Here is a 226,792-nt window from a genome sequence, read left to right on the forward strand (position 1 = left end):
GGTTTGGGGTAAGAGCTTCGTTGGCGCATGGAAATCCTAGCGATAAGGGTGATCGCGTCCGCTTAAATAGGCGGACACCATTGCCCTTAATTCTGGATTTTTGAAGGTGTGTTTGCTGGCCGCTTACGCATTACCTACAGTAAGACCTTCTGAAGCAGGCTGTGAGGAGCGTGAAGCCCCGTGTTTCACCCGAGTTGTAGGGCGCTAGGTAGAGCTTCAATTCTCGCCTTTGCTGAGCGGCCAGGATCTACTCTTTGCCTACTTTCACCACCAGCACTGGGCCATCGGGGCCTTCAACGATCCATAGGCCACGGGCTAGTACGGCGATTAGCTGAATCACTTGTGGCTTCATGATCGTGAGGTACACGACAACTCCTTGGCGGTCACTTGGATGCGTCCTGCATAAACTGAAGCGTACGCAGGGTATCGTGCGAGTGGTGGCGGCTCATTGGCATATAAAAATCGAAGAAGGGCACAGGTAAAAGGTTCTGGCTGACCCCGGCTGAGAAATCCAAGCACCAGTCCTGCCGCCCCAATCCACACAACCTGTCATTTGATGGCAAAATGAGCTCGCCATACAGCAGGTCGTGCCTGCCTTCGACATGGCCATGACCCAGCCCATCAGCAGGATGTATTGATGAACGCGCCTACTCAGGGAGAGGCTAAGGCCAAGCTCCATACCCGATTTGCCCTATGGCTCAAGACGGGCTATCAGTCGGTAATCAGTTTCCGTATCGAACGCCGAAAGCCGAAGCTTGCCCCAATACCAGGGTACTCAATCCTTGATCAGGTACCAGACAAGCCTGTTCGTAAGAAGAGTCTTTTTGCAGGGGCGGTGGGTGCCACTCTCGTCGCATTTATCGGCGTCTTCGCTGCGTCCTGTGTCTCCATCTACAGCGGAGCAATCGTCTTGCAAGGCGGTAAAGTGATCACCGCCGTCTTCGGAGAGTTTCCCCTGCCCGAGTACTGGCAGCTGGCGCTTACCGTTGTGCTGCTGTTGCTGGCCATTGCCGTGGTCTTTCTGAGGGAGAAGGCGCTTGGGGATGCGGTAGCCATTCAAGCCCAGGATCTAAAGGACGAGCTTTCGACGCTTCCGCCCCAGAGCTTCCTCGACGAGTACGGGACAGCGATCAAACGCGTGGGTGAAGTGCGACGCCATACCAAAATTCGCTTTCGCAACGGCGAGCTGACGCAGGCCGAGTTGGCAAAGTCTATTCGATCGGTTCTCAAAGGCGTCTTGGGGTTAGCCAAACTCTGGGACGGTGAGGCGCCTGGCAACGAAAGCATGGTTTACCGCGCGAACATCATGGTCGTCATCCACCCAGATGCCATGGAGAGCCTAAAAGATCCAGATGGCCCTTTTGCTACCCTGATCATGGACAGCCCGTTTTTCCTCTACCGGGATAACCTAGCGTCGCGCATTGACTACGCGACCGGGTTGCTGCTGATTGATAATTCGGATTTCACGGCAAGCTCTAACGCGGATGAAAGTGAGCCCGATGATCGGGTTAGACCGTTGTGCCTGCCATTCTCGACCAAGGCAGCGGATTGCCAGCCTAACCTTTTCGGAGCCCCCGAGGGACTGGTTAACAAGTCGGCAGCCTATGTCGGCAACACCACTAAAGAAATGAAAAAGTGGCTGGAGGGGCGTTCTTCCGCTGACCCTCGCTTTCACGAGGAATACGCAAGAGGGATTCGCAGTTATTATGAAAGTCGCCGTGAAGCACAATCTATACTCTCGATGCCAATTGAGCTTGAAGACGACATCATTGCTATGTTGAACATCTATCGAAATAAAGATGATATATTCAAAAGCAAGGAGCGTGCTCGACAGTTCGTATCTCTCATGCGCCCAATTTGCTATCAACTCTCCAAAATGCTAGTATTGGCAGCAGAATTGGAATAAACCCTCCTGCCTGGAGAAGCGACATGAACGCACTGAAGCTTGCTAAAGCTCACCTCCGTCAGCTCGAAGCGCACCGTAAATCAGGTGCTGTGGTCGAGGCGGAGATGGTTAAACGTGCGGATGCGATCCTGAAGGGTAAAGCGATTGATTTCCCTTCCGTTCGTATGGTCGTGCGCTCTGAGGCCGTCAGCGCCTGATTTTCGTTCTGCTTGGTGCGCATAGCCGTTCACGCGCACCAAGCCCAAGCCCAAGCCCAAGCCCAAGCCTGGCGCTGGGTAGTGTCTAGCGCGTGCGGCCCGGACTCATCTGTTTTTATTGCTATCCTGCTATAATCAGTTTTTTCGAAGTGCACTCTATTGAAGTTGTGTTGCTAGAGTTGTTTTGCAATATGTGAATAGCGAAATAAGCGCGCTCTAGTTTTCAACTTTCACTCATAAGAAAGATGCCGTCTTGCAAGGGTTTGGTTTCTTGATTAATCAGATGGTAATAAATTATTCCTGAGGTGTGGTATGAGTAGCTATCTGACAGAAGAGCAGATGCGCGCTGCGCTATTCGGTACGCCAGTCTCCAAACCAGCCGTACCGGAATTATCGGAAACTTCTGTCGCTCCAGTCCATTTCGAACCACCTGCAAGCCCATCACGATCTAAAGCAAAAGCCCCGGCAGTTCCGTCTAAGCGCGGATCCCTATACCCCAAGATTCGAGTCACGCGTCACGTCACAAAAATTTATGAGGGTGATGTGGATGTGTTCATCCATGACTCGGGCAATCTCAGCACACTGGTCGCCCAGCAGGAAGCCAAGGCAGCGGCTCAGAAAAAGGGTTACAAGTATATCGAGATTCATTCGGTGGAGCAGGTTTGACGCCTGAGACCCTGTCTGCGTTGCAAGGTTAGAAGCGTCGAGCGAATACACCTTGCTCCCTCCCGCAAATGGTCAGTTACGTACTGGGGAGGCCTCTAGCACGAGGCGTTGCTTGAAATTATTGCTGACCAATAATTTCAACTAATTCTGCGCCCGGCCTGTGGCTACCGTTCGCATTAGGCACGCGAGCGCATGGGCAGGCCATCTTGTCCAAGTCAGCCAGTAACCCGTTGATGCGCCGACAGTTTTCGATTTCACTGGCCCCCTATCTTGGTAGCCCAGTCGGTACAGCCCTGGAGCTCGTGTGCGGATCACGCGCATGTACTGGGTCAGGCTCATGATCCCCGCAGCTAAATTTCGTCTCCAAAAAGCCTAGATACCGCATTATCCAGGGCGGCTAGCATGCGACCTTCTTACCACCCAACAGGAAGCAGTCATGGCCAAACCAAGCAGTCCCAACAGCCCGCAGCGTCAGCAGCAGAACGACAGGTCAAATGCGTTGAACAATAATCGTGGCACGTCAGGTACCAACCAGACGAATGCTCACGTTCATGGCAATCGCGGCAAGCAGCTCAACCCCAACCAACGCTAGGAATGCGCACCCCGGTCATCATTGGCCGGGGTATCAAGGATTTCAGATGAATCGAGATACTTGCTTCGCCACCCAAGGCGAGTTGGTGAAGCTGGCCTACGATGCCTTTGGCGTCCTGCCGCGTAAGGAAGCCAGCCGTGATGATATTGACGAGACACAGAAGAAGGCTATCCAAAAGCAGCTGGGACGGCTAGCCAAAGAGGAGGGTGGGCTGCTCTCAAACCTGGGCCAAGTGATTCAGGGCCTCAGCAACATCCTGGCAGCGTACATACCCAGCATCCAGATCATGAGCGCGATAGGCGATCCACTCAGCGATCTGCTGGACGCATACAATGGGTTGGTCAGCGAGGAAGGCACCTACCTGAGCAAAGCGCAAACAGTTCAGTACTTTATTTCGACAACGGCAATACCTGTGCTAGTCGTATCGCTGAATCGAAGTCTTCTCTGGCACAGGCTCGCAGACCTGAACCTTGAAACGCCAGATGACACATTCTGGTATCTGCCGACAGTGGCTGCAGATGCCAGTCAGATACTGCCTGTGGAAAAGGTCATGCGCTGGGCCTACGCGCGCTGTGGTCTCTCACAGACGCAGTTCCACTACCCAGGCAAGAATGCCCAAAGCGACAGCAACACGCTTCAACAGAACCTCGACAATGCGATCAAGTGGACGCGAGGTGTACGGCTCCCGGCGCTTCCAGCACTGTTCAGAAATTTTGAAGAGTCATTCACCGCCTTGGCTCAAACCGGGCGAGAGGTATCCAAAGAGCTTCAGGTCAGCATCTTCGTCGCCCTGTTGATTGCCAGGGTATCGAGCTACCTCGCTCGGGAAATCACGAAGGCCTACGACCCCCAATACCTCGCCGACGCGTGCCAGCAATTTCGCGAATACTCCGTCTGGATTGCCGATGACGTCGACGAGTTCAAAGCTGAGCTTGCACCCGTAATGGAGCTGCAGAAGTCCCCGGAGTCGGCCACATTGGTATGGCTCACTGCCTGTAGAGATTACTGGGCCTTCTTTAACAGCAAGTTGACCGCTGTCGCCGACAAGGTGTGGCAGCTCAAAAGTGCTCGTGGGGGAGGGCCGATACGCGATGATGTGCTCGATGCACTCAAAGCAGGTATGGGCTTTTCGCAGTCTGCACCCACCTGGATCTGGTTCAGCGGCAATCAGTTTTTCTCCCGCCAGAGGGGTTTGCAGAGCTTCTGAACAAAGGCTTTGAGCTCAAGAGCAGTGCGGCCACCCAGCTGGAGCAGATCGACGATTATGCTGCCCAGGTAGCGGCGTACGGCCTAGATGAGCAATTGTGCTGGATGGTGCCTTGGTTACGCGGGGTCTACCACTACCGTAAAGACCAGTTCGAGGCGGCGATGCCTCATTTCCAGGAAGCATTTGAAAATGCCAAATATCGGGCAGGCAAGAACCAATACAAACTCGTAAATCAATACGTCGAGCTCGCGGCAGAAAATGATGACCGGCGCAGCCTCAAGAAGGGTATCGAATGGGCGCAGTACCTGGGCATCAAGATACGCTGGCTGCGGGATGATGAGCCGACCGAAGAGAAGCTGGACTTCGTCTGCTCCATGCTGAAGATGGCCCGGTATGATCATCAAATGTAGCGAGGGCCGCTGCGCTGATGATCCGTTTTGTCCGATCTTGGTATGCATGATGCTGATGAGCTGTGACCCCACCTTGCGACCGGATCACACGCTCGCCAACCCGGTCACGTAGGCATCGGAGGGTAGCGCCATGTTTCGGGCGACACGAGCGCCGGATATCGTTTCGCCAAGATCTAGGCGTAGGATGGACTTCTCAGATTCATCCTAGGCAGGGTAACGGAGTTGACAGTGAACAAGCAGATCGCACCGCCAACCATCATGGAAAAAATTTGTAGCGTTTACGAAAACAACGTCCTGTTCCCATTCGTCGTGGTTGCGATGAATGCCGCAGGGCTGGGCAGCATAGACAGAATGCTGTCCAAAAGAGCCAATGATCACGCTCTTAAGCAGATTTATACCTTGCTCAATAATCTCAGTCGTCGGGTTGATCAGCAGCGCTCTGAGCCTGTGTCCGACGCGTTCCTCCCAGGGATGAATATGGCAATGCGCTCGATCCTGGAGTCGGACAGTATCGACAAGGCGAAGCGATTCTCGGCCATCCTCGCCCCAACCTGGAATAACGAGGCAAGGTGGGACGAGGTTGCGCAGACATTGAAAATCACGGCGGCGTTGGATGATTGCCATGTTCATATTCTCAAAGCGGCCAAAGCATGGGGGCAGGGTGGGCCTGACAAAGACTTCACCTTCACTGTGGAGCAGGCCGCCTACAAAAACTGTTTGGCACTGACCTCCTCAATTCCAAATGTCGATCCGATGCTACTCAAGGCCTGCGTAGCTGATTTGAAGTCACTGGGTTTGGCCGAAGACAGTGTGGGTGTAGATCCCGTCGAGGCATACGAAAACGCTAAATCTGACAATCCACAGGCCATGCCCGAGCACCTACCTCCCGCCTATAGCGTGACTGATCTCGGGTGGTGGGTTTTGAAACGTTTTGAAGAGCTGTAATGCGTTCGATCTGCTCTGCCTCGTGTCGGGTGTTGGGGCTTAGTGGTTGCGTGGTCATCGCCTAACGTTGTTTGCGGTTATTCTAGGGACGTTGCGATAAACGTCTGCAGGTCAGAAACCAATCTGCCGGAGCCGCCTTGATGACACTGCCGCGAGACCGAAAAGGCCAGAGGCCTCGTGCTTCCCAGGTAATCCCCACGTTGGATGCTGAGAGGCTACTCCATAATGCTGTGACCTCCATTCGTTTGGGGCTTGAAGACTTTCAGCGATGCCAGCAGTTGGTCGACAGCGGGGGCGATCCCGCCCGAGCCCTGTCGGCTGTCCGCAATCTTGTCGCAGGCGTGCTGCTCCTGTTCAAGTACAGGCTTGCCAGTTGCGTCAAAGAGCCTACCGACGCTGCCAAGCTATTATTCCTCCCCGATGAGGTGCTGCCTCACAGTGACGGACAGGGCGGTGTCGTGTGGTTGCCGATAGGGAAATTCAAACGCAACACGATCGACGTTGCGTTGATCCGAAAGCGATTCGACGCATTCGGCATCACCTTGGACTGGGAACAGTTCGACAAACTCAAGGTTTGCCGGAATGATCTTGAGCATCTGCACCCAACTAACACACTTGGGGAAGTGGCGGAGCTCGTTGCTGGGCTGTTTCCGGTGCTAAGAGATTTCATCAACGCGAACATGTCGGAGTCACCGGTCGAGCTGTTGGGGGAAGCCTGGCAGATCATGCTTGCTCACCACGACTTCGTTAAGGGTATCAAGGTCGAGTGCACCGCAGCCTGGCAGGGTATGGGTGTACCGGAAGGCATGGTGATCTGGCTCAATGATTGCCGGTGTGAGGAATGTGGATCGACCCTCCTCGCCCCGGCCACGGAGTCCGTGTCGACTCACTTGAAGGTCGACCGGGATGAGGAACAGTTCGAGTACGTTTGTCACGCTTGTAACGACCGTGGCCTGATTGCCCCGCTGCTCATCGAGACGCTGAACGATGCCCACTTCGGGGATTACTCCAGCGGTGAGGAGCCAGAGGTGGAAAGCTGCGACCAGTGTGATCATTCAACGTTTGTGGTTAGTGAGCAGGCTTGCTTGTGGTGCGGATCGAGCCTCGCCCACACCGCTTGTTTCATCTGCAACGAGGGCCTAGGGCAGGAGGATGTGGGGAACGGCGGGCTTTGTTCCTACCATGCTCATCATGTGGCTAAGGTCATGAGGGAGTAGTGGGATAGGGCTGAAGGGCGATGGCAGCCCGCTACCCATCGGGGGGCACGCTTCCCAATGCCTGTATGGCCAGTGTTGATAGCGCGTGCTGGTGAAGACTCAAGACTTGGAAATCAATGAATAACGCTCGAAAAGCGCCCGGTAGAAACTGACGAGCACGGCCTCTGCATTGTCCTGAAGCAACTCATGGGCACCGAAGCGATAAACTTCATAGCCGACCAACCTGAGTGAGCGGTCGGCGGTCATCATTTCGGCGTAGCGTTGTGGACTGGGATTGCTGTCACTGTCGGAGTAGTGATGTTTGCCGTCGATCTCAATGACGATGCGCACCCCGCCAGGTAAGAGCATCAGAAAGTCCATTCGAGATCTAAGCAAGGCATCCTTCCCGCGCGCGGCGACGGTCTGAGGATCCCAGTGAAACCATACTTCGGGAATCAGTGCGGGAAGGTCAGGCACCGCCGTGTTGAACGCCTTATAAAAACTCGCAAACGCCAGTTGCTGAGGCGGTGATGAGGCCGGCAGGCAATCCTTCAAACGCTGATATAGCCTCTTTTTAGCCTGCTCCATCGGAATGGCATGGGTCTGCGCGAACCAATCCTGCAAATCTCTCCAGAGCAGCCCGGAGGGCGCAATCGGACGGTCGTAGATCAGGACGTCATCAGCGCCCGTCACCACTTCGATATCGTTATCCAGAGCGTTGCCCAGGCGCAGGTCGGGTTTCGTCTTCGAGGCGAAAATCAGGTTTTTCGGTGATGACTGCTTACCTGAGCCGATGTAGGCCAGTGATGCGGTGAGGTAGGCATCTTCCCCGAGTCCAGGCACCAAGTGGATACCGGACTTAGTAAGGGCTGAGTTCACGGTGTCTATGAACAGCCGCTGAGCTGGCTCATTTGGACGAACCCGCGAGGAGGCCAGCGCCTCAATAAATCGACCGAATCGTGCTGGCGAGCATCGGAACGGGCCCAGCTTGTCGAAGACCGTTACCACATCCCAGTCGTTGTTGTTGATGTACTGGCGACAGATTTCATCCCAGAGGGTTGGTGATATCAATCCCTCAGAGATCGATACCGTGTCCACCCACCAGAACTCGTGAAGCACTCCTTCAAAGCCGGAGAAGTCCAAAAACAAGTCGACAGGGGCGAGCTTCTCAGCCAGCTCTCTGCGAAAGCGCCCTGGCACATTGGGGGTGGAGCCGTCGTCCCAAACTAATTCCTGAAGCTGGTCTCGCTCGTACAGTGGCAGCTTCAGGATTTGAAGGGCGCGACCTGCTGCGACAAGCCTATTGGCGTCTGAGGCCGCTTCTACCGCTTTTCTGAGGTGCTCGCGCTTGCTGCTGTACTCGGTGCAATCGTCCAGCCCTAGATCGTTTAGCAGCTCCGGTATACGAGCATCAGTGACGTTGTCCTTCTGGTTTCCCAGGATCTTGCCGAGCGCGTCTCGAAGGCTGTCGAGGTTCTGTTGGGTGCGGGGCATATGTCGTCGTTCAGCGCGAGTTGCGTTGCCAGGATGTTATCACCACGACGATCAATAAGCCTGTCACCGTCTGCGTGGGGGCGCATCCGAAACTGCCGGAATCTGAGTGACCCGCCCGACATCTAGATTCCACGGAGTGATAAAAATGCCGGAACTCCTCTGACCATGGCCTAGTTACTGCGGTACAGGCCGGACTCGAATACCCTTTATTTTCGGGCGTAGGCATGTTGGCGTCTGATTTGACCTGTACACGACTTTTTCCATGACCGGCATGATTCGACCCATAGCTGCCCTTGTTGAAGGGCAGCATAAGGTGAGTTGCTGCTGTACTACATTTAACAGTAAGTCAGGATTAAGCTTCTGGATGCGACTATAAGCCCCAAAGCTAGACGCGAGAAACCACGTACCTGATTCCTGCTCCGTTAGTGCAATAAAAATCTATCCTTCGCTGTGCGGTGCAATATCGACGGTGCAAAGGGCCTCATATTTTTCACCGTCTAGCTTTCTGTAAGTTACCTTACCACCTGCTAGGTAAATTCTGCACAAAATGTAGTCCCATTCTGATCCTCCGGTTTGAATTAGAGCCTGTAGCTCTGGGGAATGAATTAAAGTCGTAGGCGGTATCTCGAATCCGGTCTTAAGATTTGGCTGAATGCTAGGAAAAGTCTCGAATTCTTTAGTGCTCGAAATGTCAGTTGAGTCTATCTCAAATTTTATCATGCCGCCTTTTGTCTTGAAATTTTCCCATTCTTGTTTCTTTTCTGCAGAGTAGGTTATTCCCATGATTTCCTCAAAGTATATTTTATTGCGGGTAGGGTAGATGAGGTTGTTGTATTTATTTCTTGATTTTTCGGCTGGTCAAGTCTTGGATTTGGTTTTAAACTGCTTTTCGTAATTATTTTAGATCAAATTCCAGCATCTGACTTCTGCTGAAAGTTTGAGTTTGGTAGAAAATTTTACGTCTCAAATGACTTGGCCTCCGGTGTCTGACAAACTCGTCAATTATTGGAAGGCCTGAATCTCGATAAGCCTCCCAGCATCGTTATCCCCCGTCCACGTCCACCATCACATCTCAGCGACCGCCCATTGCATCACATCTTTTTCAAAGCTAGTGAGCTGGAGGCGCTCCACCCGAGGGGCAAGCAACCGCAGCTTTGCCAGCAAATCGTTCAGGCGATCTGATGGCAAGATCAGGTGCTTGATCTTGGTCGAGATCTGGGTAGGAATTCCGTATTCGTCCAATGCGGTGAGCAGGGGGTCAAGGAACATGTTTTCCAGCTGCTCAGCGAAGAAGCTGAAGTCTCCAGGCTCGTACCCCTCTCGCTCCAGCACGTCGACCTGGATCTTGTGGATGGCCATGATGTCCCGAGGCAACCTGAAGCACACCATGTTCCTGACGAACTTCAGGCGCAGATTAATCGCTTCGCTCGCTGAGACATTCTCCCACCGATTTTCTACCGCTTCGCTCAGGTAGGCCGGCAGGTTTTTCTGATTTCGGAGCTCGTTGATGTGCCAGGCCAACTGGGAGCTGGACGCGATGTGATACTCCATCAGGTTCTCACCTTCCAGGCTGTAGACGAGGTCACAGAGGTAGTTCAGTTGGTCAGGCTCAGGCATACCTTTCCAGCTCAACAATTCGTGGTCGTCTGGAAGGTCACCAATGATCGTTTTCGCGACCTTGACCTGCCGCTCGATAGGAATGTGGCGGTTTTCGATCAAGGTGGCGGGTGACAGCACCTCGTTGGCATACGCTTCCTGGAGCCGGCTTCGCGAGATGTCCGTGAGGTATTCGTTTTCAAGTTGCATCAACAGGCCGATAGGTGAGGTCTCATCCTGATGGCCGATGGGGTACTGGACGGTCAATCCCTGCTCAGCGGGCGGGGCTTCGAGCATGAACACCTTGCCGATGAAGTATTTGTTCATGCGGCCAGCACGCCCGGAGATGTTCTTGTAGGTGAAGTAGTCAAACGTCGACGTTTTGAGGCGGCGGTCATAAATAATGACGTTCTCAGCCGACGTATTGACGCCCTCGATCATCGTGGATGTGCAGATGATTCGCTTGATAATGCCCTCGTTGAACAGCTTGACGATGTACTGCTGCAGCGCACGAGGCACTCCGCCATGGTGTATCCCGATGCCCAGGGCGATCGCCCTGGCAACGTTCCATTCTGGGTGGTAATGCTTCGAGATCCACGCAGCGATTTCCTGGGTTTCCGGTACCGGGCTCAACCCGGCATCCTGGATCAGGTATTCAGCAACCCTGTTTGCGCTTGCCGGCGCCTGACAGTAGATCAGGGTAGGGGACTCCAGCGTCCTGACTAGCTCCAGGAGCTTTTGTGTGCGCTGCTCTGAGCGCATGCCCAGATTGAAACTCTGGATATCGACCGCGACGGTGCTGTAGTCGGACGGGATGAAATGGTACTCGTAGCCGTCCAACCCAGAGATTTTCTGGATGTGTGGCCCGAGCATGTAGAACTGTGCTCCGGTCTTTGCGAGCTTGTGGAACGCCAAGCTCAGATCGACGGCGCGTGTGCTCCCATCCTTATCACTCGCCAAATCGATCTTGTAAAATTCGTCCAGGATGAAGAACCCCACATCATCCAGGTCTGGGCGCTGGATGACCCGCTCCTGAGTCAGCAGGTAGACGTTGGTGGCGTCGGGCACAGCTTCCTGGCTGGGATGCGTGATCAGGTTGAAGTCCCAGAAGCGCTTGACCAAGCGGCGTCGGGTTTCGTCGATCAACGCAATGGTGGGAACGATCACCACCACCTTGGTGAACCGGCGCTGGGCAAGTACCGCGTCGATGACCAGGCTCTTGCCGACGCTGGTGGAGGCGCTTAGAACGACGTTTTGGCCCTGCATGATCAAGCTGAAAACGTGGGCCTGAAGGTGATGAAACACCATGCCAGGCTCTACACCTTCAACCCTGTGAGCCTCGTAAGCCAAGCGATCAGAAAGGGCCATGCTGCTTAGGTGTGGCGTGATGTAAGGAAAGAGCCCAACAGCTCGCACCATGTTGAGCAGGAGCGATTGCTCGACTGCGTCGAAGAGTGCGAATTTGTCGAGCGCCCGGATCACCAGGTCGCGTCCTTCCCAATCGGAGTTACTTCGGTTGACGATGGCGTTGATGGCGAGCAGCACATCGACTGTTGAAGCGCCCTCATCACTGAGGTTGGCCAGGCTGTTCTTGATCGTTTCGTAGTTCATTACCGCATCGTTCCTTGAGATCGCCGAAGCCGGCTTGGCCAGCTCGGAATACCTTCACCCTGTAGTGTTTTCAGCTGAGCAAATCGAAGACACACCCGAGGTCATACCTGCAAGTCTTCCAGTGTTTTGCAGCGAGCATTGAAGGCATTGGTCAGCTTCTCGATGCTTTCCATGGGCACGAGGAAAACCATGACCTTCACTTGCTTGATGTTCTCTGGCAACTGGGTGGTGAAGGTGCTGAAGTGTGCCTCGATCTCTTTCCTGAGGTGGTTCACGTAGTCAGCGAGCCAGCCTGACGAGAGTGCGTGACTGTCGTAGGTCAACAGGATCGGGAAGCAGAGGACGTTCAGCATGTCATCGACTGGCGAGTTTCGGTGCAGTGCCTGGTTGAAGGCGTCAGCTTTCGGTTGATGGTGAAGGGGCTCGCGCAAGTTGATGATGATTTCGCGCTCCGATGACAGCACCGTCTCCGAGATGGTGGCGTCCAGTACGCCGCAGATCTGGGCCAACGTCGCATCCATGTTGCCTGCTTCGATCAGGCGCGCGAGCCCTAGCCATAGCTGATCGTCCTGGCCAGGTATCTGGACGATGTGGGCATTGCCAAATTCGGAGAGCTTGCCACCTGACTTGTAGAAGACCTTGCACGCCACGGGCTCGCTGTTTTGGCGGCTGCGCAGGATGGCGTGGAGGATCAGCTCGGCGATCAGCCTGTCGCGGGGCAGCTCGCTGTCGCTGAAGGCATTGATGGAACGAGCGAGCATGGCTTCGGCATTGTGCGCGAGAACGTTCACGATCTCGCTCGCCTTGAGTGAGAATTCTGGGAGCCATTCGACCAGGTGTTTAGCGAAACCATCGTGCCGCCACGCCTTCAGCGCGTAGCGCACGTCGAAACCGGAAAATGAGTGCATCAGGCCCTCATCGGTGCTCGCGTGAAACTCGACCAGGAAGGGATCTGGCCGCTTTTTGTAGGGTTTGGCTGTAGCCGTTGACTGGTCATCAGCGGCCTCTAGCAGTTGCTTCAGGTGGGCCAGGGCCGGGGCCCGCAGAATGATCTTCGTCGATGCTGCCGTCTTCACGTTGGCCGTGGCAGCCTTGTCAGCCATCTCCAAGAATTCATCGTAAATGGCCTGCATCTGGGTATTGTTGGGACGATTCCCGAAATCCTCAGCAAGCTTGGAGAGGGCCTTGATGTTGACCGCTTCCAGTGCCTCCACATCCCCGTAGACCTGCCAGACGCAGTTCTCTGCCCAGTAGACAAAATTCCGATTTTGTGGGGAACTGAACGTCTTGAACTTCTTGAGCAGGGCCTTGCCTCGGGCCGTGGTGGTGTCAGGCAGATTCCGCTTATCCAGCTCCGTTTTGAAGCCGTCGAGAATCTTCGCGACGTCGCGCTGGGTCACAATTCGGAAGCGGGCAGGGCCAGGGCGAACATCGCAATTCAGCGATTTATGGAGCAAGGACGAGTCGGCTTTGGTGCCGTCCAGCTTGGTCACCTCATCCATATTCCATTTGTGGTCACCCTCAGTCGTCTTGACCTGAATGTACTCGTTGACGAGCTCCCCAGCACACTGAAATACGGCCACGATATCGTCGGTGGTCTCACATTCCACCTGGGTGTAGCTGCTGTCGCGCAGCATCTTGAAAATGAAGCTGACGGCTACATGGTCTTGATATTTGAAGCCCTGTCTTGCAGCAGGCCCACCTTTGTTGGATGGGCTAGTAATACGCACCATGACGTCCCTGTACCACGAGAAAATTTCTAAGAATGGGCATCCGGTTGGCCAACCACGGTACCAGCTGCGGAGCCTGCTAATAACGCAACGCTACCACTAATGGCAATTGGCCGACTATCAGCAATATTGATCAAACTGTCGAATTTCCCTTCGACTCGGTTGATCCCCCTTACCACCGTGAAGGTTTGCCAGGATAGGCCAGGGCGGAGCGGCAGGGCAGGTGAGTACTGGTGGGGTGCGGCTGGACGCAAAGGCCCTACTTTGCTTGTTCATCCTGACCAACCCCTGCATCATCGGGGGCTTGGATCAAGGAGTTCATCAGATGGAAATGACCTCGCTGAGGCTGCTTCACCGCAGCATGCTTTCGATCGGCAGTGACATGCAGCAATTTCTGGTCAGGTCGGGAGCGGCCAGTTTTGATTGTTTGTTTTCGACACGGGATACCCCGTTCGTACTGACGCTCACCGCCCGAGGAAAAACGCGGGGTTTCTTCCGATTCGATGTGCTTTCGGGCTACCGGATTCGGGATTACTTTGGGGAGATGTACGGTGATCTAGTGGAGGTTCTTAAAGAGGACGGTACCAGTGGGAAGAGAACCCTTACTCCACTGGAATTACTTAGTTTTGTGTAGGTGTGTAAGGCTAGAAATCATTTTAATTTCAAAAAAAACATCAAGTTAAATAAGTTTGCTGTCTTTTGCTGGTTTCATTTGAATGCGAACCGAGGTACAGCTTAGCAGCTCGTTTTCATCGTTGAGCCAGGATTAGAGGATCAAGGCAGCGTGGGGCTGCCTTGGCTCGGCCCTCAAAAAATTGAGCTGGTGTCGGGTGTGAGGCCCGCTGCTTTCATTTCCTTCACCAATTTGATTTGCCATGCCTCATGGGTATCCATTTCGGTATAAAGCACACCGAAGAGATCTGAAGGGATCTCTGGATTACCTTTCTTCAGGAGCATGACTTTGCCTCGACCCAGCTTGCCAGTGAAGTATCCCAGCTCAAAAATCACGTTTTGCCGAGCTCTAGCGTTCGTGGCCGTGGTGCTTTCAGCTTTTCCTCCGACGTCATCAGGTGTGAGTAGCACCACTGCAAATGCAACGTCAGATTCATTTTCGAATTTTTCGATAATAGTCTGGCCTTGATCAGGCATCTCCCGCAGCACCATAGGCTTTAGGTGTAGCCGCTCGATGAATCTCGCCAACCCCTGTAGTGCAGCTTCGTCGTGCCCATGGACAATGAATACTTTGTTTGAGGGAGCAGAGCTTTGTACAGGGCGTAGACTCTTCGATTGAGCTTGGACGTACAATTTATAGTCTCGGGCGAACGGTGCTAGCACCTGCCCCGTGAAACCATGGACTCCTGCAATGATCTTGTTGCTACCATTGCTGAAGTGCGCATGCCCGAAATTCAAAGCGAAGTTCGGATCATCTCCCATCCGTTGAGCGAGCAAGATAACTAGCCCCAACCTTTGTTCATCATCCAAAGGCCATTGCGGCGCTTGACCACGGCGTGCCTCTCCGCTGGCTGCAATGAGCTCGTCCAAGTCAACTTCGGCGGTTAGTCGGCTATTGATAAGGGCCAAGGACGGATCACTCAATGCTCGTGCGAGTGTCCTGAGGGGTAGCTCGTAGGTCTGATGCTGGGAATTTTGAAGGTCTAGGATGGCGTTGTTGATCCTCTCAAATACGTCGGCGCTGGTCATTCATCACCCCCACCAAGGCGCTTCTCCACCGCTTTATCGATGATACGTTGCCGCACTGTTTCCTTGAATTGGTCGACTATTGGCGGACGATGGGATTCGACGCATAGGAGCCCACGCTGGCATCGATTTCTTGATGCATTTTCGTGATGGCTTGCTCGATGCTCAGTGGATCATGAGCGTCGTATGCAACAGACCCGAGCGTGCCGTTCAGTTCATTTAGCGCCTTTTCAGCTTCTTTTAGATCTCGCTGAAGCTTGTCCAACCCTTTAATCATTTTACCCATTCCTTGAGAGCCTTACCGGATGGTTATCGTGGCACACTCATAGTAGCGCAGAGAATGGGTAGCATCGAAACCGGCTCCAATTCATTGCCAACCTCTCTCCAAGCTCCCGCTGATTTGAAGCAGCATTCATACAAGGCCACGGTGGAGCTCAGCTTTGTCGTTCGTTTTCAAAACCTACAAGGCCTTCGCCCTCCTATCCATGCGGGGATAGGTGTTCAGACTTATCGGTATGTGCTGCCGGGGCCACCAGCAATATTGATGATCGGTGACTCACCCCGCTGCAACAGGGATGGCCCGCGCGCACTTGGAATTTCGGGACATCTTTTGACAAGGGGGTGGGGCGGGATAGAGAACCTCGTTCAGTTTGCCGAAATAGTTTTGCAGTCCACAGCGCAGTAAGCGACCTAAGCTAGCGTCCTTCCGCTGCAATATTTTAAAACGACACAGAAGAGCCCCAGCACCTAGGATGACCAATATGCACTGGGGGTTGTGCTGTTGGCACCTCAGAATGAAAAGTCCGGCTTCTTCTGTACAGAAAACTGCTCGGGCGCTTTTCCGCGTTCGAAGGCGATCAGGTAGGTAATCTGAGCGATATGGCAAGGTCTGTTGTCGGCAAGCTGTCGTCGAGAAAAATCAACGAAATGATGGCTCAGGCCAGCGAGAAGTACAACGTTGAGCATGGCGTCAGGATCTTCAAGGATGACTAGTAAGTACAAACAGATGCATGAAAAGCTGATGAAAAACGAAAAAGATTTTGTTGGGATGATTGCCTACTCGATCTACAAGTCGGAGAAGCGCCAGGCGATCAAAGCTGGCCGCAGCATGACCGAGTTCACGCAGCTTAAGATCCAGGCAAACGAGATCAAGAAATACAAGGCTGAAGCGGAAAGCTTGGCCAACATTTTTTTATAAGCTGCGGCCGACGACAAGCTCAAAAATGTTCAAGGGCGTCTCGCTGACCAAATCAGCAAAATCACGCTGAATGAACTCCCCAGCGAGCACTAGAGCAAGGGTGTCTGGCGCTGGCACACTTCTGGGGTCGCTGGCGTCGTGGGAAACTTCTGGACGGCAGTGATCGTTGCTATTTTCGTTTGGGCGTTCGCCGACCAAGCCTCTTGGGACAGGGCGAAAAACAACGCGATCGACAGTGCGAGTGCAGTGCTCAGCAAAGTCCACACAGCTCCCAAAGCAGCCTTGGCTACAGAGCAGTAGGTGCAAGAGGACAATGCTCAAACGTCTACCACGTAGAGCGCCTCATTTTCGATCCTATCGACATACCCATCTTGTCTGCCCGGTCTCCGGCGTGAGTGCACGCTGACCTCTGACTGATTGGGCTACCGCCCGAATACGCCTCCACCTACCTCGACAAACATCGCTGACCATCATCATCGAGGCCTCCAGGATGTCTTTGCGGGGGAGTGGAGGGCTGCCGGGGCTGACCAGACGCAGCACCGGGGCCGATCGTTTCACGCCAAGGGGTTATAAGTGACTTCATTCAAGACAGACATGAAGTCCCCCATCAGCTGATTAGCCAAACGGCAACTGTATGGCTTGAGTAACTGCGGAAGCTCAGCCAACAGAGCCGTGCGACTAATTTTGACGTTGAGCTGGCTTGCTAGGTATTCCATCCTGAGGTGGCGACTTTGGCCATCATCACCCATGGATGCGACCGAAAATAGCGAGGTGAGGTATGTCAGCACTTTGGTGTCCATGGTCTCCAACACAGAGGCCAGCTTCTGATTGTTGGCATCCAGGCTGTCTTTTACGTCTACCTCGCAAGCTGCAAGCGCTGACACAAACGCTTTATGCACCGAGACCTTTGAGTGCGTCTCGCCCGGAAGGGTAAGCGTCAGCTGGCGAGAAGCGCGTTGCATGCTAAACAGCAGGGCTGCGGCCATCGCCGTTTGATGCGCCACGTGTAGGCCTGCGGAATATGTCTGTCTACCTGGGCTTGCCATGTAGGTATCAGGGCAGTGCTTGAGCCCGTAGATTCGGACAAGGCATTGCGCCTGGCCAAGAAGATCTACGGGTAGGTCGCATACCTCTACGTTGAATGCCTGGGCTACATTAGCCAGGATTTCACTGGTTGGTGCGTATAGGTCTAACCGGCAGATTTCAATTGGTAAATCTACAAGAAGGCACTTGTTGAGCTCGCACGCTTCTCGCCAGTGGGAGGTTTCGGCATCCAGAAAGTAGTCCTTGAGCAAGCGGACTCGTGCCATATCCTTGGACGCTTCGGGCGGGACAGCGTCAAGCATGCCGACGAAACCTTTCTTTGAGACTTCTACTGCTTCAGTCGCGCCAAAGTCAGGTAGGACATGCGCGGGCCAAAACGCGAATCCCTTCACGGGATCTCTCCAACCGTGTTTCCGGTTGTTCTCCACCAAGAGTTCGCGCTGACGGCCGGCCAGGAAATCTGCGACGGCCTTCGTCATCAGTATCGAGCGTTGCTCAAAGCGCCCGCCCGGTAATTGGCAGTTGAGGGACTCATCAAGCAAAGGCTTGGCCGAATCCAACGCTGAGCATGGAATTCCTGCCTTAAGCTCATCAAGGTAATACTGCACCATCCCGTCCCGATTTTTTTTATGAAGCTTGCTGCTGGGGGCTTTGGAGCCAAGGACGGTGCTCATTGATGGTGTTGAAAACGTCACATAGGAAAGCCATTTTTTGCTTTGTTTTGACATTCGCCTCGCGAGAACAGTGAGCTTGGCCTGTTCAAACTGCAAAAGCTCTTCGCGCGGGGGGAGTCCAGGCTCTTCCGGGCACTCAGATCCCAAAATGCCCTGAGCATCTATGTCATACGCCTTCAGCCATTGCTTTAAAGGCTGGTAAGCCTTTTCAGTCACATTGAATTCGGCGGTGAGGTGCTTGTAGAACTCGTCACCGCCGAAACGGGCTTCTGCGTCCAAGGCACTGATGGGCATACCCGGCTCAAAGCGGGTGTCAGTGCCCGTCTGCTTTTCTGGGCTATTCATATCACTGCTCCGCAGAATCGATTTTTTTTGAGGACTCGATAGTCAGGACGACACTCTTGTCCGCCATGCGTCCGAGCCCTTTTGCCGTGCGTATGTCAGAGAAGACAGGTTCACCATTCTGTATCTGCCCCAGAATCTCAAACTGATCTGCTGCGGCCCGTACGGCCATGGGAGCCGAGAGGTGCGCTGTGTTCATCAGCCTCTCGGCCATCAAGCCGATCAAACCTAGATCACCAACCTCCTCGCGCAGTTGAGCGAAGTGGTACATCTGGCGGCCAGGTGTTAGCACTACATTCTGACTCATGAGAAAAACTCCGATTGATTTTGTCGTGAGGAGAACAGTACCGGCAACAACATCAAGGACACAGGATCTAACCTTACGAGGTCGTGAGGTTGCGAAAAAGACGGGGCAAAATGGCCCGAGGTGTTCACGGCGGCCGCCTTGGGGATGGGCCTTCCAAGCGCAGGGATGAAGCGTTATTAGCACTGACGCACCGATGCGCTCCTCAGTCGTTGAAGAGCGCATCGGATGATTAATGCGTTTTTCGGTGCTTAAGTCTGGCGCTACGGGCTTTGATGACAATGGAGGTGTAGGCAATGGACAGCGAAATTGCATTGGGCTGTTCAGCCAAAAACAACAAATGACGTCCAATGGTCTCTGGGTCAAAGCCTTTGATGGCCTCGTTGGTCAACGCGTCCAGATCTATGGTTGAGACTATCGGCTCCTCCATAGGAATCGATTCGGATAGTGAATCAGGGTGTTGTTCAGCAGGCTCTGACATTTCTGAATATTGGGTACTCGCAACACTTGGCTCTCGGTCGTGAGAACGAAGGTTTATCTCATCGAGCTTGGCTGGGTTCGCTTGGGCCGACAAATCCTTTCGAGCTGATGAGGCCGCACTGATCGGCGTCTGTTGAAACATGTCCGGGGTATCCATTCTCACGGGTGCGACAGGCCCCGGTTCGTCAGTGCCCAAAGCGGCAGCGGCGCGATACCGGACAAGGACTGACTGTCCAAAGCTGAGCCTAAACCAGCGCCATGCTGTATTTTTCTGCATTCCAGAATAAGGCTCACCGGTAGCAACCGCGTTGCCCAGTCCTTCAATGAAGGTTTGATTGCCTTCGCAGGACAACATATCGATGACCGCACGGGGTGCTTGCCAATAAAGCGTGTCAGGGTAGTTGAAGGTTGCGGCCGATCCTCTCTGGCTCACCTCGTACATCCGACTGGCTTCTTCGGTAATGTAGTCACTGTCCTGGATCGGCCCGATGAATCGAGCTTCCGGATTCGCAGCACCAATCAATGCTCCAGCCATCGTTGCGATCGTGTCGGTATCGCTGTCGAGTAGGTTAGCGACTGTTTCGATAGTCTCCTGAGACCCATATCGTTTAGCAATGAAAGCCGCCACGTTGGCAAACAAAGCGCATTTGAGGCCTGAGCCGCGCTCCTCCTTGCTCAGCCCATTCTCCAAGGCAATCAGTTGGGCGTAAACGATGGCTCCGTCCGCGTGATAGCTCTTCTCGATCAATTCACGCGCATTGCGCACGGACTGTTGCCATTCGTTCGCAGTGTCCTCAAGCGACGCACTCAGGCTGCGACCAGACTTCTCTTCCCAGGTGGGCTGCCAGAATGTAGAGAGCTCGTTATCGTTCGCAACGATCGTCGCGATGTTCCTGATATCAGTTGCATAGTCGAGCCATTCCTCAGGCCCTGGAGTCTTTCCAGTGTCGAGTGTGTGGGCAAGGCTCAAAGCATGAACGATTGCTCCAGCCACACCTCGCATGTGCCCATGGGTGCACAAGGCGTTTCGAGCGACATCAGGAAGGAACGAATCTTTATTCTTCAGATTCGCCGCAGCCCAAACGTGGGGCTGCACGCGCATGGCTGCGCCATTGCCTCCTCCGTTTTCATACCCTACAAAGAAGTTACTAAACCAGCTGTGGCTTCGGTTACACAGCGCGCTCGCAGCGGACTTGCTGCCTCGGCCCGCTCCAAGGGCATAGGATTGCCAGACCGGGAGCTCTATCTTTGCGAATGCTTCAACGTCGAAATAGCCTTGTCCGGTGATAGCTCGACAGGTGGAGAGGCGCAACTGGGTATCGTCAGAGTAAGCACCAGCAGGAAGCTGAACCTTCGCCCCGAAGCGCCCGCCGACGAGACGTTTCCAACTCTCGGTGCGGCTGACCCTGGAGTGACCTAATCGCTGTTGCACAGTCCTGTCTGAGGCAAGCTCTGTGGGGAAGCCCAGCGCATCGCCATAGGCCGACCAGAGAGCAGATGAGATCGTGCGTTTGAGTCGATTTTCTGACATTGAATGGCTCACTTAATCTCATCAAACAGGTCGGGATTCACGATCACGGGCACCACTCGATGATTCACTGCGTACATTTGTGCGACGATCTCATTGCTGTCCGAATCACAGCGCGCGTAGACCCGCTGCAGGTGATCAGTCGAGACCTCGCCTGGGTACAGAATCTCTGCTTGAGGACAAGTGGGAAGGTACAACGGGTGATCAGCGGGGCGAGCGATTACGTTATTTGACCATAGCGTGGTGCGTTCATTGAACGCGGCTTCCAACCCAGCAATACCCTGGGCCCGGCGTACCCCGGAGTAGATGTTGTTGGTCGTCGTAAACCAGACACCGTCGTGCTGCATTATCTCAGGTGAGAAATCAAAAATGCACCAGAAAAAATCCTTCTCGCGGTGCCAGTTACCTGAAAAATGAAAGAAGCTGGTGTTGATACGGCTGATCGAGAGATTAGCGTAGTCCAGCCAGGCTGCATCCTTGTTCCTGCTCTGTGCATTAGGTTGAAAAATGTGCTTGAGCTGCTCGTCAGCATCGAGGCGCTGGCGAGATTTAAGTCCGTTGGATGCAAATATCCCTAGCGCACCACGATTGGTCGTGAAGTGAACAATGGATTCGATACGCCGTTCCTTGGAAAACTCGTCGATGGTCATACCTTCACTTCCGTGTACAGGTCACTGTCGATGAGCCGCATGATATCGGGAGTGTCCGAGGTTTTGAAGCCGACCACGACGCTCTCTCTCGCTCGACCTACACCCATGGCTATTAATCTGCGTAGCCGTGTGGACAGTTCATATTCATCGTTGCCTTGTTCGTCATCTGCGTCGTCTTTGGGGGCCGGGATATCGAGAATGCTTCCGTCCAAGCCGATCATGATCACGTGATCGAATTCCAGGCCTTTGCTGGAGTGGACACTGCACAATGCGATGTTTTCTGTGCCTTGAGGCCAATTAGGCTCTCCCGTCAGCTCGACGTAGCCCAGCTTCAATGATCTAAGCATTGGCTTGAGATCCCGGAACCAAATCCTTGGGTGGAGAAAGGCAACTGATTCCTTCTCCAGATCTATTCCTTTGAGATAGTTGACAGCCCATTTCAGCTGATCTGGGTACTCGCCCGTCACCACCATGGGCTTGACGCCGTTAGATCTCGCGTTGTCGAAATTGGGCATGGTGCCATTGTCATCCAGCGTCAAGCCGGTCAGCAGCGCGCTCGCAAACTGTGCAATTTCCCGAGTGTTTCGGTAGTTGGTTTGAAGTCGGCTGCTCTTCTCGGGCCTCAACGTTACGCCGACTTCGCTCCAGGTAAAGTTACGGCTATAGATGCGCTGAGCGCTGTCCAGGACGAACGTGACAGTCGCATCCTCAGATCTCTGATTGAGAACGGCACGAATCTCATTGGCCGAGAAATCTTGAGTCTCGTCCACAACGATCACGTCGTATCGGCGCAGCGTCTGATCCGAAAGCGTCGCTGCCAGATCATTCCAATCCCGCAGGTTTTTTGCCTTCTTCATTTCGTTGTAGGGGCGGATAACTTCGTCCAGCAGTCGCTGCCGAGCCGGGCGCTCCATACGAGGGGTAATCCCACGACCATCCCGGCGAGCCGTCAGGTAGTCGTCAAGATTTTCTGGTGCGAATCGTCCAAGAACGTAGCCGGCCTCATCGACCACGAAATCGACGTCCATTTTCATGCGGCCTGCCAAACTTTTCAGGTGGCCGGCCGTCTCGGCAATGTCGATGATGGTTTGGGCGCCAGTCAGGTGCTTGGCCCATTTATTGAAGGTGTAGAAATCAAGATTCACCAAAGGCTCATTCACGAATTGTCGTTCAGTGAGCTCTGCGATGTACCCCCTCAATGTTCGGTTGAACGTCAGCACCAGGATATTTACTAACCCCGGTGTCTTGCGCTTTTTCTCGCGGTTCAGATAAAAACCAGCCGCTGAACGAAGCTTAAGCAACGCAGTGGTGGTTTTGCCGCTGCCTGCAGCTCCACGAATCACTTCAACCCCAGCGCTGCTTCGGGAAAAAAGTGCCAGTTGTTCTGGGCTTGGCTTGACGTTAATCAATGCCTTCACAATGCAGTCCTTGGCAATAGAATGCTAATGCTATCACTGCTACGCGAGCACTTGTGCACGTGCAGCAGCGATCAAGACCAAAGTCTATAGGAGCATTCTCAAATGGGATGTTGTGCTAATGTTCAGATTGCCCACCTGTACATGCCGACGAACGATGGGGCGGCCCTCTCGTTCACGTTGTCCCTAGACTCAGGTCAGCATGCCTCGAGCCTGATCAAAAAGGTGGGTCGCGAGCGCTAACGCCCGCGCGGTTTCGTCGGGGTCAAGGAGCGTAGGTGAGCTCAGCACCCCATGCATCTTTGTCTTGGGCATGCAAAGACCAAAATGCATCCGCTACACCATGGGCCTCAATGGAGCCGGGCTTTACGAATGCGCAAACCGTGACTGTTGCGACGTGTACGCCCTGATCCTTTGCGGACTCGAAAAGTCCCAAAGCGAGAGCCCGAATGCCGGCTTTACCCAAACTAAGCGAAAGGTAATCAGGATTGGGAGTGACGCCGAAACCTCCCCCGGTGAGAAGGATGGATCCGCTTCCATGTGCGGCCATGCCTGGCATTACTGATTGGGCCGTGACCATCGCACCTGCGATGTTGACAGCGAGGTCGCTGGCGAACGTGTCGGTCGGCTGGTCAGCCAGTGCTGCTTGTCGCAGGTTCGCGGCGTTGTAGTGAACGACATCAATCGCACCGTATTTGGCGTTAACGCTATTGATCAACTGGTTGATGCTGCCTGCGTCGCTCGCATCTACCTGGTAGGTGGCGACTGTGAATCCCTGTTTTCCGAGGCCTTGGGCAAGCTCAAAGGTCTTGTTCAAATCGCGTGAACTCAAGATGACCCTGAATCCTTCCCGGGCGAACCGTTCTGCGGTTGCCAGGCCGATGCCAGGGCCAGTGCCGATGCTAAGAAACGTCTTCATGTACTGCTCCTTTATCCGTAAGGGGATTTCGGAAAAAGGCTAACAGATGCAAAATCGATGATAATCGGGATAAAAAGAATTTCTATTATGCAAAAAATGCAGGAATTGCTGGGTAGGGTCAGTCTGGATGAGTTGTCGGCCTTCGTCGCGATCGTTGAGTCGACAAGTTTTGTAGAAGCCGCCAAGGTTGTCGGAAAAGATCCCACTATCGTTTCCCGTCGACTTGCTCAACTTGAAGCGCGACTGGGTGTGTAGCTACTCCCGCGGACAACTCGGCGTGTGCATTTGACAGGTAGGGCACATCCACTATCAAAGGATTCGCACACTCCTCGATGAGCTCGATAGCGCAGGTCAGGAGGCGAGTAATTTCGCGTCGACCCCCCAAGGATTGTTGAGAGTTTCCTTGCCGGTAGCTTTTGGGCGTCGGTGGGTTGCACCGTTGCTGCCTGGCTTCATCGAAAAATATCCGAACATTCGATTAGACGTACGATTTGCCGATCGATATGTGGACGTGGTTGCGGAAGGCTTCGACGTTGCCGTGCGGGTGAGGGGCTTAGAGACAGTTCGATGGTTGCCCGCCAGATTGCGGCTTTCTCGGGCCTGCTCTATGCCGCGCCTTCTTATTTAGAAAAGCGTGGGGTGCCACAGGCCCCAGCCGACCTAAGCCATCACTCATGCTTGGGTTTCAGCAGCCATGCCAGTTGGCCCGACTGGATTTCAAAGCAAGGCCAGTTGCGCAAGACAGTCCGTCCACTGGGGCCTATTGTGAGTGATAATTCGGAGGCTTTACTGCAAGCGGCCATCGAAGGCACGGGGATAATCCTGACGGCCGATTGGCTCGCCGGCGCGGCTGCCCGGAGCGGTCTGCTTGTCCCGGTATTGCCTGGTTGGCGAGGCTCAGAGGAAGGAGCTGTTCATGCTGTGATACCCCCCGGGCGACTCATTCAGACGAAAACGAGGGTCTTTGTTGACGAGATTACACATGCCATCCAGGCAGGATGGGATCAATGAGGATTACGCCCCCATAGAGTCCGGTCTCTGATAGCGTCGATCAATACAAACTGCCTCTAGCGCTGCGCCAGGAGGTTAGTAAAGCCCACGATGCTTTACACCAACAGACCTGTTTGCCATAGGAAGCCATCTCCGACTAGCTGCGGGTGGTAAGACACGTCTTCACCCATGCTATCGGAATGACCAAGACAAGCCATGCCCATATAGTCCGGCCGCTGGTGACGCACGCCAACAGAGATGAAAAATGTAAGATCGATAATCTCATGGCTCGGAAGCTTCAACCAGGCATGAATGTTGACAGCCTGCAGCGCTAAATTTTGCTTCAGCATCTGCTTGAGTTTTCCTTCGGGCGTATGGAAAACGGCCTCATTTCCGAATCTTACGTAGCCGAGCGTGATAGCCACCGGCACATCGAAAATTCCCTCTAAGGGCTCACGCAGTGCGAGCGCGACGTCGAGGCATTTGCCTGCAAGGACTTCGGGCAGATGCCCTCCATAGAGGCCTTTCATGCACCTCCGGATGTCGCGAGTCGTATCGTCGTTGACGAAGCGTCTGGGTGTTGAGGTGAATTCGGGTGGGTTGAGTTGCCACTTACGGGTTCTCTTCAGCGCGTCGTCGAACTCTTTCTCATAGCTTGTCGGTCTGACTCTGTTGAACAGCGTTCCAAAGAAAGACATCTGGCCTCTATCGCCGCGCACGGAGGCGGCTCTCACCTGATGGTGGCCATCATATCGAGCTCATGGGCGGTGACCTAATGGGCACTGCCCGGCCGGTAAGTAGGCGTTGGCGCTGCCGATCGCTGCCATGCTGGCAGTGCTGAAACGGCCAAACAAGCTGTCTCCGGCACCTCAATCTATTCCCATATGGATGGCTCGATCTGTAACCAGCGCCAGTGAGCTGTGTACACGGCAATCGATCACTACGTCGACTGCACTGAAATGACTTCAACGTATCGCTACTTCTTCTTGGCCAGTTTAACTGCCTCCTGCTCAGCCAGCAGCGTACTCAAGGTATCGGTGTCGTGGATCAGCTCGATGTTTTGCCTTCGAACTCGTTACCCACTTGCAAGGTTACTCGCAGGCGCGGGGTGAACGCCTTATCGGTCTTCTTTATGGGCAGCAGCTTCGCCAACTGTCCGGGGCCGATTTGTGGTGTCAGCTTAGGTGCTAAGGGTGCGGTCACTTGAGGTGCAGGCGCGAGGCCGCCGAAGAGCGCTCGGCGCATCTCTTCTTCAGTCAAATCTGTGTTCATGTCGTTTCTCGCGGGGATGTTGCTGGCATAAGCCTACCATTTCGTAATGCGGTCGTGAGGGCGCCGGGAGCACGATGCGTGACGCCGTTGCCTCTTCGGATACATGGAACATACAGTTGCGACATGTAACTCAAGGACAGAATAATTTTATGGGTAAATTTGATCACATTGCTCGGCAAGATCGCGCCATCGAGCACCCGGATGCTGACGCCCTGGAACGTGGCCCATTCATCTCCAGCTTGGTGAGAACGCTGGTACACACTGAGTTAAATCCAGAGGGCGGAGTCGTTTCGCGTAGGGCAACTGGGTTTGTGGTTGGCCTCACGGGGGAATGGGGGCTAGGTAAATCCAGCGTGTTGAATTTGCTTGGCTCGCAGCTGAAGCAGATGGATCAGGTGGTAGTGACGACTTTGAATCCTTGGCTATTCAAGGGAAGAGATGAGCTCGTGCGAGCCTACTTCGACAGCTTGCGGGAAGCACTCGGTAAAAGTCCGAATGAAAAAGTAAGAGCCGTGCAGACTTACCTTGAACGCTATAAGGCTTCGATAGAGTTCGTGGGAACGACCACTGCTGGAATCATCGACGCTTTGATGGGGGGCGGAGCTGCCTCGGTCTTCTGGAAGAAGTGGTTGATCAAGCTCGTTCGAACGGTGCTCAAGCCAAAGGATCTAACACCAATCCACGAGCGAAAATTTCTGGAAGCCAAGCTCGCTGACGCCAAGGTTGCGGTGGTCGTCCTCATCGATGAACTAGACCGAGTAGAAGATGAGGAGGTGCGTGCCGTCGCGCAACTCGTCAAGGCTGTAGGCGATATAAAAGGCATTTCATATCTGGTTGCTTACGATTCTGACCGAGTCACTCAAGCGTTGGGCAGAGGCAGCACCCCCGAGGAGCGGCGCGCGACAGGGGAGAGCTACCTAGAGAAAATCGTCCAGTTTCCGATTCCTTTGAGGCCGCTGTTTGAGGATGACGCGAAAGCGCTTCTCGCCAACGCAATGCAGCACAATGGGATCGAGCTTCCGTCTCCGCCGCTCCCTTACCAACTCGAAGTCTATGAGGAACTGATTCGTGTAGTCAGGACACCGCGAGAAATCAAGCGGATGGTCGGGGCATATTCAGTGCTCGAAAAGATCGTTCGTGGGGAAATCTGCTCCTACGATCTGCTCGCCTATAGCTGGCTGGTCACCAAGGCACCTAGCCTCCGACAGCGCATTGCGGACAGACTTCAAAAGCTCGTAGACGACCCTGGCACGCCCGAGATGGTTCGCCGAGCTGAGTGCCGAAGAGACCGTGGTGAGATTTCAGAATCACTCAGTGAGTTACTTGGCGCAACCGACGAAAATCAGGAGACCCTTTTGAAGCTGTTGTTCCCTCGGTTCGGCGGTGAGCAGAATTTGTCTGCAGCTGCTGATCGGGGCAATAGGGTTGCGAAGCGCCGAAATTTAATCAGGTTGCTTTATTTGGGTAATCCCCCAGGGATGATGTCGAAGGCCGACGTTGAAAAAATCTGGGCATGTGAAGAGGTCGATGAGTCATTTGCCCTTTTGGAATTACTCCGGGCTGACAGTAAACTCGACCAACTTTTTGATCGCATCGGCGATGCCTTATCTCTGCTGCCAAGCTCGGGAGACTCGGTTTTTTGGGTCGCACTTTCTAAAACGCTAGTTCGCCAGTACGACTGGATCCTAAGTCAGGAAGAAACGGCAGGTCTGGTTGACGATGCTTGCGCAATACTGTGGAGGTTCGCGCAGACTTCGACCGGTACCACGGCAAGGTTTCGGAGCATCGTGCAATCTCTTATAGCCAGTTCCGACTTGCTCCTAGTGCCTTGGATTCTCAGGAAACATCTTTTCGCCCATGGCCTGACTCACTACCCAAAACAGTCACACAGCCAGATAATCTTTGATTTTAATGAAACGATAGATTTGCGGGATCGTGAGCTCAAGCGTTACGCAAAAGCTGTAAGCAGTGGCATGGTTTTACGCAGGTTGCCAGACAACGAGGCAATTTTCTGCCTGCTGAACTCAGATCAATGGGACACTCGCCTCAGAGCTAGCCTCACGGCCCAACTGACGGATATGAACTCTGTGGGGACGCTGGCTGCGCTGCTGAACCCACCGAACGTCATTATCGACTTGAAGACGCTCGACCGTTTGGTAGACGCAAATCAGGTGGTTGAGGTCATCGAGCGGTTGGTGAGGGCTGAGGGGCTTCCGGAAAATCCCTGGCTGGCTTCATCCCTCATCCGTTTTCGTGATTCTCTGCTGGGGAGAGATCCTCACTTCAGTCACCATGAAGATGGTTTACGTGAACTGAAGGATATGGTGCCAAGCACAGGATCTCCGTCCTGAGCACTCCTAGGCATTCAGGCACACATCGGGTTGGGGTTTGGCGCAAATCATGTGCACCGGGTGACCGCTCTCTGGGTTTCAACTACATTAAAGAAACAAGCGTCACTAATGGGATCAATGGAGTTTTAAATTTCTCGTCTCGCAGAATTCCGCAAACTCGAACAACAGCTAGCAGCCCAGCTCGCAGAGCTGGAAACGCTGAAAAACGACACAGGCCTGAAGAAAGAAATTGAGTTTGAAACCAAACTGCGTGACCTTTTGGGTGAGTACAGTTTTAGCCTGCGAGACGTAGTCAATATTCTGGATCCGCAGGCTGCAAAAAGCCGGAAGGGCGCTCAGGTTGTGTCTGAAAAGGGCACTCGTAAGGCGCGGTCGGTGAAGGTTTACAAGAACCCACACAACGGTGAAATCGTTGAGACCAAAGGTGGCAACCACAAAACGCTGAAGGCTTGGAAAGCTGAACACGGGTCAGATGAGGTTGAATCCTGGCTGGCTCAGTGATCCAGACCTCTTCAAAAAGCCGCCCCTAGGGGCGGTTTTTTTATACACTGACTTTTTTCACCTTCCAGAGGCAGGGCCTATATGGCAAAGGTGTTTTTTTCGTATAGCCACGACGATGAAGCTCATCGTGATCAATTGGAGAAGCACCTCGCTGCTCTGAAGCACGAGGGGATGATCGAGTCTTGGCATGATCGACGGATCCTTGCGGGCAGCGAAATCGACTCCACTATCGATCAACAAATTGACCAGGTAGACGTAATTTTGCTCTTGGTTAGCTCAAGTTTCATCAGCTCGCACTATTGCTACTCCGTTGAAATGCAAAGGGCACTGCAACGGCATGCTGGTGGCGAGTGCCGAGTTATCCCGGTAATCGTGCGCCCATGCGATTGGTCGTCTACTCCCATTGGGAAATTGCTGGCGGCACCTCGCGACGGAAAAGCCGTTACAACTTGGCCAAATTACGATGAAGCCTATGCTGATATCGCCAAGCAGATTAGAGCCGTTGTAAAAGACGTTGATTCGAGAAAGCAAAAGCAGACCACTGCCAACTCCCACACCTCAACCTTCAGCTCAAACATGGTAGGTGCGGCTTTGGTAGAACCGCGCTCTAGTAACCTGCGCTTACGCAAGACGTTCACTGATCTGGAGAAGGATCAATTTGCTCACGAAACCTTCGATTTCGTAGCTCGTTTTTTTGATGCGACCCTTAGGGAGCTGCAGGAGCGAAATCCCGGCATTCAAGGTGTGTTTCGACTAGTGACTGCAAATCGATTCACCGCTGCGGTGTATAACCAAGGCTCCATCGTGAGCGAGTGTGCTATCGCCCTTGGCAACGGCTTCGGCAGAGGGGCAATTACCTATTCCTCCCAGGCTTCAAGCACTAATAGCTACAATGAAATGCTCAATATCGAATGCGATGACCAATCGATGTATTTCAAGTCCTTGATGGGAATGCATCAGCGGGGTGTTGGAAAGCTCAGTCAGGAGGGCGTGGCTGAGCTTTTGTGGGCCAAACTGATCGAGCGCTTGCAACATTAGTCCCATCACTCAAGGATGTGCGGAGCGCGTAGGCCTGAAGGCTGAAAGGGGATGCAGCCGCGCGCTCCTGGCTGAAAGGCCTTTAAGTCAGCTCACTCCGTTGTCTGCACTACAGCGCATCTGGGGCGGACACTGGCGCGCCAGGTTTCGGCTGTGCACGATTTCGCCTGTCTTGGACACGTTGCCGAGAGGCTTGGCGCTTAGCATGCAATGCCTGTGAGGCAGTCACGATGCCAACGGGCTGACCGTCCAGATCAAACCGTGGCGCATTTTCTACCATGCTTTTCCAGTATCGGGATCCTTGGCACCAAGTTGAGATACCCAGCTTGAGCTGTTCGCTGGTCAACCCGAGCAGCTCCAAGTGCTGCTCAGCGTCCTTCAGGATGCCTTCTTTGAGCGGAACCTTCGGAGCCGGATTGACGGGAAACGCCAGTGGAAAATGCTTCTGCAATGGCCAGATTGCTTCTACGGCTGGATCTTGATTGCGACGCTTCGCCTGTGGGGGAGACTTACGCTTGGGGTGTTTCGCGCGTTCGGCCTTTTGGGGTTCTTTTTCAGCCCGCAGGCGGTCACGTAGCTCAGCTAGTTGTTCAAAACCCATCGTTCTATTCACTGCTTCTAGGTTGATTGCGTGGTGCAAGGATATTGCATGCAGGCCAAGGTCGCAGCAGAAACAGGACGCACTGCTAATTTCTCGGGGTTCCAAGTGATTGCACAGCACCAGGCATGACGGGAGGGATGGGGTATGCATCTGACGAGCTCCATCTCGCCCAGACGTCTGAGCCCATGAAGCTGAATTGCTGGAAACGACTCGCGCCGGAGATGGCCAAATCAGTAAGCCCCCAAGATCAAGTGTCGATGACTAGGAACGAATGTTGGGTTTACAGACGGAGAGCATGGGCATTCGCGGTGGGTCTTTGGGTGGTAGGCGCAGTGCTGATTGGCTATGTCCACATGGGCATTCTAAGTCGCGGGTGGGGAGTCTGGATGAGCTATCTGATGTACTTCCTGGAATTCTGGTACCTGCTCGGCCTAGGCGAAATGCACCGTTGGTTTTATAGCTGGTTTACTCGAGATGCCGAGTAGGACAGATCAAGCAGCCTCCCGGCGCAATGCCAAGCTTTTAACTGCTCCAACACCTAGGTGAATGCCATAGAGCTTGTGCGGCTTCGATTCAGAGATCAAGGGAAGGGTGTGCGGCGTATTTAAAAACGCATCAGCTTTGGCGAGCACCGTCGAGGCTGGCCAGCTTCATACCAGGTATCTTCGAGGCGAAGACGAGTCGTTTGAGGAAGTTTTTTTCACCTAGGGAAGGGCCAGTTCCATTCACTGCTCAGACCAACGACACAGCTAGTCCTGACTCCAAAAGTCGGCAACAGTCGATTTCGGCACCCCGAGCTCCTCGGCAGTCTGCCGTTGAGTGAGCCCGCGTGCTTTGCACGCCTGTATAGCCTCAGCTCTCTGCTGTCGAATTTGAGCCTTGGCAGCCACTGCTCCTTCATTGAACTGCTGAGCCAGCAACTCCAGACCACCGGAAGCGCTGAATGCCTCAAGTTCATCCGTGACCCTGGACAGCACGCTATCAAGAGGCTGGTCGCCTGACGCGACCGTCGCGAGCACCAGTAGCGTTATGGTGTCGATGCCGGCAACTGCCGAGATCTCGTCGAGCTTAGCGAGGGAGATGTTGGATTTCGATTGCTCGATATTGTGGATGTATCGCCGAGCAGCAGCTGAGGCCAAGTCTATTTGTACCAGGCCTTTAAGCGAGCGAACGGCTCTGAGTGCTGCAGCAAGACCTTGGCGACGCGACATGGGTGTCCTCAGAAATACGAGGATAAAGCCAGTTTGCCTTGCCCGTTACGACGCTATATAGTTCCCATACCGGGCATGGCGTGGCTGTTTCTCGTGCTCAGATTCCGAGCCGCGACCTCAGACCGAGGACATCCTTGGCGCGGATCCAACCGGCGCCTGCACATGCAGACGCTCAATATATTGATAAATCGAGATGGGTAGATTGTGAAGCTGTATGTGGTCTCCGACCTGCACAACGAATTCTCGCTATTCGAGGTGCCTTCAGCCGTCAACGACCTTGCCGACCTCACCGTTTTGGCGGGGGACATCGACAAGAAGTCGAGAGGCGTGTCTTGGGCAAATGGCGTCTTCCAAAAGCCGGTTGTGTATGTCGGCGGAAATCACGAGTACTACCAAGGTCACATCGACCGCACGCTAATCAAAATGCGGGAGGCGGCGGCTCAGCACGTGCATGTGCTGGAAAATCAAGCCCTGGTGATTGGTGATGTGCGCGTGGTTGGAGCGACCGCGTGGACTGATTTCTCACTGACCCACGACACCTCAGCCGCAAGCAAGGTCGCTCGGGAGGAAATGAACGACTACCGGGTGATTCGTGCCGGCAGCAACTTCCGGCGCCTCCGGCCTGATGATGTGGCGACTCGTAATCGAGAGTCGAAGGATTGGCTTGCCCGCGAGCTTGAAAAGCCCTTCGCCGGAAAGACGATCGTCGTGACTCACCATTGTCCCCTTGCTCTTGCCATGGGCCAAGGTCATCAAGGACACCTTAGCGCTGCATACAGCAATGACTGGCCCGACCTCGTCGCGCTGGCTCATCTCTGGATTTTTGGCCATACGCACCAGTCGGTCGATATGACTTACATGGGATGCAGGTTGTTTTCAAACCCTCGTGGATACCCGTCGGAAGTCACGGGTTTCGATCCACATTGCGTGATTGAGATTTAATGGATGCTTTGGAATTGAGTTTATCTACCCTCGGGCAACGCGAGGCCGGCCTTACGAGGAACCTTCCTCAGGCCGTGCTTGACGCCCAGGCATTGGACTGGGGCGTCCTGGTCGACGCGTTTTTGGTCAACGCTGCACGAGTTGGCGAGGTATACGCTGCCAGCGCGTTTTGCGACCGTTCGCGCACCATTCAAGATGGATCCACAGTCGTGACGCCTCCTGTTCGCATTTTGGCGGTTCGGGAGCCGTACCAGCTTCTTCAGACGCTCGATGCCGGTGATCACTATGTTGTCGCCTCACATTTTTCCGGTGAGGAGCCCACCCATGGCTGAGGCGCTGCAGTGGCCGGGTGAGGTGATCAGTGCTGCTTCCGAACAGTTCACTCGGCCCGTGACCGGCTACCTGTGGATGCCGTTGCCCGAGGGCACTGCTTTGGTCGGTCAGGTCTACATGGATGCACAAGGTAGGTTCGCCGATGGCAGGCTCATCAGGACATCAGCGATCATGTCCTTGCGTCAGGAACTGGGCTACCTGGTCGCGGATACGTTCTCGGGAAGCTGCTACGTGTTGGTGCCCCCAGCGCCCGCCTTATAAAGTGCGTCGGCGAGCACTCAGGGAAGCGACAACGTATCTCAGAAAAAGCAGCCCGAGGAAGGTCGGGCAGGGCCCATGGCTAGGGCTTGCCAGTATCCTGAGCGGTCTTCCAACGTCTGAACCCCGCCAGTAAATCACGCCAAGTCACGGGGCTCGGTACCTGGTCAGTCAATGACATCGCCACCTTCCTCAAATCGGGGGCCAACTAGCACAGTGCCGCTGGAGGTTCAATGGCGGAGGTCGTTACGCACAGCACGCAGTATCTCTCCGACCAGGATCTGAACGCGATCGCGGTATACCTCAAGTCACTGGCGCCTGCTAACAGCGCTCCAGCGCTGCGAGCAAACGATGCGACCGCTAAAGCCCTGTTCAATGGGGATGTCAGCAAGCCTGGCGCGCAGGTGTACGTCGATACCCGACCAATGATGTGAGGTTGCTGACCAAGGCAGCCAGCGAAGCCGTGAACCGTCTTTATCGATCAGGGTTCAAATACAGCAAGGCTGAGGTATTGCTCCTGGATCTGAGGCAGCCGGGTGAATTAACTGATGATCTCTTCTCCCAATCCCAACCTGTCGAGGCAAACAAGGTCATGGGGGTACTGGACGAGATCAATGGGCGGTGGGGGCGGGGTATGCTTCGTCTGGCCAGCGTCCCGGCTGACCCGAGCTGGGCGATGAGGCGAGACCTCATGAGCCAAAGCTTTACCACTCGCCTAGACCAACTATGGACGGTGAAAGCGAATTAAGATGCAAGATTGAAAGCCCGTCAGCTGAGCCCATTGAGAGCTGGCGTGCGTTAAACTACTCATCAACTTATTAGTAATCGGGACTGGTAATCACGGTAGGGTTCGTCTCATACCGAAAAAATGTACGAGCTAAATTTGGAATGTTTGGCCGTGCTCGATCAATGTGGTAGAGATCTTGGGTTACGCCCGAGAGGCCGTTGACCCGGCTGCGCTCGACGCAAGTTTTTTGGTTGCAAATCAACTCGAGTGACTGTCGAGCAAAGACGCTTTTGATGAGCTGACCAAGTCAAAACGAGCTAACAGGGAGGGGTAATTGGTCAGCATTTCTCCCCCCGCACCTTGAGGTGACGCCGAGGTGCCAATGGAGCTTGCCTGTGCGCCAATTGGTCGTCTTGCATAGTCACGGTTGGCATCTAAATATTGACTGAGATGTGACGACCACTGCTTGTTTTTTAATTTATGGTTTCGAATTTGGTTGTCTCAGTTTTCATATGAGATCTTGTTTATATACCAAGTAGCTTCGCCGTCCGGGATCTTTACAGTGCACTCATCTCCCTCTTCTTTTTTTAGGAGTGCACGTGCCATTGGGGAGTCTATGGAGATATAGTCGTTGCGCTCATAAATCTCATCATAGCCGACGATTCGAAATTTTTTCTGCTCACCATCATCGTTCTCAATCTCCACCCATGCGCCGAAGAAAACTCTTCCTTCCTGTTCGGGGGAGTAATCTACAACCTTGACGTCTTCAAGGCGCTTACGAACATATCGGATTCTGCGGTCAATTTCCCTCAGTAATTTTTTATTATATTGATAGTCTGCGTTCTCGCTCCTATCACCTAAGGATGCAGCCCAAGCTACCTTCTGAGTGATCTCAGGCCGGTAGACACGCCAGAGATGATCCAGCTCAGACTTTAACTTTTCATGGCCGGCTCGTGTGATAATATTAGTTGCCAATGGATAACTCCTGTAACTTCAAAAAACTGGCCTTTGAGTCTTGTTGATTAGTTGTGATCGAGCCGCATCATAAGTGGTTGGTGACCAAGTCGTCTGTAGAGGCCGAGCGGATCCCTCGACCCGATAAGCCCTGAGTGTCCTGTTATTGGCCTTCAGGATCAAGGCTTTTGTCTTGGTAGTAAGGTAGATCGCGGGCAGCAGCGCTATTAGGGGGGATCGGGCGATGGTATTCAGGGGGAGGCACGGCAGCACCTGTGTGCTGCGGCCTTCCGGTGCAAAATAAATAGTCGGGAGTAATGGCGCCTACAAGCGATCTAAAGCCTTCTGAAGGGCTGAGAGTGTTCCAGGCTTAAAGAGCTGCTCTCCATTCGCGCCTAACATGTCACTGCGTGGGCCGAGTGTCAGCTTATGCTCGCTCATGAAAGATTTCGACAGCAAATACTCCAATGCGCGTCTTTCTACGTCATTGAGCTTATGTAGGTGATGTGGCGTATTTCGTAGATCAACTTGGAATATTGTGTCAGAGGGTAGCGCCTCTTTAATAAGGTTATTGGCTTCCTTGAGCTGTCCCAACATCCGTTTGACAAGGAAGCGATGCTCTGGTCGCAATTCTTCGATCCACGCGTAAGCCCCCTTGACCCGTGGCGTTTTTTCAGGAGCGTTAGAGGCAAAAACGTTTATCAAGGCACGATATTTATCACCACCTGGAGTGTTTCGGATGCTCTGGGCAGAGGGCGCTCCGTAGATTTTCCCCAAGCGGGCAATTCTCGCATAGGAGAAGTCGGAATTTTCACGCTTTTTCTCTTCCATGCAGGTAACGAATATGGCATCAAGCGTTGCGCATGTCTTGGGTGAAGATTCGGCTTTGAGTTCACTGAGCAATTCTTCAGGAGACATGATCATGCATCCTCATATTCTATCAGCGCAACTCGCCTTTCCGTTCGCCGCTTAGGCGTTTTTGCAGTCTCTGGGTTCTCAGCAGAAATGGTAGTGATGACCTCCTCCGCTTTTTTACCTTTAAGCAGCACTTTGATTGCGTCGGAAGTCAGGCGCTCACTTACTGGAAGGTCTTGCATCAGGAGGTCGCCGTCGATGAGCTTGTTGAGTTTGCTCCAGGACTGGGTTCTTGTAAGCATCAATTTTACGAGCTGATTTCCTAGGGATAGTTGCTGTTTATTGGATAGTTCAAACATAAGCGGTTTCAACTTGTTTCTATGCAGCATTCTGTCCAGGAGCTGGCTTCTGGGCGTGATGGCCAGGTCAGCATTGGCGGAAACGTAAATTTCTGCGTTTTCGCACACTTCACTGTATTGTTGGAACAGTGACACCTCGTCGAATGAAACGACGGTCTCGTGTTCCGCTTGAAACACCAGCTGCAAGGGTTGGTGCTCCGCGTTGAGCGAGCCTTGACCCAGCACCGATATACATTTCACGATAAGGCGGTTGATGGCGTTCATGTCGCTAAGGTAGATGTCGGCTTTTCGAGATGAGGCCTCGGAAAGGCCTTCTACTCTGATTGACTCGACCTCCAAATGATTCCTAGTTGCTGGGTCAAAGGTCAGGCCGGCTGAAAGTTGGTCGAATTGCAGGTCGTCCTGCTCCCTGATCTTTTCTTTGAGATCTTTTAGTGTGTCTCCAATTTCGCTCAACTGCTCAAACGCTTTAGTGGCGGCCAACGATATTTCATTGGCAAGCGAAAGAAGTCCCCCAAGAAAGACGGGGCCAGAGACTAGGTGGCGACAACGCACGCAGTTTTCTGAGCCTAGATACCCTGCTGGAACACGTTCATAATTTCCATTCTCCCCATACCCGTCAGAGCAGCGGTTTGATGCGAATGGGCATATGCCAAAATCTCGGAATAATGCGCTACCAGGAGCTATTTTTCCCATGAAGCGAGTGATGGCTTCTTCGTTATTTATAACAAAGTCACTTTGGATGTTGTTCAGTCGCTCCTGTTCAAGCATGTGGAACGTCGCAGTTGCCTGTTCCGCGAGGGCGCGCTTCTCGCCTTCACTAAACTTGGCCCTGAGCAGTTCCCCGTTCACTTTGACATAGTACAGCGACATGATCAGTGAGCTGTGGCCGGCCATTTTCATAATTGCTGAAATAGGCATCCTGAACTCCATCACGTACGCCGTAATGAGGCTGACTCTCATCGTGTGAGGCGTGTATATGGTGTAATAGGATGAGATTTTATCGACATCCCCCACAAGTGTGGCGAGAGAAATATTACTGGGTTGGCTGTTATATAAGGCGATCGAAATCCGTTGCCCTAGCTTGTGTGAAAAGCTTCCAGGGCACTCTTCACTCCCAAAGTCCCTGAAAAGAAAGCAATTGCTCCCTTTCTTAACTAAATCACTGTTGGCCAGCTTTGTGAAGTGAGTCTCAGTCCATGGCATGGGGCGTTCGATAGGGTTGTACTTCGTCTGCCACTCTCTGAGACGGATTACCCATAGCGCGAGCTTTTCAGGCATCCAGGGCACTGAGTAGCTGGCGCGTTTGATCGACGTTTTGTTAGACGTGATGTGCATGCCGATTTCATTGTTTGGATACTTCTTCAAGAAACCTTGCTTGTCAGTTTTTCCTGCAAGATTTGATTGATTAGGCACCCACACAATGACGCCGTTTTCAATTACAGGAATTTCAAGGTCGCCTTCGCCGGAGTCATTATATGCTATCTGTCTTCCCCGCAAAGGCACTGATGCCAAGGCATAAGAGTGGAGCCAATTGGCTGGGTACCAAATTTGGTATTTACCATCTTTTACACGGAATACACAGTTTTTATCGTCCGGGTCTAGAATAGACTCGGCGCAGTCATACCAGTCTGAGCCAAACCTTTGCAAGTGTGCCAACTCAGAAAATGACTCCGAGTTTTCCGGAATGATCCAATCGCGCAAACGGCAAATGTGAGAGTAGGACAGGGCAGGTTTGTCAGTTTCTGAGTTGCTAGCGACTTGTGCAAGCTTTTTGCTGAAACCTCGGAATGGATTTTTTGCAACAGGCGCGATTTCTTCTGTGCCCGTCTCTTCGCAGACTATGCTAAAGTACTTTGAAAGAAAGAAGGTGCTAAATTCTTGTGCGCAGTTGTAAACCTTTCTCTGAAGGGTGTCTCGCAGAGATTCTATGTAAATTTCAAAATCGGAAATGTGAAATTTGTCAAGGGTGTAGAAGATTTTAGGATCATTACTCAGACCCATCGGAATGACGAAATCTCTCAGGATCCTGACTAAGAAGTTTTCTTTGACTGAGGCGCCGCGTTTTTCTCTCAAAAAATCAGCAAATTCAGGGCGCCATGCTTCATGGGAGGACGGAATGGTTGAGAGAGTGTACCTCTCCGCTTTTCCTAAGAAATTTGGCCAGTTTACCCATTCCTCATTGTACACTTTGTCCGGTGTTAGCGGTAACCTTGGGTCATTGTACTTTTTGACAAAGTCCTTATATTCTTTCATGCCTGCCAGTTTGGCAGATTGAGCTATTTTTTTAGCTGTTTCATAGTCGTGAGGCTTAAGGATATCGCAAAAGTCATACCAGTCCGTCCATTCGTCAGGAAAGCTTCTGTAAGGAGCTGACGGCAAGCAGGAGTGTTCTGAGCATGCCACCCGGTATTCAACACTGTTTTTGATTCCCAAAACTTTTACCACTAGTTTCAGCTCTTTCAAGGTACTGCATTTTTTAGGGATGATAAAATCCTTGAAAGTGCTGCATTCGGGATATGCCTTAAACAAGTTTGGCGGAAGCCTAAGGTCGGAGCTTTTTTGTTCGTAGTATTCTTTTAGGCTGGATATGCCAAGGTCTCGAGCGGCTTGGGAAGCTACTTCCCTATTGCCATAGTATGATATTTTGAGAAAGTCAGCCCATCCTCCGGCAGGCCATTTTTTTTTGTATTCAATCTCTGGCCTCCTTGGAAGAGAGTCGTCCTCTAGGAACCGTTGCAGGTATTCCGCTTTGGTCTTTATACCCAGTCGTTGTGTGGCCTCATGAGCCTCTCGAAATGTGATGTATCGTTTTTTCTTGGGTAGGAAGTGATTCCAGCTTTTCCACTCTCTAGTATAGTATAGGGCAGGGTTGAACGGTAAGGAGGGGTCTTGCTTGTGAAATTTAAAAAATTCGTCTCGGCTTCGGATATCCAAAATTCGTACAGCATCGACAGCCTCTTGGTAAGAATAAATCTTAGTGGGGGGGTGGAATAGTGATTTAATTCCAGTATATTGTCCTTTGTATTTTTTCTTCAGGGAAGAGTACACTGGTACTCTAATGTCGTTTTTATACAGTTCATTATATTTTTCTACGGTATCGGCATTGTTTTCTACTACAACTTTACAAAGTTCTTCATAGACATATTTTGTTTGCTTTGGGACTTTTCCTAGGTAGTGATCCCAGCTGATCCATTCTTCGTAGAGGTTGTATGGACTAACTGAAAGTAGGGTGTCTTTTTTCTTGCAGTTCTCCATGTAATCTTTCTTGTTTTTGAAATTGTGTTTCAATGTCGCGGTATGTGCTTCTTTGAAGGTTTTATAGTGTTTTTGGATTCCCATGTATGAGTCGTACCCACTCCATTCAGCGTAGTGGTGTGCGGGGGAACAAGGAAGCCTAGGATTTTCCTTATACCGACTTGCATACTCTTTGGTGCTTTTGATTCCCAATTTCTTGATTGCGATCTTGGCTTCTTCATATGTATAGAAGTTTTTCTTTTTACGGCTGAGGAGATCGTACCAGCTTTTCCATTCGCCTTCGTATTGGCGCGGCAGGGATGATGGAAGTCGGGGGTCTTCTTTATATCGTAGAAGATACTCTGCAACGGTAGTGATCCCTAATGCTCGCACTGCGGCTCTGGCTTCTGAGAGCGAGTAGAACTTGTTTTCTTTAACTACCATGCTGTTTAATATTTCCTGTCTGATGCCTTTTATGTTAATTTGCAAGCGCTTTTAGGGATGTTTTCATACCAAATGGCTAACGCTTTTGGCGATTTGAGTCATATTTAAAGCTCGTCATAGAGGTCGTCTTCAACATACCGCGTAGGAATTTTTTTCATTTTTGCTCTGAGGTCTCCGTCCCTGTACTGAATATAAACAAGACATGAGTCAGGGTGACGGTGATGAAGAGCGAACTGAAGTTCTTTCTGCGTGAAATCTCCTTCCTCTGCGCATCGAAAGGCGTATGCGTGGCGATGCCCATGTTCAGTAGTTCCCCTGTCTTTCCGATATATCAACCCGATCCGCTCTACTGCTGCCCTTTGAAGGCGTGAGAAATTCTGAATAGTTTCCGGTGCGCCGGTTGAATTGGTAAACGCGAAAGGGTGGTGGGCAGAGTTTTTCCTTTGGTAAAGGAGATAGCTCTGATACGCGAGGGAGAACTCTATAGCTTTCGACTCTGGGTAAAACTGAACTTCTAAAAACTTTCCCTTTTTGTTAATGGCAGGATTCTTCCAGCCAGCGTACAGAGCCTGATTCGAAAGATAGTTGGTTCTAGGCTGAAGCCTATATTTCCTTCGCAGGTAATCTTCGCGATTTGTATAACCATGCTCTGGGGCTTTCCCTTGTGATGGATGGAAAACTCTGACAATCGACCTCATGGTCACAGTGTCATACTTAATATCATCCAGGTAAATATGAAAAAGTTCGGACTCCCGAAGGCCTCCACCATCCATCAACAGTGTCATGCATTGAGCTTTGTAATCAGTTGTTTCGCGTGGGTCTTCAGACCTGACGGTGGCGCGGATGAAGCCGCTTGTCATCAGCTCATTAAAGCGATCTTTTGGAAACCTGACAACATCACTATCGATGAAGGAGATTGTCGGATTCCTGACCTCTCGGGAGAATTTGATCTTCTGTGTTTCCCCAGGCCGTTCGAGGTGGTTTAAGAGTCGTTTATTCTGGCGATGGTGATACGCGCACCAATGAATGCGTTGCTCGGCTGTGGTCGCCTCTCTAATTGGGTTTAGAACGACTGCGCTATGTGCGTCCTGCAAAGCGAGCCAGTCTGAATATCTTGTCAGATTCCTCAGCACGATACTGATCACCTCGTAAGAGCGTGGCGGCCAGTAGAGTCCAGTCGGATCATCCATGTTCTCATCGATCGTTCCATGATCCAGCGCTTGTTTAAACGCGCGTAGTAACTCCACGGGACGGTAGTAGGCTATCGGTGAATGTTCCATGAAGGTGAGGAGTAGCTTTACAGCTGAATTTAATTTCTTTTGCGCAGATCGGCTGTAGTTAAACTCGACTTGGAATTCGAGAAGAGAAGTCAGGATACCGTGACGTGTTAGTAATCCGATCAGGCGCGTGGGCTGCGGAGAGGATGTGCTTCTGAAGTCGACCTTCACGTACCGGACGCTCATGGGCGCACCGTCCTGGTCACGGCGGGGGTGAGGTGCTCGGTGATATTCAGGCTAGGGGTTGCCCACAGGCCTGCCGGCACAGGGTCAAGGTAGGTTGAGCGCTGAAAAGCAGTTGACACGATAGTAAACTCAGTATATTATTAATCGTATAAGGGAAATCATACATGTAATATTTTTGTAGCGGCAGTGGTTGTCCATACAGCCCTGCGTCCCTGCGTCCCTGCGTCCCTGCGTCCCTGCGTCCCTGCGTCCCTGCGTCCCTGCGTCCCTGCGTCCCTGCGTCCCTGCGTCCCTGCGTCCCTGCGTCCCTGCGTCCCTGCGTCCCTGCGTCTCTGCGTCCCTGCGTCCCTGCGTCTAGCTACCTTCCTCGCTATTAACCGTCGCCCTTGTACCTGCTCACTTCTAGCCTACGAAACCGCAGATCGAGGCCATCTGTCGTTGAGCGAGATTTCGCGTGCCTTCCTTATAGGGGTTAGGGCTTGCGGGAGCGGTGGCTTATGTCTGGGGGAGGGCGTTCTCTGAAGGTGCGTCGTTTAGCCCATGGTGGTGTAGCAGTGTCTTTATGGATGGCGGCTAGAGGCTCTACCGTTGAGAGGGCAGCGTCTGGGACATTTCGCACGCCCCCCTGGGAGGTGGGGGACTTCCCGTGGGAGAGAGGGGGCAAGCTATGCGGGAGGTAAAATAGTATGCCTAGAGCTATATGGATAACTGGTAATCCGCATTCTCGCTGCGGTCGCCCAACGAGGCCGCCCATTGCACTTTCTGGGTCACCTCCGGGCGGGTCACCCGCCACAGTTCGTCCAGCTCGGCCTTCAGTGCGTCGAACCCCTTGCGGGTAATAATATTGGTACTCACGCCCACATCCCTCTCTATCCTTCACGCAGCACTTGCAACGGGCTGGCCGTCAGTGCTCGCCGGGTACCGAATACCCCGGCCACACCCACCACTAGCGCGCCCAGCAATGGCAACAGCAGCAACCAGGCATGGGGGTGCCACGGCAGGTTCAGGGCAAAACGGTACAGTGCCCAACTGGCCGCTTCGGCAGCGATGGCCGCCAGCACGCCGCTGGTGATGCCCAGTACGCAGAATTCGATGCGCCGGGCCCTTACCAGCAGCTGACGGCTGGCACCCAACGCGCGAAGCAGGGCGCCTTGGTGAATGCGCTCATCCAGCGTGGCTTGCAAACCCGAGAACAGCACAGCCAGCCCAGCCGCCAGTACGAATACCAGCACGTATTCCACCGCCAGGGTGACCTGCGCCAGAATGCTGCGCAATTGTTCCAGCAACGCCTGCACCTGTAGCAGGGTCATGGCTGGGAACGCACGGGCGAGGGCGACCACTTGCGCATCGTGCCCTGGGGGCAGGTAGAAGCTGGTGAGGTAGGTGACCGGAAAGTCTTCCAGCGTGCCAGGCTCGAAGATCATGAAGAAATTGGGCTGGAAGTTGTCCCAGCTCACGGTGCGGATACTGGCTATGCGGGTATCCCTTACGGTACCGCCCACACTGAACGTGAGGGTGTCCCCTACGTTCACGCCAAGGCTTTCAGCCAGCTTCTGTTCTATGGAAACGCCTGGCAACGGACCAGGCGAAGCGCTCCACCACTGGCCCGCGAGCAGGCGATTGCCCGCAGGAAGGTCGGTGGCCCAGGTGAGGTTCAGGTCCCGCTGGGTTGCCCGTTGCCCCTGGCTGTCTTCGGTCACCACTTCGTCTACAGGCTTGCCGTTGATGGCGGTCAACCGGCCTGCCACGATTGGGTACAGCGGTGCGCCGGTGGCTCCATTGGCCTTGAGCTGTGCCGCAAAGGCCTCGCGCTCGGCGGGCAGAATGTTCAAGGCAAAGAAATTGGGTGCATCGGCGGGCAACTGGTGCTGCCAGGTGTCTAGCAGCTCTCCCCTCAACAGCGCCACCAGCGCCATGGCAAACAATATCAAGCCGAACGCCAGGGCTTGCCCTGCAGCCGCGAAGGGGTGCCGCAACAGTTGCCCTACGCCCAGGCGCCAAGGCAATGTGGCACGGGCCAACGCGTGGCGCAGGCGCTGAAGGCCCAGCACCAGTATGCCACCGAGTATCAAGGCGGCCAGCGCACCAGCGCCCAGCAAGGCCACGGTGAGCAAAGGGTCCAGGCTTAGGCGCCACATGATCAGGCCCAAGGCGGCCAGGGCGCTGCCATAGACGAGCCAGGTGCTTGCGGGCAGGGGCTGCAGGTCCCCTCGCAATACCCGCAGGGGCGGTACACGGCCCAAGGCGGCCAGGGGCGGCAAGGCAAAACCGGCCAGGGCCACCATGCCGGTGCCGATGCCGGCCAGCGCGGGCAACAGCCCGCCATCCGGGACCACGTTAGGCAGCAGGCCGTGCAGCAATGCAAAAATACCGAACTGCGCCAGCCAGCCGATCGCTGCACCGGCCACTGCGGCAACCAGGCCCAGCATGGCCAGTTGCAGGGAGAATACCCACATCACATCGCGCCGGGACAAGCCCAGGCAGCGTAGCAGCGCGCTGGCATCGTAGCGTCGGGTAGCGAACCGTGCGGCGGACAGCGCCACGGCCACACCGGCCAGCAGCACCGCGACCAGGCTGGCCATGTTCAAATAACGTTCGGCCTTGCTCAAGGCACCGCCCACCTGGCGGTTGCTGTCTCGGGCGTCGCGCAGCACCTGGTTGGCATTGAGGCCAACCGTGACCAGTTCCCGGTATTGCTTTAGGTTCTGAGGCGCGCCCCGCCAAAGATCACGGAACGTCACGCGGCTACCTGGCTGTACCACGCCAGTGGCGTCCAGGTCCTCCAGGTTGATCATCACCCGAGGCGTTAGGCTATAGAAGTTGCCGGCCCGGTCGGGCTCGTACGTCAGAACCCGTGCCAGGCGCAGGTGCGTGTTGCCAATGCTCACCGTGTCGCCAATGTTCAGGTTCAAAGCGCTCAACAAGCGGGGTTCTACCCAGGCTTCGCCTCGCCCCGGCGCACCGCCCTCCACCTCATCTGCGTAGGGCTGGGCTGCACTGCGCAACTGCCCACGCAAGGGGTAGGCGCTGTCTACAGCCTTGACGCTCGCCAGTTCGATGCCTTGGTCAGTGGCGACCACGCTGCTGAATTCCACCACACGGGCGTGATCCAGGCTCAGCTCCAGGCCGGTGCGTATCTGCTCGGAGCGGGCAGGCGTACTGCCTTGAAGTACCAGGTCCGCCGCCAGAAATTCCGTGGCACGGAGTTGCATGGCACCGTTGAGGCGCGCGCCGAAGTAGCCGATAGCGGTGCTGGCCACCACGGCGACTAATAGCGAAAAGAACAGCACACGCAATTCACCTGCACGGGCTTCCCGTACCAGCTGGCGCCCAGCCAGTCGCAGCAGGCGCCCCAGGCCTTGACTGCCTGCAGCCATCAGTTGGCCCCGGTGGCAATCAGTTGCCCCGCCTCCAGCCGGATCCAGCGGCGGCAACGCTGCGCTAGCCGCTCATCGTGGGTCACCAGCACCAGCGTAGTGCCGCGCTCGCGGTTCAGGGTGAACAGCAGGTCGGTAATGGTCTGACCGGTGTGCGTGTCCAAGTTGCCCGTGGGCTCGTCGGCGAACAGCACGGCCGGTTCAGCCGCAAAGGCACGGGCAAGGGCAACCCGTTGCTGCTCCCCGCCCGACAGCTGACGAGGCCAGTGCCCCAACCGTTCACCCAGCCCTACGCGCTGCAATAGCTGCGTGGCCTGGGTGCGTGCATCGGCCCTGCCATGAAGCTCCAGGGGCAGCATCACATTCTCCAGGGCGGTAAGGGTTTCCAGCAGCTGGAACGACTGGAAAACGAAACCGACGTTTTCAGCCCTTACCTGAGCCCGCTGGTCTTCATTCAGCCCTGAGAGCACCTGGCCGGCCAAGGTGACGTCGCCCTCGCTGGGCTGGTCCAGCCCGGCCAGTAGCCCTAGCAGGGTCGACTTGCCAGAGCCTGAGGCGCCTACAATGGCCAGGCTGTCGCCCGCAGCGACCTCTAGAGACAGCGCCTGAAGAATATGCAAATCGCCTTCCGCCCCGGAAACCACTTTGCTAAGGTTCCGCGCTGTGAGAATGCTTGCGCCCATGGAGATTCCGAATGCGTATGTGGAAAGTGGCCGCCGTGCTATGGGCGGTGTGCCTGGCTCAAGGCGCCGTTGCAGGGACTGTGCTTGTGCTGGGGGATAGTATCAGCGCAGGTTTCGGCCTGGATACCTCAAAGGGCTGGGTTGCACTGCTGCAACAGCGCCTGCGAGATGAGGGTTATACCGACCGGGTGGTCAACGCGTCCATTACCGGCGACACCAGCGCCAACGGCCGTGCGCGGCTTGAGCCGCTGTTGGCGGCAAACACGCCAGACCTTGTAGTACTGGAGCTGGGCGGCAACGATGGCCTGCGGGGGCAGCCCCCTGCACAGTTGCAACAGAATTTGTCATGGATCGTCGACAAGGCTCGGCAGAGCGGGGCCCGTGTGCTGTTGCTCGGGGTGCCACTGCCACCCAATTACGGTGCGGCGTATATCAATGCGTTCACCGGTGTTTACAAGCAGGTAGCGCTGGACAAGCAGATTCCTCTGGTAACGTCCTTCCTTGAAGGCGTAGGCGGGGTACCTGAACTGATGCAAGCCGACGGTATTCACCCCCGCGTGGAAGCTCAGCCCAGGCTGCTGGAAAACGTATGGCCTACCCTCAAGCCGCTGCTATGACCTGAGCATTTTCAGGTTTGGCATTTGGCCTGCAAGGGCTCTTTTCTCCGACCAGCCTTTGAGCTAAGGTTGCGCCCCCTTTCGGAGCCTCTATGCCACGTCCTGCCTGGTCCCTGCACGCCTACCAACTGATCGAGCCCGACGAACAGCTGGACCTGTTCGCCTGCCAGGAGGTGCGCGTCCATGTGGCCGCCCGGCAACTGGAGCTGGGAGGGTCGATCGATCGCACATTGTGCGGCGGCCTGCTGCCAGCGCAGCCTCGCTGGCAGCCCGTGGGCCGCGGCATTTTTCGGGATACCCGGTTGTGCCCCTTGTGCCGGGCCATTCTTTTTGCCCAGCGCAAGGGAACCCGGCCCGTATGGCCGGGCCTACAGAACGAATACGATTGAGCGCGCCGTTGGCCGTGTGGCTCACCCACTGCCAGAGGCTGAGTGTACAATCGCCGGCGTGTGCCTTGGTTCATTGCATTTAAGGATTTCCCAGGATGTTGCCGTGCTTCCCCGCGTTTAGCCGTTGCCTGTCTCTGGCCGCTGCCCTGGTGGCAGGGCCGGCCGCAGCGCTGGAATTCCCACTGCCCCCGGCGGGCGAAGACGTGGTGGGCCAGGTCCAGACCGTCACAGCCAAGTATGAAGATACGTTTGCCGACCTGGCCCAGGCCTACGACCTGGGCTACAACGAAATGCTGGCGGCCAACCCTGGCGTGGATGCCTGGCTGCCCAAGCCAGGTACTGAAATCGTGCTGCCTACGCGGTTCATTCTTCCGCCAGGGCCACGCACGGGAATCGTGATCAACCTGGCTGAATACCGCCTGTACTACTACCCCAAGGGCGAAGACGTGGTGCGTACCTACCCGCTGGGCATCGGCCGGGAAGGGTGGGGCTCCCCTGTCGCTACCACCAAGATCATTTCCAAGGTCGCCAACCCTTCCTGGACCCCTCCAGCGTCGGTGAAAGCCGAGCATGCGGCCGATGGCGATCCGTTGCCCAACGTCGTGCCACCAGGGCCGGATAACCCGCTGGGGCCTTACAAGTTCGGGTTGGGCCTGCCAGGGTACCTGATCCATGGCTCGAACAAGAAATTTGGCATAGGCACGCGCACCAGCCACGGGTGCTTCCGCATGTACAACGAGAACGTACTGGAACTGTCCACGATGGTTCCAGTCGGCACGCCTGTACGTATCATCAACGAACCCTACAAGTTTGGCGTGAGTGCGGGCCAGGTCTACCTGGAAGCTCATACGCCACTGGATGCAGAAGGCGACCCTTCGCGGGAAGACAAGCACACGGCTGTGGTCAACGCCTTGGTGAACCGCAAGGACCTCACCGGTGTGGTCAGTGTCGACTGGGATCGGGTGCGTGATGTGATCGGCGCTGAAGATGGCCTGCCGGTGGTCATCGGCGCCCCTAGTGGCCCTGCTGTAACTACGGCCCCTGTCACGCCGTTTTAAACTGGCGCGCAATAAAAAAGCCGGCCCCTTGAGAGGGCCGGCTTTTTTTTGCAGCAAGGTCCCGAAGGATTACTTGCGGCTAGCCTTGTCGAGCATACGCAGGGCGCGCTCGTTGGCTTCGTCAGCAGTCTGCTGGGCTTTCTGGGCAGCAGCCAGTGCTTCGTCAGCCTTGCGATAGGCTTCGTCGGCACGTGCCTGGGCGCGGGCGGAAGCGTCTTCGGTCGCGGTCAGGCGAGCTTCGGACTCTTTGGACGCGCTGCTGCAGCCGGTAGCCAGAACGGCAGCCAGAGCCAGAGCAGAGAATTTCAGAACGTTGTTCATCGTGTTCCCCTTCAAAGGACTTTCTATTTAAGAGCCATTTCTCAGTATGAGAAACTGGCCGGCGTACATAGTACTCATTACTTGTAGTAAGTAAACTCAGTGTCCGCAAGAAACAGCAAAAAATACGCTGCTCAAGGCCTCGGAAAAGCCGCCCCCATACCGCCTTTGGCCAGGCTGGGTGGGGGTGGCAGGGTATTTTGAAGTTGAAGGGCACTTGCACCTCACACTTGCAACTAAACTTAGTTATGAACTCAATGCGGCTTTTACTGTCAAGCCAAGATTATGCAACCAAAGGCTACAAGGCGGTTCATAAACACAGGCATGTGATCCAAGGCCTGCCGGTTGCGACAGGTGCGCCTTAGTGGGCAATGGTTCCAAAGGCGTAGAAACAGCGGTATGGTAAGGGTCTAACTCCAAGACCCGCGAGGATTCGACATGAGCGAGGCGCTGTCCATTCATCATGACCAGGCAGGTCATCAGTTCGAAACCAATGTGGACGGTCACCGTGCTTACCTGACCTACATGGACCTGGGTAAGCAGACACTGGATATCTACCGCACCTTTGTGCCCAATGCGCTTCGGGGCCGTGGCATTGCGGCCGCGCTGACTGAAACGGCGTTGGCCTACGCTGAAGGCATGGGTTATACGGTGATCCCGTCCTGCTCGTACGTAGAGCGGTACATGGAGCGTCACCAGCGTCGCGCTGCAAAGCTGTAACGCCACGCTTCAGCCAGGGTAGGGGCCGCATTAGCCCCCCTCCTGTTAGTGCCTTTTGCGTGTAGGCAACACGGCCTTGAGCTTGTCGCGCATGGCGCGAATGCTCTGCTCGGTCGTTTCCCAGCCAATGCAGCCATCCGTGATGGATACCCCGTATTGCAGGTCCGACAGGTCTTTGGGGATACCCTGGGCGCCCGCATTGATGTGGCTTTCGACCATCAGGCCAATGATGGACGTGTTGCCTTCGAGCACCTGATTGGCCACGTTCTCCATCACCAGCGGCTGCAAGGCCGGGTCCTTGTTGGAGTTGGCATGGCTGCAGTCGATCATCAGGTTCGGGCGAACCTTTGCCTTCTCCAGGGCCTGTTCGCACAGCGCAACGCTTACGGAATCGTAGTTGGGCTTGCCATTGCCACCCCGCAAAACCACGTGGCCATAGGCGTTGCCTTTGGTTGTCACGATGGACACGCCGCCTTCAGGGTTGATACCCAGGAAGCGATGAGGGCTGGAGACCGACTGCAGTGCATTGATAGCAACCGTAAGGCCACCATCGGTGCCGTTCTTGAAGCCCACCGCTGACGAAAGGCCGGACGCCATTTCCCGGTGGGTCTGGGACTCTGTGGTACGTGCGCCGATGGCCGACCAGCTGATCAGGTCCTGCAGGTACTGGGGTGAAATCGGGTCCAGAGCTTCGGTCGCTGTGGGCAGGCCGGCTTCGGCCAGGTCCAGCAACAGTTTGCGGCCGATATGCAAGCCATCGGCGATCTTGAAGGAGTCATCCAGGTAAGGGTCATTGATCAGGCCCTTCCAGCCCACGGTGGTGCGTGGCTTTTCAAAATACACCCGCATGACCAGGTAGAGCGTGTCCGAGACCTCTTCGGCCAGGGCCTTGAGGCGCCGAGCATAATCGTGGGCAGCCTTGATGTCGTGAATGGAGCAGGGGCCGATCACTACGAAAATGCGGTGGTCAGTGCCGTCCAGAATATTGCGGATCACTTCCCGCCCTTTGGTGACGGTCGCTTGCGCCGCTTCGCTCAGGGGAATGTCGCGCTTGAGTTGATCCGGCGTGATCAGGGTCTCGTTGGAGGCGACGTTAAGGTCGTTGATCGGTAAATCGGCCATGGGGGTACTCGTCTATCAGGCAGGTCAGGCGCGCCCGGGGCGGGCGGTGCGCGCGAAGGTGCCGAACCTTAGCGCGTTCTGCGCCTGTTCGACAATGGCCGGTGGTGCCCTTTAGGCCGGTGCCCAGGCTCAGGCAGTGCCTCAGAGGTGGGAAACCTGCCCCTTCAGCTGGCCACTGCTAGACTAGGCTCTATTGCTGCCCGAGACAGGCAGTACGGGGGGAGCCGGAATGATCCGTTCAATGCTGTATGCCACTGACCTTGGCGCTTATGCACTCCTTGTGTTGCAGCACGCGCTAGCCCTGGCCCGAACATTCGAAGCTGAATTGCACGTGATCCATGCGGTAGAGCCCATGGGCACTTTCGCTGAATCCGTACTGCAAAGCTACCTTGATGCGCCCACCCTGACCGAGCTTCAAGGGCGGGGGGTAAGCGCCATGATGGCCAACATTGAAAGGCGGGTACTGGATAATTTCAGTGAAGAACTTGCCGATGGCGAGCGCGACCTGGACCTGATTCGCGCAGTGTGTGTCCGCCAGGGTGACCCGGCTGACGTTATTCTGGACCAGGCTCGGCGGCTTCAGGCGGACCTGCTAGTGCTGGGCAGCCATAGCCGGGTGGCAGAAGCAGGGGTGCCATTGGGCCGTACGGCGGCCAGGGTAATGCGGCTTACGCCTGTGCCGGTGTACTTGGTGCCTTTGACCCAAGTGCCCGCAGGTCGCTACCCATGACACATCTTGAAAAAAGTTCTAGATTCCGCCCCCAACCATCAATATAGTTATATCTGTTGCCGTGACTTGCTGGTTAAGCAAGGCCTTGGCGTATTGGCCTTTGGGGGGTCGCGAATGAAGCTTCAGCAACTGCGCTATATCTGGGAAGTCGCTCACCACGACTTGAACGTCTCCGCAACGGCGCAGAGCCTCTATACCTCCCAGCCCGGGATCAGTAAGCAGATCCGCCTGCTGGAGGATGAGCTAGGGGTGGAAGTCTTTGCCCGCAGTGGCAAGCACCTGACACGTGTGACCCCGGCAGGTGAGCGCATCATCTCCACGGCAGGTGAAATCCTGCGCAAGGTGGAAAGCATCAAGCAGATCGCCCAGGAATTCTCCAACGAGAAGAAGGGCACCCTGTCCATCGCCACCACCCATACCCAGGCCCGTTATGCCCTGCCGCCTGTGATAAGTGCCTTCATCAAGCAGTACCCGGACGTAGCGCTGCATATGCACCAGGGCTCGCCTATGCAGATCGCTGAAATGGCCGCGGACGGTACAGTGGATTTCGCCATCGCCACCGAAGCGTTGGAGCTGTTCGGCGACCTCATCATGATGCCTTGCTACCGCTGGAACCGTTGCATAGCCGTGCCCCAGGGCCACCCTTTGACCAAAGCGCCCAAGCTCACATTAGAGCTGTTGGCCGAGCACCCCATCGTCACTTATGTGTTCGGCTTTACCGGCCGCTCAAAACTCGACGAAGCCTTCAGCCACCGTGGCCTGACCCCCAAGGTGGTGTTCACGGCGGCCGATGCGGACGTGATCAAGACCTACGTGCGCCTGGGGCTGGGCGTAGGCATTGTGGCGCACATGGCCGTCGACCCTAAGCTGGACAGCGACCTGGTGGTATTGAACGCAGACCACCTGTTTGAGCCCAGCGTTACCAAGATCGGCTTCCGCCGCGGCACCTTCCTGCGGGGCTTCATGTGCGACTTCATCGAGCGCTTCGCGCCGCATCTTACCCGCGAGGTGATGGCCAAGGCGGTGGCTTGCCATAACAAGCAGGAGCTTGAAGCCCTGTTCGAAGGCGTGGAACTGCCAGCTCACTAACCGCACCGTGGCTGGCATTGGGGCGGAGTAGGCTATTGCTTGGCGATAAGGTTGCCGGCGTGCAAGCCACACTCTTTTTGTGTGGCTTCTTCCCACCACCAGCGGCCTTCGCGCTCGTGCTGGTTTGGCAATACCGGCCGGGTGCAAGGTTCGCACCCAATGCTGATGAACCCACGCTCGTGCAGGGCGTTGTAGGGCAGCTCCATCATACGGATGTATGCCCACACTTCTGCACTGGTCATTTGAGCCAGTGGGTTGAACTTGTACAGCGTGTTGTCCGGAGTAGAGAACGCGGTATCAATTTCTACTGCCGCTACTTGGCTGCGCGTGCCAGGGCTCTGGTCACGGCGCTGGCCTGTGGCCCAGGCCCGCACGTGGGCGAGCTTGCGGCGCAGTGGGGCAATTTTGCGAATGCCACAGCACTCGCCGTGGCCGTCACGGTAAAAGCTGAACAGCCCTTTTTCCTTCACCATGGCTTCCAACAGCTCACGCTCCGGGTTGAGCACTTCAATGGCTATGCCATAGTGCTCCCGTACCTGCTCGATGAACCGGTAGGTTTCCGGGTGCAGGCGGCCGGTGTCCAAGGTGAAGACCTTGACCTGCTTGTTCAGCGTGTGGGCCATGTCCAGCAGCACCACATCTTCGGCGCCACTGAAGGAGATCCAGAGGTCGTCACCGAAGTGATCGAACGCCAGTTTCAGGATGTCTTGCGGGGATTTGCTGGCATAGCTGGCCGCCGCTTCGGCGACATCAAAGAGGTGGTTCATCAGGCGGTTCCAATGTGATGGCGCCTTGTGGCGCTCGAATGGCAGCAAGGTTACCAAATTGTGCGCTTGCGTGCTGGCAGGCCCTATAACCACCAGGGCTGGCGCTGTACCGCGACGACCTGTTCCCGGTCTCACAGCAACCAAGCCTGGCGTTGACCTCGTGTAGGAGTTCGCGAAGCGGACGAACTAGGGCAGCCGCTCCACTGCGGCGGTCTGTTCCCGGTCTCCGCCTTCGGCTGCACCCGGTCCCACAGCGATCAAGACAGCGCCGATCTGGTGTAGGAGTTCGCGAAGCGGACGAACCAGTGCAGCCGCTCCACTGCGGCGGTCTGTTCCCGGTCTCCGCCTTCGGCTGCACCCGGTCCCACAGCGATCAAGACAGCGCCGATCTGGTGTAGGAGTTCGCGAAGCGGACGAACCAGGGCAGCCGCTCCACTGCGGCGGTCTGTTCCCGGTCTCCGCCTTCGGCTGCACCCGGTCCCACAGCGATCAAGACAGCGCCGATCTGGTGTAGGAGTTCGCGAAGCGGACGAATCAGGGCAGCCGCTCCACTGCGGCGGTCTGTTCCCGGTCTCCGCCTTCGGCTGCACCCGGTCCCACAGCAACCAAGACTGGCGCTTACCTCATGTAGGCGGACGCAGCCGCTGTACCGCGCCGGCCTGTTCCTACAACGCTTCCAGCGTGTCCATCAGTACCTTCACCTTGATCAGCGACTCCTGATACTCGTCCTCGGCGCGGGAGTCCATGACCACGGCGCCTCCGCCCCAGCAGGCGATATGCTCGTTTTCAACGAGCAGGGTGCGGATGGCAATGGAGCTGTCCAGGTGGCCACGCACATCCAGGTACAGGAACGCGCCACAATAGATGGCGCGGCGGTGGGCTTCGAGCTCATCGATGATTTCCATGGCCCGGATCTTAGGGGCACCTGTTATGGACCCTCCAGGAAAGCTGCCAGCCAACAGGTCCAGCGCATCCTTGCCTGGAGCCAGGCGGCCCACCACGCTGCTGACCAAGTGGTGAACATTGGGGTAGGACTCCAGCACGAACAGCTCGGGCACCTGCACGCTGCCGGTGGCGCAGGTACGTCCCAGGTCATTGCGCAGCAGGTCCACGATCATCAGGTTTTCGGCTCGGTCCTTCTCGCTGGCCAGCAGCGCAGTGGCCTCTGCCGCATCTGCCTGAGGTTGTGCGCGGCGAGGGCGGGTGCCCTTGATAGGCCGGGTTTCTACAGCCCCATTGCGCACCTGCACGAAACGTTCAGGGGAGTGGCTGAGGAGGGTGGTACTGGCGTTGACCTGCATGAAAGCCGAATAGGGTGTGGGGCAGGCGCTGCGCAAAGCCTGGTAAGCCGCCCAAGGATCGCCCTCGCAGCGGCCGGCGAAGCGCCGCGTGAGGTTGACCTGATAGGTGTCGCCCGCACGGATGTAAGCCTGCACCTTGTCGAACGCTAGCTGGTAGGCGGGCTTGCCAAGTTCGTTGGCAAAGGGGGAGGTCATGTGAAACGGTTTGGCCAGGGAAGGCGACGGTGTTTCGAACAGTGCAGTCAGCCGCTGCCGTTCGCTAACAGGCAGCGTGGGGTGCAGCACCAGCCAGGTGCAATGTTGCACATGATCGCTGACCACAGCCCAGCCATAGAGCCCAAGCTGAGCATCGGGTAGCGTGAAGTCCTTGGGTGGCCCCTCGCCGAACTGCTCGAAACGGCGACCCAGGTCATAGGCCATAAAGCCGATAAGGCCGCCAGCGAAGGGCAGATCGCAGCCGTCTGGCAGGGTCGCACTGCCCAGCCGGGCAAGGGCAGCCCTCAACCGCTGAAAATAGGCACTACCTGTTTCTTGGGCGGTGGGTGCAAGGGTTTCCAGTGGCCAGGCGCTCAACAGGTCGAACCGGCCTCGTTCAGCGCCGGGCTTTGCGCTATCCAGCAGAACAGCGCCTGGCGCTTCTCTTAGGTACGCAAAGTAATAAGCCGGGTTGGCATGGTAAGGCAGAGGGTGCAGGCTGCAACTGGGCATGGGCAATCAGCGGTTAAGCAGGGGCGCCGATTGTAGAGCCTGGGCCCGCAGGCCTCCAGCCCTTCATGGTTTCACGTGCCCAAACGCTGCCTGGGCAAAGCGGGCACGGGCTTCTGGTGTTTCGCTGCGCTCCTCGGCGGCCAACGTGGCCAGATGAGCCTCGACCGCTGACGTGCGGTGCGCCAGGCCACAATCGTTGGCGATCTGGATGTTCAAGCCTGGGCGGGCGTTGAGTTCAAGAATCAGTGGCCCCTTGTGCTGGTCCAGCACCATGTCCACTCCGATATACCCCAGCCCACACAGCTCATAGCAGCTGGCTGCCAAGTTCATGAAGCCGTCCCAGTAGGGCAGTTGTACCCCTTGCACGTCGTTGGTGGTGTCTGGGTGCTTTCGAATGATGCTGTTGAGCCAGGTGCCCTGCAGGGTAATGCCTGTGGCCAGGTCCACGCCTACGCCGATGGCGCCCTGGTGCAGGTTCGCCTTGCCGTTGGACTGCCGTGTGGGAAGGCGAACCATGGCCATTACCGGGTAACCCATCAGCACGATGATGCGAATATCGGGTACACCTTCGTAGCTGATGCTTTTGAAGATAGGGTCTGGCGTGACTCGGTATTCGATCAGCGCACGATCACGGTGCCCGCCCAGGGAATACAGGCCGGTGAGGATGCTGGAGAGCTGGTATTCGATTTCCGAGCGGCTGACGATTTTGCCGGACACGGTGCGGAACCTGTCCTCGAAGCGATCACCGATCACCAGAATGCCGTCGCCCCCCGCACCCTGGGCTGGCTTGATGACGAAATCCGGGCGGTCCCCGACGATCTGGTCCAGCCGTTCGATCTCCTTCTCGGTGGAAATGACCCCATACAGTTCAGGTACCTGAATACCTGCCGCGATGGCCCGTTCCTTGGTGATGATCTTGTCATCCACAATAGGGTACAGGCGCCGGTTGTTGTACTTGAGCACGTAGTCGGCATTGCGCTGGTTGATGCCCATGATGCCCCGCGCATGCAGGGCTTTCCACGTTTTGAGGAGCCCCAGCATCAGGCGTCTGTCTCCTGGCCTTTCACGAAGGCCTTGAAGCGCAGCAGCTCGGTCAGGCGATAGCCCCGGTAGCGGCCCATGGCAAGCATGAAGGCTACCAGCACCAGCAGCACGGCTGGGAAGGTGAACACGAAGTAGGTCAGCTCCGGCACGGTCATCAACAGGTGTGCCAGGGACGCTGCCAGCAAGGTGCCCGCTGCCACTTTCATGGCATGGGTGCCGCCGCGTTCCTCCCAACTGATGGACAGCCGCTCGATGGTCATGGTGAGGATCACCATGGGGAACAGCGCTACCGACAGCCCGCGTTCCAGGCCCAGCTTGTGACTGAGCAGGCTGATGGCTGCGATCAGTACCACCACGAAGGTAAGGACCACGGACAGGCGCGGCAGCATTTGCAGCTTGAGGTGTTCCAGGTAGGAGCGCAGTGACAGCCCCAGGGCCGTGATCAGGGTGAACAGCACGATCCCGTAGCCCAGCTGGGTTTCCCGGAACGCCAGGGCAATCAGCACGGGGGTGAAGGTGCCTAGGGTCTGCAGGCCGATCAGGTTGCGCAGGATAAGAATGACCAGCACGCCGATGGGGATCATCACCATCACCATGAAGGTTTGCTGGGTTTGCAGCGGCAGCCCGTACAGGGAGTATTCGAGGAAGTCTGCGTCTGTGCTGGCATCGGTCAGCTTGGCCAGGCGAATGGCGTTCATTTCGCTGTTGTTGAGGGTGAAGGTGACGGCGATTTTCTTGCCGCCTTCGAGCGTGACCAGTGGCTCATCGCCGGTCCACCAGAGCAGACGGTCGGCAGGCATGCCCTGTTCGCCGGTCTCCGGGTTGAAGTACAGCCACTTGGTACCGTTGAAGCTACGCAGCCATAGCTCAGGCGTTTGCGGCTGGTCGGCTACCAGCCGCAGGGTATGGGCGCGCTCCATGGGCACATGGGCAATGGACAGCAGCAGGTCGATTACGCCGGCTTTGTGCTGCGGGGAAGGGTCCCCCGCCAGCAGCAGTTTCACGTTGTCGTCGGCCAGGTTGTTCACCCGGCGGATGGTTTCGCTGATGAAGGTTTCCACGTCCGCCGAATGCTGGCGAATGGGCGCCAGCAAGGCTTCGGCGGCAATCTTTTCAGGGCCTTCCAGCACCAGGCTGTCCCGGAAGATGGGACCCTTTACCTTGGCCTTGTTATCGCTGTAGCGCTTGGTCAGGACCAGCCGGTAATACAGGGTCTGGTTGCCCGAGACCCGCCGGGAAGACCAGGTGACCTTGCGGTTGTTGTCGATGCGGTTGACGCTTACGCCGTAATTGTTGGAGATGAAGCTTTCGTTCAGGCTCACGTAGTCGCTGGTGAGCGGCGGCACGAACATCTGCACTTTTACCGGCGCTTTGGGCGTGGGCATGAACTCGACCTTGGCATCGATGTTCCACAGGTCATCGGTTTCGTCCTCGGACACCGGAATGCCCAGCGCGAAGATCTGGTAGCCCGTGATACCGGCGCCCAGCAACAGCAGGATCAGGATAAGCAGCTTGAGGTGGAGGGTCAGGGAACGCATTCAGGCTACTCGGCGTTGGACGCTTGTGGGGCGCAGGCGGGCTTGCCGGCGGTGTATTTCAAGGCAGGGTCCACCAGCGCGTCGAACCGCACCAGGGCTTCGGAGCCTACCAGCAAGGGATACTGAAAGGCGCTGCGATCGGTGAGGTTGACGTCGATGCGGCGCAGTGCCTTGCCAATGCAGACATTCAAGGCGATGACCGGGCGCGCGGTGTAGTGTTTGCCACCCTCGGGGTCATAGTCCCCAGCACGGCGCTTGATGCGGCTCACGCGCTCCAGCGGGCGTTCGATAGGGTGCTGATGGGCATCGTCGATGGCCAGGTAGAACCGCACCCAGGATTCGCCCTTGCGCTTGAACCGCTTGATGTCACGGGCACTGAGCGAAGCGGTGATCGCCCCTGTGTCCAGTTTGGCAGCCACTTCCAGGTCGATTTCGTCCAGCCGGGCATATTCGTTCAAGCCGTAGGCCGTTTTTTCAGAGGCCAGGCTCAGGCCCGGGACCAGCAGCAAGCCGAGCAGGGAGGGGAATCTGGGTGTTCTCATGAGACCTGGGCAGTGGCGGGGCGAGGTAGAAGCGAACGCCCAGATAGCAACCTCTGGGGCGGTGCATTCTAGCACGATGCTTTCATGGCGCCAGTGAAGCTGGTCTGTGGGTTGATACCCATACTGTTACAGAGTTTTTATCATTGTCGACAATCCATTTGACACTGAGCGCTGTGTTGCTGATTATTTGGGTAATAGCAGGCAGGGTGTCGACAATATGCAGGTTGCTCAAGGTCTGGATAACAGGGCTGAGGTAGATTCTGAAACCATTGCCGAGTCAGTATTCAGGCGCATTCAGGCCGCCATCGTAAGGGGCGACATCGCGCCTGGCAGCAAAATCTCTGAGCCGGAGCTGGCCCGTACTTATGGCGTCAGCCGCGGGCCGCTGCGCGAAGCCATCCATCGGTTGGAAGGCCAGCGCCTGCTGGTGCGCATTCCCCATGTAGGCGCCCGGGTTGTGTCCCTGAGCCAGGCCGAGCTGATAGAACTGTATGACATTCGAGAGTCCCTGGAAGGCATGGCCTGCCGGCTGGCGGCAGCACGCATGACCGCTGCGGAGGTGGATGAGCTGCGCCGAGTGCTGGACACCCATGAGCGCGACGCCGGGTTTCAGGCCGGTGTGGGCTACTACCAGCAGGAGGGCGACTTCGACTTCCACTACCGCATCATCCAAGGCAGCGGTAACCGCACCCTGGCCCAGTTGCTGTGTGGCGAGCTGTACCAATTGGTGCGCATGTACCGTATCCGTTTCTCCACCACACCTAATCGCCCCCGCCAAGCATTTGCCGAACACCACCGCATCCTGGACGCCATCGCTGACCGGGACGGTGAGCTGGCCGAGCTTTTGATGCGCCGCCATATTGCCGGCTCCCGGCGCAATGTGGAGCAGCACATGGCCGGGAGCGTGCACGAACAAACACAACGAGGTGAGCCATGACCCAGCACAGTACCCCCGGCCAGCGTTTTCGCGACGCCTTGGCCAGTGAACACCCTCTGCAAGTGGTGGGTGCTATCAATGCCAACCATGCCTTGCTGGCACAGCGGGCCGGTTTCAAAGCCATTTACCTGTCTGGCGGTGGCGTAGCGGCAGGGTCCCTCGGGCTGCCGGACCTGGGCATCAGCAACCTGGATGACGTGCTCACGGATGTGCGCCGCATCACCGATGTCTGTGAATTGCCGCTGCTGGTGGACGTGGACACTGGCTTCGGGTCTTCGGCCTTCAACGTAGCCCGCACCGTGCGGACCATGATCAAGTTCGGTGCGGCCGCGTTGCACATCGAGGACCAGGTCGGGGCCAAGCGCTGTGGTCATCGCCCCAACAAGGAAATTGTGACCCTGGGCGAGATGGTGGACCGCATCAAGGCGGCCGTGGACGCCCGAGCCGACCCCAGTTTCGTGATCATGGCCCGCACCGACGCGCTGGCCGTTGAAGGGTTGAATGCCGCCCTGGACCGGGCCCAGGCCTGCGTGGAGGCGGGCGCCGACATGGTGTTCCCTGAAGCGATCACCGAGCTGGCCATGTACAAAACGTTCGCCAGCCGGGTGAACGCGCCCATTCTGGCCAACATCACCGAATTCGGCGCCACCCCTTTGTACACCACCGAGGAGCTGGGTGCGGTGGACGTCTCGCTGGTGCTGTACCCCCTGTCGGCGTTCCGAGCCATGAACAAAGCTGCCGAGAATGTGTACGCGGCCTTGCGCCGTGACGGTACCCAGAAAAACGTGGTGGACAGCATGCAGACGCGCATGGAGCTGTACGACGCCATCGGTTACCACGACTACGAACAGAAGCTGGATGCGCTGTTCGCGCACCAGCGCTGACAGGCGTAGCCGTTAATCCCCTAACAATTTCAAGAAGGATTCACGCAATGGCTGACGCAAAAGTATTGAGCGGTGCAGGGCTGAGGGGCCAGGTGGCAGGGCAGACGGCCTTGTCCACGGTGGGCCAGGCGGGCGCCGGGTTGACCTACCGGGGTTATGACGTAAAGGACCTGGCCGCCCAGGCCGGTTTCGAGGAAGTGGCCTACCTGCTGCTCGAAGGCGAGTTGCCGACCCAGGAACAGTTGAACACCTACCAGGCACGCCTGCGTAGCCAGCGCGACCTGCCCCAGGCCTTGAAAGACGTGCTGGAACGCATTCCGAGCAGCGCCCACCCTATGGACGTTATGCGCACCGGCGCCTCCATGCTGGGCAACCTGGAACCGGAAGGCAGCTTCGAGCACCAGCGCAAAGCGACCGAGCGCTTGCTGGCCGCGTTCCCGGCCATCCTGTGCTACTGGTACCACTTCAGCCATAACGGCCAGCGTATCGAGTGTGCCAGCGACGAGCCCACCCTAGGGGGGCATTTCCTGCACTTGCTGCATGGAAAAGCGCCTAGCGACCTGCACCGCAAAGTGATGGATGTGTCACTGATTCTCTACGCCGAGCACGAATTCAACGCCTCTACCTTTACCGCCCGGGTATGTGCCTCAACCCTGTCGGACCTGTATTCGTGTGTAGTGGCGGCCATCGGCTCGTTGCGCGGCCCGCTGCACGGCGGGGCCAACGAAGCAGCCATGGCCATGATCGAACAGTTTTCGTCCGCTGAAGAAGCGACCGCGGGCACGTTGGCCATGCTGGCGCGCAAGGACAAGATCATGGGCTTCGGCCACGCGATCTATAAGGACAGTGACCCGCGTAACGAGGTGATCAAGCAATGGTCGCGAACCCTGGCAGAGGCCGTGGGCGATACCGTGCTGTTCCCGGTGTCCGAAGCCATCGACAAGGTGATGTGGGACGAGAAAAAGCTGTTCCCCAACGCCGATTTCTACCATGCCTCGGCTTACCACTTCATGGGCATTCCTACCCCGTTGTTCACGCCTATCTTCGTGTGTTCACGGGTCACGGGCTGGGCTGCCCACGTGTTTGAGCAGCGTGCCAACAACCGCATCATACGCCCCAGTGCCGAGTACACGGGCGTCGAGCAGCGTGCCTTCATTCCCCTTGAACAGCGCTGAACTTCACTGTGACCGAGCCTGCCGCCATGAATACTGAGCATTGCCTACCTCTGCCAGGCACTGGCCTGATGTATTTCGACACCCGCGCTGCCGTGGATGCCATCCAGCCAGGCGCCTACGCGCGCCTGCCCTACACCTCGCGGGTATTTGCCGAAAACCTGGTGCGCCGCTGTGACCCGGCGACCTTGCGCGCCTCACTGGTGCAGTTGATCGAGCGCAAGCGTGACCTGGACTTTCCCTGGTTCCCGGCGCGGGTGGTGTGCCACGACATCTTGGGGCAGACCGCCCTGGTAGACCTGGCGGGGCTGCGCGACGCCATTGCCGAGCGGGGTGGCGACCCGGCCCAGGTGAACCCGGTCGTACCCACGCAACTGATCGTGGACCACTCCCTGGCTGTTGAATGCGGCGGCTACGACCCCGATGCATTTGCCAAGAACCGCGCCATCGAAGACCGTCGCAACGAAGATCGCTTCCATTTCATCGACTGGACCAAGCGTGCCTTCAAAAACGTGGACGTGATTCCACCGGGCAACGGTATTCTTCATCAGATCAACCTGGAGCGTATGTCGCCGGTGATTCAGGTGCGTGACGGTGTGGCGTTCCCGGACACCCTGGTGGGCACCGATTCTCACACCCCCATGGTGGACGCGCTGGGGGTAATCGCCATTGGCGTGGGTGGGTTGGAAGCGGAAAGTGTGATGCTGGGGCGGGCCTCCTGGATGCGCCTGCCGGAGATCGTCGGCGTAACGCTTACCGGCCAACCGGCCCCCGGCATCACGGCTACGGATATGGTGCTGTCGCTGACCGAGTTCCTCCGCCAGCAGAAGGTAGTAGGTGCTTACCTGGAGTTCAACGGGGAGGGGGCCAGCAGCCTTACGTTGGGCGATCGGGCCACCATCGCCAACATGGCCCCGGAATATGGCGCCACAGCGGCCATGTTCGCCATTGATGAACAAACTATTGCCTACCTGCGCCTGACTGGGCGTGAGGATGAGCAGGTCGGGTTGGTTGAAACCTACGCCAAGGTCGCAGGGCTATGGGCAGCAGACCTGGCAAACGTGCAGTATGAACGGGTGTTGAGCTTTGACCTGGGCACGGTGGTACGTACCCTGGCAGGCCCTTCGAACCCGCACCGGCGCCTGCCGGTCAGTGAGCTGGCGGCCCGAGGTGTGTCTGGCGTGGTCGAAAACGAACCGGGCAAGTTGCCGGACGGCGCAGTGATCATTGCGGCCATTACCAGCTGCACCAACACCAACAACCCTCGCAACATGGTGGCGGCAGGGTTGCTGGCCCGCAACGCCAATCGCCTGGGCCTGGCGCGCAAACCGTGGGTGAAAACCTCTCTGGCGCCGGGTTCCAAAACCGTGGCGCTGTACCTGGAAGAGGGGCAGTTGCTGCCGGAACTGGAGGCGCTGGGGTTTGGGGTGGTGGCCTTTGCCTGTACCACCTGCAACGGCATGTCCGGGGCGCTGGACCCGGCTATCCAGCAGGAAATCATCGATCGAGACCTGTATGCCACGGCAGTGCTGTCTGGCAACCGCAATTTCGACGGGCGCATTCACCCTTACGCGCGCCAGGCGTTTCTCGCCTCACCGCCCTTGGTGGTGGCCTATGCCATTGCTGGGACCATTCGCTTCGACATCGAGAAAGACGTGCTGGGCCTTGGCCCGGATGGCCAGGAAATACGCCTCAAAGACCTGTGGCCCAGCGACGAGGAAATCGACGCGGTGGTACAGGCTTCGGTCAAACCTGAACAGTTCCGCCGCGTGTACATTCCCATGTTTGCGGTGCAGCCGGGCAGCACCGAGCAGGTCAGCGCGCTCTACCCATGGCGGTCGCAAAGCACATACATTCGCCGCCCGCCGTACTGGGAGGGCGCATTGGCCGGCGCACGCAGCCTGACCGGCATGCGCCCGCTGGCCCTGCTGGGGGACAACATCACCACTGACCACCTGTCACCGTCCAATGCCATTCTGCTGGACTCGGCCGCTGGCGAGTACCTGGCCGCCATGGGCCTGCCCGAAGAAGACTTCAACTCCTACGCCACCCACCGCGGCGACCACCTCACCGCGCAGCGTGCAACCTTTGCCAACCCCAAGCTGTACAACGAAATGGTGCGCGACCTGGCCGGTGAAGTGAAGCAAGGCTCGTTGGCGCGCGTGGAGCCCGAGGGGCAGACGATGCGCATGTGGGAGGCCATTGAAACCTACCTGCAGCGCAAACAGCCGCTGATCATCGTGGCAGGTGCAGACTATGGCCAGGGCTCGTCGCGGGACTGGGCCGCCAAGGGTGTTCGCCTGGCTGGCGTGGAAGTGATCGTGGCCGAAGGGTTCGAGCGCATCCACCGTACCAACCTCATTGGCATGGGCGTGCTCCCGCTGGAGTTCCTGAACGGTACTACCCGCCTCACCTTGGGCCTGGATGGCACCGAAACCTACGACGTGACCGGTACCCGTACGCCCCGTGCGTTACTGCTGCTGGTGATTCACCGCCGTAACGGTGAGCGCGTGGAAGTGCCTGTGGTGTGCAGGTTGGACACGGCCGAAGAGGTCTCTATCTATGAGGCCGGTGGGGTGCTGCAACGGTTTGCCAACGATTTTCTCGATGCTACCACCGCGGCGGCCTGAGCCGCCTTTGCTGAGGATGTTCACATGGCTTACCCGGCGCAACTTCGAATCCCGGCCGTTTATATGCGCGGCGGCACCAGCAAGGGGGTGTTCTTCCGCCTGGAAGACTTGCCGCAGGCTGCTCAGGTACCAGGCCCTGAGCGCGACCAACTGTTATTGAGGGTGATCGGCAGCCCGGACCCGTACGGCAAGCACACTGACGGTATGGGCGGAGCCACCTCCAGTACCAGCAAGGTGGTTATCCTGTCGCCCAGCTGCCGGCCCGGCCATGACGTGGACTACCTGTTCGGGCAGGTCGCTATCGATGCGCCTTTTGTGGATTGGAGCGGCAACTGCGGCAACCTGTCGGCAGCCGTTGGGGCCTTTGCAATCAGTGGCGGCATGGTCGAAGCCGCGCGCATACCTAGGAACGGCACTGCTACGGTCCGGGTGTGGCAGGCCAATATCGGCAAGACCATCATCAGCCATGTGCCGATAACAGAGGGTGCGGTACAGGAAACCGGCGATTTCGAACTCGATGGCGTGACCTTTCCAGCCGCTGAGGTGCAACTAGAGTTCCTTGAGCCTGCGGACGACAGCGAAGGTGAGGGCGGCGCCATGTTCCCGACGGGCCGGCCAGTCGATGACCTGGAGGTGCCGGGTGTCGGTACGTTTCGGGCCACCTTGATCAATGCGGGCATTCCCACGATTTTTCTCAACGCCGCTGACCTGGGCTACACCGGCACCGAACTGCAAGGCGCAATCAACGAGAGCCCTGAGGCACTGGCGCGGTTTGAACGCATACGCACGGCAGGCGCTTTGCGAATGGGCTTGATCCAAGACGCCGCAGAGGCCGTCACACGCCAGCACACCCCCAAGGTGGCCTTTGTGGCCCCGCCTCAGGGCTACATCGCCAGCAGTGGCAAGCAGATAGCGGCCGAGGATGTGGATGTGCTGGTCCGGGCGATGTCCATGGGCAAATTGCACCATGCCATGATGGGCACCGCCGCTGTGGCCATTGCTACGGCGGCTGCGGTGCCAGGCACTCTGGTAAACCTGGCGGCAGGTGGGGGTGAGCGGCAATCCGTACGGTTCGGCCACCCCTCAGGCGTGCTACGGGTGGGTGCCGAGGCCCGGCAGGTGGACGGCCAATGGACCGTCACCCGTGCCCTGATGAGCCGCAGTGCGCGGGTGCTGATGGAAGGGTGGGTACGGGTGCCAGTGGCCTGAGCCCCCGTTCGCCCGCTATGCAGGCTCCCACAAGAACCTCATCAGGCGGGTGTTCTGTGGGAACCGGTGCCAGCCGGCGAATGGGTGCAGTGAGGCATGCCAGTGGCCTGAGCCCCCGTTCGCCCGCTCTGCAGGCTCCCACAAGAACCTCGTCAGGCGGGTGTTCTGTGGGAGCCGGTGCCAGCCGGCGAATAGGAACGGTGACACGTGCCAGTGGCCTGAGCCCCCGTTCGCCCGCTCTGCAGGCTCCCACAAGAACCTCGTCAGGCGGGTGTTCTGTGGGAGCCGGTGCCAGCCGGCGAATAGGAGCGGTGACACGTGCCAGTGGCCTGAGTCCCGGTTCGCCCGCTCTGCAGGCTCCCACAAGAACCTCGTCAGGCGGGTGTTCTGTGGGAGCCGGCGCCAGCCGGCGAATGGGAGCAGTGATGCATGCCAGTGGCCTGAGCCCCCGTTCGCCCGCTATGCAGGCTCCCACAAGAACCTCATCAGGCGGGTGTTCTGTGGGAGCGGGCGCCAGCCGGCGAATGGGTGCAGTGATGCATGCCAGTGGCCTGAGCCCCCGTTCGCCCGCTCTGCAGGCTCCCACAAGAACCTCGTCAGGCGGGTGTTCTGTGGGAGCGGGCGCCAGCCGGCGAATGGGTGCAGTGATGCATGCCAGTGGCCTGGGCCCCCGTTCGCCCGCTCTGCAGGCTCCCACAAGAACCTCGTCAGGCGGGTGTTCTGTGGGAGCCGGCGCCAGCCGGCGAATGGGTGCAGTGAGGCAAGTGCTTGATCCACTACTTGAACCGCCGCTCGACCCCCATCTCCACCAGGATCTTGGCGGAGATTTCCTCCACCGAGAAATGGGTGGAATTGATATGGGGGATGTTTTCCCGGCGGAACAGGTTCTCTACTTCACGCACTTCGAATTCGCACTGGGCAAAACTGGCGTAGCGGCTGTTGGCCTTGCGCTCGTGGCGGATGGCCGTGAGGCGGTCGGGGTCGATGGTCAGGCCGAACAGCTTGTGCCGGTGCGCTTTGAGGGCAGCGGGCAATTGCAGGCGCTCCATGTCGTCTTCAGTGAGCGGGTAGTTCGCTGCCCGAATGCCGAACTGCATGGCCATGTACAGGCACGTCGGTGTCTTGCCTGAGCGCGACACGCCCACCAATATCAGGTCCGCTTTGTCGTAATAATGCGTGCGAGCGCCATCGTCGTTGTCCAGGGCGAAGTTCACGGCCTCGATCCGGTCCATGTAATTGGCGTTGCCTGCAATGGAATGGGACTGGCCTACGGAGTAGGACGAATGTGAGCCAAGCTCCAGTTCCAGAGGGGAGAGGAACGTTGAAAAGATATCGATCATGAAGCCATTGGACGTTGCGAGAATTTCACGGATGTCCTGGTTCACAATCGTATCGAAGATGATAGGCCTTACGCCGTCACGGTCGGCTGCACCATTGATTTGCTGCACCATGGTGCGGGCCTTTTCGACGGTGTCGATATAAGGCCGAGTGAACTTGTTGAACGTAATGTTTTCAAATTGCGCGAGCAAACTCTGACCGAGGGTTTCGGCCGTGATGCCCGTGCCATCGGATATAAAAAAAGCTGATCGTTTCATGTGCGCCCCGGGCTTTAGGCTGTGGAAGGATCCTGAGATATCATAGGCCCGTTTCGCTGGCCGCCGAGTCTCGCATTCTCACGCATTTCAAAGGCTCGGGCCACTGGCCCCGGCGGGTACCTCGGAGGTATCCGATCCATCCCTTTTGCGGAGACACCACCTTGGTAGATTACGTAGTTTCCCTCGATAAGCTCGGCGTCCATGATGTGGAGCACGTAGGGGGCAAAAACGCATCCCTGGGCGAGATGATCAGTAACCTGGCCGGTGCCGGCGTGTCGGTGCCCGGTGGCTTCGCCACTACAGCCCAGGCCTACCGGGATTTCCTGGAGCAGAGTGGCCTGAACGATCAGATCCACGCGGCCCTTGACGCCTTGGACGTGGATGACGTCAACGCCCTGGCCCGCACTGGCGCGCAGATCCGCCAATGGGTGATGGACGCCGACTTCCCCGAGCAGCTCAATGCCGAAATTCGCGAACATTTTGCGCTGATGTCCCAAGGCAACCCGGACATCGCGGTGGCCGTGCGTTCATCGGCGACTGCCGAAGATCTGCCCGACGCTTCGTTTGCCGGCCAACAGGAAACCTTCCTCAACATTCGTGGCGTGGACAACGTGATCCGTGCCGCCAAGGAAGTGTTCGCCTCCTTGTTCAACGATCGCGCCATTGCCTATCGGGTACACCAAGGTTTCGATCACAAGCTGGTGGCCCTGTCGGCAGGTGTGCAGCGCATGGTTCGTTCCGAAACCGGCACGGCCGGGGTGATGTTTACCCTGGACACTGAATCAGGGTTCCGTGACGTGGTGTTCATTACCGGGGCCTACGGCTTGGGCGAAACCGTGGTGCAGGGGGCTGTCAACCCGGACGAGTTCTACGTGCACAAGGCCACGCTTGAGGCAGGCCGCCCGGCGATCCTGCGTCGGAACCTGGGCAGCAAGGCCATCAAGATGGTGTACGGCGAGGAAGCCAAGGCGGGCCGCTCCGTCAAGACGGTGGACGTGGACAAGGCCGAACGCGCACGCTTCTGCCTCACCGATGCTGAGGTCAATGAACTGGCCAAGCAAGCCATGATCATCGAGAAGCATTATGGCCGCCCCATGGACATCGAGTGGGCCAAGGACGGTGACGATGGCCAGTTGTACATCGTGCAGGCCCGCCCGGAAACCGTGAAAAGCCGCTCGGCCGGCAACGTGATGGAGCGCTACCTGCTCAAGGAAAAGGGCACGGTGCTGGCCGAAGGCCGCGCCATCGGCCAGCGTATCGGCGCCGGCAAGGTGCGCATCATTCGCGATGTGTCGGAAATGGACAAGGTGCAGGCCGGTGACGTGCTGGTGTCGGACATGACCGACCCGGACTGGGAGCCGGTGATGAAGCGCGCCAGCGCCATTGTGACCAACCGCGGCGGGCGCACCTGCCACGCCGCCATCATTGCGCGGGAGCTTGGCATTCCCGCAGTGGTGGGTTGTGGCAATGCCACACAGTTGCTGCAGGATGGCCAGGGCGTGACCGTGTCCTGCGCCGAGGGCGATACCGGCTATATCTTCGAAGGCGAGCTGGGCTTCGACATCAAGCAGAACTCGGTCGATGCCATGCCCGAGCTGCCGTTCAAGATCATGATGAACGTCGGTAACCCAGACCGAGCGTTCGACTTTGCCCAGTTGCCCAATGCCGGGGTCGGCCTGGCGCGGCTGGAATTCATCATCAACCGCATGATCGGCGTTCACCCTAAGGCGTTGTTGAACTACAGCGACCTGCCTACCGACATTAAGGACAGCGTCGACAAGCGTATTGCCGGCTATGGGGACCCGGTGGGTTTCTACGTTGAAAAGCTTGTGGAAGGCATCAGCACCCTGGCCGCTGCCTTCTACCCCAAGAAGGTGATCGTGCGCCTGTCGGACTTCAAGTCCAACGAGTACGCTAACCTCATTGGCGGCAAACTGTACGAGCCTGACGAAGAGAACCCGATGCTGGGCTTCCGCGGTGCTTCGCGCTACATCAGCGAATCCTTCCGGGACTGCTTCGAGCTGGAATGCCGGGCGTTGAAGCGCGTGCGTGAACAGATGGGCCTGGACAACGTTGAGATCATGGTGCCGTTCGTGCGCACCTTGGGCGAAGCCAGCCAGGTGGTAGACCTGCTGGCCAGCAACGGCCTAAAGCGTGGCGAAAACGGGCTGCGCGTGATCATGATGTGCGAGCTGCCGTCCAATGCCATTCTGGCCGAGGAGTTTCTGGAATACTTCGACGGCTTCTCTATCGGCTCCAACGACCTTACCCAGCTTACCTTGGGCCTGGACCGTGACTCCGGCATCATCGCCCACCTGTTCGATGAGCGTAACCCGGCTGTGAAGAAGCTGCTGGCCAATGCCATTCAGGCTTGTAACAAGGCTGGCAAGTACATCGGCATTTGCGGCCAGGGCCCCTCCGACCACCCAGACCTGGCCAAATGGCTGATGGAGCAGGGCATTGAAAGCGTGTCCCTGAACCCGGATTCGGTGCTCGAAACCTGGTTCTTCCTGGCAGAAGGTCAGGCCTGAGAGGATACCGCTCGGCAGTGCCTCTCAGATATTCTGTAGGTGCCCGGCCGTGCCTGCGCAGGCACGGCCGCTTACCGTTGTCTCAAGCGCTGAGATGTATTCCCTCCTTCTACAGTTGTGAACCATGCAAAGCAGCAGCCGTTTATTCCCAGTCGCCTTGCTCCGTGCGGAGCGATGCGGCGACCTCAGTGAAGACGTTTACCGCATCAAGGCTGGCAACAGCCCCGACCCTTCCGTAGAGCTGGCCATTACCCGGCTGGGCCTGGCGGACCCTAACGGCCAGGGGCGTGGCGTGCCGGTCATTCTGTTGCATGGCAGCTTTTCCAACCGGCGGTTCTGGTATTCCCCCAAGGGGATCGGGCTTGGCGCTTCTTTGGCGCGTGCCGGGTTTGACGTATGGATTCCCGAAATGCGAGGCCATGGCCTGTCGCCCCGCAACCTCAACTATCGCCATAACGGCGTGGCTGATTACGCCCGCCATGACCTGCCGGTGATCAACGCCTTTGTGGCCGAGCTTAGCGACCAGCGGCCGTTCTGGCTGGGCCACTCCCTGGGCGGTATCACGCTGGCGGCTGCGTTGGGCGAAGGTACCCTCACTGCCGCAGACGTAGCGGGCGTAGGGTTGTTCGGTAGCCAGGTCAGCCGAGCCGCCTGGCCGCTACGGGTGGCCCCGCTCAACTGGCTCTTTCGCGTGCTGCTGCGCGGGTTCGACCATGTGTCCGGGCCCCGGCTCAAGCGTGGGCCCGAAGATGAACCGGCGGGTGTCGCCATGGAACTGCTTCGCTGGTACGGGCTGCGGCGCCGAGCCGGCCGAGGCGGGGCAGACTGGCGCGAAGGGCTTGCCAGCGTTCACGTGCCACTGCTGGTGGTCGCCGGCGCGGGCGATCACCAGGACCCGGCCTGGGCCTGCGAACAATTGTTCGAGCGCTTCGGCGGAGGTGGTCAGTTTCTGGTGCTGGGCCGTGCTCAGGGGTTCACCCAGGACTTCGGCCACGTAGACATGCTAGTGAGCAAGGCGGCCCAGGCCGAAGTATGGCCCTTGGTACAGCGCTGGTTGGCCGCCCCGTCGCGCGGGCTGCCTCAGGCCAGCGTGCCAGATGAGATGGCAACGGCCGAGGTGGCGGCTAAGCTGTGATCAACCCGGCAATGAGGTGGTGTTGTGTTCGTGACCTTGGAACGGCTGATCAACCTGGATGAAGGCTACAAACGAGCCTTTGCAGTGTCTGGCAAACAACTGCTGCTGATCGTTGATCAGGGGCAGCACCTCTTGTTCGAAAACCGCTGCCCGCACCAAGGTGCGCCCTTGCATGACGGCACCTTGGCCAACGGCATGCTGCGCTGTCGCCGTCATGGCATCGAGTTCGACGTCCACAGTGGCCGGCCTCGGCTAGGGCAATGCGGTGTGCTGTTTCGCTGGCCGGTGGTGTATGAGGGGGATCGCCTCGGTATAGACCTCTAGCCATCGCTTCGATCAACAACACAGGAGTTCAACCATGCACTACCTTACCCCTGATCTGTGTGACGCCTACCCCGAACATGTCCAGGTGCTTGAGCCGATGTTCAGCAATTTCGGTGGTCGGGATTCTTTTGGTGGCGAAATCGTGACCGTCAAATGCCATGAGGACAATTCCCAGGTCCGGGCCCAGGTGGACATCGATGGCAAAGGCAAGGTGCTGGTTGTGGATGGGGGTGGTTCGCTGCGTTGCGCGCTGCTCGGCGACATGCTGGCGCAAAAGGCGGTTCACAATGGCTGGGAAGGTATCTTGATCTACGGCTGCATCCGCGATGTGGATGTGATCGCGCAGTTGGACATCGGCGTGCAGGCCTTGGCGACCCATCCCATGAAAACCGACAAGCGTGGCGTTGGCGATCACAACATCCCGGTCAAGTTCGCCGGTGTTACGTTGCGCCCTGGCAGCTACCTGTATGCTGACAACAATGGCGTGATCATATCCCCCGTGCCCTTGAGCATGCCCCAGTAACCCCCCAGGAAGTGCGATCACCGATGGTAGAACAAGACAACGCCGCAGGGTTGGTGCATGCGCGCGTACTCGATGGCCAGGGTGGCGCGCGCGTCATTACTCAGGCGGAGCTGGCGGGCCTGCAACTTGGCGAACATGAAAGCCTATGGCTGCACTGGGACCGCAGCCATGCCCAAACCCAGGCGTGGCTGCGCGAACGAAGCGGGCTGAACGACTTCGCCTGTGACCTGTTGCTGGAGGAAAATACCCGCCCTCGGCTGGTGCCCTTGCCCGAGTCTCAATTCCTGCTGTTTCTGCGGGGCATTAATCTGAATCCCGGCGCGCAGCCTGAAGACATGGTGTCAGTCAGGATTTTCGCTGAAGAGCGCCGGGTGATTTCATTAAGGCTCAGGTCCTTGCGGGCCACTGAGGACCTGGTCGCTCGGTTGGCGGCAGGTACAGGGCCGAAGAATGCTGCAGACCTGGTCCTGTACCTGGCCGAACGCCTGACCGACCGTATCCAAGCGGTGATCGACCAGCTCACGGATACCCTTGATACCGAAGAAGAGCGGGTAGACGCGGAAGAAGGGTATGCACCCGAGCATGCCAGCTTGCTGCACCTGCGTCGGCGCACCGCCGGCCTCAGGCGGTTTCTGGCACCCCAACGTGACCTGTTTGCCTTGCTAGCGCGCAACGGCCCTGGATGGTTCGCGGGGGAGGACAGCGGTTACTGGAATGAGTTGAACAACAGCCTCATTCGCTACCTGGAGGAGTTGGAGCTCAACCGTGAACGCGTGGCATTGCTGCTCGAAGCCGAAGAGCGTCAGTTGGACGAACGGATGAACCGCACCATGTACCGCTTTGGTGTGGTAACCGGGATTTTTCTGCCTATCACCTTTATTACCGGCTTGCTGGGCATGAACGTCGGCGGGCTGCCTGGCGCTGACAACCCTGAGGGTTTCTTCATTACCTGTGGCATCACCCTGGCGGTGGCGGTGGGGCAATGGTTGCTGTATCGGCGCCTTCGCTGGGTATGAGGTTTTGTGCAAAGGATGTGACCCGGCCTGAGAGCGGTGCGTCTTTGAGTCACATTCGTGAGGTAATGCATGCACGATCCATTTGAACAGTCCTTGAAGGACATGCTGAACGCTGCGCCCGAAGGCCGTGACGACGATGCCTGTCTTGGCCGGGTGCTCAAGACCGCCAACCGTCAGGTAGGCGCTCAGGACCTGTTCGGGCTGATCGGGCGCTGCTTCCAGGCCGGTGCGCTCGCCTTAAGCCAGGGTGCGCCGCATGTCACGCCTGTTTCCCGCCGTACCCGTACCGCGCACTGCGCGGATAAGGCTGATTGAACATGGAACTCGACCTCTGGACCCAAAGCCTGGTCACTGCAATGACCGCCCTGTGGACCAAAGTCGCTGGCTTCATTCCCAACCTCTTCGGCGCCTTGGTGGTGATCCTGTTGGGGTTTGTGGTCGCCAAGCTGCTCGATGCGCTGTTGTCGCGCGTACTGGCAAAGGTAGGCCTGGACCGCTTGATGGCAGGCACAGGCCTTACCAAATTGATGAGCCGTGCCGGCGTGCGCGTTCCCATCTCTACGGTGGTAGGGAAAATCGTCTACTGGTTCGTGTTGCTGATTTTCCTGGTATCGGCGGCCGAATCCCTAGGCTTGCAGCGGGTATCGGCCACGCTGGATGTTCTTGCGCTTTACCTGCCCAAGGTATTCGGGGCAGTGCTGGTGCTGCTGGTAGGTGTGTTGCTGGCCCAGTTGGTGAACGGCATCGTGCGCAGTGCTGCAGAAGGGGTAGGCATCGACTACGCCGGTGGCCTTGGGCGGGTGTCCCAATGGTTGGTCATTATCATCAGTATTTCCGTGGCCATCAGCCAACTGGAGATCAAGACCGACCTGCTCAACCATGTCATTGTGATCGCGCTCATAACCGTTGGTCTGGCCGTGGCCCTGGCCATGGGCCTGGGAAGCCGTGACATTGCCGGGCAGATCCTGGCGGGCATTTATGTACGTGAGTTGTATCAGGTAGGCCAGCAGGTGCGTGTTGGCGACCTTGAAGGCCATATTGAAGAAATTGGTACCGTGAAAACAACGGTTGTCACGGAGGAAGGTGAGTGGGTGTCGGTGTCGAACCGGGTGCTGCTCGCGGAGCAGGTCAGTAGCCGCTAGGCGTGCATATTCTGCTAGTATGCCCGCCGCGAAAAATTGCCGGCCCCTGTGGGCCGAGCGGTGCATCTGACCTGACCTGCGGCCTGAACCGTTTTGATTAAAGTGCCAACGCCCGCCGTGCGATACGACCCACTAGCACTTTCCGATGAAGAGCTGGTAGCCCGTTCGCATGAAGAGCTATTCCATGTGACACGTGCCTACGAGGAATTGATGCGCCGTTACCAGCGGACGCTGTTCAACGTATGCTCGCGTTACCTTGGGAACGATCGAGACGCTGACGATGTCTGTCAGGAAGTGATGCTGAAGGTGCTGTATGGCCTAAAGAATTTCGAAGGTAAGTCGAAATTCAAAACGTGGCTTTACAGCATCACTTATAACGAATGCATCACGCAGTATCGGAAGGAGAGGCGCAAGCGCAGGCTAATGGATGCCTTGAGCCTCGATCCGGTGGAAGAAGCCTCGGAGGAGAAATCCCCGAAGCCTGAGGAGCGTGGCGGTCTTGACCGTTGGCTAGTGCACGTGAACCCGATTGATCGGGAAATCCTGGTGCTGCGTTTTGTCGCAGAGCTGGAATTCCAGGAAATCGCAGACATCATGCACATGGGTCTGAGCGCGACGAAAATGCGGTACAAACGCGCGCTCGACAAGCTGCGCGAGAAATTCGCCAACGTTATGGAAACTTAACGGAACGCGGTTCTCTCTAACTGGCGTGCAAGTTCTGCTAGAATTGCCGCCAAGTTGTCCCACGCAGTCCTGGTGGGATCACTTAACAATCACCAGATGGGGATTTAACGGATGAAACTGAAAAACACCTTGGGCCTGGCCATTGGCTCTCTTGTTGCCGCAACCTCTTTCGGCGTACTGGCACAGGGCCAAGGCGCTGTCGAGGGTGAGCTGTTCACCAAGAAGTACTACACCGACAGTTCGCGTGACCTGGACGATGCCAACCTGTACGGCGGCTCGATCGGTTACTTCCTGACCGACGACGTTGAGCTGCGCCTTGGCTACGACGGCATCCACAACATTCGGTCGAACAACGGCACCGATAACCAGAAAATCCACGGTGGCAACGCTGCCCTGGACGCCGTGTACCACTTCGGTACCCCAGGTGTAGGCCTGCGTCCGTATCTCTCCGCTGGCTTCTCCCAGCAGAGCATCAGCAACGTCGAAGCCAAAGGCCACAAAGGTCGTGACCACTCCACCTTCTTCAACGCTGGTGGCGGCGCCAAGTACTACTTCACTGAAAACATCTATGCACGTGCTGGCGTTGAAGCCATGTACAACATCGACCGTGGCGAGACCGAGTGGGCTCCAAGCGTAGGTGTGGGCGTGAACTTCGGTGGCGGCGCCAAGCAGCAGGAAGAAGTAGCTGCCGCTCCTGCTCCAGTTGCTGAAGTGTGCTCCGACTCGGACAACGACGGCGTTTGCGACAACGTCGACAAGTGCCCGAACACCCCTGCCAACACCGCTGTTGACGCTGATGGCTGCCCAGCCGTTGCTGAAACCGTACGTGTTGAGCTGGACGTGAAATTCGACTTCAACAAGTCGGTCGTCAAGCCTAACAGCTATGCCGACATCAAGAACTTGGCCGACTTCATGAAGCAGTACCCGGCTACCACCACCACCGTTGAAGGTCATACCGACTCCGTTGGTACCGACGCTTACAACCAGAAGCTGTCCGAGAAGCGCGCTGCCGCTGTTCGTAACGTTCTGGTTAACCAGTACGGTGTTGAAGGTGGTCGTGTGAACTCTGTCGGCTACGGCGAAAGCCGCCCAGTTGCTGACAACGCCACTGACGCTGGCCGCGCGATCAACCGTCGCGTAGAAGCTGAAGTAGAAGCTCAAGCCAAGTAATTGCGCTGAGTTTCAGAAAAAGCCCGGGCATTGCCCGGGCTTTTTTGTGGGCAGGGGTTAGGTGAACCATCAGGTTGAGCCTGGCCTGTAACGAATCTACCACCAGTGCCGACAAAACCGGTTTCGGCCTATATACTGCCGGCTGTTTTTTGACCATGCCGAGCACGCCGACCATGTACGACCTGGCCCGCCAACTGCTGTTCAAGCTGTCCGCCGAAACCTCCCATGATCTGTCGCTGGACCTCATCGGTGCCGGTGGCCGGCTGGGCCTTAACCGGCGTTTGGTAAAGGCCCCCGCACCTCTGCCGGTCAAGGTACTAGGCCTTGAGTTCGAAAACCCAGTAGGGTTGGCGGCAGGCCTGGACAAGAACGGCGCGGCCATCGACGGTTTTGCGCAGCTGGGTTTCGGGTTTGTGGAAATTGGCACAGTTACACCACGCCCTCAGCCAGGCAATCCACGCCCGCGGCTGTTCCGCCTGCCAGAAGCCACTGCGATCATCAACCGCATGGGCTTCAATAACCTGGGTGTCGACCACCTGGTTGCTCAGGTAAAAGCAGCCCGATACACAGGGGTGCTAGGCATCAATATCGGCAAGAACTTCGACACACCCGTGGAGCGCGCTCACGAGGACTACCTGCTGTGCTTGAACAAGGTTCATGAGCACGCCAGCTACGTGACGGTTAACGTGAGCTCGCCCAATACTCCGGGGCTGCGCAGCCTGCAGTTCGGTGACTCCCTCAAAACCCTGCTCGATGCCTTGGCAAGCCGTCGTGAAGCCTTGGCCCTGAGCAGCGGGCGACGCGTGCCGCTGGCTATCAAGATCGCGCCCGACATGACCGATGAGGAAACCCTTCAGGTAGCGGCTGCCCTACGCGCTACAGGCATGGACGCTGTGATCGCTACCAACACCACACTGTCCCGTGAAGGGGTAGAGGGGCTGCAGCATGGTGAGGAAGCCGGTGGGCTATCAGGTGCCCCGGTGCGTGCAAAGAGTACGCACACCGTGCGGCTGTTGGCAGGGGCACTGAAAGGCGAGGTTCCGATCATCGCAGCAGGCGGCATTACAGAAGGCGCTCATGCGGCTGAAAAAATCCAAGCCGGGGCCAGCCTTGTGCAGGTGTATTCAGGGTTCATCTACCGAGGGCCGGCGCTGATCCGGGAGTCAGTGGATGCCATTGCGGCACTGCCGGGCTGGGTCCGTTCAGCAAAGTGAAGGGAGAGGGGCAGGGGCGACCACGCCTGTGGTGCCCCTGCAGGTCCATTCACTAAAATGGAATGGGCTAGCGCCTGGATAAGGCGCAGTGAAACAGAGGAAACTGTCGGGTGTCAGCCGACCGCGTGAAGTTCGTTGAGCCTATGGAGCCCGGCCGTACCGGTCATGCCATCCCAGTTGTCACCACGGCCCTCGCGCCAGCCATTGATCCACGCTTGCCGGACCGAAGGTAGGGTGAAGGGGCACAGCTCTCGGGATTTGCCACTGAGGCCGTTCTGATAGCCGCGAAGAAATGCTCGTTCCAACGGATCACGCTTGAGTCTTCTCATAGGGTGTAGCCCTCGTTTGTTGACTGATGTCCCGTCGGCCACTGTGGGCCGGGCAGTCATCGACTGCCGGTGATAAAGGCCTGCTGCCGGCGTCGCAGGCTTGAAAGGCCTTACCCTTGCGGTAAGGCCTGGCTTCATTTCTAAACAACCTTGAAGGCAGAGGGAATGAACGTTTTGTAATAAGATATTCACCTTTAGTGCCTTCAGACATAAGGCCGTAACAATTCTTTCACGACGCAGTAAATGCAAGCGATTGAAAGTTCTAGTGTTTTGTTTCTCCTAAGGGCTTAAAGGCGGTCTTATGAACGCTGCTGATGCGTGTTGATACGATCGACGAAAGGCAGTAACTAATTGTGACCAGATGAGTTTTAGGCTGTTTGCACGTCTAATCCTTTTTAACGCAAGGGACGTTCAAGCGGCAGGCACAGGCGTGCCGAGGTAGCGTTGGCGGAAACAGCGCTCGATCAACCGGCCCGGGAATGCGTTCTCCGGCCCTCTCACAGGCTTTACCGAATGTCCGATGTAGTTGAGCTGTACCTGACCTGCCCTAAAGGCCTTGAAGGCCTGCTGGCTGAAGAAGCGGCCACCCTAGGCCTGGCTGACGTGCGTGAGCACACCGCTGCTGTACGTGGGGAGGCCAACCTGGAGACGGCCTACCGTTTATGCGTATGGTCCCGGCTGGCCAACCGTGTGCTGCTGGTGCTCAAGCGCTTCCAGATGAAAAACGCCGAAGATTTGTACCACGGCGTGCGCGAGGTGGAGTGGGCCGACCATTTGGAGCCCACTGGCACGTTGGCAGTCGAATTCAGTGGCCATGGTTCGGGCATCGACAACACGCATTTTGGGGCGCTTAAGGTCAAGGACGCGATCGTGGACAGCCTGCGCGCCCCAGACGGCCAACGCCCAGGCGTGGACAAGCTCAACCCTGACCTGCGCATTCATTTACGCCTGGACCGCGGCGAAGCCATTCTGTCGTTGGACCTGTCGGGCCATAGCCTTCACCAGCGGGGCTACCGGCTGCAGCAGGGTGCTGCGCCGCTGAAGGAAAACCTGGCAGCTGCGATTCTCATTCGGGCCGGTTGGCCGCGCTTGGCTGCGGAGGGTGGCGCGTTGGCCGACCCCATGTGTGGTGTGGGCACTTTTCTGGTGGAAGCGGCCATGATAGCCGCCGACCTGGCACCGAACCTTCGTCGCGAGCGTTGGGGGTTCAGTGGCTGGTTGGGGCACGTTCCGGCGGTATGGCGCAAGGTACACGATGAGGCCAGCGCCCGAGCGCGCGAAGGGCTTTCACGCAAGCCCACTTGGATTCGTGGCTATGAGGCTGACCCCCGGCTGATCCAGCCGGCCCGCAATAACATTGAACGTGCTGGCTTGAGTGACTGGATCAAAGTCTACCAAGGCGAAGTCGCCACCTTCGAGCCGCGGCCCGACCAGAACCAGAAAGGCTTGGTGGTGTGCAATCCGCCCTACGGGGAGCGCCTGGGCGACGAGGCCAGCCTGGTCTACCTGTACCAGCATTTGGGCGAACGCCTGCGCCAGGCCTGCTTGAACTGGCAGGCTGCAATCTTTACTGCTGCGCCAGACCTGGGCAAGCGCATGGGGATTCGTAGCCACAAGCAATATGCCTTCTGGAACGGCGCCTTGCCTTGCAAGCTCCTGCTCCTGGATGTGATACCCCAGCAGTTCGTGACCGGTGAGCGCCGCACCGGGCCGGTTGACCCGGCCTCGCAGGCCAATGACCAGCCATCGAGCCCTGCACCGGCTGTGGCAGAAGCAGCACGGTTGAGCGAAGGCGCACAGATGTTCGCTAACCGCTTGCAGAAAAACCTGGTGAAGCTGGGCAAGTGGGCCCGTCGCGAGGGAATAGGGTGCTACCGCGTGTACGACGCCGACATGCCCGAGTATGCCTTCGCCATTGACCTTTACCAGGGCTGGGTCCACGTGCAGGAATACGCAGCGCCCAAGTCCATCGACCCTCAAAAGGCGCAGGCACGCTTGTTCGATGCACTGGCAGCGATTCCTGTTGCGCTGGGAGTAGACCCCAAACAGGTGGTGCTTAAGCGCCGTGAGCGGCAGAGCGGTACGCGTCAGTACGAGCGTCAAGGGACTCAAGGCGCCTTCATGGAGGTCACCGAAGCCGGGGCCCGCCTGTTGGTCAACCTCACTGACTACCTGGACACCGGGCTGTTCCTTGACCATCGCCCCCTTCGCACACGCATTCAGCGGGAAGCCGAAGGCAAACGGTTCCTCAACCTGTTCTGCTACACCGGGGCTGCCACTGTCCATGCCGCCAAGGGCAATGCCCGCTCCACCACCAGCGTAGACCTTTCACGTACCTATCTGGACTGGGCACGCCGCAACCTGGCGCTCAATGGCCTATCCGAGCGGCACCAGCTGGTTCAGAGCGATGTGATGACGTGGTTGGAGGCAGACCGGGGGGAATATGACCTGATCTTTATCGACCCACCCACCTTCTCCAACTCCAAGCGTATGGAAGGGGTGTTCGATGTACAGCGGGACCATGTGCGTTTGCTGGACCTGGCCATGGCCCGCCTCGCCACAGGCGGGGTGCTGTATTTCTCGAACAATTTCCGTCGTTTTGTGATGGACGAAGGCATAGCAGGCCGTTACGCCGTGGAGGACATCAGCCGGCACACCATCGACCCGGACTTTGCCCGCAACGAGCGCATTCACCGCGCCTGGCGAATCCAGGCTACGTGAGCGCTAGCCTCTTATCTGATACCGGGAGGGGTGACCACTGGCCACTATGCAAAATAATGGCCAGTGGCTATAAGTCTTGCAGGCCTGTGCGGGTGGAGCGCGCAGGTTTCATGAGTACTCTGTATGTTGCCTCGAACGGACACCGCAAAGATTTTCGGCTTCATCAATGAAGGCGCCAGCGCCTGGCGCGTTTTGCTGCTGGGGCTGCTACTTGGCCTTACTGTCACGGCTGCACTCGTCGTCACGTCAAGCCTGCTTTCCCGCCAGCAGGTCCAGCAGCGTTTCGAGCTGCTGGCTAGTGAGCGTACGGCACGCATCGAAGAGCGGTTGATGGACCAGACGGGACGGCTGGACAGCCTGCGGCGATTTGCTACCTGGGCCGAGCCGTTGACGGAAAGGGCATTTGAGGGCTTCTCTCAGCCGTTGCTGACGCGCACTCGGGGTTACTCCTGGATGCCTGTAGTCAGTGCACAGGACCGCGCACGGTTCGAAGCCCAGGCAGGCTTCCCTATACAAGTGCTAGGGCCTTCTGGCGAGCTGGTTGATTCGCTGCCAGCGCAAACGTATTTTCCAATCTATTTCAACACACTGGCCGGTGGAGGTAGGGCGCCCTATGGCTTCGATGTGGGCTCTAGCCCCGAACGACGCAGCACCCTCAACAACGCCTTGGCGAGCCAGGGGCTAGCCGCCTCCGCACCGCTGGACCTGATTGGCCTTGACTCACCCTATAACCGAGGGGTGCTGGTGGTTGCCCCAGTCTACCATTGGCGTACGCCTTCATCGGGCCAGGCGGCACCGCGGCTGCGAGGGTTCGTTAGCGCGATCGTCAGCGTGCACGAGCTCCTGGCCAATGGGTTGCCGGACCCTCAGGAAGATAATCTCTGCGTCCGTATCCTGGACCTCTCAAACCCAGGGCAACAGGAAGTGCTGTATGCCTCGGACAACCAAAGCGGTGATACCGGCCTGGCCATGAGCCGGTTGTTGCACCTTGCAGACCGTAGCTATCGCATCGAACTCAGCCCCAGCCAGGTATTCATGAGCAACAACCGGTCGGCAATCGCTTTGTCGATCGGAGTGCTTGGCACGTTGCTGACGCTGTTGCTGTGCGTGCTGTTGTACAGCCTGGTGACCCAGCGTCAGCGGGCCTTGCGCCTGGTCAGCCAGCGCACTGACGAGCTCAGCCGAAGCGAGCAACAGTTGCGCCATACCCATGCTCAGCTCAAGAGCATTCTGGATGCTGCGACCGAGGTGGCAATCATTGGTACGGACCTGTCCGGCATGATCACGACGTTCAACGCCGGTGCCGAGCGTATGTTTGGTTACAGCGAGACGCAGGTCACTCAACAGATGCGACTGGGGGATTTTCACCTTCACAGCGAACTGGCCAACCGTGCCGGTGAACTGGAGTACCGCCTTGGGCGACCTATTTCCACCATGGACGCCATGCTGTACAACGATGAGCCGTCGGGTTCCCCTGAGGCCCACCACTGGACCCTGGTACGTAGCGACGGATCAAGCTTGACCGCCAACATGCTGGTCACCGCGATGCACGATGAGCACGCCGAACTCATCGGTTACCTGGCTGTGTGTATCGATGTGACCGAGAGCCTGCGCACACTTCAGGCATTGGCTGCGCGCGACCGTCTGCTTGAGCGGCTCAGTGCAGAGGTACCCGGTGGCATCTTCCAGCTCAGGTTCGATAACGACGGTTCTTCAGCGTTCGTCTACGCCAGTCGCGGGCTGGAGGCTATCTACGAAATCGACCTGGCGACGCTGGCGCAAGACGCTTCGGGCGTGTTCGAGCGTGTTCACCCTGACGATGAAGCAGACTTGCGAGCGTCTATCGTGGTGTCCGCCCGCCAGCTGACTCGGTGGCAGGCCGAGTACCGCGTGTGCCTGCCGCTGCGCGGTGAGCGCTGGGTGCGAGGAGAAGCTACACCCGAACGGCTGGCAGGTGGGAGCGTGTTGTGGCACGGCTACCTTTCCGACATCAGCGACCTCAAGCGCGTGGAGCACGAGCTGCGCAGGCTGTCTGTTACCGACGCGCTTACGGGCATTCATAACCGTCGTTATTTTCAAGAGCGTTTGGAGGCCGAGCTTGACCGGGCCCGTCGTGAACGCTCAAGTTTGGCGATAGTGATGCTGGATATTGACCACTTCAAGCGCATCAATGACCGGTTTGGGCATCCTGTCGGCGATCGTGTGTTGCAGGCTATCTGTCGCACCTTCAGCCAGCGGCTGCGCCGTAACGATGTGTTTTGCCGCCTGGGTGGGGAGGAGTTTGCCGTACTGTGTGCGGGCAGCAACCTGGAGCAGGCGCACTGCCTGGCTATGGAGCTGTGGCAGGCGGTGAGGGGCACGCCTGTCGAGGGGGTAGGCCAGGTAACTGCCAGTTTTGGGGTGGCAGGCTGGCGCACTGGCGAAAGCGGCGAGGCCTTGCTTGCGCGGGCTGACGCCGGTGTGTACCTGGCCAAGCAGAGCGGGCGTGACCAGGTGGTGCAAGGCTGATATCAGGGCAAGGCGGCTGTCGTCGCCACACGAGGCTGGTTGTAGAGGTCCAGCAGCACCTGATCCAGCACTGAGCGAGCGCCCCACGGCTTGGGGTCGTTCAAGATGGCGACCACCGCCCATGTATTGCCGTTCACGTCCCGGCTAAAGCCTGCTATCGCTCGAACCGTGTTCAAGGTGCCAGTCTTGATATGCCCTTCACCGGCCATGGTCGTACGCTTGAGGCGCTTGCGCATGGTGCCGTCCATGCCCACCAGCGGCATGGAACTCATGAACTCCGCCGCATAGGGGCTACGCCAGGCCGCTTGCAGCAGGCTGGCCATTTCTCGTGCACTCACGCGCTCGGCACGGGACAGGCCGCTGCCGTTCTCCATGACCAGGTGAGGGGACGTGATGCCTTTTTTCGCCAGCCATTGGCGGATCATGCGCTGTGCGGCTTTGGCGTCATCAAGGTCGGCATCCGTACGGAACTGGGCGCCAATGGTCAGGAACAACTGCTGAGCCATGGTGTTGTTGCTGTACTTGTTGATGTCGCGGATGACTTCAGCCAGGTCCGGTGAAAAAGCCCTGGCGAGCAGGCGAGCATTCTTGGGGACCACGCCATCGCGGTCTGCACCGCTGATGCTGCCGCCCAGCTCGGACCAGATGGCGCGGATAGCACCTGCCGAGTAGGCGAAGTGGTCCAGTAGCGAGAGGTAGGTCTGCGAGCTGCAGCCATCGGCCAGTTGCCCACTGACCACAACATTGATGCCATCAGCCTGGGGCACCGGGTTGTACCGTACTTCGCCTGTGCACTTGCTGCCGGCAATGGCTTTGACCTGGTTGTCCAGGTGAATGGTGCCTATGGGCGGCTCTACCGCTACAGACACCTTGCCACCGTCATTGCGAGCAACGAAACGCATGGCTTTGAGGTTGATCATCAAAGCATCCGGGCGCACCAGGAATGGCGCGTTTTCGTCGTTGCCGTCGTCATTGAATGCTGGCAGCACGGGCTGCTTGAAGAAGCTGCGGTCCAGCACCAGGTCGCCTGTGATCTGTTGTACACCGTTGGCACGAAGGTCGCGCATCAGGAGCCACAGCTTTTCCATGTTCAGCTTGGGGTCGCCGCCGCCCTTCACATAAAGGTTGCCGCGCAATACGCCGTTGCTGAGCGTACCGTCGGTATAGAACTCGGTTTTCCATTGAAAGGTCGGCCCCAGCAACTCCAGGGCGGCGAAGGTGGTGACCAGCTTCATGGTGGAGGCTGGGTTGACGGACACATCGGCATTGAACAGGGTGGTGGAACCGGGGCCACTCAAGGGGAGCATTGCCAGGGACAAGGCATTGTCGTTGAGCTTGCTGGCCTTTAGGGCCTGTTCCACTTTGGGCGTAAGCCCGGCGGGGGCCGCGTGCAGCGGCGCAACACCTGCCAGCAGCAAGCCGGCAACTAACCAGGGGCGCAAGGTTTTGATCATGAATACAGAACTCTGAGGCGCGCTTGAAGTAAGGAGCATGAAAAGATGAAGGCTCCCGTTAAAGTTGCGCATTATGCCTGATGCACTGCCGGGCTGGGCGCAGACTGGAACCGGCTGTAGGAAAATTTACGTCTTGTGGTACACCCGCCCGGCAATTCTCGCGCTTAACTGATACAGTGCCGCGCTCGAAACTCATGAGGATTTACCCAATGGCTACAAACCGCTCCCGCCGCCTGCGCAAAAAACTGTGCGTAGACGAATTCCAGGAACTGGGCTTCGAATTGAACCTGGCGTTCAAGGAAAGCCTGAGCGAAGCCGAGATCGATGCCTTCCTGGTGGACTTCCTTCGGGATGCCATGAAAGCCAACGGCGTCGACTATGTAGGTGGCGATGATTTCGGCCTAGTGTGCCTGGCCAAGCGCGGCTCGGTCAGCGAAGAACAACGCGCCGCGGTCGAAACCTGGCTCAAAGGCCGTAGCGAACTGACCAACATCGAAGTCAGCCCACTGCTGGACGTGTGGTATCCGGAAAAGCCGGTCAACACCACCGCCGCCTGATGAATGCCTTGCAGGGCGCAGAGCGGCCGTTCGCGAACGGCTTCTGCCTCCTGCAAGGGCAGCGGCCCATGCTTGCAGCTGCCCTACACCACCGCGTTTCTTTTCGCGATGTCCAGCAGGTCTACCAGTGACCTGGCTTTTAGCTTGTTCATCAGCCGTTTCTTGTACGTACTGACCGTTTTGTTACTGAGAAACATGCCTTCCGCAATTTCCCGATTTGTCCGCCCCTGGGCAAACATCTGCAGCACCATCAGTTCACGGTCATTGACGTGTTGGAACAATGCCAACTCCAGCTTGCGTTCCGGATCATCGGTAGTGTCCAAGGTCAGGCTGGGAAAGTAGTTGTAGCCCGCGAACACCGCCCGTACCGCACTGACCAATTCCGTAAGGTCTTCAACCTTGCAGACATAGCCAGCAGCGCCCAGCTGCATGCAGCGCATGGCAAATAGCTGCGGGGCCTGCGCCGTCAGAACCAGAATGCGACAGGGCATACCCATGGCTTGAAAACGCCCTAGCACTTCCAGGCCATCCAGCCGAGGCAGGCTGATATCCAGGATAATCAACTGCGGCATGCGCTCGCGCACCATACGCATGCCGTCTACGCCATTGTCCGTTTCGCCAATGATTTCGTAGCCTTCGTTCTCAAGCACCATTCGCACGGCTAGCCGGCTGACCGGATGATCTTCAATGATAAGTACCGAACCCATTCCTGCATCCTTGTCGCAATCAGGAGCAGGACCTTAGCTCACTTGTGGCCTGGCAGGGGGTGGTGGCAGGTATATCAGACTATTCCATGTCAGTGGCCGCAGGCGCCCTTATACGGGGATCGCGCGCCCGGTCATTTCACTGGCCATTTCACTGGCATAGCTGTCTGTCATGCCCGCAATAAAGTCGATCATCCGCAGAAACGCAGCATGCAGAGGCCAGTTGGGCTCGGGGGCACTGCTGCCCATCAGGTCAAGAATTCGCCTGTTCTTGAAAGACAAGCGTGCCCCGCCGTGCTGTTCGAGCGCTGCGCCACAGAACGCATTGAGCAGTACTTCAAGGGTGGTATAGGCCCCGATTTCGTGGAGGGTCTTGCGCTTGTCCTGGAATATCTTCTGGCGCGCAATATCCTTGGCGCCCAGCACACAACGCTTGGCAGGGCCGGACATGTGTTCCACCAGGTCACCTGAAAGCGTCCCCGCCAGCAGTGCTTTCTGCTGCTCCACAAACGCCCTTGCCGCAGCATTGGTCAGGTGCTCGATCGCCTTGCCCCGCAGAATGGCGAGCTTGCGGCGCTGAGCCTCGCGGGCGCTCAGCTGCCGATAGGTTTCAGGAACGTCGTCACCGACCAGATCCAGCAGCAGGGTTTCCACTTCCTGATATTCGAGCAGGCCCATTTCAAGCCCATCTTCCAGATCGATCAGGGCGTAGCAGATGTCGTCTGCCGCTTCCATCAGGTAAACCAGCGGGTGACGTGCCCAGCGATGAGGCTCCAGTTGGGGCATCCCCAGGCGCCCGGCAATCTGTTCCAGCACAGGCAGTTCGCTCTGGTAGCAGCCAAATTTGTGTTTCTTGTAGCCTAGTGAATCTGCATGCCGGGCAGTCCAAGGGTATTTCAGGTACGTGCCCAATGTGGCATAGGTCAGGCGCATGCCACCTTCGAACTGGTGATACTCCAGTTGGGTCAGCACTCTGAGGCCCTGAGCGTTACCCTCGAAGTTGAGAAAGTCCAGGCGTTCGCTGTCGTTCATGCTGTCGAGCCAGCCGCGCCCAGCTGCCTGCTGGAACCATGAACGAATGGCATCCTCCCCAGAGTGGCCGAAGGGCGGGTTGCCGATGTCGTGGGCAAGGCAAGCGGACTGGACCACCATGCCCAGATCAGCAGCATCGCACCAGGCAGGTAGCTCACTGCGCAGGGTTTCGCCCACTTGCATACCCAACGAGCGGCCCACGCAGCTTACTTCCAGAGAGTGGGTGAGGCGGGTATGAATATGGTCATTGCTTGAGACAGGATGCACCTGGGTCTTTCGCCCCAGGCGCCGAAAAGCGCCAGAAAAGATGATGCGGTCGTGGTCCTTGTGGAAAGGGCTACGGCCGATCTCTTCGGCAGTGTGCAGGGGTTTCCCCAGCCGTTCGCGGGTAAGCAGTGTGTGCCAGTCCAAGGCAATTCTCCTTTAGCGTTGGCCTAGCTTCATAGCTTTGAAGGGCTGGAGCAACCACCAAACCGTATCAACGTCTGCTCGCACTCTGCAGCAGCTTGAGCAGCGGGACCAGGCTGACCGCCAGCTTGGTCAGCTTGCCCACGGTACCGATGCCACCTTTGCGGGCCCCTTTGCCTGACAGAAAGCCCAGCAGGCTTACCATACCCACACCCCACAATGGCGCATGACGCACGCCCAGGTTCTTCCCAAGGCCCTGGCCCATAGTACGGAACCGTGACAGTGGGTTGATCATTTGGCGTGAGGACTGGCGTATTTCCTGGCGGTGCATTTCCATACGCAGGCGGATCAGGGCCTTGCGCATTTCGCGGCGGTTAGCGCCAGTGGGCGCACTGTGTCGGTTCATGGCAACAAACGCTCCCGGTCGTTGGCAAGTTCTTCGAGGGTGGCGTGGAAAGGCGACGACTCATCGAAGATGGCTGCCTTGAGCCGCATGGCACAGAACAGGCCTGCAAGCAGGTAGAACACGCACAAACCAATCATGCCGGGGATACGGTAGTTATCCCACAACAGGATCAGCACCAGCCCCGATAACGCCACCAATGCCAGTAGGGCAAACACCAGTGACAGGCCGGCGAACAACAGCAGGCTCAGGGTGCGCGCCTTCTGTTCCTGCAGTTCGATGCCAAGCAGTTCGATATGGCTGTGCAACCACCCTAGCAGCGCGCCGCCCAGCCGACGACCAGCCGACCCGGTAGTCTCGCCTGCAGGCGGTGGGAGGGAGGTGGATTCGCTGTCTTGGTTCATATCAGCGCCTTGTAGCCAGCAGGCCTACCAGAAAGCCCACGCCAGCGGCGATGCCGACGGCGGGCAGCGGGTTAGCCTGCACGTAGTCTTCAGCTGCTACCAGTGCAGCAGCACCTTGTTCACGCAGTTGAAGCTCAGTTTCCTTGAGAGACGCACGGGCCTTGATCAGGCTTTCCTTGATCTGCTCACGCAGCTCATCGGCTTGCTCGCCTGCCAAGGTCGCCGTGTGTGCCAACAGCTTCTCGGTATCGCTGATGAGCGTCTGGAAATCTGCAGTCAACACGTCTTGAGCGGTATTCAGGGTATCGCGGGGCATGGCGTCCTCCTTGGTTGGGCTTTGAAGTTCGAGTCCCGTTGCCTCCCCAAGGTTCAGCGTTTAGCCAGACCATTTTCGCCACGGGCACTTTTGTGCAGTGCGGGCAAGCCTTGGGCAGGGTGAACGCAAAGCCACGTTCAGTGACGGTAGGCGTGCGGTGGCTGGCCCTATCGCAGGCGTCTAGAATGCAGAGACTGTGCCCTCAACCTGAAGGTCGCCCATTACCATGTGTCCAGAATGCCAGCTTTTTGTGGTGCTTAACTGCTCGCGCTGTGCGCTAGCCGAGTCAACCTTGTTGCCGCTCGTGGAGCATGGCCTGTGGTTGGAGCTGGTTGATGTACACGAAGCCGGTGGGCTGCCGCCAAGCTACCTGTCACGTGCGCCGCTGCTGCGCCGTGTAGACACAGGTGCCACGCTGGATTGGCCGTTCAACGCCGACCAGGTTGTTCACTTCCTGAAATAACCTGAGCTCTGCCAATCGCAGTAAAGCGTTGCACAATACGCTGCATTGGATTTGCGCAGGCTGGGGCGCGCGCACGTTGCCTTTGAAGGCACGTCAATTTATGCTGTATAAAAATACAGTATGCGCCCAGCGTTGCGCCAGCATTCTAAGGAAGGCGTGTGATCAATATTCAACAGCTTAAAACCAGCGTAAACCGCATGTCGCCGGAAACTGTCTTTGAGGCGGTGCTTGACCTGCGCCTTGATGGGCTGGTCATGGAAGGCAAAACGCCTTTTGGCAAGCTTCACTTCAATACCTGCTTTGCTGAAATCGAAGCGTTGTTCCAACGCGCGGGCTACCATCAGCGCCTGGACGTGGTAGGCCTCCAAGGGCAGGCTTATGCACTGTTCGACCCTGCCCGATGGGATGCCGTAGACGTACTTCGATGGCTTGAGGCACAGGCCAAGGCAATCGCGGCAGGCCAGCCGCAAAGCATTGTGCTTTGACCCCAGGCTTGGGCAAGGGATAATTCGTGACCTGTCAGTGATGAGCCTGCAAACATGAGTGCGTCAACGTTCGACCCTTCGGCCTCTCAAGCCAGCACTTTCTGCTTGCCACCCGGGCCTTGGCAAACGGTACTGGAGTGCCTTTCGGATCGCTTCCCCTCCGTAGGCTACGCGCGTTGGGCCGATCGCTTTGGCCGGGGCCGGGTATTGAATGCACAGGGGGAGCCGCTCTCTGTAGCGCACCCGTACCGCGTAGGCTTGCGCATCCATTATTACCGAGAGGTCGCTCAGGAAAAGCCCATTCCGGTGCAGGCACGTATCGTTCACCAGGACGATCATTTGCTGATCGCCGACAAGCCTCACTTTCTACCTGTCACGCCTGCCGGAGAGTTCGTCGAAGAGACCCTGCTGCGCAGGCTGATCCGCACTACAGGCAACCCGCACCTGGTGCCTCTGCACCGCATCGACCGGCATACGGCGGGCCTGGTGATGTTTTCCACCCAGCCGTCCACTCGGGGTCCTTATCAGCAGCTCTTCCCCACGCGGCAGATTACGAAGGTGTACGAAGCAATGGCGCCCGCTTTGCGCGGCCTCGTTTTCCCCCATGTGCGGCACAGCCGCATAGCGCGTGGCGAACCTTTCTTCTGCATGAGGGAGGTGGAGGGCGATGCCAACAGTGAAACCCGTGTGGAAGTCATCGATCACAATGGCCCTCTGTGGCGCTATCGGTTGTTTCCAGTGACCGGGCGCACCCATCAGCTGCGTGTCCATATGGCAGGCCTAGGCGCCCCACTGTGCAACGATCCCTTTTACCCTACTGTAACGCCCCAAGGTGTGCCGGATGATTATGAACGGCCGCTTCAATTATTGGCCAAAAGCCTGTCGTTCAAAGACCCGCTCACGGGCGACCACCGTAGCTTTGAAAGCCAACTGTCACTGCTGCCTCAGTTAGCCTGAAGAAGTTGACTCACGCCTGCCTTGAGATCATTCATCGTAAAAGGCTTCAGAAGCAGATGAGCCTGCTCTGACCCGAACCCGGCGGTCGGGACCGCGTTTTCCGAAAAACCTGTGATGAACAACACCTTCAATGTGGGGCATACACGAAGTGCCGCCTCTGCCAGTTCGTCGCCGCTCATTCCGCCAGACAGGCCTATATCCGTGACCAGCAGTTTCAGGTCAGGCAAATAAGGCAGTAGTGCGAGGGCCTGCTCTGCGGTCTCGGCTTTTGATACGTCGTAACCGGTGTCTTCCAACACCTCACCGACCAAGTCCCGGATGGCTGCCTCGTCATCGACCACCAGCACTTCGCCATTGATGCTTGAGCCAGCGGTGGTTCCACTGCGCGATGAAGAGGTAGGCGAGGCAGGGAGGGGCCCTTTGTACAAAGGAAGAAAGACGCTAACAGTGGTTCCTGCCCCTACCAAAGATTTGATTTGAGCTTCCCCCGAGGATTGCCGGGCAAACCCATACACCATGGATAAACCTAGCCCGGTGCCTGCGCCCAGGGGTTTGGTTGTAAAGAACGGATCGAAGGCGCGCTCCGCCACGTTCTGTGGCATGCCGGTCCCCGTGTCACTTACGCGTATGGCCACATACTCGCCTTCGGGCAAGGTCAAACCAGCAGTCGGTGCCTCAAGGCTCGTACGCAGCACCTCGACCTGCAAACGGCCACCTTGCGGCATTGCATCGCGCGCGTTGATGCACAGGTTCAGCACAACGTTTTCCAGCTGGTGTGCATCGCAGAAGCACCACACATCAGGGTCAGGTGTCACCAGCCGCAGGTCTACGCGGGGAGTAAGGGTGCGGCTGATCAATTCCTTCATGTCTTGAACAAGCAGCCCCGGGTTTACGGGTTTGCTGGCAAGCGTCTGGCGCCTGGCGTAAGCCAGCAGCCGATGAGTAAGCGAGGCCGCGCGCCCTGAGGCTGTCTGAGCCAGTGTCAGATAACGTTCCAGGCCATGGCTTTGACCTTGAGCAATGCGGGACTGAAGCAGCTCGAGGCTGCCAGCGATGACAGTCAGCAGGTTGTTGAAATCATGCGCCAGGCCACCGGTCAGTTGCCCAACAGCCTCCATTTTCTGGCTCTGCTGAAGCTGCGAACGCACTTGCTCCAGCGCGTCCTGGCGTTCTTTGAATAGCGTGATATCACGCGCCACTGCAAAATATTTCCCGTGGCGGTGCGCGATTCGCCAGTTCAGGTGAATAGGTGAACCATTCTTGCGAATGCCTGCCGTGTCTTGCTCAGCGATAGGGCGCTGGCGCAACTCCAGAAGCGCTTCATTAAGCTGCTGAGGCGGAATGAAGGCAGCGAAATGGCCACTTTTGAGCTCAGGTTCAGTCCAGCCTGTTTCATGTTCCCATGCCGGGTTCATGGCCAGGGGTTGCCCTTCCTCCGACAGTGCGCAGATCAGGTCCGGGGAAACATTCCAGATGCTGTCTCTCTCCTGAGTGCGGCGTTCTACTTCTTCCTCAAGGCGCTGGTTGATGCCCGCCATCATGTTCAGGTTTTGCCGGAAGAGTGCGCATACCACGGCCATGCCCAACGTCACTACGCCAAAGCTGATGCTGTTGGTCCAGGCCGACAGGCTTTCCTCAAAGCCCCGTGGGCCGATAAAGAAATACTGCGCTGCCAGGACCGCCAGCACGCTTCCTACAACCGAAGGGCCTACCCCGAACCAGAAGCCAGAGAACATCAGGCCGGGAATAAAAAACAGGTAGGGAAGGGCGGTGCTTGGCATTTGGGCGCGTATGGCACAGCAGAGAGAAACCACTGCTATGGCACCTATATACCGTACAGGAGCGGACCATTGATTGCGGGCAGTACGCTGAATGGCAGTAATCAGCGAAGGCAACAGGCTATGCAAAGGCGGGCTCCTGACGTGTTGGCTTGCCGGGCATTGCCTATGTGACCTCATGCCAGGGTAGAGGTGCGGCGAGCGGCAAAGCCATGCCGCCTGGCCAAAAAAAACCCGCGCAGGGCGGGTTCTTTATAACGTTCGCGAGGCTGTTGAGCAGGCCTGAAAACGCGAAATGGTCGGAGAGACAGGATTCGAACCTGCGGCCTTCTCGTCCCGAACGAGACGCGCTACCTGGCTGCGCTACACTCCGTTACGGGGAAGCATATCGCTGCGATACAGCAGCTGCAACCCCGTGATACTCAGCTGTTTAAGCCCCCGAAAAGCAGAAGCGTTACAGCTCCTTGACGGTGCGTACCTGGTCTTTGTTGACGCGGGTCTGCTTGCCATCAAGTTGTTCGATTTCATAGAAACCGGAGTCTTCATCGTACTTGGGCGTATCAACAGCCTGGATTTCACGACCATCGTTAAGGGTGATGACCGTTGGGGTGGAGCATCCCGCCAGCGCGGCCAGGCCTGCTGCGAGCAAAACGGCGGGAAGAATCCTATTGGACATTTCTAGTCTCCGAAAAGAGGTGTCTGGTTGACCCTCGTAAGACGCAACGCTAACGAGCAAGTTCCGCATAAGGTTCACAGGCTCGCCATCAGTTCGAGGGTGTTGAGGTTGCGCAAGCGCGCGTCATTGGCCGGGCAGTCCAGGGCCTGAGGTTCAAGCGCCAGCAGCACTCGCCGTGGGCTGCGCTCTCCCTCAGCCCAGGCGCTGACCAGGGCTGTGATCGCCGACGTGGGCAGCACGCAGATCAAAGGCTCCCATATACCGCCCTGACGCACAATCAGAGGCTTGTCAGCATGCATCGCCTGCGCGCTGAGCATGACCTGGATCAACGAAGCATCCACTGCAGGCACATCGCACGGCAGTACCAGCACACGCTCATGGCGCGCTTTGGCAAGCCCGGCGGACAGCCCTGCCATGGGCCCTGGGAAACCTGCCTCAGTATCCATGACCAGTTGGTCAGCGAAAACGGCATAGCGGTCGACGTTGCGGTTGCAGGAAATGATCAGGTCGTCTGTGAACTGCCGCACCTGCCGGTGCAGGTGCTCAATCATGGGCAGGCCTTGCCACGGCAGCAGCCCTTTGTCCTGCCCGCCCACTCGTGCACCCTGGCCGCCGGCCAATAGCAGGACGGAAGCGGGCGAGGCTATATCAGAGGCAGTGTTCATGAGGGCGGTTCGGCAGGAGAGGGGCCGTGTGATATAACATTCGGCGTTTTCCTCAACAACTGGAACGTGCAATGACCGCCAAGGCCGATGCTCCGTTTGTACCGCTCAATATTGCGGTACTGACTGTCAGCGATACCCGTACCCGGGAAACCGATACCTCCGGTCAGTTGTTTGTAGACCGTTTGAAGGCTGCTGGCCACCGCCTGGCCGCCCGCGTCCTGCTCAAAGACGACCTTTACCGAATACGCGCCCAGGTTGCCACCTGGATTGCCGAAGACGAAGTGCAAGTGGTGCTCATTACAGGTGGCACCGGGTTCACCGGGCGCGACAGTACGCCTGAAGCGGTAGCCTGCCTGCTGGACAAGCACATCGATGGGTTTGGCGAGCTGTTCCGGCAGATCTCCGTGGCCGATATCGGCACCTCTACCGTCCAATCCCGAACCCTGGCCGGGCTTTCCAATGGCACGCTTGTATGTTGCCTGCCGGGTTCTACCAACGCCTGCCGTACGGGCTGGGATGGCATCCTGGCCGAGCAATTGGACAACCGCCACCGCCCCTGCAATTTCGTTCCGCACCTCAAGCAGGCCGAGCCGTGTGAAAGCCGTGGGTGATGCATCCTTCAGGGGCTTGCTACCCCTGGGCGAGGCCCTTGAGCGCCTGTTGGCGCTAGCAGACAGTGGCCTTGTAAAGGGCACCGAGTGTGTGCCATTGGCAGCGGCCGACGGCCGCGTGCTGGCAGAGGCGCTCCATGCCGTCAGCGACCTGCCGCCGTGGCCTAACAGTGCCATGGACGGCTACGCCTTGGCCCATGCAGACTGGGTGGGTGAGCCGATGGAGGTGAGCCAGCGTATTTTTGCGGGCCATTCCCCAACGCCCTTGAAACCTGGCACCTGCGCCCGGATCTTCACCGGCGCACCTGTGCCCGAAGGCGCCGACTGCGTACAGATGCAGGAAAACGCACAGGTCGACGACGATGGCCGTGTGCATTTTACGCGGCCTGCGACGGCCGGCCTGAATATCCGGCCCCGCGGGCAGGAATGCACCGCAGGCGAGCGCGTGCTTGAGGCAGGTACACGCTTGGGCCCGATCGAATTGGGCCTGGCAGCGACCCTCGGCGCTGCCCACGTCACCGTTACCCGCAAGCCGCGTGTGGCTGTGTTGTCCACGGGCGACGAGCTGGTGGCCCCAGGCGAGCCCCTGGGGCCCGGGCAGATCTACAACAGCAACCGAACATTATTGTGCAGTTGGCTGGCCCGCACTGGGTGTGAGGTGGTAGACGCGGGCATCATCGTGGACGACCTGGCACTCACCCGTGACGCATTGGCCCGCCTGCATGAGGTCGATCTGATACTCACTACCGGAGGCGTGTCGGTAGGCGAAGCCGATTACCTAGGGCAGGCCCTGCGCGAGGGTGGCCAGCTGAGCCTGTGGAAATTGGCAATAAAGCCTGGCAAGCCCCTCACCGTGGGCCAATACCAAGGTACGGTGGTCATCGGGCTTCCTGGCAACCCGGCCTCTACATTGGTGACCTTTGCGCTGCTGGCACGGCCTTACCTGCTGCGGCTGATGGGTTGCACACGGGTACTGCCTCGGGGGCACAGGGTGGCCGCTGGGTTCAAATGGCCTGAAGGCAGCCGCCGGGAGTTTCTCCGCGCCCGCGTGCATGAAGGCCGTGCCGAGCTGTACCCCAACCAGAGCTCAGGCGTATTACGCAGCGCTGCCTGGGCCGATGGCCTGATAGAAGTGCCCGAAGGCCAAGCAGTGGCAGAGGGCAACACCGTGAACTTTATTCCCATGAGTGAGTTATTGGCCTGAGAAAATGCGCAGCGCTGGCGCTTTTCGCCTTGCCGTGCGGTCACATGCCCAATGACGGCTCAGCAAAGGGTGAATTACATGGAAACGCGCAAGGCATGGCTGATCCTGCATGGCAAGCAGGCATTGAACGAAGACGTTCGGGAAGCGGTAATGGCCCGGCGCGAGGAAGGCTGGGATATCACGGTTCGCCTGACCTGGGAGGGGGGTGACGCCGCCCGTTTGGTACAGGAAGGTCTGGCGGCAGGCTATACCACGCTCATCGCCGGTGGCGGCGACGGCACGTTGCGCGACGTGGCCGAAGCCCTGGCGCTGGCCGACAGTGATGCGACCTTGGCCTTGATGCCGCTGGGCACTGCGAACGACTTTGCCCGTGCGGCTGCCGTACCGCTGGAGCCTGCCGGGGCGCTGGCATTGCTGGATCAACCTGCACGCCCTGTGGACCTGGGTGAGGTAGGCGGCCAGCTGTTCTTGAATATGGCCACGGGGGGCTTTGGCAGCCAAGTCACAGCCAACACGTCCGAAGACCTGAAAAAAGTCCTTGGCGGCGCCGCCTATCTGTTTACCGGGCTGAGCCGTTTCAGTGAGCTGCATGCTGCAAAGGGCGTGCTTCACGGGCCGGATTTCCATTGGGAGGGCGAGCTTCTGGCGCTGGGCATCGGCAACGGCCGCCAGGCCGGTGGCGGTCACCTCTTGTGCCCGGAGGCGGTGGCCGATGATGGCCTGCTGGACGTAAGCATTCTGCCGGCCCCCACGGAAGTGGTGTCTACGCTCAAGGAATTGCTGTCTGGCGGGTTAGGGCTGGACGGCCTCTTCATACGTGTACGCTTGCCCTGGGTCGAGATACAGAGCGCTGAGGGCTTGGACATCAACCTGGACGGTGAGCCCCTTCAAGGTACTGACCTGCGCTTTGCCGCTCGCCCTGCGGCGCTTCGGCTGCACTTACCCTCGGATTGCCCACTACTGAGCCGACGGACTGCATGACAACCTCGGCCTGCCCCGGCTCAAGTTCCCCGGGGTAGCGCCGATAGCCCGTACATGTATTTATCCTACCGCCGGGGACTTTCATGGCAGGCATTCTTGACAGCGTTGACCAGCGCACCCAGTTAGTGGGTGAAAACCGCCTGGAAATCCTCATGTTCCACCTGGCGGGCCGCCAACTGTTCGCGATCAACGTGTTCAAGGTCCAAGAGGTATTGCAACTGCCCAAGCTCACGTTGATGCCTCAACGTCACCCGTTTGTCTGTGGCGTGGTCAACCTGCGTGGCCAGACGCTGCCGGTCATCGACTTGTCCCAGGCCATTGGTATGCGCCCTCTACAGCCTGGCCCGGACAGCACCATCATTGTCACGGAGTACAACCGGTCGGTGCAGGCATTTCTGGTGGGCGGTGTGGACCGCATCATCAACATGAACTGGGATGCCATCCTGCCGCCCCCGACCAGCGCCGGGCGTCAGCATTACTTGACTGCCATCACGCGGGTTGAAGACAAGCTGGTCGAGATCATCGACGTTGAGAAGGTGTTGGCGGAGATCGTGCCGTACAACGCCAAGGTGTCCAAGGAAAAGCTCGAAGACGCGATGCTTGCCAAGGCGCGGGGCCGGGAAATTCTGCTGGTGGATGACTCCACCGTAGCCCTTTCGCAGCTGCGCGATACCCTCTCGCAGCTTGGCACGATACTGCATGTGGCCAGTGATGGCCTCAAGGCCCTGCGCCTGCTGCAGAAGTGGGCTGACGCCGGTGAAGATGTGTGCAGCAAGCTGCTCATGGTGTTTACCGACGCTGAAATGCCGGAAATGGACGGTTATCGGCTGACGACTGAGATCCGCCAGGACCCGCGCTTGCGCGAGCTGTATGTGGTATTGCATACGTCGCTCTCGGGAAGCTTCAACGAATCCATGGTGAAGAAAGTGGGCTGCGACAATTTCCTGTCCAAGTTCCAGCCAGACAAACTGGTGGAAGTGGTGCGCCAGCGCCTGGAAATGGAACTGGGCTGAGTTCGCAGGCAGCGGTTCGGTTAAGCTGTGGGCCTCGCCACCTGGATGCCTGCTCATGCGCCTGACCGCCCTGTACCGTTACCCTGTCAAATCTGCCCAGGGCGAGCTGCTTGAGGCCTCCCCTGTAGAGCCTTTGGGGCTGGCCGGCGACAGGCGGTGGCTGCTTGTGGAAGAGGCCAGTGGTCGTTTCCTTACACAGCGTACATTGCCGGTAATAGGTCAATTGTCGGCCCTTTATAACGCAGCTGGCGGCCTTGACCTGTGCGCGCCGGGCCTGCCTGCGCTGCACGTGGCGTTGCCCGACGCTGACAGCGACTTGCGCGGCGTGATTATCTGGAAAGACACCCTGCGTGTGCCGGATGCGGGCGACGCGGCGGCCGAATGGGTGAGTGCCTTGATCGGCAAGCCTTCACGGCTGGTGTACGTGCCTGAGCACCGTGCTCGCCCATTAGGGGTTGGGGACGGTGAACCTGATGACCGTGTGGCGTTCGCCGATGGTTTTCCTTTGTTGCTGATCAATCAGGCCTCCGTGGATGACCTGTCCTCGCGTGTTGGCCGAGAAATGGCCATGCTGCGCTTTCGGCCAAACCTGGTCATCGATGGTGCAGGTGCTTACGCCGAAGACGGGTGGAAGCGCTTGCGGATAGGCAACGTGGATTTTCGCCTGGCGTCCCCTTGTGCCCGCTGCATCATGACCACTATCAACCCCACCACTCACGAGCGTGACAGTGATCGTGAACCCTTGAATACGCTCAAGGGTTACCGGTTGCGGGACGGCGGCATCATGCTCGGGCAGAACCTGATTCCGGATGGGCGGGGTGTAGTGGAAGTGGGGATGGAGGTAACGGTGCTGGAGTAAAGGCTGCACACCGCTGTTCCCGGCCTGCGCCTGCGGCTGCGACCGGTCTCACAAGAGAACCGGCCGTGGCATAGCGCCTATACCCATCAGATGTCGTCGAAGAACCGCTCATGCCAATCCACGATGGGCTGTGGGGTGTTGAGCTTGGCGCCGTAGATCACTGCATAGGACAGCACGTTCTGCACATATTGGCGGGTTTCGTCGAACGGAATGGATTCGACCCATACGTCAAAACTCAGGTGATTCGCACCGCGCAGCCATTGCCGTACGCGCCCGGCACCTGCGTTGTAGGCCGCAGAGGCTAGCACCCGATTGCCGTTGAACTGCCCGTGTACCACGCTGAGGTACGCCGCGCCTAACTGGATGTTGGTGTCAGGGTTGATGACCTGCTGGGGATTGGCCAAAGGAATGCTGAACTTGCGCGCGGTTTCCTTGGCGGTGGCCGGCATGAGCTGCATCAGGCCCATCGCCCCTACCGAAGAGCGGGCGTCGTCCATGAACGCACTTTCCTGGCGCGTGATCGCGAACACCCAGCTTGCATGGATGCCGCGCAGCCGCGCTTCACGCAGCAAGGTGTCCCGGTGGGCCATGGGGAAGCGGATGTTCAGGTCGTCCCAGTACTGGGCCTGGCTGATGGTGCGGATGGCCGGGAAGTACCAGCCCATGTCGTAGGCCAGCTTGGCCTGCGCAACCATCTCATCGCGGTCGAAGTGGCGAGACACGTAATACCATTCACGCCGACCGTCCACGATCTGCCCGCGCTGGTACAGCTCCATGGCCCGGCGTATGCCTGGGGCGTTACGCACGGCGTTCATCTGTGCCTGGGTCAGGGGCAGCGGCTTGTTGGTCAACTGGTAAGGCACCTGGGTACGATCGGCCGCCAGGAAGCCATAGAAGTCCCGCTCCTTGGCAACCGCCTTGTAGAGGACGGGTACTTGAGGGTCGGTTGGCCTGGCCAGCTCCAGTGCGCGGGCCTCCCAGTACTTCCAGCGGTTGGTCTGGGCCAGGCTGGCTGGCAGGCGGCGCGTGAGGTCATAGGCGTCCTGCCAGCGGCCCAGGCGCAGCAGCAGGCGCAAGCGCCATTCACTAACGGTGTCATCGCGCAGGTCTGGATCGTATTGGGTCATAAGGTCCAGCGCACGCGGGTCGTAGCTTCGCGCCAGCCCCAGGCCGATGTCCTTGGCGATGGCCACCTTTTCGTCTGCACCGAAGCGCATGGTGGCGGCATAGCTGTCCAGCAGGCCCATGGCCTTTTCCGGATTCTGCCGCGCCAGACGGCGCAGGCCCAGGCCCACGGCATCTGCCATGGCTTCATCGGCAGGCTGGAAAAGGGCAGGCTTGTCGAGCAGCTCGGGGTTGCGCGCCACATCAAGCAGGCGGCGGCCTTGTGCCTGCAAGGTAGGCAGGCCATCCACCAGGCTGCTGGCCAGTGTGTAGTTGCGAGCCTGCGCGGCCAGGCGCACCCGTTGCCAGCGCTTCTGTTCGGTCAGTTGCCCCTCGGCAGCCCAACGGCCGAACAGCGGGTCGCAGGCCGCCGGCCGGTCCTTGCCACTCAGCCACAGCCGTTCGGCGTTGGCATACCCTTCGGCGCGCAGGCTAGGCTGGGTGAGCTGATATTGCCCGTACAGGCAGTCCAGCTCGGTGAAGTTGAGCTTGCTGTCGTAGTATTTGACGAAGGTAGGCCAATCACCACGCTCGGCCAGCATGCGCAGCCAGCGCAGTTTGAGCCAGTTGATCTGGGGCAGGTCGCCGTGGGCGGTGATGAACGCTTCCACTTCCTCATCGCTGGCGCCCGGAAGGCGCGCCGTGAGTTCGTCATAGGCCAGGTAGGGCTCCACCGGGTAGTCCACCAGCATGGCCTTGTACTGGAAGTAGGGCGCGCTGTTGCCCTTGGCCAATGCGGCCTTGGCCTGGTCGTAATACTGCCGCTGGAGGGTGAGGTCTCCAGCCTGGGCAAAGGGGGTGAAAGCAAGGGCGCCAAGCAGCAGCGCAGGAACCAATGCGGGAACAAGGCGGGACAGTCGACTGCGCATGAGACTTCCGGGAAGCGTACAGATTGGCCGCTAGCTTAGCCTGTTGCCCTCTGCCCCGGAAGCGTGCCAGGTGTTTCGGCATATGCCGCCCGGCGTTTGCTGTGCGCACGCGGTACATCAGGTAAACTGCGCACCGGTTTTTCGGAGAATCTCATGACCCTGCTCAAACTGAGCGATGTTTCCCTTGCATACGGCTCCATGCCGCTGCTCGACAAGGTTTCCTGGCAGATCGCTCGTGGCGAGCGGGTCTGCATCATCGGCCGCAACGGTACGGGCAAGTCCAGCATGCTGCGGCTGGTACGGGGCGATCGCAAACCCGACGATGGGGATATCTGGCGCGCGCCCGGCCTCAAGATCGGCGAGTTGCCCCAGGAACTGCCGCGTGCCGACGACCGTACCGTGTTCGACGTGGTGGCCGAAGGGCTGGCCGGTGTAGGCGAACTGCTTGCGCAGTATCACCACCTGAGCCAGAACATCGTGACCGACGCCGACCTGGATGCGCTGATGCATTGTCAGCAAGAGTTGGAAGCCCGTGACGGTTGGCGCTTGCAGCAACTGGTGGACAGCACCCTGAGCCGGTTGCAGTTGCCCGCAGACAAGACCCTGGCCGAGTTGTCGGGGGGGTGGCGCCGCCGGGTACTGCTCGCCCAGGCCTTGGTGTCCGAGCCTGACCTGCTGCTGCTCGACGAACCCACCAACCATTTGGACATCGGCGCCATCGCCTGGCTTGAAGAAGCGCTGGCCGGGTTTGGCGGCGCTGTGCTGTTCATCACCCACGACCGGGCCTTCCTGCAGAACCTGGCAACACGCATTCTGGAGCTGGACCGCGGTCACCTGATCGACTGGAATGGCGACTACGCCAGCTTCCTGGTGCACAAGGAAGCCGAGCTGGCTGCCGAAGAAACGGCGAATGCCCTGTTCGACAAACGGCTGGCTCAGGAAGAAGTGTGGATTCGCCAAGGCATCAAGGCCCGGCGTACCCGCAACGAAGGCCGTGTGCGTGCGCTCAAGGAGCTGCGCGTGGAGCGGGGCGAGCGCCGCGAGCGCCAGGGCAAGGCCAACATCCAGCTGGACGTGGCAGACAAGTCCGGCAAGCAGGTAATTGCGCTGGAGAACGTCAGCTACGCCCATCCAGGCGGGCCGTTGCTGGTCAAGGACTTCTCCATGGTGTTGCAGCGCCAGGACCGTATCGGCCTGCTGGGCGCCAACGGCACCGGCAAAACGACGCTGCTCAAGCTCATGCTGGGCGACCTTCAGCCTACCGGCGGGAAGGTAGACCAGGGTACGAAGCTGGAAGTGGCCTATTTCGACCAATTGCGCATGCAGCTGGACCTGGAGAAGACCGTGATCGATAACGTGGCCGAAGGCCGCGACTTTATCGAGATAGACGGGCAGAACCGCCACGTACTCAGTTATCTGGGCGATTTCCTGTTCAGCCCCCAGCGAGCACGTACGCCGGTGAAGGCACTGTCGGGAGGCGAGCGCGCACGCCTGCTGCTGGCCAAGCTGTTCAGCAAGCCAGCCAACCTGCTGGTGCTGGACGAACCCACCAACGACCTGGACGTGGAAACCCTGGAGCTGCTTGAAGAAGTACTGTCCAGTTTCAAAGGCACCGTGCTGATGGTCAGCCACGACCGGGCCTTCCTGGACAACGTGGTCACCAGCACCTTGGTCTTTGAAGGTGATGGGCAGGTGCGCGAATACGTAGGCGGGTACCAGGATTGGATTCGCCAGGGTGGCTCCGCCAAGCTGCTGGGCGTTAAGGAAACCAAGCCCCAGAAGGCCGAGCCTGCGCCAGCTGCGCCGGCGGCGGCCCCTGTTGCTGCTGCCCCTGCACCTGCCAAGAAGAAGCTCAGCTACAAGCTTCAGCGGGAACTGGAGGCGCTGCCTGGGCAGATCGAAGCCATGGAAGCGCAGATTGGCGACGTACAGGCCCAGATCGCTTCACCGGCATTTTACCAGCGGCCTGCTGCGGAGACCGCCGCCGTGCTGGCAAGCCTGGAAGACTTGCAGGCTCGCCATGATGTGTTGGTAGAGCGGTGGGCCGAACTGGACGCCTAAGCCTAAGCCTAAGCTTGGGGCAGGGTCAGGCCTTATCGGTCTTGACCCTGTCCAGTTTCACAGCCAACACATCGCAGGGTGCGCCGTGCAATACATCATTGGAGGTTGAGCCCAACAGCAGGCCCAGCCCGTGGCGCCCGTGGCTGCCCACGATGATCATGTCGCACGCCTGCTCCTTGGCCAGCTTGTGGATTTCCTGACGTGGTTGGCCATAGGTCAGGTGGCAATACTGTTCTTCAATTTCCGGGTACTTGGCCCGTAGGGCGAGCATTCGGGCCTTGGCTTGATCGAATTGCTGCTGTTGGAGCTGAGACAGGTCCATTGGCACATCGCCGCCGAACGCCATCGCCATGGGCTCCACGATATGAACCAGGGAGAGTGTTGCCCCAGTGCCTGCGGCAAGCACGCTAGCTCGCTTGATGACCGGGTCGCATTCCTCGGTCAGGTCCACGGCGACGAGGATATGTTGATAGGACATGGCGGTTGCTCCAGGCAAAGGTATGACTTGATTATGGCCCTTTCAAGGTGGACTTGTTCAGTCCGCCGAGGGGTTGTTTGTTAATTGCGGGAGAGTTCTATGACGGTCCTTATAGTCGTGTCAATCCTGGCGGTGATTTTAAGTCCGCTGGCGTGGCTGCGGCCGTCTCGAAAACAGAGTGGTCGCATGGCCTGCCGAATGCATGCCCGCGCTCTAGGGCTGGGCATGCAGTTGGCGCCTCAGCAATGGCCCCACTGGATGCCAGCACACCTGCCTACACCTGCGGCCCAGTACCACAGGCCCCGGCCAGCAACGGCCAGCGGGGAATGGACCTGGTGGCAGCCGGAGCCCGGTCGTTGGGTCAATCAGTGGCGTGAAGACTGCCCGCCGTCGCCCTTGCTGGACCAGCTTCGCTCACTGCCAGGGGATGTGTGGAAGGTACAGGCGGAGCGGCGAATGGTGAGCGCCATCTGGGGCGAGGGCGCGGGTATAGACCAGGCCGAGCGCCTGGATAGCGTGCTCAGGTCCCTGGCAAGCACGTAGCATCAGACACGGAACTGTCGCAGCGCCGCATTGAGCTGCTCGCTCAGGGCTTTCATGTCCACGCTGGTACGGCTGGATTGCTCGGCGGCACTGGCGGTGTCTTGGGACAGCTCGGTGGCCTGGGCTACATTTCCGTCGATGTCTTCGATCGCCTGGCGCTGTTGCGCCGTGGCGGTGGCAATAGCACTGTTGAGGGTGTTCAGGTTACGCAACCCCTGCACCACCCATTCAAGGCTGCGACCGGCGTCACTGGCCAGATCGATGGTGAGCTGCGAGGCCTGGCTGCTTTCATTGATCACGTTCACCGCCGCCTCGGAATGATGCTGCAAGCGTTCGGTCATGGCCTGGATCTGCGCCGTAGACTTCTGGGTACGCTGCGCCAGCAACCGGACTTCATCCGCCACCACAGCAAACCCACGGCCTTGTTCGCCTGCCCGGGCCGCCTCAATGGCCGCGTTGAGGGCCAGCAAGTTGGTTTGCTCTGCAATGGCGCTGATAACGTCTAACACACCGCCTATTTCTGTGCTTTCTTCCGATAGCGTACGAATCACCTTAACGGCCTGGGCAATGGTGCCAGACAACTGATCGATCTGACGAACGCTGTTCTCAATGCTTGCTTTCCCTTCGCGGGCCTGTGACTCGGCAGTATGCATTTCACTGGCAGCCTGTTCAGCCGTGCGTGCTACCGCTTGGACGCCTTGGGTCACATCAGTCATGGCCGTGGCCACCAGGTCCATTTGCGCACATTGGTGCGCACTGCTGGACTGGGCCTCAAGGGCGGTGGTACCCAAGGCCTGCGCAGAACGGCCAAGCTGGTCTGCAGACGCCTGAAGGTGGCCGATCAGCCCGCGCATTTTCCGCGTAAAGCCATTGAAGTGCCGGCTTAACTGGGTGATTTCATCATTGCCGCTGGCCTGAAGCTCCTGGGTGAGGTCACCTTCGCCGCTGGCGATATTAGCCAGGGCGGTCACAGACGCCTCAAGCGGTCGGACAATGCTGCGGGCTATCAGAATGATCGCTAGCGCCAGTGCAAATGCGATGAACAGGCCGGCTACGGCCACCTGGATCGCTTGAGCCACAAATTCGGCCTCCACATCATCCACGTACACGCCAGAGCCGATCACCCAGCCCCATGGCTGGAACAGTTGTACGTAGGAGGTCTTGGCCACTGGCGCAGTCGCACCCGGTTTGGGCCAGCGGTAGTTCACCATGCCGGCACCCTTGGCTTTGGCAAGGGCTACCATTTCATTGAAAACGGCAAACCCGTCCGGGTCCCGGATAGCGGACAGGTCCTGGCCTTCGAGCTTGCTGTTGGTGGGGTGCATCACCATCACCGGGCGCAGGTCGTTGATCCAGAAATAGTCTGTACCGCCGTAGCGCAGGCCGCGGATAGCCGCAATGGCTTGCTGCTGGGCTTGGCCCTGAGTGAGCGCCCCGGACTTTTCCAGCCCGTTGAAGTACTCCAGCAGGCCAGTCGCGGTCTGCACCACATGCATGGTTTTCAGCGCCTTGGCACGGTAGAGGTCGTCATGAATCTGCTTGAGCATTACCAGGCCCAGCGCCGCGACCATGCCCACCGCCAGTACCAGGATCAACCACAGCCGTCGGCTGATGGAAAAATTGCGTAACAGGTTCATGAACGGTCTCCGGGCTGTGGTGCAACAGGGCAGGGCAACGGCACTGGCAGTATCAACGGTGTCGGCGGCACGCCCGGCAAACTTGAGCGAAGGGGCGAGTGATTGACAATCTTCGGCTTTTCGCTGAAGGTGTGCACACCCGAATCAAACGGGCGTATGAATCGGTCGTTTGTCACCGTATCCATTCCCCGAACGCGTGCCGGCGGGTAAGCCGCAAGGCTGCTCTGGCACGTCTCGTTCAGCTTCCATTCCTGGAGATCAGTTGATGATTTACGAAGGTAAAGCCATCACGGTTAAGGCTCTTGAAAGTGGCATCGTCGAACTCGCCTTCGACCTCAAGGGTGAGTCCGTCAACAAGTTCAACCGCTTGACCCTCACCGAGTTGCGTGAGGCTGTGGAGGCCATCAAGGCTGATTCATCGGTCAAGGGCGTGTTGGTCACCAGTGGCAAGGACGTGTTCATCGTCGGTGCCGATATCACTGAGTTCGTCGACAACTTCAAGCTGCCCGAAGCCGAGCTGACGGCTGCCACCCTGGACGTAAACCGGATTTTCAGCGCCTTCGAAGACCTGCCATGCCCCACCTTGGTAGCCATTAACGGCATTGCGCTGGGCGGTGGCCTCGAAATGGCGCTAGCGGCAGACTTTCGCGTAATGTCCACGGCTGCCAAGATTGGCCTGCCAGAAGTGAAGCTGGGGATCTATCCAGGCTTTGGCGGTACCGTTCGCCTGCCACGGTTGATCGGTGTGGACAACGCCATCGAATGGATTGCCTCCGGCAAGGAGCAGCGCCCAGACGACGCCTTGAAAGTGCGTGCCGTAGACGTAGTGGTAGCACCTGAGCAATTGCGCAACGCGGCGTTGGACCTGTTGGGCCGCGCCATCTCCGGTGAGATCGACTACTTGGCCCGCCGCCAGCCGAAGCTGGAAAAACTCAAGCTCAATGCCATTGAACAGATGATGGCATTCGAAACGGCCAAAGGCTTTGTGGCGGGTCAGGCCGGGCCTAATTACCCGGCGCCTGTCGAAGCCATCAAAACCCTGCAGAAAGCCGCCAACTTCGGCCGGGACAAGGCGCTGGAAATCGAAGCCGCCGGCTTTGTGAAAATGGCAAAAACGCCTGCATCCGCGAGCTTGATCGGGCTGTTCCTGAACGATCAGGAGCTCAAGCGCAAGGCCAAGCACTACGATAAGCAGGCCGCTGACGTGAAGCAGGCCGCTGTGTTGGGTGCCGGTATCATGGGGGGCGGTATCGCCTACCAATCGGCGTCCAAGGGCACGCCTATCCTGATGAAGGATATCAACGAGAAAGGGCTCGAACAGGGGCTGAACGAAGCGTCCAAGCTGCTGGGTAAACTGGTGGAGAAGGGGCGCCTGACCACGGACAAAATGGCCGTTGCACTCAACGCTATCCGCCCGACCTTGTCCTATGGCGATTTCGGCCAGGTAGACATCGTGGTCGAAGCCGTGGTCGAGAACCCCAAAGTCAAGCAGGCGGTACTGGCTGAAGTCGAAAACCATGTGAAGGACGGCACCGTGCTGGCCTCCAACACCTCCACCATTTCCATCAACCTGCTGGCCAAGGCGCTCAAGCACCCGGAAAACTTCGTGGGCATGCACTTCTTCAACCCGGTGCACATGATGCCCCTGGTCGAAGTGATCCGTGGCGAACACTCCAGCGAGCAAGCGGTGGCAACTACCGTCGCCTACGCCAAGAAGATGGGGAAGAACCCCATCGTGGTCAACGACTGCCCAGGCTTTCTGGTCAACCGTGTGTTGTTCCCTTACTTCGGCGGGTTCGCCAAACTGGTCAGCGCCGGTGTGGATTTCGTACGTATCGACAAAGTGATGGAAAAGTTCGGCTGGCCCATGGGCCCGGCCTACCTGATGGACGTCGTGGGCATTGACACAGGCCACCATGGTCGTGATGTGATGGCTGAAGGCTTCCCAGACCGCATGAAAGATGACCGTCGCAGTGCCATCGACGCCCTGTACGATGCAAACCGCCTGGGGCAGAAGAACGGCAAGGGCTTCTACGCCTATGAAACCGACAAGCGTGGAAAACCTAAAAAGGTAACTGACGCGGCGGTGCTGGACCTGCTCAAGCCAATCATGCATGAGCAGCGTGAGGTTAGCGACGACGATATCCTCAACTGGATGATGATTCCGTTGTGCCTGGAAACCGTGCGCTGCCTGGAAGACGGTATCGTGGAAACCGCTGCCGAGGCGGACATGGGCCTGGTGTATGGCATTGGCTTCCCTCCCTTCCGAGGCGGCGCCTTGCGGTACATCGATGCGGTAGGCGTGGCCGAGTTCGTTGCCATGGCTGACCGTTACGCTGACCTGGGCCCGCTGTACCAACCCACCGAGAAGCTGCGCGAAATGGCCCGCACCGGCCAGCGTTTCTTTGGCTGAGCCGCCCGACAACAGAGCGAGATTTGCACGATGAGCCTGAATCCAAGAGATGTGGTGATTGTCGACTTCGGTCGTACACCCATGGGCCGCTCCAAGGGCGGCATGCATCGCAATACCCGCGCCGAGAACCTGTCGGCCACCTTGATCGATCAATTGCTGGCACGTAACCCAGGGGTCGATCCCAAAGAAGTCGAAGACGTGATCTGGGGCTGTGTGAACCAGACCCTTGAGCAGGGCTGGAACATCGCCCGCATGGCGTCGCTGATGACCCGCATCCCGCACACGGCGGCAGCGCAAACCGTCAGCCGCCTGTGTGGCTCGTCCATGAGTGCCTTGCACACGGCTGCCCAGGCGATTCAGACCGGCAATGGCGATGTGTTCGTGATCGGTGGCGTGGAGCACATGGGGCACGTGAGCATGATGCACGGCGTGGACCCTAACCCGCAGATGTCGCTGCATGCTGCCAAGGCCGCGGGCATGATGGGCCTGACCGCCGAGCTGCTGGGCAAGATGCACGGCATTACTCGCGAGCAGCAGGACGCCTTTGGTGTTCGTTCCCATCAGCTGGCGCACAAGGCCACGGTGGAAGGTTTGTTCAAGAACGAAATCATCCCGATGGAAGGCTACGACGAAAACGGCTTCCTGAAGGTGTTCGATTACGACGAGACCATTCGCCCCGAAACCACCCTCGAAGGGCTTGCGGCACTTAAGCCAGCGTTCAACCCCAAAGGCGGCACTGTTACGGCGGGTACCTCGTCGCAGATCACGGACGGTGCCTCCTGCATGATCGTCATGTCTGCACAGCGTGCCAAGGACCTGGGCCTGCAGCCCATGGCCGTCATTCGCGCCATGGCCGTGGCCGGTGTAGACCCGTCGATCATGGGCTATGGTCCCGTACCGGCCACCCAGAAAGCGCTCAAGCGGGCGGGCCTTACAGTCGCGGACATCGATTGCTTTGAGCTGAACGAGGCCTTCGCTGCCCAGGCACTGCCGGTGCTGAAGGACCTGAAAGTGCTGGACAAGATGGACGAAAAGGTCAACCTTCATGGCGGTGCAATCGCCTTGGGTCATCCTTTTGGTTGCTCAGGTGCCCGCATTTCCGGCACTCTGCTTAACGTTATGAAGCAAAAGGGTGCGACGCTCGGCGTGGCTACCATGTGTATCGGGTTGGGGCAGGGCATCACTACGGTGTTCGAGCGCGTCTGATCGCAGTGGTGGTGAAAACCGGGGCCTCGTGCCCCGGTTTTTGTTTCAAGTATTTTCAAATGAGAGGCGGCATATGCTGTTACAACCTGGCATCTATCGGCACTACAAAGGGCCGGAGTACCGTGTATTCGGCGTTGCGCGCCACTCGGAGACCGAGCAACAGGTGGTCTGCTATCAAGCGCTATACGGAGAATTTGGCCTCTGGGTTCGCCCTTTGGACATGTTTATGGAGTCGGTAGAGGTTGACGGCGAGCAGGTCCCGCGCTTTGCTTTGGTGCAAGCCGAGGCGAGCCTTTTTGAATCGGCACCGAGTAGTGGCGTTTAGTTACTACGCTTGACCTCGCTCAGTTGCCACTATATATAGCGGGGCCTCGAAAGGCGTCGCCGCCTTTTCTTTCTGTTTTTTAGGAATCTTCCGATCCATGGGAAAATCGCTGGTCATTGTGGAATCCCCGGCCAAGGCCAAGACGATCAACAAGTACCTGGGCAACCAGTACGTGGTGAAGTCCAGTATCGGCCATATCCGAGACTTGCCCACCAGCGGTTCGTCCACCACCAAGGAGCCCGCTGCTCGCAAGGCCAAGACGGCTGGCGAAGCGCCCACCCTTACGCCCCGGGAAAAAGCCCGGCGGCAATTGGTGGCACGCATGGGGGTAGATCCCGACCACGGCTGGAAGGCCAAGTACGAAATTCTTCCAGGCAAGGAAAAAGTCATCGAAGAGCTGCGCAAGCTCGCCAAGGATGCCGACACCATCTACCTCGCGACCGACTTGGATCGCGAAGGGGAGGCCATTGCCTGGCATCTGCGCGAAGCCATTGGCGGTGACGACAGCCGCTACAAGCGCGTGGTATTCAACGAGATCACTAAAAAAGCTATTCAGGAAGCGTTTTCGCAGCCTGGCCAGCTAGACATCGACCGCGTAAACGCTCAGCAAGCGCGTCGCTTCCTCGACCGCGTAGTGGGCTACATGGTGTCCCCGCTGCTGTGGCAGAAAATCGCCCGTGGCCTGTCTGCCGGCCGTGTCCAGTCCGTGGCAGTGAAACTTGTGGTGGAGCGCGAGCGCGAAATCCGGGCGTTCATTCCTCAGGAGTACTGGGAGCTGCATGCAGACCTGGCCAGTTCCAAGGCCAAGGTCCGCTTCGAGGTGGCACGTGAGCATGGCGAAGCGTTCAAGCCGCTCAATGAAGCCCAGGCCATGGCCGCCGTGGCCAAGCTCAAGGCTTCCAGCTACAGCGTGGCCAAGCGCGAAGACAAGCCCACCAGCAGCAAGCCGTCGGCGCCCTTCATCACGTCTACCTTGCAGCAGGCGGCCAGCAACCGGCTTGGTTTTGGGGTAAAGAAAACCATGATGATGGCCCAGCGCTTGTACGAGGCGGGCTACATCACTTACATGCGTACCGACTCTACCAACCTGTCGGTAGATGCGCTGGACATGGCGCGTGCTTACATCGAAAGCAACTTTGGCAAGCAATACCTGCCAGCGAGCCCTAATGTCTACGGCAGCAAGGAAGGCGCTCAAGAGGCGCACGAAGCCATCCGCCCTTCGGATGTCAACCTGCACCCCTCGCAACTCAGCGGCATGGAGCGGGATGCCGAGCGGCTGTATGAGCTGATCTGGCGGCAGTTCCTGGCCTGCCAGATGCCACCGGCGCAATACCTCTCCAGTACGATCACCGTGTCCGCAGGTGACTTTGAGTTGCGCGCCAAGGGCCGAATTCTCAAGTTCGATGGCTATACCAAGGTGCTGCCTCAGGTCAGTAAGCCTGGCGAAGATGACGTGCTGCCGGATATGGCGCAGGGTGAAGCCCTGAAGCTGCTTGAGCTGGACCCTACCCAGCACTTCACCAAGCCGCCGGCACGGTTCTCGGAAGCCAGCCTGGTCAAGGAGATGGAAAAGCGTGGCATCGGCCGGCCTTCTACCTATGCCGCCATCATCTCTACCATCCAGGATCGGGGCTATGTGACGTTGCACAATCGCCGGTTCTATTCGGAAAAGATGGGCGATATTGTGACCGAGCGCCTGGGTGAGAGCTTTGCGAATCTGATGGATTACGGGTTCACCGCCGGTATGGAAGAGCACCTGGACGACGTCGCCCATGGTGAGCGCGATTGGAAAAACGTGCTGGACGAGTTCTATGACGACTTCCGCAGCAAGCTGGAGGTCGCCGAAGCCAGCGAAAACGGTATGCGCGCCAACCAGCCGACCCTCACCGATATTCCCTGCAAGGAATGTGGCCGGCCCATGATGATCCGTACGGCGTCTACCGGGGTTTTCCTGGGATGCTCCGGATACAGCCTGCCGCCCAAGGAGCGTTGCAAGTCCACGCTTAACCTGGTGCCTGGGGATGAAATTGCCGCCGACGATGAGGGTGAGTCTGAATCTCGCGTGCTGTTGAACAAACACCGTTGCCCAATCTGCGCCACGGCGATGGATGCTTACCTGCTGGACGAAAAACGAAAGCTCCATATCTGCGGTAACAACCCGGACTGCCCAGGTTATGAAATTGAGGAAGGCAGCTTCCGCATCAAGGGCTACGAAGGGCCAAGCATTCAGTGCGACAAGTGCGGCAGTGAGATGCAGCTCAAGACCGGCCGGTTCGGCAAGTTCTTCGGCTGTACCAACGCAGCCTGTAAAAATACGCGCAAACTGTTGAAGAACGGTGAAGCAGCACCGCCAAAAATGGATGCGGTGAAGATGCCGGAGCTCAAATGTGAAAAGGTGGATGACACCTATGTGCTGCGTGACGGTGCTTCGGGCCTCTTCCTGGCCGCCAGCCAGTTCCCAAAGAACCGTGAAACCCGCGCGCCTCTGGTACGCGAGCTGCTGCCTCACAAGGACGAGATCGACCCCAAGTACCACTTCTTGTTTGACGCACCTGTAAAAGACCCAGAAGGGCGCTTCTCGGTTATCCGTTACAGCCGTAAGAACAAGGAGCAATACGTACAGACCGAGGTTGACGGCAAGCCAACGGGTTGGCGCGCCTTCTTCGACGGCAAGGCGTGGAAGGTTGAAGACAAGCGTTCAAGCTAACAGGCGTCACGCCCGGAGGTTTACATGGCCTATGAGCTCTACACCCGCACTAACCAAAAGCTGTATTTTGCGGGCATTGCCTTGGAAGCCTTGGCAAAGGCCGAAGAGGGGACAGTGATAAACGCCGCTGCGCTGGCCCAGGCCGAGCGTGAAGCGGCGCTGTTTCACCTCTACGGCGCCTTGTTAGGCTTGTGTCACGAAATTGCCGGGTACTACCATTTGGCAGGGGCCTCTTCTGTGCAGGCTGAGGTATTCCTCACGTCAGAGGCGCTGGCAGCGGCGCCTAACCCGCAGTTGGGAGAGCTGGTGGAGCTGGCAGGCAACCGCGATACCTGGTTGGCCACCTTGCTGAAGGCATACGGCGCTCTATGGCAGCCGCCCCGTGCGCCTAGCAAACCCAAAGGGGATGTGACAAAGCCTTTGATTCAGGCGATCAACCTGGACGCGCCTGCACCAGCTCCCGAGTTGACGCGTGAAACGATGGAAGGCTGGCGCCAACAGCTGAAATCGCTGGCGTTACGGTTCCGTGATGGCCTAAGTGAGTGCTGATCTGCTCACTGGCTGTTACAATGGCCATCTTTCCTGGAGAACCGTTCCTTTATGTCTACGTCTTTTCTTGAAATTGTCGAACTTCCGGATGGCAGGATAGAACTCCGCCGCGCCGAAGACGAAGGCTCACTGGTCACGCTCAACTTCTCGGAAGATGCTAAAGCCTTCCTTCATGGTCAACATGTTGAGGTGGCGAAAGCCATGCTGAGCGTAGGTGTCCAGATGGCCGGGAAAATGGTCGAAGGCGATTTCGACCATGGCGAAGGGCCTCGTGTTCTGCACTAAGGCCTGGTGCTGATTTAGCCTAAACGAATATTAAGGCTTTGCGCGTCGCCCTGGCGCGCAGCAGCAACCAGTTGCTGGCGCCCCATACTGCTCAAAGGGTTTACCCAACTCACTACTGTATGGCTTTTGCCAAGCCGCAGCGCCTCGCAGGCCAATTGGTGCGGCGTTTGGCTAGCGCGTGGTTGCAGCAACAGAATGCGTTCGCGGTTCAACCCGGCTTCTCTTAGCCAGCTTTGGGTAAGGCTTGTAGGAGGGGCGATCAATGTGAGCCACCGCATGTGCTCGCCGTCGCTCAGCTCACGCAGCATTGGAGCGAGAAGGCCAAGGCAGCTCCCAGTTGCGCCACGCAGGCTTAGCTCACTGAACACTTCTGGCGCTTGCAGTGGCCACGCCTCTTCTGGGGCTTTCTGAAAAGCCCCAGGGGGCGCGATAAAGGCTTCGAACAACGACAGCTGAGTATGCTTGACGCTATCAGGCGTTACCGGGGAAAACTGCATTGCCACCTCCTGTTATCGGCGGATAACGCCAACGCTGAGCCCTTCAATGACCAGATCCTGTTTGCGCAGGTCAACCTCGATTGGAGCAAAATCAGGGTTTTCGGCCAGTAACTGGACTTTATGGCCTTCTCGTTTGAAGCGTTTCACCGTCACTTCATCGCCCAGGCGTGCCACGACGATCTGGCCGTTGAGTGCTTCCCGGCAGGTGTGAACGGCCAGCAAATCGCCGTCCATGATGCCTACGTCCTTCATGCTCATGCCGTGCACCCGTAGCAGGTAGTCGGCCTTGGGGCTGAAGAAGGCAGGGTTGATGCTGCAGGTGGTTTCGATGTGTTGTTCGGCAAGAATAGGCGCCCCTGCTGCCACACGGCCGATAACCGGCAAGGTGGAGTCGTTTGCCACTTTAGGCTCGGCGCCGGGAATGCGAATGCCGCGAGAGGCCCCTGGCGTCATTTCGATAGCGCCTTTGCGCGCGAGTGCCTTGAGGTGCTCTTCGGCAGCGTTAGGCGATTTAAACCCCAGCTCTTGTGCGATCTCTGCACGTGTAGGGGGGAAGCCGTTATCGTCGAGGCAACGCTTGATGAAAACAAGGATTTCGGCCTGACGTGGCGTAAGTTTCTGCATGGCGTTGGCTCTGGCTTTTTGTACAGTGACTGGGATTATATACAGTATTATGAGCTTGGCAATAGCCCTAGCGGCTAGGGCATTGCTTGAACACGGCGCTGTATGACTGGAAACTATGTGACTTCGCTTGACATCTCAGGCGGGGCGAACGTATGTTTCAAACACTTGTTTGTCAGCTGGAGTACCCATGGCACAGTCGGAAACCGTGGAGCGCATTCTTGATGCCGCCGAGCAATTGTTCGCGGAAAAAGGATTTGCTGAAACGTCCCTGCGCCTTATTACCGGCAAGGCAGGCGTCAACCTCGCTGCGGTAAACTACCACTTCGGCTCGAAGAAGGCGCTGATACAAGCGGTGTTCTCCCGTTTCCTAGGGCCATTCTGCTCCAGCCTGGATCGTGAGCTGGAACGCCGCGCGGCGCGCCCGGACCACAAGGCCAGCCTTGAGGAATTGCTGGAAATTCTCGTGGATCAGGCCATGTCGGTCCAGCCCCGCAGTAACAATGACCTTTCCACGTTCATGCGCCTGCTGGGCCTGGCCTTCAGCGAAAGCCAGGGGCACCTGCGCCGCTACCTGGAAGACATGTATGGCAAGGTGTTCCGCCGCTACATGCTGCTGGTCAATGAGGCCGCACCGCGTATTCCGGCCCTGGAGCTGTTCTGGCGCGTGCATTTCATGCTGGGTGCCGCTGCTTTCAGCATGTCGGGTATCAAAGCGCTGAGAGCCATTGCCGAAAATGACTTTGGCGTAGACACCTCCATCGAACAGGTCATGCGCTTGATGGTGCCGTTCCTGGCTGCCGGCATGCGCGCTGACAGCGGTGTCAGCGACCCGGCCATGTCCACTGCCCAGCTACGCCCCCGCACCAAGGCCGCCGTCAAGGCCTGACCTGCCGAGACAGCTTGGCGCGTATTGGGTACAGTAGCGGCCCTGCTGTCTTTCCAAGGATTTTCAATGAGCGCCAGCCTTCAAGGCTCTCTGATGGTCGACGTTGCCGGCACATGGCTGACGGCAGACGACCGTCACCTGCTGCGCCAGCCCCAAGTGGGCGGCCTTATTCTTTTCGCCCGCAATATTGAACATCCGCGCCAGGTGCGTGACCTGTGTGCGAGCATTCGTGCCATACGGCCAGACCTTATATTGGCAGTGGACCAGGAGGGTGGAAGGGTACAGCGCTTGCGCCAAGGGTTTGTGCGCCTGCCTGCACCGGGGCATATCGCCCAGGCTGCCAGCGGAGACGCTGCGCAGGCACTGGCCCAAGCCTGCGGCTGGATCATGGCAACCGAAGTGCTGGCTGCAGGCCTTGACCTTAGCTTTGCACCGGTCCTGGACCTGAACCATGGTCGCAGCGCCGTGATTGGCACCCGTGCCTTTGGTGGTGACGTAGGCGTGGCAACTGTATTGGCCGGGGCCTTTATCGAGGGCATGAACCAGGCGGGCATGGCCGCGTGTGGCAAGCACTTCCCGGGCCACGGCTGGGCCGAGGCGGACTCCCATGTGGCCATTCCGGTCGATGACCGCCCCCTGGAAACATTGCGTGCTGTGGACATGCAGCCGTTCATTCGATTGCGCCATCGGTTAGCGGCGGTAATGCCTGCGCATGTGATCTATCCCGCAGTGGATAGCGGGCCCGCAGGTTTCTCCCGCCGTTGGCTGCAAGGCATCCTGCGTACAGAGCTGGGGTTTGAAGGTGTGATTTTCAGCGATGACCTGTCCATGGCGGGTGCCCACGTGGTGGGGGATGCTGCCGCACGCATCGAAGCGGCCTTGGTAGCGGGTTGCGACATGGGCCTGGTGTGCAACGATCGGGCAGCGGCCGAGCTGGCCTTGAGCGCCGCCCAGCGCCTGGGTGTGGCTCCATCGCCGCGGATGGGCGGCATGCGTCGCCGCGCCTTCGTAACCTCTGACTATAAACAGCAGCCTCGCTGGCTAGACGCGCTCAATGCGCTACGCCAGGCGGGCCTGCTGGAACCTGGAGCCTGAATGTGACGACATACGCAATCATTGGTGGTACGGGCCTTACGCAGCTTGAGGGCCTTCAGATCCATCGCAGTGTTGAAATGGAAACGCCCTATGGTGTTCCTTCAGCACCGGTGCTGGTCGGTGAATACGCGGGCCGGGAAGTGCTGTTCCTGGCCCGCCACGGGCACCCACATCGCTTGCCGCCTCATAAGGTCAATTACCGGGCCAACCTCTGGGCATTGAAGCAGGCTGGCGCTGAAGCGGTACTGGCGGTCAACGCAGTGGGGGGCATTCATGAGGCCATGGGCACAGGCCACTTCAGCGTACCTCACCAGGTGATCGACTATACCAGCGGGCGCGAGCACACCTTTTTTGCCGATGGCCTGGAGCAGGTCACGCACATCGATTTCAGCTACCCCTACAGCGAACCCTTGCGGCAACAACTGATCGCCGCGCTGGCAGCCGAAGGCTATGGCTTCAGCGACTTCGGGGTATATGGTGCGACACAAGGCCCTCGGCTTGAAACGGTGGCAGAGATTACCCGTATGGAGCGCGATGGCTGCGACGTGGTAGGCATGACAGGGATGCCCGAGGCGGCGCTGGCGCGGGAAATCGACCTGGCCTATGCCTGCCTGGCGTTGGTAGTAAACCCGGCAGCAGGCAAAAGTTCGGCCGTGATTACCATGGCCGAGATCGAACAGGCGTTGCACGAAGGCATCGGCAAAGTAAAAACAGTATTGGCACGCGTGCTGGCGGCCTGATCAGCGCAGGGGCGGCAGGGGTTCGAGCAGCGCTTCGATGTCCTCTGCCTCCCAATGCCATTCCGAGGCATGCCGGCCGTCCAGCACGCCGGCAGCAAGGGCCGTTTTCTCCCGTTGCAACTGTGCGATCTTTTCTTCCACAGTGCCACGCGTGATCAGTTTGAACACAAACACGGGTTTGTCCTGGCCTATGCGATAGGCCCGGTCCGTTGCCTGTTGTTCTGCTGCCGGGTTCCACCATGGGTCATAGTGAATCACCGTGTCGGCGGCGGTGAGGTTCAGGCCTACGCCGCCGGCCTTGAGGCTGATCAGGAAAATGCGCTTGCGGCCTTGTTGAAAGTCTTCTACAGGCGTGCGGCGATCACGGCTGGCGCCAGTGAGTAGCGCATAGTCCAGGCCCCGCTGCTGCAGTTGGGCTTCGATCAGTTCCAGCATTGAGGTGAACTGTGAAAACACCAGCACCCGGCGGTCCTCGATCATCAGGCGGTCGAGCATGCCCATCAGGCTTTCCAGTTTGCCGGAGCTGCCACCTGGCGCGTAGACACGCGCCTTGTTCACCAGGCGCAGGTCACAGCAGACCTGACGCAACTTGAGCAATGCTTCCAAGATGATGATCTGGCTGCGGGCCATGCCTTTCTGGCTGATTTCAGCCCTTACTTTCTGGTCCATGGCCAGGCGCACCGTTTCATAGACATCCCGTTGGGCCTCGTTGAGGTCAACCCATTGGATGATGTCTGTCTTGGGCGGAAGCTCGGTCGCCACCTGTTCTTTGGTGCGCCGCAGCAGGAAAGGCCTTATCCGGCTATTGAGGTGCTGTAGCCGGTCCTCGTCTTCATGGCGCTCGATGGGTATGCGGTAGTGGGTATTGAACGCCTTGGCGTCACCCAGCCATCCCGGCATGAGGAAATGAAACAGTGACCATAGCTCACCCAAGTGGTTTTCCAGGGGTGTGCCGCTCAGGCACAGGCGCTGACGTGCTTCGAAACGTCGTGCAGCCTGCGCGGCCTTGCTGCCGGGGGTTTTGATGTACTGCGCTTCGTCCAGGATAAGAACGTGCAGCTTGAGCTGGCCGATGCGCTCCACGTCCTTGGGCAGCAGGGCGTAGGTGGTCAACAGCAGGTCATAGCCTTGCAGGTGATCGAAATGCTTTTTTCGCCCTGTGCCCTGCAGCGTCAATACCCGCAGAGAGGGTGTAAAGCGGGCGGCCTCGTCCTGCCAATTGGGAATCAGGCTGGTCGGCATTACCACCATGGCGGGCCGGTCAAGGCGGCCTGCATTCTTTTCCGTCAGCACGTATGCAAGGGCTTGAAGGGTTTTACCCAAGCCCATGTCATCGCCAAGGATGCCGCCTACCTCAAGCTCGCGCAGGTTTTGCATCCAGCTCAAGCCCTCCAGCTGATAGCTGCGCAGCGTTGCGCCAAGGCCCTGGGGCGCCTGCACATGCTGGCTATGGGAGTCCCGCAGGCGGGCGGCCAACAGCCGTAGCCGTTCGGCACCTTCCCATTGCAACGGCAGGCCATCGAGCAGGTTCAGGCGGGTAGCGTCCTGGGCGGCCAGGCGCAAACGGGTGGCGCCATGCTCGTGCTGGTACACATCACCTAGCGCCGCCAGCACGGGCTTCAACCGGCCATAGGGCAGGGCAACTTGAACAGCACGCCGAACACCTGGCGAATGGGGCAGTGTTACCACCAGCAATTCGTCATCTTTGCGCCGAGCAAGCATGCCTGGCTTGAGGGCGTCCGGATGTGCCCTGACCAGGTTCAGCAGAATGGGCAGCAGGCTGTGGGACTCACCTTCCACCACGATACCCAGCTCCAGGTCGAACCAGTCCCGGCCGGCCCCTTCCTCGACGTGTGCATACCAGTGCGCCACCGGGGTCAGCTGGAAGCTGAAATGCTCGCCGTAGGCTATTTCCCACCCGCTTTCACGCAGGGTGGGCAGGTCGTGGAGTACGAACCGTAACCAGGCACTATCGGTCGGTAACTCATACAGCTCGCCGGCGCGTTCTGGCAGGGCCTTGCTCTGCCGTGTGGCAATTCGCAACCCCAGGCGTTGCAAGTGCTCTCTGGCGTGCCGCTCGAAGGCCAGGTCTCGTTGTAACGTATCCGTTTCACTGTGGCGTACCGGCGCCAGGCTGGACGGCGAAACGTACTGGCCGTCATAACCGAATGCCAGGGCTGCCCTGTGCTGAACATGCCTTTGCATACGGCCATTGCGAGGTTCGAAGGCGCTGAACTCCACGCTCCCCAGCCATAACCGGGGGCGAGGAACGCTGGGTTGCGTCACGGCTTGCATGGCCCAGCGCTACGCATTGGCGTGGCCCGATGCTTTGGCCAATTGCTCAAGCAGGCTTTCAACTGTAGTGAAACGCTCATCCGGCCGCTCCATCGGCACCTGGAATTTGAACACGGTAGCGCCTTCGAACTTGTAGCGTTTGGGCTGCGTCTGGATCAGCTTGATCAGCGCCATGGGATCGACTGGCGTTTCGGACGCGAACTCGATGCGCCCGCCCTGAGGGCCACCATCGATTTTCAAAATGCCCAGCTTTTCTGCGTGCAATTTGAGCAACGTGATACGCACAAGGTTTTTGGTCGGCTCTGGTAGCAACCCAAAGCGGTCGATCATTTCTACCTGAAGGTCTTTCAAGCCTTCTTCGTCGGCTGCTGACGCAATACGCTTGTAAAGGATCAGGCGAGCATGCACGTCCGGCAGGTAGTCTTCGGGAATGAGCGCAGGCAAGCGCAGGTTGATTTCCGGGCCGCCGCTGAGCGGCTTGTCCAGGTTGGGCTGTTCGCCTTTCTGGATGGACTTGACCGCACGCTCCAGCATTTCCATGTACAGCGTAAAGCCCACGGCCTGGATCTGCCCGCTCTGGCCCTCGCCCAGCAGCTCACCAGCGCCCCGGATTTCCAGGTCATTGGTGGCCAGTACAAACCCTGCGCCCAGGTCCTGGGTGGCGGCAATGGCTTCCAGGCGTTTTTCTGCGTCGGTAGTGACCTGCTGGCGCGCGGGGGTGAGCAGGTAGGCGTAAGCCTGGTGGTGGCTTCGGCCCACACGGCCACGCAACTGGTGCAACTGCGCCAGGCCGAATTTATCAGCGCGCTCGATGATGATGGTATTGGCGCTAGGGACGTCGATACCGGTTTCGATAATGGTAGAGGCGATGAGCACGTTGAAGCGCTTGTGGTAGAAATCGCTCATCACCTGTTCAAGGTCGCGCTCACGCATCTGCCCATGGCCGATGCCGATTCGGGCTTCGGGTACCAGTTCGGCCAGGTCGGCCGCGCATTTTTCAATGGTCTTCACGTCATTGTGCAGGTAATACACCTGGCCGCCGCGCAATAGTTCGCGCAGCAGCGCTTCCTTGACCGTGCTCTTGTTCTGCTCCATCACGAACGTGCGCACAGACAGGCGCCTGGCGGGTGGCGTTGCGATGATCGACAAGTCCCGCATGCCAGACATGGCCATGTTGAGCGTGCGCGGGATGGGCGTGGCCGTGAGGGTGAGGATGTCCACCTCACTGCGCAGGGCCTTTAGGGCTTCTTTCTGGCGTACCCCGAAGCGATGCTCCTCGTCGATGATCACCAGCCCCAGGTTTTTGACCTTTACATCGTCTTGCAGCAGCTTGTGGGTGCCGATCACGATGTCAATCTTGCCCTCAGCCAGCTCGGTAACAGCTTCGGCTACTTCCTTGGCAGACTTGAACCGACTCATCACCTCCACGCGCACGGGCCAGTCCGCGAAACGGTCCCGGAAGCTGTTGTAATGCTGCTGAGCGAGGAGGGTGGTAGGCACCAGAATCACCACTTGGCGCCCGCCATGAACGGCAATGAACGCCGCGCGCATGGCCACTTCGGTTTTTCCGAAGCCCACATCACCGCACACCAGCCTGTCCATGGGCTTGGCAGCCAGCATGTCGTCGTGTACAGCCTGAATGGCGGTTTGCTGGTCCGGGGTTTCCTCGAAGGGGAAGCCGGCACTGAACGTTTCGTAGTCCAGTGCAGGGTCGTTGAAGGCATAGCCTTTGCGCGCCGCACGGCGCGCGTAGATATCCAACAGCTCGGCGGCCACGTCTCGCACCTGTTCGGCAGCCTTGCGCTTGGCTTTCTGCCAGCTTTCCGAGCCCAGGCGGTGCAACGGCGCCAGGGCGTCGTCGCTGCCGGTGTAGCGGGCTATCAGGTGCAGGTTGGCCACAGGCACGTACAGCTTGGCGTTCTCTGCATATTCGAGGGTCAGGAACTCAGCGGCCTGGTTGTCGATTTCCAACGTAGCCAAGCCCAGGTAACGTCCCACGCCATGGTCAATATGGACCACCGGTGCGCCTTCGCGCAGCTCGGTCAGGTTCTTGATGACCGCATCGCTGCTGACCTCGCCCCGCTTGTCACGGCGGCGGCGTTGCATCACCCGCTGGCCGAACAAGGGGCTTTCAGCGATCAGCGCCAGGGCCGGGTCATCCAGTTGTAGGCCATCGTCCAGAGGGGCGATGGTGATGGCCAGGCGCGCTTCGCTAGCCACAAAGCCTGGCCAGCCTTCGACCGTGACTGGCTTGAGCTTCAAGCGGGCGAGCATGTCCAGCAGCACTTCGCGGCGGCCGGCCGATTCAGCCGTGAACAGCACGCGCCCCGGGAACTGGTCCAGGTAATCAGCCAGGGCCGCCATAGGCTGGCTGGCCTTGGCCTGAATGGCCAGGTCTGGCAGCGGGCTGGCAGGGAAGCGCTCGCGCCCGCCGCCGGTGCCTGGGTCATCACTGCTGGCTACCACCCGAGGCCAGGTTTTCAGGCGCGCAAAGCAGTCTTCTACAGGGAGGAACAGCTCGGCAGGCGGTAGCAGAGGCCGCAAGGGGTCTATACGACGCTCTTCGTAGCGGTTGCGCACGTCGTTCCAGAACGTATCCGCGGCCTGTTCGATTCCAGGCAGGGAGAACACTTGGGTGTCCTGGGGCAGGTAGTCGAACAGGGTAGAGGTGGCCTCGAAAAACAGCGGCAGGTAATACTCGATGCCTGCCGGTGTAATACCGCTGTTGAGGTCCTGGAAGATCGGGCTGCGGCGGAAGTCCACATCGAAACGCTCGCGGAAGCGGGCCTTGAACCGGGTGACCGCTTCTTTTTGCAGCGGAAACTCACGGGCAGGCAGCAGGCGTATAGAGTCCACTTTATCGATGGACCGTTGGGTGTCCGGGTCGAAGGTGCGCAGCGTTTCGATCTCATCGTCGAACAGGTCAATCCGGTAGGGCAGTTTGCTGCCCATGGGGAAGAGGTCGATCAGTGCGCCCCGTACCGTGAACTCGCCATGTTCGTACACCGTGTCCACGTACCGGTAGCCAGCGGCCTCCAGGCGCGCGCGGGTGGCTTCTACGTCCAGCCGCTGCCCCACGTCCAGCACCAGGCTGCTGCCCAACAGAAACTGGGTAGGTGCCAAGCGGTGTAGGGCCGTGGTGATCGGCACTACCAGGATCCCGTGGCTTAGCTCGGGCAGCCGGTACAGGGCCGCAATGCGCTGGGACACAATGTCCTGGTGAGGCGAGAAGAGGTCGTAGGGGAGCGTTTCCCAGTCCGGGAAATGCAGTACCGGCAGGTCTGGTGCGAAGAAGCGCAGCTCCTGTTCCAGACGGTCCGCTGCCTGGCTGTCTGCCGTGAGCAGTAGCGTGAAGCGCTTGGCGGTACTGGCAGCTTCAGCGATGGCCAGGCTCAAGGCAGCGCCGGGGAGGTTGCCCCAGGTTTGCTTGACCGGCGAGGCAGAGCTTGCCATGGAGGGTAACGGCGGAAGGCGCAGAACTGGCACGGTAGGGTAAGACTCCAGGTACTCGGTCCGAAAGCCGGATTGTAACGGCCTGGCGGGCTGCCTGTCAGTGGCGCACCGTGTAAAAGAAGCCTTTGGGGGCCAAGAACTTACAGGTGCCAATACGGTCTATGCTGCCGCGATGACGGGCGCGGATTGCTTTAACGCAACGGCCGAAGTCATAATGTAGTCCCTTTTTTCTACCCCTACATGTGGAAGGTTCCCGTGAATCAGAAGCCCGACCAGTGTCTTGGTGAATGGATCGACCGTGAAGCGCTCGCCGAGGCGATGATCCCGTTGATTGGTCAGTTGTACCGCAACAATAACGTGGTGACATCGATCTATGGTCGCAGCCTGATCAACCGTTCCGTTATCGCTGTTCTCAAGGCTCACCGGTTCGCCCGTCATCGGCAGGACGATGAAAGCGAGCTGTCGGTTCATGAAACCTTCCCGCTGGTCAAGGCCATGAGCGAGTTGAAACTGGGCGCCGCATCGGTCGACCTGGGCAAGCTGGTGGTCAAGTTCAAGGCAGAAGGCAATGGGCGCAGTGCCGAAGCCTTCGTGCGTGACGAGCTGGCCGATGTGGTGGGCAAGCAGAACACTGAGGCTGGCCACCGCAAGGGGCAGGACGTGGTGCTGTATGGCTTTGGCCGCATCGGCCGCCTGCTCGCGCGCATCATGATCGAGAAAACCGGCGGCGGCGATGGCCTGCGCCTGCGTGCCATCGTGGTACGCAAGGGCTCGTCAGATGACCTGACCAAGCGCGCCAGCCTGCTGCGCCGCGATTCGGTGCACGGTTCGTTCGACGGCACCATTATCGTGGACGAGGAAAACAGCACCCTTAACGTCAATGGTGTGCTGATCCAGGTGATCTACGCTAAAGCGCCCAACGAGGTGGATTACACCCAGTACGGCATTCAAAACGCCCTGCTGGTAGACAACACCGGCGTATGGCGCGATGCCGACGGCCTGAGCCAGCACCTGGCCTGCCCTGGCATCGAGCGCGTGATTCTGACCGCGCCTGGCAAAGGCAAGCTCAAGAATATCGTGCACGGCATCAACCATGACCAGATCACGCCCGAAGACAAGATCGTGTCGGCCGCCTCCTGCACCACCAACGCCATCGTGCCGGTGCTCAAGGCCATCAACGACAAGTACGGCATCGCCAATGGGCACGTCGAAACCGTTCACTCGTACACCAACGACCAGAACCTGATCGACAACTTCCACAAGGGCGAGCGTCGCGGCCGCAGCGCAGCCTTGAACATGGTAATCACGGAAACCGGCGCAGCCACCGCTGCGGCCAAGGCGCTTCCGGAGCTGGCTGGCAAACTGACCGGTAACGCGATCCGCGTCCCTACGCCGAACGTGTCCATGGCCATCCTGAACCTGAACCTGGAAAACCCGACCAGCCGTGAAGAGGTCAATGAATACCTGCGCTATGTGGCGCTGCATTCGGACCTGTCCCGCCAGATCGACTACGTGAGCTCCACCGAGGTCGTTTCCACAGACTTCGTAGGCTCGCGCTATGCTGGCGTGGTCGATGCCGAAGCTACCATCTGCAACGACAACCGCGTTGTACTGTACGTTTGGTACGACAACGAGTTCGGTTACAGCTGCCAGGTGATTCGCGTAATGGAAGACATGGCGGGGGTTAACCCTCCAGCCTTCCCGCACTAAGCAGCCGCTTCAATGAAAAGCCCCGGCCTGTAGCAGGCCGGGGCTTTTTTGTTGCGCGCAGGGTTTCAACGCATCACGGCAAGGAGGGCTGTGCCACATGGGCGGCCCGCAGGTGGGGGTTGTTGCGGAACAGTACCAGTGTTGCGATAAGCCCCATGACCGCCGCGCCGCTCAGCCATAGGCCAGGCGCGGCCTTGTTGTCCAAAGCATGGATCAGCCACGTACAGGCTGCCGGGGTAAAGCCGCCGAAAGTGGCCGTTGCCAGGCTGTAGGCCAGTGAGAAGCCTGTGGTGCGTACTTCCTTGGGCATGATTTCTGTGAGCGCTACCACCATGGCGCCGTTGTACGAGCCATACAGGAAAGACAGCCACAGCCCCACCATCAGGAGGTGCGCAAAGCTGGGCGAGCCTACCAGCCAAGACAGCAGCGGGTACGCCGTGAGGATGGCCAGTACCGTGGTGCTGACAAGCAGCGGCTTGCGCCCGATGCGGTCTGATACTGCGCCCATCACCGGCAACCAGATGAAGTTGGACAGGCCGATGCACATCGTCACCAACAGCGCGTCAAGCTCGGACAGGTGCAGTTCGGCCTTGCCAAAGGTTGGGGTATAGGCAGTGATCAGGTAGAAGGACACTGTGGTCATGACCACCATGGCCATGCCCGCAATCACCAGGCCGAAGTTCTGGCCGATGGACTTCACGACTTCGCGCAGGGTAGGGCGGTGGGTACGCGCCTCGAATTCGGGCGTTTCTTCCAGGGAGCGGCGGATGAAGAAGATGACCGGCACAATCAGGCAACCGATCAAGAAGGGGACGCGCCAGCCCCACTGGTTCATTTCATCCGGGGAGAGGAAGTGATGCAGCAGCACCCCTAGCAACCCGGCGAAGATCACAGCTACCTGCTGGCTAGCCGATTGCCAGCTGACGAAGAAGCCCTTGCGCCCGGGTGTGGCGATTTCCGCCAGGTAGACCGACACGCCACCCAGCTCCACGCCGGCCGAGAATCCTTGAAGCAGGCGACCTATCAGCACCAGGATAGGTGCAGCAACACCAATGCTGGCATAGCCAGGTACGACCGCAATCAGCAGGGTGCCCACGGCCATTAGGCCTAGTGTGACAATGAGGCCCTGGCGCCGCCCATGGCGGTCGATATAAGCACCCAGAAAGATGGCACCCAAGGGGCGCATCAAGAACCCTGCGCCGAACGTAGCCAGCGACAGCATCAGCGACGCGAAAGCGCTGTCGGTAGGGAAGAAGGTCGCTGCAATGGCGGTGGCGTAGAAGCCATAGACCATGAAGTCGAACATCTCAAGGAAGTTACCGCTGACAACGCGAAAAATCGCTTTGCCTTTGCCTGTTGGAGAGGCCATGAAGGTACCCGATTGTCGATTGGAGTGGAGGGAATCCCTGTGCTAGACGCTTTTAGGCATAGGCCCAAGCGAAGCCGCCACGGCAGAGGCGGATTTGTAACCTTATGTGTAACCAGTGGACCGGGGCAAATGAAACTCGTTCGGTAGGGCAGGTGAGTAACCCGCTGTGCCGACCGGGTGCGGCGTTTAGTCGCGAATTATTGTTAGATGAGTAATGGCATTTGTCTTGATAACGAGATAGCCAAGTGCCGATGCAAGGGGTAATGTTCGCGCCGTAGCTAAATTGCACAACGATTCGATGCCGCATGGGCATCTCGTGCCGCGCGCAGCCGACTGGCGCCGTGGCCTGTTCTGAAGGAGTACGCATGGCTGTCTACAACTACGACGTGGTAGTGCTGGGCTCGGGCCCGGCCGGTGAAGGTGCGGCAATGAACGCCGCCAAGTCAGGGCGTAAGGTCGCCATGGTGGACAACCGCCGCCAGGTGGGCGGCAACTGCACGCACCTGGGTACCATCCCGTCCAAGGCCCTGCGTCACTCGGTCAAGCAAATCATTCAGTTCAACACCAACGAGATGTTCCGCGTTATTGGCGAACCTCGCTGGTTCTCGTTCCCTGACGTACTGAAAAGTGCCGAGCGCGTGATCGCCAAGCAGGTGGCCTCGCGTACCAGCTATTACGCGCGCAACCGGGTAGACGTGTTCTTCGGTACAGCCAGCTTTTCAGATGAGCAGACCGTGCAGGTTATCTGCGCCAATGGCGCCCAGGAAAAGCTCATCGCTCGCCAAGTGGTGATTGCAACGGGTTCACGGCCGTATCGCCCTGCCGATATCGATTTCAACCACGCACGTATCTACGACAGCGACACCATCCTGAGCCTTACCCACACACCGCGTAAGCTGATCATTTACGGGGCAGGGGTGATCGGGTGCGAATACGCCTCCATCTTCAGTGGCCTGGGGGTGTTGGTGGAGCTGGTGGACAACCGCCAGCAGTTGCTTAGCTTCCTGGACATGGAGATCTCCCAGGGCCTGAGCTACCACTTCAGCAACAACAATGTGATGGTTCGCCATCAAGAGGAGTACGAACGCGTCGAAGGCATCGACAACGGCGTTGTGCTTCACCTCAAGTCCGGCAAAAAGATCAAGGCAGACGCCTTGCTGTGGTGTAACGGCCGTACCGGTAATACAGACCAGCTAGGGCTGGAAAACATCGGTATCAAGGTCAACAGCCGTGGCCAGATCGAAGTGGACGAAAACTACCGTACCAGCGTACCGACCATTTATGGTGCAGGTGATGTGATTGGCTGGCCCAGCCTGGCCAGCGCAGCGTATGACCAAGGCCGCTCTGCGGCGGGCAGCATCGTGGACAACGGCAGCTGGCGCTTCGTCAACGATGTGCCGACAGGCATCTATACCATTCCTGAAATCAGCTCCATTGGCCGTAACGAGCAGGAGCTCACAGCGGACAAAGTCCCCTACGAAGTGGGTAAGGCGTTCTTCAAGGGCATGGCTCGGGCGCAAATCTCCAATGAACCCGTGGGCATGCTGAAAATCCTGTTCCACCGGGAAACGCTGCAGGTGCTGGGCGTGCATTGCTTCGGCGACCAGGCTTCGGAGATCGTGCACATCGGGCAGGCCATCATGAACCAGCCCGGCGAGCTCAACACGCTTAAATACTTTGTAAATACCACCTTCAACTATCCCACCATGGCTGAGGCGTATCGGGTGGCGGCCTATGACGGCCTGAACCGGCTTTTTTAAGCGGCTCCGGCCGGTGGTCGGCACCGGCCGGGGCAGATGCCTTCAGCGACGCTCAAGGGTGGCGCTGGCCAAACCGGGAAAGTCTGTGATCAGGCTGTCCACACCAAAATCAGCGAGCCGCCGCATCAGGGCCGGCTCGTTGACTGTCCACACTGACACGTGCAGCCCCTGCTGTTGGGCTTTGTGCAAACGCTCAGGGGTACATAGGGTCCAGTTGAGCGCCAAATAGCTGCAGGCGTAGTTTCGGGCCACCTTGAGAGGGTCCAGCCAGGCATATTCGGCCACCAACCCTCGTGAAATGTCGGGTACGAGGTCTGTTGCCGCGCGTAGCACTTCACGCGAGCTGGATGTAATAGTGATCTTGTCCATCAGGCCATATCGCTGCGCCAGCTCGCGAATGGCCAGTACCGTAGTCGTCGCCCGTGTACGGGAAGCGCTTTTCACTTCCAGCTGCCAGTGCTCGAACGGGCACTGCTCGAAGAGTGCTTCGAGCGTGGGGAGTGGGCACGGGCCAGGCCAGCCCGGGCCGCCTTTACGTGCATCGATCTGTGTGAGTTCGGCAGCCGTGTAGTCCACCACCTTGCCGCGCCGGTCGGTGGTGCGTTTAAGCGTAGGGTCGTGAATCACCATCAGCTCGCCGTCGCGAGACAGATGCAAATCCAGTTCGCAGCGCTTTACGCCATGGTTGAGGCACGCCTGGAAACTGGCCAGGGTGTTTTCCGGTGCTTCGCCTTTCGCGCCGCGGTGGCCGTAGATCAGGGTCACAGCTTGTTCCTTGAATGAGTGAAAATCAGACCGCATCCAGTGCTTGGTCCAGGGCCTGGCGACGTTCCATCGCCTGTTTCTGCAACACGTAGCGCGCCAGTAGCTGGCGCTGAGCGTCGGTGCTGCCTTCAAATTCCACGCCAATGGCGAAATTGCCTTCGGCCAGCGCGTCACAATGTACGACACGAGCGCGCAACATCATGCCGAGCGCCTGAGGCGGGAAGGCCATTTTCAAGTCCAGCTGCGTACCAGGTGCGAACCGGGCAGGGTGCTGGAAATCCAGCCCGGCTTCGGAAATCACTACCGGCTGAGGATCGCTCAGTGTGCCCATCAACATGTGCGCCAGCACTTGGCTCAGCACGTCGATACGCTTGTTCTGCGCTTTGAGAAACCCGCTCAGCCCTCGGTTGGCGTCCCCCAACTGGCGCAGCAGGTGCTGGGATTCGAATTCACTCAGGTGCAGCTCGCTCAACAGGCTGAACAGTGGAGAAGCCTCTGGCGGCGTGCTGTCGACGCCGTTCAAGGGGGTGATTTCAAGTGCGATACGGTCCTCGATACGGTAGTATTCGCGGCGTTCTGCTTCATCAGTTGTTGACATGGCGAACCCAGTTAGGCGGTTGTGGTCCGAGTGTACGGCCGCCACAGCGGCGTCGCCACACGGATGTTTCTTTCACTCGAACAAGCACTTAAATGTTCAGACCTCTATTTGCCTTCATTGGCGCGCGCTACACCCGCGCCAAGCGTCGGAATCATTTTGTTTCCTTCATTTCCCTGACTTCCATGACCGGCCTTGCGCTGGGCGTGATCGTGATGATCGTGGTGCTGTCGGTCATGAACGGGTTCGACCGCGAGATGCGTAATCGCGTGCTGGGCATGGTGCCCCACGCCACTATCGAGGCCAGCCAGCCTATCGGTGACTGGCATGCACTGGCTGCCAAGGCCGCTCGTTACCCTGGGGTGGCCGCTGTGGCGCCCTTTACCCAGTTGCAGGGCCTGCTGACCAACAACGGGCAGGTGCAGAAGGTATTGCTCAACGGCATTGACCCTGCGCTGGAGCCCAAGGTTTCCATCGTGGACGCCTTTTTGCGCCAAGGCACCTTGGCAGACCTGGCCACTGGCGGCTTTGGCCTGATGATCGGTGACAAGGCTGCCACCAAGCTGGGTGTGAAGGTGGGCGACAAGGTGACCTTCGTGGCGCCGGAAGTCACCGTTACCCCGGCCGGCATGTTCCCGCGCATGAAGCGCTTTACCATCACGGGCATTTTCCACGTCGGCGCCGGCGAGATCGACGGCTACCTGGGCCTTGCCAACCTGGAGGACCTAGGGCGCCTGCACAGGTGGAAGCCTGGCCAGGTACAAGGGCTGCGCCTGAAGTTCGACGATCTGTTCCAGGCGCCTCGCGGTGCCTATACCCTGGCCCAACAGCTGGGAGATGACTATTACACCCGGGACTGGACACGCACTCACGGTAACCTGTACCAAGCCATCCGCATGGAGAAAAACATGATTGGCCTGCTGTTGCTGCTGATCGTGGCGGTAGCGGCCTTCAACATCATTTCTACGCTGGTGATGGTGGTGAACGACAAGCGCGGCGACATTGCCATTCTGCGCACGCTGGGCATGACCCCGCGCCAGGTGATGGGCGTGTTCATGGTGCAAGGCACCATCATCGGTGTGATAGGTACGCTGGTTGGCGGTGCGCTGGGCATGCTGGGCGCCCTTAATGTCAGCCGGGCCATCGCTGGCCTCGAAGGGTTGATCGGGCATAAGTTTCTTAACCCGGACGTCTACTTTATCGATTACATACCATCGCAGCTGATGGCCGGGGATGTCGCCCTGGTATGCGGCGCAGCGCTGGCCTTGAGTTTTCTTGCCACGTTGTACCCGGCCTGGCGTGCAGCGCGCACCCAGCCTGCGGAGGCGCTACGTTATGAGTGAGTCGGGCATGAGTGATAACGCTGTACTGAGCTGCCGCAACCTGGGCAAGTCCTATGACGAGGGCCCGGAATCCGTTGTAGTGCTGTCCAACCTGGAGCTGGAACTGCACGCAGGTGAACGCGTGGCCATTGTGGGCACGTCCGGTTCCGGCAAAAGTACATTGCTCAACTTATTGGGTGGGCTGGACACGCCCAGCCAGGGCAGCGTGTGGCTGGCAGGCGAGCAACTGTCGGCCTTGAACGAGCGTGACCGTGGCCTGCTGCGCAACCGGGCGTTGGGCTTTGTGTACCAGTTCCACCACCTGCTGGCCGAATTCACGGCCCTTGAGAACGTGTGCATGCCGTTGCTGATCGGCCGCACGCCCATTCCCGAAGCCCGCCGCCGGGCCACCGCCTTGCTGGAGCGCGTGGGCTTGGGGCACCGCCTGGCCCATAAGCCGGCAGAATTGTCCGGCGGTGAGCGCCAACGGGTCGCCATCGCTCGCGCGCTGGTGAATGAGCCTGGGCTGGTGATGCTGGACGAACCCACTGGTAACCTGGATCAGCATACCGCTCAAGGTATCCAGGACCTGATGCTGGAACTCAGCCGCTCGTTGCGCACCGCTTTTCTCGTGGTCACCCATGACTTGGCGCTGGCCCGGCAGATGGATCGCGTATTGAAACTCGCCGAAGGCCGCCTGGCGCCTCTTTGACCTGCAGGGCGCACGTGTTGCCCCTGCCACTGCTACGGTGCTGCCATGTTCAGACCCCTGCCTATTTTCATCGGCGCCCGCTACACCCGGGCCAAGCGCCGCAACCATTTCATTTCGTTCATTTCCATGACCTCCATGATCGGCCTGGGGTTGGGCGTGCTGGCCATGATCGTGGTGCTGTCGGTGATGAATGGCTTCCAGCGTGAAATGAGTGCCCGCATCCTGGGCATGGTTCCCCACGCCACCATCGTAGGCGACAAGCCCATGGACGATTGGCGCCCCGTTGCCCAGGCCGCGTTGCGCAACCCGGAGGTGGTTGCCGCCGCGCCTTTTACCGAGCTGGATGGGATGCTGTCCTACAAAGGCGCCATGCAGCCGATACAGCTCAGCGGGATTGACCCTGCTGAGGAAGGCAAGGTTTCCATTGTCGCCAGCCACATCACCCAGGGCAGCCTCCAGGCCTTGGTGCCGGGGGAGTTCGGCGTGGTGATCGGCGATATCACGGCCCGGCGCTTCCGCTTGAGCGTAGGGGACAAACTCACCCTTATCGTGCCGGAGTTAAGCAGCGCCCCTGGTGGGATCACGCCGCGGATGCAGCGGCTTAACGTGGTGGGCATCTTCCGGGTAGGGGCGGAAATCGACGGTTCGCTGGCCATGATCCACATGGCCGATGCCGGCCAGATCCAGAAGTGGGCGCCAGGCCAGGTACAAAGTGTGCGCTTGAAGGTACGGGACCTGTGGGCAGCGCCTGAGGTGGCCAAGCAGGTGGTGGCCGGGCTGGGGCAGGGCTATCGCCCGGATGACTGGACCCACACCCAGGGCAGCCTGTTCAGCGCCATGAAGATGGAAAAAACCATGATCGGCTTGCTACTGCTGATGATCGTAGCGGTGGCGGCCTTCAACATCATTGCCACGCTGGTGATGGTGGTCAATGAGAAAGGCGCAGACATTGCCATTCTAAGGACGTTGGGCGCTACGCCTCGCCAGGTAATGGCCACCTTCATGGTACAGGGTAGCATCATTGGCGTGATCGGCACCTTGGTCGGCAGTGTGCTAGGCGTTGTCGTTGCGCTCAACGTCAGCCAGCTGGTGGGCTGGCTGGAAAAGCTGACCGGCCAGCATATCTTTACGTCGGACGTGTACTTCATCAGCAACCTGCCTTCGCAGTTGCAAGGGCAGGACGTGCTGCTGGTAAGCGGTGCCGGGCTGGTATTGAGCTTCCTCGCTACCCTATACCCGGCATGGCGGGCGTCGCAGATACAGCCGGCCTACGCGTTGCGGTACGAATAACCCAGGCTGTGCGTTACTCGCCTCGAATATATTGCTCCAGCTGTTGAATAAGGCTGGCCTGTTCGTCGATCGCTTCCTTGACCAGGTCGCCGATGGACAACAGGCCTACCAGCCGGCCATCGTCTACCACAGGCAAGTGGCGCAAGTGGCCGTTGGTCATGGTATTCATGCAAGCCTCCACCTTCTCGTTCAAGCCCACAGTGATAACCGGTGCACTCATGATCGCCCTTACAGGCGTGCCGACAGACGAGCGCCCCGCCAGTACCATCTTGCGTGCATAGTCACGCTCGCTGATAACGCCGACGACGATACCGTCCTCCACCACGGGAAGCGCGCCTACGTTTTTTTCTGCCATCTGCTTGAGCGCGTCGAGCACCATCTGGTCAGGGTGAATCGTGAACACGTCCTGATGGGCTTTGAGCTTCATCAATTGCGCAACGGTTTTCATGGCGGGCCTCGGTGAATGGTGGGTAAGGTGCACATCGGTTGAGCAAGCATCGTTCACAGTCAGTAAACCGGCAAGGAACTGGGCTGCATACAGGCCATAGAATTTCCTGATCGATGGGGTGGCCTTGAGGTGCAGAGCAGGTGGGCATGCCGGTAGAATGATGCCCTTCTCGTTTTAAGGTTACCCGTGATGCACCCTGCTGCCGAAGATTCGCCCCTGGGCAAAGCCAGCCAGTACGTTTCCACTTATGCACCCGAGTTGCTGTTTCCCATTCCACGGGCCGCCAAATGGGCGGAGCTTGGCCTTTCCGCGCAGGCACTGCCTTACGTAGGGGTTGACCTGTGGAACTGCTATGAATTGTCCTGGCTGCTGCCGTCTGGCAAGCCTGTGGTGGCTATTGCCGAATTCACCATTCCTTGTGAATCGCCGAATATCATCGAAAGCAAGTCCTTCAAGCTGTACCTGAACTCGCTCAATCAAACGGTCTTTGATACCACTGCGGCGGTACAGGCGTGCCTGGTAAAAGACCTCTCTGCTGCGGCAGGTAAAGCGGTAGGGGTTCGCATTCAGCGGCTGTCAGAGGTGGAAGGGCAGGGTATCAAGGCATTGCCGGGTGTGTGCGTGGATGACCTGGAGATTTTCCCAACCGATTACAGCCAGCCGCGCCCCGAGCTGCTGCGTTGCGACACGGCGCGTGTCGTGGAAGAAAGCCTGCACAGCCACTTGCTCAAGTCCAATTGCCCTGTTACCAGCCAGCCTGACTGGGGCAGCCTGGCCGTCAGTTACACAGGCCCTGCGCTGGACCATGCCAGTTTCCTGGCCTACTTGGTGAGCTTCCGCGAGCACTCGGATTTCCATGAGCAATGCGTGGAGCGTGTGTTCATGGACCTGCAGCGCCTGCTAAAGCCTGAGCGCCTCACGGTGTTCGCACGGTATGTGCGCCGCGGCGGGCTGGACATCAACCCCTACCGCAGCACACATGAGGTGACGTTCGATAACGCGCGCCTGGCCCGGCAGTAACGCCGTATCAGATACCAATGCTGCCAAGGGTCTGCACGATATTGCGCAAGGTGCCAGCCAGGCCTGGGTGCTTCACTTCGAAGCGCTCGGCCGCGTAGTTGACATTGTCCACCAGGCTATCGGCATGGGTGGCGTTTTCAAGCTCGACCCGAGCCTGTAGTTGTTCCATAAGGTCGGTCAGCTCCGCACGCTCTTCGGGCGTGGAAGGTGGGTTACGATCAAGTTCTTCACGCAAGGCATCAAGTTGGGCTTGCAGTTCGAGGGCCGGCATACTGTTCTCCTTTTTAGGTCAGCACAGCATTGACCGCCCAAGGCTGTAAAAAAATCCCTTCCGGTCGCACAAGCGGTGGCGGTGTGGAACGCGTTGCCGTATTCAGTTGCCTATGTAGGCGGCATCAAGCCTTATACTGGCTGCGATTTGACGCGGGCAGGCGCCGCTGGCGTGGCTCTTATTCATGAGGAATTGATTATGCGTTGCAAGGGTGTTGCCCTGTTCAATAGCGTTGCCGGTACGTGCCTTGCGGCTGGGCTGGCATTGGCGCCTGCCCTGAGCCAGGCGGCCGAAGATGATCCGTGGGAAGGCGTAAACCGCGCGATCTTCCGCTTCAACGACACGCTGGATACCTACACGCTGCGGCCGCTGGCCAAGGCGTATGACACCGTGACGCCGCAGTTTCTGGAAGATGGCATCCACAACATGTTCAACAACGTGGGCGATGTCACCAACCTGGTGAACAACGTGCTGCAAGCCAAGCCCGCAGCCGCTGGCAAGGACACGGCGCGCCTGATCTTCAACACTACCTTCGGGGTGCTGGGGTTCTTTGACGTGGGCTCGCGCATGGGCCTGCAGCGCAGCGACGAAGACTTTGGTCAAACCCTGGGCTACTGGGGTGTTTCAAGCGGCCCCTACGTGATGCTGCCGTTCTTCGGCCCAAGCACCGTGCGGGACACCTTTGGCAAGTATCCGGATTCCTGGACCAGCCCTTACCGTTACATTGATCACGTCCCTACCCGCAACACCATTCTGGGGGCCGATATCATTGATACCCGCGCCAGCTTGCTGCCAGCGGAAAAGCTGATCAACGGGGACAAGTACCTGTTCCTGCGCAATGCGTATTTGCAGAATCGCGAGTTCAAGGTCAAGGATGGGGAAGTCGAAGACGACTTCTGATCACTGGCGGCAAGGCGCCTTGCCAGGCGCCCTGCTGCAGTGCGGGGATCAGGGGCGAATAACGCTCAGGCCCAGTATACGGTAGCCGTCCGGCAGTTCTTCAACGCGTACCACCTCGGTCATTGCGTTGTAGTCTGCCAATTCCTGAGAGTGCGAGGGCAGGTGCACTTCAACTTTTTCGCCCAATGCCCAATCGCATTTGGCCCGCAATTGAATACCGTTGCCGGAAAGGTCATGGCATGTGGCCTGAATCCGCTGACCTCGTGCCGTGGCCGTTACCTCGGCATCGACTGTCATCCGGATGAAATCCCGTTTTTCGCTGTACTGCTGGTCCAGCTGGCCCATGTTCTCTTCCTTTGATGGGGGACTAAAAACTTTCACGGTTTTATAACGCTACGTCAATTAGGGTGTAAAGGGGCCTTGCGACCATCGGTGCCCGCTTGAAACGCCAAGCGGATGGGAGTACCGTCTGCGCCTTAGAGGGCACCTCCACCATTGACAGCCAAAGTCTCCGATAATGCGCACCCTGATGGAGGGGCTAGCAAAGAAACCAGCGATGCCGTTCTGCCCCGGCCGAGCCTTCCTGATGCCAACCCATTTCTGGCGCCGTTTGCCCACATGCAAAACTCCAGTGCAACGCTGCTCATAATCGACGATGACGACGTAGTGCGGGCCAGCCTGGCCGCCTACCTGGAAGACAGCGGTTTCCACGTGCTGCAAGCCAGTAATGGCCTGCGGGGCCTTGAGGTATTCGAGCAGACTCCACCAGACCTGGTGATCTGCGACCTGCGCATGCCTCAGTTGGGTGGCCTGGACATTATCCGGAAAATGGCCGAGCGCGATACGGGCATTCCGGTCATCGTGGTGTCGGGGGCGGGCGTGATGAGCGATGCGGTCGAGGCCCTTCGCCTGGGCGCTGCAGACTACCTGATCAAGCCCTTGGAAGACCTCGCCGTGCTGGAGCACTCTGTGCATCGCGCCCTGGACCGCTCGCGGTTGATGCGCGAAAACCAGCGCTATCGTGAAAAGCTGGAAACGGCTAACCGCGAGCTGGAGGCCAGCCTGCATTTGTTGCAGGAAGACCAGAATGCCGGCCGGCAGGTACAGATGAACATGCTGCCGGTGAGCCCTTGGGTTACCGGTAACTACCGCTTCGAACACCAGATCATTCCGTCGTTGTACCTGTCCGGGGACTTCGTGGATTGTTTTCGTGTGGACGAGCACCGGGTAGCGTTCTACCTGGCAGACGTTTCAGGCCATGGTGCCTCGTCGGCTTTTGTGACGGTGCTCTTGAAATTCATGACCACGCGCCTGATGTTCGAGTCCAGACGCAATGGCTTGATGCCCGACTTTACGCCGTCGGATGTGCTTTCCCATATCAACCGTGGCCTGATCAACTGCAAATTGGGCAAGCATGTGACCATGGTAGGCGGCGTGATTGACGAAGACACAGGCCGCCTGACCTACAGCATTGGAGGGCACCTGCCTTTGCCAGTGTTCTTCACCGGCGAACAGGCGCATTATCTTGAAGGGCGCGGCCTGCCCGTAGGCTTGTTCGATGAGGCCAGTTACACCAACCATGTGATGGCGTTGCCAGAGCGTTTCAGCCTCACGTTGTTCTCTGATGGCATTCTCGACCTGTTGCCAGGTGACACCCTCAGGGATAAAGAAGCGGCCTTGCCGAAAATCGTCAAGGCGGCGGGCGGGAGTCTGGATGGCTTGCGTCGCACGTTCGGATTGGCCACCCTTGGCGAGATGCCGGACGACATCGCCATGATGGTGCTAAGCAGGAACCTTGAATGAGTACCGGTAGAATCCAGTTCGCCGAGCAGAACGGCACGTTTGTCCTCAAGTTTGTGGGGGAGGTACGGCTTACCCTGTGTTCCGCGCTGGATGCCACAATTGAGCGGATTTTCTCTGCGCTGGACTTTTCGGCCATCGTTATCGACCTGACTGAAACGCGCAGCATCGACAGCACCACATTAGGGCTGCTGGCCAAGCTTTCCATTTTGTCTCGGCAAAAGGTGGGCTTGCTGCCTACGGTGGTGACCACGCACGAAGACATCACACGCTTGCTGTCTTCGATGGGGTTCGATCAGGTATTCAATATCGTGGACCGGCCTATTCCCTGCCCAGAGTGCCTGACAGACTTACCGTCTCAGGATCAGTCCGAAGACATCGTGCGCTCCAAGGTACTGGAGGCTCACAAGATCCTGATGGGCTTGAACGATTCCAACCGCGAAGCGTTCCATGACTTGGTGAATGCGCTCGAACGCAGCTGAAGCCTTTGTGGGGTTAGCTGCACCCTAAAGCGCCGATGAGCGACGCCCGAGCGGGCGTCGCTGGTAACGCTGTCAGGCCTTGTATTCCTTGATGATCTTTTCCAGTTTTTCCTGGTCGCGCGCGAACTGGCGGATACCTTCGGCCAATTTCTCGGTGGCCATGGCATCTTCGTTGGACAGCCAGCGGAACTGGGCTTCGTCCAAGGAGAGTTTGGCTTCGCCGCCAGTGCCGGGCTGAAGCTTGCGCTCCAGGCTGCCTTCGTCTTGCAGCAGCTTGTCGAGCAGGTCTGGGCTGATGGTCAAGCGGTCGCAACCGGCGAGCTGTTCGATCTGGCTCGTATTACGGAAGCTGGCACCCATTACTACGGTGTTGTAGCCATTGGCCTTGTAGTAATTGTAGATGCGGGTAACCGACTGAACACCTGGGTCTTCTGCGCCGGTGTAATCAGTGTTGTTGGCCTTTTTGTACCAGTCGTAGATCCGGCCCACGAACGGCGAGATCAGGAACACCCCTGCATCGGCGCACGCAGCGGCCTGGGCAAAGGAGAACAGCAGGGTAAGGTTGCACTGGATGCCGGCCTTTTCAAGTTGCTCGGCAGCGCGGATACCTTCCCACGTGGACGCCAGCTTGATGAGCACGCGGTCCTTGCTCACACCTGCCTTTTCGTACAGCTCGATCAGGTGGTTGGCCTTGCTGAGCATGGCCTGAGTGTCGAAGGACAGGCGCGCATCCACTTCGGTGGAAATACGGCCGTCGATGAATTTGAGGATTTCCCCACCCACTGCCACCGACAGCGCATCGGCAGCAACGCCCACGTCGCCATTGGATTCGCTGATGGTCTTCTTCAGCACCTCAGCGTAGCCCGGCAGGCTGGCAGCCTTGAGCAGCAGGGACGGGTTGGTGGTCGCATCCTGCGGCTTGAGGCGCTTGATGGCGTCCAGGTCGCCGGTATCAGCCACAATGGTGGTGAATTGTTTCAGTTGTTCCAGCTTGGAAGTCATGAGCGTTCTCTGTCCTGTAGGGTTGACGACATTAACTCAGCAGCGCGGGCGGCTCAACGGCCTGGGGCGCTGGAGGAATACGACGTTCGAGTGCATCACGTTCTGGGGGTTCCGGGCTACCGACCGTCTAGCAAGTGTGCGGCCTGGTCCAGCAACCCGAGCGGGTCATTCGTTTTATGGATGTCCACGGACAATAGCTGGCGGAACCGCCGAGCCCCGTGGAAACCCTGGGCCAGGCCCAGCATGTGTCGGGTAACATGGTGCATGGCGCCGCCTGAGGCAAGGTGGGCGGCGATATAGGGCCGCATGCGTGCCAGGGCTTCGCTGCGGCTGATAACGGCCTCAGTACTGCCGAACAGGCGTTGGTCCACTTCTGCCAGCAGGTAAGGGTTATGGTACGCCTCTCTGCCCAGCATCACCCCATCAAATGTAGCCAAGTGCGTACTGCAGTCTTCCAGCGTCTTGATGCCCCCGTTGAGCACAATCTCCAGCATTGGGAAATCCTGCTTCAACTGAGCGACCACGTCGTAGCGCAGCGGAGGGATGTCACGGTTCTCCTTTGGTGACAGGCCCTCCAGGATGGCAATGCGGGCATGCACGGTAAAGCTGGTGCAGCCGGTTGCCGCCACCTGGCCCACGAAGTCACACAGCTGCGCATAGCTGTCCCGGCCATTGATACCGATTCGGTGCTTGACCGTCACCGGAATGTCTACAGCGTCTTGCATGGCCTTGATGGACTCGGCAACCAGGGCCGGGTGTGCCATCAGGCATGCGCCAATCATGTTGTTCTGCACCCGGTCGCTGGGGCAGCCCACATTGAGGTTCACCTCGTTGTAACCGGCCGCCTCGGCCAGTTTTGCGCAGGCCGCCAGGTCCAGAGGCACGCTGCCACCCAATTGGAGTGCCAAAGGGTATTCCGCGGCATCGTGCTGAAGAAAGCGGGCGGCATCTCCATGAAGCAGCGCACCGGTGGTCACCATTTCGGTGTACAGCAATGCGCATTTGGACAGCTGGCGAAGGAAGAACCGGCAATGGCGGTCTGTCCAATCCATCATGGGTGCCACGCTGAAGCGGCGGGACAGGGCAGGCCTTGCGTTCTCTAGGGTTGAAGCGGTTTTCACGGTCATTTGAAATGTCTGGTAATGGCTTGTTTGTACCAGTTATCGGTGGCTTTTGAGGGCTGACTGGTACGCTGTACCAGTGTCGGGCGCTCAGGTACCAGTGGACGTATGGCAACAGTCAGAAAAAGGAAGCGCAGCGACGGCTCGTATGGGTATACGGCGCAAATTCGGCTGTTTCGTGATGGGGGCAAGTTTATCAGGAAAGTTAAACTGTCGTTTAGCAAGTGGCAGCTGATCTTACCCAGCACCACTGGACAAGGGTTTAAGCATTCATCCGAGCCTCCACGGCCAGCAGGCTGATATGCTCCAGTGAGCTATTTCGCTGCTTTTTCAACCACAAAGCTGTGACGCATGAGGGCCGAGCTGCTCAGCGGCCCTGTTAACGCGGATATGATCGGCCAAAACCAGCGCTTCATCTTTGTAGGTCTGTGAATACCGGATGCTGATTTGCTTCATCATCTTTGTCTGGCTTGCCATGGCTCCCCTCGCTGCAGCGTATTGCTTAACGGGATGCCCACTTGGACTCGGCAAGATCACGGCGGGTCACGGTAGGGCTGACGTTCATGCCGGCAGGCTTTGCCCTTACGACCGTATTCAGGGCCAAAACCACACTGCATGATTATGTCCGCTTTGCCACCAGTAGATAAATTTTATGCCTGATTGCTAACGGATAGTCGTCCTAAATTCTATTCGGTTTTTTTGGTTGGCTTCGGGCAATGCGTGTCTACGATATCTAGCCTTTCATTAAGAACCTTTGGAACCAAAATGATATTTCTTGCCACTCAGTTCACTGCTATTCATTCACGAGAATCGGGATTATGTTTAACAATGCGCTTAACTCATTAAGAAGTACTTTTGGCGTAGAGCGTCCGATTGAAACAAACGAATCAAATTTTGCGCCAAATGCAGCCCGAAAAGACTATTTAGGGTCTAGGGATGATTTGGGTTCGGCAGGGATTTCAGGCAGTAAGATAAATGCTGAAAGTGGTCGCTCATACGTTACGCAAGATCAACCATCCCTCCAGCTACTTGAAAATCTCCAAGTTCTACCTAAATATGATCGGCATGGAAAATTCATTTTGGGTAGTGGCAACAACTCAGTCGGTATTTCTCTCGCTCGCGATCGCCAAGTATCAGATGATCATCCGCAGGCATATGTGGCTATGAAAACTCTGGTCAGTCATGAACAAGCTGAACGCGAATTCGCCACCCATCAGGCGTTAGGTAACGACTTGCGCTTCGTCCGAGGGCTTGACGTGTCACACGTAGCTCAAGATGGACGCTCCTATATATTCATGGAGCGTATGAGCGGGGGCGATGCTAAGGCACATTTGGAAAGCATTTTTTCCAATCGAAAGCTAAGTGCTGCTGAAAAAAATAGTAAAATTCTTGAGGCAGTTCACGGTTACCTAGATTGCTTAAAAGCACTTCACGATAAAGACTTCAAGCATGGTGATATCGATATAGGTAATTTTTTTCACGACTCTAGCGGCAATCGTACCTCGATAGGGGACTTTGGAAGTACGAGGCCTGCTACTCTGGCACAAAAAAAGGATGAAGCCGTAGAGCTGGGCATGATGTTGAATCGAGAGGTAAAATCGCGAGCAAAACATGCTGGCGTCGATACAAGAGGTTTGGATAACGTTATTGGCGTACTTTACGGAAATCATCCGGATTCACGTGTAAAACAAGATCCTATCGGAATGCTATTGAAAAATTGGCAACAGATTCAATCGTGACGTTTTTCTTGAAGGTAAGTATAGGTATTTACGCTCATAGTGAGCATTCCAAGCCTGGGCGGCCCTACCTAGGCGGCCCCACCTGTTTTCAACGTAGCATCACCGAATGTCAGAACTTTCCTTATAAAATCTAGGTGCAAAGCAATGCCCAGGCCCTGCATCTGCAAGTTAGGGGGCGCTGGTGGCTAAAGCCCAACGGGCTGGGCATGATCTGTTGAGCCGGACCTGCAAAGTGTGGACAGCCTGACCCTGGTCGGCGTGGGTAACCTGATGCAGGAGGTTTTTTCATCAGGAGGGGCGAGGTAGGGCCTACCGACCCCGACCACCTGAACGGCAACCCCTCACCGGTGCACGACACCCGGCAATACGCACAGCATCTCGTACAGCAGGTTTGCCCCAAGTAACGAGGTATTGCCCGTGGTGTCATAGGGCGGCGAGACCTCCACAACATCGCACCCTACCAGTTGCAGGCCTTGGCAGCCGCGGATGATTTCCAGGCCTTGAATGGTCGTCAGTCCACCTACTTCAGGCGTTCCGGTGCCGGGCGCCCAGGCGGGGTCGATGCCGTCGATGTCAAAGGACAGGTACACAGGGCCACCACCGACTTTCTCGCGCACCTCTTCCATCAAGGGTGTCAGGGACTTGTGCCAGCACTCTTCAGCTTGCACCACGCGGAAGCCTTGCCGGCGACACCAGTTGAAATCGTCGGCCGTATACCCTTGGGCGCGAAGGCCAATCTGAACGACGCGATCACAGTCGAGCAAACCTTCTTCCACGGCGCGGCGGAAGGTTGTGCCATGGGCAATCTTTTCGCCGAACATATGGTCATTCACGTCGGCATGGGCATCAATGTGCACCAAGCCAACTTTGCCATGCTTTTTATGGATCGCGCGCAGAATCGGTAACGTGATGGTGTGGTCGCCGCCCAGCGTCAACGGAATTACCGGGTGCTGAAGGATATCATCGTACGCCTCTTCAATGATCCGCACGGCGTCCAGCAAGTTGAACGTATTAATGGCTACATCGCCGATGTCTGCTACGTTCATGGAGTCGAAAGGGGCCGCGCCTGTCGCCATATTGTAAGGCCGTATCATCACCGACTCGGCGCGGATTTCTCGTGGGCCGAAACGTGTGCCTGAACGTAGCGAGGTGCCAATATCTAGCGGTATCCCTACGAAGGCTGCGTCCAGCCCCTCCGCAGTCCCCACATGAGGCAAGCGCAACATGGTGGCAATACCACCGAAGCGTGGCATTTCATTACCACCCAAAGGCTGGTGCAGTGTTTTGCTCATAGGGGCCTCTCTACATTGGTGATACGTGTGATACGGGACATAGGCAGGCAATAGCTTCTTGCGCCACTTATCGGCTTTTCATGCATGCATGTTTGGCACATGAATTGGTGGGCAACTTCTAGACTCAATCATAAGAACCCTCGGCGCGGGGAGTAAATACACCCTATGGAAAGCCAAGTTTCTGAAATGGAAAGGTGTGCCGTGTTTGACGCACGCCACTGGAGGCGTTGTCAGTAACCCAAGTCCCCATCGACACGATTGACCGGAAGCTCACCCGCTTGCAGCCTGTCGATATTGTCCAGAATCTGTTGGGCAATCACCTTAAAGGAAGCGCTAGATGCCACATGAGGCGTCACAATCACCCCATCGGTTTGCCATAAGGGGTGCCCCAGTGGTAAAGGCTCCACACTAAATACATCCAGCAACGCGCCCCGAATGGAACGGGCCTCTAGCGCTTGCAGCAAATCATCCTCACGCAGGTGAGCGCCTCGCCCACAATTGATGACAGCGGCACCGGGCGCTAACTGGGAAAAGGTATCAGCGCAGAGAATGCCTCGCGTCTCCTCGGTCAGAGGCAACAGGCAGATGAGGATATCGACGCCGCTTAAAAAATCGCCTGATTGGGTGCTATCGAACGTTTTAACGCCTTCCAGCGTGTGCGTGCCCCGCGCCCAGCCGCGCACGTTGAAACCCAGGCGGGCCAGCCCGGAAGCGCAAGCCTTGCCCAACGTACCAAGGCCCATCACGCCTACCGTGGTCTCATAAGCGGCGCGTTGGGCGGGCCGCTGCCACGTGCCGGTGCGCTGGTTTTGAAGCATGGAATCAAAGTGGCGGTGGTAATGGAGCACGCCCCATAGCACATACTCGAACATCCCCTGGCAGTGCCCAGGGTCCACAATGCGGCAGATCAGCACGTTTTTATCGCGGCTAACTTCGCTAATGATGTTATCGGCGCCTGCGCCTACGGAATGTATAAGCCGCAGGTTGGGGAGGGCGCCCAGGCTGCCGGGGGGTGGGGCCCAACAGATGGCGATGTCTGCCTCAGCGGCCTGAGGCTCGTCGGGTCTACAGAAGCTGAGTGCTGGCCGCAGGGCCGCCATGGCGCTATGAACCCGTTCTACGTCCTTTCCGGGGCCGACCAACACTACCTGGGTCATGAGCAATAGGCCTCTCGCTGCGCATCGATCAAGGTGAGGGCAGCCTCCCAGCCGAGCTGGATCAGCCCCAGCTCGTCGTCCTGGTCGAACTGCCTGGCGGTAAACTCGCACGTCTCGGCGTCAGGGATAATCAGCTCACCACCTCCGGAGAGCGCTTGAACCTGCGCCTGACACGCCCGCTCCAGCATGAAAATTGTCTGGAAAGCGTGGGCGACGCTGGCCCCGGCCGCAAGCAAGCCATGGTTACAGAGGATCATCGCACTATGGCTGCCGAGGTCCTTGACCAGTTGATCGCGTTCGGCAGTGCGTACAGCGATCCCTTCGTAGCGGTGATAGCCCAACCGGTTATAGAACTTCAGGGCGTGCTGGCTGATAGGCAGCAGCCCTTGTGCCTGCGCAGACACGGCGATGCCGGCGGCCGTATGGGTATGGATCACGCAGTGCAGGTCAGCTCGCGCTTGATGCACAGCCGAGTGAATGACAAAGCCTGCCTGGTTTACCCGGTGATCAGGGAACGCCCAGTCCACAACGTTGCCGTGGACGTCGATCTTGACCAGGTCGCTTGCCTTCATATGCTCAAAGAGCACCCCGTATCGATTGATCAGAAAGTGGCCTGAGCCATCTTGCAGCCGAAGCGAGATGTGCGTATCGATCAAGTCGGTCATCCGAAAGTGCGCAAGCAAGCGATACAGTGCGGCAAGTTCACAGCGTGCGGACCACTCTGAATCATCAATGCTGGTGTGAACGCGGGCGCTCATGGTGAATTCCTGACAGGCTTTTTAGCGTAAGTTGAAAGGCTCTGGCAGTATTATTGTAAGTGTCGAGGGCATGTTCCATTTGCCATTTTGAATAGTGAATATAAGCAGCTAGAATAATCAACAAGTTACACGCGCTTACGAGTTTTAAACGTGAATAAAAATCGCCTTATTGCGGTGCAGAATCGGGAAAATGCACTGCACTTGTGCATCGCGCGGGCAGGTGCAGTTCAAGAGAGGTCCTTCGGTCATAGCCCGATGGGTTACTATTTGAAACGTCTTCTTACCAAAAGAAACGTCCTCCATGAGTAAAAGTCTCGGGCTACCCAAACCGTTATCACGCGCTTCCGGTGATCGTGTCGATTGGAACCTGCTCCGGACCTTTCACGCCATTGCCCAGGAGTTGAGCATCAGCCGAGCGGCTGCGCGGTTGAACCTGTCACAACCTGCCGTCAGCCAAGCGCTGAAACGATTGGAAGAACAACTGGGCACCGCACTTATCGAGCGCAAAGGGCCTCGCTTTCAGCTGACGGCTGCGGGTATCGAAGCTCAACGTCTGGCTAATGATGTTAAAAGTCATTTTTTACAGCTGGATGCGGCACTCGAGGCCACGTCCGAACAGGTCGTAGGTAACGTTCGGCTGCTGTCCATAAACGGCGTGAGCTGTGAAGCCTATGACAGGGCGCTGGCACGCTTGCACCGGGAATGCCCCGGCCTTGCACTTGAGATTACGGTGCTGCCCAACGATGAGATTCTCAGCGCATTGGAGCAGCGCTCGCAGCCGTTCGGTTTAGCTATCAGCCGAGCGGACTATCCCTGGTTAGCGCAACAGCGTATGACCCGCGAGCACTACCGCTTCTACTGTGGGCCTGAGCATCCATTATTCGGTCAGCCCGGCATTACAGTGGACAGGCTTGCCCAGGAGCCTGTGATCTCGTTCACCAGCGACTTGCTCGGCGGTACCTTGAACTCCTTGGCTGAATTTCGCCATCGGCATGGCTGGAACGGTCCGGTCATCGGTTGCTCGGCCAATAGCCAGGAGGTACTGCGTCTAGTGCTGGCCGGGTTTGGGATCGGCTGCCTGCCGCACCCCGTGTATGAGCAGGCTCAACACCTGTTATGGCCATTGCCGCCCGAGGAGGTTGGCACGGTAGACATCAGCCTGATGTGGAACAAAGAACAGCGCTTGACCCGCGTAGAAGCCCGGTTTCTTCAGGCGCTTCAGGAGGCCTGCCAGCAAGCACAGGGCTGAGCCAGCAGGGGCTGACGGGGTCATTGCCCCGCTATATGCATGTGCACTCCTTGAGCCACCTCTTTTTCCATTAATTCAAGAAAGACGTCCAGCAAGGGATTGCTTCGGCCACACTGGCGGTACAGCAATTTGAACGGCGTGGTGACCCGGAACCGGCTGGGTTTGAGGGACCGCATCTGGCCGCGATCCACGTAGCTTTTTGCCCAATGCGTGGGTAGGTGGCCCAGGTAACGGCCGGTGAGTACCAGCATCGCTACGGCCTCAACCTGGGTCGCGACCGCACTCATGTTTCGAGGGCCCATGGGCCTGAATTTGTCTTGATGGTTAGCGTACACGTGTTCGATGTACTCGGCGGTGGCGAGCTTCTCGTCATCGATCTCACTGTCTTGCAGGCAGAAGAAAGGGTGGTCGCTGGAACAGTAGAGTTCCACGGCTTCCCTGTAGACGGGCATGGCATCGAAGTCGGTTTTTTCGGTATAGACCGGAACAATGCCCGCTGCGAATTGGCCCTTGAGAATACCTTGCTCGATTTCTTCCAGAGGCGCGACGCTTAGTCTGATCCGAGCTTTAGGGGCGCGTTCGCGCCAAGCGCGTAAGACCGGAACAATCGGTGAATTAGGATCCGAGCACGTATTATCGATCACCGCGATAGTCAGGTCTCCCAGCAACTCCCCACGAACATTGCCAACTTGCCCCCGAAACGTATCCAGTGCGGAGAACAAGTCCAGGCTGGCTTGATAGATCACCTTGCCTTGCTCGGTAAGGCCAAACTTTTCGCGGCCGCGCGTACATAAACGCATCCCTAGCCGGATCTCAAGGTCCGAGATCTGTTTGCTAATGGCCGCCAGCCCAATGTTCAATTCTGCCTGAGCTGGGGTAAATCCGCCTGACTCGACGACCGCTTTGAAAACCTTGAACAATTTCAAATCCATAGCGGTTGCCATGGAAAGTGCAGCTTCACTGGCCTTCTCGGGTAGATTTCCAGATTTAGAAAGTTGACTTTCCATTTAATACATTTACCTATTTTGGTCGGCTTCCTACTATCCCCTCAGACTAGGCCGTACCGCTACGGCTTTATTCTCACACTCCTTTGTAACACGTGCTGCTTCGGCTTACGGCTGAGTACGGAGGGGTAAAGCAATGTCTATGCCAGTTGAGAAATAACGATGTCCGATAACACCGACCGTTTATGGGGTGCCCGTTTCAAAAGCGGCCCAGCCGAAGCCATGGCCAACCTGTCACGCTCTCCAATCGCCTACTTTCGCCTGACCCCCTATGACGTGGCGGGCTCGAAAGCACATGCCAATGGGCTGCACCGGGTAGGCCTTCTGAACGCGGAGGAGGCCGGCAAGATCATTGCCGCACTGCAGGGTATCGATGAGGATTTTGTGGCAAACCGTATCGAGCCGGTGGCGGCCGATGAAGACGTGCATACGTTTATCGAGCGATTGCTGACCGAACGCCTTGGCGCCTTGGGCGGCAAGCTCCGCGCAGGGCGTTCTCGTAATGATCAATCTGCCAATGACATGCGGTTGTTTCTGCGTGACCAGGCGCGGGTGCTCGTCGTAGCGCTGTTAGAGCTGCAACACGCGCTCGTCGCCCAGGCAGAGCAACATACCCATACCATCGCGCCGGGCTTCACCCACCTGCAGCAAGCTCAGCCCATTGTCTTCGCCCACCACTTGATGGCCCATGCCCAAGCCATGCACCGGGACATTCAACGCCTGCAGGATTTCGACAGGCGCTTCAACCTGTCGCCCTTGGGCGCGGCCGCCATGGCCGGTTCGGCAATCATCAAGGACCTGCACAGCAGTGCTGCAGAAATGGGGTACGCCGGCCCTTGTGAGAACTCCATCGACGCGGTAGCCAGCCGTGACCATGTGGCCGAATTCCTGTTCATCGTCAGCATGCTGGGGGTAAACGTTTCGCGCTTGGCCGAAGAGTTCTGCCTGTGGACCTCACGTCAGTTCAATTGGGTGTCGCTGGACGACGGGTATGCCACGGGCAGCTCGATCATGCCGCAAAAGAAAAACCCGGATATTGCCGAACTCGCGCGTGGGAAGTCGGGCCGCCTGATCGGCACGCTCACGGGCATCCTGTCGGTACTCAAAGCCCAGCCGCTGTCCTATAACCGGGACTTGAGCGAAGACAAGCACGCGGTGATCGACAGCCTGGACACGATTCACTTGGTGCTGCCAGCGTTTGCCGGCATGGTCAACACCATGACCGTGCGCAAGGAGGAATTGCTTCGCCAGGCGCCCATGGGGTTCACCTTGGCCACTGAGGTGGCGGACTGGCTTTCCGTTCGCGGCACCCCGTTCAAAGAAGCCCATGAGATCACCGGCAAGCTCGTGCAGGCCTGCGAAGAGGCAAGGATTGGCCTGGAGGAGGCAACGCCAGCCTTCCTGGCGAACGTTGATGCACGCCTGACCGAAGACGTTCGCCATGCACTGACCCTTGAGGCCGCGCTGGCCATTCGCAGCGGATGGAACGGCACGGCCCCGGCCCAGGTGACCGCGCAGATCGAACGCTTCAAGGCTCAACTGAGCGCCCAGCGGCAATGGGCACTGGACTACACCGGCCCGCGTGGCTGACAGGCTTGAGGATTGCCCATGACACAGACCCATGTAAACAGCGGCCCCCCCGTACCGGTACAGAGCGCTCAGTATGACCTGTCAACTTACAAGGTAGTGCCCCGGCGCTACTACGGCAGGTATGTGTCGGCGGGGCTAATTGTGCTGCTGTTGGTCGGCCTGGCCCAGGCGTTTGCCAAAGGCAACATCGAATGGTCGTTCGTTTCTCAGTTTCTGACCGCCCGCTCCATCATGTTTGGGTTGTTGAACACCATATTGATGGCAGTACTGGCCATGGGGCTTGGGGTCTTCCTGGGCGTCGTGGTCGCTATCATGCGGATGTCGCAAAACCCTGTGCTGCGCTACACAGCCGGTGGCTACGTCTGGCTGTTCCGAGGCACGCCGTTGATCCTGCAGCTGCTCTTATGGTTCAACCTGGCGCTCATTTTCCCCACGTTGAGCTTTCCGGGGCTGTTTGAATTCAAGACAGTCGAGGTCATTACCCCCTTCGTTGCAGCCCTGCTGGGCCTGGGCATTAACCAGGGTGCCTACACGTCGGAAGTGGTCCGCGCGGGGTTGCTGTCCGTTGACAGCGGGCAATACGAAGCTGCCAAGTCCATCGGCATGCCTCGGCTACAAGCACTGCGGCGGATCATCCTTCCTCAGGCCATGCGCATCATCATCCCGCCGGTGAGCAATGAATTCATCGGCATGGTGAAGATGACCAGCCTGGCGAGCGTCATTCAGTATGCAGAGCTTCTCCACAACGCTCAGAACATCTATTACGCCAATGCGCGCGTCATGGAGCTACTGATCGTCGCCGGTATCTGGTACCTCGCCGTGGTGTCGGTACTGACCATCGGCCAGAGCCGCCTGGAACGTCGATTCGGCCGCGGTGCTGGCAAGCGCAACTGAGCGCAGAAGGGGAGTGTGGGCTATGCGAAACATCGTCAAAGCGGTCAACGTCAACAAATACTTCGGCGACTTTCATGCGCTCAAGGATGTAAACCTGGACATCCCCCACGGTGAGGTGGTGTGCATCATCGGCCCCTCCGGCTCGGGAAAGAGCACGCTGCTGCGGTGCATCAACCAGCTGGAAAAAGTTGACAAGGGTGGGCTCTGGGTCAGCGATGAAATTGTAGGCTACCGTTCTGTGGACCAAAAGCTGGTGGAGCTTAGCGATGCCCAAATCGCTCGGCAACGCCTGGCCACGGGCATGGTGTTCCAGCGCTTCAACCTGTTTGCCCACATGACGGTGCTGGAAAACATCATCGAGGGCCCCACCCAGGTACTGCGCCGGCCTGTAAAGGAGTGTCGCGAACAGGCGATGGAGCTGCTGGAAAGGGTAGGGCTGAAGCACAAGGCCGACAGCTACCCCATCGAGCTGTCGGGTGGCCAGCAGCAGCGGGTCGCGATTGCCCGGGCGCTGGCCATGCGGCCCAAATTGATGCTCTTCGATGAGCCCACCTCTGCACTGGACCCTGAATTGGTCGGTGAAGTGTTGTCGGTGATGCGGCAACTGGCGGCCAGCGGCATGACCATGGTCGTGGTCACGCACGAGCTGGGCTTTGCCCGTGAGGTAGCCAGCCGTGTTGTGTTCATGGACGCTGGCCAGATCATCGAAACCGGCTCTCCCGAGCAGGTGCTAATGAACCCGCGCAACCCGCGCACACAAGCGTTTATTGCCGCTGTACTCAGCTGAACCCTGCCCCCATTAACCATGGATGTACGTCGATGAAAATGCGTCTGGCCATAACAGGAGCACTGGCCCTGCTCGGTACCGTAACGGCTTGGGCTGCCGACGCTGGCTTACCCCAGGCCATCAAGGACAAAGGCTTCTTGAATGCTGGGATCATGCCCAACTACCCACCCATGGACTTCAAGGACCCAGCTACCAACCAACTGACCGGCGTTGACTACGATCTGGGCATGGAAATAGGCAAGCGCCTGGGCATCACCGTCAAATGGCAGGAAACCGCCTTTGAGCAAATGGTCAGCAGCCTCGTCACCCAGCGGCTCGACATTGTGCTCTCGGGCATGACGGATACTGCGGAGCGGCAAAAGACGGTGGATTTCGTCGACTACTTCAGGACCGGCCCGCAGTTTTATGTGATGGAAAGCAACAAATCCATCGTTTCTGTCAGCGACCTGTGTGGCAAGAAAGTGGGCACCAGCCGGCGCACCACGTTCCCAGCGGAAATCGCCAAATGGAGCGCTGCCAACTGCGAAGCCAAAGGCCTGCCTGCGATCCAGGTCACGGGCACCGATGGCTCCGCCGATGCCAGAGCGCAATTGCGTCAGGCCCGCCTGGACGCGGCTGTTCAAGGCAGTGAAACGTTGCCCTACATCCAGTCCCAAGAGCCCGGCGCCTATCGGGTGATCGGTGAGCCCCTGACCACCCAGCTGACAGGCTTGGGCGTTTCCAAAAACAACCCAGGCTTGAGCGCTGCCATTGTCGACGCACTTAACGCCATGATCGCCGACGGCACCTATGCGCAGATTCTGAAGAAATGGGACCTGGAGCGAGGCGCTGTAGACAAGGCCGTGATGAACTCGGGTACCTGACCCCTCATCCAGGGACGGCGATCGCTGTCCCTCTCCTTTGCGTTGGAGCGCCCCATGTATACCCCTGCGGATTTGCGCTGGCCGTGCAAGGCCCGTGCGTGCGTTGCCATGGCGTTTGATCTGGATGGCCCCACCGGCGCCGCCATGCTCGATGGCTCCATCTGGCATAAGCCTGAGTACTTTACCTTCGGAGGCTATGGGCCTTATCGAGCACTGCCCAGGCTGCTGGACATGCTCAAGGCCCACCGCACGCCGGCCACGTTTTTCATCCCGGCATGGGTGGTAGAGAACTGGCCCAAGCAATGCCAGGCCATTGTGGAGCAGGGCCATGAAGTGGCGTACCACGGCTACAAGCACGAGTCCTTCTTTGCCCTGAGCCTCGCTGAACAACGTGAGGTAATGGAGAAAAGCGCTGAGGTGTTCCAGCGTTACCTGGGTCGCACCGCTGTTGGGTTTCGTACGCCGTCGGGTGATTGGCATGCACAGTCACCCCGATTGCTGATGGAGTGCGGAGTATCTTACTCAAGCAGCATGCGTGGCGACGATCGCCCGTACTTTATCGAGACCGGTGAGCCAGGCCGCCGTCTGGTAGAAATTCCCGGGCGCTGGGAGCTGGATGACTATGCCTCCCTGGCCTACACCCGCGCGCCCAATTACCCCGCAGGCCTTGACCGTATCGCCAGCTATGACCAGACCCTGGACAACTGGCGGCGGGAGTTCGATGGCACCTACAGAGAGGGGCTTTGCATGACCACTTTGTTCCACCCCAAGGTCTGCGGCAAGCCGGGCCGAATCGGGTTGCTGGAAGCGCTCCTGGAGCATATGCATAGCCACGCCGACGTCTGGTTTGCCACCTGCCAGGACGTTGCAGGTTTCTGGGCGCAGGAGCATGCCCATGGCTGATCAGGGCACGCTCTGGCCGCAACCCTACCGTTGCGCAGCCGTTGTCACCGTGGACTACAACGATATCCACGGGATTCTTACCCAAGCCCCTACCATGGCCGGGCGCGATAAAAGCCTTTCCGTGTGGCGCTACGGGACCACACGCGGTGTTCAGCGGCTGCTGGCGATCTTTACCGAGCATGGTATTCGGGCCGATTGGTGCATCCCCGGTATCGTTGCCGAGGAAAACCCGGATGTGGTCAAGGCTATTGCCGACGCGGGCCATCCCATTGCGTGTGCCGGCTACCGCCATGAAGACTTTTCAGCGCTGACCCGGGCTGAGCAGAAAGCCTCGATCCTTCGAGGCTGTGACGTACTGGAGCAACTGACGGGGCGCCGCCCTCAAGGCTTTCGAGTACCTGCCGGCAGCTATGCGCCTGGGCTGGCTGATGACCTTCGCGAAGCAGGCCTGTGCTGGTCTTCGTCCTGGGCGGGCGACGACCTGCCTTATCTGCATCCAGCAGGCGCGGTAGCCGGCAAACTCGTTGAGTTGCCGCTGCATGTGGAGTTGGAAGACGCGCCGTACTTCGCCTTTAACCTGGCGCCTGCCGTGCCCGCCAGCCAGGCCCGCATTGCCGGTTATGAGAAGGTATTGAGTAACTGGCAACGGGACTTCCACGGTTTCCAGCGCTATGGCCTCTGTTACCTGATGCGCTTGCACCCTGAGATTTTGGGCACGCTGGGCCGTAGTGGCCTGCTTGACCAATGGTTGGGTTGGCTGAAGGCGCAAGAAGGCGTCTGGTTTGCTACAGCTGGGGAAGTGGCTCAGTGGTGGGCAGCCCACAATGACGAAATCCCTGGCGATCACCCTGCCGCCATCTTTCACCGTCACCTTCCCGAGGGCGCGCAATGACGTATCTGCAGCAGCTGGGCACCTTCGTCAGTGAAACGCCTTTCTCGGCAATACCTCAGCCTGTAGTCGCCAAAGCACGTCGTCACTTGCTCGATACCCTGGGCGCGGCGCTGGCCGGTGCCGACTCGCCGTTGACCCAGCAATGCCTGCGCGCCGTGCAAGTAAGCGAGGGGTGGGGCCAGGCCCAGGTATGGGGCGGTAATAGCGTGCTGACGGCCCGAGGCACTGCCTTGGTCAATGGCGTTGCCGCTCACGCGTTGGAGTTGGACGATGCCGGCGGTTGTGACCATTCCGGTGCGGTGGTTATTCCAGCCATGTTGGCCGTGATCCCCCAATGCGCCCAGGTTCCGAACGGGGAGGACCTACTGGGCGCCATGGTGCTGGGCTATGACATTGCCCGGCGCGTGTTGGAGGCCTGCGGTGGCTACTCACCGCACAACGAAGCGGGCTGGCACTCAACCGGTACCTGCGGCGTATTTGGCGCGGCTGCCGGCTGTGCACGGCTATTGCGCTTAAACGCCAAGGAGACGGCCAATGCCCTGGGGTTGGCGGCAAGCATGAGCGGTGGGCTGTGGTCCTTCATTCACGACGGTGCCGACAGCAAGAAGCTTCATGCCGGCCGGCCCGCAGAGGGTGGGCTGTTGGCTGCACTGCTCGCTCAACAAGGCATGAGCGGGCCGATGGAGGTCTTCGAAGACCGCTGGGGCGGTTTCCTGCGAACCTATGCACCCGCCAGCCAAGTACCCCAGGCGCTCACTGCCGAGCTTGGTAGTACTTGGAAACTTGCCCGGTGCTCCATCAAACCCTATGCCGCCTGCCGCGGTACCCATTCTGCCATTGATGCCTTAGGCGAGCTGATGGAAGAGAGGGACCTTCAACGCGGTGACATCGCACAGATCACGGTGCGTGCAAGCGAATTTTTGGTTGGCATGTGCGGCGGGTTGGACACTCAAACCTTGGCCGCGGCCCAAATGAGCCTGCCTTACGCCCTTGCGGTCCGGTGCCTACGGGGAAACGCTGACCTTTCCAGCTATGAACTTGAGGTGCGCAACGATCCCCAGGTGCACCGGTTGATGAAGGCCATCCACATGGAGGTTGAGCCCACACTGGCCGCGCTTGATGAGCCCTATGTGGAAGTGCTCACCCATGACGGCCGAACAGCCAGCCGCCAAGTGAAGACCCCACTAGGAGGGCCGCTCAACCCGCTTAGCGACGACGCATTGTTGGACAAATTTCGCGCCTTGGCCCTCCGTTCACTGCCCGCCCCTCAGGTGGAGGCGTTGGTGGAGGTGTGCCTGAACATGGGGGAGCACACCGATGTGGCGCACCTGCTGGCATTGCTGCGGCGTGATGGGTGGCCTGCTTAACCTGCTCAGCGTTCACCCTGCCCATGAGCGCCCGAACACAATTGAGCTTCCATGTCTTCAAGGGTCAAGGTGTTCGCTTCGTCGAAGCTGCGCAGGCGCTCGATGGCGAGCAGTTCAGAGCGGAGGTCTTCGAGTTCGTCCTGCAGGGCTTGATAGGTGTTCACGCCCACCAGTACGGCAGGCGGTTCGTTGTCATTGAAAATGACCAGGTGCGTTACATCACCGTCGGTAATGTCCTTGAGACGCGCGCTAAAGCTCTGGGCCATGGATGTGGCAGAAACTGCTTGGGCAGCTCGGCCTAGACGGGTTGTCATGAGGGATTCCTTGCCCTGGAACCAAGGTCTTTTTACTCGTCGATACCAGCACTCATGCGCCCACACAGCTACTCATCCGCTTCGCGCTGTTGCTCGGTAGGCCTAGGCTCCCCACACTGCAACCCTACAAGCCGTTGCAAGGCTCGCCAGCGTCCAGCCTGGCGCTGATCGCGCTTCTGGCAGGCGGTGGTGTGTAAGTGGGTGAGTTGAGCCAGCCGCGCACGCTGCTCGGTTAGTAGGGCATTGAGCATGTCGCATTCACGGGCGCACAGCGCCGCTTGCTGGCGCCACATTTGTTCTTCCGTTGGAAGGCCAAGCCATTCTGCCGGGTCGAGGTCCTTGTCGAGCATGAGGGTATCGCCGTTACTGTATGTGTATACAGTAGTGGCGCGCGATTAGTTTTGCGAGCTGGCGTCGATCAACGGCAATGTGGGGAGGGGCGGTGGTACACGAGTGGTACATCACCGGAATGGTGAGTTGAACGCCTTACGCGCCGCTACTTCCCGCAAGTGGCTGTTCAATCCATCATTGGAAAGTATGATGACTGTTTTGATGGCCGCCAGTGCCTAGGTGCACCCAGCGGCACTCTCCTAGAAAGTGTTGCCTTGCAACCATCTCACCCACCAAAAGCCCTTAACGACTGCCTTCGCGAAGCCCCCGGGCCTATTCAACAGGCCGCGTATCAACCATGGCAGGGTGCTGATCGAAAGCGGCGAACCAGGCTGCAGCGACGGGGTAGTGGGTGCGCCAATTGAGGTCTGCAAAGCGGAAGTCCAGGTAGCCCAGCCCGCAACCGATTGCGATCAGGCCGATGTCATCCGGCACGGTGCTGTACACCGCGGCCTGGGATTCAATCTCAGCGAGGGCGGCCCGTACCTTGGTGAGCTGGCCATCGACCCAGCCCTGCCACTGCTTGTCCGCTGGGCGGGCGAAGGCTTCGTAGCGGGCCAGCAAGGCAGCATCCAGCAGGCCGTCGCCCAGGGCCTGGCGCGTCAGGCTGGCCCAGCGTAGCTGGCCTTCCTTGGGGAACAGCGAGCCGTGTGCGTAGGTGTCCAGGTACTCGCAGATCACGCGGCTGTCATACAGGGCTAGGCCATTGGCATCGATCAGCGTGGGCACCTTGGCCAAGGGGTTCGCACTGGCAATACGCTCGTCCCGGTTAACCGGATGTGCCGCGGCACTCAGTGTTTCGATCTGGTCGGCCACTCCCAGTACCTGCGCAGCCACCATCACCTTGCGTACATAGGGTGATACCGGGGAATAGTAGAGTTTGAACATGGGCGCTCCAATAAAAGGTGGGGGTTGCCTTCACTGTGCGACAGCCCGCCAGCCTTGGCAAATGGAAGCCAGTATCAGGCGCAAGGTTTGGCCAGCGCCAGGGTCCAGGCGGGGCGTGCCAGGCTTAGCAAGCCCAGCAGCGCCATGCCTGCACCTACCCACAAAGGCGCTTGAAGGCCATAGCCGGCGTCGATCGCAGCACCGCCTGCCCAACTGCCCAAGGCCAGCCCCGCCGTGATGATCGACGTATGCATTGCATTCACCAAGGCCTCAGGCTCAGCTGCTTTCATCACCCGTGCCGCCATCGCTGGGTTCAGCGCCACACCCGTCAATCCCAAAGCGAAGAACCCGACAAGGCTGAGCCACACGCGGTCACCGGCCAAGGCGAAGCTACTCAACGCTACGACCATCACGCCTAGCCCCGCAGCCAGTACGCGCAGGGTATAGCGGTCGGCAAGCCGGCCGACCACGGTGTTGCCCACTAGGTTAGCCACGCCATACAGCGCAAGCAGGGGGGCGATATGGGCCGGCGCGATGCCTACCCGCTGGATCAGGATAGGCGTGCAATAACTGAACGCTGCGAACGTAGCGCCAATGATCAGGCCGCTGGTGAGGTAAGCCCCCCAAAGGCTACCGTTATTCAGCGCTGCCAGTTGCTGGCGCAGCGGGGGCTGGCTACCGGCTGTGCTGGCGGGCACGCGAAGCGCCGCCAGCAGGGTACAGATCAACGCGAGCACTACGGTTAGCCAGGCGCTGGCACGCCAGCCGGCCTGTTGCTGTACCCACGTGGTGAGGGGCACGCCGGCTACGGGTGACAGCATCAACCCGGCCAACACTACCGAAATGGCTTTGCCGCGTATGGACGTAGCCACCAGCCCGGCACAGAGCGTCATGCATAGCCCAATGCACACGGCGCTGGACACGCCCATGATCACGCGGGCCAGTACCAGCACTTCGTAAGTAGGCGAAAGTGCTGCCAGTGCCCCGGCAGCCACATACACCGCCAGGAGTGCCACCAGCGCACGCTTGTTGCTCACCCCTCCCGACAACAGCAGCAGCGTGACCGGCGGCCCGCCCAGGGCCATTCCCAAGGCATAGTAGGCGATCAGGTTGCCGACTTGCGCCAGGCTTACAGAAAACGCTTCGGCCAGCGCAGGCATCATGCCCGCCACCATGAACTCAGCGGTCACGAGGGAGAAAATCGTCAGGCCCAACAGGTACACAACAGGGGGCAGCGTGGAGCGGGTGGTCATGAACGCCTCAGGTGATCAAAAGGCACGCTACCCTAGGCACTCATGCCGTTAAGGTCAAACGGAAAACCTTCAAAGCAGCAGGCTGCGACGCCATGTCGCCCCTTGCAACGCGTGGTGCGCCTACCGGGCGGCATGAACCCTGCACTGCCCTGAGGCAAAAGGGCGAGCGGCGGCGTTCGCCATGGTAGCCATGGGCAGGAGGACGTGATGCTTAGCCGAATTACGCAGCGTCAGCTGGAATATTTTGTGGCCTCCGGGGAGGCGGGCAGTATCAGCGCTGCTTCCGAACGCATCCATGTGTCTTCACCTTCCATTTCGGCGGCGATTACCCACATGGAGGCCGAACTGGGTATCCAGTTGTTTATTCGCCACCACGCACAAGGCATCTCGCTCACGGCCGTGGGGCGGCAGGTATTGCAGGAAGCGAAGCTGATTCTGGAGCAGATGAGCAACCTGTACACCATCGCATCGGAGTCGCTCAATACCGTGCGTGGGCCGTTGCGTGTGGGCTGCCTGCATTCCCTGGCGCCCATGATCACCCCAGAGCTGGTGTTCGGCTTCAGCCGGGCCTTTCCGGGTGTACGGATCACTCAAGTGGAAGGTGACCACGAGCAGTTACTGGAAAAGCTGCGCTGCGCCGAGATAGACATTGCACTGACCTATGACTTGGTCAGCAGCACCGACATTGACTTCCAGCCGCTGGCCAAGCTACCGCCCTACGTGATGGTCGGTGAGCATCACCCGCTGGCCAGCCTGACTACGGTCAGCCTACAGGACCTGGAATCCCATCCCATGGTGCTGCTGGATATCCCATGGAGCCGGGAGTATTTCCTGAGCCTGTTCATGCAGGCAGGCACGTCGCCCAACATTGTGATGCGCTCCAGCAACCTGGAAACCGTCAGGGCCTTGGTGGGTAACGGCATCGGCTACAGCATTGCCAATGCACGGCCCAAGGGCAACCTGTCCCAGGATGGGAAGCGGCTGGTCCGCATTCGCCTGGCCGGTGGCCCCCACCCCCTGCAACTGGGCTATGCCACAGCCACCAACGCTCAGGCCTCACGCGTAGTGTCGGCCTTCACAGAGCGGTGCCGAACCTTCGTTTCCGACCAGTACATTCCCGGCATGGCAGCCCCCAGTTTTTTTGATCCGCACATCGTCGAAGGGGTGGAGGGCAACCAGGCATCACGCTGAACGTGCACTGGCCCTGTGCGCGTTCGGGCCGTTGGCCGGGGGCGTGCACCGTTTTGGTCAGCGCCCTGCCAAGGGCCAGGCCAATACAGGAAAGCGCAACGGTACTGCATCGGTTCTTCCTACTCACAGGCCTTGTTAATCCTAATTGACCCTAGGTGCTCCTGTCCCTGAACCTCATTCAGCGGCAGGCCCGAACAGCCGTTCGAAAGGGCCCTCGGTTGCCTATCCTGATTTCTTGTTGAGCACGGTAACGATGACATTTGACTGGAACTACATGTTTGGCTTGCTGTTCGATGCCGAGTTCTGGCGAGCGACCTGGACCGTCATCAAACTGAGCTTCATCACCTGGGTGGCCAGTATCGGCCTGGGGTTTTTCGTGGCACTGGCCAAGCAGTCGAAGCGACCGCTGCTCAGCGGCCCGGCGCGTGCCTATATCTGGCTGTTCCGGAGCTTGCCACTGCTGGTGCTGCTCATATTTGTCTACAACATCCCCCAGGCATTTCCAGCCGCTTCAGCGGTGTTGGGCGACCCCTTCTGGGCAGGCCTGTTCGCCATGGTGTTGTGCGAAACCGCTTACGTGGCTGAAATCCATCGCGGCGGCCTGCTGTCGATCCACAAAGGGCAGGCAGAAGCCGCCAGGGCGCTGGGCCTGAGGTTTTTGGGCACCCAATGGCGGGTCGTGATTCCTCAGGCGCTACGCGTGGCATTGCCGGCCTTGGCCAACGAATACATTTCCATCGTAAAGCTCAGCTCCCTGGTGTCGGTGATTTCCCTGACCGAGATTCTGATGGTAGGCCAGCGGCTGTATTCGCAGAATTTCCTGGTGATGGAAACCATGGCAGCGGTAGCGTTCTATTACGTGCTGATCGTGACCGTATTCGATTTCCTGCTCAAGCGCCTGGAAGCCTTCCTTGACGTCAGCCAGCGCAAGGTGTCCCGAGTGCCGGACGCCCATGTATTAGCGCTGGCTACGCAGCAACGGGCTGCACCGGCGCGTGCCGTTGTGCCTGAGCAGGAGGCACCAGCCCTGCAGGCCACACGCCTGCACAAGGCCTACAACAATGTAGAAGTACTTGGCGCCGTCAGCCTGCAGATCAAGCCAGGGGAGGTGGTATCGGTCATCGGCCCGTCGGGGTCGGGCAAAACCACACTCATCCGTTTGCTCAATGGCTTGGAGCAGATCGACAACGGCGATATCCAGATCAACGGCCAGCCCTTTATCCATCTCACCCGGCAGGGTGCCCAGAAGCCCCAGTACGTCGAGCACGCCGAGCACCGGCTAAACATTGGCATGGTGTTCCAGAGCTTCAACCTGTTCCCGCACCTGAACGTGCTGGACAACCTCTTGATGGCGCCACGTTACCACCGCCTGGACACGCTGCCCGCGCTCAAGCAGCAGGCCTACGCGTTGCTGCACAAGGTCGGCATGTTGGACCACGCCTGGAAGTACCCGCACCAGCTTTCCGGCGGGCAGCAGCAGCGGGTGGCCATCGCCCGTGCCTTGATGATGCGCCCTCAGATCATGCTGTTCGACGAACCTACCTCGGCCCTGGACCCGGAAAAGGTCAACGAAGTGCTGCAGGTCATCGAGGCATTGGCCCAAGAGGGCATCACCATGGTCATCGTGACCCACGAGATGAACTTTGCCTTCAAGGTATCAGACCGGATTGTCTTCATGGAGAAAGGCCGGGTGGTGTGCGATGACAGGCCCGCCGTGCTGCGCGATGGCCATAACCCACGTATCGAAGCCTTCCTCAAGGATGTTTCGCTGGCGTGACCTTCAAACGTTCCAGAGGGCAATACCATGATCGAGCAATGGCAGGTGGAGCAGTTTCAACGCGATGGCGTCCTGGTGGTCGAGGGCGTGCTGGCACCAGACGAAGTCGCTGCGTTGCAGCACGACTTCGACCAGTGGGTGGAGGAAAGCCGTGGTCATGTGCAGGGCTGGGGCGAAACCCTGGATGGCCGTGCGCGCTTTGACCTTGAAGGTGACCACCGTGCCGACCATCCGTCCTTGCGGCGTGTCAGCTCACCGACAGAAATCTCGCCTGCCTTCAAACGCGTGGCCCTGGAGTCACGTATGGCCGCCATCTCGGCTCAGCTGATTGGCGCAGGCGGCACGCGATTCCACCACAGCAAGATCAACTCCAAGCTGCCCCATACCGCCACGTCCGTGAAATGGCATCAGGACTTTCTGTTCACGCCCCACAGCAACGATGACATTGTGACTGCGTTGCTGATGGTCAGTGAGGTGACCCCACAGAATGGCCCACTGAACGTCATTCCTGGCAGCCACAAAGGCCCGTTGTGGTCGCATTGGCACAGTGCTCGCTTTACCGGCGCCGTTGATGACCAGGTAGTGGCAGAGCACTGTCAGCAGCCTGTGGCGTGTTTTGGCCCCGCAGGTTCAGTGTGCTTCATGCACACCCGCTTGCTGCACGCGTCCAGCCCTAACGAAACAGAACGCCCCCGCACGCTGTTCATCAGCGTGTATGCCGCTGAAGACGCGCTGCCCTTTGGGGAAAACCCGCTGCCCAGTGAGCATGCAGGCCTGATGGTCGCTGGCCAGGAAAGTGGGCTGGTGCGCTCCACTGCCAATCACATGCGCCTGCCTCAGAAACCGCGTGGTGCCTCATTCTTTGTGCAACAAGCCGGGCTGGACCAGGCCACTGCTTGATTTCCTTTACTCACCGGGGGTTTACCATGACAGCACTGCGCACGATTGTCCGTCCCATTGCCCTGAGCCTGATCGGCGCAGCGGCTGCAATAACGTCAGTGGCCGCGTCGGCCTTCCAGCAGGAGGGCAAGCTTGTTGCCGGCTCGGACGTAACCTTCTTTCCTTACGAATACATGGACAATAATCGCCCGGCTGGCTTCGACATCGAATTCCTCGACGGGCTGGGCAAGCTCATGGGGCGTAAGGTTGAAACCCTGGACACACGGTTCCCCAACCTGATCACCGGTTTGCAGGGCGGGCGTTTCGACCTCACCAACTCGTCCATGTACATCACGGCCGAGCGCATCAAGGTGATCGACATGATCCCCTACCTCAAGAGTGGCGAGTCCATCCTGTCGCTCAAGGGCGGCACCTTCCAGCCCAAGCGGCCTGAAGACTTCTGCGGCCACAAGATCGGCTCCATGGCCGCCACGTCCTGGCTGGCCCAGATGAACGCGCTGTCCACCGACTATTGCGTCAAGAACGGCCTGCCTCCCATTGCCATCAGCGAGTACGCTACCGACCCGCAAACCACCCAGGCCATGCTGGCCCATGCCGTTGAAGCGCAAATCACTGACGCTGCCGTCGCCCGGGGTGTAGTGGAAAAGCTGGGGAACCGCGTCGTGATTTCCTCCGACACCCTGATTTACCCCGTACTCAACGGTTTCGGTGTAAAGAAGGGCAACGACGAGGTGAAGAACGCCTTGGTGGAGGCATTGGGCAAGTACCGCGCTACGCCCGAATATGCCGCGCTTTTGAAGAAATACCACTTCGAAGCGCCCACCGACGAAGACATCGCGACCCTGATGCCCAAACCCTGATGCAGCCTAGCCAGCCTGCGCCGCATTCCGATGCGGCCACCTTCGGCGGAGAATGACCCATGGCCCTTAACCTGGAAGAGCAGGCACGCGTTGATCTCGCGGCCACCTTTCGTATCGTGGCGCACCTTGGTATGCATGAAGCCGTGGCAAACCATTTCAGTGCCGCAGTTTCACCCGACGGCAAGCGATTCTTGATCAACCCGAAGTGGAAGCACTTCTCCCGTATTCGCGCCAGTGACCTGTTGCTGCTGGACGCTGACGACCCCACTGGGGCCGCGCACCCGGATGTGGACCCTACCGCGTGGTCCATTCACGGCCAGATCCATCAACGCCTGCCCGAAGCCCGGGCCGTATTGCACCTGCACCCGGTCTACACCACCGCGGTGGCCTGCCTGGCAGAGCCACGTATTCCTCCCATCGACCAGAACACGGCGCGCTACTTCAACCGTGTAGCGGTGGACGAACTGTATGGCGGCATGGCTGACACTGAGGCTGAAGGCGCACGCCTGGCCAGCTTGCTGGATGGGAAGCGCCGGCTGCTGATGGGCAACCACGGGGTGATGGTGATTGCCCCGAACATTGGCGAGGCCTTTGACGATATCTGGACATTGGAGCGGGCGTGCCAGATCCTGATAACCGCCTGGTCAACCGGGCAGCCATTGCGAACGCTTAGCGACGAGGTAGCCGAAAAAACTGCCAGGGGTTGGGAAGGCATAGCGGACTTTTCAAGGCAGCACTTCGAGGAAATGAAGGCGCTGATGATTGCCGCTGATGCGTCCGTGCTGGATTAAGTACCAGCGCCAGCGTGCCTCGATGCCGCTGGCGTTTACAATCGCTCGACCGACACCAGCTCGATATACCTGAATTTCTTGCGCGCAGCCTTCATGGCGTCCTGCTCAGCCAGCAACGTACTCAACGTGTCGGCTTCATAGATAAACACTTCCACGTCCCCTTCATACACATTACCTACATGCAGCGTGACCTTCAGGCGAGGGGTGAAGGCCGATGAGGCCTTTTTCTTCTTGGCAGCTGGCGGTGGCGGTGCTACCACCTCAGGTATTGGTGCGGGTGGGGGGGAGGGCTGAGCCGGAGCGGGTGCTTCCTCCACGCCGAACAATGCGCGGCGCATTTCTTCTTCAGTCAACTCGGTTGTCATGGTGTATCCAGTGTCAATGGAGCAAGGCAAGGTCGCTATTTTAGCACCAATGCCCCCTTTGGCTGGGCTAAATCCGTCCAAGCCTGTGCACGGCCCCCAAGCTTATTGAGGGCCCCGAGATCGATGCAACAAATCCTTACATGTAAGGTTTGCCTAAGAACGTTATTGGGCGTACGTTGTGGCTCATATACGGGAAAGAGCACACAGGCATGCCCCCCAGAAAAAAACCCTCGGCGGGCCAGCCTGCCACGTCCAGCGCGCCCAAAACCTCTGCCGACTATGTACGCAGCATGCGTCAGCGGTTGGCGCAGGCCGGGTTGGTCAAGCGCGAATTCTGGATTCTTCCCGAAAATGTCGATGCGCTTCGTGGCATCGAGAAAGCCTTGCGGCAGCCCTACCTGGGTGAACGGATAAAACTGGAGAACTTCATGACGCAAACCGGCAACTGGACCATCGATACGTTGCGCAAGGCCTTGGCAGAATGGGAGCTTGTCACGTCCGGGCGGGTGGGGCTGAGCGACGGCGGTAGCCAAAGTATCCTGCTCACCATGACCGAACATGGCGACCTCCCTATTTATATCGCGGTGTCCGGTGATCAGGTACTGGTAGATACCACATTGGTGGAAGTGGCCAAGGTGAAGGACGTGGCTGCATTCAACGCCTTGGTACTGCGCAGCCGTGACCTGTTCCCGTTGTCCTCGGTAGGCATTGAAACACTAGGGACCGGTACTGAAGTGTATTGCATGTTTGGTGCACTCAGTGCTGCCTCGGACCTTACCGTGATCGTGCAGGAAGTATTGACCTTGGCCGACAACGTGATTCGTGCCTCGGATGCTTTCGAAGACCATTTCAACGCCTAAGCCCTACGTACGGGCAGGAGTACTCGCATGAGTGTCTGGAAAAAAATTGTCACTGCCATCCGTGGTGGCGCTACCGAAGTGGGCGAATCCATCGTGGATGCCAACGCCATTCGTATCCTTGAACAAGAGCACCGCGACGCTGATGCCGCTGTACTCAAGGCCCGCAACGGCCTGATCGAAATCAAGGCGCGGCAGAAACTGTCACTGCAGCGCCTGGACGGTTACGCGTCAGACATCGCCAGCTGGGAAACCAAGGCCATGGCTGCGTTGAACAAGGGTGAAGAAGGCCTGGCCACCGAATGTGCCAGCAAGGTCGCGGAGCTTGAAGGCCTGCGTGACCAGGAAAAGGCACTGGCCGATCAGTTCGGCAAGCAAGTAGACACGTTGCAAGCCCAGGTCACCAAAGCCGACGCGCAGATCAAAGGCTTGAAACAGCAGATTGAAATGGCTAAGGCACGTGAAACCGTGCAGCAGGCACGTGTCGCCACGGCAACCGCTACAGGTGGCGCCAATGGCAAGCTTGAAACAGCCGTAGGCTCCCTGGCGCGGATCAAGGAGCGCCAGGACGCTCAAGACGCTCGCCTGGAAGCGGCGCAGGAGATGGCCGATGCCAGTAATGGCGGTGACCTGGAGCGGCGTTTGCAACAGGCCGGCATTGGTGCAAAAACGGGGGGTGCTGATGATGTGCTGGCCCGGCTGAAGGCCAAACAGGCCGGTAATAGCGCTCAGTAGCAGGCTGCTTCGAAGGGTGGGCAGCCTAGGCTGTTTGCCCTTCTTCGTTGGAAGGGCGGGGAGGGATGATGCCAACTGGAACGCGCACTCGGTGCGTGCTGCTACTTGTTGCGATCATGATTGCCGTACAAGCCATCAATACGCTCACCGGCAATAGCCTCGTGCACCATGGCCTGGTGCCTCGCACCCTGAGCGGCTTGCAGGGCCTGGTGTTCGCACCGTTTCTCCATGGTTCCATACGTCACTTGGTCAGTAACTTGCTGCCGTTTGCAGTGTTGAGCGGCTTGGTCATTACTGAAGGTGTTCGTCGCTACTTCACCGTGGCTGTGTTGATTGCCTTGCTAGGCGGTTCGCTGGTTTGGCTATTCGGGCGCGCGTCCGTGCATGTAGGGGCCAGCGGCCTGATTTTCGGCCTGTGGGCCTATGTACTGGCCCGGGGGTGGTATCAGCGTAGCCTTGGCAGTGTACTGGTGGCCCTGGCCGTAGCGGTTTTCTACGCAAGCCTGGTATTTGGCTTCATTCCAGTTCCAGGTGTGTCGTTCGAAAGCCATATGGCGGGCGCAGTGGCAGGCGTCCTGGTCGGGTGGCTGATACATTCGAAAACGCTACTGGCAAAAACCTAAACGGCTGGAGCAGTTTGGGCTGGCTAAAACGGCCAAAGGCGTTATGGTTCATCTCTTGAAACGAGCAGGAGGCAGGCAATGAGCTGGTTAAAACGGGCACTGGGTCTGGAAGCGCCTAAACCCGGAACGCACAGCACGGCGGTATCCAGCGTGCTTCAGCCGCCCATGGGGCTAGCACCCGGTCGCATGATTTGCATAAGCCCTAACCTCAAGGGGCTGCTGGCGGGAGAGTCCGACGTCGTAGTACCTGCAGATGACAAGGTATGGGCTGTAGGTACACTGGACCTGGGGCAGTCCAAGCGGCTGGTGCGTTACTACCTGGACAACGAAGACCACTTCATCCAGTTCGTAATGAACGGCCCAGGCGCCGATGACATCGAAGACATCATTCTTTTCGGCTATTACCAGGTCACGCCTGTGGCCAGCAAGGCAGAATTGTTGCGCCTGGTAGGCCCTGATGCCAAGGTTGGCTTGCCATTCTTCGACCTTGAGGGTGCGCAATATATTCGCCAATGGGGCAGTGAAGACGGGCAGACCGAATGGGTACCGCTGGTGGAGCAGGTGACCAATCCGGAGGCCTCTTACACTATCAGCCACAACAGCCTGTTGTATGCACGGGACCTGGGCCTGACCAACCGCCGCGAATTTCTGTTCTTCTCGGTAGAGGAGGATGAAGACGGGAATGTCTCGCTGACCGCTTCGGTAGGCGTTTCCCTGCAGCTTACTGACCTTACCGTTCTCTAAAAGGAATGCCTCATGTTCGACGCGCTTGCCCTGTCGCTTAATGCAACGGCTGTATTGGGCTTTATCGTCTACATCGTTGTGGCAGTGGTGTTGTTCGCCCTGTTCCAGTTCATTTACACCCGTGTGACACCGCACCGGGAGTTCGACCTTATCCGGGCCAACAACCCTGCCGCCGCGATTGCACTGGGCGGCTCGCTGGTGGGGTTTGCCTTACCGGCCAGCAGCATTATTTCCTATAGCGTAAGCGTCCTGGATTTCGTGGTGTGGGTAGTGATTGCCGCTGTGGTGCAACTGCTGGCCTTCTTCGTGACCAGCCGTGTACTCAAGGGGTTGTCTGAGCGCATCGCGCAAGGTGAGCTGGCCGCTGCCATCTACGCGGCGTCGGTTGCCATAAGCGTGGGCTTTCTCAATTCCGCTTGCATGACGCCGTCGGCTTGACCCCAAGGAGCATTCGATGAGACCTCGCAGTTCAGTGCACCTGGTGCTGGCCGGCACGCTACCGCTAGCCTTGGCGGCTTGCGGCCAGCACGATGACAGCGTCGCCTATTCGGCTAAAACCACTTACAAGACCGTGCAGGAATGCGCGGATGCCAAGGTTCCGGTGGATGTGTGTTCCGATGCGTATATGCAGGCATTGGCCGATCATCGGCGTATAGCGCCTACGTATGACGATCAAGCGTCCTGCGATGCCGACTTTGTTGAGGGGTACTGCCAGGCAACATCCGATGGCAAATTCATGCCCAAGCTGGGAGGGTTCGAACTGGCCGTCTCGGGCCGGGTACCCAAAGCCGATTATGAACAAGCCCAGGCCCAGGCGCAGTCTTCCGGGTTCAATACCAGCGGCTTGCTGACGGGCCTGCTCATCGGCCACATGCTGTCCGGTGGAGGGAATCGTTATTACAGCCAGCCGGTGTATGACACGCGTGATTCAAGAGGCCGGTATGGCAGTTCAACCCTTTCCCGCCAGATAGAGGACGGAAAGACGTTCGGCCGCTCCACGCAGGCTCGAACCAGCGGCACGGGCAGCTACAATGCCGCCACACTGGGCCGCAGCCTGGGTAATGGGTCGGGGGCACGCTCGGGCGTCGGGGCTGCTATTTCCCGGGGTGGTTTTGGGCAGCAGGCCACGGCCCGAGGCGGGTGGGGTGGAAGAAGCTCCGGCGGGTTCAGTTCGGGCGGCTGAGGGGAGCACGTGTGAAAAAAATCAGCGTCGAAGAACGACCCGAGTGGCGCCGCACGGTCGAGCAGCAAGGTTTTACGTTTCATACCATTGACGGTGAACGCTATTGGGATGAGCGCGGCTATTACCAGTTCACCGAAGCGCAGGTGTCGAAGGATCTGGAAGCCCCCACCCAGGCGCTTCATGCCATGTGCATGGACCTGGTAGAGCGCGTGGTTGAAAGCGAAGAGCTACTGACCCGCCTGGCCATTCCGCCTGCGTTCTTCGACCTGGTGCGTACGTCTTGGAAAGAGGGGCACCCGCACCTCTATGGCCGCTTCGACTTCGCTTATAACGGCACTGGCCCTGCCAAATGCTATGAGCTTAACGCTGACACGCCTACCTCTGTACTGGAAGCAGCAGCGGTGCAACTGCTGTGGTTGGAAGAGCAGGTGGCACGTGGCGTATTACCGCCCCAGGCCACCCAGTTCAACACCATCGCCGAAGACCTGGTACGTGCCTTTGCAGCTTTTTCCACAGGGGGTCCTTTTTATTTTTCAGCCATCTCCGGCTCTGTCGAGGACCGGGGCACAACAGACTTCCTGCGCCAAATGGCAGGCTTGGCGGGTATTCACACCCGGCACATCGACATAGAGGACATAGGGCTCACAGCGCAAGGGCGATTTGTGGACCTGAACGGGCACTGGATTCAGCGATTGTTCAAACTTCACGCCTGGGAGCACATCTTCCACGAAGCCTTCGGTGCGGCAGTGCCTACCTGTGACACCCAGTTCGTAGAGCCGGCCTGGAAGGCTATTCTCAGCAATAAAGGGATGCTGCCGCTGCTATGGTCGTTCAACAAGGGCCACCCCAACTTACTGGCGGCGCATGTTGACACCAACCCTGGCGGGCCTGTACCCAAAGGTTGGGTGCGCAAACCCTACTTTTCCCGAGAAGGTGCGAACGTGGCCCTGCATACCCTAGACGGAGAGCAGGTGGTCGAAGGCGGCCCTTACACCGACGCGCCTTACATCCTGCAGGAGTTTGCGTCGCTGCCACGGTTTGGTGACAGCTATGCCTTGGTGGGGTCCTGGGTAATCGGAGATGTTGCGTCCGGCATCGGCATACGCGAAGACGACACCCTTATCACCAAGGACACCAGCCGCTTCGTGCCCCATGTCGTCCTGGACTGACACCGGTGCAACGTCCCATCACAATTCTTCCACCCACTCTTGCAGCTCAAGCACCTTCAGGTGAGTACCGTCGTCTTCGGGCTCTTCAGCAGCACCCTTGTCCACTTGATTATAGATACCCATGTGGAACACATGCGCGCGGTGCGCTCTGGTATTACTCAGTTTCCCTGTGAGGGTTTTACTCGAGTCACCCTGGCTCATGGTCACAGCAATGGCGCTTGCAGGGCCTAGCACGATGGTGGCTGTGAAGGGCTCGCTGAGCAGTAGGTTGTCGTGAATCATGGTCTTGGGCGGAGAGGCTGTGGAGTCTCCTGTACGCAAGCCACCCTTGAACACAGCAGTTTTCTTATCCGTGGTCTCGATAAACCCTTTGAAGGTTGGGTCGTTTCCATCGTGGCAGTGTGCCTGGATCAGCACGAACGACCCCTTCCAATTCACTTTGGTCACCTGGGCGGTAATGCGAGCGCAGAAGCGCCGCTTACTGTGCAGTGAAAAGGGCTTGCCCTTGAGTTCGCAGCGGGTGCGCTTTACGCTCTCAGTGGTGGCACCTGTGGTAGGCGCGCGCAGCAACATTTCATTTTCACCACACTCAACAAACGCACGCACTTTTTCCCATTCATGGCCCGGTAGCGTCCAGGCCGTATCTCTGTCCGGGTCAGGGTGGACTTCCGGCGTAGTGAGGTCATATCGGGTAAGGTCGATTCTAGGCATGGCCGCCTCCTGTCACAGTCCAACAAGGCCGGCATTTCGGCTCGTTGCTCAAGACTGTGGTGTTGCAGGAGGGCCGTCTAGCTAGCAATCTGACAGGTAGGATGAGCTGCCAGAAGGTTTTTCACCACCCCGTTGGCCCGCGACGCTATCTGTTTTGCGTTGCACGCCTGGGGGGCTAGGTTACGCCGGTTCAGGCCGAACCGGGTTGTACAAGGGTGCCAGCCTGTATGCCTTCGGCCAGGCTCTTGAGGTAATCGCTAAACCCCCCTTGAGCCCGGCAGTCGAAACGCGAGCTGGTAACTACGCGGTTAAGGTGAGTCCACACGATACGAGCGCCACTGCGCTCCAGGTCCTCTACCAAGTGGACATCTTCGTGGGCGGTCAACGGGCGAAAACCGCCGACGCGTCGATACGCATTGGCACAGATACCCAAATTGGCACCATGAATATGGCGGTGGCCGTCACGGTCTTGGTAGGTGGCTGTGTACAGGGCTTGAACGTCCTGTGAATGCCCACTCCAATCCTCTACGTGTACTGTGCCACACACCAGTTCGGCCTTGAATGCCAATTGCTTGTATAGCCAATCCTCACCAACCAGGCTGTCAGCGTCCGTGCAGGCCAGCCAGCGGGCACCGCGGCCAAGCAGGTAGCTGGCGCCGATGCCCCTGGCATGGCCCACATTGCGGCTGTTCACGCTCAGCGTATGCACACCTAATGCCGTTGCAATAGCCTCGGAGCCGTCACTACAAGCATCCAGCACGGCCAATATTTCCACCTTCTCGCCTTCAAGCCCGGGGTGCCGTGCGGCTTTGAGCACCGTGCTTAGGCAGGCGCCCAGTAGTTGCTCTTCGTTGTGAACAGGAACCAGAACGCCGATCATGCAACCACCTCGCTTAAATCGAAGCCAGCCGGCTGGTGGCCCCAGAGTTCCAGAATGAAGTCTTTCTCAAGATGGCGGAGCAGGGGTTCAAGTTCCAGCCGCTGCGCTAATACCCGATGCACGTCATGACCGTTCATCGCGCACCCTTCGATAGGGTGTAGCCAATGGCAGGCCAATAGCGTGCCTCCCCTGGACAAGCTACGGTTCGCCTGAGCAGCCACCTCTGCCAAAGCTTCGGGTGACAGGTAATAACCTACTTCGCTGAATACGATCAGGTCGAATTCGCCCAGTGGCCATTCATGGGGCAAGGCACATTGCTGCACCTCGACACCTGGGAATGCTGAGAGACGCTCTTTAGCCAAGTCCACTGCTTTGGCATTGAAGTCGGTACACAGCAGTGTTTCGCACCGTTGCGCCAAGCTTGCACTGAGTTCTCCGTTCGAGCAGGCCGGCTCGAAGCCGCGGGTGTATCGCTGGCGGGGGAGGCAGGCCAGGGTAAGCTCCCGTTTTCGCTTCTCATACCACCGCTGCCGATAATCCCAAGGGTCGCCGCTGTGGCGGTACAAGCTATCGAAATAGTTTTCAGGGTCTGTCATAGGAACACCACTTCAAAGGGTTGCAGCCAGCGGTGCAGCGCTTCTTCACTAAGTACGGGCGCAGCACCGGTGGTAGGGTCCGGGTGCAGCTGGCTCTGATGGGCCTGCAGGGCTGCGCGCTTGCGCTCCAGCCATTGTGGTGTAAGCAGGAGCCGATGAGCGCGGTCCCAGGGTAAGCGATCGTCTTCAGGCGCTGCCCAGTGCCAGGCCCATACGGGAATCTCCAGCACCTGGGCGCCAGCGTCGGCAGCAGCGCTAAGGCAAGCACGGGCGACCGCTTCATGGTCGCAGTGGCCATCCAGGCGCCACGTGGTAAATACCCGGTCGCCAGGGCGAAATAGCGCACGCAGGCGGGCGATAAGGCCTGTTTCATCCTGGCCCACACGGCTATCGGGGGCATGAAGGCGGTGCCAGGTCAAACTGTCTGGCGCCAACCCCAGTGCCCGCAAGGCCTGTGTGCTTTCGTCTTCTCGCACTTGGCGAAGGCGTTCTGGCGGCCACTCGGGCGAGTCAGGGTGGCTGCCCTCACCATCGGTTATCGAAATCAGTACCAAGTCTTGGGGGCGATCTGCCAGGGCCGCCAGCAGGCCACCGCAGGCAATGACTTCGTCATCCGGGTGCGGCGCGACGATAACCACCCGCTGCCCGGGCGGTGCCAGCGTGTGCAGGCTGATAGCAGGCACTGCTGCTAGCCGCTGTGAGCCAAGCCAGGCTTCATAGGACGTTCCAGTAGCCTGGATAAGGTTTTCAGGCTCACTCATAAGCGCCAGTCTCCTGCCTGAGCCTGCTCACGGACCAACGCACCCAGTGCGGCAAGGTCCCGTTCGGCATGGCTCTGCCGTACAAAAACAGGCAGGTCGGCAACCAGGCGTGCAAAGTGGCGGTCACGGCAGTACGGCGTAGCGCCCAATGCCCGACCTACATGGCGCACTATGCTCTCAACGGCTGCTTCCACCTGGGCCCGTACACGGCGCACTGGCAGGGAGGCGTCGGCGGCAGGATGGTCATCGATCCAGCGTGCACACTCGCGCAAGCTGGTGGCGGCGCCTTTCAAACCGCTATCCACAGCGCCCAAATGGGCTAAGGTATGCGGGTCGTCTTTGGTTGAGAGGCGCAGGTACTTGGCCAGCCGGGCCGCTGCACCATACCAGCAGGCGGCAATACCTGCGCCGCCTTGCCAGAACCCTGGGCGTGCCCAGTAGCCGTCGCCGGCGCACACGACGTCTGCCAATGTGCCGTCAAAGCAGACATTGAAACTCTGGGTCGCGGCCATGCCGACTGCAGCCCAATGGCCTTCCTGAAGGGTGACTGTGGGTTGGCTAAGGGTTACTGCAGCGAGAAAAGGTGCCCCTTGGGCCGTGGTGACTGTAATCAGTGCACGGTCCACACACGCCGCCCCGGAGCACCATCCTTTGATGCCGTTCAGGCGCAGTTTGCCGCTATCCAAAGGTTCGGCAACCACTCTGGCATCAGGCAGCTCGGCAGCCCAGACACCCCATAAGGCATTACCGGGTTCATAAGCCGGTGCAAGCTCGGCAAGAATGGCCAAGGCATCGGTATGGCCTTCGAAGAGCTTCACCAAGGACAGGTCCCACGAAGCTACCTCAGCCAAGGCCTGCCAGCGTGTAAGGGTGTGGCCCGCACCAGGCAGGGGCAACCTGTCCTTGCCCGCTTCAATCAGGCTGCGAAGCTGCTGGTGAATATCCATGTCGCCAGAGGCGGCTACTGTAGTCATAAAACATGTATCCCTGTCCCGGCGTCTTGTATAAGAGTTGCACAAGCGCAGCGGGTTCAGGGTATTTCATCGGCCAAGGCGCACAAGGTACAAGGCCAGGCGTTTGATGCCGTAGGCCCGTTCACCTCGGCGTTTAAGGGCTATCTGCTTACCTGCCACCCGAATGCTGCCATCGTCCGGCAGCGTCAGGCAGCATCAGGCATCCGTAGAAAGCGGGTGAGCAGGTGGGGTAGGGGCAGGGCTGTTCAGGGGGCGTGCCGGTATGGCCAGGCGATGCTCCAGCCAGGACACCACACGTACCACCAGGAAATTGAGCACCAGGTAAATGAGTGCCGCGCAGGCAAATACTTCCAGGGTGCGATAAGTACGCTGAATGATCTGCTGCGCTACCCCGGTCACATCCCACACCGTGACCAGGCTCGCCAGTGCGGTAGATTTCACCAGCAGCACGGCTTCGGTGGAGTAGGCCGGCAGTGCCTGGCGTAAGGTGATGGGGCCGATGATCCGGCGCAACAATTGCCAGCGGGAGAAGCCGCTGGCGAGGCCTGCTTCCACCTGCCCCTGTGGCACGCTGAGCAAGCCGCCGCGAATGATTTCGGCGGTGTAACCGGCCGTGCACAGGGCCAGCGACAGGACGGCGCACGCATAGGGCGAGCGCAGCACGACCCAGGCAACGCTTTCCCGTACCGCGGGAAACTGGCCCAGGCCGTAATAGATAAGAAACATCTGCACTAGCAAGGGTGTGCCGCGAAACAGCGCGATATAACCGCGCGCCGGATAGCTGAGCCAGGGGTAACGGCTTACCCGTAGTGCCACCACGATTAGCGACAGGCATAACCCAAGCGCAAGCGAGGCAAAGAACAGCCCCAGCGTGGTGGGTATGGCGGCTGACAGCTTGAGGAACGTTGTGGCAAGGAAGTTGAAATCGATCATGCTCTGGCCTTCAACCATGCAATGGGTTGGCACGGCGGGTACGCCGCACACGAGCTTCAGCAACGGCAAACACCCGCCCGCTCAACCAGGTAAGCACCAGGTAGCCCAACCCACCCACAATGTAGAACGTGAAATAGTGCCGTGTGGACCCTGCCGCTACCTGACTGGCCCGCATCAACTCCACTAGCCCAATCACTGAAATAAGTGCCGAGTCCTTCAGGCTCATCTGCCAGACGTTGCCCAGCCCAGGCAAGGCGATGCGCAGGATTTGTGGAATCAGTACCCGGCGCAGGCGCAGGGCGGGGGACATGCCAATGGCGGCTGCGGCTTCCAGTTCGCCTTTGGGTACGGCCAGGTAGGCCCCGCGGTACACCTCCGCCTGGTAGGACCCGGAAATCAGCCCTACTGCCAGCGCACCTACGGCAAAGGGCGGCACATCGATATAGCCACTTGCACCAAACCAATGCGCCACGGCCGATACCACGCTGGCGCCCCCGAAGTAGAACAGGTAAATCACCAGTAGCTCCGGAATGCCACGAAACAGCAGTGAATACAGCTCGCCCAACCAACGCAGGCTTCGCAGGGAAGACAGTTTTGCTGTGGCGACGACCCCGCCTACCACTGCGCCCACCAGCAGCGCTGCAGCGGTGAGCACAAGCGTCATACCCGCCGCCTGGAGCAGGGTGAAGCCCCAGCCGTGGTCAGTGAACCCCAGCAGTTCTACAAGCGGCATACAGGTTTCCTTCTTCTTTGGCTTCCCGCCCCAAACGGCGAGCGGCAAGTTATAAGCCGCAAGCTTCACATTCGGTAGGCGGCTTGCGTCAGCCCCCAGGGGAGCCGCAAGCGCAGGTACATCACGGTTGTTCAGTTGACGAGTAACAGGTATTAAGGCGTGAGATCGACCTTGAACCACTTCTCGCTCAAGCGCTTGACAGTGCCGTCGGCAATGGCCTCCTTGAGGGCTGCATCGAACCGAGCCTTGAGGTCGGCATCCGCCTGACGGAAGCCCAGCGCTTCACCTTCGCCCCAGATGGGCCCAGCAATCTCGGGGCCGGTATACACCAGGCCCTGGCTGTCAGGTTTAGCCATGGTTGCGTTGAGGAACGTCACATCATCGAACACCGCGTCAATGCGGCCTGCGCTCAGGTCCAGGATCGCATCGGCCGAGGTGTTGTACTCGCGTACTGTGGCAACATCCTTGAAATATTCATCGATAAACGGCGTGTACACGGTGCCTGAAGCAATGCCAATGGTTTTGCCATCCAAGGCCTTGCGCAGTGCTTCCACAGCGGGTTTGATCTGTGCTGGGTCATTGTTCAGCGTAAGGGTATGCGTCTGGCCGGTCGCCCCTGGTAATAGTTTGGGGTCCATGGCCGCAAAGCTGGCCGGCGTACGTGCATAGGGTACCGAGAAGGCCATGACCTGCTTGCGTTCGTCAGTGATCACGATAGCGTCCATCAGCACATCGAACTTGCCTGCATTGAGGCTAGCGATCATGCCGTCCCAATTCTGGACCTTGACCGTGCATTGCAGCTTCATGCGCTGGCATAGCACGTCCATGAGCTCGGGTTCGAAGCCTCCAATTTTTCCGCCTGGCAACGTGAGGTTCCAGGGTTCATAACTGCCCTCGGTGGCAATATTGACGCTGCTCCAATCTTTGGCATAGGCCGCGGTGGTGCTTAGCAAAGTGCCTAGCAGCAACGTTGCAGCCCAGTGTTTATAGTGGTGTCCCATGGTCCATATCCTGTGTAGTAGGGCGGTAGAGCGACAGTTCACGGCGCAGTTACGTGTAATGCCTGTGCTTGTGTGTACAACCTTAAGGCAAGGTTGGGTCCAACTTCAGGGCTCAAGCCACAAAGCCTCGTTGTTTCAAACCTAGCAACCACCAAGAGTCTTTCAGAAAAACCTGACGGCATATGAAGCGCACCGTTTCGACACAGGCATCGCTACATTGTTACCGTCGTGCACAGCATTAGGGTTAAGGGCCCTGCTGACCGCTGGGTACCCGGCAAATCGCGGGCTGCGGCCGACGAAATGTGATCCAGGAATATTGTGGCGTCGATATCAAGGTGACATGATCGCACCCCGCAAGCATCCGGGCTTGCCTGCCAGCGGGTATAAGCGCCGCGGCTAATCATCTGGCGAAAGGGAAAGGTCAGGTAATGCGAAGCAGCCGTCGTGAATTGGGCCGTGGTTTTGCCCGTCGAATCTATGGCCCACGTGCCTTGGGCTGCGCCCTCAGCCTGGTGTTTGTGAGCACCGTGGCGGCCACCCGAGGAGGCGCCCATCCTCTGATCTGGGCACTGATGCTGTTTAACGGGGTGGTATGGCCGACCCTGGCGTACCGGATTTCGCGGCGCAGTGCCGACTCCTTCATCTCGGAGCGCCGTAACTTACTGATCGATGCTTTGTTTGCCGGCCTGTGGGTAGGCCAGATGGCGCTCAACCTTCTACCTTCGGTATTGTTGCTGGCTATGGTCGCCATGAATGCCATCGCCGCAGGCGGGTGGGCCTTGCTGCGCCGAACCCTGGCCCTGCAGGCAGCGGGCGCAATTGGCGCGTTAACCCTTACTAGGTTTGAAATCGTGCCGGACACTACCCGCGTGCAAATGCTAGCCTGCCTGCCCATGCTGCTGGTGTACCCCCTGGCGGTAGGGGGAGCCAGCTACCGGCTGGCCGTGCAACTGGCCGTGCACAAGAAAGCCTTCAAGATCATCAGCACCCTGGACGGTATGACCAGCTTGTTGAACCACACGGCGTGGATGGAGCATTTACGCAAGACGTTTCAGGAGTGCCGCACGCATCAGCGCATGGCGATTCTGGCGCTTTTAGACATCGACGACTTCAAATCCATCAATGACACCCATGGCCACTTGGTAGGCGATGCGATCATCGCGCGCTTGGCATGCCTGTTGCGCGAAGGGTTTGGGCCTGGTGCGCTGCCTGGACGTTATGGCGGCGATGAATTCTGCGTGCTGCTGTTCGATGTCACCGTCAGCCAGGCCTATGACCAGCTCAATGAGATCCGGGTGCGTTTCAACGAGTGGACCGACGGCGCACCACCGGGGGCTCAGGCTACGCTCAGCATTGGCCTTGTGCCCTATTCGCCTAAGTACGCCTCAGCGCAGGACTGGATACGTGCTTCGGACCAGGCCTTGTACAAGGCCAAGCACAGCGGGAAAAACCAGTTATGGTTACAGGAGTTACCAATTGCCTAGCCTGGCTTAACCTTTCCAACCAGGAATGGCCACCCACGGCATGGGCTCTGCAAAGGGCGCGCTGTCACAGCTACGGCGGTGCTGGAAGGGTTGGCGGCTTTGCCAGCGGCCTTGGCTAGAGCCACAGTGGCGGCAGGTAAGGCGGTCGTCACGCAGAGACCAATGGGTCTCCCAAGCAGTGATCGCATCCATGGCGATGTCGAACGTGGCGATGCTCAATTGGACTGCGGCCATGTGCCACCTCCCTGATGATGAGTAAGGTAGAACCGCAGCAAGGAAAAAGGTTCGGTCCGGTAGTCAGGATTTCTCTTAACGCAGCGTGTAGTGGAGTTGCGCGGTCTGCCAAGCGTTTCTTCCTGTCACAGACCCAGGTAAGGTTCCGGTTTTCATCATTCCTGAGGTTCCCATGCCGGATAGGCACGTACAGCCGTTGCTTGAAGCCGATTTGCCCGCTGCGCGCGACGTGGTACGCGAGGCCTTTGCTGCGTTTATGGGCATTGCTTCCCCAGGCGAGTTCTGGAATGACCGGGACTATGTAGAAGGCCGATGGCGCGCGCCGCATACCGCGTGGTTCAAGATCGAACAGGAAGGCGTAATCGCCGGTGTCGCCGGGGTAGCCCGATGGGGCGACCATGCGGTGGTTGGCCCTGTGGCTGTACTGCCCAAATACTGGGACCGCAAGCTCGCCAAGGCACTGATGGCTGCCGTCGACAGGCAATTGGACACCTGGCAGGTCAGCCATGCCGGCTTGTTTACGTTCCCGGACAGCCCTCGCCATTTGGGGCTGTATCAAGGGTTTGGCTTCTGGCCTCAGGCGCTGACGGCAGTGATGGAGCGTGAAGCAGCGGGAACGTTAGGGGCACCCCTGCCCACGGTGACGGCCCTCAGCCCTGCTGACTTTGCGGACTGTGCGGCGTTGACCCAGGGCATCGCCAAAGGCTTGGACGTAACGGGCGAGCTGCAGGCGGTAGAAGGGTTGAAACTGGGTGCAAACCTGCTGTTGCGCACTGTGACCGGTGAGCTGGAGGCGTTCGCAGCCTGCCACTTTGGGCCCCGCAGTGAAGCCGGTGAAGGCGTGTGCTATGTGAAGTTTGCAGCAGTGCGCGGGGGAGAGGAGGCGCCGGCCCGTATGGGCCGCCTGTTGGCAGCCTGCGATAACCTGGCTATGGCACAGGGCCAGCGATCGCTCATGCTAGGCGTAAATACGGGGAGGCGCCAGGCGTACCAGCAACTCCTGAACGCAGGCTTTTCGATACGTATTCTGGGTATTACCTTGCACCGTGGAACCGGTGACTATGATCATCCCCAGAACTGGGTGTTCGATGACTGGCGCTGATCAGGCTTAGCCATGCTCCGAGCCAGGCCAGCAGCCGCCTTGGTGTGGTCAGGGCTGAGTTGTAGTGCCTGTTCGAACAGGCGCCGGGCCTGTGCAGCTCGCGACTGTTGCAAGCGGGCTAGCCCAAGCGCGCACAGTGTGTCGGCTGAGTTGGGCGCCAATTCCATGGCCTGCTCAAGCACGTGAACAGCGTCATCCAGGCGATGCGCGTCCATCAGCGCTGTACCCAGGTTGCACAGCGCTTCAGGATAGTCGGGGCGCACCAGCAACGCCTTGCGGTACCCTTCGATGGCAATGTCCAACTGCCCTCGGGCATGGGCAACGCTGGCCAGGCCGTTCAGCGAAGCAGCCCTGGAGGGCTGAAGGCGCAGCGCGGTCTTGTGGCAGGCTTCGGCGCGATCCAGGTTATTAAGGTCAAACCAGGCCAACCCCAGGTTGCTATGGGCTGAGGCCATCGCCGGTGACAGGGTCACAGCCCGTTCACCATAGGCCACGGCTTGGCGGGGTTGGCCCTGCTCTCTAAGCATTTCGGCCAGGGCGCAGTGTGCCCGCGGGGCGTTGGGGGCGTCCTCGATCAGGCGGGCCATGGCATGGAGCGCTTCGGCCACTTGACCATTGCGGTACAGGTGAAGCGCTTGGTCATGACGCAGTTCCAGCGGCGCCCCCGGCGGGCGACCCAGTGGGATTGCATCGATAACGTATCGATACAGCCGCTCAACGCTGGCTTCTAGGCTTTCGTGATGGGCCTCCAAGCAAAGGTCTGGGGGAAACGGCAGGTGGTAGGCACTAGGTGTACCCAAGTCGGCCAAGTGCATACCGGCACCATTGTGCGGCTCACGGGCTGCAGGGGCGACTGCCACGTGGATCTCGTGGAAGTGTCGAACGGCCTGGCGCACTCGTTCCCGGCTCACCCGGTCGGCCTGATCGCATGAACCTCGTGACACGATGCACAGTAGCCCGGCGTCGGCCAGCAATGCTGCAGCCTGGCCCACATTCAGGCCATAGTGCAAACGATCGCTCTCCAAGTGATAACAGGTATAGCCTGCCTCGCCCAAACGCCCCGCGACGGCTTGTGCCAAGGCCGTTTTACCGGCGCCTGGTAGCCCGGTTAGCCAAAGCACGGCACCCGGTGGGGAGGCGGGGTATCTCAAAGGCCGTTCCTGACCAGTTCCCTGGCAATGACCATGCGCTGGATTTCGCTCGTACCTTCGTAGATTTGGGTAATACGCGCGTCGCGGTAATATTTTTCGACCGGGTAGTCTTCCAGGTAGCCATAGCCCCCGTGAATCTGAATGGCCTTCGAGCACACCCATTCGGCCATTTCCGATGCAAACAGTTTGGCCTGCGAGGCCTCAGACAGGCAGGGGCGGCCTGCGGTGCGCAGGCGGGCCGCGTGAAGCGTAAGCAGGCGTGCGGCATTGAGGCGGGTATGCATATCTGCCAGCAGGTTGGCGACGCTTTGATGGGCCGTGATGGCGGCCCCGAATTGCACCCGGTCGCGACCATAAGACAGCGCCGCGTCCAAGGCCGCACGGGCCACGCCTATGGCTTGCGCCGCAATACCAATGCGCCCGCCTTCGAGGTTGGAGAGGGCGATGTTCAAACCTTTGCCTTCCTCACCCAGCAGGTTGGCTGCTGGTACCTGGCAGTCGCTGAGAGTGATGGCGCACGTATCTGAAGCTTTGATGCCCAGCTTGTGCTCGGTACGGTCGACAATGAACCCCGGCGTCTGGGTAGGCACCAGGAAGGCCGACAGCCCTTTTTTGCCCGCAGCCGGGTCGGTCACCGCAAAAACGATAGCCAGTTCAGCGCGTCGGCCATTGGTGACAAACTGCTTGGCGCCGTTGAGCACCCAACTGTCGCCCTGGCGGGTAGCGCGCGTGCGCAAGTTATGGGCTTCAGAGCCCGCATGAGGCTCGGTCAGGCAAAAACAGCCGATGGCTTTGCCGCTGGCCAGGCGAGGTAGCCACATGTCCTGCTGGGCTTGAGTGCCGAACGCCAGCAACGGGCCACAGCCTACGGAGTTGTGAACGCTCATCAGCGCGCCAAGGGCAGCGTCTCCTGCAGAAATTTCTTCTACAGCCAGGGCATAGGCGACGTAGTCCAGGTAGCTGCCTCCCCACTGTTCGGGTACCACCATCCCCAGCAGGCCCAGCTCGCCCATGTGGGCTACGACCTGATCATCGATCCATCCCGCTTTTTCCCAGGCCTGGGCGTTAGGCGCCACTTGGCCCTGCGCAAACTGCCGCGCCATGTCGCGGAACATGATCTGCTCTTCACTCAACTCTAGGTCTTGCATGCGAACTCCCTGATCGGCCGGCCGTCCCTGTCACCCGGCAGGGTGAGGCAGAAATCAGAGGCCTTCGAATAATTCTTGTAGTTGTCGTTGCCCCGGCGCAGGCTTCCAGCTTGGCCGTTTATCCTTGTCGATCAGCAGGGCGCGAACGCCCTCAAGCAGGTCACCGCGCTCGAACCATTGCGCTGCCAGGTGAAGCTCCATGGCAAAGCAGCTTTCCAGGCTCAGTTGCCGCCCGAAAACCAGCATTTCTCGAGTCACTGCCATAGCCAGTGGGGACCGCTGTGCCATTTCATCGGCCGTGCGCAGTGCCCATTCTCGGCTATCCGCCACATTGACCTGCTGGAGTTGCTCAATGATGCTGGGCACCTCAGGCTGGTTGAAGAAGTGATCGATGGCCGGGCGCAGACGGTCCAATGAGGGATTCGGCAGCACCTGCAGCCCCAGCTTGGCCAGAATGTTTTGCACATCTCTGAGGGGCATGGCAGACCATTGCACCTGGTCCAGCCTTTGTTCAAATTGCTCCAGCCGGTCGTGCTCCACAAAAAAGTCTGCTAGCCCGCAGTACAGCGCATCGGCGGCCTGTATGCGTGCTCCAGTGATACCGAGATACAACCCAATGGCGCCTGGCAGCCGAGACAGGAAATAGCTGGCGCCTACGTCCGGAAAGAAGCCTATAGCCGTTTCCGGCATGCCCAGGCGGCTGCGTTCAGTGACGATCCGAAGCTCTGCCGCTTGGGCCAGGCCCATTCCGCCGCCCAGGGTGAAACCGTCCATCAAGGCTACCACTGGCTTGCGATATTGGTGCAAGGCTAGATCCAGCTGATACTCCTCGACGAAGAAGGCCTCGTGCAACGTATCGTGCCGCTGATAGCTCTCGCACAAGGCACGCACATCGCCACCTGCACAGAAGCCTTTTTCTCCTGCACCACGCAGCACTACCACATGGACATTCGGATCCTCGGCCCACTCGGCCAGGCGCCTGCTAAGTACGCGTACCATGTCCAGTGTGAGCGCGTTGACGCCTGAAGGGCGGTTTAACGTGAGGTAGCCAACGTGGTTGCGCACCTCGCTTAAAACCGATGGGCTACCCGTAATGGCCTCCTGGCCTTGAGCGTAAACAGCCTGTGCAGACATTCGCAAAGTCCCTGCTTGTTGTTTGGGGGCAAGCCCGCCGAGATACTGAGTGCTGGGATGGGGGCATCCTGACAGGCACCCCAGCGCGCTTCAACGGGCATCCGTGCAGCACAGGCCTGCGTTTTTGCGCCCGGGCTAGCCACCTGTTTCAGACCGGATCCTATTCCTTTCGTTCAGCCCCTGCCACGGTGTCAGGGCTCAAGCCTGCTCAAGGGGAACCTTTGACGGCGGATCGCCCATGGGCGGGCTTCCCGCAGGCGTATCAGGGTCGCCTACAGGTTCGCCTGAAGGAAGCGGCGGCTCATCGATATTAGGGTCTGGTATATCCAGCGGTTCAGGCAAGGGCAGGGACATTTTGAGCGCCTCTTCATTGGGTCGTACGTATCCAGCTCTCAGCTTAGCCTATAAGGGTTGGCCACCCTAAGGCAGATGAGGGATGAACAGCGCTTGAACTTTCAACCGAGGGTAGCTCTCCGAATTCAAAGGTCACGGCCGGCCGCTTCGGCAATGGTCATCAGTACAAAAGACGCCCACAAGTTAAATGGAGCAAACACGCGATGACGGTGGAACAAACCTTTGAAACCGGCCAAGGGGCCCCCCATGGCGAACCTGCAGAGCACCGTTTGAGTGTTTCACAGGCCGTGGCCATACCGCGTATCGCCATCGAAGATGTGAGCCCGGTACTAGACGGGGGTGCCTGGCCGGTCAAGTCCCTGCCAGGCCGTGTGCATACCGTAGACGCCAAAGTATTTACCGATGGGCACGATAAGCTGGCTGTGCGGCTGCGCTGGCATAAGCTAGGCAGCGACCAGTGGCATGGCACGCCGATGAAAGACATGGGCAATGACAGTTGGCAAGCTCAGCTCAGTTTTGATGAAGTGGCGCGACACAGTTTTATGATCGAAGCCTGGCGTGACGACTTCGCCACTTACCGCTATGAGCTGGAAAAAAAGTACGGTGCGGGCGTAAACGTGGAACTGGAACTCGAAGAGGGCCGCCTTCATGTGGCCGAGGCCATTTCCCGCAGCGAGGGTGAAGTACGCAACCGTTTGCAGGCAGTGCATGACCGCTTTGGTCAACTGGACTTGGACCAGCGCGTGGGCCTTATGCTGGAGCCGGCTACTGCACACGCCATGAGCGAGGCCGACAGCCAGCCTTTCCTGAGTCGCAGCCCTGAATACCCTGTGGAGGTGGAGCGCAAGCTCGCAGAGTTCGCCAGCTGGTATGAACTGTTCCCACGCTCCATCACGAACGACCCTACCCGCCATGGCACGTTCAATGACGTCCACAGCCGCCTGCCCATGGTGCGCGACATGGGCTTCGATGTGCTGTACTTCACGCCCATACACCCTATTGGCCGTGCGCACCGTAAAGGCCGTAACAACTCGTTGGACGCCGGCCCAGATGATGTGGGTAGCCCTTACGCCATCGGCAGCCCTGACGGCGGCCATGAGGCGATTCACCCGCAACTGGGTACCCGTGAGGATTTCCGCAACTTGGTAAAAGCGGCAGCAGACCATGGCCTTGAGATCGCCTTGGACTTTGCTATTCAATGCTCCCAGGATCACCCCTGGCTGCAGCAGCATCCCGGGTGGTTCTCGTGGCGCCCTGACGGCACCATCCGCTACGCGGAAAACCCCCCAAAAAAGTACCAGGACATCGTTAACGTCGACTTTTATGCCAAGGACGCAGTGCCGGCTCTGTGGCAGGAACTCTGCGAAGTGATCTGGGGCTGGGTGCAGGAAGGGGTCAAGATATTCCGGGTAGACAACCCTCACACCAAGCCACTGCCGTTCTGGCAGTGGATGATTGAAGAAATTCGCAGCCGCGACCCAGATGTCATGTTCCTGGCAGAAGCGTTCACCAAGCCTGCAATGATGGCGCGCCTGGGCAAGGTGGGTTATAGCCAGAGCTACACCTATTTCACTTGGCGCAACACTAAAGCCGAGCTGCAGCAGTACTTCACGGAACTCAACCAGCCACCATGGTCGTTGTGCTACCGCCCCAATTTCTTCGTAAATACGCCGGACATCAACCCAACGTTCCTGCATGAAAGCGGCCGCCCAGGGTTTTTGATTCGCGCCGCGCTGGCCACCATGGGTTCAGGGCTGTGGGGAATGTATTCGGGCTTCGAGATCTGCGAAGCAGCGCCTATTCCAGGAAAGGAAGAATACCTGGACTCGGAAAAGTACGAGATTCGTGTGCGTGATTTCACCCAGCCAGGCAACATCATTGCCGAAATTGCCCAGCTCAACCGTATTCGCCGTCAGAACCCAGCGTTGCAAACGCACTTGGGTACGTCGTTCTACAATGCGTTCAACGACAACATTCTGTATTTCGGCAAGCGCACCCCCGACAACGAGAACTTCATTCTGGTGGCGATCAACCTCGACCCCTATAACACGCAAGAGGCTCAATTCGAGCTGCCCTTGTGGGAGCTTGGGCTTGACGACCATGCGACGGTGAATGGTGAAGACCTGATGACTGGCCACCGCTGGACCTGGCACGGCAAAACCCAAAGGACCCGCCTGGAGCCACACATGCCCTTTGGCATCTGGCGCCTTGAAAAGATCGCTGTCTGACAGGTACGTATAAATGGCCAAGAAAGCACCCGAAGCGTTTCTGAATGACCCGCTCTGGTACAAGGATGCGGTTATCTACCAGGTGCACGTGAAGTCCTTTCACGACTCTAATAATGACGGCATAGGGGACTTTCCTGGCCTGATCGCCAAGCTCGACTATATTGCCGAATTGGGCGTGAATACTATCTGGTTGCTGCCGTTCTACCCATCGCCGCGGCGAGACGATGGGTACGACATTTCCGAATACAAGGCCGTGCACCCCGACTACGGCACCATGGCGGACGTACGCCGGTTTATTGCCGAAGCGCATCGGCGAGGCTTGCGGATCATCACCGAGCTGGTGATCAATCACACTTCAGACCAGCACCCCTGGTTCCAGCGGGCGCGCAAGGCGAAGAAGGGGTCCCGTGCGCGTGACTTTTACGTATGGTCTGATGACGATACCCGTTACGACCAGACTCGAATCATTTTCCTGGATACGGAAAAATCCAACTGGACCTGGGACCCCGTGGCAGGGCAGTACTTCTGGCACCGGTTTTATTCCCACCAGCCGGATCTTAATTTCGACAACCCGCAGGTGATGAAAGCGGTACTCGATGTGATGCGTTACTGGCTGGACATGGGTATAGACGGGCTGCGCCTGGATGCCATTCCCTACCTTATTGAGCGCGATGGCACCAATAACGAAAACCTGCCCGAAACCCATAATGTGCTCAAGGCCATCCGTGCCGAGATCGATGCCAATTACCCCGACCGCATGCTGTTGGCTGAAGCCAACCAGTGGCCGGAGGACACCCAGCTCTACTTCGGCGATCGCAAGGGTGACCATGGCGACGAATGCCATATGGCCTTTCACTTTCCTTTGATGCCGCGCATGTACATGGCATTGGCGCAGGAAGACCGCTTTCCTATTACGGATATCCTGCGCCAGACGCCGGACATCCCGCCCAACTGCCAATGGGCAATCTTCCTGCGCAATCACGATGAACTCACCTTAGAGATGGTGACCGACCGTGAGCGTGATTACCTCTGGAACCACTACGCCGCAGACCGCCGCGCCCGTATCAATCTGGGTATTCGTCGGCGCCTGGCGCCCCTTCTGGAGCGAGACCGCCGCCGCATCGAACTGCTGAACAGCTTGCTTCTGTCCATGCCAGGCACACCTACCCTGTATTACGGGGATGAAATCGGCATGGGCGACAATATCTACCTGGGCGATCGCGACGGCGTACGCACGCCGATGCAGTGGTCTGTAGATCGCAACGGTGGTTTCTCGCGCGCCAACCCTGCCAGCCTGGTGCTTCCGCCCATTCAGGACCCGCTGTATGGGTACCAGGCCGTGAACGTGGAAACCCAGGCCAGCGACCCGCATTCACTGCTCAATTTCACCCGCAGGCTGCTGGCCGTGCGCAAGCAGCAGCAAGCCTTTGGCCGCGGCAGTTTGAAAATGCTTACCCCTAGCAACCGCCGTATTCTGGCGTACTTGCGTGAATACACCGATGGCAGCGGGAAGACTGAACAGGTGTTGTGCGTAGCCAACGTGTCACGTGCCGCCCAAGCTGCAGAGCTGGACCTGTCGCAATATGCAGGCATGGTGCCCGTAGAAATGCTAGGTGGCAGCGCATTTCCACCTATTGGGCAATTGCCGTTCCTGCTGACCTTGCCACCCTATGCATTTTACTGGTTCCTGCTGGCACCTGAAAATCAGATGCCCAGCTGGCACGTGGAGGCTGCACAACCTATGCCCGATTTTGAAACCCTGGTATTGAAAAAACGAATGGATGAACTGCTGGAAGAGCAGGCGCGGCACACCCTTGAACAGAGCACCTTGGTTCAATACTTGCCGAAACGCCGCTGGTTCGCTGGGAAGGGCAGCGCCATAGACAGTGTTCGCCTGGCCTATGGCGTACGTTTCAGCGCCTTGCCCAACCCTGTGTTGTTCAGCGAGATTGAGGTCACCAGCGAAGGTAACGTCAGCCGTTATCAGTTTCCGTTCGGGTTCCTCCCTGAAGAGCAAGCCTCCAGTGCGTTGCCTCAACAACTGGCCCTGTCGCGTCTGCGCCGCAACAACCGCGTCGGGCTTTTAACCGACGCTTTCGTGCTGGAGAGCTTCATCCGAGCAGTGGTCAAAGCCTTGAGTGCGGATACTGTATTGCCATGTGGCGAAGGCGACCTGCACTTCACGCACACCGCACACATGGACGCCCTGGCGCTTCCCGAAGAGCCAACCATTCGCTATTTGTCGGCAGAGCAGTCCAATAGTTCGGTAGTGATCGACGGCAGGGTCGTGCTTAAAATGATTCGTAAAGTGAGTGGGGGCATCCACCCAGAGTTGGAGATGGGCGCCTTCCTTACCGCTACCGGTTACCAGAACATCTCGCCCTTGATGGGCTCGGTGGTTCGCAAGGACGACACCGGTACACCGCACTTGCTCATGATCGCGCAGGGCTACCTGAACAATCAGGGCGACGCCTGGGAGTGGACTCAAAACAACTTGGAGCGTGCAGTACGAGACGAACTGGATGCTACTCGTTCGGAGCAGGCACAGCATTACAACGCTTTGGAAGAACTCAAAGCCTTTGCGGCCATGTTGGGGCAGCGCCTGGGCGAGATGCACGTAGCGTTGGCCGGTAATACGGATAACTCAGACTTCGCTGCCAGGCCCAGTGATGAAAAAGATGCAGCAGCATGGAGCAAAAGCATCAAAGCACAGGTCGAACGCGCGTTGTACCTGTTAGAACAGCACAAGGACAGCTTCACGGATGACGCCTTACCTAAAGTGGACGATTTGCTGGGCCGCCGCGATGCGCTGCTTGCGCAAGTGGATAGCCTTGCCCAGCGCGCTGTCGGCGGCTTGGTAATGCGTGTGCATGGCGACCTTCACCTGGGCCAGGTATTGGTCGTACAGGGGGATGCCTACCTGATCGACTTCGAAGGCGAGCCTGCCCGGCCGCTTGAAGAGCGCCGTGGCAAGTACAGCCCCTACAAAGACGTCAGCGGCGTGTTGCGTTCGTTTGACTACGCTGCTGCCATGGCGGTGCGTAGCGCACAGGCTGTGGACAGCTCAAGTGAAGCTACCGAGGCTCGCCAACGCGTTGCCGCCCGCTACCTCACCGAAGCCTGCCAGGCCTTTGTCCACGCCTATGGCGCTGCAAGTGTCTCTCTGGCCCACGCCTGGAAACACGCTGAGGGCGAGCGCGCCGCACTTCAATTGTTCAGCCTGGAAAAGGCTGCTTACGAAATCGCATATGAAGCCGAGAATCGCCCGAGCTGGCTTGCCGTGCCATTGCACGGCCTGTTCGGGCTGCTGGCTACCAACGGAGATACTGCATGAATGCGCAACACGGACAGGGCCACGGCCTAAGCGTATTTCCGCCAGAAGCGGACATACAGGCGCTGGTACGCGCGGAGCATCGCGACCCCTTCGCTGTGTTGGGCCCCCACTGGCAGGGCGACCACGGCCGTGTAGTACGCGCCTACCTGCCCCATGCCATGCGTGTGGAGCTTGTAGGGGAGCACGACGAGGCGCCTCGGGTATCGCTGGAAGAGCATACCTCGGTGCCAGGGTTCTTCGCTGGCCAGCTTCAGGGTAACGAAGGCTATCGCTTGAAGATCCAATGGGCCACGGGTGTACAAGTGTGCCACGACCCCTACAGCTTTGATCAGCAGCTGGGCGAGATGGACCTTTACCTGTTTGCTGAAGGTAACCACCGTAACCTGAGCGATGCCATGGGGTCGCAGGTTATCAATGTAAACGGCGTGGAAGGGGTAAGGTTTTCGGTATGGGCGCCTAACGCACGTCGCGTCTCTGTAGTCGGCCATTTCAACGGCTGGGACGGCCGTCGTCACCCTATGCGCCAGCGTCATCCCAGTGGCGTATGGGAGCTTTTCATCCCTGCGCTAGGTGAAGGCGAAGTCTATAAATATGAAGTATTAGGCCAGCACGGCGTACTGCCACTCAAGGCTGACCCTCTGGCACGGTGGACTGAACTTCCCCCGGCAACCGGTTCGCGTGTAGCGACCCGTCTGCGCCATGAATGGAATGACCAGGCTTGGATGAGCGGCCGCCAATCGCAGGCAGGGCTGGACAAGCCACTGTCCATCTATGAGCTTCATGCCGGGTCCTGGATGGTGGAAACCAATGAAGCCGGTGAAGTCAGCCGCCAATACCGCTGGGGGGAGCTGGCCGAGCGCCTGATTCCTTACGTGCAGCAGTTGGGGTTCACCCACATCGAGCTGATGCCCATCATGGAGCACCCGTTTGGTGGCTCGTGGGGTTACCAGTTGCTGTCACAGTTTGCCCCTTCGGCACGCTATGGCGAACCTGATGAGTTGGCTGCCTTCGTCGATGCCTGCCACCAGGCCAATATAGGCGTGATCCTGGACTGGGTGCCTGCGCATTTCCCTACCGATGAACATGGCTTGGCACGCTTCGACGGCACCGCACTGTACGAGTATGACGACCCGCGTGAAGGCTTCCACCAGGATTGGAACACGCTGATCTACAACCTGGGCCGCACCGAAGTACACGGGTTCATGATTGCTTCGGCCCTTCACTGGCTCAAGCACTACCACATCGACGGCCTGCGGGTGGATGCTGTCGCCTCGATGCTCTATCGGGATTACTCGCGCAAGCATGATGAATGGGTACCGAACCGGTTCGGCGGGCGTGAGAACCTCGAAGCCATCGCTTTTCTGCGCCACTTGAATGATGTGGTCGCCAGTGAAACGCCTGGTGCCATGGTCATTGCAGAGGAATCCACTTCCTGGCCTGGTGTGAGTGCGCCCACTCAGGAAGGAGGCCTAGGGTTCTCCTACAAGTGGAACATGGGTTGGATGCACGACACCCTGCACTACATGGAAAACGATCCGATTCATCGCCAGCACCACCATAGCGAACTGAGCTTTGGGTTGGTATACGCGTGGTCAGAGCGCTTCGTACTGCCGATTTCCCATGATGAAGTTGTTCACGGCAAGCATTCGCTGATAGACAAGATGCCTGGGGACCGGTGGCAGAAATTTGCCAACCTGCGTGCCTACCTGGCGTTTATGTGGACGCATCCTGGCAAGAAGCTGTTGTTCATGGGCTGTGAGTTCGGGCAGTTCCGCGAGTGGAACCATGACCATCAGTTGGACTGGTACCTGACGCAGTATTCCGAGCATAGGGGTGTGCAGCAGGCGGTCAGCGACCTGAACCGCTTGTACCGTGCGGAGCCTGCACTTCACGAGCAGGACTGTGTGCCAGAAGGCTTCCGATGGGTTATTGGCGATGACACGGCCAATAGCGTATATGCCTACTTGCGATTGAGCCGAAAAGGGGAGCCGCTGCTAGTGGTCGCCAACTTTACCCCCGTGCCGCGTGAAGGCTACCGCATCGGTGTACCCGAGGCTGGCTTATGGGAAGAGGCATTCAACAGTGATGCTGAAACCTATGGCGGTTCCAATGTAGGTAATGGCGGTGGGGTAATGGCAGAGGATATCGAAAGCCATGGCCAGCCTCAGTCCCTAAGCCTGAAGCTCCCGCCTTTGGGCGTACTTATCCTTCAGCCACAAGCCTCTAAGTTGGCGCGGTCGGCGGCAGAGTAACCCTTGACGCCCAGGGCTTGTCTGTAACGGACAGCCCTGGGCGTTCTTTTCGATTAAAGGTGAACTTCAACCGCCAACGGCAGGTGGTCGGACAGGTGCGTCCAGGGTTTGGTGCCTAGAATACGTGGGTCATGGCTGGTGGCATTGCGCAGGTAGATGCGGTCCAGGCTTAAAAGTGGGAAACGCGCTGGGTAGGTTTTCGGTAGCTTGCCTAAGTTGTGCTCAAAGGCCTCATGCAAGTCCCCATAACGGCTGAGGGTGACATTACCTTTGAGCTGCCAGTCGTTGAAATCTCCGGCAATGATCACAGGGGCATGGGCGGGGATAGCGTCCAGTAACTGACGCAATAGCTGCAACTGCTGCTGGCGATGGTGCTCCATCAATGAGAGGTGCACGCAGACTGCGTGCACGCCGTCTTCATGGCCAGGTACCTGCAACACACAGTGAAGGAAGCCTCGGCGTTCCGGGCCTGTGATGGAAACGTCCAGGTTGCGGTAGTGCAAGATGGGGTACTTGGACAGCAACGCATTGCCGTGGTGGCCGTCCGGGTAGACCGCATTACGGCCATAGGCGTATTCAGGCCACATACTGTCAGCCAGAAACTCGTATTGGGACATCTGCGGCCAATTGGCAAACCGTGAAGCGTGGCGGTCATGGCCACCCAGTACTTCCTGCAGGAAAACGATGTCTGCACCCGTGCTGCGTACCGCTTCGCGAAGTTCGGGGAGGATAAAGCGACGGTTAAACGCAGTGAAGCCTTTGTGGGTGTTTACCGTTAGCACTTGGATACGGTGAACATCCCGGTCGCGCTCTGCGCCCGCACCCAGGTGGCTGGCACCTTCGTCTGGTTCAGCGTGCACGGTGGCTCCTTAAAACTAAAACAGTCACAGCTTAAGACTAGGCTTTAAGGAGGCAGTTCCGGGTAGGTAAGAGAGGGTCAGGAGAGGGCAGAAGCGAGGCCTGCGAACGTACTCAATAGGTTCACAGGCCTTGGTCGCTTACTCTTCTTTTTCGTGGTGGGCTTCAAACAACAGGAAGGAACGGCCGGTCACCATGAACTCGCTGCCGAAGTCGATAGGCTCGTTCTCGCGCAGGTCTGGCCGATTGGTATCGACCAAGCAGTTCCAATGCTTGCCCTGTGGCACCTCAGGCAACTTGAAGTTGACGACATCGTGGTGAGCGTTCACTACGATAAACAGCGTGGCGTCATCACCGCGTTTCCGAATCCCCGTTGGCTGCGCACGGCCGTCCAACAACATACCCAAGGCGCGGCCATGAGCTTCGCCCCATTGTTCCGGGGTCATTTCATTGCCCTGAGGGTCCAGCCAGGTCACATCCTTCACACCCAGTTCTTCATTGTAGGTGCCGACAAGGAAACGATTGCGACGAAGCATGGGGTAGGTGGCGCGCAACTTGGTCAAACGGCGAACGAACTTGAGCAGCGCTGCGCCATCTTCGTCCAGGTCCCAGTTGATCCAGCCGATTTCGCTGTCCTGGCAATACGCATTGTTATTGCCGCCTTGGGTACGGGCAAATTCATCGCCCGCCACGATCATGGGTGTGCCTTGAGAGAACAGCAAGGTCGCAAAGAAGTTACGCATTTGACGCAAGCGCAGCTCGACGATCTCGCGATCATCGGTCTCGCCCTCTACGCCATGGTTCCAGGACATGTTGTTACTGCTGCCGTCCTGGTTGTTTTCGTCGTTGGCCTCGTTATGCTTCTCGTTGTAAGACACCAGGTCTTTCATCGTGAAGCCGTCGTGGGCGGTGATGAAGTTCACAGAGCTGAAGGGGCGGCGGCCACGGTGGTTGAACAGTTCGCCGGAACCGGTCATGTGGGAGGCAAAGTCTGCCAGCTTGCCGTCGTCGCCTTTCCAGAACGCACGTACGGTGTCGCGGAACTTGTCGTTCCATTCGGCCCAGCCTGGGGCAAAGTGGCCAACCTGGTAGCCACCCGGGCCGCAATCCCACGGTTCGGCAATCAGTTTCACTGAGCGAAGTACCGGGTCCTGGCGGCAGGCCACCAGGAAGCTGTGGCGTTCGCTGAAGCCATCGTGGTAGCGCCCAAGGATGGTTGCCAGGTCGAAGCGGAAGCCGTCGACATGCATTTCACTGGCCCAGTAGCGCAGCGAATCCGTCACCATCTGCAAAACGCAAGGGTGGCTGAGGTCCAGGGTGTTACCGGTGCCTGAATCGTTGATGTAGAAACGCTTGTCATCCGGCATCAGGCGATAGTAAGAGGCGTTGTCGATACCGCGCATGGAGAGGGTAGGGCCACGCTCGTTGCCTTCAGCGGTGTGGTTGTACACCACGTCCAGAATCACTTCCAGGCCAGCTTCATGCAGGTGCGCGACCATTTCCTTGAACTCGGCAATCTTGCCGCTGGCCAGGTACTTGGCATGTGGCGCAAAGAACGCAATGGAGTTGTAGCCCCAATAGTTATTCAAGCCTTTTTCCAGCAAGTGCTGGTCATTCAAGAAGCCATGAATGGGCAGCAACTCGACAGAGGTCACACCCAGCTTCTTGAGGTGGTCAAGCACATCAGGGTTACCCATGCCGGCAAAGGTGCCTCGTACCGATTCGGCTACCGAAGGGTGGCGCATGGTCAGGCCACGGACGTGGGTTTCGTAGAACACTGTTTTGTCCCAAGGTACCCGTACAGGCTGGTCCTGGCCCCAGGTGTAAGCGGGGTCGATCACTTTGCACTTGGGCACGAAGGGGGCACTGTCACGCTCGTCGAAGCTCAGGTCGTCGTCTGGGTGGCCAATGGTATAGCCGAACAGGGCTTCGGACCATTTCAACTCGCCGACCAGCTGCTTGGCATAGGGGTCGATCAGCAGCTTGTTATGGTTGAAGCGGTGCCCGTTCTTGGGGTCATAGGGGCCGTAGACGCGATAGCCATAGATCATGCCGGGGTGCGCATCAGGCAAGTAGCCGTGATACACCTCATCGGTGTATTCGGGCAGCTCTATCTTGGCCACCTCATGCTCGCCTGTGGAGTCAAAGATGCACAGTTCAACCTTGGTAGCATTGGCTGAGAACAAGGCAAAGTTAACGCCTAATCCATCCCAGGTAGCACCCAGTGGGAAGGGCAGGCCTTCGCGGATGCGTGAGGCATCGATTGGCGACTCTGGCGTGTTAGCGGCCGCCTCAGCGGGTTCGGATTTGTTTTGCCGGCTCATGGGGAGTCCTTCACGTTTGAAACGCTAGAAAAAAAAGTAATGTCGAGGCGGCTTGACCGCTGCATGCGAAAGGCCCGGATAGCCGCAGGAAGCGGCCTGGAATCTATCGCTGTAGCGCCCGGCAGTGGCCTGCCGGGCGGGTCTTGCTCAGCTGGCCGCAGGTTTTTTCGCAGCCCGTGGTTTCTTCTCGGCGGAGGCTGCCTTTGGCGCTGCCTTGGCAGCGGCTTTTGGGGCAGGTTTTGCTGCATCAGCAGGCTTGCTAGCCGCAGCCTTGCCGGTCGCAGGCTTAGCAGCGGCCTTTGGCTTGGCTGCACTGGCAGCAGCTTTAGGTGCCGCTTCTACTGTGCCCTCATCCTGGGGCTTTTTTGGAGCTTTGCGCGGCAGTTTGGCAGGCGCCTTGTCCTCGGCTTCGGCCAACTTGCGTGCCATTTCCCAATGCCGTGAGGCATGGCCGTCGGGGCGCCCTTCGGACTCCCAGATGTAGTAAGCAAACTCTTCAACGCGTTTATCACTAACACTCATAGCCATGCTCCTGATCACGAGTCACTTTGTAGATAGAGGTTGACGGGGAATGACTTCAGCGCCGTACTTATCCGCAAGTCCTTGTCCAATGTGACTGCCTGAGTTGAAAAAAGTCCCTTAAATTCAAACTGGGAAAGTTGTTGGGGAAGCTGCACAGCCGTATCCCCCCAGTTTTCACCTTCAATCAGCAAACCGTCGCCCAGCAGGTCGCTGCACAGGCGCGGCACGATCACAATGGCATGGCGCCCCTGGTGATGGCGCGCAAATGCAAGTACGCGATTGGCCTGTTCGCCAGTGACATCCAATGGCACATATTCCCCCTCCAGGAATAGCGCAGGCTCAGCAGCCCTCGCATGCAGCAAGGCAGCAATAAGCGCTTGCTTCACGTGCCCATTTTGCCAATCGGCCAGCAATGCAGCAGGCTCAACTGCCGCATTCAGCGCTGCGCTTCGAGCAGCATAGTCCACCGGCCGGCGGTTATCCGGGTCAACCAGGCTGAAATCCCAGTAATCGGTACCTTGGTAGAGATCGGGGATACCTGGTGTGGTGGCTCTAAGTGTCGCTTGAACGAGGCCGTTCAGGGCGCCACCGGGTGCAAGCACCTGTACAGCTGACGCAATGGATTGACGCAGCGGCAGGGCATGTTCAGCGGTCAACAGGTCTTGCAGGAACGAGCGGCAGGCGCCTTCATAAGCTTCATTGGGCGCGCTCCAGCTGCTGACTAGCTTGGCTTCACGCAATGCCTTTTGCTGCCATTGCTGCATACGCTCGGCATAAGCTTCAAGGGCTTGCGTGTCGTCCGCCTGCAGGTCCAGAGGCCAGCTGCCGAGCAGTGCCTGATACAACATGGCCTCGTCCCCACCCGAGGGCGCAGGGCCGTCTGCATATTCACCGCGAAGGTTGCTGGCCAAAGCTTGCCAGTGAGTGATCAGTGCGCTGTACCAGGTTGCACGTTCACTGATAACTGCCAAGCGCGCACGGGTGTCTTCGCCGCGCTTGTGGTCATGGGTCGCAGTGGTCAACAGGTTGCGGGGGAATGCCGCAGCCCGTGCTTGGCAGGCTTCATGAAACGCCTGGGCAGGGGCACTGAACACTTCAGGGTCGAAGCCCACATCGTTACGAGACAGTAAAGTGGCGCTGCGGTAGAACGCAGTGTCTTCCATCGCCTTGGCCGCCGTCGGCGAGCTCAGCTGCTGAAACCGGATGCAGGCCTGTTTCAGGGCCTCTCGGCCGCGCCCTAAAGGCAAGCTGCGCCAGGGTTCACCACCCAGCCAACGTACAAGGAAGTCCAGTACCGGCCATTCACCCTCGCTCAGGTCTGCGCGGGCCCCTTCTACGGCGCTGGCAAAGAACGGTTCGTCTTCTGCCGGCCGACCGCAGGGGGTAATGTAGGTACGGTAAACCGTGTAGTGGACAATCAAGGCTTCGAGCGCCCGGCGAATGCTGCCCAGGGTAAAGTCGCGGCTCATCAGGTCACTACGCGCCACACGCAACAGCGCCTGCGCCACGGAAGCGAAGTCACCTGCCAGGGTGCCATGCAGCACGAAGCGGCGGCCAGCTCGCACTTCTTCCATGAAATCAGGCGTGCGCCCGCTCAAGCGGACCCACAAGTCGCTCAACTGTTGCTGGCCTTTGGCGTCATGTTGTAGCAAGGACACCTGGTTCATGAACTCATAGCCGGTGGTACCATCCACCTGCCAATCCGTGTGCAACTGTTCGCCGTTGCCCAGGATTTTCTCGACATAGATCGGGAAATGGTCCAGCCGTGTTTCCGCGGGCCGTGCTGGCAACAGACGTTCAACACGACGGCGCAGGCGACGGCAATAGGCCCGCGGGTTGGCCAGCCCGTCCACATGGTCAATACGCAAACCGTCTACGAGCCCTTCGGCTACCAGTTGGAAGATCTTGGCATGAGTGGCTTCGAAGACATCGCCACGCTCCACGCGCAGCCCGCCCAGTTCGTTGATATCAAAGAACCGGCGCCAGTTGATATCGTCTGCTGCGGTGCGCCAACTGGCCAGCCGGTAACTCTGGCGTTCCAGCAGGCGATGCAGGCGATCAAAACCTTCAGGCGTTTTTGAATCGTACAACTTCAGTACGTTTTCCAACGCGCGGAATACTGAGCCTTCCGCAGCAGCGTCGGCCAGTGCCTGCCGCAGTGCCGGGGCTTGGGCATACGCATCGCTGGCATGGGCCAGTTCGCCAAAGCGTTCACCCAACGCTTCAAGGCGATTGTCCACCGCGATACTGAGAATGCTGGCGTAGTCAGGAGGGCTGATGGGGAAGCGGTGTTCGTAATGCTCTACATAGAAGCTGCCTGTCTCGGCGTCGAACTTCAGCGGTAGGTCACCCTGTTGCAGCGCTGTCCCGTAATCGCTTCCCAGGAACGGGATCAGCAGCAGGCCTTCGAGCAAGGGGTCAGGGGAATTCCACTGGATATCAAAGAAGTTGGCGTAAGGGCTGCGACGTCCCCACTCCAGAAGATCCAGCCACCATGGGTTGGTTGAGCCGCCTACCGCCATGTGGTTGGACACAATGTCCAGTACAAACCCCATCTGGTGTTCGCGCAATGCTGCGATCAGCCGACGAAGCGCGGGTTCGCCTCCCAGTTCAGGGTTGATCTGAGTAGGGTCAACCACATCGTAGCCATGCATTGAGCCTGCCCGGGCTTTGAGTACAGGCGAGGCGTACACATGGCTAATGCCCATGCGCTCGAAATAGGGGACCAACGGAACCGCGTCGTCAAGGGTGAAGCCTTTGTGGAACTGGAGCCGAATGCTGGAGGTAAATGGTTTCATCGATCACGCTCATGAGCTTGTTGGCGGGCTACGGCAAGCAGTTCCAGACGCCGCGCCGGGTCTGGTTGGTCCAGCAAGGCAGCACCGGCCGCATTCAAACGGCGGCGCCAGTTGGGATGTTCATCGGTGGTGCCAGGCAGGTTCGGCTGCTCCACAAGGCCCAGTGCGTCTTCAATAGGGAGCAGCACGAGCGGGGCCTGGGTATGCCCTACAAACCGTACGCTGGCATCGATTAATTGGTCAGCCGGGTCTGTATCGCGTTTTTCGTCTACAAAATTTTGCGGGTCTTGCTGGAGGATGCGTTGCAACCCTTCTTTCTCGTTTACTCGCGTTTTTCGCCAGTCCTGTTCAGTCTTGTCGTCAATCAGGTCCAGCCGCCGAGCCCAATCGATTTCATTGGTACGCCACCATCCTTTCAGGGGAGGGAGGTCGTGGGTGCTGGTCGTAGCGAGTGCATTGTCTGGCCATTCCAGCAGCGGCTTGAAATCGCCGGGTGCGTTTTGTTCGAACAGCAGCACACGCATCCCCAGAATGTCCTTGGCTGCTAATTTCTCCCGCAAACCCTCTGGGACCGTGCCCAGGTCTTCGCCCAGCACAATGGCGCTGTGGCGGTAGGATTCGAGGGCCAGCAGGCGGAGCATGTCATCGAAGGGAAACTGCAAATACGCGCCTTCGGTAGGCTTTTCCCCCTGAGGAATCACCCATAGGCGGTTTAGGCCTAATACGTGGTCGATGCGCAGGCCCCCCGCATGGGCGAAATTGGCCCTAAGCATTTCGATGAATGCACGGAAGCCATTGCGCTTTAGGCCATCGGGGGAAAAGGCGGATATCCCCCAGCTTTGGCCAGACCTATTAAGGATGTCGGGCGGGGCCCCCACGGTGACTGCAGCCAGCAGTTCGTCCTGGCGGCTCCATGCCTGGCTACCGGCACCGTCCGCGCCCACTGCCAGGTCCGCGATCAAACCAATGCGCATGCCGCTGGCTTTGGCGGCGGTTTGCGCCCGCTCAAGGCTTCGAGCAATCAACCATTGGCCAAAAGCATAAAACTCGATTTCATCAGCATGCTCACGGGCAAAGGTGCCGACATCGCTTGAGCGAGGGTTGCGCAGCCCTTCAGGCCATTCGCGCCAATCCAGAGATTTGCCTAGCCGTGCGCGATCAGCCTGCAGCGCTTCAAAGCAGCAATGGTCGGCCAGCGCTTCGCCTCCAGCATGGCGGAAGCTGGAAAAGTCTTCTTGCAAAGGGTGATCCCCCTTGCTGAAGTCTTCGTACAGCACCCGCAACAGGCGCAATTTAGCGCTGGCTGCCCTTGGCCAGTCCACCAGCTCGAGTTTTTCGAATTCGGCCAGTGTAGGTTCAAGGTTTGCCCGTTGAATAGCAGCCTGCAAGGCTTGCTCGCCCAGCACAGCGCCAGGCGCTGCATACAGCATGTTCAAAAACAGGCGGCTGGAAGGCGAATAGGGGCTGTAACGGGTGGTGTCGCTGCTGAACATGGCGTGCATCGGGCTGATAGCGACAGTGTCGGCGCCACGTTCGCCTGCTGCACGCGCGAACGCTTCCAATGCCTGGGTATCGCCGAAGCCACCATCATGGGCTCGCCGTAGGGAATAGAGCTGAACACCTAGGCCCCAAGCACGCGGCGCATCTACACCTAATGCATCTGCCACGTTGTAGCACCGGCTGGGCGCTACGGCGACCGTGAAGTGCTGGTCGCCACTTCGAACCTGCTGGTAGCCAACGGGCAACATACCGGGTAGGGCGCCCTGGCTGTCCAGGCGCACGTCCAGCTCGCCGCCGTCTTCAAGTAGCACACGGCACTCGGCGCCCGGCTGCAGCCATGGGGCCAGCGCCAAGGGTTGCCCGTAGTCTGCTGTAAGCAGGGGAGGCAAGCGATTGTCAGCAGCCTGCTGGCGGAGGGTCTCCAGGCTGCGGGTTACCTCTGCATCCGTCCCGGCATTGTAGCCAAGCGCTGTGAGCACATTGCGTAGCACAGCGGGCTTCACCCGCTGGGGGCAATTGTTGGCGTCCTTCCACTCCACCGCGATGCCGGCCTGCTGGGCAAGCTGTTCCAGATCTTGGTCGCTCATTGGGACGCTCCCGGTGCATCAGCGGGGATCCGGCTTACCAGCGCGGTGTAACCAGGCAAGGTGTCCGAAGCTTCAAGGGACGCCGCCGACCCGCGGCTATCGAACAAGACATAGGTTTCAAAAGGAAGCGTGGCAGCAACAGGGTGTTCGTTGAGGTTGAGATCGATCTGCCAGATCGAACCGTCGCCCAGCTTCCAGCGTGCTGACACGGCCTTCTCGCCCAACACCGTCACACTCTTGAAGACCGCTCCGGGGAGCCCAGGCATCAAGTCGCGGCGGCGTAGGCTTAGTAACTGAACGTAGAGCTCGACCCATGGGCCACGTTGGTGTTGATCGAACTGGTCGAACGCCGGGCGAGAGGCGTCAAATGTAGCCTTGGCGTTAGGGTCGGGAATCTTGGCGCGGCGCTCCGGGTCCTGGAAGGCGCTGAAGGCCTTGAACTCAGAACGGCGACCGTTACGTACGGCTTCGGCCAGTTCGCCATGGAAGCTGGTGAAGAATTGGAAGGGTTCGCTAGCCCCCCATTCATCTCCCATGAACATTAGCGGGACCATGGGCGAGGCCAGCAATAGCGTGGTAGCGGCCCTCAGGGCAGGCTCTGGGCTGAGCTGAGACAGGCGCTCACCAAAGGCACGGTTACCGATCTGGTCATGGTTCTGAAGGAATAGCACAAACGAGGTCGGGTTCAGGTGGCCGCTAGGTTCGCCCCGCTTTTCACCGTGGCGGTTCACATGGCCTTGATAGACAAACCCCTCGCCCAGGCAACGGGCCAGCTTGCCCGTGGTGTCTTGTGCGTAATCTTCGTAATAGGCCTCTGTTTCACCCGTCAGCAGCACGTGAAGGGCGTTGTGCCCATCGTCGTTCCATTGGGCGTCGAAGCCTTGTTGAAGCAAGTGCGCCTCGTTGTGCTCGTTTTCCAGGTTCAGCCAGATATGCCGACCGGCTGGGGTAGCCTTGCGAATGCGCTTAGCCATGTCTTGAAGGAAATCCGGGCTTTCAATGGCATGCACCGCGTCGAAGCGCAGGCCATCGAACCGGTAATCGAACAGCCACATCAAGGCGTTGCCGATAAAGAATTCGCGAACCTGGGGCTTGCTGAAATCGATGGCCGCGCCCCAAGGCGTATGTTTGTCTTCGTTGAAGAACCCTTTGGCATACGCGTGAAGGAAATTGCCGTCTGGGCCGAAGTGGTTATACACCACGTCAAGGATGACCATGAGGCCGTGTTCGTGCGCCTTGTCTATCAGCGCCTTGAGCTGGTCCGGGGTTCCATAGGCATGCTCGGGTGCGTAAGGCAGCACGCCGTCGTATCCCCAGTTACGGTCCCCTGGAAATTCAGCGATGGGCATCAGCTCAATGGCAGTGATACCCAACGCTTCAAGGCGGGGCAGGTGTTTCATCACCCCTTCAAAACCGCCCATAAGGCCCACGTGGACTTCATAGATCACGGCTTCATGCCAAGGCCTTCCTTGCCATTGTGCCTGGCGCCAGGGGTAGCTGGCGTGATCCACCACGACACTTGCCGAATGAACATCGCTTTGCTGAGCACGCGATGCCGGATCAGGTACTTCCAGGTCATCGTTTATCTTGTAGCGATAAGCTGTTCCAGCATCGCATTGGGCCTCGGCAACGTACCAACCATCTGCCTCCGCATTCATTGCAAGCGTCTCTCCATCATCGAAGAGGACTTGCACCGCCGTTGCGTCGGGCGCCCAAAGAGCAAAACGCGTGAGGTTGTCGCCCACACGGATAGCCCCGTGGGTTTTGGTTACAGGTTGCAGATCGGCCATCAGGCATTCCTTGGTCAGTAGTGGCGCCCAGCGCGCCCATGAGAGCGGTTTACCAATTTGGTATAGAGCTCGGCATAGGGTTCGACCGCTTGCGACCAGTTGAACGGTTGAGTCATAGCGCGGCAGCGCATGGCATTGAGCAGTTCTGGTTTGTTGAAGGCATAAAACGCACGGGCTAGCGCGGCTTCGTAAGCGCTGACCGAGGGTTCGTCGAACAGGAAGCCGGTCACGCCGTCTTCGATGGTGTCAGCCAAGCCGCCTGTTCGGCGGGCTACTGGCAGTGAGCCAAAGCGCTGTGCATACATCTGGCTCAGGCCACAAGGCTCGTAGCGTGAAGGCATGAGCAGGAAGTCGCTGCCCGCGAACATACGGCGAGCGTCGGTTTCGTTGAAGCCGATCCGTGCTGACACCTGGCCAGGGTAACGGTCAGCCAGGTCCCGCATGGCTTGCTCTTCCTCGGGTTCACCGCGGCCGATGATTGCAATCTGGCCACCGTTGCGAACGATGAAGTCCGTTACGCCTTCAGTGAGGTCCAGGCCCTTCTGGTAAACCAGGCGCGAGACGACGGCGAAGAGGGGGCCGGTGGATGGCTCAAGGTCAAACAACTTGCGTACGTGGTCGGCGTTAACGCCTTTGCCTTCCCAGTCATTCAAGCTGAAAGGGCAGACCAGGTGCGAATCGGTAGCCGAGTCCCAGCTTTCGTCGATGCCGTTGGGGATGCCACTGAGCAAACCGCGCTTTGCCTTGCTGGTAAGGAAACCTTCCAGGCCGCAACCGAATTCCTGGGTAGTGATTTCCTCAGCATAGGTCGCACTCACCGTGGTGATATGGCTGGCATAGGCCATGCCTGCCTTGAGGAAGGACAGCTTGCCGTAGAACTCCATGCCTTCCTGCTGCAAGGCATGCTCAGGAATACCCAGTTCCGGGCAGCACGCGCGGCTGACAACACCCTGGTAGGCGAGGTTATGGATGGTGAACAACGTGGGCACTTTAACGCCGCGCCACTTCATGTAGGCCGGCGCCAGACCGCTTGGCCAGTCATGGGCATGCACCAGGTCAGGCTTCCAATGAACCATGCCATTGCCCGCTGCGATGTCACAGGCCGCCATGCCTAGGCGCGCGAAGCGAATATGGTTGTCAGGCCAGTCACGCCCGTTTACTGCGCCGTAAGGGTTGCCATCACGCGCATATAGCTCTGGACAAATCAGCACATAGATCACCAGCCCATCGGCAGTGTCCATGCGACCTACCTTGCAGGGTGGCAATGCGGCATAGCCCGGCAGTTCGCCCACAATATGGATAGGGTTGTCGCTTTCCAGTACTTGGGGATAGCCCGGTATCAGAATGCGCACGTCGTGCAAGTGGCTCATTGCGCGTGGCAGTGCAGCTGAGACGTCACCCAGCCCGCCTGCCTTGATTAAATCTGCCATTTCCGAAGTCACGAACAGCACTTTCTTGCGGTTCGGATTCGCCGTGTGGTCCGGTTGCAGCACCTTGCTAGTCGAGATAGCTGACAGCGTGGGTACCTCGCTGATCTGCTGATTGAAACGCTCCCCGTGGGTTTCGACAGCGGCACTGATCATCAAACTCTCTCCCGTAGCGTAAATGACTTCTGGCAGTTCTGATTTTTTTTACCGACCCCATGGTCGGCCTTTGGCCGGCCTCAACGACCGCAAGGTCGAGGTGAAACGCTCCTGGGAGGGGTGGGTGGGGGGCTGCTTGAAATGTGCATGCTACCCACTGTTAAGCTGACCCGGCCGGCCTTCAGAAGTTTCGGATTTCTTTGTTCTGGCTGTTAGGAACGGCACGCTTTGAGTGTAGGCGCGTTAGCCTGTTTCGCCGGATTTAAACGAAGCGGTATCGGGTTACTACATTGGTCAATGCGCAACGCGGTTTGATCGGCTTTTCGAGTGTCGAGGAGCCTGTAATGACGCCCCCTGTAAGCCTTATCAATGCAATTGGCCATTTCTCACCTTTGGCGGGTAAAGCAGCCAAGCGGTTTGCTGGCCAACCCACGCTGTTCCAAGTGGCCTGCGATTTAGTCGCAAAGGCGCTTAAGCGGCTTGATCCCAATCACGCTGTCAAGCCATGGGACGTGGCAATGGGATGGCCAGCTGAAGCCACCACCGCAGGCGAAGATTTCTACATGCTTTTACCTGATCTGTTGATCGACCTGTACGTGCGCAGTACCGGGTTGACCGTGGTACCTCACTATCAGCGCTTGCTCAAACGAGAGCATGGGCAGTGGGTACCTCTAGCGTTAGACGTGTCGCGCCTGGCACAGGAACTCGACGCGCTGATGCCTTCGTTGGCAGATGCGTTCAAGCAAGCGCTATTGGCGTTTTGGAGCGAAGCCGGCAGTGACGGTAAAACCCATTGGGCCTGGATGAGTGATTACTTGCATGAGGCTTTCGTCAGGGCCATAGAAGAGGCACGTCAGGCGAACGCGCTTGGACCGTTGGCGTATCAAGCGGCTGTGACAGTGGGAGGGCATCGCCAGAGTTGGACGGTCACTCAGACCCGGCCAGTGCGCACATTTGGTGCCTATCTGGTTCAGCTGGAGCGAAACGGCCTGGCGTTGCCGTACGACGCGCGTTTGGACCCGCACTTGGTGATTACCCTCAACGGCCTGAAAATGCCCCAGCCCTATCTCACCTTTTCGGTGAATACCGGCGTGCGCTACTTTGATTCCAGCACTGCCATGCTGGACGCTTTCAAGGCCAAGCTTCATGAGGATGAAGTCTTTGAAAACGTGAACGTTCAGCTTGTCTCGATTCAGGGCGATGTGTTCGACGCGCTGGCGCGCATGTGGCTTCAAACTCAACTGATCCAGGTCACCGGGATAACGGCCTGGGTGAGGCGATTGCCTGACGTTCTGGCCGCTGAACGTTTGAAAATGATTACTGAGGCGCTGACGTCCTCTTTCGAGCTGGACGCTCGTATTCAGGCGAGCGAGGTCCACGCCCTGCAACAGGCCCTGCCCGAGTGGCTGCAACGCGCGCCTGCTGCAGACCGTTGGCATTTCGCGGGGGCGTTGGCCCGAGTAGCGTTGGCACAGTCGCGCGGTGTGCAAGGTTGGTTCCTGGATGGGGTGCCAACGTTGGAATGCTTTGCCTTGAACCAGTTGCGCGAAGCGGCGGCCGCCCTACACCCCGAAGCGCCTGTGCTGGATCCGGACAACATTGTAGCGACCTTGGAAACGGTGAATGTAGACCTTATAGCCATCACCGGTGGGCCGTCCAATCCGCAGTTTCATGAACAACCGGTAAGCGTGGTTGATCTGATGATCGATAACCTTGCCACGCACAGTGCGGGACGTTTGAAGGTCGTGCCCAAGGCCGGCACCACGTTGCCACCGTGGCTGGATGGCGATGCGCTTAAGGCCTTGGTGCGGCATGCCGATGTAGGGCGCACGTATCCACAGCTGTTGCAGGAGACGTTGCTGAATGGTCCTCAGGCCACGGAACGCGAAGCGTTGTTCGCTGCTCAAGTAGTGAGACAGCTGCCCCTGCTGGCCTGGGAATTGTTGATGAGAGGAGAGGCGGGGATAGACCGCCTGGGTTATCGCCTGGTTGACGTGGGCCTGGGCGGTACGCCCAGCAACGACGATTTCCGTTTGATGCGGCTGGGCGTGACAGCCGGCCCCGCTTACGGAACGGACGAGATCGCCGCCACTTATGTGTTTGTGGACCAGAACAATCCAGGCAACGCCTGCGTGCTGTATCGCCCACTTCATGAGCAGCCGTTGCGCCAGTTCCTGTCGCTCGATGCCCTGTGGGAAGAAGTGATGGCTCCAGGTGTGCTGCAGGATGAGATAGTGAGTTGGATGACCGAAAGTGGTAGGACACGCTACAGCCATGGGGGGCTGCGCCAGCCTCGAGTGACCCGTTTCGGCCAAGGCGACGAGTACTCGCCTCTGTCCACGCCCGGCCCGGCACGCCCCGTGCTTACGCCATTGCAGACGCCGCTGTTGCATACGTTGTATCGCGAAATCGTCAGTGCATTGATTCACAAGGCAGAGCAGCGCTCAGTCTCTAACCAGGAAGACAATTGGCTGGCCTTAGGTAAGCTGGCATGGACGCTGTTCAATAGCGTGTTGCCCATCGTCAGCGGGCCTCTGGCAACAGCCGGTTGGCTGATACAGCTCAGTGAACAGTTTGCGACCTTTTTGCAGGCTAATGAGCAACCTGGCCGATCGGCCATTGAGGCACGCAACGACCTGTTGTTTACGGTAATCATCCTGCTGATGAGCGAGGCGGTGCATTGGCCTATCAACGAGCCGCGCCCGTTGCCTGAAGAGCCTGGCAAGCCAGACGAAGCTGGCGGGCAGGTAAGGGCCGTGCCCGCAGAGCACACCCTGCCAGAGTCCGCCTCCAAACCTTCAAAAGTAACGTCGGCGCCACATGCGCTCACCGCTGTTCTGGCAGCGCATCCTGTGGACGACACCGGTGCTATAGGGCGGTCGGAGGGTTTAGACCTGTCGTGGTCCAGTGCCACCTTGGCGCTGAGCACCCAGCAGCAGGCTGCATTGGTCAAGTTGCGTGCCAAACCGCCGCTGATCAACTTAAGCCCTATTCCCCATGGGCCCACACGCGGGCTGTACCTGAACGACAATCGCCTGCTACTAGAGTGGCAGGGGCACTTCTATGCGGTCGAAGTGGCGGGGCAAGCATTTCGCATCACTGGGCCGAAGGGGGAACCCGGGCCTTTTATACGACGAGACGAAGCCGGTCGCTGGCAGCTGGACTTGCGCTTGCGCCTAAAAGGCGGCGGCCCTAACCGCCGGATCGAGGCACGGCGTCAGGAGAATGCCCGCATACGGCTACAGGGCGAGCAACAGTTCCAACAGGTGCTACGCCGCTTCGAACAGCTGCGTGAGCGTGTAAACCAGATAGTTGATCAGTTGGATCAGGCTCAGGCAGCCAATGAGCCTCTACTACCACTGCGGGAGGTTTACGATAAGGAACTCCAGGAAGGCTATGAGGCCTGTGCTCAAGAGGTAAGCGCCTACCAGCGGTTGAATGAAAGCACACCCTTGATAGATTTTGCCGAACATACCTGCTTGCTGTTATCCCGCTTGCTCACTGTGAGCAAAGCCATCACTGACAATCTATCGTTGATGACCGCAGAATTTGTGGAAGGCTCGCGCTATGCGGCGGCGGCTGGGCAGGAGCTCGTAGCCTTGATCAACGCTGACCCTAAAGGCTGGGCCACGTTCATTGATCGTTTTGACAGCCTGGCACAGCACGCGATCAAGTACTCTCAAGCTCATGAAGAGGTGATACGCCAGTTGGAAAAATACCCAGGTTTGGGTAGGCGTACACTGGAGGATGTGAAGGATGCTGTCCCCCTGGTGCAATCGGTTACGGACCTGCGTGCATCACTGACTTATTGTCATGTGAGCTTCATTGTCGATGGCCTCAGTGATTCGCCAATGCTGGCTGAGCAAACCGAAGACGCGCTGGAGCCGCTCATGGTTCATGCCACCTCTCATGCAGGTGCACTAGATGATTCCAGCCTTGAGCCAACTCAAGTGATCGGCGTATTGGACACCGCCATTTCGCACTACCAGCGCGTCGAGGATGCGCTGCAAAGGTTTGAACAGATATTGCCAACTTACTACCAAGGGTCGGTGGCCAAACTCAAAGTGGTGACCCTGGCACTACGTGAAGACGCAGAAAAGCAGATGAGCGCATTGGTACGCGAGACTGCGAGTGAGCCGCTGCCCACTGCCTCTCGCTCGAACAGGCGGCCAAAATCCAAAGCAGTCAAGGCGCGTAAGCAGGGCAACGGCAGCAAAAGGCCAACCCCAGGCAGCAGTCAAGCGCAGGAACAACCCGCGCAGCCGCCAGCCCTTGAAGATTTGCAGGTTATTCAGACGACTCAAGGCGAGACAGTGTTTGCACGTGTAGAAGCTCAGGCGGACGCAGGCGTGAAGACTGCTACCGTGACGTCTGGCGGCCGTGTGGTGGCAAGGTGGCAGGAAGATGCCCAGACCGGGCTCTGGAAAAAACAACCGGACACTGAACCCAGGCGCCCTGCGGCCAAGGCCAGCCTTAATCGACTGATACGCAACGCGGACGCTGCTTTGGCCCAGGCCGAGCAAGATAGCCAGCGCCTGCGCCAGTGGAAGCAGCGTACAAAGGTGCCGGCGGACATCGAAGACCTGTATCACGGCCATGCCAAACGCTTGGTACAGCTTGCCGAACAGATCGAGGAGGGGCTCACAGCGTCCAACCTGACCGACACCTTGACTGAAGACGGATCGGCCGAGCTCAAGGCCAGGCAGCTGCGTGAACAGGCACAGCAGTTGAAAACCCTTGGTACCCAGGCGCGCATAGATGTGAGTAAAAGCCTGATGCCCACAGAGGGCCGGGTCAAGTTCCTCAAGGATGCTGGCGAGGTTACCATCCACCGAGTGGGTGAACGTACCCCGCTAGGGCGAGGAGGGCGCCGTGATTACGTCCAGGAATATGAGATTCGGGACAGTCAGCATGTCTTGTGGTATGCCCACTTTCACTACGACACGGCTGAAGCCCCTCCCGAGCGATACACGGCCGCGCATTTGAAAACGGTGACACAGCGGTTCGATGGCTATCAAAAGCAGCTTCAGCAGGCGCGTAATGACCAGGAGGTAGTCAGCATTTACCGCAGCCAGATCACCCCTGCGCTGGCGAGCCAATTGTTCCTCTCCTTGCCGTGATTCATGCCTGGCCTGAGGGCATATACCTTTACTACCTTGATCAGGCCATGCTTCACAACACTGGCAGCTCTTGTTCAAAAGGAGCCGCCAGTGACTACTCAAACGATCTCTACCCCATCGATTCAAGGCCCTGTCAGCCGTCGATTGGCAGGGCGACCCACGCTCGTCACCGTGGCCTGTGATTTGCTGCGCCCCTATTTTTCCTCGTACATCGCTGAAAGGGTAGACCCACAAAGCTTGTCGTTGGCCATCGGTGTTTGGCAGAGGGCTGGCGATGGGGATCAATTTCAGGGTTACCGCATGCAATCGCTAGCCTATGCCGTTTACCAGCGTTATCTGACCCAGGTTACGTTGGATATAGGCGATAGCAGTTTCGTGACAGACCAAAGCGGTAGTGAATATCCTCGTCAGGTACGCCTGAACATCGCGAAGCTCGCCGAGGACATCGACCTGGTGGGGCCTAGCTTGATGGAGGCATGGTGTGAACAGATGGTCATGTACTTCAGCACACCCGACACTGCTGGGACTACTCCGTGGGCCTGGTTAGCCGAGCATATGCAAGCACATCTGAGCCTGGCGCTGGAGATGGCCAAGAAAGAAGGTACGTTGACTGTCAGCGACGTCGAATGGGTGATGCAGGCCTTGGCGCCCTCTAGTTCAGGTGCCTCTGTCGAGGCGGGGGCGCAGCCTGTTGGGCTCGTTGTCGAGGGAGGAGGTGAGCCTTTGCCGTTACTGCTGTTCAAGCAGGCAACCAGTAGTCCGGTGTTCATCCTCTACTCATTGGTTAAAGGCTTCCAACGGTTTTCGAACCTAGCCAGCGTAACCACCTATTTAGGCGTAGCGGTGCCTGACGTGTTAACGGCCGCTGGGCCTGCAGGCAGCACGCTCAGCTTAAGCGAAGCCTGGGCCAACGCGCTATTTACACACTATTTGAACATTCAATGGCATTTTGCGTTGCAACTGCGCAAGGCGGGGGCCACTCCCAGTAGCTTCGAGCGGGTGATAGATGCCTGCCCGTTGGCGCTACTGCTCGACACGGCAAGCGATCACTTACACGGCAAGGCCGTTAAAGCGTGGTTGCCCGATTGGCTACTTGAAGCGAGCGATACCCAACGCCTGCGCTACGGGCTGGGGTTACAGCATTTGCTGGACGTAGAGCAGGCAAATGACGGCAAGACATTCATGAGTGATATTCCCACAGTGGAGGCTTATGCTCGGCGTCGGCTCATTGAGCAGGCGGCTGCGGAACATCCGTTGGCCCCTCTTGTAGAACCCGATGACGTCATTGTAACCGTCCACTCGCGTGCGGATGACAACCTGATCTCCGTTGCAGGCGGCGGGGGTGGCATCACCCTGAAGGAGCACCAGATCAGCCTGGTCGAGTTTGCCATTTTAAATACCGGTGGCCGCCCCAGAGGCTGGATCACCGTGGGGGCGCATACGGGTAGTTCATTACCCGCCTGGCTCGACCATGAAAGCGTCACAGCGCTGGTAAAAAGCGTTGACGTAGGTTCTACCTATTTGCACGTGTTGCGTGACGCATTAAGTGGGCCACAAAGCGGCATGCGCCGGCGCCTTTTCTGCGCAGGGGTCAGTGCTCAGATCCCACTTCTGGCACTGGAGTTGGAACTACGGCACCAAGCGGGCATGGACCAGCAAGGTAGCGCCCTGGTCGAGCGGACCTTCGCCACACAGGCATCCACCACGATGCAGCCTACGGTCGCCCACTTGGCGTTCAAGGCCGCGCCAACCCTTGAACCAGATCAGGCGGCGGGGCTCTTTGTACTCAGCGACCCGGCTGTTAGTGACGTAGTCGTGCTGTACGCGCCCTTGAGCCGCGAGCCCTTGCGACAGTTCGCCAAGCCTGGTGACCTGATGGAAGCGATTGCAAGCGAACCGGAATTGCAAACGCTAGTGATGAGTGGCTTGAGCGATGCCGCACAGGTGCGCTATCGCAACGGGGGTTTTCAAGCGCCCCGCTGGCTCAGGTTTGGTCTGGGCAGCGACTTCGCGCCTCTGCCTACCCCTAGCCCGGCGACCTTGAGCCCAGTGGCTGTCACAGGTAAACCATTAGATGCCTTCTACGAAGGGGTCGTCCAAGCCTTGGTGCTGACAGCGGACCGTCAAACCGTTTCCAATAATGAAAGTACATGGATCTTCGCACGTGAAGTCAGCTGGCTGCTGTTCAATCAGATCATGCCGTTCCTTAGTGGTTCTACGGCAATGGCGGCGTGGCTGATCCAGTTGAGCCACTCGCTGGATGAGCATTACAACAGTGTGGGCGCAGGGAACGCTCAAGGCGCACCAAACGGCGAAGAACTTATTTACGATGTGATGGTTGCCCTGTTTTCAGAGGCGTTCAGCCGTATTTTTCATGGGGTAGCCGATCGTCTTCCCCCGGCGGCAGCGGCACTGGCCAAAGCGCCTGCGTTGGATCTGGGTTGGGCTACAGCACGTGCCACCCTTACACCCGCGTTGCGTGCACGTTTGCAAGCGTTGATGGTCGAGCCGCCGGTAGTGCTACCCCCTGCCGTACCCAATGGTCCCTTCGAGGGCCTGTACCAGGTAGGGGCCGGATGGCTGGCACGGATCGACGACCACTACTTCCAAGTCGATCCTGGTGATCGCGAAGCGGTCATACTCGATTCAGCAGGGGGTACTGGGCCATGGGTCAAGCCGGACGCCTCTGCACAGTGGCATCTGGACCTGCGCCTTCGGTTGCGGGGTGGGGGGCCAAAACGTCGAATAGAGCATCAACGAGAGCTCAATCAACGACTACGCGCGCAGGCTAGACAGCACCTGCAAGATATCCAGCAAACCTATCGTGAGTTGCGTGACGCTGGCAGCGCGGGCGAGGATGCAATTAAAGCGGCCTTGGCAGCCAACGATTTTGAAACCGCCAGAGCTCGCCGCCATGAAGAGCAGGCCCGCCTCGAAGCGGCCTATAGCAGGGTTATGCAGTTACACGAGCAGTACGACGCTATCGCACACAAAGTGTCGTTGCCCGAATACCACAGGGAGCTCAGCACGGTAGTGGCGTCGGAAGTGAACATGTGCATGTATTTCCTCGGCACTACCCGTGAGTTGCTGGCAGCCCACTTGCAGGCCAATGCCGCGCTCACAGCAGCGCTTAAAGCTGACGCGACGTTGGACGCACAGCAGACGCGCGAGTGGTTCGCCTTTTTGCACGAACACCTGGACACTACTGAGGCTGCCCAGCGGTGGCGTGAGCGGCTGGCGGAGCGATTGGAAGCGCTTGATCGCATTCCTGTTTTCGGGCCCCGTTTAGTGGAGCAGTTGGCACCTAAATACGCACCCTTCCGTACCGCTCTGGAGTACCAGGTATTAGCACTCTACGTTCGTCTTAGCCTGCTGGAAGAACCGATGCTGGCTGATCAAGCCGCCCGTGAAAGTTTTCACCAAGCCCTCAAGCCGTTGGTGATGGGAATGATCACGCATACACAGATGGTCCGTGACCCAGCCTTGGTGGACGGGCAGGCCGCTGAGGTGTTAGATGGGCTGGTAAGTACCTATCAGGCAGCCGAAGACACCATTCAGTGGCTCAAGCAAACGTTGCGTCCAGAACACGTAACCTCGGCCATGGATGACATGGTTCCGCGTATCGCAGCCTTGCGTGAATCGGCCGAAGCCTGGCTCAGCCGCTTGATAAAAGCGGCGGGAAATCCCCAGCCCAGAGCCGGCCGTCGTCCGACACCCAGCGCCTCGGGCGCCCAGAGGAGTTCAAGGCATCGGGTAATTCGCACACGCAACCGCGGTACCCTGGTGGCCACTGTTAGTGATACCGCCGAAGGTGCAAGGGAAATAGCGCAAATGCATTCCCCTCTGGACGGTTCTTTGGTGGCGCAGTTTTCACCTGATCCTGCTCACGGGGACTGGGTGGAACAACCGCTAGGTAGGCTGCAGGCACAACCTGCCGTGGGCACGCTGAGGGATGTGGATCAGCTGGTATACCAGGCAGATCGCCAATTGCAATCGGCTACTCGACAATTGGAGCAGGCTCCACGCTTGGCCCAGGCTACCCATATACCCGTGGAGCTCGAAGACCTGCTGGTAGGCTCGGCACGGGAGCTGGATTCATTGGCCGAACGAATCGAACATGCGTTGACTCGCGTGAATGAAACCGATGTGAATGTCGAAGCTTCAGGTAGCGCCGAACTCAAGGCTCGAGCGCTAAGGGACATGGCGTTGCGGCTCAAGCATGAGGGCAGAACCCTACGTATTCGCCTGACGAAAAACGCGTTGCCGACTATCGCCCGCGTGCGCTACTTGCTGGATGAGGGTGAAGTGAACATTCGCAAGTTGGGTACGCGCGTACCGCTCAAAGGGCAAGGCAAGCGCAAAGATATCGTGCAGGAATATGCAGTACAGGACACGGGAGGGGCGGTATTGTGGTACGCACACTTCCATTACCCTAGCCTGGAAGCCCCTGACGATGCATACACTGCTGCGCACTTGAAAACAGTCAGTCAGCGGTTCGTAGGGTTGAGTAGCCAGATGGCGCAAGCCGCCAGTGATAGAGACGTGGTAAAGATTTACCGCAGCCAGATCGATGCGCAAGCAGCACGTAAGCTCTTCCTGCATCTACCGTAACTACAGGCTACTGCGACAGAAGGTAAGGCCGGTACGCCAGGCCTTACCTTGCCGCGCCGCAAGAATCAGGCGAGGCGTGCAGTAGCTGTGTAGTCGAGCACGCTGTTGGCAGCAGGGGAAACCATGGCGGTCAACTGGGCGACTTTGCGCTTGAGCTGGTCGCGCTCGGCCTTGATGTCGTTCAGTTCGTCGCGACGGATGGTTACGTACAGGGTTTGGGTTTGTTTTGCTACGACTACGTTGCCCATGGCACACCTCGATGGCGGATCACTACGTTAAGGATTACCTCGTGGGGTGTTCCCCGCCGGGTTATTTCCTTGATCGGCTCCGATTCTGAATTCTTTAATGATGTTTGGGAACTTATTTCTTTAAAGCTAAAAGCCATCATGTCTATTAAATGACGCCAAACCCTTGTCGTTAAAGGCTTGGCGGGGTTTTACCGTTCGTCGCCTACCTTTTTTTGCTGTTCTGAAACCTTCTCCAGGCGCTTCGGACTAACCTTCAACGGCGGGCTACTATAAGCTGTAACGGCTTTTCTTACCTTTTCTGGAGTAAACCGGCATGCAATTGGGAATCGTGGGACTGGGACGCATGGGTGGCAATATTTCAAGACGCCTCATGCGTAACGGCCATCACACGGTGGTATACGACCGTAGCGAGCAGGCTGTACAAGCGCTCGTACCGGACGGAGCTCAAGGCGCCGAGAGCCTGGCAGACTTGGTTGCCAAACTGGACCGCCCCCGTGCGGTATGGGTCATGCTGCCCGCTGGCGCCCCCACCGAAGACACTATCAACGAGCTGGCTGACCTGCTTGATCCCGACGATGTGATCATCGATGGAGGCAATACCTTCTACAAGGACGATGCCCGTCGCGCTAAAAGCCTGCTAGCCAAGCAGCTTCATTACGTAGACGTAGGCACCTCTGGCGGCGTGTGGGGCCTGGACCGTGGCTACTGCATGATGATCGGGGCTGAAACCGCAACCTTCGAGCGCCTGGAACCGTTGTTCGAGACGCTTGCCCCGGGCGTAGGCACCATTCCTCGCACCAAGGGCAGGGATGCCGAGCATACCCGCGCTGAGAAGGGCTACATCCATGCCGGCCCAGCCGGTGCCGGGCACTTTGTGAAGATGATTCACAACGGTATCGAATACGGCATGATGCAAGCCTTCGCGGAAGGCTTCGACATCCTCAAGACCAAAAATTCGGTGCAGTTGCCTGAAGAGCAGCGCTACGACCTTAACGTGGGCGATATCGCCGAGGTTTGGCGCCGCGGAAGTGTCGTCTCCTCCTGGCTTCTTGATCTAACCGCTGACGCACTGGTATCGGACCCGGACCTGAACGGTTACTCGGGTTCGGTTTCTGACAGTGGAGAAGGGCGCTGGACCATCGACGCAGCTGTTGAACAGGCGGTACCTGTGCCTGTTTTGGCTAGCTCGCTGTTTGCCCGCTTCCGCTCCCGTCAGGAGGCTACCTATGGCGACAAGATGCTTTCGGCCATGCGCTTTGGTTTTGGCGGGCACGTTGAAGTGAAGAAGTAACGGTCATGCCCTGGCTTTGGCGGCGCGCTGAAGCCAGGGTAACCTGAAGTTGCTCGCGCCCTGGCCGTGCAACCTTATGCCCATCGGATGCTGGAGACAGCGGTATGAAGCGAGGTAAAACCACGGCGGAACCGGCCCCACCGGTCAGCCTGTTCCTGTTTGGCGCCCACGGCGACCTGGTCAAACGGCTATTGATGCCGGCAATCTACAACCTGGCCCGTGACGGCCTGCTCGATCCAAACTTGCATATTGTTGGCGTTGACCACAACGAGGTGAGCGACGCCGAATTTGCCAGCCGCCTGAAAGCCTTCATCCTGGAACAGGCAAAGGCTAAGACGCCGGATGTGCCTGGAGACCAAGTGATCGACCCCGCCGTATGGGACCCCTTGGCTCAGCGTATCAGCTACGTCACCGGCGACTTTACCAGCGATGACACCTACCAGACCCTTGCGTTGAAACTGCAAGCCAACAATACCGCCAACGCGGTGTTCTATTTGGCAACCTCACCGCGGTTCTTTACGGAAGTATCCCAGCGGCTGAACCGTGCCGGCTTGCTGTACGAGCAACCCAACGCGTACCGCCGTGTTGTGGTGGAAAAGCCTTTCGGTTCCGATCTGGCCACCGCCCAAACCCTTAACGCTAAATTGCTTGAGGTGATGACTGAGCGTCAGATCTACCGAATTGACCATTACCTGGGCAAGGAAACCGTTCAGAACATCATGGTCAACCGCTTTTCCAATGGCATATTCGAAGCGTTCTGGAACAACCATTACATTGATCATGTGCAAATCACGGCGGCAGAATCGGTCGGTGTCGAGACCCGGGGCAGCTTTTATGACCAGGTCGGGGCGTTGCGCGACATGGTGCCCAACCACTTGTTTCAATTGCTGGCCATGGTTGCTATGGAACCGCCAGCAGCCTTTGGCGCCGATGCTGTACGTGGCGAGAAAGCCAAGGTCGTCGGTGCCATTCGAGCGTGGACAAAAGAGGAGGCGCTCGCCAACTCGGTGCGTGCCCAGTACGTATCCGGCACGGATGGCAAACCAGGCTATCGCGAGGAACCCCGGGTAGATCCGCAAAGCCAGACAGAAACCTATGTGGCCCTTAAGGTGATGATCGACAACTGGCGTTGGATGGGCGTGCCGTTCTATCTACGCACAGGCAAGCGCTTGAGCGTGCGCGATACCGAGATTGCTATTTGTTTCAAGCCGGCGCCTTACGCTCAGTTCCGTGATACCAGCGTGGACTACATCAAACCCAACTTCCTTCACATGCAGATCCAGCCAGACGAAGGCATGTATTTCGATTTGCAGGCCAAGCGACCAGGGCCTGCGTTGGTGATCGACAATGTGAAGCTGGGCTTTGCCTACAAGGACTTTTTCCAGATGCAGCCTTCCACCGGCTACGAGACCCTGCTGTACGACTGCTTCACTGGCGACCAAACGCTGTTCCAGCGCGCGGACAACATTGAAAACGGGTGGCGGGCAGTGCAGCCGTTCCTTGATGCGTGGGCTGAGCATGACACCGTAAGTGAATACCCCGCCGGCAGTGACGGCCCCGCTGATGCTGACGAACTCCTTGCCCGCGACGGGCGTGCCTGGCACTCCCTCGGATGAGCGGCCCGATTCGGTTGGTTCTGAGCGATATGGACGGTACGCTGTTGCGCCCTGATCACAGCCTGGCGCCTGCCGTTATCAAGGCGGTAGGCCAACTGCGCGAAGCGGGTGTGGTATTTAGCCTGGCCAGTGCCCGCCCGCCACGGGCCATGTTGCAGCAAGCGAAAGCACTCGGGGTGACCGGGCCCCTGGCAGGCTTCAACGGCGGAACAGTGGTAGACGCTGAGGGTGCCGTGTTGGAAGCACACCGTGTAGCGCCTCAGGCGGTCACTATGGCTCTGGAATTCTTTGCCCAGCATCCCGTAGATGTGTGGCTGTTTGCAGACGATGAGTGGCTGCTCAAGGACTACAACGCCGCGCATTTGGAAACAGAGCGGCACGCTTTGGGGTATGACGCGGTACAGGTCGACGATTTCACGCCTTACCTGGAACGGGTAGACAAGATTGTAGCAACGACAGCCGACCATGCTCTGTTGGAGCGTTTGGAACGTCAGCTTCAGGCGCTTTTGGGCGACTCGGCACATGCTGCGCGCTCCCAGGCGTATTACCTGGATATCACGGCGATCGAAGCGGACAAAGGCAAGGCCTTGGCACGGTTAGCGCAGCGGTTGGGCATTTCCCTGGAGCAGACTGCGGCCCTGGGCGACGGGCATAACGATATGGCTATGTTTCGTGAGGCTGGGCTAGCTATCGCCATGGGGCAGGCAGCCGAAGACGTACGTGAAGCGGCAGATGAAGTGACTGCCAGTAATGAAGAAGACGGGGTGGCGCTGGCGATCGAACGGTTCATTCTACCCAGGGCGCCACAATGAGTGCGCACACCACCTTTCACGTCGAGCAGCAGGGCCCAGTAGCCCATGTGCAGATCAACCGCCCCCACAAGCGCAACGCCATGAACGCTGTGTTCTGGTTGGAGCTTGGGGAGATATTCACTTCATTGGATGCGGATGACAGTGTACGGGCTGTAGTGCTCAGCGGGGCCGGGGCGCATTTTTCGTCAGGTATGGATATCGCCCTATTGTCCCAGATCGCCTCTGAGCTGGGGCCCGATGCAGGCCGCAATGCCCGGCTTCTCAGGCGTAAGATCCTTGGCCTGCAGTCGGCTATCACGGCGGTAGAACAGTGCAGCAAACCGGTGCTTGCAGCGGTTCAAGGCTATTGCATAGGCGGTGCCATGGACCTGATTGCCGCGTGTGACATGCGGTACTGTGCGGCCGATGCGCGATTTTCCATCAAGGAAGTCGACATGGGCATGGCAGCGGATTTGGGTACGCTGCAACGGCTCCCTCGCATCATCAGTGATGGGATGCTTAGGGAGCTGGCCTATACAGGCCGCGACATGCAGGCTGACGAAGCCCTGCGGGTGGGGCTGGTCAACCAAGTATTCGCGACGGCACCTGGTTTGCTCGAAGGCGTGCTAGGCGTGGCGGCGCACATCGCAGGAAAATCCCCACTGGCGGTCACAGGTACCAAGCGCATGCTTACTTACATGCGCGACCATTCGGTGGCTGACGGGCTGGATTATGTGGCTACCTGGAATGCTGCGATGTTGCAGTCGGCTGATGTGAACATCGCCATGGCTGCTACCTTGAGCCAGCAGCCAGCACGGTTTGATGATTGATCACGTAGGGTTTGATAAATGGCGCTTCGCTGGACAACAGCAGTATTGGATAACACGCCCACAGGAGGCTGGGCAGTCGTCCACAGCCCTGAAGGGTTTATGTTCAACACGCAAGGCGTTCTGTTTTCCAGGGACACGTTGAAAGCATCAGGGCTACCCATAGTGCTGGAGCAGGGCATTGGCCACCTGGAAGGCGAGCCGGTCTACCTGCTCGCGCTGGACCACCCCGCGTCAGTTGCAGAGTGTCAGTGGCAGAGCCTGCGGGCATTCATGCTGCAGGCAGACTTTGAGCACTACCGCTTACTGGCCTATGCCGCTCAGATCGGCACCTGGGCGCGGGAGCACCGGTTCTGTGGCCGTTGTGGCTCGGCCATGACCCAGGTGGCCGGCGAACGTGCCATGCAATGTGCCCAATGCGACCTTCGCAGCTATCCACGCATTTCTCCGAGCATGATCGTGTTGATTACTCGGGGTGATGAAGTACTGCTGGCGCGTTCGCCACGCTTTGCAAGTGGCGTATACAGCACCTTGGCGGGGTTTGCCGAGCCAGGAGAGTCGGCAGAGGAGTGCGTGGTACGGGAGGTGCGTGAAGAGGTAAGTCTGGAGGTGCGCAACATTGCCTATATAGGTAGCCAATGCTGGCCCTTCCCGCATTCGTTGATGCTGGGTTTCCACGCAGAATATGCTGGTGGGGAGATCATCCCTCAGGCCGATGAAATCGAAGACGCCCAATGGTTTCACGTTGATGCCCTACCGCCCCTCCCGGCTTCGCGCTCCATTGCCCGCTACCTGATCGACCTGTATGTGGCTCGCCGGTCAGGCTTGCCCGAACCAGTGCTGCCAGGCTAGGCGCACGGTCAAGGCGAGCACCACTGTGATGAACACGGGGCGGATAAATGCCGCTCCACCGTTGATGGCCGTACGTGCTCCCAGGAATGCCCCAGCCATCATGCACAAGCCCATGGTGGCACCGATGACCCAGTCCACTTGGCCTGAGCAGATGAACACCACCAATGCAGCCACATTGCTTACAAAATTCATGCTGCGCGCTACACCGCTGGCCTTCACCAGGTCGATGGGGTAGAGCAATAGGGTGCTGACGGTCCAGAAAGCCCCCGTACCTGGGCCGGCCACTCCGTCGTAGAACCCCAACCCAAGGCCCTGCGGGGCTTGCCAGGTTTTGCGGATCGGCGCATTACTGTCCAGCGGTGCCTTGGGTGTGCCGCCGAACAGCAGGTAAAGCCCGCAGGCAAACACAACGACCGGAAGCATTTTGTTCAGCCATTCTGCAGGCAGGTAATGGGCGACGACTGCTCCCAGCAGTGCCCCGATGCCGGTGCACACCAGCGCATGTTGCCATTGCTGCGGGTTGAATAGCTTGCGACGGTAGTAGGTGACGCTGGCAATGCCTGAGCCAAAGGTGGAACTGAGCTTGTTGGTGCCCAGTACCAGGTGAGGGGGCAGGCCAGCCGTTAATAGGGCTGGAGTGGTCAGGAGCCCACCGCCACCGGCAATAGCATCGATGAAGCCGGCAAGAAATGCCACGCCAGCAAGGACAGCCAACGTGAGGGGGGTAACGCTGAGGTCGAAGGGCATGGTGCTCTACTGCAGGTGGGCGGGGGTGGCCATTCTACCTTAGGCAACTGGGTTTGAGCGGCCCTCCCTAGGCGGTTATGCCAGGTAACCGCCGTCTACGTTCAGAGCGGTGCCAGTGGTATAGCTGGAGGCCGCACTGGCCAGGTACAGCACGGCGCCTGCCATTTCCTGCGGCGCGGCAATACGGCCCATAGGGATGTGTGCCAAGGCATGAGCAAGAATTTTCTCGTTGCTCACCAGCGCCGATGCAAACTGCGTGTCGGTCAGGCCTGGCAGCAGCGCATTGCAACGGATGCCCAGTGTGGCGCACTCCTTGGCAAACACCTTGGTCATGTTGATAACCGCTGCCTTGGTGATGGAATACACGCCTTGGAGGGCGCCAGGCGACACGCCATTGATGGACGCCACATTAATGATGCTGCCACCGCCATGGGTGCGCATAAGCTTCCCGGCCTCCACTGACATAAAGAAGTACCCGCGGATATTGACGTCAACGGTCTTCTGGAAGGCCTTAATGTCTGTGTCCAGCACATGACCGAACTGCGGGTTGGTGGCGGCATTGTTGACCAGGACGTCCAGGCGACCGAAGCGTTCGCGCACAGCCGTGAAGGTATCAGTGATCTGCGCAGGTTCGCCAATATGGCAGGCCAGTGCCGTCGCCTGGCCACCGTCAGCCACAATGCTGTCCGCCACCGCCTGGCAAGCCTCCAGCTTGCGGCTTGACACGATAACGTGTGCACCCTGGTGGGCTAGCAAGCGTGCGATGGCTTCGCCAATGCCACGGCTGGCACCGGACACAAAGGCCACTTTGCCGGTGAGGTCGAAGAGATCGGTAGGCATGGTGGCTCCTCTCAAAGGTTGGACTGGTGGATTACCCGCAGGCTCATCTGCTCAAGCAATGTATTGAGTGACACAAAGTGAGCGAAACGCGGGTCACGGGTATGGCGATGGTAGTAGCGGTAGTACAGTTGCTGAACAATGCCGGCTAAACGAAACAGGCCTTGTACATAATAGAAGTCGAACGTACCTACGCTCACGCCAGCGCGTTCTGCGTAATACGCAACCATTTCAGCGCGTGTCAGCATGCCTGGCGCATTGCTGGGCTGTCGCCGGGTGCGCAGTACGGGTTCTGGGTCGCCTGCTTCTACCCAATAAGCCAGGCAGTTGCCCAGGTCCATCAATGGGTCGCCCACGGTGGCTAACTCCCAGTCCAGGACGCCACTGATGCGCACAGGATTGTTCGTGTCTACGATAACGTTGTCGAAGCGGTAGTCATTGTGAATAAGGCTGGCCCGGCCGCTATCGCCCGGGCATTTGTCTTGCAGCCACGTCATAACCTGTTGCCAGCCAGGCGCATCAGGCGTCAGTGCGCGGGTGTAGCGTTCGCTCCAACTAGCGATCTGCCGTTGCACGTAGCCTTCAGGCCGCCCCAGGCTTTCCAGCCCACAGGCCCGGTAGTCCACTTGGTGCAGTTCGACCAGTCGGTCGACGAAGCTCTTGCACAGCAAGGCGGTTGCCTGGGCGTCCAGGCCCAGTGGCGCTGGCAGGTCCTTTCGCAGGATTACGCCTTGGAGCCGTTCCATGACATAGAACGGCGTGCCGATCATCAGGTCGTCGGTACACAGCAGCACGGGGTGAGGGGAATAGTCAAACTGACCTACCAGCCCTTTGAGCACATGGTATTCGCGGCGCATGTCGTGAGCACCATGTGCCTTGCGCCCAAGGGGCGGGCGGCGCAGTACCAATGCTCGGTCAGGATAGCTCAGCAGGTAAGTGAGGTTGGAAGCGCCCCCTGGGAACTGGCGGACTACCGGCACGCCCCACAGTGATGGAAGGTGGGCCTTGAGGCAGGCGTCAACAGCCTTGATGTCGAGCTCTTCGCCTTCGCGTAGCTCGATCGTCGGGTCAGTGAGCGCCATGCGGGTCCTTGGGTCTGTAGCTGATGCTTAGCAATTTAATGGCACCACGTGACCTGAACAAGCCTGGCGAAAGGACACTAACTAGGCTATTGGTCGCGCACGCAAGCCTAGTTTTGGAGCAAACCGTGCTGCGGGCTCTTAATTCAAACCCAGTTTCCCGCGTAGCGTAGACAGGTCTTCAGCCAGCGTGTTGACCGGCCCGATCATGGCTTTACGGTCGCGCTCCTTGACCTTGTCGTAGGTTTCAAAACCGCCATCCTTGGTCCGGTATTTGGCCAGGATGGTTTCGACCGTGGCGAAGTTCTTGTCTACCTTGGCAACAAACGCCTTGTCCTGCTGCTCGATCTGCGGCCGGAACAGGTCGACGATTTTCTTGGCACCGTCTACGTTGCCTTGGAAGTCGTACAGGTCCGTATGGCTGTAACGGTCTTCCTCGCCTGTAACCTTTGTAGCGGCCACTTCTTCCAACAAGGCTGCCGCACCACCCACCACTTTTTCAGGCGGGAAGGTCAGGCCATCGATACGCGCCTGAAGGTCTTTGACATCCCTGATCAACTGGTCAGCGAAGCCTTCGTAACCTTTCGTGGTGTTGCGATCGAACAGGCCGTACTCGATACGGTGGAAGCCTGTAAAGTCTTCTGCGGTAACGCCTTTCTCGTGATCGTCCACACGGGAGTCGATTGAAGCGTCCAGGTCGCTGAACAGCTCGGCGATAGGCTCAATAGCTTCATAGTGAACACGTGTAGGCGCGTACAGTTTCCTTGCGGTCGCCAGGTCGCCTGCCTTTACTGCGTCCGTGAAGGCCTGAGTCTGAGTGACCAGGTTGCCCACTTCTTCAGTGACATACAGCTTGTAGTCTGAAATGGGCTGCACCATGTCCAGTGCGGCAGGGGCGGCTGCAAATGCAGGTGCTGCAAGAGCGCTCAAAGCAATCATGGACGCGAGCATGGTCTTTTTCATCAGCGACGTTCCCTTCGATCAGGTAGTGGTATGTGGTGTAGCAAGGAGAAGTGAACGGCCGATAAAGTCCTCGGCGTCGCGCACTCCCGGCAGGGTGAAGAAATAGCCACCGCCAGTAGGTTTGAGATACTCCTCCAAGGGTTCCCCGTTCAGGCGGGTCTGAACCGTGATAAAGCCTTTCTCCAGGTCTGCCTGGTAGCAGATGAACAGCAAGCCCATGTCCAGTTGGCCGTTCTTGTTCACACCGTTGGAGTAATTGAACGGCCGACGCAAAATCAAGTTGGCTTCGCTGCCAGGTGTACGCGGGTTGGCCAGGCGAATATGGGAATCCAGGCGTGTCTGCTTGCCTTCGGGATCGTTGCGGTAGTCGGGCAGTGTGGCCTCAGTGCCGCCTTGCATGGGCGCACCTGTGACCTTTTGCCGCCCAAAAATGCTTTCCTGTTCCTGCAGGGGTGTGCGGTCCCATCGTTCTACGAAGTTGCGGATGATGCGCACAGCTTGGTAACTGCCGTGGGTGGCCCAGGCCGGTTCATCGCTGCCGGCCTGAACCCATACCAGCCGGTCCATTTCATGGGCGTCGGTGGAGTCTGGGTTGGCGCTGCCGTCCCGGAACCCCAGGAAATTACGGGCATTCTGCGCAGGTTCGCCAGGTTTGGTGGGCGCCTGGGCTGGTACGGAGCCTTCTTGCTTCCAGCGTACGAACAACAGGTCAGGGAGTGCCTTGATCACGTCGCGCAATGCGTGGATGTTGGTGTCTGGCGTATTGGAGCAGAACTGCAGCGTCAGGTCGCCATGGCAATGCTCTTCTTCCAGGGCGTCGTTGGGAAAGCCCACCATGCGCGTAAGGCGCTTGGGTTTGACGGATTCAAGGCCGTAGCGGTCGTCGAACAGCGAGGCGCCTACTGATACTGTGACGGTAAGGTTATCGGGTGTAACCACAGGGCCAAGAATACCTGAGTCGGGTGGAGGCAGCTTCGGGTCCAGCGTGTCGACCGGCCCGCCTTGGGTAAGAAAGCGCAGGCGTTCATCCAGTGTGCGGAACAGCCGCTCCAGGTCGGCGCGGTCACTGGCCAGGACATCGAACGCCACCAACATGCCTGCAGCGGGGCGAGGGGTCACGATGCCGGCCTGATGAATGCCCTGGTAGGGGTGGCGGTCTTCGGTGCGGTCGCTTTCGGGCGCGGCTGTTACCTTGTTTTCACTGGCCTGGGCCAACATTGGGCAACCCAGGCCGCTGCCTGCCAGTGCGGCGCCAGCGGCCCCCAGGCCAAGCAACACACGTCGACGGTCGGGGGAGGGTAGGTGGCGTTTGTCAGTCATTGCGTAAGTGCCTTTAAAGCGCGGACAGGCCAAGGGCCGGGTCAATGCCATCCAGGGCGTCGGCCAGTGCGCGTGCACGGTCGGCGATGGCCTGGCGCTGCGCCTGAGTAAGTTGATCGTAGGGGCGGTTTTCGCTGCGCAAGGTGCTCAGCGCGGTACCGAAGGCGGCACTGGCTGCATCGATCTTCGCTTGCACGTCAGGCGCACTTTTCTCTACCAAAGGGCGCATTAGGGCGATGACTTTGGAGGCACCCTCAAAGTTGGCGGTAAAGCCGTTGAGGTCCAAGTGGCTGTAGCGTTCTTCCTCACCCTTGAAGCGGTTGTCGGCCAGCGTACCCAGGTTGCGTGATACCAGGCTCACCAGTTGGTCAGGGGCAATGGGTTGGGCCAGTAGCTGGGCCTTGAGGGTGGTCACGTCCGCCAACAGTTTTTGCGCAAAGGGGGCAAGGGAAGGCGCATTGCTGGCAGGCGTGGCGAACAGGCCATACTCAATGCGATGGAAGCCCGTAAAGCCCGGGTCCTGCTCGCGTTTTTCGTAATAGTCAGCACGTGCATCGATGGCGTTGTTCAGGTCCGCAAAGCGTTGCGCAGCGCCAGCAATGCGTTGGTACATGGCCCGTGCCGGTGCGTACAAGCTGCGGGCCTTGGCCAGGTCGCCGTTATCAATGGCGGCTGACAGATCGCCTACGGCTTTGATCAATAGTCCGCTTTGCTGGCTCAGGTACACCCGGTATTCCGATAACGGCCCTATGAACGCTGTCATCGCGGGCCGCGCCTTGGCCTTGGCTTCGGACTCGGCAGTGGCCGTTACAGTCAGCGTGCCGCGCGGGTTGCTCAGCAGGCCACAGGTGATGGCGTAATGCCCGGGCTGCAGGTTGGCATTGATCACCTGGCTCAAGCCGGGCGCAATGTTTTCGCGCTCTTCCACCACCAGCACGCCGTCTAGAATTTCCCATTCCACCGCCCGGTCTGAGGCGTTGACAATGCGGAAAGCTGCTTTGCCGGCAGGCAAGGTAATGGCGGCTGGCTCACAGTGGTGATCCTGGATGGTAACGACTGTTTCCTGGCCGGAATGGGCCTTACGTTTTTCGGACGCAACATTGGCAGCGTAATAGAACAGTGCGCCGGCAGCGACCATAAGGGCCACCGAGCCGGCTACCGCCACGCGCAACAGGCGAGGCGGGCGAGAAACTGAATTGGGCATTGAAGACGCCTAGGAATGGCTGATGGAAGGTGCCGCCGTGCCAGCAACGGGGCGCACTGGAGCGAAGAACAAGGCCAGCGCTACCGTGAGATAAATGACCCAGGCCCCAAGCGTGCTGATAGTGGGGGTGTCCTGGTAGCCGAACATGCCTGCCAATACCGCCCCTGTAGGGCTGTCCATCGGCAGGGCTGTGCTCCAGTCGAACACAACCTGCTGCAGGCTGTTCCACAGGCCAGCCTCATGCAGCGCTTGCACTGAGTTGGCCAGAATGCCGGCAGCGACTACCAGAATGAATAACCCGGTCCAACGGAAAAACCGAGACAGATTGAGCTTCAGGCTGCCTTTATAAAGCGCAACGCCCACGAGCACTGCGGCGACCAGGCCGAGCAGTGCCCCCACAGGCGCTTCGGTGCCCTGACTCTGCTGGAACACTGCCAGCAGGAAGAACACCGTTTCCAGCCCCTCTCGGGCCACTGCAAAAAACACCATGGCAATCAGGGCGAACACTTGGTTGCGTGACCCCGCCAGTGCCTGGTCGAGGGATTCATGAAGCGTGTGCTTGATGGACCGAGCTACCTTGCGCATCCAGAACACCATGGAGCTTAGAATACCGACAGCGACTAGCCCGATAACACCTTCGAACAGTTCCTGTTCTTTCTGCGGAAACTCGGCACTGGCCAGCTCAAGGCCTCCTCCTGCCAGCAGGGCAAGGGCCGCGGCCAGGAACACGCCTATCCAAACCGCCGGCATCCACTCACCACGGCCGGTCTGCTTGAGGTAACTGGCAATGATGCCAACGATAAGCGCCGCTTCAATGCCTTCGCGCAGCATGATAAGAAAAGGGACGAGCATCGGCCACCGGGTTTGAACGAATGAGAGTGGGTTTTGTAACATAATGAGACTCATTATTGAACGCGGCAGGTCTCATCTTTCATCTACTTGTCATGTTCTCCGACCAAGGGTTTGCGCTAAATAGCGAGGTTTCAACCTGCGAGCTGGTTGGCCCAGGGTTCCAAATCCGCGTTCGCTATTGCTGCGCGACGTTCACGCCCGTAGACTCCCGCCCTTTATTCGCTTTTATCCGTCGCGCGGTTTCGCTGGCGCGACCGCCCTATGATCCCGTGTTACCCAGGTTTATCGAGAACTCAATGACGAAGGAACAGTTGCTGGCCATGCCGGCCGATGACTACATGAATGCCGAACAGCACGCGTATTTCACAACGCTGCTGAAAACCATGAAAGTGGAAACGCAGGCGCGCATCGACGAAAGCCGTATCGCTATTGAAAGCCTGGATTCCCCTGCAGACCCGGCTGATGCAGCCTCGGTGGAAGAGGAGCGTCACTGGCTGGTGAATGCGATTGAGCGGGACCAGCGCATGCTGCCGCAGCTTGAGCAGGCATTGGACCGCATTGCCGATGACAGCTTTGGGTGGTGCGAAGACAGTGGTGAGCCCATTGGCCTCAAGCGCCTGTTGATCAGCCCTACTACTAAATATTGCATCGAGGCGCAGGAGCGTCATGAGCAGTTGGACCGCCACCAGCGTCAGGCCTGACCTGTACGGCTACCGTTAGTGGTCTTTTCAGCGCTGGTATTGCTGGTATTGAGTGTGCAGCCTGCATTGTGAACAGCGGGCTGCACTGGCCAGATGTCAGCTGGCCTGCTGGTTGGCATCATGGTGCAGGCGAGTGTTTAGCTCGTCCACCCAAGGGGCCTGCTCCCCGTCCTCCATGATCGCGTCCTTCAGAAAGCTGGCTTGGGCATCGCTCCAGAATTCTGCTTCGGACACTTTTACATCGGCGGCAAGTTGGTGAGTGTCAATGAACTGATCGATTTTATCGCCGTCAGTCTCCAGTCCAAGTTGTGCGAACAGGCTCTCGAGTGAGTGGTGTACGTCTTCCATGGGGCCTCCAGTCTTCGTTCGGGTGAGAGGTTTCGGTCAAGGGGTTGGAGCCATAGCGCCGCCTAGGAGTTCGGTGGGTTTTTCGATCCTTTTTACAGGAACAGCGGAAAGGGCTTTTCTTCGCTACGAATTTTGATGAGAATCCATAGGGTCGGCATCTCTTTACGTGGAGGGCCTCTTTTTATGGCCCCTGATACGTGCCGGCTCGTCACTCACTTTGCTTCCTGCTGCGAGTTTCGCCGCAGGGCAGCGCGTACGTGAGCGTTACTGGTTATTTCATCGTGTTGAGGATAGTCCGTTGGCAGTCAGCAGTCTGGAGATGCACGCCCTGTTTGTGCTGGGTGATTTGCGCGCAAAGTTGGTCAAGTTATTTCAATCTCGTTTTGTATACATCACTGAACAATCCGCAGACAGCCTCTACATGGCAGAAGTGGATACTGAGTCGGCACTTGTAGTCGACGACAAGCCAGGCTTGCAGCTGAAAGTAGGTGATCATTTTCGTGCGGCGGTGTTGCCTAGCCGTGAAGGCGGAAAGTTGGAAGTAAAGTTTCGTGATCTCAAGTTCACCATTTATGGCCTGGGTGAATATGCTTTTGTTGAAACACCTTTTGGCAGCGGCATCGTGTTCCGTCAGGGGCAAAGCGTGATGTTGGTATTCGCAGCCAAGGAGCAACTGGTGGGCGGGCTTACCAAGCCCCTCAAGGGCGCTGTGGCCAAGGCCGCTAAATGGCGAACAGGGGAGTTGACCTTCAAGGCCAGTGAACAGTAGGCATACTTTCTGGGTGAACCTCGGCTAGGCTGTGCTTGTTATTTGCCACCAGCCTTGAGGTTCCAGATGATCAACCGTAGTTTAAAAGCAATTGGCTTAGGGGCCGCGCTTGTATTGAGTGCGTTCTCCACAGCGCAAGCGGCCGAAACTGTCCGCTTCGCCGCTTTGAATTGGGAAAGCGGCAGTGTGATCACCGAGGTGCTCAGGCTCGTGGTCGAAAAAGGCTATGGGCTGCCCACTGACACCCTGCCTGGCACCACCGTTACCTTGGAAGCCGGCCTGGCCAGGAACGATATCCAAGTTATTGCCGAAGAGTGGGCCGGCCGCAGCCCTGTATGGAATGAGGCTGAAGCAAAGGGGCAGGTCAAAGGGCTTGGTGATATCGTCAAAGGTGCTACGGAGGGTTGGTGGGTACCTGCTTATGTCGTGAAGGGTGACCCTGCCAAGGGAATAAAGCCCCTTGCGCCAGACCTTCACAGCGTTACAGACCTGGCTCGGTACAAGGATGTGTTCAAGGACCCTGAAACGCCCGGCAAGGGTCGTTTTTTGAATAGCCCCACCGGCTGGACATCCGAAGTCGTCAATGGTCAGAAACTTAAAGCCTATGGCCTGGCGGACAGTTTCACCAACTTCCGGGCAGGGTCTGGCGCAGCGCTCGATGCTGAGATCACGTCATCGGTCAAGCGCGGCAAGCCAGTACTGTTCTATTACTGGAGCCCCACACCGCTTTTGGGCCGTTATGACTTCATACAGCTTGAAGAGCCGCCTTTTGATGCCGAGGCGTGGAAAACCCTGACCGACGCTAAAAATGAGAATCCAAGGCCCACACGCTCACTGGCCTCCAAACTATCCATTGGTGTATCCAAAGCATTCGAGCAGGCGCATCCGGACATTAGCGCTGCCTTCGCCAAGGTCGATCTCCCAATCATGCCGCTCAATCAGGCCCTGGCTGGTATGAGTGAAAAGCATCGTGACCCGCGTACCGTGGCACTTGAGTTGCTTCAGCAGCACCCCGATTGGCTAACGCGCTGGTTGCCGGCTGATGTCGCTAGCAAGGTCCAGGCTAGCTTGTGAAGGGGTGGAGCCGGCAGTGTTGCCCAACCTGAAGGGTTCAATGGCGGGGGCAATAGCCACTATCAGATTCGTTGATTTCCCGGTTCGCGTGCCAAGGCTTAGCGTTAGGCATCCCGAGACATTGACCCTGACAGGGCTGGAGGTCCCATGAAACGCTCGATGCTGCTGGCTTCGTTGATAGCCTTGGCAATGCTGACCGGTTGCGCCACAAGTAGCCCCGAATCCCGCGGCTATTCCAACGAGGAGCGCTTCGAGCTGTCGTTGGAAGCGCTTAACCGGCAAGCCTTGCCGTATGAGCAGTATATGCAGGCACGTGCCAGGCTGGTTCGTGGGCAGGATGCTGAAGCATCCAACCTCGCCCAGCAGGGCGCGTCGGTGTCCCCAGAGGGCCGCGACAGTTAACTGAAGGCGCGCGAGCAAGCCTCTGGCAGCAAGGCGTCTGCTTTGCAGGTGGGTTAAAGGCGAATCAAACCGGCTTGCTGCTGTGCAGCACCTGCCGCATGATTGCTTTTTTCCTTGGTGGTAATGGAGCTCCGATGATTTCCCCTAGTCCATTGGCCTCGGTCCCTGAGCGCCTTGCCAGCATTCGTGAGTTGCTATTGCGCGAGCAGCTGGATGCGCTACTGGTGCCTTCTGCCGATCCGCATTTGTCTGAATATCTACCTGAACATTGGCAGGCACGGCGCTGGTTGTCAGGTTTCAACGGGTCGGTAGGTACTTTGGTTGTCACGCCATTGTTCGCAGGCCTTTGGGCCGATAGCCGTTATTGGGAGCAGGCCGAGCGTGAGTTGGCAGGCAGCGGCATCGAGTTGATGAAGCTTCAGCCCGGCGCGCCGGCTCCCCAGGATTGGCTAGCTGAGCAGCTAGCTGAGGGGGCAAGTGTGGCAGTAGACGCCAGGGTGCTGGCTTTGCAGGCCGAACGCAGCTTGCGTGAGCGGCTTGTTGGGCGAGGTATCTCTCTACGTTCTGACCGGGACTGGATAGGTGACATATGGCATGACAGGCCTGATCTGCCCTCTGCCCCTGTTTATGCGCACGAGGCGCCGGCGGCTACCGAATCCTTAAATAGTAAGTTGTCCCGCGTACGGCAGGCCATGGCCAGTGCGGGGGCAGACGCTCATTTTATCGCTACAGTGGATGACATTGCCTGGTTGTTCAACCTGCGCGGTAGTGACGTCAGTTACAACCCGGTGTTTCTTTCCTTTGCCTTGATAAAGCCGGACACGGCATTGCTATGGGTAGGGCAAGGCAAACTGGCTCCGGCTCTGGTTCAGTCATTGGCTGAAGGCGGTGTGGAGGTTCGGGACTACACCCAGGCCCAGGCAGACCTTGCTACGCTGCAACCCGGTACCTCGTTGCTGATTGACCCCGCGCGCGTTACTGCAGGTGTCATGGCCTCTGTGCCTGAGTCCGTGAAATGGGTGGAGCAAATCAACCCGTCTACCCTGTTCAAGTCCCGCAAAACGGCGGCTGAGCTTTCCCATGTGCGTGCGGCTATGGAGCACGACGGCGCAGCGCTGTGTGAATTCTTTGCATGGCTTGAGCAGTCCTTGGGTACCACGCGGGTCACCGAAGTCGATATTGACCACCAGTTGATCGCTACGCGTTCGCGTCAGCCTGGCTATATCTGTCCCAGCTTTGCCACGATCGCAGCCTTTGCCGCCAACGGTGCCTTGCCTCACTATCGGGCGACAGACACGGCGCATTCGGTCATCGAGGGCAATGGTTTGTTGTTGATCGATTCAGGCGCCCAGTATGTCGGGGGTACCACAGATATCACCCGAATGGTCGCGGTGGGCGAGCTTACCTCGGATCAGAAGGGAGATTGTACAAGAGTGCTGCAAGGCATGATTGCGCTCTCCGCCGCCCGTTTTCCGGAAGGCATTGCAACGCCATTGCTCGATGCTATAGCCCGCGCGCCTCTGTGGGCTGATAGCGTCAACTATGGTCACGGCACCGGGCACGGTGTGGGATATTTCTTGAATGTGCATGAAGGGCCGCAGGTTATTGCTTACCAGGCCGTGCCCGGGCCGCATACCGCTATGCGTGAGGGGATGATCACCTCCATTGAGCCGGGTACGTACCGGCCTGGTCGCTGGGGCGTGCGTATTGAGAACCTGGTAGCCACCAGAGCTGCAGGCGAAAGTGAGTTCGGGGCATTTCTTCACTTCGAGACCCTCACCTTGTGCCCCATCGATACGCGTTGCCTGGCGGTGGAAAGGCTTGCGCCGAGCGAGCGTGAATGGCTCAACGGCTACCATGCCCACGTGCGCGAGCGGCTGTCGCCCCTGGTCAGCGGGCAGGCATTGGCCTGGCTGATCGAGCGCACCGCTGCAGTATAGTCAACGTTCAGTCGGCAGCCGCCACGGCTGCCGGTTGGCGGGACGTAGTGAGCGTGGCACCTATGGATGCTGCGATGATTGCGCCAATGGCAAGCCACTGGTTCGTTGACAGTTGCTCACCTAGAAAAACCAACCCTGAGAGCGCGCCAATGGCAGGCTCCATGCTCATCAGTATGCCAAAGGTGCGAGCGGGCATTCGGGTAAGCGCAACCATCTCCAGGCTGTAGGGGAGGGCGGTAGACAGAACGGCCACACCAATGGCTGCTGGCAGGATGGCAGGGTTCAGCAACGTGCTCCCCGCAGCAGCGACGCCAAAGGGCGCGATGCACAAAGCTGCGATGCCCACGCCCAAGGCTGCCGTCTGAATGCCATGGGCTTCCCCCGCCTTTTGGCCGAACACTATATAAAGTGCCCAGCAAGCCCCCGCACTTAGCGCATACAGTGCTCCGGTCATGTCCATGCCTGCGCCGTTGGCAGCGCCCGGAATCAATAGCACCATGCCGGCGATAGCCAGCCCTACCCAGCAGAAGTCGACCTTGCGCCTGGAGGACAAGACAGCCACTGCCAAAGGGCCGGTAAACTCCAGCGCCACGGCAATTCCAAGAGGCACGGTGCGCAGTGACATATAGAACAGGAAGTTCATGCCGCCCAAGGCCAGGCCGTATACCGCGACGTGTCGCATGCCATGGAGTGTCAGCCTGCTTTGCCACGGCCTTAGAACGGCCAGAAGAATCACGGCGGCGAATACAAGGCGTACGGCGGTGGTGCCTGGCGCACCAATCAGAGGAAACAGCGACTTGGCCAGGGAAGCCCCGGATTGTATAGAGGCCATGGCTATCAGCAGCAGGCTGATAGGAAAAGCGAGAGCGCGCAGGGGCGCAGAGGTAGCCATTGTGGACCTTATAGATAGAACGAGCAGGCGGGCATGATCGCGGAAGCCTCGCCGCGAGGCAATGCTGGGCGCTACCTGTAATTTGAAGTGTTTTGAAAATACCTGTTGACGCGCTTTCGAATCCCCTTATAATACGCCCCACTTCCAGCGACAACGGAACAGCAAACTTCTTGAGAATCAAGGGTTTACAGTTTCAAAGGTGCTGGAAGTGCTTCGGTCTCCGGATCGGATGCGGTGAAAAAGGGAGTTGACAGCAGGTTGTAACGCTGTAGAATTCGCCTCCCGCTTCGAGAGGTTGGTGAAGCGGTCAAGTGTTTGAAGTTGAACGAGAAATTCTGAAAACTTCGCAAAATAAACGCTTGACAGGATGTA

201 protein-coding genes, 1 tRNA gene and 6 pseudogenes are annotated in these 226,792 nt (G+C 58.4%); 110 read left to right on the top strand and 98 right to left on the bottom strand.

The window, feature by feature from the left end; translation table 11 throughout:
• Positions 1-637 precede the first annotated feature (637 nt).
• From HBH25_RS11945 to HBH25_RS11980, 8 genes are all read left to right on the top strand, one after another.
• Positions 638-1,906, top strand: a complete 1,269-nt coding sequence (locus HBH25_RS11945; RefSeq protein WP_168084142.1) for a GAF domain-containing protein — start codon at positions 638-640, stop codon at positions 1,904-1,906.
• A 23-nt stretch (positions 1,907-1,929) separates the two neighbouring features.
• The gene (locus tag HBH25_RS11950) at positions 1,930-2,103 is read left to right on the top strand and encodes a hypothetical protein (protein WP_168084143.1); all 174 of its coding nucleotides are present in this window, start codon (positions 1,930-1,932) and stop codon (positions 2,101-2,103) included.
• 312 nt (positions 2,104-2,415) lie between these two features.
• Positions 2,416-2,769, top strand: a complete 354-nt coding sequence (locus HBH25_RS11955; protein WP_168084144.1) for a hypothetical protein — start codon at positions 2,416-2,418, stop codon at positions 2,767-2,769.
• Positions 2,770-3,205: 436 nt separating this feature from the next.
• A complete protein-coding gene (locus HBH25_RS11960) occupies positions 3,206-3,361 on the top strand; it encodes a hypothetical protein (protein WP_168084145.1) in 156 nt (51 codons plus the stop codon).
• A gap of 85 nt (positions 3,362-3,446) precedes the next feature.
• Positions 3,447-4,568, top strand: coding sequence for a hypothetical protein (locus HBH25_RS11965; RefSeq protein WP_246231494.1), 1,122 nt, complete (start codon positions 3,447-3,449; stop codon positions 4,566-4,568).
• A gap of 104 nt (positions 4,569-4,672) precedes the next feature.
• The gene (locus tag HBH25_RS23320; RefSeq protein ID WP_229631915.1) at positions 4,673-4,978 is read left to right on the top strand and encodes a hypothetical protein; all 306 of its coding nucleotides are present in this window, start codon (positions 4,673-4,675) and stop codon (positions 4,976-4,978) included.
• 228 nt (positions 4,979-5,206) lie between these two features.
• Positions 5,207-5,923 carry a hypothetical protein gene (locus tag HBH25_RS23325; protein ID WP_229631916.1) on the top strand — a complete coding sequence of 239 codons (717 nt, stop codon included), beginning with the start codon at positions 5,207-5,209 and terminating at the stop codon, positions 5,921-5,923.
• Between the two features lie 230 nt (positions 5,924-6,153).
• Positions 6,154-7,140 (top strand): hypothetical protein, encoded by a 987-nt coding sequence (locus HBH25_RS11980; RefSeq protein WP_324616893.1) that lies wholly within the window; start codon positions 6,154-6,156, stop codon positions 7,138-7,140.
• A gap of 699 nt (positions 7,141-7,839) precedes the next feature.
• Here HBH25_RS11980 and HBH25_RS23740 read toward each other — a convergent pair.
• The 4 genes and pseudogenes from HBH25_RS23740 to HBH25_RS12000 form a co-directional block, all read right to left on the bottom strand.
• Positions 7,840-8,613: pseudogene (locus tag HBH25_RS23740) on the bottom strand (AbiJ-related protein); the annotation flags it as partial.
• 438 nt (positions 8,614-9,051) lie between these two features.
• Positions 9,052-9,396, bottom strand: coding sequence for a hypothetical protein (locus tag HBH25_RS11990; protein ID WP_168084148.1), 345 nt, complete (start codon positions 9,394-9,396; stop codon positions 9,052-9,054).
• A 282-nt stretch (positions 9,397-9,678) separates the two neighbouring features.
• Complete coding sequence (locus tag HBH25_RS11995) at positions 9,679-11,820, bottom strand: DEAD/DEAH box helicase (protein ID WP_168084149.1); 2,142 nt, start codon at positions 11,818-11,820, stop codon at positions 9,679-9,681.
• A gap of 101 nt (positions 11,821-11,921) precedes the next feature.
• On the bottom strand, positions 11,922-13,553 hold the full coding sequence (locus tag HBH25_RS12000) for a HamA C-terminal domain-containing protein (RefSeq protein ID WP_168084150.1): 1,632 nt from the start codon (positions 13,551-13,553) through the stop codon (positions 11,922-11,924).
• A gap of 322 nt (positions 13,554-13,875) precedes the next feature.
• On the opposite strand from HBH25_RS12000, the gene HBH25_RS12005 reads away from it, so the two are divergent.
• Positions 13,876-14,184, top strand: coding sequence for a hypothetical protein (locus HBH25_RS12005; protein ID WP_229631917.1), 309 nt, complete (start codon positions 13,876-13,878; stop codon positions 14,182-14,184).
• Between the two features lie 173 nt (positions 14,185-14,357).
• Here HBH25_RS12005 and HBH25_RS12010 read toward each other — a convergent pair whose 3' ends face one another.
• From HBH25_RS12010 to HBH25_RS23330, 3 genes are all read right to left on the bottom strand, one after another.
• Complete coding sequence (locus tag HBH25_RS12010) at positions 14,358-15,251, bottom strand: TIR domain-containing protein (protein WP_168084151.1); 894 nt, start codon at positions 15,249-15,251, stop codon at positions 14,358-14,360.
• A gap of 76 nt (positions 15,252-15,327) precedes the next feature.
• On the bottom strand, positions 15,328-15,525 hold the full coding sequence (locus HBH25_RS12015; protein ID WP_218585489.1) for a hypothetical protein: 198 nt from the start codon (positions 15,523-15,525) through the stop codon (positions 15,328-15,330).
• Between the two features lie 512 nt (positions 15,526-16,037).
• Complete coding sequence (locus HBH25_RS23330) at positions 16,038-16,214, bottom strand: hypothetical protein (RefSeq protein WP_229631919.1); 177 nt, start codon at positions 16,212-16,214, stop codon at positions 16,038-16,040.
• A 55-nt stretch (positions 16,215-16,269) separates the two neighbouring features.
• Between HBH25_RS23330 and HBH25_RS12025 the strand changes: the two genes are divergently transcribed.
• Entirely contained in the window at positions 16,270-16,446 is a 177-nt protein-coding gene (locus HBH25_RS12025) for a hypothetical protein (RefSeq protein ID WP_168084152.1), read from the top strand.
• A 554-nt stretch (positions 16,447-17,000) separates the two neighbouring features.
• On the opposite strand, the gene HBH25_RS12030 is transcribed toward HBH25_RS12025, so the two are convergent.
• The 6 genes from HBH25_RS12030 to HBH25_RS12055 all read right to left on the bottom strand — a co-directional run bounded on the left by HBH25_RS12030 (position 17,001) and on the right by HBH25_RS12055 (position 23,802).
• Positions 17,001-18,509: a hypothetical protein gene (locus HBH25_RS12030; protein WP_168084153.1), complete on the bottom strand. Its 1,509-nt coding sequence runs from the start codon at positions 18,507-18,509 to the stop codon at positions 17,001-17,003.
• A 1-nt stretch (position 18,510) separates the two neighbouring features.
• Positions 18,511-18,813, bottom strand: a complete 303-nt coding sequence (locus tag HBH25_RS12035) for a hypothetical protein (RefSeq protein ID WP_168084154.1) — start codon at positions 18,811-18,813, stop codon at positions 18,511-18,513.
• A 229-nt stretch (positions 18,814-19,042) separates the two neighbouring features.
• Positions 19,043-20,821, bottom strand: coding sequence for an ADP-ribosylglycohydrolase family protein (locus tag HBH25_RS12040; protein ID WP_168084155.1), 1,779 nt, complete (start codon positions 20,819-20,821; stop codon positions 19,043-19,045).
• Between the two features lie 8 nt (positions 20,822-20,829).
• Positions 20,830-21,468, bottom strand: a complete 639-nt coding sequence (locus HBH25_RS12045) for a DarT ssDNA thymidine ADP-ribosyltransferase family protein (protein WP_168084156.1) — start codon at positions 21,466-21,468, stop codon at positions 20,830-20,832.
• Positions 21,465-22,886, bottom strand: a complete 1,422-nt coding sequence (locus tag HBH25_RS12050) for an AAA family ATPase (protein ID WP_168084157.1) — start codon at positions 22,884-22,886, stop codon at positions 21,465-21,467. The genes HBH25_RS12045 and HBH25_RS12050 overlap by 4 nt, the downstream gene beginning before the upstream one ends.
• A 262-nt stretch (positions 22,887-23,148) precedes the next feature.
• Positions 23,149-23,802, bottom strand: a complete 654-nt coding sequence (locus HBH25_RS12055; protein WP_168084158.1) for an SDR family NAD(P)-dependent oxidoreductase — start codon at positions 23,800-23,802, stop codon at positions 23,149-23,151.
• Between the two features lie 87 nt (positions 23,803-23,889).
• Between HBH25_RS12055 and HBH25_RS23335 the strand changes: the two genes are divergently transcribed.
• Together HBH25_RS23335 and HBH25_RS12060 are read left to right on the top strand one after the other, a co-directional pair.
• Positions 23,890-24,057 (top strand): helix-turn-helix domain-containing protein, encoded by a 168-nt coding sequence (locus HBH25_RS23335; protein WP_229631920.1) that lies wholly within the window; start codon positions 23,890-23,892, stop codon positions 24,055-24,057.
• A gap of 148 nt (positions 24,058-24,205) precedes the next feature.
• Positions 24,206-24,813, top strand: a pseudogene (locus HBH25_RS12060) (substrate binding domain-containing protein).
• 95 nt (positions 24,814-24,908) lie between these two features.
• Here HBH25_RS12060 and HBH25_RS12065 read toward each other — a convergent pair.
• A complete protein-coding gene (locus HBH25_RS12065) occupies positions 24,909-25,490 on the bottom strand; it encodes a hypothetical protein (protein ID WP_168084159.1) in 582 nt (193 codons plus the stop codon).
• 278 nt (positions 25,491-25,768) lie between these two features.
• A pseudogene (locus HBH25_RS12070) lies at positions 25,769-26,064 on the bottom strand (hypothetical protein).
• 74 nt (positions 26,065-26,138) lie between these two features.
• On the opposite strand from HBH25_RS12070, the gene HBH25_RS12075 reads away from it, so the two are divergent.
• From HBH25_RS12075 to HBH25_RS12080, 3 genes are all read left to right on the top strand, one after another.
• Entirely contained in the window at positions 26,139-28,415 is a 2,277-nt protein-coding gene (locus HBH25_RS12075; protein ID WP_229631921.1) for a KAP family NTPase, read from the top strand.
• Between the two features lie 129 nt (positions 28,416-28,544).
• On the top strand, positions 28,545-28,916 hold the full coding sequence (locus HBH25_RS23080) for a histone-like nucleoid-structuring protein, MvaT/MvaU family (protein WP_195755887.1): 372 nt from the start codon (positions 28,545-28,547) through the stop codon (positions 28,914-28,916).
• Positions 28,917-28,997: 81 nt separating this feature from the next.
• Positions 28,998-29,954 carry a toll/interleukin-1 receptor domain-containing protein gene (locus HBH25_RS12080; RefSeq protein ID WP_168084160.1) on the top strand — a complete coding sequence of 319 codons (957 nt, stop codon included), beginning with the start codon at positions 28,998-29,000 and terminating at the stop codon, positions 29,952-29,954.
• Positions 29,955-30,063: 109 nt separating this feature from the next.
• Here the strand turns inward: HBH25_RS12080 and HBH25_RS12085 are convergent, their stop codons facing one another.
• Positions 30,064-30,555: a ProQ/FinO family protein gene (locus tag HBH25_RS12085; RefSeq protein WP_168084161.1), complete on the bottom strand. Its 492-nt coding sequence runs from the start codon at positions 30,553-30,555 to the stop codon at positions 30,064-30,066.
• Positions 30,556-31,304: 749 nt separating this feature from the next.
• Entirely contained in the window at positions 31,305-31,766 is a 462-nt protein-coding gene (locus tag HBH25_RS12090) for a helix-turn-helix domain-containing protein (RefSeq protein ID WP_168084162.1), read from the bottom strand.
• 204 nt (positions 31,767-31,970) lie between these two features.
• On the opposite strand from HBH25_RS12090, the gene HBH25_RS12095 reads away from it, so the two are divergent.
• From HBH25_RS12095 to HBH25_RS12110, 5 genes and pseudogenes are all read left to right on the top strand, one after another.
• A complete protein-coding gene (locus HBH25_RS12095) occupies positions 31,971-32,708 on the top strand; it encodes a metallophosphoesterase (protein WP_168084163.1) in 738 nt (245 codons plus the stop codon).
• On the top strand, positions 32,708-33,040 hold the full coding sequence (locus HBH25_RS12100; protein WP_168084164.1) for a hypothetical protein: 333 nt from the start codon (positions 32,708-32,710) through the stop codon (positions 33,038-33,040). Before HBH25_RS12095 ends, HBH25_RS12100 begins: the two co-directional genes overlap by 1 nt.
• A complete protein-coding gene (locus tag HBH25_RS12105) occupies positions 33,033-33,302 on the top strand; it encodes a hypothetical protein (RefSeq protein ID WP_168084165.1) in 270 nt (89 codons plus the stop codon). The genes HBH25_RS12100 and HBH25_RS12105 overlap by 8 nt, the downstream gene beginning before the upstream one ends.
• Before the next feature lie 230 nt (positions 33,303-33,532).
• Positions 33,533-33,733: a hypothetical protein gene (locus tag HBH25_RS23745; protein ID WP_420708482.1), complete on the top strand. Its 201-nt coding sequence runs from the start codon at positions 33,533-33,535 to the stop codon at positions 33,731-33,733.
• Positions 33,715-34,047: pseudogene (locus HBH25_RS12110) on the top strand (DUF4113 domain-containing protein); the annotation flags it as partial. The gene HBH25_RS23745 and the pseudogene HBH25_RS12110, both read left to right, overlap by 19 nt.
• 480 nt (positions 34,048-34,527) lie before the next feature.
• Here the strand turns inward: HBH25_RS12110 and greB (HBH25_RS12115) are convergent.
• From greB (HBH25_RS12115) to HBH25_RS12145, 7 genes and pseudogenes are all read right to left on the bottom strand, one after another.
• Positions 34,528-35,001 (bottom strand): transcription elongation factor GreB, encoded by a 474-nt coding sequence (gene greB / locus HBH25_RS12115; RefSeq protein WP_168084166.1) that lies wholly within the window; start codon positions 34,999-35,001, stop codon positions 34,528-34,530.
• 303 nt (positions 35,002-35,304) lie between these two features.
• On the bottom strand, positions 35,305-35,898 hold the full coding sequence (gene gmtX, locus HBH25_RS12120; protein WP_168084167.1) for a gamma-mobile-trio protein GmtX: 594 nt from the start codon (positions 35,896-35,898) through the stop codon (positions 35,305-35,307).
• Positions 35,899-35,900: 2 nt separating this feature from the next.
• Positions 35,901-39,875 carry a gamma-mobile-trio integrase GmtZ gene (gene gmtZ, locus HBH25_RS12125; RefSeq protein WP_168084168.1) on the bottom strand — a complete coding sequence of 1,325 codons (3,975 nt, stop codon included), beginning with the start codon at positions 39,873-39,875 and terminating at the stop codon, positions 35,901-35,903.
• 104 nt (positions 39,876-39,979) lie between these two features.
• A complete protein-coding gene (gmtY, locus tag HBH25_RS12130) occupies positions 39,980-41,323 on the bottom strand; it encodes a gamma-mobile-trio recombinase GmtY (RefSeq protein WP_168084169.1) in 1,344 nt (447 codons plus the stop codon).
• A gap of 723 nt (positions 41,324-42,046) precedes the next feature.
• Positions 42,047-42,193, bottom strand: a pseudogene (gene greB / locus HBH25_RS12135) (transcription elongation factor GreB); the annotation flags it as partial.
• Between the two features lie 14 nt (positions 42,194-42,207).
• On the bottom strand, positions 42,208-44,715 hold the full coding sequence (locus tag HBH25_RS12140; protein ID WP_168084170.1) for an ABC transporter permease: 2,508 nt from the start codon (positions 44,713-44,715) through the stop codon (positions 42,208-42,210).
• Positions 44,715-45,398, bottom strand: a complete 684-nt coding sequence (locus HBH25_RS12145; RefSeq protein ID WP_168084171.1) for an ABC transporter ATP-binding protein — start codon at positions 45,396-45,398, stop codon at positions 44,715-44,717. Before HBH25_RS12145 ends, HBH25_RS12140 begins: the two co-directional genes overlap by 1 nt.
• A gap of 11 nt (positions 45,399-45,409) precedes the next feature.
• Between HBH25_RS12145 and HBH25_RS12150 the strand changes: the two genes are divergently transcribed.
• From HBH25_RS12150 to HBH25_RS12160, 3 genes are all read left to right on the top strand, one after another.
• Positions 45,410-46,015, top strand: a complete 606-nt coding sequence (locus HBH25_RS12150) for an arylesterase (RefSeq protein WP_168084172.1) — start codon at positions 45,410-45,412, stop codon at positions 46,013-46,015.
• A gap of 92 nt (positions 46,016-46,107) precedes the next feature.
• Entirely contained in the window at positions 46,108-46,404 is a 297-nt protein-coding gene (locus HBH25_RS12155) for a hypothetical protein (protein ID WP_168084173.1), read from the top strand.
• Positions 46,405-46,499: 95 nt separating this feature from the next.
• Positions 46,500-47,462, top strand: coding sequence for a L,D-transpeptidase family protein (locus tag HBH25_RS12160; protein WP_168084174.1), 963 nt, complete (start codon positions 46,500-46,502; stop codon positions 47,460-47,462).
• Between the two features lie 69 nt (positions 47,463-47,531).
• On the opposite strand, the gene HBH25_RS12165 is transcribed toward HBH25_RS12160, so the two are convergent.
• Positions 47,532-47,783, bottom strand: coding sequence for an Lpp/OprI family alanine-zipper lipoprotein (locus tag HBH25_RS12165; protein WP_168084175.1), 252 nt, complete (start codon positions 47,781-47,783; stop codon positions 47,532-47,534).
• A 435-nt stretch (positions 47,784-48,218) separates the two neighbouring features.
• Between HBH25_RS12165 and HBH25_RS12170 the strand changes: the two genes are divergently transcribed.
• The gene (locus HBH25_RS12170; protein WP_168084176.1) at positions 48,219-48,500 is read left to right on the top strand and encodes a GNAT family N-acetyltransferase; all 282 of its coding nucleotides are present in this window, start codon (positions 48,219-48,221) and stop codon (positions 48,498-48,500) included.
• Positions 48,501-48,545: 45 nt separating this feature from the next.
• On the opposite strand, the gene HBH25_RS12175 is transcribed toward HBH25_RS12170, so the two are convergent.
• Positions 48,546-49,622, bottom strand: a complete 1,077-nt coding sequence (locus HBH25_RS12175) for a 3-deoxy-7-phosphoheptulonate synthase (RefSeq protein ID WP_168084177.1) — start codon at positions 49,620-49,622, stop codon at positions 48,546-48,548.
• Between the two features lie 229 nt (positions 49,623-49,851).
• On the opposite strand from HBH25_RS12175, the gene HBH25_RS12180 reads away from it, so the two are divergent.
• The gene (locus HBH25_RS12180) at positions 49,852-50,352 is read left to right on the top strand and encodes a universal stress protein (RefSeq protein WP_168084178.1); all 501 of its coding nucleotides are present in this window, start codon (positions 49,852-49,854) and stop codon (positions 50,350-50,352) included.
• A gap of 114 nt (positions 50,353-50,466) precedes the next feature.
• Positions 50,467-51,441 (top strand): HTH-type transcriptional regulator CysB, encoded by a 975-nt coding sequence (cysB, locus tag HBH25_RS12185; protein WP_168084179.1) that lies wholly within the window; start codon positions 50,467-50,469, stop codon positions 51,439-51,441.
• Between the two features lie 32 nt (positions 51,442-51,473).
• Here the strand turns inward: cysB and HBH25_RS12190 are convergent, their stop codons facing one another.
• The 5 genes from HBH25_RS12190 to rloA form a co-directional block, all read right to left on the bottom strand.
• Positions 51,474-52,208, bottom strand: a complete 735-nt coding sequence (locus HBH25_RS12190) for a phosphoadenylyl-sulfate reductase (protein ID WP_168084180.1) — start codon at positions 52,206-52,208, stop codon at positions 51,474-51,476.
• Positions 52,209-52,873: 665 nt separating this feature from the next.
• A complete protein-coding gene (gene pabB, locus HBH25_RS12195; protein WP_168084181.1) occupies positions 52,874-54,217 on the bottom strand; it encodes an aminodeoxychorismate synthase component I in 1,344 nt (447 codons plus the stop codon).
• Positions 54,218-54,280: 63 nt separating this feature from the next.
• Complete coding sequence (locus HBH25_RS12200; protein ID WP_168084325.1) at positions 54,281-55,255, bottom strand: alpha-L-glutamate ligase-like protein; 975 nt, start codon at positions 55,253-55,255, stop codon at positions 54,281-54,283.
• A gap of 2 nt (positions 55,256-55,257) precedes the next feature.
• A complete protein-coding gene (gene rloB, locus HBH25_RS12205; protein WP_168084182.1) occupies positions 55,258-56,799 on the bottom strand; it encodes an osmotic stress tolerance membrane protein RloB in 1,542 nt (513 codons plus the stop codon).
• A 5-nt stretch (positions 56,800-56,804) separates the two neighbouring features.
• The gene (rloA, locus tag HBH25_RS12210; RefSeq protein ID WP_168084183.1) at positions 56,805-57,341 is read right to left on the bottom strand and encodes a retropepsin-like aspartic peptidase RloA; all 537 of its coding nucleotides are present in this window, start codon (positions 57,339-57,341) and stop codon (positions 56,805-56,807) included.
• Positions 57,342-57,558: 217 nt separating this feature from the next.
• Here rloA and HBH25_RS12215 point away from each other — a divergent pair, with 217 nt between their 5' ends.
• From HBH25_RS12215 to prpF, 5 genes are read left to right on the top strand one after another with little or no spacing between them, the layout of a single operon-like run.
• Positions 57,559-58,278 carry a GntR family transcriptional regulator gene (locus HBH25_RS12215; protein ID WP_168084184.1) on the top strand — a complete coding sequence of 240 codons (720 nt, stop codon included), beginning with the start codon at positions 57,559-57,561 and terminating at the stop codon, positions 58,276-58,278.
• Positions 58,275-59,162, top strand: a complete 888-nt coding sequence (gene prpB, locus HBH25_RS12220) for a methylisocitrate lyase (RefSeq protein ID WP_168084185.1) — start codon at positions 58,275-58,277, stop codon at positions 59,160-59,162. The genes HBH25_RS12215 and prpB overlap by 4 nt, the downstream gene beginning before the upstream one ends.
• A gap of 47 nt (positions 59,163-59,209) precedes the next feature.
• Positions 59,210-60,337, top strand: coding sequence for a bifunctional 2-methylcitrate synthase/citrate synthase (gene prpC / locus HBH25_RS12225; RefSeq protein ID WP_168084186.1), 1,128 nt, complete (start codon positions 59,210-59,212; stop codon positions 60,335-60,337).
• A 26-nt stretch (positions 60,338-60,363) separates the two neighbouring features.
• A complete protein-coding gene (acnD, locus tag HBH25_RS12230; RefSeq protein ID WP_168084187.1) occupies positions 60,364-62,964 on the top strand; it encodes a Fe/S-dependent 2-methylisocitrate dehydratase AcnD in 2,601 nt (866 codons plus the stop codon).
• 24 nt (positions 62,965-62,988) lie between these two features.
• Positions 62,989-64,173, top strand: a complete 1,185-nt coding sequence (prpF, locus tag HBH25_RS12235) for a 2-methylaconitate cis-trans isomerase PrpF (RefSeq protein WP_168084188.1) — start codon at positions 62,989-62,991, stop codon at positions 64,171-64,173.
• Between the two features lie 776 nt (positions 64,174-64,949).
• Here prpF and ppsR read toward each other — a convergent pair.
• Entirely contained in the window at positions 64,950-65,768 is an 819-nt protein-coding gene (gene ppsR / locus HBH25_RS12240; protein ID WP_168084189.1) for a posphoenolpyruvate synthetase regulatory kinase/phosphorylase PpsR, read from the bottom strand.
• Between the two features lie 161 nt (positions 65,769-65,929).
• Here ppsR and ppsA point away from each other — a divergent pair, with 161 nt between their 5' ends.
• The 10 genes from ppsA (at position 65,930) to HBH25_RS12290 (ending at position 75,507) form a co-directional block, all read left to right on the top strand.
• Positions 65,930-68,299, top strand: a complete 2,370-nt coding sequence (gene ppsA, locus HBH25_RS12245; RefSeq protein WP_168084190.1) for a phosphoenolpyruvate synthase — start codon at positions 65,930-65,932, stop codon at positions 68,297-68,299.
• Between the two features lie 124 nt (positions 68,300-68,423).
• Positions 68,424-69,434, top strand: a complete 1,011-nt coding sequence (locus HBH25_RS12250; protein ID WP_168084191.1) for an alpha/beta fold hydrolase — start codon at positions 68,424-68,426, stop codon at positions 69,432-69,434.
• Between the two features lie 24 nt (positions 69,435-69,458).
• The gene (locus HBH25_RS12255; protein WP_168084192.1) at positions 69,459-69,758 is read left to right on the top strand and encodes a Rieske (2Fe-2S) protein; all 300 of its coding nucleotides are present in this window, start codon (positions 69,459-69,461) and stop codon (positions 69,756-69,758) included.
• Positions 69,759-69,792: 34 nt separating this feature from the next.
• A complete protein-coding gene (rraA, locus tag HBH25_RS12260; protein ID WP_168084193.1) occupies positions 69,793-70,281 on the top strand; it encodes a ribonuclease E activity regulator RraA in 489 nt (162 codons plus the stop codon).
• 23 nt (positions 70,282-70,304) lie between these two features.
• Positions 70,305-71,297, top strand: coding sequence for a zinc transporter ZntB (locus tag HBH25_RS12265; protein ID WP_168084194.1), 993 nt, complete (start codon positions 70,305-70,307; stop codon positions 71,295-71,297).
• Positions 71,298-71,366: 69 nt separating this feature from the next.
• Positions 71,367-71,612, top strand: coding sequence for a CrfX protein (locus tag HBH25_RS12270; protein WP_168084195.1), 246 nt, complete (start codon positions 71,367-71,369; stop codon positions 71,610-71,612).
• 2 nt (positions 71,613-71,614) lie between these two features.
• Entirely contained in the window at positions 71,615-72,439 is an 825-nt protein-coding gene (locus tag HBH25_RS12275; RefSeq protein WP_168084196.1) for a mechanosensitive ion channel family protein, read from the top strand.
• Positions 72,440-72,556: 117 nt separating this feature from the next.
• On the top strand, positions 72,557-73,123 hold the full coding sequence (gene sigX / locus HBH25_RS12280) for an RNA polymerase sigma factor SigX (RefSeq protein ID WP_168084326.1): 567 nt from the start codon (positions 72,557-72,559) through the stop codon (positions 73,121-73,123).
• A gap of 111 nt (positions 73,124-73,234) precedes the next feature.
• Entirely contained in the window at positions 73,235-74,293 is a 1,059-nt protein-coding gene (locus tag HBH25_RS12285) for an OmpA family protein (protein ID WP_168084197.1), read from the top strand.
• Between the two features lie 173 nt (positions 74,294-74,466).
• Entirely contained in the window at positions 74,467-75,507 is a 1,041-nt protein-coding gene (locus tag HBH25_RS12290; protein WP_168084198.1) for a quinone-dependent dihydroorotate dehydrogenase, read from the top strand.
• Positions 75,508-75,620: 113 nt separating this feature from the next.
• Here the strand turns inward: HBH25_RS12290 and rmf are convergent, their stop codons facing one another.
• A complete protein-coding gene (gene rmf / locus HBH25_RS12295) occupies positions 75,621-75,836 on the bottom strand; it encodes a ribosome modulation factor (RefSeq protein ID WP_168084199.1) in 216 nt (71 codons plus the stop codon).
• 513 nt (positions 75,837-76,349) lie between these two features.
• Here rmf and rlmKL point away from each other — a divergent pair.
• Positions 76,350-78,557: a bifunctional 23S rRNA (guanine(2069)-N(7))-methyltransferase RlmK/23S rRNA (guanine(2445)-N(2))-methyltransferase RlmL gene (gene rlmKL, locus HBH25_RS12300; RefSeq protein ID WP_168084200.1), complete on the top strand. Its 2,208-nt coding sequence runs from the start codon at positions 76,350-76,352 to the stop codon at positions 78,555-78,557.
• Positions 78,558-78,680: 123 nt separating this feature from the next.
• Positions 78,681-81,065 carry a sensor domain-containing diguanylate cyclase gene (locus HBH25_RS12305; RefSeq protein WP_168084201.1) on the top strand — a complete coding sequence of 795 codons (2,385 nt, stop codon included), beginning with the start codon at positions 78,681-78,683 and terminating at the stop codon, positions 81,063-81,065.
• A 2-nt stretch (positions 81,066-81,067) separates the two neighbouring features.
• Here HBH25_RS12305 and dacB read toward each other — a convergent pair whose 3' ends face one another.
• Entirely contained in the window at positions 81,068-82,519 is a 1,452-nt protein-coding gene (gene dacB / locus HBH25_RS12310; protein ID WP_168084202.1) for a D-alanyl-D-alanine carboxypeptidase/D-alanyl-D-alanine endopeptidase, read from the bottom strand.
• 209 nt (positions 82,520-82,728) lie between these two features.
• Here dacB and HBH25_RS12315 point away from each other — a divergent pair, with 209 nt between their 5' ends.
• A complete protein-coding gene (locus tag HBH25_RS12315) occupies positions 82,729-83,076 on the top strand; it encodes a YggL family protein (protein ID WP_168084203.1) in 348 nt (115 codons plus the stop codon).
• 83 nt (positions 83,077-83,159) lie between these two features.
• Here HBH25_RS12315 and HBH25_RS12320 read toward each other — a convergent pair whose 3' ends face one another.
• From HBH25_RS12320 to HBH25_RS12340, 5 genes are all read right to left on the bottom strand, one after another.
• On the bottom strand, positions 83,160-83,783 hold the full coding sequence (locus HBH25_RS12320; protein WP_168084204.1) for a response regulator transcription factor: 624 nt from the start codon (positions 83,781-83,783) through the stop codon (positions 83,160-83,162).
• A gap of 108 nt (positions 83,784-83,891) precedes the next feature.
• On the bottom strand, positions 83,892-85,223 hold the full coding sequence (locus HBH25_RS12325; protein ID WP_168084205.1) for a deoxyguanosinetriphosphate triphosphohydrolase: 1,332 nt from the start codon (positions 85,221-85,223) through the stop codon (positions 83,892-83,894).
• A 67-nt stretch (positions 85,224-85,290) separates the two neighbouring features.
• Positions 85,291-85,626, bottom strand: a complete 336-nt coding sequence (locus HBH25_RS12330; protein ID WP_168084206.1) for a hypothetical protein — start codon at positions 85,624-85,626, stop codon at positions 85,291-85,293.
• A complete protein-coding gene (locus HBH25_RS12335; RefSeq protein ID WP_168084207.1) occupies positions 85,623-86,027 on the bottom strand; it encodes a phage holin family protein in 405 nt (134 codons plus the stop codon). Before HBH25_RS12335 ends, HBH25_RS12330 begins: the two co-directional genes overlap by 4 nt.
• A gap of 1 nt (position 86,028) precedes the next feature.
• Positions 86,029-86,343, bottom strand: coding sequence for an ElaB/YgaM/YqjD family protein (locus HBH25_RS12340; protein ID WP_168084208.1), 315 nt, complete (start codon positions 86,341-86,343; stop codon positions 86,029-86,031).
• Positions 86,344-86,569: 226 nt separating this feature from the next.
• Here HBH25_RS12340 and HBH25_RS12345 point away from each other — a divergent pair, with 226 nt between their 5' ends.
• The 3 genes from HBH25_RS12345 (at position 86,570) to HBH25_RS12355 (ending at position 88,248) form a co-directional block, all read left to right on the top strand.
• Positions 86,570-86,806, top strand: coding sequence for a glutaredoxin family protein (locus HBH25_RS12345; protein ID WP_168084209.1), 237 nt, complete (start codon positions 86,570-86,572; stop codon positions 86,804-86,806).
• A 158-nt stretch (positions 86,807-86,964) separates the two neighbouring features.
• On the top strand, positions 86,965-87,291 hold the full coding sequence (locus HBH25_RS12350; protein ID WP_168084210.1) for a transcriptional regulator: 327 nt from the start codon (positions 86,965-86,967) through the stop codon (positions 87,289-87,291).
• Between the two features lie 54 nt (positions 87,292-87,345).
• Positions 87,346-88,248: a pseudouridine synthase gene (locus tag HBH25_RS12355; protein WP_168084211.1), complete on the top strand. Its 903-nt coding sequence runs from the start codon at positions 87,346-87,348 to the stop codon at positions 88,246-88,248.
• Here the strand turns inward: HBH25_RS12355 and HBH25_RS12360 are convergent.
• The 4 genes from HBH25_RS12360 to mobA form a co-directional block, all read right to left on the bottom strand.
• The gene (locus tag HBH25_RS12360) at positions 88,236-90,206 is read right to left on the bottom strand and encodes an ATP-binding protein (RefSeq protein WP_267874397.1); all 1,971 of its coding nucleotides are present in this window, start codon (positions 90,204-90,206) and stop codon (positions 88,236-88,238) included. The two genes, HBH25_RS12355 and HBH25_RS12360, sit on opposite strands and share 13 nt — an antisense overlap.
• Before the next feature lie 116 nt (positions 90,207-90,322).
• A tRNA-Pro gene (locus HBH25_RS12365) sits at positions 90,323-90,399 on the bottom strand.
• Positions 90,400-90,480: 81 nt separating this feature from the next.
• The gene (locus tag HBH25_RS12370; protein WP_168084213.1) at positions 90,481-90,702 is read right to left on the bottom strand and encodes a YgdI/YgdR family lipoprotein; all 222 of its coding nucleotides are present in this window, start codon (positions 90,700-90,702) and stop codon (positions 90,481-90,483) included.
• 74 nt (positions 90,703-90,776) lie between these two features.
• Complete coding sequence (gene mobA / locus HBH25_RS12375; protein WP_168084214.1) at positions 90,777-91,367, bottom strand: molybdenum cofactor guanylyltransferase MobA; 591 nt, start codon at positions 91,365-91,367, stop codon at positions 90,777-90,779.
• 71 nt (positions 91,368-91,438) lie between these two features.
• On the opposite strand from mobA, the gene moaB reads away from it, so the two are divergent.
• From moaB to HBH25_RS12400, 5 genes are all read left to right on the top strand, one after another.
• On the top strand, positions 91,439-91,978 hold the full coding sequence (gene moaB / locus HBH25_RS12380; protein WP_168084215.1) for a molybdenum cofactor biosynthesis protein B: 540 nt from the start codon (positions 91,439-91,441) through the stop codon (positions 91,976-91,978).
• A complete protein-coding gene (locus HBH25_RS12385) occupies positions 91,962-93,182 on the top strand; it encodes a molybdopterin molybdotransferase MoeA (RefSeq protein ID WP_324616894.1) in 1,221 nt (406 codons plus the stop codon). The genes moaB and HBH25_RS12385 overlap by 17 nt, the downstream gene beginning before the upstream one ends.
• A gap of 78 nt (positions 93,183-93,260) precedes the next feature.
• Entirely contained in the window at positions 93,261-94,163 is a 903-nt protein-coding gene (yegS, locus tag HBH25_RS12390) for a lipid kinase YegS (RefSeq protein WP_168084217.1), read from the top strand.
• A gap of 83 nt (positions 94,164-94,246) precedes the next feature.
• Entirely contained in the window at positions 94,247-95,176 is a 930-nt protein-coding gene (locus tag HBH25_RS12395; protein WP_168084218.1) for a chemotaxis protein CheV, read from the top strand.
• 55 nt (positions 95,177-95,231) lie between these two features.
• On the top strand, positions 95,232-96,035 hold the full coding sequence (locus HBH25_RS12400) for an MOSC domain-containing protein (protein WP_168084219.1): 804 nt from the start codon (positions 95,232-95,234) through the stop codon (positions 96,033-96,035).
• Positions 96,036-96,121: 86 nt separating this feature from the next.
• Here the strand turns inward: HBH25_RS12400 and HBH25_RS12405 are convergent, their stop codons facing one another.
• A complete protein-coding gene (locus HBH25_RS12405; RefSeq protein WP_168084220.1) occupies positions 96,122-98,068 on the bottom strand; it encodes a transglycosylase SLT domain-containing protein in 1,947 nt (648 codons plus the stop codon).
• 153 nt (positions 98,069-98,221) lie between these two features.
• On the opposite strand from HBH25_RS12405, the gene HBH25_RS12410 reads away from it, so the two are divergent.
• Positions 98,222-100,129, top strand: coding sequence for an ATP-binding cassette domain-containing protein (locus HBH25_RS12410; protein ID WP_168084221.1), 1,908 nt, complete (start codon positions 98,222-98,224; stop codon positions 100,127-100,129).
• 25 nt (positions 100,130-100,154) lie between these two features.
• Here the strand turns inward: HBH25_RS12410 and HBH25_RS12415 are convergent, their stop codons facing one another.
• Positions 100,155-100,607, bottom strand: a complete 453-nt coding sequence (locus HBH25_RS12415) for a universal stress protein (protein ID WP_168084222.1) — start codon at positions 100,605-100,607, stop codon at positions 100,155-100,157.
• A 99-nt stretch (positions 100,608-100,706) separates the two neighbouring features.
• Here HBH25_RS12415 and HBH25_RS12420 point away from each other — a divergent pair, with 99 nt between their 5' ends.
• Entirely contained in the window at positions 100,707-101,150 is a 444-nt protein-coding gene (locus HBH25_RS12420; RefSeq protein WP_168084223.1) for a hypothetical protein, read from the top strand.
• A gap of 2 nt (positions 101,151-101,152) precedes the next feature.
• Here the strand turns inward: HBH25_RS12420 and HBH25_RS23750 are convergent, their stop codons facing one another.
• Positions 101,153-102,004, bottom strand: a complete 852-nt coding sequence (locus tag HBH25_RS23750; RefSeq protein WP_420708487.1) for a methyl-accepting chemotaxis protein — start codon at positions 102,002-102,004, stop codon at positions 101,153-101,155.
• Between the two features lie 12 nt (positions 102,005-102,016).
• Positions 102,017-102,787: pseudogene (locus tag HBH25_RS23755) on the bottom strand (cache domain-containing protein); the annotation flags it as partial.
• Positions 102,788-103,052: 265 nt separating this feature from the next.
• Between HBH25_RS23755 and fadB the strand changes: the two are divergent.
• From fadB to HBH25_RS12455, 6 genes are all read left to right on the top strand, one after another.
• On the top strand, positions 103,053-105,200 hold the full coding sequence (gene fadB, locus HBH25_RS12430; protein WP_168084225.1) for a fatty acid oxidation complex subunit alpha FadB: 2,148 nt from the start codon (positions 103,053-103,055) through the stop codon (positions 105,198-105,200).
• 30 nt (positions 105,201-105,230) lie between these two features.
• Entirely contained in the window at positions 105,231-106,406 is a 1,176-nt protein-coding gene (gene fadA, locus HBH25_RS12435; RefSeq protein WP_168084226.1) for an acetyl-CoA C-acyltransferase FadA, read from the top strand.
• A gap of 73 nt (positions 106,407-106,479) precedes the next feature.
• Positions 106,480-106,731, top strand: coding sequence for a DUF1653 domain-containing protein (locus HBH25_RS12440; protein WP_168084227.1), 252 nt, complete (start codon positions 106,480-106,482; stop codon positions 106,729-106,731).
• Positions 106,732-106,828: 97 nt separating this feature from the next.
• Entirely contained in the window at positions 106,829-109,438 is a 2,610-nt protein-coding gene (topA, locus tag HBH25_RS12445; protein ID WP_168084228.1) for a type I DNA topoisomerase, read from the top strand.
• 24 nt (positions 109,439-109,462) lie between these two features.
• Positions 109,463-109,987: a DUF6586 family protein gene (locus tag HBH25_RS12450; RefSeq protein ID WP_168084229.1), complete on the top strand. Its 525-nt coding sequence runs from the start codon at positions 109,463-109,465 to the stop codon at positions 109,985-109,987.
• Between the two features lie 51 nt (positions 109,988-110,038).
• Complete coding sequence (locus HBH25_RS12455; RefSeq protein WP_168084230.1) at positions 110,039-110,272, top strand: hypothetical protein; 234 nt, start codon at positions 110,039-110,041, stop codon at positions 110,270-110,272.
• Positions 110,273-110,286: 14 nt separating this feature from the next.
• On the opposite strand, the gene sulA is transcribed toward HBH25_RS12455, so the two are convergent.
• Together sulA and lexA are read right to left on the bottom strand one after the other, a co-directional pair.
• A complete protein-coding gene (sulA, locus tag HBH25_RS12460; RefSeq protein WP_168084231.1) occupies positions 110,287-110,769 on the bottom strand; it encodes an SOS-induced cell division inhibitor SulA in 483 nt (160 codons plus the stop codon).
• Positions 110,770-110,781: 12 nt separating this feature from the next.
• Positions 110,782-111,393 (bottom strand): transcriptional repressor LexA, encoded by a 612-nt coding sequence (gene lexA / locus HBH25_RS12465; protein WP_168084232.1) that lies wholly within the window; start codon positions 111,391-111,393, stop codon positions 110,782-110,784.
• A 187-nt stretch (positions 111,394-111,580) separates the two neighbouring features.
• Here lexA and HBH25_RS12470 point away from each other — a divergent pair, with 187 nt between their 5' ends.
• The 3 genes from HBH25_RS12470 to HBH25_RS12480 all read left to right on the top strand — a co-directional run bounded on the left by HBH25_RS12470 (position 111,581) and on the right by HBH25_RS12480 (position 114,114).
• A complete protein-coding gene (locus HBH25_RS12470) occupies positions 111,581-112,279 on the top strand; it encodes a TetR/AcrR family transcriptional regulator (RefSeq protein ID WP_168084233.1) in 699 nt (232 codons plus the stop codon).
• Positions 112,280-112,345: 66 nt separating this feature from the next.
• The gene (gene nagZ, locus HBH25_RS12475; protein ID WP_168084234.1) at positions 112,346-113,374 is read left to right on the top strand and encodes a beta-N-acetylhexosaminidase; all 1,029 of its coding nucleotides are present in this window, start codon (positions 112,346-112,348) and stop codon (positions 113,372-113,374) included.
• A 2-nt stretch (positions 113,375-113,376) separates the two neighbouring features.
• Positions 113,377-114,114 (top strand): S-methyl-5'-thioinosine phosphorylase, encoded by a 738-nt coding sequence (locus tag HBH25_RS12480; protein ID WP_168084235.1) that lies wholly within the window; start codon positions 113,377-113,379, stop codon positions 114,112-114,114.
• Here HBH25_RS12480 and HBH25_RS12485 read toward each other — a convergent pair whose 3' ends face one another.
• Together HBH25_RS12485 and mfd are read right to left on the bottom strand one after the other, a co-directional pair.
• Positions 114,115-116,409 carry a DEAD/DEAH box helicase gene (locus HBH25_RS12485; protein ID WP_168084236.1) on the bottom strand — a complete coding sequence of 765 codons (2,295 nt, stop codon included), beginning with the start codon at positions 116,407-116,409 and terminating at the stop codon, positions 114,115-114,117.
• 9 nt (positions 116,410-116,418) lie between these two features.
• Positions 116,419-119,895, bottom strand: a complete 3,477-nt coding sequence (gene mfd, locus HBH25_RS12490) for a transcription-repair coupling factor (RefSeq protein ID WP_168084237.1) — start codon at positions 119,893-119,895, stop codon at positions 116,419-116,421.
• Between the two features lie 207 nt (positions 119,896-120,102).
• Here mfd and HBH25_RS12495 point away from each other — a divergent pair, with 207 nt between their 5' ends.
• Positions 120,103-121,572, top strand: coding sequence for a glyceraldehyde-3-phosphate dehydrogenase (locus HBH25_RS12495; RefSeq protein WP_168084238.1), 1,470 nt, complete (start codon positions 120,103-120,105; stop codon positions 121,570-121,572).
• A gap of 73 nt (positions 121,573-121,645) precedes the next feature.
• On the opposite strand, the gene tcuC is transcribed toward HBH25_RS12495, so the two are convergent.
• Entirely contained in the window at positions 121,646-122,941 is a 1,296-nt protein-coding gene (tcuC, locus tag HBH25_RS12500; RefSeq protein WP_168084239.1) for an MFS transporter, read from the bottom strand.
• 365 nt (positions 122,942-123,306) lie between these two features.
• Here tcuC and sthA point away from each other — a divergent pair, with 365 nt between their 5' ends.
• On the top strand, positions 123,307-124,701 hold the full coding sequence (gene sthA, locus HBH25_RS12505; protein ID WP_168084240.1) for a Si-specific NAD(P)(+) transhydrogenase: 1,395 nt from the start codon (positions 123,307-123,309) through the stop codon (positions 124,699-124,701).
• 42 nt (positions 124,702-124,743) lie between these two features.
• Here sthA and HBH25_RS12510 read toward each other — a convergent pair whose 3' ends face one another.
• Both HBH25_RS12510 and HBH25_RS12515 read right to left on the bottom strand, forming a co-directional pair.
• Positions 124,744-125,466, bottom strand: coding sequence for a glycerophosphodiester phosphodiesterase (locus HBH25_RS12510; RefSeq protein ID WP_168084241.1), 723 nt, complete (start codon positions 125,464-125,466; stop codon positions 124,744-124,746).
• A 25-nt stretch (positions 125,467-125,491) separates the two neighbouring features.
• Positions 125,492-126,064, bottom strand: a complete 573-nt coding sequence (locus tag HBH25_RS12515; protein WP_168084242.1) for a PilZ domain-containing protein — start codon at positions 126,062-126,064, stop codon at positions 125,492-125,494.
• A gap of 92 nt (positions 126,065-126,156) precedes the next feature.
• On the opposite strand from HBH25_RS12515, the gene HBH25_RS12520 reads away from it, so the two are divergent.
• Genes HBH25_RS12520 through HBH25_RS12530 form a run of 3 tightly spaced genes read left to right on the top strand, consistent with a single transcriptional unit; the run spans position 126,157 to position 129,385 of the window.
• Positions 126,157-127,404 carry a lipoprotein-releasing ABC transporter permease subunit gene (locus HBH25_RS12520; protein ID WP_168084243.1) on the top strand — a complete coding sequence of 416 codons (1,248 nt, stop codon included), beginning with the start codon at positions 126,157-126,159 and terminating at the stop codon, positions 127,402-127,404.
• Positions 127,405-127,411: 7 nt separating this feature from the next.
• The gene (gene lolD, locus HBH25_RS12525; protein WP_178088947.1) at positions 127,412-128,095 is read left to right on the top strand and encodes a lipoprotein-releasing ABC transporter ATP-binding protein LolD; all 684 of its coding nucleotides are present in this window, start codon (positions 127,412-127,414) and stop codon (positions 128,093-128,095) included.
• 45 nt (positions 128,096-128,140) lie between these two features.
• The gene (locus HBH25_RS12530; RefSeq protein ID WP_168084245.1) at positions 128,141-129,385 is read left to right on the top strand and encodes a lipoprotein-releasing ABC transporter permease subunit; all 1,245 of its coding nucleotides are present in this window, start codon (positions 128,141-128,143) and stop codon (positions 129,383-129,385) included.
• A gap of 13 nt (positions 129,386-129,398) precedes the next feature.
• Here the strand turns inward: HBH25_RS12530 and HBH25_RS12535 are convergent, their stop codons facing one another.
• Positions 129,399-129,833 (bottom strand): CBS domain-containing protein, encoded by a 435-nt coding sequence (locus HBH25_RS12535; RefSeq protein ID WP_168084246.1) that lies wholly within the window; start codon positions 129,831-129,833, stop codon positions 129,399-129,401.
• A 189-nt stretch (positions 129,834-130,022) separates the two neighbouring features.
• Between HBH25_RS12535 and queF the strand changes: the two genes are divergently transcribed.
• Positions 130,023-130,853 carry an NADPH-dependent 7-cyano-7-deazaguanine reductase QueF gene (queF, locus tag HBH25_RS12540; protein WP_168084247.1) on the top strand — a complete coding sequence of 277 codons (831 nt, stop codon included), beginning with the start codon at positions 130,023-130,025 and terminating at the stop codon, positions 130,851-130,853.
• A gap of 7 nt (positions 130,854-130,860) precedes the next feature.
• On the opposite strand, the gene HBH25_RS12545 is transcribed toward queF, so the two are convergent.
• Positions 130,861-131,124: a DUF4404 family protein gene (locus HBH25_RS12545; RefSeq protein WP_168084248.1), complete on the bottom strand. Its 264-nt coding sequence runs from the start codon at positions 131,122-131,124 to the stop codon at positions 130,861-130,863.
• A 198-nt stretch (positions 131,125-131,322) separates the two neighbouring features.
• Between HBH25_RS12545 and HBH25_RS12550 the strand changes: the two genes are divergently transcribed.
• Entirely contained in the window at positions 131,323-132,024 is a 702-nt protein-coding gene (locus HBH25_RS12550; RefSeq protein WP_168084249.1) for an MlaA family lipoprotein, read from the top strand.
• A gap of 48 nt (positions 132,025-132,072) precedes the next feature.
• Here the strand turns inward: HBH25_RS12550 and HBH25_RS12555 are convergent, their stop codons facing one another.
• A complete protein-coding gene (locus HBH25_RS12555; RefSeq protein WP_168084250.1) occupies positions 132,073-132,369 on the bottom strand; it encodes a PilZ domain-containing protein in 297 nt (98 codons plus the stop codon).
• 273 nt (positions 132,370-132,642) lie between these two features.
• Here HBH25_RS12555 and rssB point away from each other — a divergent pair, with 273 nt between their 5' ends.
• On the top strand, positions 132,643-133,827 hold the full coding sequence (rssB, locus tag HBH25_RS12560) for a two-component system response regulator RssB (protein WP_168084251.1): 1,185 nt from the start codon (positions 132,643-132,645) through the stop codon (positions 133,825-133,827).
• The gene (gene rssC, locus HBH25_RS12565; protein ID WP_168084252.1) at positions 133,824-134,306 is read left to right on the top strand and encodes an anti-sigma factor antagonist RssC; all 483 of its coding nucleotides are present in this window, start codon (positions 133,824-133,826) and stop codon (positions 134,304-134,306) included. The genes rssB and rssC overlap by 4 nt, the downstream gene beginning before the upstream one ends.
• A gap of 72 nt (positions 134,307-134,378) precedes the next feature.
• Here rssC and tal read toward each other — a convergent pair whose 3' ends face one another.
• Both tal and dusA read right to left on the bottom strand, forming a co-directional pair.
• Positions 134,379-135,308, bottom strand: a complete 930-nt coding sequence (tal, locus tag HBH25_RS12570) for a transaldolase (protein ID WP_168084253.1) — start codon at positions 135,306-135,308, stop codon at positions 134,379-134,381.
• Between the two features lie 116 nt (positions 135,309-135,424).
• On the bottom strand, positions 135,425-136,435 hold the full coding sequence (gene dusA, locus HBH25_RS12575) for a tRNA dihydrouridine(20/20a) synthase DusA (protein WP_168084254.1): 1,011 nt from the start codon (positions 136,433-136,435) through the stop codon (positions 135,425-135,427).
• An 812-nt stretch (positions 136,436-137,247) separates the two neighbouring features.
• On the opposite strand from dusA, the gene HBH25_RS12580 reads away from it, so the two are divergent.
• Complete coding sequence (locus HBH25_RS12580; protein WP_168084255.1) at positions 137,248-138,168, top strand: protein kinase domain-containing protein; 921 nt, start codon at positions 137,248-137,250, stop codon at positions 138,166-138,168.
• A gap of 341 nt (positions 138,169-138,509) precedes the next feature.
• Here the strand turns inward: HBH25_RS12580 and speB are convergent, their stop codons facing one another.
• From speB to HBH25_RS12595, 3 genes are all read right to left on the bottom strand, one after another.
• The gene (speB, locus tag HBH25_RS12585) at positions 138,510-139,460 is read right to left on the bottom strand and encodes an agmatinase (protein ID WP_168084256.1); all 951 of its coding nucleotides are present in this window, start codon (positions 139,458-139,460) and stop codon (positions 138,510-138,512) included.
• Positions 139,461-139,690: 230 nt separating this feature from the next.
• The gene (locus tag HBH25_RS12590; protein ID WP_168084257.1) at positions 139,691-140,617 is read right to left on the bottom strand and encodes a 2-hydroxyacid dehydrogenase; all 927 of its coding nucleotides are present in this window, start codon (positions 140,615-140,617) and stop codon (positions 139,691-139,693) included.
• The gene (locus HBH25_RS12595) at positions 140,614-141,375 is read right to left on the bottom strand and encodes a class II aldolase/adducin family protein (protein ID WP_168084258.1); all 762 of its coding nucleotides are present in this window, start codon (positions 141,373-141,375) and stop codon (positions 140,614-140,616) included. The genes HBH25_RS12590 and HBH25_RS12595 overlap by 4 nt, the downstream gene beginning before the upstream one ends.
• 301 nt (positions 141,376-141,676) lie before the next feature.
• On the opposite strand from HBH25_RS12595, the gene HBH25_RS12600 reads away from it, so the two are divergent.
• Entirely contained in the window at positions 141,677-142,624 is a 948-nt protein-coding gene (locus HBH25_RS12600) for a LysR family transcriptional regulator (protein ID WP_168084259.1), read from the top strand.
• 20 nt (positions 142,625-142,644) lie between these two features.
• Here HBH25_RS12600 and HBH25_RS12605 read toward each other — a convergent pair whose 3' ends face one another.
• A complete protein-coding gene (locus HBH25_RS12605; protein ID WP_229631923.1) occupies positions 142,645-143,631 on the bottom strand; it encodes a LysR family transcriptional regulator in 987 nt (328 codons plus the stop codon).
• A gap of 159 nt (positions 143,632-143,790) precedes the next feature.
• Here HBH25_RS12605 and argH point away from each other — a divergent pair, with 159 nt between their 5' ends.
• The 7 genes from argH to HBH25_RS12640 are packed head-to-tail and all read left to right on the top strand — an operon-like array spanning position 143,791 to position 150,924.
• Positions 143,791-145,218 carry an argininosuccinate lyase gene (gene argH, locus HBH25_RS12610; protein WP_168084260.1) on the top strand — a complete coding sequence of 476 codons (1,428 nt, stop codon included), beginning with the start codon at positions 143,791-143,793 and terminating at the stop codon, positions 145,216-145,218.
• 18 nt (positions 145,219-145,236) lie between these two features.
• Positions 145,237-146,112, top strand: coding sequence for an amino acid ABC transporter permease (locus tag HBH25_RS12615; RefSeq protein WP_168084261.1), 876 nt, complete (start codon positions 145,237-145,239; stop codon positions 146,110-146,112).
• A 22-nt stretch (positions 146,113-146,134) separates the two neighbouring features.
• The gene (locus tag HBH25_RS12620; protein WP_168084262.1) at positions 146,135-146,899 is read left to right on the top strand and encodes an amino acid ABC transporter ATP-binding protein; all 765 of its coding nucleotides are present in this window, start codon (positions 146,135-146,137) and stop codon (positions 146,897-146,899) included.
• Positions 146,900-146,937: 38 nt separating this feature from the next.
• Positions 146,938-147,762 carry an ABC transporter substrate-binding protein gene (locus tag HBH25_RS12625; RefSeq protein ID WP_420708488.1) on the top strand — a complete coding sequence of 275 codons (825 nt, stop codon included), beginning with the start codon at positions 146,938-146,940 and terminating at the stop codon, positions 147,760-147,762.
• A gap of 54 nt (positions 147,763-147,816) precedes the next feature.
• Positions 147,817-148,665 (top strand): polysaccharide deacetylase family protein, encoded by an 849-nt coding sequence (locus tag HBH25_RS12630; protein ID WP_168084264.1) that lies wholly within the window; start codon positions 147,817-147,819, stop codon positions 148,663-148,665.
• Positions 148,658-149,557 (top strand): polysaccharide deacetylase family protein, encoded by a 900-nt coding sequence (locus HBH25_RS12635; protein ID WP_168084265.1) that lies wholly within the window; start codon positions 148,658-148,660, stop codon positions 149,555-149,557. The genes HBH25_RS12630 and HBH25_RS12635 overlap by 8 nt, the downstream gene beginning before the upstream one ends.
• The gene (locus HBH25_RS12640; RefSeq protein WP_168084266.1) at positions 149,554-150,924 is read left to right on the top strand and encodes an MmgE/PrpD family protein; all 1,371 of its coding nucleotides are present in this window, start codon (positions 149,554-149,556) and stop codon (positions 150,922-150,924) included. The genes HBH25_RS12635 and HBH25_RS12640 overlap by 4 nt, the downstream gene beginning before the upstream one ends.
• A gap of 5 nt (positions 150,925-150,929) precedes the next feature.
• Here the strand turns inward: HBH25_RS12640 and HBH25_RS12645 are convergent, their stop codons facing one another.
• The 4 genes from HBH25_RS12645 to HBH25_RS12660 form a co-directional block, all read right to left on the bottom strand.
• The gene (locus HBH25_RS12645; protein ID WP_229631924.1) at positions 150,930-151,238 is read right to left on the bottom strand and encodes a type II toxin-antitoxin system Phd/YefM family antitoxin; all 309 of its coding nucleotides are present in this window, start codon (positions 151,236-151,238) and stop codon (positions 150,930-150,932) included.
• A 68-nt stretch (positions 151,239-151,306) separates the two neighbouring features.
• Positions 151,307-151,588, bottom strand: coding sequence for a hypothetical protein (locus tag HBH25_RS12650; RefSeq protein ID WP_168084267.1), 282 nt, complete (start codon positions 151,586-151,588; stop codon positions 151,307-151,309).
• Positions 151,589-151,901: 313 nt separating this feature from the next.
• A complete protein-coding gene (locus HBH25_RS12655) occupies positions 151,902-152,516 on the bottom strand; it encodes a glutathione S-transferase (RefSeq protein WP_168084268.1) in 615 nt (204 codons plus the stop codon).
• Positions 152,517-152,590: 74 nt separating this feature from the next.
• Positions 152,591-153,769, bottom strand: a complete 1,179-nt coding sequence (locus HBH25_RS12660; RefSeq protein ID WP_168084269.1) for an MFS transporter — start codon at positions 153,767-153,769, stop codon at positions 152,591-152,593.
• A 207-nt stretch (positions 153,770-153,976) separates the two neighbouring features.
• On the opposite strand from HBH25_RS12660, the gene HBH25_RS12665 reads away from it, so the two are divergent.
• The 5 genes from HBH25_RS12665 to HBH25_RS12685 all read left to right on the top strand — a co-directional run bounded on the left by HBH25_RS12665 (position 153,977) and on the right by HBH25_RS12685 (position 159,288).
• A complete protein-coding gene (locus HBH25_RS12665; protein ID WP_168084270.1) occupies positions 153,977-154,960 on the top strand; it encodes a LysR family transcriptional regulator in 984 nt (327 codons plus the stop codon).
• Between the two features lie 253 nt (positions 154,961-155,213).
• Complete coding sequence (locus HBH25_RS12670) at positions 155,214-156,737, top strand: amino acid ABC transporter permease/ATP-binding protein (protein ID WP_168084271.1); 1,524 nt, start codon at positions 155,214-155,216, stop codon at positions 156,735-156,737.
• A gap of 27 nt (positions 156,738-156,764) precedes the next feature.
• Entirely contained in the window at positions 156,765-157,637 is an 873-nt protein-coding gene (locus HBH25_RS12675) for a phytanoyl-CoA dioxygenase family protein (RefSeq protein ID WP_168084272.1), read from the top strand.
• 26 nt (positions 157,638-157,663) lie between these two features.
• Positions 157,664-158,497 (top strand): ABC transporter substrate-binding protein, encoded by an 834-nt coding sequence (locus HBH25_RS12680; RefSeq protein ID WP_168084273.1) that lies wholly within the window; start codon positions 157,664-157,666, stop codon positions 158,495-158,497.
• A gap of 59 nt (positions 158,498-158,556) precedes the next feature.
• Positions 158,557-159,288, top strand: a complete 732-nt coding sequence (locus tag HBH25_RS12685) for a class II aldolase and adducin N-terminal domain-containing protein (RefSeq protein ID WP_168084274.1) — start codon at positions 158,557-158,559, stop codon at positions 159,286-159,288.
• 35 nt (positions 159,289-159,323) lie between these two features.
• Here HBH25_RS12685 and HBH25_RS12690 read toward each other — a convergent pair whose 3' ends face one another.
• Positions 159,324-159,653 carry a hypothetical protein gene (locus tag HBH25_RS12690; protein ID WP_168084275.1) on the bottom strand — a complete coding sequence of 110 codons (330 nt, stop codon included), beginning with the start codon at positions 159,651-159,653 and terminating at the stop codon, positions 159,324-159,326.
• 209 nt (positions 159,654-159,862) lie between these two features.
• Here HBH25_RS12690 and HBH25_RS12695 point away from each other — a divergent pair, with 209 nt between their 5' ends.
• The 7 genes from HBH25_RS12695 to HBH25_RS12725 all read left to right on the top strand — a co-directional run bounded on the left by HBH25_RS12695 (position 159,863) and on the right by HBH25_RS12725 (position 164,964).
• Complete coding sequence (locus HBH25_RS12695) at positions 159,863-160,513, top strand: YjfI family protein (RefSeq protein ID WP_168084276.1); 651 nt, start codon at positions 159,863-159,865, stop codon at positions 160,511-160,513.
• A gap of 27 nt (positions 160,514-160,540) precedes the next feature.
• A complete protein-coding gene (locus HBH25_RS12700) occupies positions 160,541-161,245 on the top strand; it encodes a PspA/IM30 family protein (protein ID WP_168084277.1) in 705 nt (234 codons plus the stop codon).
• A 68-nt stretch (positions 161,246-161,313) separates the two neighbouring features.
• The gene (locus tag HBH25_RS12705) at positions 161,314-161,868 is read left to right on the top strand and encodes a rhomboid family intramembrane serine protease (protein WP_168084278.1); all 555 of its coding nucleotides are present in this window, start codon (positions 161,314-161,316) and stop codon (positions 161,866-161,868) included.
• A gap of 78 nt (positions 161,869-161,946) precedes the next feature.
• Positions 161,947-162,612, top strand: a complete 666-nt coding sequence (locus HBH25_RS12710; protein ID WP_168084279.1) for a DUF2491 family protein — start codon at positions 161,947-161,949, stop codon at positions 162,610-162,612.
• A gap of 12 nt (positions 162,613-162,624) precedes the next feature.
• Positions 162,625-163,050, top strand: a complete 426-nt coding sequence (locus HBH25_RS12715) for a DUF350 domain-containing protein (RefSeq protein ID WP_168084280.1) — start codon at positions 162,625-162,627, stop codon at positions 163,048-163,050.
• Between the two features lie 16 nt (positions 163,051-163,066).
• The gene (locus HBH25_RS12720; RefSeq protein WP_168084281.1) at positions 163,067-163,795 is read left to right on the top strand and encodes a DUF1190 domain-containing protein; all 729 of its coding nucleotides are present in this window, start codon (positions 163,067-163,069) and stop codon (positions 163,793-163,795) included.
• 11 nt (positions 163,796-163,806) lie between these two features.
• The gene (locus HBH25_RS12725) at positions 163,807-164,964 is read left to right on the top strand and encodes a glutathionylspermidine synthase family protein (protein WP_168084282.1); all 1,158 of its coding nucleotides are present in this window, start codon (positions 163,807-163,809) and stop codon (positions 164,962-164,964) included.
• An 18-nt stretch (positions 164,965-164,982) separates the two neighbouring features.
• Here HBH25_RS12725 and HBH25_RS12730 read toward each other — a convergent pair whose 3' ends face one another.
• The 8 genes from HBH25_RS12730 to HBH25_RS12765 all read right to left on the bottom strand — a co-directional run bounded on the left by HBH25_RS12730 (position 164,983) and on the right by HBH25_RS12765 (position 171,553).
• The gene (locus tag HBH25_RS12730) at positions 164,983-165,675 is read right to left on the bottom strand and encodes a polysaccharide lyase family 7 protein (protein ID WP_168084283.1); all 693 of its coding nucleotides are present in this window, start codon (positions 165,673-165,675) and stop codon (positions 164,983-164,985) included.
• Positions 165,676-165,865: 190 nt separating this feature from the next.
• Positions 165,866-166,555: a glycosyltransferase family 2 protein gene (locus HBH25_RS12735; RefSeq protein WP_168084284.1), complete on the bottom strand. Its 690-nt coding sequence runs from the start codon at positions 166,553-166,555 to the stop codon at positions 165,866-165,868.
• Entirely contained in the window at positions 166,552-167,151 is a 600-nt protein-coding gene (locus tag HBH25_RS12740; RefSeq protein ID WP_168084285.1) for a methyltransferase domain-containing protein, read from the bottom strand. Before HBH25_RS12740 ends, HBH25_RS12735 begins: the two co-directional genes overlap by 4 nt.
• Positions 167,148-167,912, bottom strand: coding sequence for a PIG-L deacetylase family protein (locus HBH25_RS12745; RefSeq protein ID WP_168084286.1), 765 nt, complete (start codon positions 167,910-167,912; stop codon positions 167,148-167,150). Before HBH25_RS12745 ends, HBH25_RS12740 begins: the two co-directional genes overlap by 4 nt.
• Positions 167,909-168,886 (bottom strand): acyl-CoA dehydrogenase family protein, encoded by a 978-nt coding sequence (locus HBH25_RS12750; protein WP_229631925.1) that lies wholly within the window; start codon positions 168,884-168,886, stop codon positions 167,909-167,911. Before HBH25_RS12750 ends, HBH25_RS12745 begins: the two co-directional genes overlap by 4 nt.
• A gap of 195 nt (positions 168,887-169,081) precedes the next feature.
• On the bottom strand, positions 169,082-169,819 hold the full coding sequence (locus HBH25_RS12755) for an ABC transporter permease (protein WP_168084287.1): 738 nt from the start codon (positions 169,817-169,819) through the stop codon (positions 169,082-169,084).
• Between the two features lie 10 nt (positions 169,820-169,829).
• Positions 169,830-170,552, bottom strand: coding sequence for an ABC transporter permease (locus tag HBH25_RS12760; RefSeq protein WP_168084288.1), 723 nt, complete (start codon positions 170,550-170,552; stop codon positions 169,830-169,832).
• Between the two features lie 152 nt (positions 170,553-170,704).
• On the bottom strand, positions 170,705-171,553 hold the full coding sequence (locus HBH25_RS12765; protein ID WP_168084289.1) for a transporter substrate-binding domain-containing protein: 849 nt from the start codon (positions 171,551-171,553) through the stop codon (positions 170,705-170,707).
• 428 nt (positions 171,554-171,981) lie between these two features.
• Between HBH25_RS12765 and HBH25_RS12770 the strand changes: the two genes are divergently transcribed.
• Complete coding sequence (locus tag HBH25_RS12770) at positions 171,982-173,037, top strand: diguanylate cyclase (protein WP_168084290.1); 1,056 nt, start codon at positions 171,982-171,984, stop codon at positions 173,035-173,037.
• A 6-nt stretch (positions 173,038-173,043) separates the two neighbouring features.
• Here HBH25_RS12770 and HBH25_RS12775 read toward each other — a convergent pair whose 3' ends face one another.
• Entirely contained in the window at positions 173,044-173,271 is a 228-nt protein-coding gene (locus tag HBH25_RS12775; protein ID WP_168084291.1) for a hypothetical protein, read from the bottom strand.
• A gap of 172 nt (positions 173,272-173,443) precedes the next feature.
• Here HBH25_RS12775 and HBH25_RS12780 point away from each other — a divergent pair, with 172 nt between their 5' ends.
• Positions 173,444-174,373: a GNAT family N-acetyltransferase gene (locus HBH25_RS12780; protein ID WP_168084292.1), complete on the top strand. Its 930-nt coding sequence runs from the start codon at positions 173,444-173,446 to the stop codon at positions 174,371-174,373.
• On the opposite strand, the gene HBH25_RS12785 is transcribed toward HBH25_RS12780, so the two are convergent.
• From HBH25_RS12785 to HBH25_RS12790, 3 genes are read right to left on the bottom strand one after another with little or no spacing between them, the layout of a single operon-like run.
• The gene (locus HBH25_RS12785) at positions 174,337-175,524 is read right to left on the bottom strand and encodes a tetratricopeptide repeat protein (RefSeq protein ID WP_178088948.1); all 1,188 of its coding nucleotides are present in this window, start codon (positions 175,522-175,524) and stop codon (positions 174,337-174,339) included. The two genes, HBH25_RS12780 and HBH25_RS12785, sit on opposite strands and share 37 nt — an antisense overlap.
• Positions 175,521-176,672, bottom strand: a complete 1,152-nt coding sequence (locus HBH25_RS23020; protein WP_178088949.1) for an acyl-CoA dehydrogenase family protein — start codon at positions 176,670-176,672, stop codon at positions 175,521-175,523. The genes HBH25_RS12785 and HBH25_RS23020 overlap by 4 nt, the downstream gene beginning before the upstream one ends.
• Positions 176,673-176,726: 54 nt before the next feature.
• A complete protein-coding gene (locus tag HBH25_RS12790) occupies positions 176,727-177,806 on the bottom strand; it encodes an enoyl-CoA hydratase/isomerase family protein (RefSeq protein ID WP_168084294.1) in 1,080 nt (359 codons plus the stop codon).
• Positions 177,807-178,363: 557 nt separating this feature from the next.
• Here HBH25_RS12790 and HBH25_RS12795 point away from each other — a divergent pair.
• The 3 genes from HBH25_RS12795 to glgB are packed head-to-tail and all read left to right on the top strand — an operon-like array spanning position 178,364 to position 185,974.
• The gene (locus tag HBH25_RS12795) at positions 178,364-180,388 is read left to right on the top strand and encodes an alpha-1,4-glucan--maltose-1-phosphate maltosyltransferase (protein ID WP_168084295.1); all 2,025 of its coding nucleotides are present in this window, start codon (positions 178,364-178,366) and stop codon (positions 180,386-180,388) included.
• Positions 180,389-180,401: 13 nt separating this feature from the next.
• Positions 180,402-183,722 (top strand): maltose alpha-D-glucosyltransferase, encoded by a 3,321-nt coding sequence (treS, locus tag HBH25_RS12800; protein WP_168084296.1) that lies wholly within the window; start codon positions 180,402-180,404, stop codon positions 183,720-183,722.
• Entirely contained in the window at positions 183,719-185,974 is a 2,256-nt protein-coding gene (gene glgB, locus HBH25_RS12805) for a 1,4-alpha-glucan branching protein GlgB (RefSeq protein WP_168084297.1), read from the top strand. Before treS ends, glgB begins: the two co-directional genes overlap by 4 nt.
• Positions 185,975-186,027: 53 nt before the next feature.
• Here the strand turns inward: glgB and HBH25_RS12810 are convergent, their stop codons facing one another.
• The 7 genes from HBH25_RS12810 to glgA form a co-directional block, all read right to left on the bottom strand.
• Positions 186,028-186,801: an endonuclease/exonuclease/phosphatase family protein gene (locus HBH25_RS12810; RefSeq protein ID WP_168084330.1), complete on the bottom strand. Its 774-nt coding sequence runs from the start codon at positions 186,799-186,801 to the stop codon at positions 186,028-186,030.
• Positions 186,802-186,972: 171 nt separating this feature from the next.
• Positions 186,973-189,156, bottom strand: a complete 2,184-nt coding sequence (gene glgX / locus HBH25_RS12815; RefSeq protein WP_168084298.1) for a glycogen debranching protein GlgX — start codon at positions 189,154-189,156, stop codon at positions 186,973-186,975.
• A 147-nt stretch (positions 189,157-189,303) separates the two neighbouring features.
• Positions 189,304-189,678 (bottom strand): DUF2934 domain-containing protein, encoded by a 375-nt coding sequence (locus HBH25_RS12820; protein ID WP_168084299.1) that lies wholly within the window; start codon positions 189,676-189,678, stop codon positions 189,304-189,306.
• Positions 189,679-189,692: 14 nt separating this feature from the next.
• The gene (locus HBH25_RS12825; protein ID WP_168084300.1) at positions 189,693-192,476 is read right to left on the bottom strand and encodes a malto-oligosyltrehalose synthase; all 2,784 of its coding nucleotides are present in this window, start codon (positions 192,474-192,476) and stop codon (positions 189,693-189,695) included.
• Positions 192,473-194,563: a 4-alpha-glucanotransferase gene (malQ, locus tag HBH25_RS12830; protein WP_168084301.1), complete on the bottom strand. Its 2,091-nt coding sequence runs from the start codon at positions 194,561-194,563 to the stop codon at positions 192,473-192,475. Before malQ ends, HBH25_RS12825 begins: the two co-directional genes overlap by 4 nt.
• On the bottom strand, positions 194,560-196,353 hold the full coding sequence (treZ, locus tag HBH25_RS12835) for a malto-oligosyltrehalose trehalohydrolase (RefSeq protein ID WP_168084302.1): 1,794 nt from the start codon (positions 196,351-196,353) through the stop codon (positions 194,560-194,562). Before treZ ends, malQ begins: the two co-directional genes overlap by 4 nt.
• Before the next feature lie 14 nt (positions 196,354-196,367).
• Positions 196,368-197,936, bottom strand: coding sequence for a glycogen synthase GlgA (gene glgA / locus HBH25_RS12840; RefSeq protein ID WP_168084303.1), 1,569 nt, complete (start codon positions 197,934-197,936; stop codon positions 196,368-196,370).
• A 344-nt stretch (positions 197,937-198,280) separates the two neighbouring features.
• Between glgA and HBH25_RS12845 the strand changes: the two genes are divergently transcribed.
• A complete protein-coding gene (locus HBH25_RS12845) occupies positions 198,281-203,056 on the top strand; it encodes a dermonecrotic toxin domain-containing protein (protein ID WP_168084304.1) in 4,776 nt (1,591 codons plus the stop codon).
• 90 nt (positions 203,057-203,146) lie between these two features.
• Complete coding sequence (locus HBH25_RS12850; RefSeq protein ID WP_168084305.1) at positions 203,147-207,667, top strand: coiled-coil domain-containing protein; 4,521 nt, start codon at positions 203,147-203,149, stop codon at positions 207,665-207,667.
• 65 nt (positions 207,668-207,732) lie between these two features.
• Here the strand turns inward: HBH25_RS12850 and HBH25_RS12855 are convergent, their stop codons facing one another.
• Positions 207,733-207,915: a DUF6026 family protein gene (locus HBH25_RS12855; RefSeq protein ID WP_168084306.1), complete on the bottom strand. Its 183-nt coding sequence runs from the start codon at positions 207,913-207,915 to the stop codon at positions 207,733-207,735.
• A 313-nt stretch (positions 207,916-208,228) separates the two neighbouring features.
• Between HBH25_RS12855 and gnd the strand changes: the two genes are divergently transcribed.
• The 5 genes from gnd (at position 208,229) to nudC (ending at position 213,292) form a co-directional block, all read left to right on the top strand.
• Positions 208,229-209,206, top strand: a complete 978-nt coding sequence (gene gnd / locus HBH25_RS12860) for a phosphogluconate dehydrogenase (NAD(+)-dependent, decarboxylating) (RefSeq protein WP_168084307.1) — start codon at positions 208,229-208,231, stop codon at positions 209,204-209,206.
• Positions 209,207-209,310: 104 nt separating this feature from the next.
• Positions 209,311-210,822 (top strand): glucose-6-phosphate dehydrogenase, encoded by a 1,512-nt coding sequence (zwf, locus tag HBH25_RS12865; RefSeq protein WP_168084308.1) that lies wholly within the window; start codon positions 209,311-209,313, stop codon positions 210,820-210,822.
• Entirely contained in the window at positions 210,819-211,634 is an 816-nt protein-coding gene (locus HBH25_RS12870) for a Cof-type HAD-IIB family hydrolase (protein WP_168084309.1), read from the top strand. The genes zwf and HBH25_RS12870 overlap by 4 nt, the downstream gene beginning before the upstream one ends.
• Positions 211,631-212,443: a crotonase/enoyl-CoA hydratase family protein gene (locus HBH25_RS12875; protein WP_168084310.1), complete on the top strand. Its 813-nt coding sequence runs from the start codon at positions 211,631-211,633 to the stop codon at positions 212,441-212,443. The genes HBH25_RS12870 and HBH25_RS12875 overlap by 4 nt, the downstream gene beginning before the upstream one ends.
• Positions 212,444-212,461: 18 nt before the next feature.
• Positions 212,462-213,292 carry an NAD(+) diphosphatase gene (nudC, locus tag HBH25_RS12880; RefSeq protein WP_168084311.1) on the top strand — a complete coding sequence of 277 codons (831 nt, stop codon included), beginning with the start codon at positions 212,462-212,464 and terminating at the stop codon, positions 213,290-213,292.
• Here the strand turns inward: nudC and HBH25_RS12885 are convergent.
• The 7 genes from HBH25_RS12885 to efeU form a co-directional block, all read right to left on the bottom strand.
• Positions 213,260-214,039, bottom strand: coding sequence for a TSUP family transporter (locus HBH25_RS12885; RefSeq protein ID WP_168084312.1), 780 nt, complete (start codon positions 214,037-214,039; stop codon positions 213,260-213,262). The two genes, nudC and HBH25_RS12885, sit on opposite strands and share 33 nt — an antisense overlap.
• A 75-nt stretch (positions 214,040-214,114) precedes the next feature.
• Positions 214,115-214,879 carry an SDR family oxidoreductase gene (locus HBH25_RS12890; RefSeq protein WP_168084313.1) on the bottom strand — a complete coding sequence of 255 codons (765 nt, stop codon included), beginning with the start codon at positions 214,877-214,879 and terminating at the stop codon, positions 214,115-214,117.
• Between the two features lie 11 nt (positions 214,880-214,890).
• Positions 214,891-215,958, bottom strand: a complete 1,068-nt coding sequence (locus tag HBH25_RS12895; RefSeq protein ID WP_168084314.1) for a phosphotransferase family protein — start codon at positions 215,956-215,958, stop codon at positions 214,891-214,893.
• 138 nt (positions 215,959-216,096) lie between these two features.
• Positions 216,097-216,918, bottom strand: coding sequence for an iron uptake system protein EfeO (gene efeO / locus HBH25_RS12900; protein WP_168084315.1), 822 nt, complete (start codon positions 216,916-216,918; stop codon positions 216,097-216,099).
• An 18-nt stretch (positions 216,919-216,936) separates the two neighbouring features.
• Positions 216,937-218,238 carry an iron uptake transporter deferrochelatase/peroxidase subunit gene (gene efeB / locus HBH25_RS12905; RefSeq protein ID WP_168084316.1) on the bottom strand — a complete coding sequence of 434 codons (1,302 nt, stop codon included), beginning with the start codon at positions 218,236-218,238 and terminating at the stop codon, positions 216,937-216,939.
• Between the two features lie 13 nt (positions 218,239-218,251).
• Entirely contained in the window at positions 218,252-219,442 is a 1,191-nt protein-coding gene (gene efeO, locus HBH25_RS12910; protein WP_168084317.1) for an iron uptake system protein EfeO, read from the bottom strand.
• A gap of 9 nt (positions 219,443-219,451) precedes the next feature.
• Positions 219,452-220,294, bottom strand: a complete 843-nt coding sequence (gene efeU, locus HBH25_RS12915) for an iron uptake transporter permease EfeU (protein WP_168084318.1) — start codon at positions 220,292-220,294, stop codon at positions 219,452-219,454.
• 296 nt (positions 220,295-220,590) lie between these two features.
• Here efeU and HBH25_RS12920 point away from each other — a divergent pair, with 296 nt between their 5' ends.
• Positions 220,591-220,995: a TraR/DksA family transcriptional regulator gene (locus HBH25_RS12920; protein WP_168084319.1), complete on the top strand. Its 405-nt coding sequence runs from the start codon at positions 220,591-220,593 to the stop codon at positions 220,993-220,995.
• 96 nt (positions 220,996-221,091) lie between these two features.
• On the opposite strand, the gene HBH25_RS12925 is transcribed toward HBH25_RS12920, so the two are convergent.
• Positions 221,092-221,343 carry a DUF2789 family protein gene (locus HBH25_RS12925; protein ID WP_168084320.1) on the bottom strand — a complete coding sequence of 84 codons (252 nt, stop codon included), beginning with the start codon at positions 221,341-221,343 and terminating at the stop codon, positions 221,092-221,094.
• A 298-nt stretch (positions 221,344-221,641) separates the two neighbouring features.
• On the opposite strand from HBH25_RS12925, the gene HBH25_RS12930 reads away from it, so the two are divergent.
• The 4 genes from HBH25_RS12930 to HBH25_RS12945 all read left to right on the top strand — a co-directional run bounded on the left by HBH25_RS12930 (position 221,642) and on the right by HBH25_RS12945 (position 225,528).
• Positions 221,642-222,112 carry a hypothetical protein gene (locus tag HBH25_RS12930; protein ID WP_168084331.1) on the top strand — a complete coding sequence of 157 codons (471 nt, stop codon included), beginning with the start codon at positions 221,642-221,644 and terminating at the stop codon, positions 222,110-222,112.
• Positions 222,113-222,178: 66 nt separating this feature from the next.
• Positions 222,179-223,186: an ABC transporter substrate-binding protein gene (locus HBH25_RS12935; RefSeq protein ID WP_168084321.1), complete on the top strand. Its 1,008-nt coding sequence runs from the start codon at positions 222,179-222,181 to the stop codon at positions 223,184-223,186.
• 147 nt (positions 223,187-223,333) lie between these two features.
• Positions 223,334-223,588 (top strand): hypothetical protein, encoded by a 255-nt coding sequence (locus HBH25_RS12940; protein WP_168084322.1) that lies wholly within the window; start codon positions 223,334-223,336, stop codon positions 223,586-223,588.
• A 137-nt stretch (positions 223,589-223,725) separates the two neighbouring features.
• Entirely contained in the window at positions 223,726-225,528 is a 1,803-nt protein-coding gene (locus tag HBH25_RS12945) for an aminopeptidase P family protein (RefSeq protein ID WP_168084332.1), read from the top strand.
• Between the two features lie 7 nt (positions 225,529-225,535).
• Here HBH25_RS12945 and rhtA read toward each other — a convergent pair whose 3' ends face one another.
• The gene (gene rhtA / locus HBH25_RS12950; protein WP_168084323.1) at positions 225,536-226,420 is read right to left on the bottom strand and encodes a threonine/homoserine exporter RhtA; all 885 of its coding nucleotides are present in this window, start codon (positions 226,418-226,420) and stop codon (positions 225,536-225,538) included.
• Between the two features lie 177 nt (positions 226,421-226,597).
• The coding region (locus HBH25_RS23085; RefSeq protein ID WP_218585490.1) for a hypothetical protein at positions 226,598-226,792 on the bottom strand (195 nt) is incomplete at its 5' end.

Source organism: Pseudomonas quercus, from assembly GCF_012033695.1.
Lineage (GTDB): Bacteria > Pseudomonadota > Gammaproteobacteria > Pseudomonadales > Pseudomonadaceae > Aquipseudomonas > Aquipseudomonas quercus.

What these genes read in the sequence shown, in the direction of transcription:
- HBH25_RS12680 (WP_168084273.1), top strand. Translation starts at nt 157,664, where the DNA reads ATGACAGCACTGCGCACGATTGTCCGTCCCATTGCCCTGAGCCTGATC.
- HBH25_RS12360 (WP_267874397.1), bottom strand. Translation starts at nt 90,206, where the DNA reads ATGAGGTCACATAGGCAATGCCCGGCAAGCCAACACGTCAGGAGCCCG.
- HBH25_RS12750 (WP_229631925.1), bottom strand. Translation starts at nt 168,886, where the DNA reads ATGACTACAGTAGCCGCCTCTGGCGACATGGATATTCACCAGCAGCTT.
- HBH25_RS23320 (WP_229631915.1), top strand. Translation starts at nt 4,673, where the DNA reads ATGGTGCCTTGGTTACGCGGGGTCTACCACTACCGTAAAGACCAGTTC.
- HBH25_RS12820 (WP_168084299.1), bottom strand. Translation starts at nt 189,678, where the DNA reads ATGAGTGTTAGTGATAAACGCGTTGAAGAGTTTGCTTACTACATCTGG.
- HBH25_RS12250 (WP_168084191.1), top strand. Translation starts at nt 68,424, where the DNA reads ATGCAAAGCAGCAGCCGTTTATTCCCAGTCGCCTTGCTCCGTGCGGAG.
- fadB (WP_168084225.1), top strand. Translation starts at nt 103,053, where the DNA reads ATGATTTACGAAGGTAAAGCCATCACGGTTAAGGCTCTTGAAAGTGGC.
- HBH25_RS12140 (WP_168084170.1), bottom strand. Translation starts at nt 44,715, where the DNA reads ATGGCTGCAGGCAGTCAAGGCCTGGGGCGCCTGCTGCGACTGGCTGGG.
- HBH25_RS12100 (WP_168084164.1), top strand. Translation starts at nt 32,708, where the DNA reads ATGGATGCTTTGGAATTGAGTTTATCTACCCTCGGGCAACGCGAGGCC.
- HBH25_RS12735 (WP_168084284.1), bottom strand. Translation starts at nt 166,555, where the DNA reads ATGATCGGCGTTCTGGTTCCTGTTCACAACGAAGAGCAACTACTGGGC.
- HBH25_RS12370 (WP_168084213.1), bottom strand. Translation starts at nt 90,702, where the DNA reads ATGTCCAATAGGATTCTTCCCGCCGTTTTGCTCGCAGCAGGCCTGGCC.
- HBH25_RS12320 (WP_168084204.1), bottom strand. Translation starts at nt 83,783, where the DNA reads ATGGGTTCGGTACTTATCATTGAAGATCATCCGGTCAGCCGGCTAGCC.
- HBH25_RS12630 (WP_168084264.1), top strand. Translation starts at nt 147,817, where the DNA reads ATGTATACCCCTGCGGATTTGCGCTGGCCGTGCAAGGCCCGTGCGTGC.
- HBH25_RS12700 (WP_168084277.1), top strand. Translation starts at nt 160,541, where the DNA reads ATGAGTGTCTGGAAAAAAATTGTCACTGCCATCCGTGGTGGCGCTACC.
- HBH25_RS12870 (WP_168084309.1), top strand. Translation starts at nt 210,819, where the DNA reads ATGAGCGGCCCGATTCGGTTGGTTCTGAGCGATATGGACGGTACGCTG.
- HBH25_RS12845 (WP_168084304.1), top strand. Translation starts at nt 198,281, where the DNA reads ATGACGCCCCCTGTAAGCCTTATCAATGCAATTGGCCATTTCTCACCT.
- HBH25_RS12695 (WP_168084276.1), top strand. Translation starts at nt 159,863, where the DNA reads ATGCCCCCCAGAAAAAAACCCTCGGCGGGCCAGCCTGCCACGTCCAGC.
- queF (WP_168084247.1), top strand. Translation starts at nt 130,023, where the DNA reads ATGCACCCTGCTGCCGAAGATTCGCCCCTGGGCAAAGCCAGCCAGTAC.
- HBH25_RS12330 (WP_168084206.1), bottom strand. Translation starts at nt 85,626, where the DNA reads ATGAACCGACACAGTGCGCCCACTGGCGCTAACCGCCGCGAAATGCGC.
- rloB (WP_168084182.1), bottom strand. Translation starts at nt 56,799, where the DNA reads ATGCGTTCCCTGACCCTCCACCTCAAGCTGCTTATCCTGATCCTGCTG.
- HBH25_RS12215 (WP_168084184.1), top strand. Translation starts at nt 57,559, where the DNA reads ATGCAGGTTGCTCAAGGTCTGGATAACAGGGCTGAGGTAGATTCTGAA.
- HBH25_RS12600 (WP_168084259.1), top strand. Translation starts at nt 141,677, where the DNA reads ATGAGTAAAAGTCTCGGGCTACCCAAACCGTTATCACGCGCTTCCGGT.
- HBH25_RS12405 (WP_168084220.1), bottom strand. Translation starts at nt 98,068, where the DNA reads ATGCGCAGTCGACTGTCCCGCCTTGTTCCCGCATTGGTTCCTGCGCTG.
- HBH25_RS12650 (WP_168084267.1), bottom strand. Translation starts at nt 151,588, where the DNA reads ATGCTCGACAAGGACCTCGACCCGGCAGAATGGCTTGGCCTTCCAACG.
- HBH25_RS12305 (WP_168084201.1), top strand. Translation starts at nt 78,681, where the DNA reads ATGTTGCCTCGAACGGACACCGCAAAGATTTTCGGCTTCATCAATGAA.
- rhtA (WP_168084323.1), bottom strand. Translation starts at nt 226,420, where the DNA reads ATGGCTACCTCTGCGCCCCTGCGCGCTCTCGCTTTTCCTATCAGCCTG.
- HBH25_RS12410 (WP_168084221.1), top strand. Translation starts at nt 98,222, where the DNA reads ATGACCCTGCTCAAACTGAGCGATGTTTCCCTTGCATACGGCTCCATG.
- HBH25_RS12355 (WP_168084211.1), top strand. Translation starts at nt 87,346, where the DNA reads ATGAGTGCGTCAACGTTCGACCCTTCGGCCTCTCAAGCCAGCACTTTC.
- HBH25_RS12875 (WP_168084310.1), top strand. Translation starts at nt 211,631, where the DNA reads ATGAGTGCGCACACCACCTTTCACGTCGAGCAGCAGGGCCCAGTAGCC.
- HBH25_RS12640 (WP_168084266.1), top strand. Translation starts at nt 149,554, where the DNA reads ATGACGTATCTGCAGCAGCTGGGCACCTTCGTCAGTGAAACGCCTTTC.
- HBH25_RS12400 (WP_168084219.1), top strand. Translation starts at nt 95,232, where the DNA reads ATGCGCCTGACCGCCCTGTACCGTTACCCTGTCAAATCTGCCCAGGGC.
- HBH25_RS12655 (WP_168084268.1), bottom strand. Translation starts at nt 152,516, where the DNA reads ATGTTCAAACTCTACTATTCCCCGGTATCACCCTATGTACGCAAGGTG.
- HBH25_RS11950 (WP_168084143.1), top strand. Translation starts at nt 1,930, where the DNA reads ATGAACGCACTGAAGCTTGCTAAAGCTCACCTCCGTCAGCTCGAAGCG.
- treS (WP_168084296.1), top strand. Translation starts at nt 180,402, where the DNA reads ATGGCCAAGAAAGCACCCGAAGCGTTTCTGAATGACCCGCTCTGGTAC.
- prpB (WP_168084185.1), top strand. Translation starts at nt 58,275, where the DNA reads ATGACCCAGCACAGTACCCCCGGCCAGCGTTTTCGCGACGCCTTGGCC.
- HBH25_RS12520 (WP_168084243.1), top strand. Translation starts at nt 126,157, where the DNA reads ATGTTCAGACCTCTATTTGCCTTCATTGGCGCGCGCTACACCCGCGCC.
- HBH25_RS12940 (WP_168084322.1), top strand. Translation starts at nt 223,334, where the DNA reads ATGAAACGCTCGATGCTGCTGGCTTCGTTGATAGCCTTGGCAATGCTG.
- HBH25_RS12515 (WP_168084242.1), bottom strand. Translation starts at nt 126,064, where the DNA reads ATGTCAACAACTGATGAAGCAGAACGCCGCGAATACTACCGTATCGAG.
- HBH25_RS12180 (WP_168084178.1), top strand. Translation starts at nt 49,852, where the DNA reads ATGATCCGTTCAATGCTGTATGCCACTGACCTTGGCGCTTATGCACTC.
- HBH25_RS12340 (WP_168084208.1), bottom strand. Translation starts at nt 86,343, where the DNA reads ATGCCCCGCGATACCCTGAATACCGCTCAAGACGTGTTGACTGCAGAT.
- sulA (WP_168084231.1), bottom strand. Translation starts at nt 110,769, where the DNA reads ATGCAGTTTTCCCCGGTAACGCCTGATAGCGTCAAGCATACTCAGCTG.
- HBH25_RS12710 (WP_168084279.1), top strand. Translation starts at nt 161,947, where the DNA reads ATGAGCTGGTTAAAACGGGCACTGGGTCTGGAAGCGCCTAAACCCGGA.
- yegS (WP_168084217.1), top strand. Translation starts at nt 93,261, where the DNA reads ATGGAAACGCGCAAGGCATGGCTGATCCTGCATGGCAAGCAGGCATTG.
- HBH25_RS11945 (WP_168084142.1), top strand. Translation starts at nt 638, where the DNA reads ATGAACGCGCCTACTCAGGGAGAGGCTAAGGCCAAGCTCCATACCCGA.
- HBH25_RS12635 (WP_168084265.1), top strand. Translation starts at nt 148,658, where the DNA reads ATGGCTGATCAGGGCACGCTCTGGCCGCAACCCTACCGTTGCGCAGCC.
- gnd (WP_168084307.1), top strand. Translation starts at nt 208,229, where the DNA reads ATGCAATTGGGAATCGTGGGACTGGGACGCATGGGTGGCAATATTTCA.
- HBH25_RS12150 (WP_168084172.1), top strand. Translation starts at nt 45,410, where the DNA reads ATGCGTATGTGGAAAGTGGCCGCCGTGCTATGGGCGGTGTGCCTGGCT.
- HBH25_RS12005 (WP_229631917.1), top strand. Translation starts at nt 13,876, where the DNA reads ATGGAAATGACCTCGCTGAGGCTGCTTCACCGCAGCATGCTTTCGATC.
- HBH25_RS11955 (WP_168084144.1), top strand. Translation starts at nt 2,416, where the DNA reads ATGAGTAGCTATCTGACAGAAGAGCAGATGCGCGCTGCGCTATTCGGT.
- gmtX (WP_168084167.1), bottom strand. Translation starts at nt 35,898, where the DNA reads ATGTCTCCTGAAGAATTGCTCAGTGAACTCAAAGCCGAATCTTCACCC.
- HBH25_RS12890 (WP_168084313.1), bottom strand. Translation starts at nt 214,879, where the DNA reads ATGCCTACCGATCTCTTCGACCTCACCGGCAAAGTGGCCTTTGTGTCC.
- prpC (WP_168084186.1), top strand. Translation starts at nt 59,210, where the DNA reads ATGGCTGACGCAAAAGTATTGAGCGGTGCAGGGCTGAGGGGCCAGGTG.
- HBH25_RS12415 (WP_168084222.1), bottom strand. Translation starts at nt 100,607, where the DNA reads ATGTCCTATCAACATATCCTCGTCGCCGTGGACCTGACCGAGGAATGC.
- HBH25_RS12790 (WP_168084294.1), bottom strand. Translation starts at nt 177,806, where the DNA reads ATGTCTGCACAGGCTGTTTACGCTCAAGGCCAGGAGGCCATTACGGGT.
- rssB (WP_168084251.1), top strand. Translation starts at nt 132,643, where the DNA reads ATGCAAAACTCCAGTGCAACGCTGCTCATAATCGACGATGACGACGTA.
- nagZ (WP_168084234.1), top strand. Translation starts at nt 112,346, where the DNA reads ATGAGCGCCAGCCTTCAAGGCTCTCTGATGGTCGACGTTGCCGGCACA.
- HBH25_RS12485 (WP_168084236.1), bottom strand. Translation starts at nt 116,409, where the DNA reads ATGCAAGCCGTGACGCAACCCAGCGTTCCTCGCCCCCGGTTATGGCTG.
- HBH25_RS12155 (WP_168084173.1), top strand. Translation starts at nt 46,108, where the DNA reads ATGCCACGTCCTGCCTGGTCCCTGCACGCCTACCAACTGATCGAGCCC.
- cysB (WP_168084179.1), top strand. Translation starts at nt 50,467, where the DNA reads ATGAAGCTTCAGCAACTGCGCTATATCTGGGAAGTCGCTCACCACGAC.
- HBH25_RS12690 (WP_168084275.1), bottom strand. Translation starts at nt 159,653, where the DNA reads ATGACAACCGAGTTGACTGAAGAAGAAATGCGCCGCGCATTGTTCGGC.
- HBH25_RS12705 (WP_168084278.1), top strand. Translation starts at nt 161,314, where the DNA reads ATGCCAACTGGAACGCGCACTCGGTGCGTGCTGCTACTTGTTGCGATC.
- rloA (WP_168084183.1), bottom strand. Translation starts at nt 57,341, where the DNA reads ATGAGAACACCCAGATTCCCCTCCCTGCTCGGCTTGCTGCTGGTCCCG.
- HBH25_RS12530 (WP_168084245.1), top strand. Translation starts at nt 128,141, where the DNA reads ATGTTCAGACCCCTGCCTATTTTCATCGGCGCCCGCTACACCCGGGCC.
- HBH25_RS12285 (WP_168084197.1), top strand. Translation starts at nt 73,235, where the DNA reads ATGAAACTGAAAAACACCTTGGGCCTGGCCATTGGCTCTCTTGTTGCC.
- HBH25_RS12675 (WP_168084272.1), top strand. Translation starts at nt 156,765, where the DNA reads ATGATCGAGCAATGGCAGGTGGAGCAGTTTCAACGCGATGGCGTCCTG.
- HBH25_RS12075 (WP_229631921.1), top strand. Translation starts at nt 26,139, where the DNA reads ATGCGTGACGCCGTTGCCTCTTCGGATACATGGAACATACAGTTGCGA.
- zwf (WP_168084308.1), top strand. Translation starts at nt 209,311, where the DNA reads ATGAAGCGAGGTAAAACCACGGCGGAACCGGCCCCACCGGTCAGCCTG.
- HBH25_RS12335 (WP_168084207.1), bottom strand. Translation starts at nt 86,027, where the DNA reads ATGAACCAAGACAGCGAATCCACCTCCCTCCCACCGCCTGCAGGCGAG.
- HBH25_RS12645 (WP_229631924.1), bottom strand. Translation starts at nt 151,238, where the DNA reads ATGACAACCCGTCTAGGCCGAGCTGCCCAAGCAGTTTCTGCCACATCC.
- tcuC (WP_168084239.1), bottom strand. Translation starts at nt 122,941, where the DNA reads ATGGCCTCTCCAACAGGCAAAGGCAAAGCGATTTTTCGCGTTGTCAGC.
- lexA (WP_168084232.1), bottom strand. Translation starts at nt 111,393, where the DNA reads ATGCAGAAACTTACGCCACGTCAGGCCGAAATCCTTGTTTTCATCAAG.
- HBH25_RS12745 (WP_168084286.1), bottom strand. Translation starts at nt 167,912, where the DNA reads ATGAGTGAGCCTGAAAACCTTATCCAGGCTACTGGAACGTCCTATGAA.
- HBH25_RS12920 (WP_168084319.1), top strand. Translation starts at nt 220,591, where the DNA reads ATGACGAAGGAACAGTTGCTGGCCATGCCGGCCGATGACTACATGAAT.
- efeB (WP_168084316.1), bottom strand. Translation starts at nt 218,238, where the DNA reads ATGACTGACAAACGCCACCTACCCTCCCCCGACCGTCGACGTGTGTTG.
- HBH25_RS12590 (WP_168084257.1), bottom strand. Translation starts at nt 140,617, where the DNA reads ATGACCCAGGTAGTGTTGGTCGGCCCCGGAAAGGACGTAGAACGGGTT.
- HBH25_RS12770 (WP_168084290.1), top strand. Translation starts at nt 171,982, where the DNA reads ATGCGAAGCAGCCGTCGTGAATTGGGCCGTGGTTTTGCCCGTCGAATC.
- HBH25_RS12190 (WP_168084180.1), bottom strand. Translation starts at nt 52,208, where the DNA reads ATGAACCACCTCTTTGATGTCGCCGAAGCGGCGGCCAGCTATGCCAGC.
- HBH25_RS12440 (WP_168084227.1), top strand. Translation starts at nt 106,480, where the DNA reads ATGCTGTTACAACCTGGCATCTATCGGCACTACAAAGGGCCGGAGTAC.
- HBH25_RS12665 (WP_168084270.1), top strand. Translation starts at nt 153,977, where the DNA reads ATGCTTAGCCGAATTACGCAGCGTCAGCTGGAATATTTTGTGGCCTCC.
- HBH25_RS12685 (WP_168084274.1), top strand. Translation starts at nt 158,557, where the DNA reads ATGGCCCTTAACCTGGAAGAGCAGGCACGCGTTGATCTCGCGGCCACC.
- HBH25_RS12925 (WP_168084320.1), bottom strand. Translation starts at nt 221,343, where the DNA reads ATGGAAGACGTACACCACTCACTCGAGAGCCTGTTCGCACAACTTGGA.
- HBH25_RS12755 (WP_168084287.1), bottom strand. Translation starts at nt 169,819, where the DNA reads ATGATCGATTTCAACTTCCTTGCCACAACGTTCCTCAAGCTGTCAGCC.
- HBH25_RS12795 (WP_168084295.1), top strand. Translation starts at nt 178,364, where the DNA reads ATGACGGTGGAACAAACCTTTGAAACCGGCCAAGGGGCCCCCCATGGC.
- HBH25_RS12615 (WP_168084261.1), top strand. Translation starts at nt 145,237, where the DNA reads ATGACACAGACCCATGTAAACAGCGGCCCCCCCGTACCGGTACAGAGC.
- dusA (WP_168084254.1), bottom strand. Translation starts at nt 136,435, where the DNA reads ATGACCGTGAAAACCGCTTCAACCCTAGAGAACGCAAGGCCTGCCCTG.
- HBH25_RS12535 (WP_168084246.1), bottom strand. Translation starts at nt 129,833, where the DNA reads ATGAAAACCGTTGCGCAATTGATGAAGCTCAAAGCCCATCAGGACGTG.
- treZ (WP_168084302.1), bottom strand. Translation starts at nt 196,353, where the DNA reads ATGGCCGATCTGCAACCTGTAACCAAAACCCACGGGGCTATCCGTGTG.
- rlmKL (WP_168084200.1), top strand. Translation starts at nt 76,350, where the DNA reads ATGTCCGATGTAGTTGAGCTGTACCTGACCTGCCCTAAAGGCCTTGAA.
- efeO (WP_168084315.1), bottom strand. Translation starts at nt 216,918, where the DNA reads ATGAAAAAGACCATGCTCGCGTCCATGATTGCTTTGAGCGCTCTTGCA.
- HBH25_RS12145 (WP_168084171.1), bottom strand. Translation starts at nt 45,398, where the DNA reads ATGGGCGCAAGCATTCTCACAGCGCGGAACCTTAGCAAAGTGGTTTCC.
- HBH25_RS23745 (WP_420708482.1), top strand. Translation starts at nt 33,533, where the DNA reads ATGGCGGAGGTCGTTACGCACAGCACGCAGTATCTCTCCGACCAGGAT.
- glgA (WP_168084303.1), bottom strand. Translation starts at nt 197,936, where the DNA reads ATGATCAGTGCCGCTGTCGAAACCCACGGGGAGCGTTTCAATCAGCAG.
- HBH25_RS12105 (WP_168084165.1), top strand. Translation starts at nt 33,033, where the DNA reads ATGGCTGAGGCGCTGCAGTGGCCGGGTGAGGTGATCAGTGCTGCTTCC.
- HBH25_RS12555 (WP_168084250.1), bottom strand. Translation starts at nt 132,369, where the DNA reads ATGGGCCAGCTGGACCAGCAGTACAGCGAAAAACGGGATTTCATCCGG.
- malQ (WP_168084301.1), bottom strand. Translation starts at nt 194,563, where the DNA reads ATGAGCGACCAAGATCTGGAACAGCTTGCCCAGCAGGCCGGCATCGCG.
- lolD (WP_178088947.1), top strand. Translation starts at nt 127,412, where the DNA reads ATGAGTGATAACGCTGTACTGAGCTGCCGCAACCTGGGCAAGTCCTAT.
- HBH25_RS12345 (WP_168084209.1), top strand. Translation starts at nt 86,570, where the DNA reads ATGTGTCCAGAATGCCAGCTTTTTGTGGTGCTTAACTGCTCGCGCTGT.
- HBH25_RS23020 (WP_178088949.1), bottom strand. Translation starts at nt 176,672, where the DNA reads ATGCAAGACCTAGAGTTGAGTGAAGAGCAGATCATGTTCCGCGACATG.
- HBH25_RS12550 (WP_168084249.1), top strand. Translation starts at nt 131,323, where the DNA reads ATGCGTTGCAAGGGTGTTGCCCTGTTCAATAGCGTTGCCGGTACGTGC.
- HBH25_RS12495 (WP_168084238.1), top strand. Translation starts at nt 120,103, where the DNA reads ATGTGGAAGGTTCCCGTGAATCAGAAGCCCGACCAGTGTCTTGGTGAA.
- mobA (WP_168084214.1), bottom strand. Translation starts at nt 91,367, where the DNA reads ATGAACACTGCCTCTGATATAGCCTCGCCCGCTTCCGTCCTGCTATTG.
- pabB (WP_168084181.1), bottom strand. Translation starts at nt 54,217, where the DNA reads ATGCCCAGTTGCAGCCTGCACCCTCTGCCTTACCATGCCAACCCGGCT.
- HBH25_RS12035 (WP_168084154.1), bottom strand. Translation starts at nt 18,813, where the DNA reads ATGAGTCAGAATGTAGTGCTAACACCTGGCCGCCAGATGTACCACTTC.
- HBH25_RS12620 (WP_168084262.1), top strand. Translation starts at nt 146,135, where the DNA reads ATGCGAAACATCGTCAAAGCGGTCAACGTCAACAAATACTTCGGCGAC.
- HBH25_RS12595 (WP_168084258.1), bottom strand. Translation starts at nt 141,375, where the DNA reads ATGAGCGCCCGCGTTCACACCAGCATTGATGATTCAGAGTGGTCCGCA.
- HBH25_RS12470 (WP_168084233.1), top strand. Translation starts at nt 111,581, where the DNA reads ATGGCACAGTCGGAAACCGTGGAGCGCATTCTTGATGCCGCCGAGCAA.
- HBH25_RS23335 (WP_229631920.1), top strand. Translation starts at nt 23,890, where the DNA reads ATGCAAAAAATGCAGGAATTGCTGGGTAGGGTCAGTCTGGATGAGTTG.
- sthA (WP_168084240.1), top strand. Translation starts at nt 123,307, where the DNA reads ATGGCTGTCTACAACTACGACGTGGTAGTGCTGGGCTCGGGCCCGGCC.
- HBH25_RS11990 (WP_168084148.1), bottom strand. Translation starts at nt 9,396, where the DNA reads ATGGGAATAACCTACTCTGCAGAAAAGAAACAAGAATGGGAAAATTTC.
- HBH25_RS12275 (WP_168084196.1), top strand. Translation starts at nt 71,615, where the DNA reads ATGGAACTCGACCTCTGGACCCAAAGCCTGGTCACTGCAATGACCGCC.
- HBH25_RS12895 (WP_168084314.1), bottom strand. Translation starts at nt 215,958, where the DNA reads ATGGCGCTCACTGACCCGACGATCGAGCTACGCGAAGGCGAAGAGCTC.
- nudC (WP_168084311.1), top strand. Translation starts at nt 212,462, where the DNA reads ATGGCGCTTCGCTGGACAACAGCAGTATTGGATAACACGCCCACAGGA.
- HBH25_RS12030 (WP_168084153.1), bottom strand. Translation starts at nt 18,509, where the DNA reads ATGAATAGCCCAGAAAAGCAGACGGGCACTGACACCCGCTTTGAGCCG.
- HBH25_RS12015 (WP_218585489.1), bottom strand. Translation starts at nt 15,525, where the DNA reads ATGATTAAAGGGTTGGACAAGCTTCAGCGAGATCTAAAAGAAGCTGAA.
- HBH25_RS12670 (WP_168084271.1), top strand. Translation starts at nt 155,214, where the DNA reads ATGACATTTGACTGGAACTACATGTTTGGCTTGCTGTTCGATGCCGAG.
- HBH25_RS23750 (WP_420708487.1), bottom strand. Translation starts at nt 102,004, where the DNA reads ATGCGCGGGCTGATCGGCCACCTTCAGGCGTCTGCAGACCAGCTTGGC.
- acnD (WP_168084187.1), top strand. Translation starts at nt 60,364, where the DNA reads ATGAATACTGAGCATTGCCTACCTCTGCCAGGCACTGGCCTGATGTAT.
- HBH25_RS12935 (WP_168084321.1), top strand. Translation starts at nt 222,179, where the DNA reads ATGATCAACCGTAGTTTAAAAGCAATTGGCTTAGGGGCCGCGCTTGTA.
- HBH25_RS12580 (WP_168084255.1), top strand. Translation starts at nt 137,248, where the DNA reads ATGTTTAACAATGCGCTTAACTCATTAAGAAGTACTTTTGGCGTAGAG.
- efeU (WP_168084318.1), bottom strand. Translation starts at nt 220,294, where the DNA reads ATGCTCGTCCCTTTTCTTATCATGCTGCGCGAAGGCATTGAAGCGGCG.
- HBH25_RS12055 (WP_168084158.1), bottom strand. Translation starts at nt 23,802, where the DNA reads ATGAAGACGTTTCTTAGCATCGGCACTGGCCCTGGCATCGGCCTGGCA.
- HBH25_RS12780 (WP_168084292.1), top strand. Translation starts at nt 173,444, where the DNA reads ATGCCGGATAGGCACGTACAGCCGTTGCTTGAAGCCGATTTGCCCGCT.
- ppsR (WP_168084189.1), bottom strand. Translation starts at nt 65,768, where the DNA reads ATGAAACGATCAGCTTTTTTTATATCCGATGGCACGGGCATCACGGCC.
- HBH25_RS12625 (WP_420708488.1), top strand. Translation starts at nt 146,938, where the DNA reads ATGCGTCTGGCCATAACAGGAGCACTGGCCCTGCTCGGTACCGTAACG.
- HBH25_RS12450 (WP_168084229.1), top strand. Translation starts at nt 109,463, where the DNA reads ATGGCCTATGAGCTCTACACCCGCACTAACCAAAAGCTGTATTTTGCG.
- HBH25_RS12175 (WP_168084177.1), bottom strand. Translation starts at nt 49,622, where the DNA reads ATGGCCGATTTACCGATCAACGACCTTAACGTCGCCTCCAACGAGACC.
- HBH25_RS12730 (WP_168084283.1), bottom strand. Translation starts at nt 165,675, where the DNA reads ATGCCTAGAATCGACCTTACCCGATATGACCTCACTACGCCGGAAGTC.
- HBH25_RS12740 (WP_168084285.1), bottom strand. Translation starts at nt 167,151, where the DNA reads ATGACAGACCCTGAAAACTATTTCGATAGCTTGTACCGCCACAGCGGC.
- HBH25_RS12855 (WP_168084306.1), bottom strand. Translation starts at nt 207,915, where the DNA reads ATGGGCAACGTAGTCGTAGCAAAACAAACCCAAACCCTGTACGTAACC.
- HBH25_RS12760 (WP_168084288.1), bottom strand. Translation starts at nt 170,552, where the DNA reads ATGCCGCTTGTAGAACTGCTGGGGTTCACTGACCACGGCTGGGGCTTC.
- HBH25_RS12605 (WP_229631923.1), bottom strand. Translation starts at nt 143,631, where the DNA reads ATGGAAAGTCAACTTTCTAAATCTGGAAATCTACCCGAGAAGGCCAGT.
- fadA (WP_168084226.1), top strand. Translation starts at nt 105,231, where the DNA reads ATGAGCCTGAATCCAAGAGATGTGGTGATTGTCGACTTCGGTCGTACA.
- glgB (WP_168084297.1), top strand. Translation starts at nt 183,719, where the DNA reads ATGAATGCGCAACACGGACAGGGCCACGGCCTAAGCGTATTTCCGCCA.
- HBH25_RS12290 (WP_168084198.1), top strand. Translation starts at nt 74,467, where the DNA reads ATGTACGACCTGGCCCGCCAACTGCTGTTCAAGCTGTCCGCCGAAACC.
- HBH25_RS12090 (WP_168084162.1), bottom strand. Translation starts at nt 31,766, where the DNA reads ATGTCGCGTCGCCAAGGTCTTGCTGCAGCACTCAGAGCCGTTCGCTCG.
- HBH25_RS12040 (WP_168084155.1), bottom strand. Translation starts at nt 20,821, where the DNA reads ATGTCAGAAAATCGACTCAAACGCACGATCTCATCTGCTCTCTGGTCG.
- HBH25_RS12775 (WP_168084291.1), bottom strand. Translation starts at nt 173,271, where the DNA reads ATGGCCGCAGTCCAATTGAGCATCGCCACGTTCGACATCGCCATGGAT.
- tal (WP_168084253.1), bottom strand. Translation starts at nt 135,308, where the DNA reads ATGACTTCCAAGCTGGAACAACTGAAACAATTCACCACCATTGTGGCT.
- efeO (WP_168084317.1), bottom strand. Translation starts at nt 219,442, where the DNA reads ATGCCCAATTCAGTTTCTCGCCCGCCTCGCCTGTTGCGCGTGGCGGTA.
- rssC (WP_168084252.1), top strand. Translation starts at nt 133,824, where the DNA reads ATGAGTACCGGTAGAATCCAGTTCGCCGAGCAGAACGGCACGTTTGTC.
- dacB (WP_168084202.1), bottom strand. Translation starts at nt 82,519, where the DNA reads ATGATCAAAACCTTGCGCCCCTGGTTAGTTGCCGGCTTGCTGCTGGCA.
- HBH25_RS12170 (WP_168084176.1), top strand. Translation starts at nt 48,219, where the DNA reads ATGAGCGAGGCGCTGTCCATTCATCATGACCAGGCAGGTCATCAGTTC.
- moaB (WP_168084215.1), top strand. Translation starts at nt 91,439, where the DNA reads ATGACCGCCAAGGCCGATGCTCCGTTTGTACCGCTCAATATTGCGGTA.
- HBH25_RS12085 (WP_168084161.1), bottom strand. Translation starts at nt 30,555, where the DNA reads ATGGGTTTTGAACAACTAGCTGAGCTACGTGACCGCCTGCGGGCTGAA.
- HBH25_RS12270 (WP_168084195.1), top strand. Translation starts at nt 71,367, where the DNA reads ATGCACGATCCATTTGAACAGTCCTTGAAGGACATGCTGAACGCTGCG.
- HBH25_RS12010 (WP_168084151.1), bottom strand. Translation starts at nt 15,251, where the DNA reads ATGACCAGCGCCGACGTATTTGAGAGGATCAACAACGCCATCCTAGAC.
- rmf (WP_168084199.1), bottom strand. Translation starts at nt 75,836, where the DNA reads ATGAGAAGACTCAAGCGTGATCCGTTGGAACGAGCATTTCTTCGCGGC.
- topA (WP_168084228.1), top strand. Translation starts at nt 106,829, where the DNA reads ATGGGAAAATCGCTGGTCATTGTGGAATCCCCGGCCAAGGCCAAGACG.
- HBH25_RS12395 (WP_168084218.1), top strand. Translation starts at nt 94,247, where the DNA reads ATGGCAGGCATTCTTGACAGCGTTGACCAGCGCACCCAGTTAGTGGGT.
- HBH25_RS12545 (WP_168084248.1), bottom strand. Translation starts at nt 131,124, where the DNA reads ATGCCGGCCCTCGAACTGCAAGCCCAACTTGATGCCTTGCGTGAAGAA.
- rraA (WP_168084193.1), top strand. Translation starts at nt 69,793, where the DNA reads ATGCACTACCTTACCCCTGATCTGTGTGACGCCTACCCCGAACATGTC.
- HBH25_RS12045 (WP_168084156.1), bottom strand. Translation starts at nt 21,468, where the DNA reads ATGACCATCGACGAGTTTTCCAAGGAACGGCGTATCGAATCCATTGTT.
- HBH25_RS11995 (WP_168084149.1), bottom strand. Translation starts at nt 11,820, where the DNA reads ATGAACTACGAAACGATCAAGAACAGCCTGGCCAACCTCAGTGATGAG.
- HBH25_RS12315 (WP_168084203.1), top strand. Translation starts at nt 82,729, where the DNA reads ATGGCTACAAACCGCTCCCGCCGCCTGCGCAAAAAACTGTGCGTAGAC.
- HBH25_RS12065 (WP_168084159.1), bottom strand. Translation starts at nt 25,490, where the DNA reads ATGTCTTTCTTTGGAACGCTGTTCAACAGAGTCAGACCGACAAGCTAT.
- HBH25_RS23330 (WP_229631919.1), bottom strand. Translation starts at nt 16,214, where the DNA reads ATGCTCAACGTTGTACTTCTCGCTGGCCTGAGCCATCATTTCGTTGAT.
- HBH25_RS12160 (WP_168084174.1), top strand. Translation starts at nt 46,500, where the DNA reads ATGTTGCCGTGCTTCCCCGCGTTTAGCCGTTGCCTGTCTCTGGCCGCT.
- HBH25_RS12165 (WP_168084175.1), bottom strand. Translation starts at nt 47,783, where the DNA reads ATGAACAACGTTCTGAAATTCTCTGCTCTGGCTCTGGCTGCCGTTCTG.
- HBH25_RS12420 (WP_168084223.1), top strand. Translation starts at nt 100,707, where the DNA reads ATGACGGTCCTTATAGTCGTGTCAATCCTGGCGGTGATTTTAAGTCCG.
- prpF (WP_168084188.1), top strand. Translation starts at nt 62,989, where the DNA reads ATGGCTTACCCGGCGCAACTTCGAATCCCGGCCGTTTATATGCGCGGC.
- speB (WP_168084256.1), bottom strand. Translation starts at nt 139,460, where the DNA reads ATGAGCAAAACACTGCACCAGCCTTTGGGTGGTAATGAAATGCCACGC.
- HBH25_RS12660 (WP_168084269.1), bottom strand. Translation starts at nt 153,769, where the DNA reads ATGACCACCCGCTCCACGCTGCCCCCTGTTGTGTACCTGTTGGGCCTG.
- HBH25_RS12265 (WP_168084194.1), top strand. Translation starts at nt 70,305, where the DNA reads ATGGTAGAACAAGACAACGCCGCAGGGTTGGTGCATGCGCGCGTACTC.
- HBH25_RS12765 (WP_168084289.1), bottom strand. Translation starts at nt 171,553, where the DNA reads ATGGGACACCACTATAAACACTGGGCTGCAACGTTGCTGCTAGGCACT.
- HBH25_RS12885 (WP_168084312.1), bottom strand. Translation starts at nt 214,039, where the DNA reads ATGCCCTTCGACCTCAGCGTTACCCCCCTCACGTTGGCTGTCCTTGCT.
- HBH25_RS12715 (WP_168084280.1), top strand. Translation starts at nt 162,625, where the DNA reads ATGTTCGACGCGCTTGCCCTGTCGCTTAATGCAACGGCTGTATTGGGC.
- gmtZ (WP_168084168.1), bottom strand. Translation starts at nt 39,875, where the DNA reads ATGGTAGTTAAAGAAAACAAGTTCTACTCGCTCTCAGAAGCCAGAGCC.
- HBH25_RS11960 (WP_168084145.1), top strand. Translation starts at nt 3,206, where the DNA reads ATGGCCAAACCAAGCAGTCCCAACAGCCCGCAGCGTCAGCAGCAGAAC.
- HBH25_RS12720 (WP_168084281.1), top strand. Translation starts at nt 163,067, where the DNA reads ATGAGACCTCGCAGTTCAGTGCACCTGGTGCTGGCCGGCACGCTACCG.
- glgX (WP_168084298.1), bottom strand. Translation starts at nt 189,156, where the DNA reads ATGAGCCGGCAAAACAAATCCGAACCCGCTGAGGCGGCCGCTAACACG.
- HBH25_RS12080 (WP_168084160.1), top strand. Translation starts at nt 28,998, where the DNA reads ATGGCAAAGGTGTTTTTTTCGTATAGCCACGACGATGAAGCTCATCGT.
- HBH25_RS12825 (WP_168084300.1), bottom strand. Translation starts at nt 192,476, where the DNA reads ATGAAACCATTTACCTCCAGCATTCGGCTCCAGTTCCACAAAGGCTTC.
- argH (WP_168084260.1), top strand. Translation starts at nt 143,791, where the DNA reads ATGTCCGATAACACCGACCGTTTATGGGGTGCCCGTTTCAAAAGCGGC.
- HBH25_RS12455 (WP_168084230.1), top strand. Translation starts at nt 110,039, where the DNA reads ATGTCTACGTCTTTTCTTGAAATTGTCGAACTTCCGGATGGCAGGATA.
- HBH25_RS12000 (WP_168084150.1), bottom strand. Translation starts at nt 13,553, where the DNA reads ATGGTGCGTATTACTAGCCCATCCAACAAAGGTGGGCCTGCTGCAAGA.
- HBH25_RS12025 (WP_168084152.1), top strand. Translation starts at nt 16,270, where the DNA reads ATGAAAAACGAAAAAGATTTTGTTGGGATGATTGCCTACTCGATCTAC.